The sequence below is a fragment of the Pararobbsia alpina genome (assembly GCF_965118125.1).
GTDB classification, from domain to species: domain Bacteria; phylum Pseudomonadota; class Gammaproteobacteria; order Burkholderiales; family Burkholderiaceae; genus Pararobbsia; species Pararobbsia alpina_A.
Genome location: NZ_OZ221287.1, coordinates 805,354 through 1,036,039, shown reverse-complemented (window position 1 = coordinate 1,036,039; position 230,686 = coordinate 805,354). Strand labels below are relative to the sequence as shown.

At 63.0% G+C, this 230,686-nt stretch carries 202 protein-coding genes, 1 tRNA gene, 1 other RNA gene, 1 pseudogene and 1 riboswitch (2 of these 206 running past the window's edge); of the genes and pseudogenes, 109 read left to right on the top strand and 96 right to left on the bottom strand.

Annotation, left to right across the window (positions count from 1 at the left end; all coding sequences use genetic code 11):
- The 6 genes from ACMFWR_RS04425 to ACMFWR_RS04400 all read right to left on the bottom strand — a co-directional run.
- Window positions 1-375 carry the 5' portion of a CoxG family protein gene (locus ACMFWR_RS04425; protein WP_413193804.1) on the bottom strand. Its footprint begins 183 nt before the window's first position, so only the first 375 of its 558 coding nucleotides appear in the window; it begins with the start codon at window positions 373-375; its stop codon lies beyond the left edge, outside the window.
- Entirely contained in the window at window positions 372-1,736 is a 1,365-nt protein-coding gene (locus tag ACMFWR_RS04420) for a vWA domain-containing protein (RefSeq protein ID WP_413193803.1), read from the bottom strand. Before ACMFWR_RS04420 ends, ACMFWR_RS04425 begins: the two co-directional genes overlap by 4 nt.
- The gene (locus ACMFWR_RS04415) at window positions 1,733-2,644 is read right to left on the bottom strand and encodes an AAA family ATPase (protein ID WP_413193802.1); all 912 of its coding nucleotides are present in this window, start codon (window positions 2,642-2,644) and stop codon (window positions 1,733-1,735) included. The genes ACMFWR_RS04420 and ACMFWR_RS04415 overlap by 4 nt, the downstream gene beginning before the upstream one ends.
- Window positions 2,645-2,782: 138 nt before the next feature.
- Complete coding sequence (locus ACMFWR_RS04410) at window positions 2,783-3,601, bottom strand: FAD binding domain-containing protein (protein ID WP_413194783.1); 819 nt, start codon at window positions 3,599-3,601, stop codon at window positions 2,783-2,785.
- A 32-nt stretch (window positions 3,602-3,633) separates the two neighbouring features.
- Window positions 3,634-6,006 (bottom strand): xanthine dehydrogenase family protein molybdopterin-binding subunit, encoded by a 2,373-nt coding sequence (locus tag ACMFWR_RS04405; RefSeq protein WP_413193801.1) that lies wholly within the window; start codon window positions 6,004-6,006, stop codon window positions 3,634-3,636.
- Between the two features lie 163 nt (window positions 6,007-6,169).
- A complete protein-coding gene (locus tag ACMFWR_RS04400; protein ID WP_413193800.1) occupies window positions 6,170-6,709 on the bottom strand; it encodes a (2Fe-2S)-binding protein in 540 nt (179 codons plus the stop codon).
- A 527-nt stretch (window positions 6,710-7,236) separates the two neighbouring features.
- Between ACMFWR_RS04400 and ACMFWR_RS04395 the strand changes: the two genes are divergently transcribed.
- Window positions 7,237-8,250, top strand: coding sequence for an XdhC family protein (locus ACMFWR_RS04395; RefSeq protein ID WP_413193799.1), 1,014 nt, complete (start codon window positions 7,237-7,239; stop codon window positions 8,248-8,250).
- 114 nt (window positions 8,251-8,364) lie between these two features.
- Here the strand turns inward: ACMFWR_RS04395 and ACMFWR_RS04390 are convergent, their stop codons facing one another.
- The 4 genes from ACMFWR_RS04390 to ACMFWR_RS04375 all read right to left on the bottom strand — a co-directional run bounded on the left by ACMFWR_RS04390 (window position 8,365) and on the right by ACMFWR_RS04375 (window position 12,905).
- Window positions 8,365-8,826, bottom strand: coding sequence for a carboxypeptidase regulatory-like domain-containing protein (locus tag ACMFWR_RS04390; RefSeq protein ID WP_413193798.1), 462 nt, complete (start codon window positions 8,824-8,826; stop codon window positions 8,365-8,367).
- A gap of 220 nt (window positions 8,827-9,046) precedes the next feature.
- On the bottom strand, window positions 9,047-10,621 hold the full coding sequence (locus ACMFWR_RS04385; RefSeq protein WP_413193797.1) for a DegQ family serine endoprotease: 1,575 nt from the start codon (window positions 10,619-10,621) through the stop codon (window positions 9,047-9,049).
- Between the two features lie 95 nt (window positions 10,622-10,716).
- Window positions 10,717-12,243 carry an ATP-binding protein gene (locus ACMFWR_RS04380; protein WP_413193796.1) on the bottom strand — a complete coding sequence of 509 codons (1,527 nt, stop codon included), beginning with the start codon at window positions 12,241-12,243 and terminating at the stop codon, window positions 10,717-10,719.
- Window positions 12,240-12,905, bottom strand: coding sequence for a response regulator (locus ACMFWR_RS04375; RefSeq protein WP_413193795.1), 666 nt, complete (start codon window positions 12,903-12,905; stop codon window positions 12,240-12,242). The genes ACMFWR_RS04380 and ACMFWR_RS04375 overlap by 4 nt, the downstream gene beginning before the upstream one ends.
- 213 nt (window positions 12,906-13,118) lie before the next feature.
- On the opposite strand from ACMFWR_RS04375, the gene dacB reads away from it, so the two are divergent.
- The 7 genes from dacB to hutG all read left to right on the top strand — a co-directional run bounded on the left by dacB (window position 13,119) and on the right by hutG (window position 22,003).
- Entirely contained in the window at window positions 13,119-14,675 is a 1,557-nt protein-coding gene (gene dacB / locus ACMFWR_RS04370; RefSeq protein ID WP_413193794.1) for a D-alanyl-D-alanine carboxypeptidase/D-alanyl-D-alanine-endopeptidase, read from the top strand.
- Window positions 14,676-15,252: 577 nt separating this feature from the next.
- Entirely contained in the window at window positions 15,253-15,969 is a 717-nt protein-coding gene (gene hutC, locus ACMFWR_RS04365) for a histidine utilization repressor (protein WP_413193793.1), read from the top strand.
- 49 nt (window positions 15,970-16,018) lie between these two features.
- Entirely contained in the window at window positions 16,019-17,728 is a 1,710-nt protein-coding gene (hutU, locus tag ACMFWR_RS04360; protein WP_413193792.1) for a urocanate hydratase, read from the top strand.
- A gap of 4 nt (window positions 17,729-17,732) precedes the next feature.
- Window positions 17,733-18,350, top strand: a complete 618-nt coding sequence (locus ACMFWR_RS04355) for a HutD family protein (protein WP_413193791.1) — start codon at window positions 17,733-17,735, stop codon at window positions 18,348-18,350.
- Between the two features lie 37 nt (window positions 18,351-18,387).
- Window positions 18,388-19,725, top strand: coding sequence for an imidazolonepropionase (gene hutI, locus ACMFWR_RS04350; RefSeq protein WP_413193790.1), 1,338 nt, complete (start codon window positions 18,388-18,390; stop codon window positions 19,723-19,725).
- Window positions 19,722-21,116 (top strand): formimidoylglutamate deiminase, encoded by a 1,395-nt coding sequence (locus ACMFWR_RS04345; protein WP_413193789.1) that lies wholly within the window; start codon window positions 19,722-19,724, stop codon window positions 21,114-21,116. The genes hutI and ACMFWR_RS04345 overlap by 4 nt, the downstream gene beginning before the upstream one ends.
- Window positions 21,117-21,190: 74 nt before the next feature.
- Window positions 21,191-22,003 carry an N-formylglutamate deformylase gene (gene hutG, locus ACMFWR_RS04340; RefSeq protein ID WP_413194782.1) on the top strand — a complete coding sequence of 271 codons (813 nt, stop codon included), beginning with the start codon at window positions 21,191-21,193 and terminating at the stop codon, window positions 22,001-22,003.
- Between the two features lie 346 nt (window positions 22,004-22,349).
- Here hutG and ACMFWR_RS04335 read toward each other — a convergent pair whose 3' ends face one another.
- The gene (locus ACMFWR_RS04335; RefSeq protein ID WP_413193788.1) at window positions 22,350-23,534 is read right to left on the bottom strand and encodes a porin; all 1,185 of its coding nucleotides are present in this window, start codon (window positions 23,532-23,534) and stop codon (window positions 22,350-22,352) included.
- Between the two features lie 600 nt (window positions 23,535-24,134).
- Here ACMFWR_RS04335 and ACMFWR_RS04330 point away from each other — a divergent pair.
- Window positions 24,135-25,244: an SGNH/GDSL hydrolase family protein gene (locus ACMFWR_RS04330; RefSeq protein ID WP_413193787.1), complete on the top strand. Its 1,110-nt coding sequence runs from the start codon at window positions 24,135-24,137 to the stop codon at window positions 25,242-25,244.
- Window positions 25,245-25,550: 306 nt separating this feature from the next.
- On the opposite strand, the gene ACMFWR_RS04325 is transcribed toward ACMFWR_RS04330, so the two are convergent.
- The 6 genes from ACMFWR_RS04325 to pyk form a co-directional block, all read right to left on the bottom strand.
- Entirely contained in the window at window positions 25,551-26,591 is a 1,041-nt protein-coding gene (locus ACMFWR_RS04325; protein WP_413193786.1) for an L-threonylcarbamoyladenylate synthase, read from the bottom strand.
- Window positions 26,592-26,599: 8 nt separating this feature from the next.
- Complete coding sequence (locus ACMFWR_RS04320) at window positions 26,600-27,736, bottom strand: 5-(carboxyamino)imidazole ribonucleotide synthase (RefSeq protein WP_413194781.1); 1,137 nt, start codon at window positions 27,734-27,736, stop codon at window positions 26,600-26,602.
- Between the two features lie 146 nt (window positions 27,737-27,882).
- Window positions 27,883-28,347, bottom strand: coding sequence for a 5-(carboxyamino)imidazole ribonucleotide mutase (gene purE / locus ACMFWR_RS04315; RefSeq protein ID WP_413194780.1), 465 nt, complete (start codon window positions 28,345-28,347; stop codon window positions 27,883-27,885).
- Between the two features lie 196 nt (window positions 28,348-28,543).
- A complete protein-coding gene (locus tag ACMFWR_RS04310; RefSeq protein ID WP_413193785.1) occupies window positions 28,544-29,437 on the bottom strand; it encodes a phosphoribosylaminoimidazolesuccinocarboxamide synthase in 894 nt (297 codons plus the stop codon).
- A 154-nt stretch (window positions 29,438-29,591) separates the two neighbouring features.
- On the bottom strand, window positions 29,592-30,656 hold the full coding sequence (fba, locus tag ACMFWR_RS04305) for a class II fructose-bisphosphate aldolase (protein WP_413193784.1): 1,065 nt from the start codon (window positions 30,654-30,656) through the stop codon (window positions 29,592-29,594).
- 347 nt (window positions 30,657-31,003) lie between these two features.
- The gene (gene pyk / locus ACMFWR_RS04300) at window positions 31,004-32,440 is read right to left on the bottom strand and encodes a pyruvate kinase (protein ID WP_413193783.1); all 1,437 of its coding nucleotides are present in this window, start codon (window positions 32,438-32,440) and stop codon (window positions 31,004-31,006) included.
- On the opposite strand from pyk, the gene ACMFWR_RS04295 reads away from it, so the two are divergent.
- Window positions 32,439-32,798: a hypothetical protein gene (locus ACMFWR_RS04295; RefSeq protein WP_413193782.1), complete on the top strand. Its 360-nt coding sequence runs from the start codon at window positions 32,439-32,441 to the stop codon at window positions 32,796-32,798. The two genes, pyk and ACMFWR_RS04295, sit on opposite strands and share 2 nt — an antisense overlap.
- An 87-nt stretch (window positions 32,799-32,885) precedes the next feature.
- On the opposite strand, the gene ACMFWR_RS04290 is transcribed toward ACMFWR_RS04295, so the two are convergent.
- Window positions 32,886-34,082 carry a phosphoglycerate kinase gene (locus ACMFWR_RS04290; RefSeq protein ID WP_413193781.1) on the bottom strand — a complete coding sequence of 399 codons (1,197 nt, stop codon included), beginning with the start codon at window positions 34,080-34,082 and terminating at the stop codon, window positions 32,886-32,888.
- Between the two features lie 626 nt (window positions 34,083-34,708).
- Between ACMFWR_RS04290 and ACMFWR_RS04285 the strand changes: the two genes are divergently transcribed.
- The 6 genes from ACMFWR_RS04285 to ACMFWR_RS04260 all read left to right on the top strand — a co-directional run bounded on the left by ACMFWR_RS04285 (window position 34,709) and on the right by ACMFWR_RS04260 (window position 39,449).
- Window positions 34,709-35,629: a branched-chain amino acid transaminase gene (locus tag ACMFWR_RS04285; RefSeq protein ID WP_413193780.1), complete on the top strand. Its 921-nt coding sequence runs from the start codon at window positions 34,709-34,711 to the stop codon at window positions 35,627-35,629.
- Between the two features lie 187 nt (window positions 35,630-35,816).
- Window positions 35,817-36,014, top strand: coding sequence for a zinc-finger domain-containing protein (locus ACMFWR_RS04280; RefSeq protein WP_413193779.1), 198 nt, complete (start codon window positions 35,817-35,819; stop codon window positions 36,012-36,014).
- A 50-nt stretch (window positions 36,015-36,064) separates the two neighbouring features.
- Complete coding sequence (waaF, locus tag ACMFWR_RS04275) at window positions 36,065-37,042, top strand: lipopolysaccharide heptosyltransferase II (protein WP_413194779.1); 978 nt, start codon at window positions 36,065-36,067, stop codon at window positions 37,040-37,042.
- 127 nt (window positions 37,043-37,169) lie between these two features.
- Window positions 37,170-37,616, top strand: a complete 447-nt coding sequence (locus ACMFWR_RS04270; protein ID WP_413193778.1) for a nuclear transport factor 2 family protein — start codon at window positions 37,170-37,172, stop codon at window positions 37,614-37,616.
- A gap of 35 nt (window positions 37,617-37,651) precedes the next feature.
- Window positions 37,652-38,773 (top strand): YheT family hydrolase, encoded by a 1,122-nt coding sequence (locus ACMFWR_RS04265; protein WP_413193777.1) that lies wholly within the window; start codon window positions 37,652-37,654, stop codon window positions 38,771-38,773.
- A 70-nt stretch (window positions 38,774-38,843) separates the two neighbouring features.
- A complete protein-coding gene (locus ACMFWR_RS04260; protein ID WP_413193776.1) occupies window positions 38,844-39,449 on the top strand; it encodes a DUF2946 family protein in 606 nt (201 codons plus the stop codon).
- On the opposite strand, the gene ACMFWR_RS04255 is transcribed toward ACMFWR_RS04260, so the two are convergent.
- A complete protein-coding gene (locus ACMFWR_RS04255; protein ID WP_413193775.1) occupies window positions 39,442-41,265 on the bottom strand; it encodes a M48 family metalloprotease in 1,824 nt (607 codons plus the stop codon). The genes ACMFWR_RS04260 and ACMFWR_RS04255 overlap by 8 nt on opposite strands.
- Window positions 41,266-41,405: 140 nt before the next feature.
- Here ACMFWR_RS04255 and moaC point away from each other — a divergent pair, with 140 nt between their 5' ends.
- Window positions 41,406-41,882, top strand: coding sequence for a cyclic pyranopterin monophosphate synthase MoaC (gene moaC / locus ACMFWR_RS04250; RefSeq protein WP_413193774.1), 477 nt, complete (start codon window positions 41,406-41,408; stop codon window positions 41,880-41,882).
- A gap of 156 nt (window positions 41,883-42,038) precedes the next feature.
- Here moaC and ACMFWR_RS04245 read toward each other — a convergent pair whose 3' ends face one another.
- From ACMFWR_RS04245 to recA, 7 genes are all read right to left on the bottom strand, one after another.
- Window positions 42,039-43,868, bottom strand: coding sequence for a PglL family O-oligosaccharyltransferase (locus ACMFWR_RS04245; RefSeq protein WP_413193773.1), 1,830 nt, complete (start codon window positions 43,866-43,868; stop codon window positions 42,039-42,041).
- A gap of 291 nt (window positions 43,869-44,159) precedes the next feature.
- Window positions 44,160-44,684 carry a pilin gene (locus ACMFWR_RS04240; protein ID WP_413194778.1) on the bottom strand — a complete coding sequence of 175 codons (525 nt, stop codon included), beginning with the start codon at window positions 44,682-44,684 and terminating at the stop codon, window positions 44,160-44,162.
- A 212-nt stretch (window positions 44,685-44,896) separates the two neighbouring features.
- Window positions 44,897-45,598, bottom strand: coding sequence for a TerC family protein (locus tag ACMFWR_RS04235; protein WP_413194777.1), 702 nt, complete (start codon window positions 45,596-45,598; stop codon window positions 44,897-44,899).
- A 138-nt stretch (window positions 45,599-45,736) separates the two neighbouring features.
- Window positions 45,737-46,621: a succinate--CoA ligase subunit alpha gene (gene sucD, locus ACMFWR_RS04230; protein ID WP_413193772.1), complete on the bottom strand. Its 885-nt coding sequence runs from the start codon at window positions 46,619-46,621 to the stop codon at window positions 45,737-45,739.
- 35 nt (window positions 46,622-46,656) lie between these two features.
- Window positions 46,657-47,823 carry an ADP-forming succinate--CoA ligase subunit beta gene (sucC, locus tag ACMFWR_RS04225; protein WP_413193771.1) on the bottom strand — a complete coding sequence of 389 codons (1,167 nt, stop codon included), beginning with the start codon at window positions 47,821-47,823 and terminating at the stop codon, window positions 46,657-46,659.
- A 539-nt stretch (window positions 47,824-48,362) separates the two neighbouring features.
- On the bottom strand, window positions 48,363-49,058 hold the full coding sequence (gene recX / locus ACMFWR_RS04220) for a recombination regulator RecX (protein WP_413193770.1): 696 nt from the start codon (window positions 49,056-49,058) through the stop codon (window positions 48,363-48,365).
- Between the two features lie 50 nt (window positions 49,059-49,108).
- On the bottom strand, window positions 49,109-50,179 hold the full coding sequence (gene recA / locus ACMFWR_RS04215; RefSeq protein ID WP_413193769.1) for a recombinase RecA: 1,071 nt from the start codon (window positions 50,177-50,179) through the stop codon (window positions 49,109-49,111).
- Window positions 50,180-50,394: 215 nt separating this feature from the next.
- Between recA and ACMFWR_RS04210 the strand changes: the two genes are divergently transcribed.
- From ACMFWR_RS04210 to ACMFWR_RS04195, 4 genes are all read left to right on the top strand, one after another.
- Complete coding sequence (locus ACMFWR_RS04210; protein WP_413193768.1) at window positions 50,395-51,261, top strand: response regulator transcription factor; 867 nt, start codon at window positions 50,395-50,397, stop codon at window positions 51,259-51,261.
- A gap of 45 nt (window positions 51,262-51,306) precedes the next feature.
- Complete coding sequence (locus ACMFWR_RS04205; RefSeq protein ID WP_413194776.1) at window positions 51,307-52,872, top strand: sensor histidine kinase N-terminal domain-containing protein; 1,566 nt, start codon at window positions 51,307-51,309, stop codon at window positions 52,870-52,872.
- A 224-nt stretch (window positions 52,873-53,096) separates the two neighbouring features.
- Window positions 53,097-54,755 carry an MFS transporter gene (locus ACMFWR_RS04200; protein WP_413193767.1) on the top strand — a complete coding sequence of 553 codons (1,659 nt, stop codon included), beginning with the start codon at window positions 53,097-53,099 and terminating at the stop codon, window positions 54,753-54,755.
- Between the two features lie 228 nt (window positions 54,756-54,983).
- Window positions 54,984-55,060 (top strand) — tRNA-Met (locus ACMFWR_RS04195).
- Between the two features lie 201 nt (window positions 55,061-55,261).
- On the opposite strand, the gene ACMFWR_RS04190 is transcribed toward ACMFWR_RS04195, so the two are convergent.
- On the bottom strand, window positions 55,262-56,770 hold the full coding sequence (locus ACMFWR_RS04190; RefSeq protein WP_413193766.1) for an alkaline phosphatase family protein: 1,509 nt from the start codon (window positions 56,768-56,770) through the stop codon (window positions 55,262-55,264).
- Between the two features lie 305 nt (window positions 56,771-57,075).
- Between ACMFWR_RS04190 and ACMFWR_RS04185 the strand changes: the two genes are divergently transcribed.
- Window positions 57,076-58,062 (top strand): cation diffusion facilitator family transporter, encoded by a 987-nt coding sequence (locus ACMFWR_RS04185; protein ID WP_413193765.1) that lies wholly within the window; start codon window positions 57,076-57,078, stop codon window positions 58,060-58,062.
- On the opposite strand, the gene ACMFWR_RS04180 is transcribed toward ACMFWR_RS04185, so the two are convergent.
- The gene (locus tag ACMFWR_RS04180) at window positions 58,063-59,076 is read right to left on the bottom strand and encodes a zinc-binding alcohol dehydrogenase family protein (protein WP_413193764.1); all 1,014 of its coding nucleotides are present in this window, start codon (window positions 59,074-59,076) and stop codon (window positions 58,063-58,065) included.
- Between the two features lie 489 nt (window positions 59,077-59,565).
- On the opposite strand from ACMFWR_RS04180, the gene ACMFWR_RS04175 reads away from it, so the two are divergent.
- Window positions 59,566-60,177 (top strand): hypothetical protein, encoded by a 612-nt coding sequence (locus tag ACMFWR_RS04175; RefSeq protein ID WP_413193763.1) that lies wholly within the window; start codon window positions 59,566-59,568, stop codon window positions 60,175-60,177.
- 9 nt (window positions 60,178-60,186) lie between these two features.
- On the opposite strand, the gene ACMFWR_RS04170 is transcribed toward ACMFWR_RS04175, so the two are convergent.
- Window positions 60,187-61,224 carry a LacI family DNA-binding transcriptional regulator gene (locus ACMFWR_RS04170; protein ID WP_413193762.1) on the bottom strand — a complete coding sequence of 346 codons (1,038 nt, stop codon included), beginning with the start codon at window positions 61,222-61,224 and terminating at the stop codon, window positions 60,187-60,189.
- Window positions 61,225-61,517: 293 nt separating this feature from the next.
- On the opposite strand from ACMFWR_RS04170, the gene ACMFWR_RS04165 reads away from it, so the two are divergent.
- From ACMFWR_RS04165 to ACMFWR_RS04140, 6 genes are all read left to right on the top strand, one after another.
- The gene (locus ACMFWR_RS04165; protein ID WP_413193761.1) at window positions 61,518-62,447 is read left to right on the top strand and encodes a cytochrome c oxidase assembly protein; all 930 of its coding nucleotides are present in this window, start codon (window positions 61,518-61,520) and stop codon (window positions 62,445-62,447) included.
- 529 nt (window positions 62,448-62,976) lie between these two features.
- Entirely contained in the window at window positions 62,977-63,282 is a 306-nt protein-coding gene (locus tag ACMFWR_RS04160) for a hypothetical protein (RefSeq protein ID WP_413193760.1), read from the top strand.
- 137 nt (window positions 63,283-63,419) lie between these two features.
- Window positions 63,420-63,620 carry a YodC family protein gene (locus ACMFWR_RS04155; protein ID WP_413193759.1) on the top strand — a complete coding sequence of 67 codons (201 nt, stop codon included), beginning with the start codon at window positions 63,420-63,422 and terminating at the stop codon, window positions 63,618-63,620.
- Between the two features lie 692 nt (window positions 63,621-64,312).
- The gene (locus ACMFWR_RS04150) at window positions 64,313-65,038 is read left to right on the top strand and encodes a c-type cytochrome (protein ID WP_413193758.1); all 726 of its coding nucleotides are present in this window, start codon (window positions 64,313-64,315) and stop codon (window positions 65,036-65,038) included.
- Window positions 65,039-65,055: 17 nt separating this feature from the next.
- Window positions 65,056-66,351 carry a c-type cytochrome gene (locus ACMFWR_RS04145; RefSeq protein ID WP_413193757.1) on the top strand — a complete coding sequence of 432 codons (1,296 nt, stop codon included), beginning with the start codon at window positions 65,056-65,058 and terminating at the stop codon, window positions 66,349-66,351.
- Window positions 66,352-66,477: 126 nt separating this feature from the next.
- Window positions 66,478-68,226, top strand: coding sequence for a DEAD/DEAH box helicase (locus ACMFWR_RS04140; protein WP_413193756.1), 1,749 nt, complete (start codon window positions 66,478-66,480; stop codon window positions 68,224-68,226).
- A gap of 232 nt (window positions 68,227-68,458) precedes the next feature.
- Here ACMFWR_RS04140 and ACMFWR_RS04135 read toward each other — a convergent pair whose 3' ends face one another.
- Complete coding sequence (locus ACMFWR_RS04135; RefSeq protein ID WP_413194775.1) at window positions 68,459-69,262, bottom strand: ferritin-like domain-containing protein; 804 nt, start codon at window positions 69,260-69,262, stop codon at window positions 68,459-68,461.
- Between the two features lie 711 nt (window positions 69,263-69,973).
- On the opposite strand from ACMFWR_RS04135, the gene glpK reads away from it, so the two are divergent.
- From glpK to ACMFWR_RS04100, 7 genes are all read left to right on the top strand, one after another.
- Window positions 69,974-71,479, top strand: a complete 1,506-nt coding sequence (gene glpK / locus ACMFWR_RS04130; RefSeq protein ID WP_413193755.1) for a glycerol kinase GlpK — start codon at window positions 69,974-69,976, stop codon at window positions 71,477-71,479.
- Between the two features lie 225 nt (window positions 71,480-71,704).
- A riboswitch (FMN riboswitch) is annotated at window positions 71,705-71,867 on the top strand.
- A gap of 220 nt (window positions 71,868-72,087) precedes the next feature.
- Complete coding sequence (ribB, locus tag ACMFWR_RS04125) at window positions 72,088-72,792, top strand: 3,4-dihydroxy-2-butanone-4-phosphate synthase (protein WP_413193754.1); 705 nt, start codon at window positions 72,088-72,090, stop codon at window positions 72,790-72,792.
- Between the two features lie 165 nt (window positions 72,793-72,957).
- Window positions 72,958-73,668 carry a hypothetical protein gene (locus ACMFWR_RS04120; protein ID WP_413193753.1) on the top strand — a complete coding sequence of 237 codons (711 nt, stop codon included), beginning with the start codon at window positions 72,958-72,960 and terminating at the stop codon, window positions 73,666-73,668.
- Window positions 73,669-73,915: 247 nt separating this feature from the next.
- On the top strand, window positions 73,916-75,277 hold the full coding sequence (gene miaB, locus ACMFWR_RS04115; protein WP_413193752.1) for a tRNA (N6-isopentenyl adenosine(37)-C2)-methylthiotransferase MiaB: 1,362 nt from the start codon (window positions 73,916-73,918) through the stop codon (window positions 75,275-75,277).
- Window positions 75,274-76,428, top strand: coding sequence for a PhoH family protein (locus ACMFWR_RS04110; protein WP_413193751.1), 1,155 nt, complete (start codon window positions 75,274-75,276; stop codon window positions 76,426-76,428). The genes miaB and ACMFWR_RS04110 overlap by 4 nt, the downstream gene beginning before the upstream one ends.
- 5 nt (window positions 76,429-76,433) lie before the next feature.
- Window positions 76,434-76,898, top strand: a complete 465-nt coding sequence (gene ybeY / locus ACMFWR_RS04105; protein ID WP_413193750.1) for an rRNA maturation RNase YbeY — start codon at window positions 76,434-76,436, stop codon at window positions 76,896-76,898.
- A gap of 14 nt (window positions 76,899-76,912) precedes the next feature.
- On the top strand, window positions 76,913-77,614 hold the full coding sequence (locus ACMFWR_RS04100; RefSeq protein ID WP_413193749.1) for a gamma-glutamylcyclotransferase: 702 nt from the start codon (window positions 76,913-76,915) through the stop codon (window positions 77,612-77,614).
- Between the two features lie 8 nt (window positions 77,615-77,622).
- On the opposite strand, the gene ACMFWR_RS04095 is transcribed toward ACMFWR_RS04100, so the two are convergent.
- Window positions 77,623-78,207, bottom strand: coding sequence for a DUF4337 domain-containing protein (locus ACMFWR_RS04095; RefSeq protein ID WP_413193748.1), 585 nt, complete (start codon window positions 78,205-78,207; stop codon window positions 77,623-77,625).
- A gap of 152 nt (window positions 78,208-78,359) precedes the next feature.
- Here ACMFWR_RS04095 and ACMFWR_RS04090 point away from each other — a divergent pair, with 152 nt between their 5' ends.
- From ACMFWR_RS04090 to ACMFWR_RS04050, 9 genes are all read left to right on the top strand, one after another.
- Window positions 78,360-79,247, top strand: coding sequence for an HlyC/CorC family transporter (locus tag ACMFWR_RS04090; protein ID WP_413193747.1), 888 nt, complete (start codon window positions 78,360-78,362; stop codon window positions 79,245-79,247).
- Entirely contained in the window at window positions 79,225-81,069 is a 1,845-nt protein-coding gene (lnt, locus tag ACMFWR_RS04085; RefSeq protein ID WP_413193746.1) for an apolipoprotein N-acyltransferase, read from the top strand. The genes ACMFWR_RS04090 and lnt overlap by 23 nt, the downstream gene beginning before the upstream one ends.
- Window positions 81,070-81,220: 151 nt before the next feature.
- On the top strand, window positions 81,221-82,162 hold the full coding sequence (glyQ, locus tag ACMFWR_RS04080; RefSeq protein ID WP_413193745.1) for a glycine--tRNA ligase subunit alpha: 942 nt from the start codon (window positions 81,221-81,223) through the stop codon (window positions 82,160-82,162).
- A gap of 84 nt (window positions 82,163-82,246) precedes the next feature.
- The gene (gene glyS / locus ACMFWR_RS04075; protein WP_413193744.1) at window positions 82,247-84,355 is read left to right on the top strand and encodes a glycine--tRNA ligase subunit beta; all 2,109 of its coding nucleotides are present in this window, start codon (window positions 82,247-82,249) and stop codon (window positions 84,353-84,355) included.
- Window positions 84,355-84,915 (top strand): D-glycero-beta-D-manno-heptose 1,7-bisphosphate 7-phosphatase, encoded by a 561-nt coding sequence (gmhB, locus tag ACMFWR_RS04070; RefSeq protein ID WP_413193743.1) that lies wholly within the window; start codon window positions 84,355-84,357, stop codon window positions 84,913-84,915. The genes glyS and gmhB overlap by 1 nt, the downstream gene beginning before the upstream one ends.
- 88 nt (window positions 84,916-85,003) lie before the next feature.
- Window positions 85,004-85,801: a lysophospholipid acyltransferase family protein gene (locus ACMFWR_RS04065; RefSeq protein WP_413193742.1), complete on the top strand. Its 798-nt coding sequence runs from the start codon at window positions 85,004-85,006 to the stop codon at window positions 85,799-85,801.
- Between the two features lie 127 nt (window positions 85,802-85,928).
- On the top strand, window positions 85,929-86,846 hold the full coding sequence (locus ACMFWR_RS04060; RefSeq protein WP_413193741.1) for a M48 family metallopeptidase: 918 nt from the start codon (window positions 85,929-85,931) through the stop codon (window positions 86,844-86,846).
- A gap of 158 nt (window positions 86,847-87,004) precedes the next feature.
- A complete protein-coding gene (gene gloA / locus ACMFWR_RS04055) occupies window positions 87,005-87,391 on the top strand; it encodes a lactoylglutathione lyase (RefSeq protein ID WP_413193740.1) in 387 nt (128 codons plus the stop codon).
- A gap of 28 nt (window positions 87,392-87,419) precedes the next feature.
- Window positions 87,420-88,748 (top strand): hemolysin family protein, encoded by a 1,329-nt coding sequence (locus ACMFWR_RS04050; protein ID WP_413193739.1) that lies wholly within the window; start codon window positions 87,420-87,422, stop codon window positions 88,746-88,748.
- Between the two features lie 79 nt (window positions 88,749-88,827).
- Here ACMFWR_RS04050 and rsmA read toward each other — a convergent pair whose 3' ends face one another.
- The 4 genes from rsmA to ACMFWR_RS04030 form a co-directional block, all read right to left on the bottom strand.
- Window positions 88,828-89,637 (bottom strand): 16S rRNA (adenine(1518)-N(6)/adenine(1519)-N(6))-dimethyltransferase RsmA, encoded by an 810-nt coding sequence (gene rsmA, locus ACMFWR_RS04045; RefSeq protein ID WP_413193738.1) that lies wholly within the window; start codon window positions 89,635-89,637, stop codon window positions 88,828-88,830.
- The gene (pdxA, locus tag ACMFWR_RS04040) at window positions 89,634-90,677 is read right to left on the bottom strand and encodes a 4-hydroxythreonine-4-phosphate dehydrogenase PdxA (RefSeq protein WP_413193737.1); all 1,044 of its coding nucleotides are present in this window, start codon (window positions 90,675-90,677) and stop codon (window positions 89,634-89,636) included. Before pdxA ends, rsmA begins: the two co-directional genes overlap by 4 nt.
- 49 nt (window positions 90,678-90,726) lie before the next feature.
- Window positions 90,727-92,109, bottom strand: a complete 1,383-nt coding sequence (locus ACMFWR_RS04035; RefSeq protein WP_413194774.1) for a peptidylprolyl isomerase — start codon at window positions 92,107-92,109, stop codon at window positions 90,727-90,729.
- A 138-nt stretch (window positions 92,110-92,247) separates the two neighbouring features.
- Window positions 92,248-94,617 carry an LPS-assembly protein LptD gene (locus tag ACMFWR_RS04030; RefSeq protein WP_413193736.1) on the bottom strand — a complete coding sequence of 790 codons (2,370 nt, stop codon included), beginning with the start codon at window positions 94,615-94,617 and terminating at the stop codon, window positions 92,248-92,250.
- 276 nt (window positions 94,618-94,893) lie between these two features.
- Between ACMFWR_RS04030 and ACMFWR_RS04025 the strand changes: the two genes are divergently transcribed.
- From ACMFWR_RS04025 to ruvB, 10 genes are all read left to right on the top strand, one after another.
- Entirely contained in the window at window positions 94,894-95,994 is a 1,101-nt protein-coding gene (locus ACMFWR_RS04025) for an aminoglycoside phosphotransferase family protein (RefSeq protein ID WP_413193735.1), read from the top strand.
- A 6-nt stretch (window positions 95,995-96,000) separates the two neighbouring features.
- On the top strand, window positions 96,001-96,726 hold the full coding sequence (murU, locus tag ACMFWR_RS04020; protein ID WP_413193734.1) for an N-acetylmuramate alpha-1-phosphate uridylyltransferase MurU: 726 nt from the start codon (window positions 96,001-96,003) through the stop codon (window positions 96,724-96,726).
- A gap of 24 nt (window positions 96,727-96,750) precedes the next feature.
- Complete coding sequence (locus ACMFWR_RS04015) at window positions 96,751-98,136, top strand: aminopeptidase P N-terminal domain-containing protein (protein ID WP_413193733.1); 1,386 nt, start codon at window positions 96,751-96,753, stop codon at window positions 98,134-98,136.
- Window positions 98,133-99,341: a UbiH/UbiF/VisC/COQ6 family ubiquinone biosynthesis hydroxylase gene (locus ACMFWR_RS04010; RefSeq protein ID WP_413193732.1), complete on the top strand. Its 1,209-nt coding sequence runs from the start codon at window positions 98,133-98,135 to the stop codon at window positions 99,339-99,341. Before ACMFWR_RS04015 ends, ACMFWR_RS04010 begins: the two co-directional genes overlap by 4 nt.
- A 153-nt stretch (window positions 99,342-99,494) precedes the next feature.
- Window positions 99,495-100,565 (top strand): tRNA dihydrouridine synthase DusB, encoded by a 1,071-nt coding sequence (gene dusB, locus ACMFWR_RS04005; RefSeq protein WP_413194773.1) that lies wholly within the window; start codon window positions 99,495-99,497, stop codon window positions 100,563-100,565.
- Window positions 100,562-100,795, top strand: coding sequence for a Fis family transcriptional regulator (locus ACMFWR_RS04000; RefSeq protein WP_121083339.1), 234 nt, complete (start codon window positions 100,562-100,564; stop codon window positions 100,793-100,795). The genes dusB and ACMFWR_RS04000 overlap by 4 nt, the downstream gene beginning before the upstream one ends.
- A gap of 46 nt (window positions 100,796-100,841) precedes the next feature.
- Window positions 100,842-102,419, top strand: coding sequence for a bifunctional phosphoribosylaminoimidazolecarboxamide formyltransferase/IMP cyclohydrolase (gene purH / locus ACMFWR_RS03995; RefSeq protein WP_413193731.1), 1,578 nt, complete (start codon window positions 100,842-100,844; stop codon window positions 102,417-102,419).
- A gap of 90 nt (window positions 102,420-102,509) precedes the next feature.
- Window positions 102,510-103,052, top strand: a complete 543-nt coding sequence (gene ruvC, locus ACMFWR_RS03990; RefSeq protein ID WP_413193730.1) for a crossover junction endodeoxyribonuclease RuvC — start codon at window positions 102,510-102,512, stop codon at window positions 103,050-103,052.
- A 128-nt stretch (window positions 103,053-103,180) separates the two neighbouring features.
- Window positions 103,181-103,762 carry a Holliday junction branch migration protein RuvA gene (ruvA, locus tag ACMFWR_RS03985; RefSeq protein ID WP_413193729.1) on the top strand — a complete coding sequence of 194 codons (582 nt, stop codon included), beginning with the start codon at window positions 103,181-103,183 and terminating at the stop codon, window positions 103,760-103,762.
- A gap of 68 nt (window positions 103,763-103,830) precedes the next feature.
- Window positions 103,831-104,895: a Holliday junction branch migration DNA helicase RuvB gene (gene ruvB, locus ACMFWR_RS03980; protein WP_413193728.1), complete on the top strand. Its 1,065-nt coding sequence runs from the start codon at window positions 103,831-103,833 to the stop codon at window positions 104,893-104,895.
- 7 nt (window positions 104,896-104,902) lie between these two features.
- Here ruvB and ACMFWR_RS03975 read toward each other — a convergent pair whose 3' ends face one another.
- The 3 genes from ACMFWR_RS03975 to tyrS all read right to left on the bottom strand — a co-directional run bounded on the left by ACMFWR_RS03975 (window position 104,903) and on the right by tyrS (window position 107,565).
- Window positions 104,903-105,721: a histidine phosphatase family protein gene (locus tag ACMFWR_RS03975; RefSeq protein ID WP_413193727.1), complete on the bottom strand. Its 819-nt coding sequence runs from the start codon at window positions 105,719-105,721 to the stop codon at window positions 104,903-104,905.
- Window positions 105,718-106,203: a D-aminoacyl-tRNA deacylase gene (dtd, locus tag ACMFWR_RS03970; protein ID WP_413193726.1), complete on the bottom strand. Its 486-nt coding sequence runs from the start codon at window positions 106,201-106,203 to the stop codon at window positions 105,718-105,720. The genes ACMFWR_RS03975 and dtd overlap by 4 nt, the downstream gene beginning before the upstream one ends.
- Window positions 106,204-106,323: 120 nt before the next feature.
- Window positions 106,324-107,565 carry a tyrosine--tRNA ligase gene (tyrS, locus tag ACMFWR_RS03965; RefSeq protein ID WP_413193725.1) on the bottom strand — a complete coding sequence of 414 codons (1,242 nt, stop codon included), beginning with the start codon at window positions 107,563-107,565 and terminating at the stop codon, window positions 106,324-106,326.
- Between the two features lie 168 nt (window positions 107,566-107,733).
- Between tyrS and ACMFWR_RS03960 the strand changes: the two genes are divergently transcribed.
- Window positions 107,734-107,937 carry a hypothetical protein gene (locus ACMFWR_RS03960; protein ID WP_413193724.1) on the top strand — a complete coding sequence of 68 codons (204 nt, stop codon included), beginning with the start codon at window positions 107,734-107,736 and terminating at the stop codon, window positions 107,935-107,937.
- Entirely contained in the window at window positions 107,934-109,052 is a 1,119-nt protein-coding gene (locus tag ACMFWR_RS03955) for an anhydro-N-acetylmuramic acid kinase (RefSeq protein ID WP_413193723.1), read from the top strand. Before ACMFWR_RS03960 ends, ACMFWR_RS03955 begins: the two co-directional genes overlap by 4 nt.
- A gap of 169 nt (window positions 109,053-109,221) precedes the next feature.
- On the opposite strand, the gene erpA is transcribed toward ACMFWR_RS03955, so the two are convergent.
- The 3 genes from erpA to rplM all read right to left on the bottom strand — a co-directional run bounded on the left by erpA (window position 109,222) and on the right by rplM (window position 110,790).
- Window positions 109,222-109,587 carry an iron-sulfur cluster insertion protein ErpA gene (gene erpA / locus ACMFWR_RS03950; RefSeq protein WP_413193722.1) on the bottom strand — a complete coding sequence of 122 codons (366 nt, stop codon included), beginning with the start codon at window positions 109,585-109,587 and terminating at the stop codon, window positions 109,222-109,224.
- Window positions 109,588-109,956: 369 nt separating this feature from the next.
- On the bottom strand, window positions 109,957-110,349 hold the full coding sequence (rpsI, locus tag ACMFWR_RS03945; protein ID WP_413193721.1) for a 30S ribosomal protein S9: 393 nt from the start codon (window positions 110,347-110,349) through the stop codon (window positions 109,957-109,959).
- 12 nt (window positions 110,350-110,361) lie between these two features.
- Window positions 110,362-110,790 (bottom strand): 50S ribosomal protein L13, encoded by a 429-nt coding sequence (gene rplM, locus ACMFWR_RS03940; protein WP_121083317.1) that lies wholly within the window; start codon window positions 110,788-110,790, stop codon window positions 110,362-110,364.
- Between the two features lie 665 nt (window positions 110,791-111,455).
- Between rplM and ACMFWR_RS03935 the strand changes: the two genes are divergently transcribed.
- On the top strand, window positions 111,456-111,878 hold the full coding sequence (locus ACMFWR_RS03935) for an OsmC family protein (RefSeq protein ID WP_413193720.1): 423 nt from the start codon (window positions 111,456-111,458) through the stop codon (window positions 111,876-111,878).
- Between the two features lie 16 nt (window positions 111,879-111,894).
- Here the strand turns inward: ACMFWR_RS03935 and rnpB are convergent.
- An RNA gene (gene rnpB / locus ACMFWR_RS03930) (RNase P RNA component class A) lies at window positions 111,895-112,291 on the bottom strand.
- A 134-nt stretch (window positions 112,292-112,425) separates the two neighbouring features.
- Window positions 112,426-113,532: a dihydroorotase gene (gene pyrC, locus ACMFWR_RS03925; RefSeq protein ID WP_413193719.1), complete on the bottom strand. Its 1,107-nt coding sequence runs from the start codon at window positions 113,530-113,532 to the stop codon at window positions 112,426-112,428.
- A gap of 85 nt (window positions 113,533-113,617) precedes the next feature.
- Here pyrC and ACMFWR_RS03920 point away from each other — a divergent pair, with 85 nt between their 5' ends.
- The gene (locus ACMFWR_RS03920) at window positions 113,618-114,556 is read left to right on the top strand and encodes a class II glutamine amidotransferase (RefSeq protein ID WP_413193718.1); all 939 of its coding nucleotides are present in this window, start codon (window positions 113,618-113,620) and stop codon (window positions 114,554-114,556) included.
- Between the two features lie 66 nt (window positions 114,557-114,622).
- Here ACMFWR_RS03920 and ACMFWR_RS03915 read toward each other — a convergent pair whose 3' ends face one another.
- The 3 genes from ACMFWR_RS03915 to ACMFWR_RS03905 form a co-directional block, all read right to left on the bottom strand.
- Window positions 114,623-115,915 carry a Glu/Leu/Phe/Val family dehydrogenase gene (locus ACMFWR_RS03915; RefSeq protein ID WP_413193717.1) on the bottom strand — a complete coding sequence of 431 codons (1,293 nt, stop codon included), beginning with the start codon at window positions 115,913-115,915 and terminating at the stop codon, window positions 114,623-114,625.
- Between the two features lie 204 nt (window positions 115,916-116,119).
- Window positions 116,120-117,067 (bottom strand): LysR substrate-binding domain-containing protein, encoded by a 948-nt coding sequence (locus tag ACMFWR_RS03910; RefSeq protein ID WP_413193716.1) that lies wholly within the window; start codon window positions 117,065-117,067, stop codon window positions 116,120-116,122.
- A 7-nt stretch (window positions 117,068-117,074) separates the two neighbouring features.
- Window positions 117,075-119,066, bottom strand: coding sequence for an ABCB family ABC transporter ATP-binding protein/permease (locus ACMFWR_RS03905; RefSeq protein WP_413194772.1), 1,992 nt, complete (start codon window positions 119,064-119,066; stop codon window positions 117,075-117,077).
- A gap of 167 nt (window positions 119,067-119,233) precedes the next feature.
- On the opposite strand from ACMFWR_RS03905, the gene ACMFWR_RS03900 reads away from it, so the two are divergent.
- Window positions 119,234-119,635, top strand: a complete 402-nt coding sequence (locus ACMFWR_RS03900; RefSeq protein WP_413193715.1) for an acyl-CoA thioesterase — start codon at window positions 119,234-119,236, stop codon at window positions 119,633-119,635.
- 94 nt (window positions 119,636-119,729) lie between these two features.
- Here the strand turns inward: ACMFWR_RS03900 and ACMFWR_RS03895 are convergent, their stop codons facing one another.
- Window positions 119,730-122,819, bottom strand: coding sequence for an EAL domain-containing protein (locus tag ACMFWR_RS03895; RefSeq protein WP_413193714.1), 3,090 nt, complete (start codon window positions 122,817-122,819; stop codon window positions 119,730-119,732).
- A 238-nt stretch (window positions 122,820-123,057) separates the two neighbouring features.
- Complete coding sequence (locus ACMFWR_RS03890; protein WP_413193713.1) at window positions 123,058-123,531, bottom strand: nitrate reductase associated protein; 474 nt, start codon at window positions 123,529-123,531, stop codon at window positions 123,058-123,060.
- A 71-nt stretch (window positions 123,532-123,602) separates the two neighbouring features.
- Between ACMFWR_RS03890 and fdhD the strand changes: the two genes are divergently transcribed.
- Window positions 123,603-124,415, top strand: coding sequence for a formate dehydrogenase accessory sulfurtransferase FdhD (gene fdhD, locus ACMFWR_RS03885; protein WP_413193712.1), 813 nt, complete (start codon window positions 123,603-123,605; stop codon window positions 124,413-124,415).
- A 134-nt stretch (window positions 124,416-124,549) separates the two neighbouring features.
- Here fdhD and ACMFWR_RS03880 read toward each other — a convergent pair whose 3' ends face one another.
- The 17 genes from ACMFWR_RS03880 to ACMFWR_RS03800 all read right to left on the bottom strand — a co-directional run bounded on the left by ACMFWR_RS03880 (window position 124,550) and on the right by ACMFWR_RS03800 (window position 146,143).
- Window positions 124,550-125,338 (bottom strand): enoyl-CoA hydratase, encoded by a 789-nt coding sequence (locus tag ACMFWR_RS03880; protein WP_413193711.1) that lies wholly within the window; start codon window positions 125,336-125,338, stop codon window positions 124,550-124,552.
- 146 nt (window positions 125,339-125,484) lie between these two features.
- The gene (locus ACMFWR_RS03875) at window positions 125,485-126,684 is read right to left on the bottom strand and encodes an acetyl-CoA C-acyltransferase (protein WP_413193710.1); all 1,200 of its coding nucleotides are present in this window, start codon (window positions 126,682-126,684) and stop codon (window positions 125,485-125,487) included.
- A 17-nt stretch (window positions 126,685-126,701) separates the two neighbouring features.
- The gene (locus tag ACMFWR_RS03870) at window positions 126,702-129,134 is read right to left on the bottom strand and encodes a 3-hydroxyacyl-CoA dehydrogenase/enoyl-CoA hydratase family protein (RefSeq protein ID WP_413193709.1); all 2,433 of its coding nucleotides are present in this window, start codon (window positions 129,132-129,134) and stop codon (window positions 126,702-126,704) included.
- 29 nt (window positions 129,135-129,163) lie between these two features.
- A complete protein-coding gene (locus ACMFWR_RS03865) occupies window positions 129,164-130,948 on the bottom strand; it encodes an acyl-CoA dehydrogenase C-terminal domain-containing protein (RefSeq protein ID WP_413193708.1) in 1,785 nt (594 codons plus the stop codon).
- Between the two features lie 51 nt (window positions 130,949-130,999).
- The gene (locus ACMFWR_RS03860; RefSeq protein WP_413193707.1) at window positions 131,000-131,599 is read right to left on the bottom strand and encodes a TetR/AcrR family transcriptional regulator; all 600 of its coding nucleotides are present in this window, start codon (window positions 131,597-131,599) and stop codon (window positions 131,000-131,002) included.
- A 372-nt stretch (window positions 131,600-131,971) separates the two neighbouring features.
- Window positions 131,972-133,246, bottom strand: a complete 1,275-nt coding sequence (gene clsB / locus ACMFWR_RS03855) for a cardiolipin synthase ClsB (RefSeq protein ID WP_413193706.1) — start codon at window positions 133,244-133,246, stop codon at window positions 131,972-131,974.
- A complete protein-coding gene (nudB, locus tag ACMFWR_RS03850) occupies window positions 133,243-133,722 on the bottom strand; it encodes a dihydroneopterin triphosphate diphosphatase (protein WP_413193705.1) in 480 nt (159 codons plus the stop codon). The genes clsB and nudB overlap by 4 nt, the downstream gene beginning before the upstream one ends.
- Window positions 133,723-133,865: 143 nt before the next feature.
- Window positions 133,866-135,671, bottom strand: coding sequence for an aspartate--tRNA ligase (gene aspS, locus ACMFWR_RS03845; RefSeq protein WP_413193704.1), 1,806 nt, complete (start codon window positions 135,669-135,671; stop codon window positions 133,866-133,868).
- A gap of 61 nt (window positions 135,672-135,732) precedes the next feature.
- Window positions 135,733-136,392 carry a DUF502 domain-containing protein gene (locus tag ACMFWR_RS03840; protein WP_413193703.1) on the bottom strand — a complete coding sequence of 220 codons (660 nt, stop codon included), beginning with the start codon at window positions 136,390-136,392 and terminating at the stop codon, window positions 135,733-135,735.
- 9 nt (window positions 136,393-136,401) lie between these two features.
- Window positions 136,402-136,794, bottom strand: a complete 393-nt coding sequence (locus ACMFWR_RS03835; protein WP_413193702.1) for an FmdB family zinc ribbon protein — start codon at window positions 136,792-136,794, stop codon at window positions 136,402-136,404.
- Between the two features lie 246 nt (window positions 136,795-137,040).
- Window positions 137,041-137,682 (bottom strand): methyltransferase domain-containing protein, encoded by a 642-nt coding sequence (locus tag ACMFWR_RS03830; protein ID WP_413193701.1) that lies wholly within the window; start codon window positions 137,680-137,682, stop codon window positions 137,041-137,043.
- Window positions 137,683-137,794: 112 nt separating this feature from the next.
- On the bottom strand, window positions 137,795-139,369 hold the full coding sequence (gene ubiB / locus ACMFWR_RS03825) for a ubiquinone biosynthesis regulatory protein kinase UbiB (RefSeq protein WP_413193700.1): 1,575 nt from the start codon (window positions 139,367-139,369) through the stop codon (window positions 137,795-137,797).
- Complete coding sequence (locus ACMFWR_RS03820) at window positions 139,369-140,055, bottom strand: SCP2 domain-containing protein (RefSeq protein ID WP_413193699.1); 687 nt, start codon at window positions 140,053-140,055, stop codon at window positions 139,369-139,371. The genes ubiB and ACMFWR_RS03820 overlap by 1 nt, the downstream gene beginning before the upstream one ends.
- 228 nt (window positions 140,056-140,283) lie before the next feature.
- Window positions 140,284-141,015, bottom strand: a complete 732-nt coding sequence (gene ubiE, locus ACMFWR_RS03815; protein ID WP_413193698.1) for a bifunctional demethylmenaquinone methyltransferase/2-methoxy-6-polyprenyl-1,4-benzoquinol methylase UbiE — start codon at window positions 141,013-141,015, stop codon at window positions 140,284-140,286.
- Between the two features lie 152 nt (window positions 141,016-141,167).
- Window positions 141,168-141,572 (bottom strand): gamma-butyrobetaine hydroxylase-like domain-containing protein, encoded by a 405-nt coding sequence (locus ACMFWR_RS03810; RefSeq protein ID WP_413193697.1) that lies wholly within the window; start codon window positions 141,570-141,572, stop codon window positions 141,168-141,170.
- A complete protein-coding gene (locus tag ACMFWR_RS03805; RefSeq protein ID WP_413193696.1) occupies window positions 141,569-142,018 on the bottom strand; it encodes an HIT family protein in 450 nt (149 codons plus the stop codon). The genes ACMFWR_RS03810 and ACMFWR_RS03805 overlap by 4 nt, the downstream gene beginning before the upstream one ends.
- A gap of 135 nt (window positions 142,019-142,153) precedes the next feature.
- The gene (locus ACMFWR_RS03800; RefSeq protein WP_413193695.1) at window positions 142,154-146,143 is read right to left on the bottom strand and encodes a DUF3683 domain-containing protein; all 3,990 of its coding nucleotides are present in this window, start codon (window positions 146,141-146,143) and stop codon (window positions 142,154-142,156) included.
- Window positions 146,144-146,649: 506 nt separating this feature from the next.
- Between ACMFWR_RS03800 and ACMFWR_RS03795 the strand changes: the two genes are divergently transcribed.
- The 4 genes from ACMFWR_RS03795 (at window position 146,650) to queF (ending at window position 150,694) form a co-directional block, all read left to right on the top strand.
- Window positions 146,650-147,294, top strand: coding sequence for a nucleotidyltransferase family protein (locus tag ACMFWR_RS03795; protein WP_413193694.1), 645 nt, complete (start codon window positions 146,650-146,652; stop codon window positions 147,292-147,294).
- A gap of 95 nt (window positions 147,295-147,389) precedes the next feature.
- On the top strand, window positions 147,390-148,928 hold the full coding sequence (gene ilvA, locus ACMFWR_RS03790) for a threonine ammonia-lyase, biosynthetic (RefSeq protein WP_413193693.1): 1,539 nt from the start codon (window positions 147,390-147,392) through the stop codon (window positions 148,926-148,928).
- A 37-nt stretch (window positions 148,929-148,965) separates the two neighbouring features.
- On the top strand, window positions 148,966-149,880 hold the full coding sequence (locus ACMFWR_RS03785; RefSeq protein WP_413193692.1) for a 5'-nucleotidase: 915 nt from the start codon (window positions 148,966-148,968) through the stop codon (window positions 149,878-149,880).
- Window positions 149,870-150,694: an NADPH-dependent 7-cyano-7-deazaguanine reductase QueF gene (gene queF / locus ACMFWR_RS03780; RefSeq protein WP_413193691.1), complete on the top strand. Its 825-nt coding sequence runs from the start codon at window positions 149,870-149,872 to the stop codon at window positions 150,692-150,694. The genes ACMFWR_RS03785 and queF overlap by 11 nt, the downstream gene beginning before the upstream one ends.
- 133 nt (window positions 150,695-150,827) lie before the next feature.
- Here queF and ACMFWR_RS03775 read toward each other — a convergent pair whose 3' ends face one another.
- From ACMFWR_RS03775 to ACMFWR_RS03765, 3 genes are read right to left on the bottom strand one after another with little or no spacing between them, the layout of a single operon-like run.
- A complete protein-coding gene (locus tag ACMFWR_RS03775; RefSeq protein ID WP_413193690.1) occupies window positions 150,828-151,286 on the bottom strand; it encodes a hypothetical protein in 459 nt (152 codons plus the stop codon).
- 19 nt (window positions 151,287-151,305) lie between these two features.
- Window positions 151,306-151,782: a MarR family winged helix-turn-helix transcriptional regulator gene (locus ACMFWR_RS03770; RefSeq protein ID WP_413193689.1), complete on the bottom strand. Its 477-nt coding sequence runs from the start codon at window positions 151,780-151,782 to the stop codon at window positions 151,306-151,308.
- 10 nt (window positions 151,783-151,792) lie between these two features.
- Window positions 151,793-153,388, bottom strand: a complete 1,596-nt coding sequence (locus ACMFWR_RS03765; RefSeq protein WP_413193688.1) for an MFS transporter — start codon at window positions 153,386-153,388, stop codon at window positions 151,793-151,795.
- 213 nt (window positions 153,389-153,601) lie between these two features.
- Here ACMFWR_RS03765 and ACMFWR_RS03760 point away from each other — a divergent pair, with 213 nt between their 5' ends.
- Entirely contained in the window at window positions 153,602-154,465 is an 864-nt protein-coding gene (locus ACMFWR_RS03760) for an EcsC family protein (RefSeq protein ID WP_413194771.1), read from the top strand.
- A 5-nt stretch (window positions 154,466-154,470) separates the two neighbouring features.
- Here the strand turns inward: ACMFWR_RS03760 and ACMFWR_RS03755 are convergent, their stop codons facing one another.
- Complete coding sequence (locus ACMFWR_RS03755; protein WP_413193687.1) at window positions 154,471-155,763, bottom strand: porin; 1,293 nt, start codon at window positions 155,761-155,763, stop codon at window positions 154,471-154,473.
- A 238-nt stretch (window positions 155,764-156,001) separates the two neighbouring features.
- On the opposite strand from ACMFWR_RS03755, the gene ACMFWR_RS03750 reads away from it, so the two are divergent.
- On the top strand, window positions 156,002-156,946 hold the full coding sequence (locus ACMFWR_RS03750) for a LysR family transcriptional regulator (protein WP_413193686.1): 945 nt from the start codon (window positions 156,002-156,004) through the stop codon (window positions 156,944-156,946).
- Between the two features lie 56 nt (window positions 156,947-157,002).
- Here the strand turns inward: ACMFWR_RS03750 and ACMFWR_RS03745 are convergent, their stop codons facing one another.
- Window positions 157,003-157,254, bottom strand: coding sequence for a hypothetical protein (locus ACMFWR_RS03745; protein WP_413193685.1), 252 nt, complete (start codon window positions 157,252-157,254; stop codon window positions 157,003-157,005).
- Between the two features lie 85 nt (window positions 157,255-157,339).
- Window positions 157,340-157,732: a surface-adhesin E family protein gene (locus ACMFWR_RS03740; RefSeq protein WP_413193684.1), complete on the bottom strand. Its 393-nt coding sequence runs from the start codon at window positions 157,730-157,732 to the stop codon at window positions 157,340-157,342.
- Between the two features lie 466 nt (window positions 157,733-158,198).
- On the opposite strand from ACMFWR_RS03740, the gene ACMFWR_RS03735 reads away from it, so the two are divergent.
- The 7 genes from ACMFWR_RS03735 (at window position 158,199) to ACMFWR_RS03705 (ending at window position 166,730) form a co-directional block, all read left to right on the top strand.
- Window positions 158,199-159,467, top strand: a complete 1,269-nt coding sequence (locus tag ACMFWR_RS03735) for an MFS transporter (protein ID WP_413193683.1) — start codon at window positions 158,199-158,201, stop codon at window positions 159,465-159,467.
- A gap of 163 nt (window positions 159,468-159,630) precedes the next feature.
- The gene (locus tag ACMFWR_RS03730) at window positions 159,631-161,019 is read left to right on the top strand and encodes a GH1 family beta-glucosidase (protein ID WP_413193682.1); all 1,389 of its coding nucleotides are present in this window, start codon (window positions 159,631-159,633) and stop codon (window positions 161,017-161,019) included.
- A gap of 86 nt (window positions 161,020-161,105) precedes the next feature.
- On the top strand, window positions 161,106-162,350 hold the full coding sequence (locus ACMFWR_RS03725; protein ID WP_413193681.1) for an ABC transporter substrate-binding protein: 1,245 nt from the start codon (window positions 161,106-161,108) through the stop codon (window positions 162,348-162,350).
- Window positions 162,351-162,525: 175 nt separating this feature from the next.
- Window positions 162,526-163,359, top strand: coding sequence for a carbohydrate ABC transporter permease (locus ACMFWR_RS03720; protein WP_413194770.1), 834 nt, complete (start codon window positions 162,526-162,528; stop codon window positions 163,357-163,359).
- Between the two features lie 92 nt (window positions 163,360-163,451).
- Window positions 163,452-164,300, top strand: a complete 849-nt coding sequence (locus ACMFWR_RS03715; protein ID WP_413194769.1) for a carbohydrate ABC transporter permease — start codon at window positions 163,452-163,454, stop codon at window positions 164,298-164,300.
- A 3-nt stretch (window positions 164,301-164,303) separates the two neighbouring features.
- A complete protein-coding gene (locus tag ACMFWR_RS03710) occupies window positions 164,304-165,380 on the top strand; it encodes an ABC transporter ATP-binding protein (RefSeq protein ID WP_413193680.1) in 1,077 nt (358 codons plus the stop codon).
- 303 nt (window positions 165,381-165,683) lie between these two features.
- Complete coding sequence (locus ACMFWR_RS03705) at window positions 165,684-166,730, top strand: substrate-binding domain-containing protein (RefSeq protein WP_413193679.1); 1,047 nt, start codon at window positions 165,684-165,686, stop codon at window positions 166,728-166,730.
- 40 nt (window positions 166,731-166,770) lie between these two features.
- On the opposite strand, the gene ACMFWR_RS03700 is transcribed toward ACMFWR_RS03705, so the two are convergent.
- Together ACMFWR_RS03700 and ACMFWR_RS03695 are read right to left on the bottom strand one after the other, a co-directional pair.
- Entirely contained in the window at window positions 166,771-167,604 is an 834-nt protein-coding gene (locus tag ACMFWR_RS03700; protein ID WP_413193678.1) for a hypothetical protein, read from the bottom strand.
- Between the two features lie 302 nt (window positions 167,605-167,906).
- Window positions 167,907-168,428, bottom strand: a complete 522-nt coding sequence (locus tag ACMFWR_RS03695) for a DUF4365 domain-containing protein (RefSeq protein WP_413193677.1) — start codon at window positions 168,426-168,428, stop codon at window positions 167,907-167,909.
- Window positions 168,429-168,871: 443 nt separating this feature from the next.
- Here ACMFWR_RS03695 and ACMFWR_RS03690 point away from each other — a divergent pair, with 443 nt between their 5' ends.
- The 3 genes from ACMFWR_RS03690 to ACMFWR_RS03680 all read left to right on the top strand — a co-directional run bounded on the left by ACMFWR_RS03690 (window position 168,872) and on the right by ACMFWR_RS03680 (window position 171,005).
- The gene (locus ACMFWR_RS03690; protein ID WP_413193676.1) at window positions 168,872-169,342 is read left to right on the top strand and encodes a DUF2501 domain-containing protein; all 471 of its coding nucleotides are present in this window, start codon (window positions 168,872-168,874) and stop codon (window positions 169,340-169,342) included.
- A 452-nt stretch (window positions 169,343-169,794) separates the two neighbouring features.
- Window positions 169,795-170,343 (top strand): ankyrin repeat domain-containing protein, encoded by a 549-nt coding sequence (locus ACMFWR_RS03685; protein WP_413193675.1) that lies wholly within the window; start codon window positions 169,795-169,797, stop codon window positions 170,341-170,343.
- Between the two features lie 65 nt (window positions 170,344-170,408).
- The gene (locus ACMFWR_RS03680; RefSeq protein WP_413193674.1) at window positions 170,409-171,005 is read left to right on the top strand and encodes an NADPH-dependent FMN reductase; all 597 of its coding nucleotides are present in this window, start codon (window positions 170,409-170,411) and stop codon (window positions 171,003-171,005) included.
- A 111-nt stretch (window positions 171,006-171,116) separates the two neighbouring features.
- Here the strand turns inward: ACMFWR_RS03680 and ACMFWR_RS03675 are convergent, their stop codons facing one another.
- Complete coding sequence (locus ACMFWR_RS03675; protein WP_413193673.1) at window positions 171,117-172,064, bottom strand: LysR family transcriptional regulator; 948 nt, start codon at window positions 172,062-172,064, stop codon at window positions 171,117-171,119.
- 103 nt (window positions 172,065-172,167) lie between these two features.
- Here ACMFWR_RS03675 and ACMFWR_RS03670 point away from each other — a divergent pair, with 103 nt between their 5' ends.
- The 3 genes from ACMFWR_RS03670 to ACMFWR_RS03660 all read left to right on the top strand — a co-directional run bounded on the left by ACMFWR_RS03670 (window position 172,168) and on the right by ACMFWR_RS03660 (window position 173,999).
- A complete protein-coding gene (locus ACMFWR_RS03670; RefSeq protein WP_413194768.1) occupies window positions 172,168-172,728 on the top strand; it encodes a cytochrome b in 561 nt (186 codons plus the stop codon).
- Window positions 172,729-172,828: 100 nt separating this feature from the next.
- The gene (locus ACMFWR_RS03665; RefSeq protein WP_413194767.1) at window positions 172,829-173,389 is read left to right on the top strand and encodes a YceI family protein; all 561 of its coding nucleotides are present in this window, start codon (window positions 172,829-172,831) and stop codon (window positions 173,387-173,389) included.
- Window positions 173,390-173,420: 31 nt separating this feature from the next.
- Complete coding sequence (locus ACMFWR_RS03660) at window positions 173,421-173,999, top strand: YceI family protein (protein ID WP_413193672.1); 579 nt, start codon at window positions 173,421-173,423, stop codon at window positions 173,997-173,999.
- A 225-nt stretch (window positions 174,000-174,224) separates the two neighbouring features.
- On the opposite strand, the gene ACMFWR_RS03655 is transcribed toward ACMFWR_RS03660, so the two are convergent.
- The 3 genes from ACMFWR_RS03655 to ACMFWR_RS03645 form a co-directional block, all read right to left on the bottom strand.
- Entirely contained in the window at window positions 174,225-174,998 is a 774-nt protein-coding gene (locus ACMFWR_RS03655; RefSeq protein ID WP_413193671.1) for an alpha/beta hydrolase family protein, read from the bottom strand.
- Between the two features lie 33 nt (window positions 174,999-175,031).
- Window positions 175,032-176,147, bottom strand: a complete 1,116-nt coding sequence (locus ACMFWR_RS03650; protein ID WP_413193670.1) for an AraC family transcriptional regulator — start codon at window positions 176,145-176,147, stop codon at window positions 175,032-175,034.
- Between the two features lie 230 nt (window positions 176,148-176,377).
- Window positions 176,378-177,097: a pirin family protein gene (locus ACMFWR_RS03645; protein ID WP_413193669.1), complete on the bottom strand. Its 720-nt coding sequence runs from the start codon at window positions 177,095-177,097 to the stop codon at window positions 176,378-176,380.
- Between the two features lie 227 nt (window positions 177,098-177,324).
- On the opposite strand from ACMFWR_RS03645, the gene ACMFWR_RS03640 reads away from it, so the two are divergent.
- Entirely contained in the window at window positions 177,325-178,215 is an 891-nt protein-coding gene (locus tag ACMFWR_RS03640; RefSeq protein WP_413193668.1) for a LysR family transcriptional regulator, read from the top strand.
- Between the two features lie 107 nt (window positions 178,216-178,322).
- Here the strand turns inward: ACMFWR_RS03640 and ACMFWR_RS03635 are convergent, their stop codons facing one another.
- Together ACMFWR_RS03635 and ACMFWR_RS03630 are read right to left on the bottom strand one after the other, a co-directional pair.
- The gene (locus ACMFWR_RS03635; protein WP_413193667.1) at window positions 178,323-179,246 is read right to left on the bottom strand and encodes a LysR substrate-binding domain-containing protein; all 924 of its coding nucleotides are present in this window, start codon (window positions 179,244-179,246) and stop codon (window positions 178,323-178,325) included.
- Between the two features lie 57 nt (window positions 179,247-179,303).
- Entirely contained in the window at window positions 179,304-180,254 is a 951-nt protein-coding gene (locus ACMFWR_RS03630; RefSeq protein ID WP_413193666.1) for a LysR family transcriptional regulator, read from the bottom strand.
- A 438-nt stretch (window positions 180,255-180,692) separates the two neighbouring features.
- On the opposite strand from ACMFWR_RS03630, the gene ACMFWR_RS03625 reads away from it, so the two are divergent.
- Window positions 180,693-181,484: an EAL domain-containing protein gene (locus ACMFWR_RS03625; protein WP_413193665.1), complete on the top strand. Its 792-nt coding sequence runs from the start codon at window positions 180,693-180,695 to the stop codon at window positions 181,482-181,484.
- A gap of 86 nt (window positions 181,485-181,570) precedes the next feature.
- Here ACMFWR_RS03625 and ACMFWR_RS03620 read toward each other — a convergent pair whose 3' ends face one another.
- The 5 genes from ACMFWR_RS03620 to ACMFWR_RS03600 form a co-directional block, all read right to left on the bottom strand.
- Window positions 181,571-182,572: a hypothetical protein gene (locus tag ACMFWR_RS03620; protein WP_413193664.1), complete on the bottom strand. Its 1,002-nt coding sequence runs from the start codon at window positions 182,570-182,572 to the stop codon at window positions 181,571-181,573.
- Window positions 182,569-183,342, bottom strand: a complete 774-nt coding sequence (locus ACMFWR_RS03615) for an ATP-binding cassette domain-containing protein (RefSeq protein ID WP_413193663.1) — start codon at window positions 183,340-183,342, stop codon at window positions 182,569-182,571. The genes ACMFWR_RS03620 and ACMFWR_RS03615 overlap by 4 nt, the downstream gene beginning before the upstream one ends.
- Complete coding sequence (locus ACMFWR_RS03610; RefSeq protein ID WP_413193662.1) at window positions 183,339-184,313, bottom strand: ABC transporter permease subunit; 975 nt, start codon at window positions 184,311-184,313, stop codon at window positions 183,339-183,341. The genes ACMFWR_RS03615 and ACMFWR_RS03610 overlap by 4 nt, the downstream gene beginning before the upstream one ends.
- 241 nt (window positions 184,314-184,554) lie before the next feature.
- A complete protein-coding gene (locus tag ACMFWR_RS03605; protein ID WP_413193661.1) occupies window positions 184,555-185,535 on the bottom strand; it encodes an ABC transporter substrate-binding protein in 981 nt (326 codons plus the stop codon).
- A gap of 87 nt (window positions 185,536-185,622) precedes the next feature.
- Window positions 185,623-186,648: a LacI family DNA-binding transcriptional regulator gene (locus ACMFWR_RS03600; protein WP_413193660.1), complete on the bottom strand. Its 1,026-nt coding sequence runs from the start codon at window positions 186,646-186,648 to the stop codon at window positions 185,623-185,625.
- Window positions 186,649-187,041: 393 nt separating this feature from the next.
- On the opposite strand from ACMFWR_RS03600, the gene ACMFWR_RS03595 reads away from it, so the two are divergent.
- From ACMFWR_RS03595 to ACMFWR_RS03570, 6 genes are all read left to right on the top strand, one after another.
- Complete coding sequence (locus tag ACMFWR_RS03595; protein ID WP_413193659.1) at window positions 187,042-188,319, top strand: ABC transporter substrate-binding protein; 1,278 nt, start codon at window positions 187,042-187,044, stop codon at window positions 188,317-188,319.
- A gap of 17 nt (window positions 188,320-188,336) precedes the next feature.
- Window positions 188,337-189,290 (top strand): carbohydrate ABC transporter permease, encoded by a 954-nt coding sequence (locus ACMFWR_RS03590; protein ID WP_413193658.1) that lies wholly within the window; start codon window positions 188,337-188,339, stop codon window positions 189,288-189,290.
- Window positions 189,291-189,303: 13 nt separating this feature from the next.
- Window positions 189,304-190,203, top strand: a complete 900-nt coding sequence (locus tag ACMFWR_RS03585) for a carbohydrate ABC transporter permease (RefSeq protein WP_413193657.1) — start codon at window positions 189,304-189,306, stop codon at window positions 190,201-190,203.
- 36 nt (window positions 190,204-190,239) lie between these two features.
- Window positions 190,240-192,993 (top strand): GH116 family glycosyl-hydrolase, encoded by a 2,754-nt coding sequence (locus tag ACMFWR_RS03580; protein WP_413193656.1) that lies wholly within the window; start codon window positions 190,240-190,242, stop codon window positions 192,991-192,993.
- A complete protein-coding gene (locus tag ACMFWR_RS03575) occupies window positions 192,980-194,101 on the top strand; it encodes an ABC transporter ATP-binding protein (RefSeq protein WP_413193655.1) in 1,122 nt (373 codons plus the stop codon). Before ACMFWR_RS03580 ends, ACMFWR_RS03575 begins: the two co-directional genes overlap by 14 nt.
- Before the next feature lie 72 nt (window positions 194,102-194,173).
- Window positions 194,174-194,989 (top strand): 2OG-Fe(II) oxygenase, encoded by an 816-nt coding sequence (locus ACMFWR_RS03570; RefSeq protein WP_413193654.1) that lies wholly within the window; start codon window positions 194,174-194,176, stop codon window positions 194,987-194,989.
- 112 nt (window positions 194,990-195,101) lie between these two features.
- On the opposite strand, the gene ACMFWR_RS03565 is transcribed toward ACMFWR_RS03570, so the two are convergent.
- The 7 genes and pseudogenes from ACMFWR_RS03565 to ACMFWR_RS03535 all read right to left on the bottom strand — a co-directional run.
- The gene (locus ACMFWR_RS03565) at window positions 195,102-195,407 is read right to left on the bottom strand and encodes a hypothetical protein (protein WP_413193653.1); all 306 of its coding nucleotides are present in this window, start codon (window positions 195,405-195,407) and stop codon (window positions 195,102-195,104) included.
- The gene (locus ACMFWR_RS03560; RefSeq protein ID WP_413193652.1) at window positions 195,407-196,471 is read right to left on the bottom strand and encodes an MGH1-like glycoside hydrolase domain-containing protein; all 1,065 of its coding nucleotides are present in this window, start codon (window positions 196,469-196,471) and stop codon (window positions 195,407-195,409) included. The genes ACMFWR_RS03565 and ACMFWR_RS03560 overlap by 1 nt, the downstream gene beginning before the upstream one ends.
- Window positions 196,472-196,609: 138 nt before the next feature.
- Window positions 196,610-198,796 carry a hypothetical protein gene (locus ACMFWR_RS03555; RefSeq protein ID WP_413193651.1) on the bottom strand — a complete coding sequence of 729 codons (2,187 nt, stop codon included), beginning with the start codon at window positions 198,794-198,796 and terminating at the stop codon, window positions 196,610-196,612.
- Window positions 198,797-198,908: 112 nt separating this feature from the next.
- Entirely contained in the window at window positions 198,909-199,667 is a 759-nt protein-coding gene (locus ACMFWR_RS03550; RefSeq protein WP_413193650.1) for a hypothetical protein, read from the bottom strand.
- A 13-nt stretch (window positions 199,668-199,680) separates the two neighbouring features.
- A complete protein-coding gene (locus tag ACMFWR_RS03545) occupies window positions 199,681-200,610 on the bottom strand; it encodes a YaiO family outer membrane beta-barrel protein (RefSeq protein ID WP_413193649.1) in 930 nt (309 codons plus the stop codon).
- Between the two features lie 51 nt (window positions 200,611-200,661).
- Complete coding sequence (locus ACMFWR_RS03540; protein ID WP_413193648.1) at window positions 200,662-201,690, bottom strand: polymer-forming cytoskeletal protein; 1,029 nt, start codon at window positions 201,688-201,690, stop codon at window positions 200,662-200,664.
- A 216-nt stretch (window positions 201,691-201,906) separates the two neighbouring features.
- Window positions 201,907-203,361, bottom strand: a pseudogene (locus tag ACMFWR_RS03535) (glycosyltransferase family 2 protein); the annotation flags it as partial.
- Window positions 203,362-204,218: 857 nt separating this feature from the next.
- Between ACMFWR_RS03535 and wecB the strand changes: the two are divergent.
- Window positions 204,219-205,433: a non-hydrolyzing UDP-N-acetylglucosamine 2-epimerase gene (gene wecB, locus ACMFWR_RS03530; protein WP_413193647.1), complete on the top strand. Its 1,215-nt coding sequence runs from the start codon at window positions 204,219-204,221 to the stop codon at window positions 205,431-205,433.
- Between the two features lie 22 nt (window positions 205,434-205,455).
- On the opposite strand, the gene ACMFWR_RS03525 is transcribed toward wecB, so the two are convergent.
- The 3 genes from ACMFWR_RS03525 to ACMFWR_RS03515 all read right to left on the bottom strand — a co-directional run bounded on the left by ACMFWR_RS03525 (window position 205,456) and on the right by ACMFWR_RS03515 (window position 209,564).
- A complete protein-coding gene (locus ACMFWR_RS03525; RefSeq protein WP_413193646.1) occupies window positions 205,456-206,052 on the bottom strand; it encodes a DUF934 domain-containing protein in 597 nt (198 codons plus the stop codon).
- Window positions 206,039-207,697, bottom strand: coding sequence for a nitrite/sulfite reductase (locus tag ACMFWR_RS03520; RefSeq protein WP_413193645.1), 1,659 nt, complete (start codon window positions 207,695-207,697; stop codon window positions 206,039-206,041). The genes ACMFWR_RS03525 and ACMFWR_RS03520 overlap by 14 nt, the downstream gene beginning before the upstream one ends.
- Before the next feature lie 241 nt (window positions 207,698-207,938).
- Complete coding sequence (locus ACMFWR_RS03515) at window positions 207,939-209,564, bottom strand: MFS transporter (protein ID WP_413193644.1); 1,626 nt, start codon at window positions 209,562-209,564, stop codon at window positions 207,939-207,941.
- Window positions 209,565-209,688: 124 nt separating this feature from the next.
- On the opposite strand from ACMFWR_RS03515, the gene ACMFWR_RS03510 reads away from it, so the two are divergent.
- Complete coding sequence (locus ACMFWR_RS03510; RefSeq protein WP_413193643.1) at window positions 209,689-210,711, top strand: LysR family transcriptional regulator; 1,023 nt, start codon at window positions 209,689-209,691, stop codon at window positions 210,709-210,711.
- On the opposite strand, the gene ACMFWR_RS03505 is transcribed toward ACMFWR_RS03510, so the two are convergent.
- Window positions 210,695-210,883: a DUF2970 domain-containing protein gene (locus ACMFWR_RS03505; RefSeq protein WP_413193642.1), complete on the bottom strand. Its 189-nt coding sequence runs from the start codon at window positions 210,881-210,883 to the stop codon at window positions 210,695-210,697. The genes ACMFWR_RS03510 and ACMFWR_RS03505 overlap by 17 nt on opposite strands.
- Before the next feature lie 143 nt (window positions 210,884-211,026).
- Between ACMFWR_RS03505 and ACMFWR_RS03500 the strand changes: the two genes are divergently transcribed.
- Window positions 211,027-212,514: a PLP-dependent aminotransferase family protein gene (locus ACMFWR_RS03500; protein ID WP_413193641.1), complete on the top strand. Its 1,488-nt coding sequence runs from the start codon at window positions 211,027-211,029 to the stop codon at window positions 212,512-212,514.
- Window positions 212,515-212,530: 16 nt separating this feature from the next.
- On the opposite strand, the gene ACMFWR_RS03495 is transcribed toward ACMFWR_RS03500, so the two are convergent.
- On the bottom strand, window positions 212,531-212,782 hold the full coding sequence (locus ACMFWR_RS03495) for a hypothetical protein (RefSeq protein WP_413193640.1): 252 nt from the start codon (window positions 212,780-212,782) through the stop codon (window positions 212,531-212,533).
- 642 nt (window positions 212,783-213,424) lie between these two features.
- Between ACMFWR_RS03495 and ACMFWR_RS03490 the strand changes: the two genes are divergently transcribed.
- From ACMFWR_RS03490 to ACMFWR_RS03405, 18 genes are all read left to right on the top strand, one after another.
- Complete coding sequence (locus ACMFWR_RS03490) at window positions 213,425-214,228, top strand: beta-ketoacyl synthase chain length factor (protein ID WP_413193639.1); 804 nt, start codon at window positions 213,425-213,427, stop codon at window positions 214,226-214,228.
- Complete coding sequence (locus ACMFWR_RS03485) at window positions 214,212-215,006, top strand: lysophospholipid acyltransferase family protein (RefSeq protein ID WP_413193638.1); 795 nt, start codon at window positions 214,212-214,214, stop codon at window positions 215,004-215,006. Before ACMFWR_RS03490 ends, ACMFWR_RS03485 begins: the two co-directional genes overlap by 17 nt.
- On the top strand, window positions 214,981-215,277 hold the full coding sequence (locus ACMFWR_RS03480) for a phosphopantetheine-binding protein (protein ID WP_413193637.1): 297 nt from the start codon (window positions 214,981-214,983) through the stop codon (window positions 215,275-215,277). The genes ACMFWR_RS03485 and ACMFWR_RS03480 overlap by 26 nt, the downstream gene beginning before the upstream one ends.
- 65 nt (window positions 215,278-215,342) lie before the next feature.
- Window positions 215,343-215,594, top strand: a complete 252-nt coding sequence (locus tag ACMFWR_RS03475; RefSeq protein WP_413193636.1) for an acyl carrier protein — start codon at window positions 215,343-215,345, stop codon at window positions 215,592-215,594.
- Window positions 215,594-216,184, top strand: a complete 591-nt coding sequence (locus tag ACMFWR_RS03470; RefSeq protein ID WP_413193635.1) for a hypothetical protein — start codon at window positions 215,594-215,596, stop codon at window positions 216,182-216,184. The genes ACMFWR_RS03475 and ACMFWR_RS03470 overlap by 1 nt, the downstream gene beginning before the upstream one ends.
- Window positions 216,181-218,067: an AMP-binding protein gene (locus ACMFWR_RS03465; RefSeq protein WP_413193634.1), complete on the top strand. Its 1,887-nt coding sequence runs from the start codon at window positions 216,181-216,183 to the stop codon at window positions 218,065-218,067. The genes ACMFWR_RS03470 and ACMFWR_RS03465 overlap by 4 nt, the downstream gene beginning before the upstream one ends.
- Window positions 218,064-219,767 carry a glycosyltransferase family 2 protein gene (locus ACMFWR_RS03460; RefSeq protein ID WP_413193633.1) on the top strand — a complete coding sequence of 568 codons (1,704 nt, stop codon included), beginning with the start codon at window positions 218,064-218,066 and terminating at the stop codon, window positions 219,765-219,767. The genes ACMFWR_RS03465 and ACMFWR_RS03460 overlap by 4 nt, the downstream gene beginning before the upstream one ends.
- A 112-nt stretch (window positions 219,768-219,879) precedes the next feature.
- On the top strand, window positions 219,880-221,493 hold the full coding sequence (locus ACMFWR_RS03455) for an HAL/PAL/TAL family ammonia-lyase (protein WP_413194766.1): 1,614 nt from the start codon (window positions 219,880-219,882) through the stop codon (window positions 221,491-221,493).
- Window positions 221,490-221,921 (top strand): acyl-CoA thioesterase, encoded by a 432-nt coding sequence (locus ACMFWR_RS03450; protein ID WP_413193632.1) that lies wholly within the window; start codon window positions 221,490-221,492, stop codon window positions 221,919-221,921. Before ACMFWR_RS03455 ends, ACMFWR_RS03450 begins: the two co-directional genes overlap by 4 nt.
- Window positions 221,909-222,682 (top strand): outer membrane lipoprotein carrier protein LolA, encoded by a 774-nt coding sequence (locus tag ACMFWR_RS03445; RefSeq protein WP_413193631.1) that lies wholly within the window; start codon window positions 221,909-221,911, stop codon window positions 222,680-222,682. The genes ACMFWR_RS03450 and ACMFWR_RS03445 overlap by 13 nt, the downstream gene beginning before the upstream one ends.
- Complete coding sequence (locus ACMFWR_RS03440; RefSeq protein WP_413193630.1) at window positions 222,682-225,093, top strand: MMPL family transporter; 2,412 nt, start codon at window positions 222,682-222,684, stop codon at window positions 225,091-225,093. The genes ACMFWR_RS03445 and ACMFWR_RS03440 overlap by 1 nt, the downstream gene beginning before the upstream one ends.
- Complete coding sequence (locus tag ACMFWR_RS03435) at window positions 225,090-226,274, top strand: beta-ketoacyl-[acyl-carrier-protein] synthase family protein (RefSeq protein WP_413193629.1); 1,185 nt, start codon at window positions 225,090-225,092, stop codon at window positions 226,272-226,274. Before ACMFWR_RS03440 ends, ACMFWR_RS03435 begins: the two co-directional genes overlap by 4 nt.
- An 8-nt stretch (window positions 226,275-226,282) precedes the next feature.
- Window positions 226,283-226,870, top strand: a complete 588-nt coding sequence (locus tag ACMFWR_RS03430) for a hotdog family protein (RefSeq protein ID WP_413193628.1) — start codon at window positions 226,283-226,285, stop codon at window positions 226,868-226,870.
- 5 nt (window positions 226,871-226,875) lie between these two features.
- A complete protein-coding gene (locus tag ACMFWR_RS03425) occupies window positions 226,876-228,102 on the top strand; it encodes a beta-ketoacyl-ACP synthase (RefSeq protein WP_413194765.1) in 1,227 nt (408 codons plus the stop codon).
- On the top strand, window positions 228,099-229,346 hold the full coding sequence (locus ACMFWR_RS03420) for a beta-ketoacyl-[acyl-carrier-protein] synthase family protein (RefSeq protein ID WP_413193627.1): 1,248 nt from the start codon (window positions 228,099-228,101) through the stop codon (window positions 229,344-229,346). The genes ACMFWR_RS03425 and ACMFWR_RS03420 overlap by 4 nt, the downstream gene beginning before the upstream one ends.
- Before the next feature lie 81 nt (window positions 229,347-229,427).
- Window positions 229,428-229,856, top strand: coding sequence for a signal peptidase (locus ACMFWR_RS03415; protein WP_413193626.1), 429 nt, complete (start codon window positions 229,428-229,430; stop codon window positions 229,854-229,856).
- A gap of 115 nt (window positions 229,857-229,971) precedes the next feature.
- Window positions 229,972-230,403 carry an excinuclease ABC subunit A gene (locus ACMFWR_RS03410; RefSeq protein ID WP_413193625.1) on the top strand — a complete coding sequence of 144 codons (432 nt, stop codon included), beginning with the start codon at window positions 229,972-229,974 and terminating at the stop codon, window positions 230,401-230,403.
- Between the two features lie 209 nt (window positions 230,404-230,612).
- A protein-coding gene (locus tag ACMFWR_RS03405; RefSeq protein ID WP_413193624.1) for an NAD(P)/FAD-dependent oxidoreductase crosses the window boundary here: on the top strand, window positions 230,613-230,686 show its 5' end (the start). 1,180 nt of this gene lie beyond the right edge of the window; only the first 74 of its 1,254 coding nucleotides appear in the window; it begins with the start codon at window positions 230,613-230,615; its stop codon lies off the right edge, out of view.

Below are 230,686 nucleotides of genomic sequence, written 5' to 3'. Positions count from 1 at the left end.
AACCGCATAGTCGAGCCGCGTGAACGGGCTCGGCCCCCCGGCGTTCGTCGCGGTGCCCTCCCCCGCATCGGCCCCATCGACAGTCGACGGCGTCAAGGTCACTTCGGCCGTTCCCTTGCCGAACCCCGCAACGCCGCCCTGTCCGTTGAACGCGAGCTTATACGCACGCGGCGGCACGGGTTCTTCAATCTGCAGCTTGCCCTGGAACCGTGCCTTCACCGGACCGATCGCGGCCACCATCGCCACGGCAAATTCGTTTGCGCCCGTCGGCTCGATCGACTCGCAACCGGGAATGCAGTGACGCAATACCTCGGGATCGTTGAGCGCTTCCCACGCGGTCTGTTGCGACACGCGCAGCACTTGTGACTGGCTCATCTCCATCGCGTCGTCTCCTGAAGCGCCTGCGCAAGCTGTGCATACGCGGCGAGGTTGTGAACGGGAATATGGCGATCCACGTGCGGCATCAACGCGCGCACGCCGGCCGCCTTGGGCTCGAAGCCGTCATAGCGCAACAAAGGGTTCAGCCAGATCAGCTCGCGACAACTCTTCGAGAGTCGCTCGGCAGCGGCGCCGAGGCGCTCGATCGATGAAGCGCGAACGACGCGCAGATGCGTTCCGCCTGCAAGTGCACCGGTCAACGTGCGAGTGTCTGACCGACGATCATTGCTCGCGACGTCGGTGCCAGGCCCCGATCGGCGATCGTCGGTGTTCGTGTCGCCGTCGTCGTCATCCGCTTCGAGCCCATCCGTTACGAGCAGCACGACCGCATTGCGCGCGAGAAGGCGACGTGACCAGTCGCGGTTGAATCGCTCGAGCGCGGCGGCAATGCGCGTTCCGCCCGACCAGTCCGAGACCCCTTTGGACACGGCGCCGAGTGCGACATCGACATCGCGTGTGCGAAGCAAGCGCGTCACGGGCGTGAGGCGCGTGCCAAACAGAAACACCGAGACCGGTTCGCGTTGAATCAGCCCATGCAGCCAGTGCAGCATCATTCGCGAGTACCGCTGCATCGATCCCGAGATATCGCACAGCACGACGAGCGGCGGCGGCGCTGACTTGCGCTTGCGAAAACGCAGCGCCACCGTTTCGCCGCCTGCGCGTGAAGCGGCGCGCAGGGTCGCGCGAGGATCGATGGTGCCGTGCGACGCTGCTGCATAACGACGCGTTTCGCGCGGCTCGATATGCATCGACAACGTTTCGAGCAGACGCGCGACCGCGTTCCATTCGTCGGGGGTCATCTTCTCGAAGTCGGTGTGATGGAGTTGTTCCGCGGTCGACGCGCCGAACGCCGTGAGTTCGGGTTCCTGATCGCGATCGCGCGGAGGATGTTCGCCGCGACGCGGCGAAGACAACGCGTGCGCGACGCGTGGCGATAGGCCCTTGGGCTCGACACGCCCCTGCGTTTTCGGCAGCATCGCGGCGAGGATCTTCGCAAGCAGATCGGGGTCGCGCCAGAACGCGGCGAACGCCTGATCGAAAATCTCGCGGTGCTCTCGACGTTTGACCAGCACCGCGGCCATCGCCGCTTGCCAGTCTTCGCGCCGCTGCACCCCCACCATGCGTGCGGCCGTGAGTGCATCGAGCATCTGTGCTGGCCCGACCGGCAGACCTGCGACACGCAGCACGCGCGTGAAATGCACGACGTTCTCGGCAAGACGCCCATGGCCGCCTTCGAGGATCGGAGGCAGAGGTGGTGTCTGCGCTTGCATCTGCGTTTGCATCGTGCGTTGCTTCACGTTCCCGCCTCGGCGCGTATCTCGGCGATTAACGCGGCCGCGGTCGCACCCTGCACGCGTGCGAGATCGTCCTGGTACTTGAGCAAGGCGCCGAGCGTATCGTCGACGACCTGCGGATCGAGCGACAGCGCGTCAAGCGTCGTCAGCGCGCGCGTCCAGTCGAGCGTCTCGGCGATGCCGGGCGCCTTGAACAGATCGCCGCGCCGCAGCTTCTGCACAAATGCAACGACCTGCCGCGACAAATCTTCGGATGCTTCGGGCGCCTTGCGCCGCACGATTTCAAGCTCACGTGCAGCGTCGGGATAGTCGACCCAGAAATACAGGCAGCGCCGCTTGATCGCATCGTGAATCTCGCGCGTGCGGTTCGAGGTGATCACAACGATCGGTGGCTGCGTCGCCTTGATGACGCCGAGCTCCGGAATCGAGATCTGGAAATCGGACAACACCTCGAGCAAGTAGGCTTCGAATGGCTCGTCGGCACGATCAAGCTCGTCGATGAGCAACACGGGCGGGCCACCCGCATGAGGTTCGAGTGCACGCAGCAGAGGGCGTTTGAGCAGAAAGCGGTTGTCGTACAGATCGAGTGCGTGGGTCGACCCGGCGGCCGGATTGATATCGCTCGCCGCCTGCGCAGCGCGGATTTCAAGCATCTGTTTCGGGAAATTCCATTCATACGCAGCGCTCGCTGCGTCGAGGCCGTCATAGCACTGCAGACGAATCAGTTCACGCCCGAGACCGAGGGCCAATACCTTGGCGACCTCGGTCTTGCCCACACCTGCTTCGCCTTCGAGAAACAACGGCCGCCCCATCCGGATCGCAAGAAATACCGTCGTCGCGAGCGCACGGCTCGCGACGTACTGCGCCTGCGCAAGACAGTCCTGCACGCCCTCGATCGATTCGAAACTCATGTTGCGGAACGTCCCCCCGTCTGCGTGCCGGACTGCTCATCAGCCTGTGATGTAGCGCGAAATTCGGGCCATCCGGTCTGCGTGGTCATCGAGAAGGTCGAAGTGATCGATGCAAGCGTGCCCGTTTCGCCCCCCCACTCATCCATTGCCCCGCTCGATAGCCTGCGCCACCGCGCGTTTGGCGAGCACCTGGATCAGATGCGCCCGATATTCCGCGCTCGCGTGGATATCCGTCATCAGTGCATCGGCGTCGACGCCGAGCCCGTCGAGCGCGCCGGGTTCGAAGCGTTTTGCCAGTGCGTCTTCAAACTCACGCACCCGAAACACACCACTTTGTCCGGCACCTGTGACTGCGACTCGCACGCCGCCGTCAGCGCCGGCCCCGACGAACACTGCCACGAGCGCGAAGTGCGACGCCTTCTGCCTTTGCCTGACATAGGCCGCACGTTGCTGCACGGGGAAGTCGACGGAGGTGATCAGCTCTCCGGGCTCAAGGGCCGTCTCGAACAGGCCAAGGAAAAATGCATCGGCCGGAATCGAACGCCGATCGGTGTGCACGGTCGCACCCGAGCCGAGCACCGCCGCCGGATAGCACGCCGCCGGGTCATCGTTAGCAAGCGAACCACCGATCGTGCCGCGATTGCGCACCTGCCGGTCGCCGATATTGCCTGCGAGTTCAGCGAGCGCGGGAAACACGCGCCGCACGTCGGCCGATGCGCCGACGGTCGCATGCGTGGTCATCGCACCGATCTTCAATGTATTGCCCTCAACGCGAATGCCGTTCAGATCGGCAAGGCCCGCGAGATCGATCACATCGGTCGGCTGGGAAAGGCGCAGTTTCATCGCCGGCAACAGGCTTTGGCCGCCTGCAAGCACACGAATATCCGCACCGGGTTGTGCCGTGAGTTTCACGGCATCGGCGAGCGCGGTCGGACGGTGGTAGACGAAGGTTTTCATCATCGCTCCTGGATCAGATTCACGCTGACGGATCAGGCGGACTGCGCGCCTTGCAGCGCGCGCCACACACGTTCTGGAGTTGCCGGCATCGCGATGTCGCGCACGCCGATCGCATCGGTGATCGCATTGATCACCGCTGGCGTCGAACCGATCGCGCCGGCTTCGCCGCATCCTTTGACGCCGAGCGGGTTATGCGTACACGGTGTGCACGTCGTACCGACCTTGAAGTTCGGCAGATCGGCTGCACGCGGCATCGCATAGTCCATATACGAGCCCGTCAGGAGCTGACCGCTCTCGCGATCGTAGACGCACCCTTCGAGCAAAGCCTGCCCGATGCCCTGCGCGAGGCCGCCATGCACCTGTCCCTCGACGATCATCGGATTGATGATGTTGCCGAAGTCGTCGACGGCAGTCATCGCAATGATCTGTGTCTCACCCGTTTCGGGATCGACTTCGACCTCGCAGATATGACAGCCGGCCGGGAACGTGAAGTTCGGCGGATCGTAAAACGCGGTTTCGTCGAGCCCGGGTTCAAGTTTGTCGAGCGGGTAGTTGTGCGGAACGTAAGCGGTCAGCGCCATTTGCGCGAACGGAATGTTCTTGTCCGTTCCTGCGACGCGGAAGGCGCCGGCACTGAACTCGATATCGGACACCGAGGCTTCGAGCACGTGTGCTGCAATCTTGCGTCCCTTTTCGACGATCTTGTCGATTGCGCGGATGATGGCCGAGCCGCCCACAGCCAGCGAACGCGATCCATACGTGCCCATGCCGAACGGAATGCGCGCGGTATCGCCGTGCACGATCTCGACATCGTCGAACGGGATGCCGAGCCGGTCGGCGACGACTTGAGCGAAGGTTGTTTCATGACCTTGCCCGTGGCTGTGCGAGCCCGTGAACACGGTCACCTTGCCGGTCGGATGCACGCGGACTTGCCCCGCTTCATACAGACCCGCGCGCGCGCCGAGCGCCCCGGCAATATTCGACGGGGCGAGTCCGCACGCCTCGATGTAGCACGAATATCCGATGCCCCTGAGCTTGCCCCGCGCTTTGGCCTCGCTACGCCGGGCCGCAAAGCCGGCCACATCCGCGATCTGCAAGGCCTTGTCGAGGCTCGCGGCATAGTCGCCCGTGTCGTAAGCCAGCGCGACCGGTGTCTGATACGGGAATTCCGTCACGAAGTTGCGACGCCGGATTTCAACGGGATCGAGCTTGAGTTCGCGCGCGGCGGTCTCGACGATACGTTCGATCAGATAGGTCGCTTCAGGACGCCCCGCACCGCGATAGGCATCGACAGGCGCCGTATTGGTGAAGACGGCCGTCACGGTCACATGAATCGCGGGTGTCTTGTATTGCCCCGCGAGCAAGGTGCCGTAAAGGATCGTCGGCACGCATGACGAAAACGTCGACATATACGCGCCGAGCGCCGCTTTCGTGTCGACGCGCAAGGCCAGGAAATGACCTTCGGCATCCATCGCGAGTTCGGCCTTCGAGATGTGATCGCGCCCATGCGCATCGGACAGGAAGGCTTCCGATCGATCGGCCGTCCATTTGATCGCGCGATTGATTTTCTTGCTGGCCCAGACGATCGCGGCCTCTTCGGCATAGATATAAATCTTCGAGCCAAACCCGCCACCGACATCGGGCGCGACCACGCGCACCTTGTGCTCAGGCAGATTGAGCACGAACGCGGACATCAGCAAACGCTCGAGATGAGGATTCTGATTCGAGACATAGACCGTGTAACTGTCGTCGGCACGCGAATACTGCGCGACCGCGGCACGCGGCTCGATGGCATTCGGAATCAAACGATTGTTGACGTACTCGAGCGTCGTCACATGGGCGGCTTTGGCAAACGCCGCATCCACTGCCGCTTTGTCGCCGAGTGCCCAGACGAACGACGTATTGTCGGGCGCGGCATCGTGGACCACCGGTGCGCCGGGCTTGAGCGCATCGTCGGGACGCACCACCGCGTCGAGTGGCTCGTAGTCGATATCGATCAATTCGGCGGCGTCGCGGGCATGTTCATAGGTGTCGGCGACGACCAGCGCAACGTGGTCGCCCACGTAACGCACCTTGTCGATCGCCAGCACAGGATGCGGCGGCTCCTTCATGGGCTGGCCGTCGACATCGGTGATCAACCAACCGCACGGCAAGCCGCCGATGCCCGCCGCCTTGATGTCTTCGCCCGTGAAAATCGCAATGACGCCCTTCGATGCTTTGGCAGCGTCGGTCCGGTAAGCCAGGATCTTCGCGTGGGCGTAGGGCGAGCGCAGGAAATATGCGTACGTCTGCTGAGAGATATTGACGTCGTCGGTGTAGCGGCCGCTGCCCGTGAGGAAGCGATAGTCTTCGCGACGCGGCATGGGCGCGCCCAGCGGGCCGCGTCCGGCAGAAAGATCGGTCATGACTGAACTCCGGCTATCAGGTATCAGGTCGATGGGAAATCGGTCGGCGCAGCATCCGCGATCGGAATGCCGGTCACACGCGATCGGCCTCAAGGGGTGTTGCCATGCGTGTGGCGGCGCTGCGGCGCACGAAGCGATTCGGTGGCTCCGTGGTGCCCCGGTGCTAGACCGTGGCCGATGCCCTCGTCGCGGCATCCGACGACTGCGTTGAAGGCGCTTGTGTCTGGCCGGTGCCCTGCATGGCCGCCAGGCCCGTTCGCACCGCCGCGACGATGTTGTGATAGCCCGTACAGCGACACAAATTGCCGTCGAGTGCGTGGCGAATCTCGTCATCGCTCAACGGACCGGGTCGGCTGGCCAGCTCGCACGCCGACATGACCATGCCCGGCGTACAGAAGCCGCATTGCAGCCCATGCTTCTCGCGGAATGCAGCCTGCATCGGGTGCAACGTGCCATCAGGCGCAGCGAGACCTTCGATGGTCGTAATCGAGCGGCCCGCCGCCTGCACGGCAAGCATCGCGCACGATTTGACGGCCTGCCCGTCGAGGTGAATCGTGCATGCGCCGCATTGCGACGTGTCGCAACCGATATGCGTGCCCGTCAGCTCAAGACGATTGCGCAGCAATTCCACCAGCAGGGTTTCGGGGGGGATCTCGACGGTATGCGACTGACCATTGACGGTCAGCGTTACGGACACGGTCATGACGTTTGTCTCCATCGGACGGAAGGTGATCCTTCTCTGCGACCGCGCGTCCCCCATCCCCGCTTTCGCAATTGAAAGCAATTTGAAATAATCGGAAGGCGAACGCACGAAGCCAGCCAGGAGGCCGGCACGCTCAATCCAGCTTAGGACACGGGTCAGCGTGTGTCACGGACGCGCACATATACGGTTACCCTGATGCGCGCAAAACCGCGATTGGCGCGGCTATCCGGTCATCAGCGTTTTCGAGGGAGGCAGAACGGGAGGCGTGCCCCTATACTTTTTTGATGCATCGCATCCGCGCCATCGCGCTGTCGGATACCTGGCCGCGCCGGCCGGGCACGCGTTGACCTGATTGGGTCAGCGCGGGACAGGCGCGCGAAATGCGGTGCGAGGTACGGAATGGCACAAAACCTCTCAAGGAGGTCCTGCGGGCCCGTGTCGTTTGCCGTATCGTGGCCTGCACATTGTTTCCAATACGCGTTTTCCCGGCGGCAAATCGCCGTCAATCCGGCAGTGACAGGCAATCTATGGATAGCGTCGATCTCGAAGTACTCAAAAGTGCGGCCCGTTGGTTCGAAGACGGGCGGCGCGTCACGCTTGCGTGCGTCGTGCGCACTTGGGGCTCGGCACCGCGCCCGGTCGGGTCGCTGCTGGCCGTGCGCGACGATGGTCACGTCCACGGGTCGGTGTCGGGCGGGTGCATCGAAGACGATCTGATCGACCGCGCGCGCGACGGTCAGCTCTTTCCGCCCGACGCGCCGTCGCTGCCACAGGTTACGACCTATGGCGTGAGCGCCGAGGAAGCCCATCGCTTTGGCCTGCCTTGTGGCGGAACGCTTGAGCTCGTGCTCGAGCCGGTCACCACACGATCGCAAATCCGTCCATTGCTCGACGCCATCGAGCGCCACCGGCTTGTCGTTCGAAAACTGGATCTCGCCTCGGGTGAGGTCAGCATTTCGCCGGGCTCGCACCGCCCCGAACTCGAGTTTGACGGCGCCTCGCTGGTGTCCACGTTCGGCTCGCGCTACCGGCTGATCCTGATTGGCGCGGGGCAACTGTCACGCTACGTCGCACAATTTGCTCAGGCGCTCGACTATCGCGTGATCGTCTGCGATCCGCGCGAAGAATATGCTCAGGAGTGGGATATCGAAGGCGTGGATTTCACGCGAGAGATGCCCGACGACGTCGTGTTGAATATCGGCGTCGATGCGCATACGGCAATCGTCGCGCTCACGCACGATCCGAAGCTTGACGACATGGCGCTCATGGAAGCGCTCAAGACGCCGGCCTTCTATGTCGGCGCCATCGGCTCGCGCGCCAATCAGGCGAAGCGCAAGGAACGGCTCAAGCTGTTCGATGTGACCGACGCCGAACTGCAGCGCCTGCACGGACCCGTGGGCATGTATATCGGTGCGCGCACACCGCCGGAAATTGCCGTCTCCATCCTGTCGGAGATGACCGCAATCAAGCACGGTATCGACGTGCGCCAGCGTCGCGAAGCGTCCGAACCGTCAACGGCGGAATCGGGCTGCGCTGCATAAGCTGCCGCTTCAGCCGCCGTTCAAGTCACCGTTCAGGCCGCCGAACAAGCAAAAACGGGCCGGCATTCCTGCCGACCCGTTGCAATCCTTACCGCTCGATCCACGACACCCTCGTCACTGGGTGCTCCAGCGGAACGAAGCCTTCTGATGCGCAGCACCCACCTTGATCGACTGGGTCTTCTCTTCGCCCTTATAGCTCGCATGAACCACATAGTCGCCCGGCGGCAACTTGACGAGCATATAGGGTCCGTCGGCCGTCGCCTGGAAGACGCTTCCGCCTCCTCCGGTCACGTTCACGTGAACGTCCGACAGATAGTCCGAGCCCGGACCGGCGAAGAGCAATTCGAGCGGCCAATGCGGTGCCGCTGCCTTCAACGCGTGCGACTCGTCGAGACCGACGCCGCCCGTGACGTAATCGATGGATCCTGCCTGTTTGACCGCGGGCATGCCCGTGGGCGCCATGGCGCTGTCGTTGCTCTGCGCGGCGGCGTAACCGACTGTGCCGACGCCTAGCGCGAGCGCCATCGCGGCTCCCGCCACACCGCGCATCCAGCGTGACTGATTGAATCGCTTCATCGTTCGCTCCTTTGAGACCGGGAAACCCAGGATTCGCAAGAAGCGCGCCCGGGGTTGGGCTCCCATCCGTGGGATCGCTCAGTGGCTGATCAGTGACCGCTCAGTGACTTCTCAGTGACTGTGCGGTGCCTGCCCGATGACCTTTCAGTGACCGCGCAGTCGCCGCTCAAGTCATACGCGGCGTCTGCGCAGTCACGGATTCAGTCGTACGACAACGCGCTTACTCGAGGTCGACCGGCACGAAGATCTGCTGGCTGTTGCGTTGAATCAGCAACGCGACCGACGTCCCCGCGTTCGCCAGACGATCCTTCAGCTGATCGGCCGCCGTCAGCGGCTGACCATTGATCGCAAGAATCACGTCACCGGGCTGGATACCGGCTGCCGCTGCCGGACCGGTCACCTGCTCGACCAGCAGGCCGCCCGCCACCGATGCCTGGCGACGTTCATCCGCCGTCAGCGATCGCACGGCTACGCCGAGCTTCACTTGCGATGCGTTCGAATCGTCGGAAGCGACCTTCGAGGCGTTCGGGAACGCGCCGATCGTCACGCCGATGTCCTTCTCCTTCTTGTCGCGCCACACCTGCAGGTGCGCAGTCGCACCCGGCTTCATGTCGGCAATGATCGTCGGCAGCGACGCCGAATCGTCGATCGCGATGCCGTCAACCGAAAGAATCACGTCACCCGGCTTGAGCTGCGACTTCGCGGCCGGGCCATCCTTGTCGATCGAGCTCACGAGCGCGCCTTGCGGCTTGGTCATGCCGAACGACTGGGCAAGCGATTGATTCACACTCTGCACCGTGACACCGAGACGGCCGCGCTCGACATGCCCGCTCTTGATGAGGTCGTCCTTGATCTTCATCGCGAAGTTGATCGGAATCGCGAACGACAGACCCTGGAAGCCACCCGTGCGGCTGAAGATCATCGAGTTGATGCCGATCACGTTGCCGTACATATCGAACAGCGGGCCGCCCGAGTTACCCGGGTTGACCGGCACGTCGGTCTGAATGAACGGGATATACGTTTCATCGGGCAGCGAGCGCGCCTTCGCGCTGATGATCCCCGAGGTCACCGTATTGTCGAAGCCATACGGCGAACCGATCGCGACGACCCATTGACCGACCTTCGACTTGCTCGCATCGCCGATCTTCACCGTCGGCAGTGACTTCGCGTCGATCTTGAGGACAGCCACGTCCGATGCCTTGTCGGAACCCACGACCTTCGCGCGGAATTCGCGCTTGTCCGTGAGCTTGACCGTGATCACGTTGGCACCCGCCACCACGTGCGCGTTGGTCAGGATGTAGCCGTCCTGGCTGATGATGAAGCCCGAGCCGAGGCTCATGCTGTTCTGATCCTGCGCGCTGCCGCCATCGTCGTCACCGCCCTGACCTTGGCCGCCGCCGCCCGGGAACTGGTCACCGTAGAAGCGCTTGAAGAACTGGAAGAACGGGTCGTCCGGGCTCATGTTGCCGAACGGCGTTGCGCGGCGTTGCTGCTGCGGCGACGAGAGCTTCGTCTTGGCGACGTGCTCGGCGCTGATGTTCACGACGGCGGGACCATACGCGTCAACGAGTCCCGAGAAGTCAGGCACGCCCGTCGCGCGTGCGGCTTCGGCCGGCATCACCGGCGCGGGTTGCGGCGCGGGCGGCGTCGTTTGCAGCGCCGGCACGGCGCCAGCCGCATGCGCGTTGTCGATCCATTGCGGCGTCGCGCCATGGCGACCCGCGACAAAACCTGCAGAGATAGCAACCACGACCGCGACGGCGACAAGGCTGCGTGAGAACCGTTTGGTTTGCATTCTGGGCTCCTCGCACAAATAACGAATTTCGATGAAACGCAGCGTAAGGGAGGTCTCTTAAAGCAAACTTAAGTAGTTGTCAGACAAGCAAAACCTCACCTTCGGAACGCAGGAACCGAGTCGCGCGGCGTGCCCAGAGGAAAGTCGATCGTCACGCGCAAACCACGGCCCTGCGCGCCATTCTCGCGGTCCATGCTGTCGCCATCGTGACGGTGTCCGTCGTCGCCGCCACGACCGTTCTCGCCGGAAGGACGGGCGCGATCCGCAAGTCGACGGATCGCACAGGATTCGGCTCCGTCCGCACAAGCGTTCCCTGTCGAAGCGTCCTCGTTCCCGGGCGCGCCGCCGTCGCCGAGCGTGACGCGCGCGCCGTGCCGTTCTGCGATACGCCGTACGATCGCGAGCCCGAGGCCACTGCCCGGCGCGTTGAACCCCGACACGGACGTGCTGCGATAAAAGCGGTCGAACACGCGTTCGCGCTCCGACGCCGGAATGCCCGGACCCGAATCGACCACCACCACGCGTGCATGAGGCAGCCCTTCGATCTCGACCTGGCGAATGCACACGTCGATGCACCCGCCTTGCGGCGTGTATTTGACGGCATTGTCGAGCACGTTGTTGAGCATCACGCGCAGCGACGCGGCATCGCCATCAAGCTCGGCAGGCGCCCGCTCGCCGACGCCAAGATCGACGTGCTTGCCTTGCGCGATCGCCGCGTGCGCCGCGACGCATTCGAGCAGCATGGCCGTCAGGTTCACACGCTCACGCGAGACACCCGCCGCGTCACCGCCGGGCTCCGCGCGTGCGAGCGCGAGCAGCTGTTCCACGAGACGTGTTGCGCGATCCACGCCCTTCTTGAGATCGCCCAACGCTTCGTGACGATCTTCGTCTGCACGCGCACGTTCGAGCAACTGTAACTGGATGCGTAACGCAGCGAGCGGCGTGCGCAGCTCGTGGGCCGCATCGGCGACGAAAGCCTTCTGCGCATCCAGCGATTGACCGAGACGCCCAAGCAAGCCGTCGAGCGCGTTCGCCACCGGGCGGATCTCGTCGGGCAGCTTCATGTCGGGCAGCGGCTCGAGGGCCTCGGGCTTGCGCACGTCGAGGGCGCGCGCAAAGCGCTGCAGCGGCAACAGCCCGCGACCCACGACAAACCACACGATCAGGGCGAGCAACGGCAACAGCACGAGCAACGGCAGAATCGTGCGCCAGGCCATTTGCGCGGCCAGATGGTCACGCACGCTCATCGGCTGCGCGAGTTGCACGACGTTGTCGCCGACCATGGCGCCGTAGACCCGCCAGTCGCCGCGCGGCGTGTGCTGCGTGCTGAAGCCCAGCGCAGCGTTCGGCGCGAGATGTGCGTTCGGACGCGAGTAGTACAGCAGCACGCCCGTGCGGCTCCAGATCTGGATCACGACACCTTCGTCGGTGTCGCCGTTCGCGCCGAACACCGACGAGAACGATTCAGAAGGCAACGCGGATGCCGTCTGCTGGAGCTGGAAGTCGAAGATCTCGTTCGCTTCGGCGAGCGCCTGGGCATGAATCAGCCAGCCGGCGGCCGCGAGACCGACGAGCACCGTCATCAGCAGCCACAGCAAAAGTCGACGCCGGATCGAGTTCATTCGGTCGGACGATTGATCATGTAGCCCAGGCCGCGCACGTTGCCAATCAGGTCGGAGCCGAGCTTCTTGCGCAGCGCGTGCACATAGACCTCGACGGCGTTGCTGCCGATTTCCTCGCCCCAGCCGTAAATCTTTTCCTCGAGCTGGGCCTTCGAGAGCACCGCACCGGGACGCGCGAGCAAGGCGGCGAGCAAAGCGAACTCGCGCGCGGACAGTGCGACGGGTTCACCGTGCAGCGTCACTTCATGGGTCGCCGAATCGAGCGTCAGCGCCCCGTGGCGGATCAGGCTGTCGCTGCGGCCTTCGCGGCGGCGCACGAGCGCGCGCATGCGTGCGCCGAGTTCATCGAGATCGAACGGCTTGACGAGGTAGTCGTCGGCCCCGGCATCGAGTCCCTTGACACGATCGCTGACCGCATCGCGCGCGGTGACGATCATCACGGGCACGTCGCGGCCGCCCGAGCGCAAGGTGCGCAGCACGTCGAGGCCGTCGCGCTTGGGCAGACCGAGGTCGAGCAGCACGATATCGTAAGGTTCGTTGCTCGCGGCGCTGATTGCGCTCGCGCCGTCCTGAACCCAATCGACAGCGCAGCCGTCTGAGCGCAAGGCCTTGCGCACCCCTTCGGCGATCATCCGGTCATCTTCGACGAGCAATACGCGCACAGCGTGGTCCTCTCAGGTCATGTGGGGGCGGGCACGCTCAAGCGTTGCACGCATACATCTATCCGAATTCCGCCGCGGCGGTGCGGGCGATTTTATCTCTACAATGGTCGCTCGTTCGCGCCGGGCCGCGCAAAGCGAATCTGACCCGATACCTTCGGGTGCGTTCCTTCCGCGGCCGGCCCGGTCAGTTTCGCATTCACCCGCGTCAAGCTCATGCCTTTCGTTTTCCGGCCTTCCGTGTCTTGCCAGGCACGCCTCACCGCCCTGGCGTTTTCGTTTCTTGGCGCGCTGGCGCTCACTGTTGCAACGCCTCCCGACGCGCATGCGACGTCGAAACTGCGTCGCAACGGCAATGGCCCCGACAACGGCCGCACGTATCTGCACAAGGGCACGCGCGTGACGCTACCCGGCGCCGAGCAATTGCCGCCGACGGTCATCGCGGCGCTGATCAAGGAAAAAATTCCGCTCTCGGCGCTCAGCATCTATGTCGAGAAGATTGGCTCGACCGTGCCGCTGATCGATCTTCACGGCGATGCGGCGATGCAGCCGGCCTCGACGATGAAGCTCGTGACCACGTATTCGGGCTTGTCGATGCTCGGCCCCGACTATCGCTGGAAAACGACGGCGTACGCCGACGGCACGCTGATCGGCGGCGTGCTGCACGGGAACCTCTACATCAAGGGCACCGGCGACCCGAAGCTCGTGCCTGAAGAGCTCGTCGACCTGGTGAATCAGATCCATCAGGCCGGCATCGTCGGCCTCGAAGGCGACCTGGTGCTCGACAAGGGCTACTTCGACGCGTCGACGCGCAATGCACCGCCGCTCGACGAAGAGGCCGACGCACCCTACAACGTCGGCCCCGACCCGCTGCTCTATGCGTTCAAGTCGCTGTCGTTCACGATGCACCCGGATTTCCCGGGCAGACAGGTCGGCATCGACGTCTTGCCGCCCCTGGCGCAACTGCACGTCAACAATCAGCTGAAGCTGAGCCACGGCCCGTGCCTGAGCGCGGCGCTGACACCGGACCTGACGCCGAACGCCGACGGCACGGTCGATGCGATTTTTTCTGGCGAGTACTCGGCGCGCTGCGGCGACCACGTGACCAATATCGCTGTGCTCGACCATACGGCGTTTTTCAGCGGTGGCTTCCTTGCGCTGTGGCAACAGACCGGCGGCACGTTCAAAGGCACGGTCCGTGAAGGCGCGACGCCGGCGACGGCGCACGCGGTCGGCGAGCACAAGAGCCCGCCGCTCGGCGACATCGTCCACGACATCAACAAGTTCTCGAACAACGTGATGGCGCGCAATCTGTTCCTGACGATTGGCGCGGTCGAGGGCAAACCGCCGGCAACGACCGCCGCGTCGGCTGCGATCATTCGCACGTGGCTCACGAAGAACAATATCGCGATCCCCGAACTCGTTCTGGACAACGGCTCCGGCTTGTCGCGCGACGAACGGATCACCGCGGTCGGGCTCGCCGAGCTGCTTCAGTCTGCCAACCAGAGCCCCGTCGCACAGGTGTTCACCGATTCGCTGCCGATCGCAGGCGTCGACGGCACGATGCGGCGCAGGCTCGCCAACCAACCCGTGGTGGGCAATGCGCGTATCAAGACGGGCACGCTGTCCGATGTCCGCGCGATCGCCGGCTACGTCGCGAGCCAGAATGGCGACACGTTCGTCGTCGTCAGTTTTATCAACAGCCCGCGATCCGAGGCCGGACGCAGCATCCACGACGCGCTGCTCGAGTGGATCTATCAGTCCGCGCACTGAACGGACCAGCGTCAACGCGCCGCCTTAAAGTCGACGCGTTTCACACGGGCCGCTGTCGTCGGACAGGCCCGCGCAGGGCATGCCGTGCACGCCGGCATGTCCGCGACAGCGTTCCTGATGACCCGTTCGTGCCTCACCCTTCCCGCCTTACCGTTTCCGTCTCGGCTTACCGTTTCCGCCTCGCCCTCCCCGCCTACCCTTCCCATCTCGCCCGTTCCGTTTCGTCCTTCCCGTCTTAGCCTTCCGGGCTTACCCTTCACGGGCTCGCATGACGCGTCGAAACCGGAATATCCGGATACGAGATGTATAGTCATCTTGATTGGGTGTTTACCCTCCCTGTCTCGCTTAATGATCGGAAATATCTGACTTTCCTTTCTATAATCAGTGATCTATAAGATCGTAGGATGAAAGGCCACGGTATTTTTATCGCTTGCGTTACCTTCATTTCCGTCGCAAACTTGTCTATACAAGATAAGTGACGACGTCAGTTCACTGCGTGACCGCGCCGGTCGACGAACCGGCACATCGTCCGCATCGAACTTTCCTCTCTCGCAGTCCCCACGGTGAACCGTTGCCCATGGAATCCGAAACGCAGCCACAGATCAAGGCGCCGCCTGCGTACGAGCAGATCAAGCGGTACGTGATCCGCCAGATCGAGGCCGGCACATGGCGTGACGGCGACATGATTCCGTCCGAAAGCGAGCTCGTGAAGCAATTCGGCGTCGCGCGCATGACGGTGACGCGCGCGCTGCGAGAGCTGACCGGAGAGCGCGTGCTGACGCGCGTGCAAGGCGCGGGCACGTTCGTCGCGGCCCGCAAATACGAGTCGACGCTCGTCGAAATCGGCAGCATCGCCGACGAAATTGCAGCGCGCGGGCATCGCCACAGCGCGCGCGTGCTCGCGCTCGACGAAAGCCACGAAGCGATGGTGCTCGAGGCGCTTGGGCTGGCCGAAGGGCCGGCCTTCCACTCGCGCATCGTGCACTTCGAGGAAAACGAGCCGATTCAGTTCGAAGAACGCTACGTGAATCCGGCCGTCTTTCCCGAGTATCTGAAGCAGGACTTCACGCAACAGACACCGAACCAGTACATGGTGCGCATCGCGCCGATCCAGCGCGCCGAATACCGGATCTATGCACAGCAGGCCGACGCGGCGACGCGCCGCCTGCTCAATATGGAGATCGGCGAACCATGCCTGCTGCTCTGGCGCCGCACCTGGGTCGGCACGCAGGTCGCAACCGCCGTCACGCTGGCGCACCCGGCCAACCGCTTCCAGTTTTCGGGCAGTTTCTGATTCCTGCCCACACCCGACAGTCATTGCATCGCTTTCAAGGAGAGTCACGATGAACGCCCCTGACCAACCGATCGGCACGCGTACCGACCCGACCCGCAAGATTCGCGCGCCGCGCGGCACCGAGCTGTCGTGCAAGAGCTGGTTGACGGAAGCCGCGTACCGGATGATCCAGAACAATCTCGACGACGAGGTCGCCGAGAATCCGCAGAGCCTCGTCGTCTATGGCGGCATCGGTCGCGCCGCGCGCAACTGGGAATGCTTCGACAAGATTCTCGAGACGCTGCGCCGCCTGGAAGACGACGAGTCGCTGCTCGTGCAGTCGGGCAAGCCGGTCGGCGTGTTCAAGACGCACCCCGATGCGCCGCGCGTGCTGATCGCAAATTCGAATCTCGTGCCGCAATGGGCGAACTGGGAGCACTTCAACGAACTCGACCGGCGCGGCCTGTTCATGTACGGGCAGATGACCGCCGGCAGCTGGATCTACATCGGTAGCCAGGGCATCGTGCAGGGCACGTATGAAACGTTCGTTGAAGCCGGCCGCCAGCACTACAACGGCGACTGGAAAGGCCGCTGGATCCTGACGGCGGGCCTCGGCGGCATGGGCGGTGCGCAGCCGCTCGCCGCAACGCTCGCGGGTGCCGTATCGCTGACGATCGAATGCAAGCAGTCGAGCATCGACTTCCGTCTGCGCACGCGCTATCTCGACAAGCAGGCGAAGGACATCGACGACGCCATCGAACTGATCAAGCACCATACGGCACGTGGCGACGCGATCTCGATCGGCCTGCTCGGCAACGCGGCCGACGTGCTGCCCGAACTGGTCAAGCGCGCAAAAGCCGGTGGCATCAAGCCGGATCTCGTGACCGACCAGACTTCGTCGCACGATCTGATCAACGGCTATCTGCCGCAGGGCTGGACCCTCGAACAATGGGCCGCGGCGAGCCGCGATCCGTCAAAGCACGCCGAGCTCAAGGCCGCTGCGCAGAAGTCGTGCGCGGTCCACGTTCAGGCCATGCTCGATTTCCACGCGATGGGCGTGCCCGCTGTCGACTACGGCAACAATCTTCGCCAGGTCGCGTTCGATGATGGCGTGAAGAACGCCTTCGACTTTCCGGGCTTCGTGCCGGCGTATATCCGGCCTCTGTTCTGCGACGGCAAGGGGCCGTTCCGCTGGGTCGCGCTGTCGGGCGACCCGGAAGATATCTACAAGACGGATCAGAAGCTCAAGGAGCTGTTCCCGCATAACAAGGCGATGATCCGCTGGCTTGATATGGCACGTGAACGCATCGCATTCCAGGGTCTGCCCGCGCGGATCTGCTGGCTCGGCCTCGGCGAACGTCATGTGGCCGGTCTCGCGTTCAACGAAATGGTTCGCAAGGGCGAGCTCAAGGCGCCGATCGTGATCGGCCGCGATCACCTCGACACGGGTTCGGTCGCGAGCCCGAATCGCGAGACGGAAAGCATGATGGACGGCACCGACGCGGTGTCGGACTGGCCGCTGCTCAATGCCTTGCTCAATACGTCGGGCGGTGCAACCTGGGTCAGCCTCCACCACGGCGGTGGCGTCGGCATGGGGTACTCGCAACACGCGGGCATGGTGATCGTCGCGGACGGCACCGACGCTGCACACAAGCGTCTTGCGCGCGTGCTCGTCAACGACTGCGGCTCTGGCGTCATGCGCCACGCCGATGCCGGCTATCGCCAGGCCATCGACTGCGCGCGTGCGCAGCAGCTCGACCTTCCGTTCATCACGGACTAAGCGCATGCGCAACGCCTCATCGATCGTGACGTTCGAAAAGATCAGCGCGGCGAGCCGCCGTCCGGTGCCGTGGAAAAATCGCGGCGGTGTGACACGTGAAATCGCCGTGCAGCATTCCCCGTACGCCGACTTTGATTGGCGCGTGAGCGTCGCGGATGTCGACCAGCCGGGACCGTTTTCGGAATTCGACGGTGTCGACCGCATCATCGTGGTGACGCGCGGCGGGCAGATGGCCTTGCGGCACCGCGACACGGTGCACCGTCTTGCCTGCTGGGAGCCGTTCGCGTTTGCCGGCGAAGACTCGATCACCGCGCATCTTCCGGCTGGCCCGACGCGCGACTTCAATCTGATGGTGCGACGCGCTTACGGCCGAGGTGCTGTGTACGTTTATCACGCGGCCCAGCAACTCGCGATTGCGACCGGCGTTGTGTTTCTTCACTGCGCGGCCGGCTCGTTCTCGGTCAGCGCCGTCGGTGACGACGAATCGCCGGTGGTGCTCGAGGAAGGCGACACGCTTCGCGTGGATCTCGACGCCCGCATGGTGTTCGACGTGCGGCCGCTTGCCGCCGAATCGACGCTGATCGATGCGCGCATCGAGCCCGCGAGGCCGAGCTCGCGATAGCGCGGGCCGGTCTGCATTCAACCTTAGGAAGCCCACCATGTCGTCCACGCCTGCGGCGCTCACGTTATGGCATCACGCGCGGCTCGCGCCGACCGCCGACCCTGGCGTCATCATCGAGGACGGCGCGATACTCGTGCGCAACGGGCGTGTCGTATGGTACGGATCGCTCGCCGACGCACCGTCCGAAGCCGCTCAGGCGCGGCGAAGTGATCTCGGCGGGCGCCTCGTGACGCCGGGGCTCGTCGAATGCCACACGCACCTCGTCTTCGGCGGGCAGCGCGCAGAAGAATTCGCGATGCGGCTCGATGGCGTGAGCTATGAAGAGATTGCGCGTCGCGGCGGCGGTATCGTATCGACCGTCCGTGCCACGCGCGAGGCCACGGAAGACGCGCTTTTCGCACAAGCGCTGCGGCGTCTCGACGCGTTGCTTGCGGAGGGTGTGACAGCCGTCGAAATCAAGTCGGGTTACGGCCTCGATCTCGAATCGGAACGCAAGATGCTGCGCGTCGCGCGACGCCTAGGCAGCGTACGACCCGTGACGGTGTCGACGACCTTTCTGGGCGCGCATGCATTGCCGCCCGACTATGCGGGACGCGCCGACGACTATATCGATCTCGTCTGCAACATCATGCTGCCCGCGCTGGCGAGCGAAGGGCTCGTCGATGCAGTCGACGTGTTCTGCGAGCGCATCGCGTTTTCGCTCGAACAATCCGGCAAGGTCTTCGCCGCCGCTCAGCGGCTGGGCCTGCCCGTCAAAATGCATGCGGAACAGTTGTCGCTGATGGGCGGCGCCGCGTTTGCCGCGCAGCATGGCGCGCTGTCGGCCGATCATCTCGAGTTCCTCGATGAGGCGGGCGTCATTGCGATGAAGCAGGCGGGCACGGTCGCCGTGCTGTTGCCCGGCGCGTTCTATTTCATTCGCGAAACGCAGCTTCCTCCGCTCGACCTGCTGCGGCGTCACGGTGTGCCGATCGCGCTGTCGACGGACTGCAACCCGGGGACCTCGCCGATCACGTCGCTGCTGCAGATGCTCAATATGGGCTGCACGCTGTTTCGCATGTCGGTTGCCGAGGTATTGGCAGGCGTCACCCGGCATGCTGCGAAGGCGCTCGGTCACCCCGATGTGTGCGGCGAAATCCGCGTGAGCGCATGGGCGGACTTCGTTGCGTGGGACATCGACTCACTGGCTGAACTCGCATACTGGAGCGGTCTCGATCGTTGTGCGCTCGTCGTGCGTCACGGCGAGGTGTCACGTGATCGCATGGGCTTGGACTCCGGCCTTCAGACACAGGATCAGCCCACACAGGACCAGTCAGGTATCGCCGACGCGCCTGTCGGCGCTCGCCCCTCTTACGGCTCAGGAATGCATCGATGAAAGGTGGTGCCCTCTTTGCCGCGCATGCGCGGCTCGCCGATGGCTGGCGCGAACACGTCCTGCTCGAATGGGATGCCGACGGCACGCTCATTCGTGTGACGCCCGACTACGACGGCGATCGCTCGACCATTCCGCACGCGAAGGGTCCTGTGATCGCGGGCATGCCGAACCTGCATTCGCATGCGTTTCAACGTGCGATGGCCGGGCTGACCGAATACCGTGCCAATGCGACCGACAGCTTCTGGAGCTGGCGCGACCTCATGTACCGTTTTGCCGCGAAGCTGACGCCCGAGGGCGTCGGCGCCATCGCGCGCTGGCTTTACATCGAAATGCTCAAGGCCGGCTATACGTCGGTTTGCGAATTCCACTACCTGCATCACGCACCGAACGGGCAGCACTACGCCAATCGCGCGGAGATGGTCGAGCGCGTGACCGGCGCCGCCGCCTCGGCGGGTATCGGCATCACACTGTTACCGGTGCTGTATCAGTTCAGTGGTTTCGGTGCGCGCACCCCGAACCCCGATCAACGGCGGTTCATCCACACGCCTGACAGCTTGCTCGAGATGCTCGAACGCGTACGAAGCACGTATCCCGAGAACGGAACGCGCCGCTATGGCGTCGCGCCGCATTCGCTGCGCGCCGTCTCGCGCGAGACGCTGACGGAGATGCTCGCGGGCATGGATCGCGCGTTCCCCGGTGCGCCGATCCATATTCATATCGCCGAACAAACCGCGGAGGTCGACGCGTGTGTTGCGACCGAAGGCGCACGTCCGGTGCGGTGGTTGCTCGATCACTTCGACGTCGATGCGCGCTGGTGCCTCGTGCATGCGACGCATATCGATCACGATGAAACGCGCGCGCTTGCGCAGTCAGGTGCAGTCGCGGGTCTGTGCCTCACGACCGAGGCCAACCTCGGCGACGGCGTGTTTCCGACGCTCGACTATCTCGACGCCCAGGGCCGCTTCGGCGTGGGCTCGGACAGTCATATCGCCGTCGACTGGCGCGCGGAATTGCGTCTGCTCGAATATGGCCAGCGATTGACGCGCCGCGAACGTAATGTACTGGTTTCCGTAACAGATTCGCACGTGGCGGACCGGCTGTTCGACGCTGCCGTGCTCGGTGGCGCTCAGGCCACCGGACGCCCCGTCGGCACCATCGCGACCGGGCAACGTGCCGACTGGATCGTGCTCGACCCCGATCACCCGAACATCGCCGAGCGGCCCGCATCGATGTGGCTGTCGGGTGCCGTGTTCGCCGAGCATGGCGAGACACCCGTGCTCGATGTCTACGTCGGTGGGGAACGCCGGATTACAAATCGGCAACACGAGGATGAGGCGGTGGCTTTCGCCGACTATCGTAAGGTACTTGCAGGGTTGCTCGACCCAAACTGACATGCATCGCGCACCGTCGAGTTTCATCGAGTACCGGTATGCTTGCGAAACCCGGAAAACCGAACACCACTGTCATGACGGATAACACGGACCGCCCCATCGCGTCGCTTCATCGCGGCACCCTTCCCCTTCTGATTTCGATCCCCCATCTGGGCACGCATTTGCCCGACGACATCGCGGGCACCATGACCGACGTCGCGAGCCGCTTCGACGATACCGACTGGCATCTCGATCGGCTCTATGGCTTCGCCAGGGACCTTGGCGCATCGATTCTGACGCCGTCGTACTCGCGCTATGTCGTCGACCTGAACCGGCCTCCCGATGGCGCAAGCCTCTATCCGGGACGCGATACCACAGGCCTGTTCCCTGTCGATACCTTCGATAAGGACGCGCTCTACCTCGATGGCATGGCGCCTGACGAAGCCACACAGGCGGCGCGACGCGCGACCTATTGGCAGCCGTATCACGATGCGCTACGCAATGAGCTTGACCGCCTCAAGCGCGAACACGGGCGCGTCCTGCTGTGGGAAGCCCATTCGATCCGCTCGGTGGTGCCGCGCCTGTTCGAAGGACGATTGCCTGACTTCAACTTCGGCACGGCCGACGATATGAGCGCACGCCCGGGCCTCGCCACGCTGCTGTCGGAGCGCGTGAACCAGCATGGCGGATACACGTCTGTCGGCAACGGGCGCTTCAAGGGCGGCTATATCACGCGCCACTATGGCACCCCGGACACGGGCATTCACGCCGTGCAGCTGGAGCTCACCCAGATCAGCTATATGGAGGAAGCGGCGCCGTACGCGTACGACGAAGCGAAAGCCAAGGCGATCGAGCCGCTGCTCACGGCACTCGTGACCGATGCACTCTCGTATTGCACCCGAGGCTGAACGACGCACCGGATACGCGCACACGACGCCGCACACGCTCGAAGCACCGGCGAATGGCGGCGAGAAAATTCTCAGAACTGTCGCGGCCGCAATCGGTCGTATACGGCATTGCTACACGCCGTGCGTCTCGTGGACGACATCCGATGCCGCGCTGCGCACCACGGTGATTCATTGCAAAATGTACACGCGGTGAGTACCGATCCCGGCCTGCACGCGTAGGCAGTAAGCGTGCTCACAATCCGGCAAATCGAGCCGCATAAAAGACTAAAGCCAGCCAGTGGTAGAACCACTGACTGGCTTTTTTGTTTGCTTGACTGTAGCGGCCACGCCGTGGCCGCTCAGAGCATTAGAAGCGGTGACGCAGACCCAGTGCGAGCAGGACTTGCGAGTCCGTGCCGATGTAGCCATACGAACCGATCGAAGCGGTTGCTGCCGTCGGCGTCACGACGCCCGACGATGCATCGCCCGTTTCGCCGCTGGCGTGCTGGTAAGCACCGACCAGGTAGACGTCCGTGCGCTTCGACAGCGAGTAGTCAGCACCGACCGAACCTTGGTGGTAGTTCGCCGACGTGTCGCCCGACGAGTGCGTGTAGCTGTAGCCGAGACCAACCAGCAGAGCCGGGGTGGCTTGATAGTTGAAGAAGCCTTGTCCCGTGTTGTACTTCTCGGTGGTCGCGAACAGCGAACCGCCGTCCGACTTGTATTGCGAGTTGCTGTATGCCGCGCCGACCGTGAACGGGCCGAACACGTATTGGCCAGCAACGCGTGCGACGTTGATCGAACGAGCCGAAGCGTACGCGCCGTTGACAGCGTCGCCGTCAAACGTGCCCGTCGACGTCGGCGATGCGCCCGACGAATTGCCCCAACCCAGACGGTTCGACGGGTTGTAGTTGTCAGCAACCCAGTAACCGGCAGCGATGCCGATCGGGCCGTTGTTGTACGCAGCTGCGATCGACCACGTTTGAGCCGAACCCGTCGAGCCGGCTACGCCGCCCAGCGAGTAGAAGCCTTCAACCTGGAAGCCAGCGATCGTCGGCGACAGGTACTTGATCGAGTTCGTCGTACGCGAGCTGTTGTCGTAGTTGTCGACGTCGCCAGCCGTTGCGAAGGCCGAACCGAAGTAGTTGTCTTCAGTGATCGGCTGAACCAGGTCGACCAGCGGGTCATATTGCTTACCCAGCGTGACCGTACCCCACTGGTTGCTCGTCAGGCCAACGAATGCCTGGCGGCCGAACAGCGAGTTACCTTGTTGCGACTTGCCCGTGCTCGGGTCGAAACCGCCTTCCAACGTGAAGATCGCAGCCAGACCGCCGCCCAGATCTTCATTGCCCTTCATGCCGAAACGCGAACCAGCCAGGTCGCCTGCGCTCGAGTTGCCCAGGGCCCACAGCTTTTGATTGCCGTTGGCGTGGTTGACGTAGGTCAGCGATTCGTCGATCACGCCGTACAGCGTGACGCTGTTCTGTGCCGAAGCGGCACCTGCTGCTGCCAACAACGACAGCGAGAGGGTAGACAGTACGAGTCGTTTCATTCAGCTCTCCGCGATTTATTAATTAACGTCGGTACGGGTTGCACAGTAGCGCAGCGCTCGCGACGGCGCGAGCGGACATAATGGTTTGTCTCTAAAACAACACACTTTTATAAAAGTTACACATCAAACAAACGATATTTGATGCCCCACTTATGAGCATTGGTGATGCACCGCTAACACACATGGTGCGTGCAATTTTTAACCACTCATGTGCATTCGAACGCATCCTCTATCTCCCTCTATCGCCATTAGAAGGCACGCGTTGTACGCTTCGTTACATATCAAGAAAGGATCGTGCGTTCGGAACGGAGTGCCGCGCGTTGCATCAGCGAAGCGTGTGTGTGGGTGCGCTGTAAGCATATGTCGCGCCAATTGTCGACATTATTTGGTACGCCATTGCTGCCACCTCCGTGTCATCGACGATTCATGAAGAAGGCGCACGCAGCATCGCTGCGCGCCGTGATGGGAGACAAGACTGAACGTGCCCCGTTCAGATCTTTGCATAGCGTCCCGAGAGCCCATGCGATTTCCAGCACGGAAGTCGGCATCCGCGAATCGATAGGCCGCTAATAACTACTACGCAATCATGCGAGGAGCACGATGAAGTTGAGCCCTACCCTTACCAAAACGACCCTGCGTCTTGTTCAAGGCGCCGTTGCGATCGCGCTCGCCGCTACGATGACCGCGTGCGGCGGTGGCGACGACAATAACTCGTCGACGCCAACGAGCCAGGTGTCCGCGAGCTTCCAGGTCGTGTCGTTCGGCGACAGCCTGTCGGACGTCGGCACGTATGCGCCGAACATCTCGCTGATCTTCGGCGGCGGGCGCTTTACGACGAACCCGGGACAAGTCTGGACGCAGGACGTTGCGCAGTACTACGGCGGCTCGCTCACCGCGGCACAGACGGGTGGCTTCGGCGCGGCCGTCATCAACAACCCGAACGGCTATGGCTACGCGCAAGGCGGCGCGCTCGTCGATGGCGCGCAAGGCAATGGCTGGGCCGCCAACGGCGCCGCCGCACTGACCGTGCCGGTCACGCAGCAGATCCAGAACTACATCTCGATGCACGGCACGTTCACCAACAATCAGCTCGTGTTTATTCAGGGTGGCGCGAACGACATCATTCAACAGCTGACGGCCGCTTCCCAAGGGCTCGAACCACTCGCCACGGCACAAGCCAATATCGCGACCGCGGCGGGCAAGTTCGTGGGCGCCGTTGCCGCGCTGCTGCAGGCCGGCGCAACGCACGTCGTGGTCGTCGATGTGCCGGATATCGCGAAGACGCCGCTGGCGGTTCTCGCGAATGACGGTGGGCAGACCGCGGCCGCATTCAGCGCGGCGGTGACGGCGTATAACCAGGGCGTCAGCGGCGCGCTGACCTCCCTGGGTCTTGCGAACAAGGTCGTCCAGGTCAGCTCGTTCCAGTTCATCGATTCGGAAGTCGCGAACTTCGCGCAGAACGGATTCACGGTCGGCAACACCGGCACGGCGTGTAACCTCGCGCTGATGGCGCAAAACGCACAGCGGGCCGGTGAAGCCAACCCGAGTGACTTCGAAAGCTCGCTGTTCTGCTCGCCGCAGCTCTACACCGTGGCCAACGCCGATCAGACGTATATGTTCGCCGACCAGATCCACCCGACGACGCATCTGCACGCTCGCTTCGCAGCGTATGTCGAAGCTGCGGTGAATCAGGCGTTCGGTCTCAAGTAATCCGCAGGCGCGTCGGTTTGAGCCTGAGTTTAAGCGCCGCTTTGCGACGGCTCGATCGACGCGTCAATCCGTAACGATCCGAGTTACGGACAGGACCTGGATCCACAGTGTTTCAACGAAGTATCGCTCCGGCGACCGAGTTGCCGTTGAAGAGCCGCCTCGACCGAGGCGGCTTTTTTTTCGTTAAAGAATCAGGAACGGCGAGCCGTTGCGTTGCGCACGTCATGCATGGCCGACGTTGAGTGCCGTGGGGCCGCAGGAGGATCGACGAGACATGAGGCGTTCGAAATCGCCCGTCACGCTGCGTCAGTCGTCGACTGGCAGATCGTCCTCGAATGCAGCGGCCGCGCGACCCAGCCGGTCGTTGACGGCGGCCCACTCGGGCGTGGACGGCAGACGTTCGATCAGAATGCGATCGACCTCCGAACGATCCAGCTCGCGAAGCAATCCGTAGAGTGCTTGCGCGTAGCGCGGCGGGTCCTCGGGTGCGGCGATAAACGTCACGTTCGGCAGCTTCGCGATATCGCCGATCGCCGAGGGACGCGCGACGATGGCGATCGCTTCGCTGGCGCGTTCAATTGCAGTCGCGGCAATCGCATCGGCGTCGAGCAGGGCGAGCGGCGTACGCGTCGCATAGTGAGCCTTGAGGGTGCCTGATGCACGCGGCGCGGTGACGTCAGAGCCATCGGGCAAACGCGGCATTTCGCCGAGTACCTCTGCCAGCTGCTCCGGTCGCAGATGACCCGGCCGCAACAACGCGGGAAAACCGCGCGACAAATCAAGAATCGTCGATTCGATGCCGACCTTCGATGCACCGCCGTCGAGAATCTCGATCGAGTCACCGAATTCTTCGCGCACGTGCTGCGCCGTGGTCGGGCTCACATGACCGAACCGATTGGCCGAGGGCCCTGCGACACCGCCGTGTCCGTTCCTGAGCGTATCGAACGCGCGCAACAGCGCCTGCGCAACCGGATGCGACGGGCAACGCAGGCCGACCGAATCCTGTCCGCCGCTCACGACATCGGGAATATGCGCCGCGCGTTTGAGGATCAGTGTCAGCGGGCCCGGCCAGAACGCATCGATCAGCAACCGGGCGGAATGCGGCAGCGACTGTACCCAGTAACCGGGGTCACTCTCGGGCGACACGTGGACGATCACCGGATGCGTCGACGGCCGGCCCTTGGCCGCGTAGATACGATTGACCGCATCGACATCCTCGGCGTTCGCGCCAAGGCCATAGACCGTTTCAGACGGGAACGCGAGCAGCTCGCCTCGATTCAGCACGGCGGCAGCGGTTGCGATCCCTGCCTCATCCGGTTGCAGAAACGGTTTGAGATGCGCGGTCATGATCGGCTTCAATGATCGAATGCGATGCCCAGGAGCCGCTGGCATTCGCGCGACGCGTCGCGAGCGGCTTCGGGCGTGGCGGCGGTCAGCGTGATATGGCCCATCTTGCGACCTACGCGCGCGTCTTCTTTTGCGTACAGATGAAGTCGCGCCTCCGGCAGTGCGGCGACATCGTGCCAGGGCGGTGTCGTCGGCGTGCCGTCGTGGAACCAGATGTCACCAAGCACGTTGAGCATGACCGCCGACGAATGCTGACGCGTATCGCCGAGCGGCAGCCCGGTCATGGCGCGGACCTGCTGTTCGAACTGGCTCGTCGCGCACGCATCGATCGTGTAGTGCCCCGAATTGTGCGGCCGCGGCGCCATTTCGTTCGCAACCAGCGTGCCATCTTCGAGCACGAAGAACTCGACGCAGAGCACGCCGACGTAATGCATATGCGCAGCAATGGCCTGCGCAGCGGACTGCGCTTGCGACACGACCGCAGCACTCGCGCGCGGCGACGGCACGGTCGTCTCGGCCAGGATGCCGTGATGATGGATGTTCTCCGCAAGCGGATAGACCACCGAACGGCCGTCGGCGCCGCGCGCGACCAACGCGGAGACTTCATAGGCGAGCGCGAGGCGCTTTTCGAGCACGCACGCGACACCCCCCATCTCGGCGTGCGCGAGGCGCACGTCGTTGACATTGTTCACGCGGACCTGCCCCTTGCCGTCATAGCCGAGGCGCGCCGTCTTCAGAATGCCGGGCAGAACCGCGTCGAGGTCCGCATCGGCCATGCCGGCCAGCGCCGCCGACGATTCGATCACGACATGAGGTGCAACGGGAACGCCGCATTCGACGAGAAAGCGCTTCTCAATCGCGCGGTCCTGCGCGGTCGCGACGCAACGCGCGCTCGGCGCAACGAAGCTCGAACGCGCGAGAAACTCCAGGCTCGCGGCCGGGACGTTTTCGAATTCGGTCGAAATCGCCGCACACAGGCGCGACAACTCAGTCAGGCCCGACTGATCGTCGTATGCAGCACGGATATGCCGGTCGGCCACCGTCCCCGCCGGGCTCGACGGGTCCGGATCGAGCACCGCCACGCGATATCCCATTGCCTGCGCCGCGAAGCAGAACATGCGGCCGAGCTGGCCGCCGCCGAGCATGCCGAGCCAGGCGCCCGGAAGCAGCGGCGCAGCGGGCGCGGAGCCTTGTTCGGCGCCCGGCACCGTGGTGACGATCGAAGCGGTGGTCGATAGCGAAACGGTCATGGTGTGCCTTGCAAATCTGGATGAATACTTGGGCCGGCGACTCAGGCCGGCGGCAACGTCATATTGCTCGCGACCTCGTTCTGGCGCACACGGAACGCGTCGAGCTTCGCCGCGAGTTCCGGCGATGCGTTCGCAAGCATCGAAACAGCGAACAGCGCCGCATTCGCCGCGCCCGCCTCGCCGATTGCAAACGTCGCGACCGGCACGCCCTTGGGCATCTGGACGATCGAGTGCAGGGAATCGACACCCTTCAGGTATTTCGAAGGTACCGGCACGCCGAGCACGGGAATCGTCGTCTTGGCCGCCAGCATGCCAGGCAGATGCGCCGCACCGCCCGCACCCGCGATGATCGCCTTGAGGCCGCGTGCACGCGCACCCGCGGCGTACTCGAACATCTCGTCGGGCATCCGGTGCGCCGAGACGACCTTCGCCTCATGCGCGATACCGAACTCCTTGAGCACCGCGACCGCGTGCTGCATGACGTCCCAGTCGGAACTGGAACCCATCAATACGCCTACCTGTACCGATTCGCTCACGTCCTGTTTCCTTCCCTGTACCTTCGACTTCGAATGATGCGCCAAGGTGTCTGGCGTCTTGGGCTTGTCGCACCGGCACATGCCGGTGGCGCTCGCCTCTCACAAGCGCTTGCCGCGCGCTCGTTGCACGCGCCTGCTGCACGCGCCTGTTGCACGACGCCCGCTATTACTTCAACGTTTCGCCGGTCAGACGCTCGAGCGCCTCGCGATATTTCGCGGCGGTCTTCTCGACGACTTCGTCCGGCAGCTTCGGCGCCGGCGCGGTCTTGCCCCACGGCTGGGTTTCGAGCCAGTCGCGCACGAACTGCTTGTCGAACGACGGCGGATTGCTGCCAACCTGGTATTGATCCGCGGGCCAGAAGCGCGACGAATCCGCCGTCAGCACTTCGTCCATCAGGTGGAGCGTGCCCTCGTCGTCGAGACCGAATTCGAACTTGGTGTCGGCGATGATGATGCCGCGCGTCGCTGCATAGGCCGAGGCTTCCTTGTACAGGCGGATGCTCACGTCGCGGATCTTTGCCGCGAGTTCGGCGCCGATGCGCTGCTCGACTTCCTCGAACGAAATGTTTTCGTCGTGCTCACCCATCTCGGCCTTGGCCGCGGGCGTGAAGATCGGCTCGGGCAGCTTTTGCGCGTTCTGCAGACCCGCGGGCAGTTTGACGCCGCACACCGCACCCGTCGCCTGGTAGTCCTTCCAGCCGCTGCCCGCGAGATAGCCGCGCACCACCGCTTCAACGAGGATCGGCTTCAGACGCTTGACCACGACCGCACGACCTTCGACCTGGGCCGCTTCGTCGGCTTGCACGACCGACTCCGGTGCAATACCCGTCAGGTGGTTAGGCACAATGCCGCCGAGCTTCTCGAACCAGAAATTCGCCATCTGGTTCAGCACTCGGCCCTTTGCCGGAATCGGCTCACCCATGATGACGTCGAACGCCGACAGACGATCGGTCGTCACGATCAGCAGCTTGTCGTCGCCGACCGCATAGTTGTCGCGCACCTTGCCGCGGCCAAGCAGCTTGAGCGAATGGAGCGAGGAATCGTAAAGAGTCGAGGACATGGCAGCCTTTCCAGTCTTGCTTTCTAGGTCAAACGTGAAATCGAAAACGCCACCCAGCCGCGGGTGGCGTACCTGAATCTGAACCGCGCATTTTAATGCAATCGCCGAAGCGGACCCGCGATCGCCGGATCGCCGGTCCGCTCACGGTCGATGATCAATGCACGACTTGCGCGAGTTCGCCCCGCTTGTACTTCTGCGCCATGGCGTCGAGCGCCACCGGCTTCAGCTTGTCGGCCATGCCTGCGGATCCGAAAGCGACGAAACGCGACTTGCACACTTCCATCGCTGCCTGACGCGCCGGCTTCATAAAGTCGCGCGGGTCGAACTTCGACGGATTCTCGACGAAGAAGCGGCGGATCGCACCGGTCATGGCCAGGCGCAGATCGGTGTCGATATTGACCTTGCGCACGCCGTACTTGATGCCTTCCTGGATCTCTTCGACGGGCACACCGTACGTTTCCTTCATATCGCCGCCGAATTCGCGAATCTCGGCGAGCAGTTCCTGCGGCACCGACGACGAGCCGTGCATCACCAGGTGCGTATTGGGGATGCGTGTGTGGATGTCCTTGATCCGCTGGATCGACAGGATATCCCCGGTCGGCTTCTTGCTGAATTTGTACGCGCCGTGCGATGTGCCGATCGCGATCGCAAGCGCATCGCACTGCGTGTTGCGCACAAAGTCGGCGGCCTGCTCCGGATCGGTCAGCAGTTGCTCGCGCGTCATCGTGCCTTCAGCGCCGTGGCCGTCTTCCTTGTCGCCCTTCATCGTTTCGAGCGAACCCAGCACGCCGAGCTCAGCCTCGACCGTCACCCCGATCGCGTGCGCCATGTCGACGACGCGACGCGACACATTGACGTTGTAGTCGTAGCTCGCCAGCGACTTGCCGTCTTCCTCGAGCGAGCCGTCCATCATCACGCTCGTAAAGCCGCTGCGAATGGCCGCAATGCAAATGGCCGGCGACTGACCGTGGTCCTGGTGCATGACGACGGGGATATGCGGGTAGGCCTCGACCGCGGCTTCGATCAGATGACGCAGAAACGGCTCGCCCGCGTACTTCCGGGCGCCGGCCGATGCCTGCATGATCACCGGTGAGTTGACCTCGTTGGCGGCTTCCATAATCGCCTGGATCTGTTCAAGGTTGTTCACGTTGAACGCCGGTAGCGCGTAGGTGTGCTCGGCTGCATGATCGAGCAGCTGGCGCATCGAAACGAGAGGCATGTGGAACTCCTTAGCTGTGTAGAAACCACGCGGCCCACGCGACTCTCATGCAACAGCGGCTCGCGGCGCAGCGTCGCCCCGACGCGTCGTTCGGAGCGGCGCGCGCAAGTCTTATGCACACAGCACGAGTTCGCGCGTTGCCAGCCCAGGCATCGTGCGCGCCGATCATTACGCGACACGGAGTCCGACTTCGCCGGCATCACGGCCAACTTCGAAGCGGGCCCGGTTGAGCCGGGCCATCGACGGTGCGTTACCGCCTCCACGGGTCCCCAGACCCGCTTCGAAGTGCACTCCCCGACGGCTTTCGGGGCGCACCCCGAAAGCCGTCAGGAGCTGCGTTGATGCGCTTAGATCGGCTCGCCGATACGAACGATCTTCAGCGTGTTCGTACCGCCTGCCTGACCCATCGGCTCGCCGACCGTCAGCACGATCTTGTCGCCGTGTTTCGCATAGCCCTTCGACACGATGATGTTGATCGCATCAGCCAGCGCCGCATCGCGGTCGCGGTTCGAGTCGATCGAGACCGGCGTGACGTTCCGATACAGCGACATCGAGCGGACGCTGCTCTCGCGCGGCGTCAGCGCGTAGATCGGCACCGGGATCCAGTGACGGCTCATCCACAGCGCAGTCGCACCCGACTCGGTCAGCGCGACGATGGCCTTCGCATCGAGGTGGTACGCCGTGAACAGCGCGCCCATGGCGATCGACTGGTCGATGCGTGTGAACGTGCGGTTCAGGAAGTCATTGTCGAGTTCGACGTGTTCCGACTTTTCGGCTTCGACGCAGATGGCCGCCATCGCTTCGACGGTCACGACCGGATACTTGCCCGCAGCCGTTTCGGCCGACAGCATCACGGCGTCGGTGCCGTCGAGCACCGCGTTCGCGACGTCCGACACTTCCGCGCGCGTCGGCACGGGGTTCTGGATCATCGACTCCATCATCTGCGTCGCGGTAATCACGAGCTTGTTCGAGTCGCGCGCCATGCGGATCATGCGCTTTTGCAGCGCCGGCACCGCCGCGTTGCCGACTTCGACAGCCAGATCACCCCGGGCCACCATGATGCCGTCCGACGCATCAAGGATCGACTGCAGCACCGGAATCGCTTCGGCGCGTTCGATCTTCGCGATCATCTTCGGACGGATGCCGTATTGCTCGCCGGCGATATTGCCGAGCTGACGCGCCATTTCCATATCGGTCGCGTTCTTCGGGAACGACACGGCGATGTAGTCCGCGCCGAGCGACATGGCGGTCTTGATGTCCTCCATGTCCTTCGCGGTCAGCGCGGGCGCGGTCAGACCGCCGCCCTGGCGGTTGATGCCCTTGTTGTTCGACAGCTCGCCGCCGATCTTGACGACCGTGTGGATCTCGTCGCCGACGATGCGCGACACGGTCAGCACGATCAGGCCGTCGTTGAGCAGCAGCACGTCGTTAGGCTTGAGGTCGCGCGGCAGGTCCTTGTAGTCGAGGCCGACGCGATCGTCGTTACCGACTTCGCAGGCGGCATCGAGAATGAACGCGTTGCCCGCGATCAGCGTGGTCTTGCCGTTCTCGAACTTGCCGACGCGGATCTTCGGGCCTTGCAGGTCGGCCATGATCGCGACTTCGCGACCGCATTGGCGTGCGGCTTCGCGCACGGTCTCGGCGCGCTGACGGTGATCGTCGGCCTTGCCGTGGGAGAAGTTCAGGCGCACCACATCGACGCCTGCCTTGATCATCTGATGCAGGGTGTCGAACGTACTCGAAGCGGGGCCGAGGGTTGCGACAATTTTGGTGGCGCGATGCATGGATCTCCTCATTCTGCGATTGGCAGGACTGTTGAATGACGCAGCCGGGTCTGCCGATGCCGGGATCGTCCGGTCATCGGTGGCTGTCGGGTTTGTTGTGTGTTGGGTATTCGGTGAAGACGCGGTGCTCGCAACGGACGACGCCGTGGACTGCATGGGAGCCGCAGCGTCCGCAGCGGCGCCAGATGCAATCGAGGCATCCACGCCCGGCACGGCAACACCGTCTGCGGCGTGCGCGGCATCGTGGCCGGCTGCCGCAGCGGTCGTGGCATCCAGGGCCTTGAGCACGTCGGAGACGTCGTGGGCCGTTTCGGGCGCCACGGGCAATGCGCCCGTGGTGTCGCCGGCTACGGGCTGAGCGGCGGTCGCGGGTTTCGCCGACGACGGGGCGCCGGGTGCGCCGTCCGTCGATTTCGAAGAAGCCGGTGTGCGGCGCGCTGTCATCTTATTGGGCCCGCGATTCAAGTACCGCGACGGCCGGCAACGTCTTGCCCTCGAGGAATTCGAGGAACGCGCCACCACCCGTCGAGATGTAGCCGATCTTGTCGGCGATGCCGTATTTGGCAATCGCGGCGAGCGTGTCGCCACCGCCTGCGATCGAGAACGCCGCCGAGTCGGCAATCGCCTTGGCCAGCGTCTTCGTACCTTGCTCGAACGCGTCGAACTCGAACACGCCGACCGGGCCGTTCCAGACGATCGTGCCGGCTTCGCCGATCTGCTTGGCCAGCACCGCCGCGGTCTGCGGGCCGATGTCGAGAATCATGTCGTCGGCAGCGACGTCGTCGACCGACTTCGTTTCCGCCTTCGCGCTCGCCGAGAATTCCTTCGCGGTCACGACGTCGGTCGGCACCGGCACCGATGCGCCGCGCTGCTTCATCAGTTCGATGATCGCCTTCGCTTCTTCGACGAGATCCGCCTCGGCAAGCGACTTGCCGATCGGCTTGCCCGCGGCAAGCAGGAACGTGTTCGCGATGCCGCCGCCAACGATCAGCTGATCGACCTTGGCAGCCAGTGACTTGAGAATCGTCAGCTTGGTCGAGACCTTCGAACCGGCGACGATCGCCACGAGCGGACGCTTCGGCGCGCCCAGCGCGCGACCCAGTGCGTCGAGTTCCTGCGCGAGCAGCGGGCCCGCGCATGCGATGCCGGCGTACTTCGCGATGCCGTGGGTCGTCGCTTCAGCGCGGTGTGCCGTGCCGAATGCGTCGTTCACGTAGATGTCGCAGAGCTTGGCCATCTTTTGAGCCAGCTCGTCCGAATCCTTCTTTTCGCCCTTGTTGACGCGGCAGTTCTCGAGCAGCACGACCTGACCCGGCTTGACGTCCACGCCGTTCTCGACCCACTGGGCGACGAGCGGAACATCACGGCCCAGCAGCTCGGCCAGACGTTTGGCGACGGGCGCGAGCGAGTCTTCCGGCTTGAATTCACCTTCGGTCGGACGACCCAGGTGAGACGTGACCATCACGGCAGCGCCGGCGTCGAGCGCCTGACGGATTGCCGGGACCGATGCGCGGATCCGCGTGTCTTCGGTGATATTGCCCTGGTCGTCCTGCGGCACATTGAGGTCGGCGCGGATGAATACGCGCTTGCCGGAAAGCTTGCCGTCGGCGATCAGATCGGAGAGACGCAAAACGTGGGTCATGTGAATGTGGGAGTTTCCGGGTGGGTGGGACACTGCACGCGCCGCTTCACCACAACGCAGCACGCTCGAGCGAAAAGGGAACGGTATTTTACCCGATCCCACCGGCGTTCCAATGTGACAAAGCAAATGCGGCGGACACGCCAACTATGTGGGAAAAGTGCAATGAATACACCCCGGCCGGATGGCCTATGCATTTCCTACATCGCCGATACGGCTTTGCCGCATCGACTGCACAACCCACGCCGACCGGCTCGCGGGCCACGCCAGACGGGCGTTTTTGGGCTTGGACTCATTGAGGCTGCGGCGTCCCCGCAGCGTTTTGCGGCCAGGTCAATCGCCCTCTATGGCGGAATGCGCCGAGCCAACGGCTGAAATGCGAGCGGCGCGGGCGGCAGAATTCGCAATGCCCGGCGGTCTTTTCCTGTGTCGTTTGTTATACAGCTTTGCCTTAATCCCGACTCGATTAGTCACCTATCCGGCCAAATCACACGGGCAGACCTTATAAACGCCGGTTATCCCGACGCAGACGGTCAAAACCGCCGGACGCCGGACCGACCTGATTTACAATGCGGCACTTGGCTCAAAGCCCGCTTTAGACACTAAGCAAGACACTGAGGAGAACCGTGATGTCCATGGCTGACCGCGACGGCAAGATCTGGATGGATGGCAAGCTGATCGACTGGCGCGATGCACAGATCCACGTCCTGACCCATACCCTGCACTACGGCATGGGCGTGTTCGAAGGCGTGCGCGCGTACAAGACGGCGGACGGCACGGCGATTTTCCGCCTCGCCGAGCACACCAAGCGCCTGTTCAACTCGGCCAAGATCTTCCAGATGGACATTCCGTTCGATCAGAAGACCCTCGCCGACGCACAGCTTGAAGTCGTGCGCGCAAACAACCTCGAGTCCTGCTATATCCGCCCGATCGTCTGGGTCGGCTCGGAAAAGCTCGGTGTCGCGGCCAAGGGCAACACGATTCACGTCGCGATCGCAGCGTGGCCGTGGGGTGCGTACCTCGGCGAAGACGGCCTGGCCAGGGGCATTCGCGTGAAGACCTCGTCGTTCACGCGCCACCACGTCAATATCTCGATGGTTCGCGCCAAGGCGTCGGGCTGGTACGTGAACTCGATCCTTGCGAACCAGGAAGCCACGGCCGACGGTTACGACGAAGCACTGCTGCTCGACGTCGACGGTTATGTGTCGGAAGGTTCGGGCGAGAACTTCTTCCTCGTCAACAACGGGAAGGTCTACACGCCTGACCTGTCGTCGTGCCTCGACGGCATCACCCGTGACACGGTGATCACGCTCGCCCGCGACATGGGCATCCCGGTCATCGAAAAGCGCATCACCCGCGACGAGGTCTATACGGCCGACGAAGCGTTTTTCACGGGCACGGCCGCTGAAGTCACGCCGATCCGCGAGCTCGACAACCGCACGATCGGCAGCGGCAGCCGCGGCCCCGTGACGGAAAAGCTCCAGAGCGCGTTCTTCGACATCGTCGGCGGCAAGAACCCGAAGTACGCAAACTGGCTCGCCAAGGTCTGACCCGTCCTGACGACGCGTTGGTAACACGCAGCATATGCAGCACACGCGGCGCGCGCTGCAAGGCGCAGCAGCGCAACGCAGAATTCACACACGTAGCACAGCATCACGCGGTAATCACGCCGTATTGAGCGACGGCCGCCGAACCGGCCGTCGCGATCCTTAGAGCATTGGCAGAAGAACGGTTCCCATGAACGACAACACCCAGATGCCGCTGGTCGAACTCAGCGCCCACGACCTCCCGGCTTATTGCCCGAACCCCAACATGGCACGCTGGAGCTCGCATCCGCGCGTGTTCATCGACGTGACCCACGGCGAAGCCCGCTGCCCGTACTGCGGCACACGCTACAAGCTCCGTGAAGGCGAAGTGCTCAAGGGTCATCATTGAGTTCGCGTCGCGCTCTGGTTATTGCGCCGAACTGGATCGGCGATGCTTTGATGGCGCAGCCGCTGTTCACGCTGCTCAAGCGGCAGAACCCGCGTATCGCGATCGATGCGCTGGCGCCGGGCTGGGTCGCGCCCGTTCTCGAGCGCATGCCCGAAATCAACGAGGTCTACTCGAGCACGCTCGCCCACGGCAAGCTGCAGATCTGGAATCGCTGGCATCTCGCCAGTGACTTCCGCGAGAACCGGTACGACGCGGCCTACGTGCTGCCGAACTCGTTGAAATCAGCGCTGATTCCGTGGCTTGCGGGCATCAATCTGCGCGTCGGCTATACGGGCGAGTCGCGCTACGGGCTGCTCAACGTGCGGCACGCCAATCCTCGCAAGGACGAGCGGCCGCCGATGGTGCGTCACTACGCGGCGCTCGCGTACAAACCGGGCGCCACGCTGCCCGACGACCTGCCGCTGCCGCGCATCGAGTCCGACCTCAATGAAGGCGTACGCGTCTCGAACCGGTTTACGCTCGATACGCGCGTGCCGCTGGTCGTGTTCTGCCCCGGTGCCGAGTTCGGTCCGGCCAAGCGCTGGCCTCCCGAGCACTTCGGCGCGCTCGCGCAACTCGTGCGTCATGCGTTCCCGTATGCACAGATCGTTGCACTCGGGTCGCCGAAAGACTCGCCGGTCGCCGCCGCAATCGCCGAGCACGCGCCGTTTGTCCGCAACCTTTGCGGGCAGACGTCGCTCTCGGACGCGTGTGCGTTGATCGGACGCGCGAGCGTGGTCATCTCGAACGATTCGGGCCTCATGCACGTGGCTGCAGCGCTGCGACGGCCGCTAGTGGCGTTGTACGGGTCGTCCGATCCGCGTCATACGCCGCCCCTGTCGGAAAGCGCGAAGGTACAATGGCTTCACCTCGAATGCTCGCCGTGCTTTCAGCGCGAATGCCCGCTGGGTCATTTCAAGTGCATGCGCGATCTGAGTCCGGAACAAGTGTTCGAACAGTTGCGCGAAATGTTGCTCGCGCGCCGGTAGTGCAGCGTGCCGTCCGCGCGAGATGCGCGGACGCGGCGCTGCTCGGGGCCGCCAGGCGGCCGCTCCGAGCGCCAGCTCCGGTTGGCGCTTATCGGCGCAGTTAAACCGCCGCACTTTTGACCGACCGATGCCACGATTTGCCCGCCTGTTCGAAGCCGCCGCCGACACCCTGCACGCGTTCTATCGCGCGGTCAGCGAAGCCAATCTCGATGGCCTGATGGAGCTGTGGATCGACGAGGAGTTCGTCAGCTACATCTGTCCGGACGGCTCACACCTGCATGGCCTCGATCAGATCCGGATCGGGCTCTCCAAACAGTTCGAGTTTCCGCGCACGCAGATCGAACCGCTCGATGTACGGGTCTATGACAGTCTGGGCACGATCGTCTATGCGGTCGCCGAGGCGCATCGCGCGCTCGACGATCACGATGTGCCCGAGATGGTGTTTTCGACCTATGTGATGGTGCATGAGCGCGGCGAATGGCGAATCGCCCATATTCATTCGAGCGCGATGCCCGCCAAGGCCGCCGACCAGTTCGCCACGCGCATGCGACGCGACGCAGGGCCGCTGCACTAGGCACGCGCACCGGCAGCGCCGGTGCCCAGCAAGTCATGAACACCCCGTTGATCTATCTTTCCCCACGCTGGCTGCCGAGCGGCCACCTGCAGACGATCGTGCCCGCCAAGCTCGGGCGTCTGCCCAAGGTCGTGTTCGAACGGGAGCGCTGGGATACGCCCGACGGGGATTTCATCGATCTCGATCATCTCGTGGCGCCGTCGACGATCAGTGCGGCGGCGAGCGCGGTGTTGTCCGGGGTCGGTTCGTCGGCAGCTACCGTCCTTTCCGGCGTGACGCACGGACCGAACGGAGCCGCCGCCCCGCCGACCGCTACGCCGAACGCCCATGCGCGGAATGCCCATGCGCGGGACGCCGACACTCCGCCCCTGCTGGTTCTGTTTCATGGGCTCGAAGGCAACTCGTCGAGCCACTACGCGCTGACGACGATGGCGCTGACACAGGCGCGCGGCTGGCGCGGCGTGGTGCCGCATTTCCGTAGCTGCAGCGGACCGATGAACCTCGCGCCCCGCTTTTATCATTCGGGCGATAGCGCCGAGATCGACTGGATCCTGCGCCGCCTGCGCGAGCGGCATCACGGCAAACTCTTCGCGGCCGGGGTTTCGCTCGGTGGCAACGCACTGCTGCGCTGGCTCGGCGAACGCGGCTCAGACGCACTCGGTATCGTCGATGCGGCAGCCGCGATCTCGGCGCCGATGGACATTCCCGCCGGCGGTCACGCGCTATCCAGCGGCTTCAACCTGGTCTACGCACGCTCGTTCCTGAAGACGATGAAGGTCAAAAGTCTTCAGAAGCTCGCGCAGTTTCCCGGCCTGTTCGATCGTGAGGCGATGCTGAGCGCGCGCACCTTGCACGAGTTCGACGACATCGTGACCGGGCCATTGCACGGTTTCAAGAATGCGGACGATTACTGGCAGCGTGCGTCGTCGATTCATTTGCTGACTGATATCGAAGTGCCTACGCTCGTGCTCAATGCGCGCAACGACCCGTTCCTGCCCGCGCACGCGCTGCCGACGCACGCTCAGGTCAGCCGGATGGTCGAGCTCGAACAACCCGAGACGGGTGGCCATGTCGGGTTCATGACCGGCGGGTTTCCGGGCCGGCTCGACTGGCTAGGCACGCGTTTGCTGCATTTCTTTGATTCGTACGCGCAATAGACGCGTTGCGGCACACCCGGGCACGTCATGTGCGCCGATCGTTGCCATACGGAGGCTGGAGCTTCGCAGCATGGATGACATCGTTCGACAGGCGCTCGCCAAATGGCCCAATGTGCCCGCGTGCTACGGCTGGCTGATGCTCGACCGGCGCGGCAACTGGCGCATGCGCGACGAAGCAGTCCAGCGCGCCGGCGGCCTCGGTTCGCCCGTGCGGCATGCCGCGCTGATAGCCTTTATCGTGCGCAACTACGACGTGGACGAACGCGGCCAGTGGTACTTCCAGAACGGACCGCAGCGCGTCTATATCGAACTCGAGTACACACCATTCGTCGTGAGGCTGTCGCAGGATGCGCAAGCTGATGCCGCGCTGGTGCTGGCCGATCAATGCGGGACGCGATGGGAACCGCAGGGATGCTGGGTCGATGATCGGGGCGCGGTGGTGTTCACCGGGCGCGTGGCAGACGACCCACGCCCGCGCGTCGGGGTACTGCACGATCACGACCTCGATCTGTTCTCCGATTTTGTCGAGGACGTCGTCCCGGGCGATGCACCGCCCGAATTTGCATGGAGCAAAGATCACGTCCTTGCGATGACGTCCGTACGCTTCGACGACGTTCCCGCTCGATTTGGATTTGTCAGAAGCCCTGCTGAACTCGCCGACAGTCCCGCTAGTTGAAGTCGTCCTTTTCCTTCTGATCTTCCTTGTATTGCGCCTCCATCTGGTGGAGGCGTGCCGCGATCGCCGACGCTTCGTAGAAGTTGACGTTCTTGTCTTCCTCGGCCGATTTCAGATGCTCGGTGGCTGCCGGCCATGCACCGCGCAGTGCCAGGCGTTCGGCCATCGCGCGGTGTTCCATCACCGTATCGCCGACTTTGTCGCTCGCTTCAGCGAGGTACGCCCACCATGCGGGTTGCTCGGGCGACTTGATCGTTTCGAGATGCGCGACGACCTGCGCCTGCGAATAGCGGTGCGCGTACAGCAGCGCTTCGAGCTGCGCATCGATCACGGCGTTCGACTGCGGCCACGCGCGGCGCGCGGCGTCGACGATGCGCAGCGCGTCTGCATCCCGACCGGCCTGCACCGCCAGATGCGCCGACAACACAACGAGGCTCGGTGTGTCTGCGTTCGGGTTCTTTGTCTGCGCACGATAGAGCTGCTGTGCACTCGCCAGCGCCTCTTCGGCGGCGACCGTGTCATGGAGCATGCTCTGCGCGACAGCAACGCCATACCAGCTCGCCGCCATATTGAGCGCCGTCTGACTCTGGATCTCGGACTGGAAGCGTCGGACCACTTCACGCAGATCGCTCGGCCAATTGGCCTGAAGCACGATCGCGCGAGCACGCACGAAAAAGTATTCGGGGTTCTGCGTCGGCTGGCGATACGGGGTGCGTCGCGCGCGGTCTTCCATATCGGCAATGCGATCCGTCGTCAGCGGGTGGGTGCGCGCGTAGGCCGGCACGATGCCGCTGTCATGCGACGCGGCCTCGAGCCGCTGGAAGAACGCGGCCATCGCATAAGGATCGTAGCCAGCGCCGGCCAGCATGCGGAATCCCGTGCGATCGGCTTCGTGCTCGGCGGTCCGTGAGAAGCGCAATTGGTTATCGACGGCCAGGGCTTGCGAACCGAGCACCATGGCTTCGCCAAGGTCGGCGCTGTGAGCGACCAGGCCGGCCAATACACCGAACAGCAGCCCCGCCAGCGCCGTATAGCCCGTGTTGCGTTGCTGGCTGATCGACCGAGCGATGTGCCGCTGCAGCACGTGTCCCATCTCGTGGCCCATCACCGACGCGAGTTCCGACTCGGTCTGCGTGACCTGAATCAGGCCCGTATTGATCCCGATAAATCCGCCCGGCAACGAGAACGCATTGATCTGCGGATCGCGAACGCCAAAGACCTCGAAGTTCGGCACATAGGTACCGAGATATTCGTCCTGCGCCGCGACCGCGAGTTTGTGCGAAACGGAATTCAGATAGTCGACGAGCAGCCAGTCGTCGATGTAGTCGGGGTCGGCGCGAATTTCACGCATCACGCGCTCGCCGAGCTTGCGTTCGGCGGCCGGCGACAGGTCGCCGCCCGATCCGTCGCCGAGACTCGGGAGTTGCTGGATCGAGAACGGGTTTTTGAGCCCCGTCGGCGATTCGAGCGCCGTCATCGAGCTCGAGTGATCGGAGATATCGTCGCGCGCCTCAGCCGCATATTTGAGCCGCTCGACCGGCATGTCGGGCACGGCACGCAGGGCCGACGCGGGTAGCGGGACGGCGGCCTTTTTGGATTGGATCGAGACGGAGCCCGTCGCGAGCTGGCGATTGGTTTGCGTCTGAATCGCGGCGGCGCTCGCGGCTGCGGCGGCCGCGGCGGCCTCCGATGCGATCGAGGCCGGCGTGCGTAGCGCTTGACCAAAGGATGCCGGCGCGGGCAAAGCCAGCGAAACGATCAGGCAGCTGATCAGCGGCGTGCGCAGCGGCATGCGCACAGGCAAGCGCAGTGGCATGCGGCGTTGAAGCTTCGTCAGAAGCCTGCGGGTTCTGTTGCGAGTCGGGCGCGATTTCAAGCGAATTTTCGGCGGGAGCTGGGCGACAGGTGCCTGCTATGATAGGCCCCCACAGAATGCCAGAAAACAGGAATTGCCCGATGTCCGGACTCACCCACTTCGACGCCGCTGGCCGCGCCCATATGGTCGACGTCGGCGACAAGGATATGACGCGACGCGTCGCCGTGGCGCGTGGCTCGATCCGGATGCAACCTGAGACACTCGACGTGATTCGCGAAGGACGCGCATCGAAGGGCGATGTCATCGGCATCGCACGCATCGCCGCCATCCAGGGCGCGAAGCGCACGGCGGATCTGATCCCCTTGTGTCATCCGCTCGCGCTCACACGCGTGACCGTCGACTTCGATTTCGATGCGGCGCTGCCCGGTGTGCGCTGCACGACGCAGGTCGAAACGATCGGTCGCACAGGCGTCGAAATGGAAGCGCTGACCGCGGTCCAGGTCGGCCTGCTGACGATCTACGACATGTGCAAGGCGATCGACCGCGGCATGGTCATGACCGATATCGGTCTGCAGGAAAAGATCGGCGGCAAGTCGGGGCACTGGACGGCGGCTTAGTCGAGCGTCGCGCGGCGGCGCGGATGGCCGTCGCGCCCGACCCGCGCCGGCTCAGTCACCCGTGTGACTCACCTTGCTGAGTCGGGCTGGCCCATCTCACTCATGTTTGCCGCGCCTCGACCGCCGCTGCCCCGCCTCAATCATCGCTGAAGGGCATTAGTCGTCGCTGTCGCTATCGTCGTCGTCCTGCTTTTTCGGCTCCGGTGCTTCGCCGTAAAGCGCGACCAGCTTTGCCTTGAAGTCGACGAGTGCTGAACCCATCTGGTCGCACTCTTCATAGAGACCCGACAGCGCGCTTGGCCAGCTGTCGACGCCTTCGGCGTAGACCTTCATGCGCTTCACGGTGTCCAGCGCCTCGTCTTCTCGCCCCGCGAGCACGAGCAGTGCAGCTTCACGGCGCAGCACGACTTCACCCGGCAGCAGATCCATCGCCTTGCGGTGCATATCGAGCTTCGTCTGCAGATCCGCCTTGTTCAGCGACAGCAGCGTCGCGAGGCCGTAGTCGCCCCACGGCTGGAAAATCTCCGAGGGCGCGGCGCGATATTGCTTCTCAGGCGACTCGCCGTAGTACAGGACTTCCGCGCGCCAATAGTCGGACAGCACCGGGTACATCGCGCCCAATCCGGCGACCAGCAACAATCCGTAGCCGACGCGCGTGAACGACACCGGCACGAAGCGCGCCGCCGCCGGTTCGAGCAGGCCGACGATAAACGCCGCGGGCAGCAGGAAGAACATGTACTGCTGCGGATACTCGACGAGCGCATGCACACCCAGCACGGCGAGGATCGTCAGGCCGAAAATCATCCCTGGGTTGTGCCGTGCGCGCAGCACGCGAATCAGCCACATCGCGATGCCGCCAAAAATGATCACGGCGCCCACGATGCCGGTCTTCGCGAGCAGGTCGAGCACGATATCGTGCGAGTTGTTGGCCAGTTCGATCTTGCCGAGCGCTTCGGTCAGGCCGTATTGGTGAATCGGGAATTCACCCCAGCCCACGCCGAACAGCGGGCTTTCCTTGAACATCGACCAGCCGTAGGTCCACAACGCGAGCCGCGGCGAAATCTGGCCCGCTTCGTGGAAACGCTCTGCGGCCGACGTGGCGAGGTTCAGATGCCACGCCACGTTGGCCCAGCGCACGAAGATATTGGCGACGATAAAAATCGCGAGCACACCCACCGGGGCAATCAAGCCACGCCAGCGTGACGCCCGATGTCCCGACATCGGCCGGCGCGTCGGGATCGCATCCCCGTTCGCTTCAGGTTGGCGGCTCAGTCCGAGCCACAGCGCGCCCAGCACGATCACGCCGGTCTGCAGCCACGGCGTGCGCGACACGGTGAGCGCCTGTCCGATCGCGAACAGCAGGCTCACGACGAACCACACGCTCCACGGCAGACGGCGCGTTGTCACGAGATAGACGGCCGCGGTCATTCCGAATGCGATATAGGTCGCGAGGTGGTTCGCCTGCGCCATATTGCCGAAAGGCCGGCGTTCGACGGTCACGCGATATGCGACGACGAACGGCCGTACGTGGACTTCCCAACTGAAGGTCTGCACGACCTGGCAGAACACCGCGAACAGCGCCCCGAGGACCAGCGCGATCGCGGCCGCACGAATCATTGACGGTGCCATCAGCATGCGCGACGACCAATAGCCTGCATGCATGACGAGCAGCGCCATCAGGACAAAGCCGAGTCCGAGCGCATTCATGCGCGGCAGGGTCGTCGGCACGACTACGGTCTGGAGTGCGATCCAGATGCCGAACAGCAGCATGATCGCGCCCGAACGCGGCGACGCAAGCAAACGCGCGCTGTTGGTGGTGCTCGCGTACCACGCGACGCCGACCGTCATCATCAGGAACAGCGAATACGAAACGTACTCGGCGTAGAACGTCGGAATTGGATACGTATGAGAGACGACGCCGTACGGGATCGTCAATGCCAGCATCAGCAGAAGCAGCGTCAGAATTCGCGGGAACTGGACAGGCATCGGTACTTGTTCGGTTGAGATGCAAACCGCGCACTATACAAAACTTTTCTTGCAGCTCGGTCGTGAAATGTAATCGGCTCAGGATCAGCCCCTCCGTGGCGGGCCATCAATGTGCCGCTCGAAGCATACGCAAACGCGACCCGCGTCGTACCCAAGGCCTCGTCCCAGCCTCACGAGTGCCTCATCAAAGCCTCGTCAAAGGCTCGTCAACACCGCATCAACACCACGTCAAAGCCCCATCAAAGCTTCGTCAAAGCCTCACCGAAGCCTCACCAGGGTCTCACTCAAGCTTCACCCTCGGCACTCCGGCGGCGCGAATTTCGGCGCCAGGGTGGCGGCTTGCGCCGGCGCCGGGCCAGGCGTCTCAAACGACGAAGTCGCCTTGCCAGCAGCGAAACACTCCCACGCCAGCATCGCCGCAGGCGGCACGCCCGGACGCAATGCCGTGCGACCATTCGCACGGTTCGTTCCCGCTGATCCCCATGCATCGTCCGTCTCGGCATCGGCGGAAGTGGATGGCACGAGCCGCAAGGTGTTCGCGCCCGAAGGCGATACGCGTTCGGTATAGCGAATCTCGATTTCGCCCGAATCGGGGTCAATCTGCAGCGACTCCACATTGCGCGTCGGTGGCGGTGGCGCGTATCCCAGATCGAAACGCACGCCGTTCAGTGCGTTGTCGGCCACCACCAGTCGGGCCGCGCCGGCCAGCATGATGCCCTCCCCGACGCGACTGCGTGCGACATAGTCCTGATACGAGGGCACTGCGTAGGCCGCGATCACGCCGACGATCGCCAGCACGATCATCAGCTCGACCATGGTGAATCCGAATCCGTCGAATCGCCGCGCATGACGCGTACTGTCCGAGGGGGTACCGCTCGAAGGGGCAGCGAAGCGTGCAGCGTGGCAGGCGATCATGGCAGTGCTCCGGATAGGCCGTAGTCCACCGCATGCTTGCCGAGCGGCGAACCTGAGTCTTCATCCTAAGCGCACCAATGACCGTGCAACAGTTGGCCAGACGAACGATGCCGCTACGCCTGAGCGGATCGCCGTCGGGCCCGGACGCCGAGGCCCACGCCGACCACGAACAGTGCGCCGATCACACAGGCCAGGTAATTCATGAAATCGGACTGGAGCCAGTCGAAACGATCGACAAACGGGTCGCCGATGATCAGGCCGCCGCCGATCCAGCCGAGCAAACCTGCGCCGCCGACAATGATGAGCGGCACGTGCTCAATGAGTTTCATCAGCAGCGCACTGCCTGATACAACCAGCGGAATGCTGACAATCAGCCCGAGCACGACAAGAACGATCCGCTGTCCGGAAGGCGCATTTTCCGCAGCCCCCGCAATCGCGACCACATTGTCGAGACTCATCACGAGGTCGGCAATCATGATGGTCTTGATCGCGGAAATCAGGCGGTCGGACGCAGCAATATTGTCATGGGCACTATCCTCGGGCTGCAGTAATTTAATGCCGATATACAGCAGCAATATGCCGCCGATCATTTTTAAAAACGGGATATCGAGCAAATACACCGCGAATGAAACCAGAATCACGCGCAGAACGACGGCACCCAATGTCCCGAAGATAATGCCCTGCGTTCTTTGTTTTGCATCGAGATTGCGGCACGCAAGAGCGATGACGACCGCGTTGTCGCCACCGAGAAGCAGATCAATCACAATGATCTGAATCACGGCGCTCCACTGAAAATCGGCAATATATTCAGGCATGCGTAATGTTCCGTGTTCGATAGTCGAACACCGCTGATCATTGGCATTCAGCGTGAGCACCAATAAAAAACGGGGTATCCCGCAAAGGATACCCCGCTTGTACGACAGCTTACAGTCGACGAAATGTCGACTTACAACTTAGCCCAGCACCGACTTCAGCAGGCGGCCCATTTCCGACGGGTTGCGCGTGACCTTGATGCCGCATGCGTCCATGATCTCGAGCTTGGCTTCTGCCGTATCGGCACCGCCCGAGATCAGCGCGCCTGCGTGGCCCATGCGCTTGCCCGGAGGCGCCGTGACGCCCGCGATAAAGCCAACGACCGGCTTCTTCATGTTGTCTTTGATCCAGTACGACGCGTTGGCTTCGTCCGGGCCGCCGATTTCACCGATCATGATCACGGCGTCCGTATCGGGATCGTCGTTGAACATCTTCATGACGTCGATGTGCTTGAGACCGTTGATCGGGTCGCCGCCGATACCGACTGCCGACGATTGGCCGAGGCCGAGCGCCGTCAATTGGCCGACTGCTTCATACGTCAGCGTGCCCGAACGCGACACGACGCCGATGCGGCCCTTGCGGTGGATGTGACCCGGCATGATGCCGATCTTGAGTTCGTCCGGCGTGATCGTGCCCGGGCAGTTCGGTCCGAGCAGCAGCGTCTTGCGGTTTTCCTTACGCATGCGGTCCTTCAGCGCGATCATGTCGCGGACCGGAATGCCTTCGGTAATGCAGATCGCGAGATCCAGATCGGCTTCAACGGCTTCCCAGATCGCAGCAGCTGCGCCTGCGGGCGGCACGTAAATCACCGAAACCGTTGCGCCGGTTTCTGCCTTCGCTTCCTTGACCGAAGCGTAGATAGGAATGCCTTCGAAATCTTCGCCGGCCTTCTTCGGGTTCACGCCCGCGACATAAGCTTCGCGGCCGTTTGCATATTCACGGCAAGCACGCGTATGGAATTGACCGGTCTTTCCGGTGATGCCCTGCGTGATGACCTTGGTATCTTTATTGATCAGAATCGACATGTAATGACCTCTGTTCGTTTGGCTGAATGGACGCCTTACTTGCCTTGGGCGGCGGCGACGACCTTCTGTGCCGCTTCTTCCATGCTGTCGGCTGCGATGATCGGCAGACCCGACTCAGCCAGCATCTTCTTGCCGAGGTCTTCGTTGGTGCCCTTCATGCGGACGACCAGCGGTACTTTCAGCGAAACAGCCTTCGATGCAGCGATCACGCCTTCGGCGATCACGTCGCAACGCATAATGCCGCCGAAGATGTTCACCAGGATCGCCTTCAGACCCGGGTTCTTCAGCATGATCTTGAATGCTTCGGTGACCTTCTCCGTCGTCGCACCACCGCCGACGTCGAGGAAGTTGGCGGGTTCGCCGCCGAACAGCTTGATCGTGTCCATCGTCGCCATCGCGAGGCCGGCGCCGTTAACCAGGCAGCCGATATCGCCGTCGAGCGAGATGTAGGCGAGGTCGAACTTCGAGGCTTCGACTTCAGCCGGATCTTCTTCGTCCAGATCGCGGTATTCGACGATTTCCGGATGACGGAACAGTGCGTTCGAATCGAAGTTGAACTTCGCGTCGAGTGCGATGACCTTGCCGTCGCCCGTCAGGATCAGCGGGTTGATTTCGGCGAGCGATGCGTCCGTATCCCAGAATGCCTTGTACAGACCCTTGAAGATCTCACGCGATTGCGAGAGCGAGCCGGCCGGAATGCCGATCTTCGTTGCGAGGTCGTCTGCTTCGGCATCGGTCAGGCCAGCAGCCGGATCGACCGCAACCTTGTGCAGCGCTTCAGGCGTCTTGGCGGCCACTTCTTCGATGTCCATCCCGCCTTCGCTCGAGGCCATGAACACGACCTTTTGCGAAACGCGATCGATCACCAGACCGACATACAGTTCCTTCTTGATGTCAGCGCCTTCTTCGATCAGCAGGCGGTTGACCTTCTGGCCTTCCGGACCCGTCTGATGGGTCTTGAGCTGCATGCCGAGGATCTGTTGCGAGTATTCGCGGACCTGGTCGAGCGACTTCGCGACCTTCACGCCGCCGCCCTTGCCGCGACCGCCTGCGTGGATCTGGGCCTTGACGACCCAAACCGGACCGCCGAGTTCTTCAGCCGCCTTGACCGCGTCGTCGACGTTGAAAACCGGCTTGCCGCGCGGCACCGCGACTCCGAATTTCCGCAGGATTTCCTTACCCTGGTACTCGTGAATCTTCATGCGTGATCCCTATAAGGAGCTGGATGGATTGAACTTCTTGTTTCTGGAACCGGAAGTTGGAGACGCCGTGAACGCAGCAAAGGCACTCAACGGCAGGAAACGGGAAGAGATCTGACCGACAGAACGCCGGGAGGTGGGGCGGTTGAAACGGCGTAGGCCGGTCTGGCTCACATGACGCTCGTCGCAAAGGTCCATTTCACGCACAGACACTACGACCGGCTTCGTACAGGGACGAGGCGATCGGCAATGAAGGTCAGGTGGAAGGGACATGCGGATAAAGCGCTGCGTGATCTCTAAACCGCGCGAGTTTAACACAGCAACTTCTGCCCCCCGGGGCTAGACCCGGGTCGGCCATTACGGGTGAATCCGGAGGAAATGACTGAATGGTCACCTTGAACGGAACCACGACGGCGTGTTCCCGGGAACCGATGCAACGCCGGTCCGAGCCGGCGCACCGAGCGGCCATGTTCCTGGCGTCGGTCGGCAGGCGACGCGCGGCACGGACGCCGGGAAACTGACCGACGTCGAGACCCCATGCCTCAGTCCTCGGGGAACTCGCCCCCGGCCTCTTCGAGCCATTCGCCGCCCTTCAGCACGGCCGTGATTGCCGCACTCGAGAAGCCGCGGCTTGCGAGGAAGCGCGCTTGCTTTGCACGTTCCGCAGGCGTCGTCGGCAAATCCGAGAACTTCTTCGACCAGACCGCATAGGCGCGCGCGCGTTCCGAGTCGCGAAGCTGTCCGGCCATCTGATCGACCAGTTCGCTGTCGACGGCATTGCGCTTGAGTTCGCCGATGATCCGGCTTGCGCCGAACCGGCTGGAGCGACGATGAACCACGCTTTCGGCAAACCGCTGATCCGAGAGCCACCCCTCGCGCTCGAGCGCGTTGAGAACGTCTTCAATCGACTCGCCTTCTTCGACGAACGGCTTCAGCTTGCGCTCGAGTTCGGTGCGACTGTGTTCGCGACGGGAGAGAAAACCGATCGCCCGCATCTTGAGCGAGCGCTTGGGTCGTTCACGACCCGGCTTCTTCTCAAGATCGGTGGCGCGAGCGGATTCGGGAGGTTCAAACGGTCGGCCGGTCGCAAACGCGGACAACGGCGATGAAGCGGGAAACTGGGATGATCGCGTACCCGCCGACGGGCTTTCGTCCGCCGAGGCATCGTCGGAGTCGAACGCGTCGTCGACTCCATCCGATTGCCCCGGCCGGTGCCGGGAAGGGCGTGAAGGCCACATCGGCTTGATCCCTTCAGTACGCTACACGTCGCCGATCGATCGACGATCGATCAGGCTTCTTCTTCGACGTCGTCGTCTTCCGACACATGACCCGGCATGGCAGTCACGCCGAGCTGCGCACGGACCTTGTTTTCGATGTCGCGAGCGATGTCCGGATTTTCACGCAGGAACTCGCGTGCGTTGTCCTTGCCCTGACCGACGCGTTCGCCGTTGTAGCTATACCAGGCGCCCGACTTTTCGACGATCTTCGCCTGCACGCCGAGGTCGATAATTTCGCCCTGACGCGAAATGCCTTCGCCATAGAGGATGTCGAAAATCGCTTCGCGGAACGGCGGTGCGACCTTGTTCTTGACGACCTTGACGCGCGTTTCGTTACCGACGACCTCGTCGCCCTTCTTGATCGAGCCGATACGGCGAATGTCCAGACGCACCGACGAGTAGAACTTCAGCGCATTACCGCCCGTCGTCGTTTCCGGGTTGCCGAACATCACGCCGATCTTCATCCGGATCTGGTTGATGAAGATGACCATGCAGTTCGTCTTCTTGATCGTGCCCGTGAGCTTGCGCAGCGCCTGCGACATCAGGCGCGCTTGCAGACCCGGCAGCGAGTCGCCCATTTCGCCTTCGATTTCAGCCTTCGGCACGAGTGCCGCGACGGAGTCGATGACGATCAGGTCGATCGAACTCGAGCGCACGAGCGCGTCACAGATTTCGAGCGCCTGTTCGCCCGTGTCCGGCTGCGAGATCAGCAGGTCGGGGACTTTCACGCCGAGCTTGGCTGCGTAGGTGACGTCGAGTGCGTGTTCCGCGTCGATAAACGCGCACGTGCCGCCGATCTTCTGCATCTCGGCAATCACCTGGAGCGTCAGGGTTGTCTTACCCGACGATTCCGGACCGTAGATTTCCACAACGCGGCCGCGCGGCAGGCCGCCGACGCCGAGCGCGATGTCGAGACCCAGCGAGCCGGTCGACACAGTCTGGACTTCCTCAATCGCTTCGCCGTCGCCCAGACGCATGATCGAGCCCTTGCCGAACTGCTTCTCGATCTGGGCAAGCGCCGCTGCCAGTGCTTTACCCTTTTCGGCTGCGAGCCCGGCCGCGCCTTTCTTGCTTTCTTCCATGAATGGTCCTTTGCTATGATGAACGGCGCTTTTTTCGGGAAACGGCGTGCTGTCACGAGTCTCACAAGCGAGCCTCAAACAGGCGAGCGGCCGCGATTGGCGACACTGTATAAAAGAACAGTAGTTTTGACAAGCGCCTCTTGCGCATTTGTCGCCAACCGCCGTCAATTTGACCGTGTCCGCCCTTGCGAGCCGGATTCCCGCACCACCATTCCATGCGAATTCTGATCGCCGAAGATGACAGCATACTCGCCGACGGACTGACGAGATCCCTCCGCCAGTCGGGCTATGCCGTGGACCACGTCGACAACGGTGCGGACGCGGATAACGCGCTTTTGCTCCAGACATTCGACCTGCTGATCCTCGATCTCGGACTGCCGCGGCTCAGCGGACTCGAGGTGCTGCGGCGCCTGCGCGCGCGCAATTCGACGCTGCCCGTGCTGATCCTGACTGCAGCCGACAGTGTCGACGAGCGCGTCAAAGGCCTCGACCTCGGGGCCGACGACTATATGGCCAAGCCGTTCGCCCTGACCGAACTCGAAGCGCGCGTGCGCGCACTTACGCGCCGCGGTGCGGGCGGCGGCTCGACGGTCGTTCGGCACGGCGCGCTGTCATTCGACCAGGTCGCGCGCGTCGCGTATCTGAATGACCGCGTGATCGAGTTGTCCGCGCGCGAGCTGGGCTTGCTCGAAGTCCTGCTCCTGCGCCCCGGCCGGCTGGTATCGAAGGAGCAGCTCGTCGATCATCTGTGCGAGTGGGGCGAAGAAGTCAGCACGAACGCGATCGAGGTCTATGTCCACCGGCTGCGCAAGAAGCTCGAACCCGACGTGAGGGTCACGACCGTGCGCGGACTCGGTTATTGCATGGAGAAGCCTGGCGCCGGAACCGCTCAGGCAACTTCGACCGCGTCCGTCAACGCTTCCCTTGCGCCATCAACGGCCGCTACGACGGCGACGGTCGCGACTGGCTTGTCAGGTTCAGATGCCACGCCGTCGGCACATGACGCGGACGACGCAACCAAAGCGGCCAGCCAGTCCTCCGCCGCCCCTGCTTCGCGCACGCCGCGTTCGCCCGCCGGTTAAGGCCTCGCCGTGAGCGCGCCCTCCCGGTCCGAACCGTCATCCCGCATGCCGCTCGACGCGGCCGATGCCGACGCACTGCGTGACGTCCGCTATAAGGATCCGTTCTCCGATCCGATGCCCGCCGTCGACGAGCCGCGCGCGAAGTCGCTGTTTGGCGAGGTGCTCGACTGGATGCTCGCGCCGCTGCTGCTGCTCTGGCCAATGAGCCTCGCGGTCACCTATCTGGTTGCGAAGTCGATTGCCAATCAGCCGTTCGACCGGGCGCTCGAACAAGATGCCTATGTTCTTGCGCGGCAGATCGGCGCCCGAAATGGCACCGTGACCCTCGCACTGCCCAATGTCGTGGGCGACTTCCTGCGTACCGACAACGTCGACGCCGTGTTCTATCAGGTTCGCGGCGCGCACGACGAAATCATCAGCGGCGACGCGCGCATGCCGTTGCCGAGTGACGATGACAAGCCGGCCGCCGGCATCGTGTCGTTTCGCGACGAATCGCTGCGCGGCAACGATATCCGGATCGCCTACACCTATGTCGACGTCCCGGGCGCGGCGCAGCCCGCGCTCGTGCAGGTCGGCGAGACCCTCGACAAGCGCAACGGGCTGGCGAACGACATCATCAAGGGTGTGATCCTGCCGCAGTTCGTGATCCTGCCGCTCGCAATCGTGCTCGTCTGGTTCGGGCTGTCGCGCGGGCTCGCGCCCTTGCATGCGTTGCAATCCCAGATCCGCGAACGGCGTCCCGACGACTTGTCGCCGCTCGACGCACAGCAGGCCCCGCTCGAGATTGCGCCGCTCGTCACGTCGTTCAACGACCTCCTCACGCGGCTCGAACAGAACGTGGCGGCGCAGAAGCGCTTTATCGCCGATGCGGCCCACCAGATGAAGACGCCGCTCGCCGGCTTGCGAACGCAGGCGGAACTCGCGCTGCGCCAGGACGTGTCGGCCGAAGTGCATCGATGCCTCGAACACATCGCCGCGAGCTCGGAAAACGCGGCACGCATGGTCAGTCAGTTGCTTGCGCTTGCCCGCGCCGAAGCAGGTTTGCCCGCACGCGGCATGGATGCGATGGCGCTTGCGCCGCTCGTGCGCGACGTCGTTCGCGACTGGTTCCCGGCCGCCAGCGAACGACATATCGATCTCGGTCTCGAGGCCCCCGACGAAGGCGTCGAAGTCATCGGCAACGCCGTCATGCTTCGCGAGCTGCTGACCAATCTGATCGATAACGCGATCCGGTACACCCCAGCGGGCGGCAGCGTCACCGTCCGGCTGCGTGAGGAGCGCGAGAGCGCGCCCGGCGAATCGCATGCGGCGCAGGAACCGCGTCGTGATGTTGTTCGCCGCGCCATCATCGAAGTCGAAGACACCGGCCTCGGCATTCCCGAATCCGAGCGAGCGCGCGTGGTCGAGCGTTTCTATCGGATCCTCGGTCGCGAAGCCGAAGGCAGCGGACTGGGACTCGCTATCGTGTCGGAAATCGCTGCGATGCATCAGGGCACGGTGGAAATCGCCGACCCGCCCTCGCGACCCGATGCGCTTCATCCGGGCGTCCTCGTCAGGGTTTTCCTGCCGCTTTTCGAATACCGGACTTACCCTTATCCGTCAGCATTCTGACGTGGAATTTGAATTGGCATGAATGTGAAATATCGTCATTTTGGCCGATGTTTTAAAAAGTAAACCGGTTTTAAATCCTCATACGCCGTTGTTTAGCGAATCGACGCAATCAGATTCTTGCGATATGTAATGTCAGTCGGCGGTAAGTTTGCGGTGCCACTCTCCAACCGTGCCCATGGGATCAACGGGCCGACATTAAGACTAGAAAATTGGAGACAAGGCTTATGGCTACCGTTAGCGGACACGTATCGTCGTCACGCATGACCGCGGCCGAGCGCAAGGTGATTCTTGCGTCGTCGCTGGGCACCGTGTTCGAGTGGTACGACTTTTATCTCGCGGGCTCGCTCGCTGCCTTTATCAGCAAGGCGTTCTTCTCAGGCGTCAATCCGACCGCCGCATTCATTTTCACGTTGTTGAGCTTTGCCGCCGGTTTCGCGGTGCGCCCGTTCGGCGCCATCGTGTTCGGGCGACTCGGCGATCTCGTCGGGCGCAAGTACACCTTCCTCGTCACGATCCTGATCATGGGTATCTCGACCTTCGTGGTCGGCCTGTTGCCGGGTTATGCGTCGATGGGCATTGCCGCGCCGGTGATCTTTATCGGCATGCGTCTGCTGCAGGGCCTCGCCCTGGGCGGCGAGTACGGCGGTGCAGCCACGTATGTGGCTGAACATGCTCCGTCGAACAAGCGCGGTGCGTACACGTCGTGGATTCAGACGACGGCAACGCTCGGCCTGTTCCTGTCGCTGCTCGTGATCGTCGGCATCCGCGCGATGCTCAGCGAAGAATCGTTCGCGTCGTGGGGCTGGCGTGTGCCGTTCCTCGTGTCGATCATCCTGCTGGCCGTATCGGTGTGGATTCGTCTGCAACTCAACGAATCGCCCGTGTTCCAGCGCATGAAGGCCGAGGGCAAGGGTTCGAAGGCACCGCTGACCGAAGCGTTCGGCGAATGGCGCAACCTCAAGGTCGTGATCCTCGCGCTGCTTGGCCTCACGGCCGGTCAGGCCGTGGTCTGGTACACGGGTCAGTTCTACGCGCTGTTCTTCCTGACGCAGACGCTGAAGGTTGACGGTACGACCGCCAACCTGCTGATCGCCGCCGGCCTGCTGATCGGTACGCCGTTCTTCGTCTTCTTCGGTTCGCTGTCGGACCGCATCGGCCGCAAGCCGATCATCATGGCCGGCATGCTGATCGCCGCCGTCACGTTCTTCCCGCTGTTCAAGACGCTGACGCACGCCCTGAACCCGGCACTCGAGTCGGCCACGGCCAACGCGCCGATCGTCGTGACGGCCGATCCGAAGGAATGCTCGTTCCAGTTCAACCCTGTGGGTACGTCGAAGTTCACGACGTCGTGCGATATCGCGAAGGCTGCGCTGTCGAAGGCTGGCTTGAACTACTCGAACGTCGAAGCGCCGCAAGGCACCATGGCGACGATCAAGGTCGGCGAGCAGGTGGTGAACTCAGTCAACGGCAAGGATCCGGATGCGAAGGCACAGACCGCTGCGTTCGAGAAGAACCTGTCGGGTACGCTGAAGGCGGCAGGCTATCCGGCCAAGGCTGACCCGGCGCAGATGAACAAGACGCTGGCAGTGGTCGTGCTGGCAATCCTGGTGATCTTCGTGACGATGGTCTACGGCCCGATCGCTGCGATGCTCGTCGAGATGTTCCCGACGCGGATCCGCTACACGTCGATGTCGCTGCCGTATCACATCGGCAATGGCTGGTTCGGTGGCTTCCTGCCCGCGACCGCATTCGCGATCGTGGCGGCGAACGGAAATATCTACTCGGGCCTCTGGTATCCGGTGATCATCGCCGTCGCCTCGTTCGTGATCGGGATGGTGTTCGTTCGCGAGACGAAGGATCGGGATATTTACGCGGAGGATTGAGGTCGCGGGAATGAAACGGCTCGCGGGCTCGTTTATCTGAACGGGGCGGGTGTGTAGTGGGTCAGATGGTTGCGGCCGGCGGATCACGATGATCAGCCGGCCGCGGCACTCTGAACCGCAGCGTGGGCGCGCAGGTGTGCCCCTAGCCTTGTCTGGTAAGGCTTCATAAGAAAGTTTGTGACCGGGGGTTGACAGACCCCGGCCGCCTCTAGATAATCTCGCTTCTTTGGCGAATTAGCTCAGCCGGTTAGAGCGACGGAATCATAATCCGCAGGTCCGGGGTTCGAATCCCTGATTCGCCACCAGCTTCAAAAGAAAGCCGCTGATCCGCAAGGGTCAGCGGCTTTTCTCTTTGCCGGTCATATTCGTCCCGCGACGGCGAACGTCAAAAACAGAAATCCCCCGCTTGAGACACCTGCACGTGGCAGGGCACAGAGGCGAGGGACATGATGGAGCGATAGTACGGGATTTCTCATCCCGAAAATGCGTCGATCCTAAGCCGCCGCTCAATGCCCCTTATAGATCCCACCGGGGCCATTCTTGTCGGTTGGCGATAACGGCGTCGGCGTTGCACCTCCCTCTCCCCCAAACCGCGCGAGGATGCTATCGAACACCGCACGCGCGTCGCTGCCGGCAATCTGCGCATTCGGGCGCGCGTCGGTTGGTGCGCAGGCGGCTCCTGATGATCCGCTCGAAGCTTGCGCAATCACATCCGCAAGATGCTCATCCGGCGAACTCGCCGTCGACGTCGCCGCGGGTTTCAATCGATTCGCGAATGCGTGCAGCGCGCACTGCATATCGTTGACCGGTTTTGCGATCAGGTCCTTGATATCTGCGAAGCCAACATTCGGCGTCGTCACAGTAAGGCTCGCCGGTCCGCGATTCGGATCGAGTGCGGCATTGAGCACTGGTGAGAGATCGGGTGCTATCGCGTCTCTGGCCGTCAAACTGTTACCGACACCAAAGCAATTGCGTACGGTCTTGATCACGGAGGTGTGATCGAACGGCGCCTGCCCCGCAGGCGCGCGCAGGATCATCGGCGACGTGAACGGCGAAATCACGACCGCCGGTACTCTGACTCCGTAGCGATCGAAAGCGAAGACCTGACCCGGCGCCGGAATCGACGGCGGAACCGCGGCCGGCGGCGGTACGTGGTCATAGCACCCACCATGCTCGTCGAACGTAATGATCAACATCGTCGATGACCATTGCGGCGATGACCTCACTGCGTTGTACACCTGCGCCACGAGCGCATCGCCGAATCCGACGTTGTGCGGCGGATGCATATCGTTCGGCAACTCGGTCAACGTCGGGTAATACATCGGCTCGATAAACGAATACCCGGGCAATGTCCCGCTCTTTGCATCGGCGACAAACCGATCGAATAACTGGAAGTTATCGAGTCGCCCCCACAGTCGCGATAGCAAAGCCGACTGTGGAAAGTCGTGAAAATAGATCTTCCACGGCACGAGTCCGTCGAGTTCATTGAAGATCGTGTTCATCGGAAACGGGGCGTGCTCGACTTCGTTGTTCTCGAAGCCACCCGCGGTCGCGCAATGTACGAAAAACCGGTTCGGCCAGGTCTGGCAAGGCGCCGATGCAAACCACCGGTCACACAGCGCAAATTCATTGGCGAGTGTCGTCAGCGCCGGCAGATCGTCGGGCAGAAACCCGTGCATGATGTTCAGCGGATTGCCGCCATGCGACGCGTAATTGTTCGCGAAGCCTTCCATCGACGGCGGCTCCGTCGATAAACCGCCGTTGAACAGTTGTGCAGAGATATCGGTGAACAGCTCACCCGGATCCGGGTCGGGAATCGTCTTGGCAGAAGGATCGGCGTCCTTCGACCATGTCGCGACAGGTGCACCGCCTGTCCTCGGATTGGTCCGGGGTGACGCCGGGTTTAATCCGTCTATGGGCCCGGCCTGTGGCTGCATATAGCCGAACAGGTTGTCAAACGAACGGTTCTCGAGCATCAGAACCACGATCTGGCGAATGTCGCTAAGACTGGCCACCGGCGTCTCCTCGAAGTGAAGTCTTGCCCCTGACTTGCCGACTGCGAACGATTGACCCTGCCCAAAGCCCTACGCGGCGCAGCCTATCACGCATTACGCGAAATGCCGCGCCGGAAACCGAACTGTCATATATGCGCCGCACACTGCGTCGCTAATGCGAATCACCGCGTCGAACACCCCGCGACGAAAACGAGAATCGGAGCGATTCTCTTCTAAAGCCAAAAAGCGGGGTAAGGCACAGTTCCTGCGCAAATCGACGCATAATCGCATCACTTAGCCGTTAATTAGAAGGCCAAAACCACGCCGTGATCACTGAGACCACTCTCCCTCACGCCGGACACTCGACGCAGTCGTCGTCCGGCACAGCCGAAGCGAATGCGGCTTTACGTCATGCCGCGTCCGTCGCTTCGGTGATCGTGGCGCTCGCGCTGGTCGGCGTAAAGCTCTGGGCCTGGCTCGCAACCGGGTCGATTGCATTGCTCTCGTCGGCCGCGGATGCGCTTGTTGATGTCGTTGCATCGGTCGTGACATTTACGGGCGTCAAATACGCGGCGCAGCCGGCCGATCGCGAACACCGGTATGGTCACGGCAAGGGCGAGGCAGTGGCGGCCCTCGTGCAGGCGATTCTGCTCGCGGGCGCGGCGGTCGCACTCGGCGCCGAGTCGATTGCGCGCCTCATCACGCCGGCTCCGCTCGACAAGCTCGGGCTCGGCATCTACATCGTGATCGGCAGCACCTGCGCGGCGGTGGTCCTGGTCGCGATGCAGACGTATGTCGTCAAGCGCACGAACTCGACGGCCATCGCGGCCGACCGCGCGCACTACATGACCGACATCGCGGTCAACGTCGCGGTGCTCATCGCGCTCGCGCTCGATCACTATTTCGGATGGGTACGCGCCGACTCGATCGGTGCCTTGCTGATCTCGTGCTACATGCTGTGGAACGCGCGAGGAATGGCCGACACGTCGCTATCGCAACTGCTCGACAGCGAACTCACCGATGTGGAGCGCGAGAAGATTCGTGCAACGGTAATCGCATGCGACAAGGTTCAAGGCATGCACGATCTGCGCACCCGCTATGCGGGCGATCGAGTCTTTGTGGACTTTCACGTTGAAGTCGACGGCGCACTGTCGGTGACGGAAGGCCATGCGATCTGCGATGTCGTGGAGGATGCCGTCGCCACGCTCTTCCCCGCCGCAGACGTCACGGCCCACCTGGAACCGACCGGCCTCGACGACGAACGCCTCGACGAACAGGTGGCGTCGAACGGCCGGTCAACGAAGCGCGCCTGATCAAAAGCCTTCGAGCACGATCTTGCCCTTGGACTTGTGACTCTCGATCAGTGCATGCGCGCGCTTCAGATTCTCGGCATTGATCTTCCCGAAGTTCTCGCTCACGGTCGTGCGGATCTTCCCGGCATCGATCAGTGACGCCACACGATCCAGCAGCTCGTGTTGTTTGATCATGTCCGGTGTGCCGAACATCGACCGTGTGTACATAAACTCCCAATGCAGCGACGCGGACTTGCGCTTGAGCATGCGCACGTCGATGGCTTCGGGATCGTCGATCAATGCAATCTTGCCTTGCGGCGCAATCGACTCGACGATCTGCGGCCAATGCGAATCGGTCTGGTTGAGCGAGACGATGTAGTCGACATTGTCGATACCGATGCGCTTCAGTTCTTCCGACAAGGGCTTCGAGTGATCGATCACGTGATGTGCACCGAGATCTTCGAGCCATGACCGGGTCTCGGGGCGCGATGCCGTCCCGATGATCGTCAGCCCGGTCAATTGACGTGCGAGCTGCACGAGAATCGAACCCACGCCGCCGGCTGCGCCGATCACCATCAGTGTCTTGCCCTTGCTGCCCTCGCCCTCGCTGATCGCGAGGCGGTCAAACAACATTTCGTAGGCGGTGATCGTCGTGAGCGGCAGCGAAGCGGCATTCACGAAATCCGTGCTCTTGGGCATGTGACCGACGATGCGTTCGTCGACGACATGGAGTTCGCTGTTGGCACCCGGCCGGATCAAAGACCCCGCATACCAGACGCGATCGCCGATCTTGAACAAGCTCGCTTTCGAACCCACGGCCTTCACCACGCCCGCAACATCCCAGCCCAACACCTTGGCTTCGCCTTCGGGGGGTGCCATGTTCTTGCGGACTTTTGTATCGACAGGGTTCACGGAGACGGCATGCACTTCGACGAGCAAGTCGTGTTCGCCGGGTGTCGGATCGGGCAACTCGAGATCGATCAGGGATTCGGCGTCGGTAATCGGCAACGCCTTGCGGTAAGCGATGGCTTTCATGGTGTCCTCACGCTGCAGGATGTTTGTCGGATCGGATGGACGGGCCTTTCAGGCGAACGCTGGCAGGTGTCAGCGGATCGGAAAGGCCTGTCGTTGGGATAGATGATGCGGCGCGGCGACGGGTCGAAGAACCACCGGACGGCAAATTCATCTTCAAAGAATTCTTCAAAATCGGGGGCGATTTTCATCAATACGAGGGATTGTCGGCGTATTGACGCGGCCGGTTTGCCCCCGACGCCTAGCATTCCGGAACCGCGCCGGCTTGCGCGATCGGCGCAAGAACATGCACGCCTCGCTGCGATTCGGACATCTTCCGAGCCGCTGTAGGACTTTGGGCGAGTTTGGCGCGCAAATTCCGAATTGTCGGACGTACGACGCGGATTTCAAGAACTGTTGGACGCTTGTCAGATCGCGGATCATCGAACCTTCCCAAGCACCGGTTCTGGCTGGGTCCCGCGCACCGCTCATGGGCCCGCCAGCGTGAAGGACATGGACGAAAACTTCTTGCTCGACCCGCGATCGAACGCGGCGATCTTTCTGCATCTGCGAGTCGTGATCGCGATCGTCGTCGGACTCAGTATCACGCGGCTGTTATCGGGCATCGCGTCCCTGATCCAGCATCCGCGCACGGCTCGCGTGTACCCCACGCATCTGGGCTGGGTGATGACGATGCTGCTGATGGTCGTGCACTTCTGGTGGTGGGAATTCAAACTCACTGAAGTCGCGCATTGGACGTTTCAGCTTTACTGCTTTGTGATCCTGTATGCCGTGCTGTTTTTCCTGCTGTGCGCACTGCTGTTCCCCGACTCGACGGCGGAATACAGCGGCTACGAAAGCTATTTCTTTTCACGGCGCACGTGGTTTTTCGGCATTCTCGCGCTGACGTTCTGCGCCGATGTGGTGGACACGCTCATCAAGGGACCTGTGCATTTTCACGCACTCGGCCTCGAATATCCGGTGCGAAGCGGGATTCTCGTCGTGCTGTGTCTGGTCGCCATGCACGTGCGAAACCGGATATTTCACTTCGTGTTTGTCGTCGGGACGTTTGCGTACCAGCTGTCGTGGGTCATCCGGGACCTCGATCCGATCGGATGCCCTTGACGATGTCGGCTACAGACTCGCCGCTTCGACGAGCTTTGCCGTTGTCTCGCGCTCAATCAGCTCGACCGGCATGATCTGGTTCGGAACGGTCTCGCCCCGCAACAGGCGTGTCATGGCGTCGGCCGCAACGCGTCCGATGTCGTAGATCGGCTGGCGCACCGTAGTGAGCGGCGGCGTCGAATACAGCGACGCCGGCAGATCGTCAAAGCCGACCAGCGAGATATCGTCCGGCACGCGAATGTGCCGCCGGTACATGGCGAGCCGTGCACCGTATGCAGTCTGATCGTTCGCTGCAAATACGGCGCTGAACGTTGCGCCAGAATCGAGCAATCGATCCATCGCAACGAGGCCGCCTGACTCTTCGAAATTGCCGCGTTCGATCAGTGTCTCGTCGAATGCGAGCCCCGCGTCTTCGAGCGCCTGTCGATAGCCGATCATGCGCTGCTCGGAATCGGGCTGGAGCGCGTGACCTGCGATGTGGGCGATTCTCCGATGACCGAGTTCGATCAGACGGGTGGTCACGTCGTAGGCACCTTGCCGATTGTCGACGCCCAGGCACACCAGCCGCGGCATCGGTTCGAGCGGTCGTCCCAACATGACCACGGGCACGCGGTCGGCATAGGCACGCAGGTAGTCGGGATCGACGAGACCGTGCAGGACGATCACGCCGTCGACACATCGTGTGAGCAGATGCTCGAGCTGTCGTTGCTCGTCGGCTGCGTTCCAATGACCGCTGACAAATAGCGGTGAGAGACCGGTCGCGGCCAGTTCGTCCTCGATGCCGCGCAGCCATTCGCCGTAGAACGGGCTCGAGATGTCTTGCGTCAGGACGCCGACCGTGTGTGTGCGACCGCTGGCCAGACTACGTGCGAGCACGTTCGGGCGGTAGTTATATCGCTGGACCGCCTCCTCGACGGCTCGCTGCTTGTCGGCAGAAACGCGTGCCGTGCCATTGAGGATCCGCGAAACAGTACTGGAAGAGACCCCTGCCGCGCGCGCGATTTTCGCGAGCGTGACGGTCTCGGGTGGACCTGATGGCTTTTTCATGAACGCTGATGGTATCGGGACCAGAACGGGCTTCCAGTCGGGGAATTCCCTCTAGCCAGAATAGGTCGCCTCACGCTGGTAAGATGGGCGCCGTTTGACACGAGAAGGTCATCGTCGATCAGGGCGCGCGCCATTCGTCGTAGAGTGAATGCGTCCACGCGCCAGACGACGCCCGATGATCCGCGCCGACCGCTTGCCGGCGCAACGTGCCAGAACCGCGTCCGCGAGTCGGCCGCCCCGGTGCCGGGGTGCCCTGTGGGAACACCCGCTGCGCCCGAAAGTTCGAGGTTTCATTGCTGTCCTATCTGATTCCGTGGGAGCCGTCCCCACCTCTCGTCCTGCTGTTTCTCGCGGGCATCGCGCTCTATGTGCGCGGCACGCTGCGTCAGCGTGTGTCGATCGGCCGGCAATTGTCCTTTTGGTTCGGCACGACCGTTCTCTATCTATCGCTGCATACGCGCCTGGATTACTACGCCGAGCACGAGTTCTTTATTCACCGGATCCAGCATCTGATCCTGCATCACTTCGCGCCCCTTATTTTGATGGCGGGCTTTCCCGGCCCGGTCATGTGGAAGGGACTGCCGCTGCCGTGGCGCATGCGCCTTCGTGCCCTGGCCCGTCGGCCCGGCATGCGTGCGCTGAGCGCGATCGCGCTCAACCCGGGCGTCGTGACATTCGTGTTTGTGCTGTCGGTGCTGATCTGGCTGGTCCCGTCGATTCAGTTCGTTTCGATGCTCGACTGGCGCCTTTACCACTTCATGAACTGGTCGGTGACGATCACCGGCCTCGTCTACTGGTGGATGCTGCTCGATCATCGGCCGGCACCGCCGGCGCGGATGAAGGCCGGGATGCGGGTGTTGTCGCCGGTGATCACGATGTCGCCGCAGATTCTGGCCGGCGCGTACATCACGTTCTCCCAGCACGACCTCTACCCTGTGTTCGACCTGTGCGGACGCGCCTTCGGTGGCATCACCCAATCGATGGACCAATCCATCGGCGGGCTCGTGATGTGGGTACCGGCCGCGCTGCTCGAGGCGGTCGGCGGACTGATCGCTTTGCGCAACTGGATGCAGCTGTCCGAGCGCAAACGCCTGCCCCAGCGGCCCCGCAGGACAGCGGCGCGTCGCCCGGGCGGTGCACCGTCAGCCAGCTCGGCGCGCCCGGCAAACGCCTCCGCCGGATCGTCCTCCCCCGACACAACGACTTCGCCGGCCGGGCGTTAGTCGACGCTCCAAAGCGACCGTCGCGCCCGAGACGCCCTGCCTCGGGGGCTGCCGCAGCCATTCGACCGCGCGCTTTCTCAGCGCCATCCGGCACGCCGGCGGTCGAATTCTCACGAATGCATCGATCCTTAGCGCGCACGGCATTCTTGAGTTGGGGTAAACCCTGATTATGTTTCAAGCCTGCAACGCCTGACGCGCCGCACGATCGTTCGACGCCAAAGACCGCGGACGGCGCGGCTTTCGACCCGATCCCACCCGTTAACATCATCAGGTTCATGGCGGCGGGTCGCCGATGCGTCGGCGACGTTACGACGGGCGGGACACATGTCACGTTTCGTGGACGTAACGTTTTTGCCCGCAGCGACGAGATTCCCCCCGGATTCGGCAAGCAGAAAACAATTTACTACTCACAATACTTATAAATGTATTTTTTATTTCCGATTTAAACGCCATTTTGGAAATAAATGCAAATCAGGCCCGAACCTTGCTTTTTAGTTCATACACAGCGCGATTCAACGGGGAGCGTGCCATGTATGACTACATTCCAGATTATTTGCTTCGAGAACAAAACGCGGTCGGCGCCTTGTTTGCGTTCCTGGCCTTGCGTTTCGCCATGCTGGGCTTCGGACTGAGCCACGCATTTCGCCGCTCGACGATCAATTCGTTCTATCTTGGCCTCGTCGGCTTGTTCATCCTTCCGCAGCTGGCCGATGTCTTTGCCGACGGCACCCTCGCTCGCATGGCCTGGCCCGTGCTCGAAGGCAAGCTGATCGGCTGCACGCTCGCGTACTTTGGTGCTTCAGCGCTTTACCGCAATCTCGGATATCAGAAATGAACGAATACCTGGCAAGCCGCGCGTCCCAGCTGGTCCTTCCGACGCGGCACCCGGTCTGCGCACGCGCTGCTCGAGCAGCGCGTGCGTGTCACACCCAAAATAAGAATGCAGGGCCGGCAATACCTACGGGGAAGACAATGACAACACGCTACGAAATCGGCGACGTGGTCCGCCTGAAATCGGGCGGCCAACCCATGACGGTGAATCAGGTGGGTCCGGTTGCCTTTGCGCCAGGCGTCTGGCTGATCTGCCAATGGTTCGATCAGAAGGGCGAGCTGCGCCAGGAAATGTTCCACGAAGATATGGTGCTACGCCTGGAGGAGCCGGTGGCCGCCTAGGCTGACGGCTTCTTGGGCGGCGGGCGCTGCACACAGAAAACAGCCGAATTGGAATACGGCCGGGATACCCCGGCCGTTTTTCTTTGGCGCACGGCCACGTTCGATTCGACCGGCGTCGGCCAATGCCGGTCGGCACCCGAACGCAAACCCGGTCATCATGCATTCCGCAGGCATGTTTGGTGCCTGCCAGACGCAAACCGCGAGACGCGCCGGGAGAATCGGTTCGCAAATTTGAGACACTTTCCCCTCGCCGCGCGGCGCGTTCAAGCGCGAATTTGGGGTCGGGCAATGCCCTTTTGGCTGGCTTTTTGATGGTCACGCAAGGGGGCGAGCCCCGTGGGAACGGCGCTGCATCAACATCGCCGAAGAGTCAACCGATCGGCGTTTACCCTCCCGCTCACGCGGGAATCGTTGCATAATCTCGGGCTGACGCCGGGTTCTCAGCCTCTAAGATGAATAGCTTAAGGGCCGATGCTAGAATGCGGCGCTGCGTCAACTGCCGGACCGAACGCCTGCGCGAAGGCAACGAAGTCCGCCGCGCGGTTGATGCGCCCAACGCTTCTCCAGACCTTCGCCTGCGGGCGGCGCACGGACAACGCGACGGGGTTGAACAGGGTAAGAAGAAGGGCCGTCCAGGTATCGCGACCGGGGCTGGCAACCAATAGGTCCCCCCGTAATTCATGGAGTAAAGCGTGTCTTCACGACGCATTTATCGTCCGCTGCTGGCTCTTTTGCTGCTCGTCGGCGCCAGCGCACTCGTTCCTGCCAGCGCTGCCGATGCAGCGAATCCGGCGGCCCCCGACACGATGCAATCGAAGGTCGCGGCATGCGCCGCATGCCACGGTGCTCAGGGTCAGGGTACCGACAACGACTATTTCCCGCGCCTCGCAGGCAAGCCGGCTGACTACCTGTTCAACCAGCTCCAGAATTTCCGCGAAGGCCGCCGCAAGTACCCGCCGATGAATTACCTGGTGACGTACCTGTCGGACGACTATCTGCACCAGATCGCAACGTACTTCTCGAATCAGCGTCCGCCGTATCCGACGCCCGCGACGCCGACCGTGCCTGACTCGGTCGTGCAGCGCGGCAAGCAGATCGTCCTCAACGGCGATTCGTCGAAGAACGTTCCCGCTTGTATCGCTTGCCACGGCAAGGGCCTGACCGGTATGCAGCCGGCGATCCCGGGCCTGGTCGGCTTGCACAACGACTACATCAGCGCCCAGCTGGGCGCATGGCGTTCGGGCACCCGTCACGCGCTCGCGCCGGACTGCATGCATGAAATCGCCACGCGTTTGAATGACGCTGACATCAGCGCCGTCGCCGCATGGCTCTCCACGCAACAGGCGCCGCAGAACCCCGTGCCCGTCCCCGCCGGTTCGTTGAAGACGCCGCTCGCCTGCGGCAGCGAACCGCAGTAAGCGATCAGGAGAGAACCATGCAACGCAAGAGCCTTTTCGCGCTGTCGGCGGTCGTCATCGTCGCTGCGGCAGCGCTGGTCCCGGTCCTGTGGCCGGGTTCGAGCCAACATCAAGGCACGGCGCAAGCCGCCACGCCGACCAATGACGCCGAGCTCATCAAGAAGGGTGAGTACCTCGCGCGCGCCGGCGACTGTATCGCGTGCCACACGGTTCGCGGCGGTGAACCGATGGCCGGCGGCCTGCCGATGGCGACGCCGTTCGGAACGCTGTATTCGCCGAACCTGACGCCCGACGACGAAACGGGTATCGGCAAGTGGACGCAGGACGACTTCTACCGCGCCATGCACACGGGCCGCGCGAAGGACGGCAGCCTGCTGTATCCGGTGTTCCCGTTCGTTGCGTACACGAAGGTCACGCGTGAAGACGCCGATGCGATCTACGCTTACCTGCGCTCGATCAAGCCGGTCCATCAGGAAAACAAAACGCCGGCAATGCCGTTCCCGTTCAATAACCGGAACGCGCTGATCGGCTGGCGTACGCTGTTCTTCCGTGAAGGCGAGTACAAGGCGGATCCGACGCAATCGGTCGAATGGAATCGCGGTGCTTATCTCGTGCAGGGTCTCGGCCACTGCTCGATGTGCCACACGAGTATCAACGCGCTGGGCGGTGCCAATCAGAACGCGGCGTTTGCCGGCGGCCTGATCCCGCTGCAGAACTGGTATGCGCCGTCGTTGACGTCGAACAAGGAAGCCGGCCTCGGCGACTGGGACCTCGACGACATCACGAAGCTGCTCAAGACGGGCGTGTCGCAACGCGGCGCCGTGTATGGTCCGATGGCTGAAGTCGTTCACAACAGCCTGCAGTACATGACCAACGACGACGTGAAGGCGATGGCGGTGTATCTGAAGTCGCTGCCGCAGAAGAAGGAAGCGCCGGAGAACATGCAGCTCGAAACGTCGAAGCAATTCGGCACGCAGCTGCTGGCCCAGGGCGAGAAGATCTACACGAGCCAGTGTGTGGAGTGCCACGCCGCGAATGGCCTGGGTCACCCGCCGGGCTTCCCGCCGCTCGCGAACAATCAGTCGATTCAGATGCCGTCGGCTGTGAACCCGATCCGTATGGTGCTCAACGGTGGCTACCCGCCGTCGACGGGCGACAACCCGCAGCCGCACGGCATGCCGCCGTTCGCGCAGCGTCTGTCGGATCAGGAAGTCGCGGCTGTTGTCACGTATGTGCGTATGTCGTGGGGCAATCACGGTACGCCGGTCTCGCCGCAACAGGTCAATGACCTCCGCTCGGCGCCGCTGGACTAACGCCAGCGCCATTGCCGTCTAGTCGTACAGCCAGGGCGCGTTCCGGTCGGACGCGCCCTTTGCTTTCGTTTCCTCCGTACCGCCGTGCAGGCTTGGTGGTGCGCGACCGCAATACCTAGGCAATACATGTCATTTGCTGAACTGGGCCTCGCCGATGAAATCGTGCGGGCCGTCCGTGAACTCGGCTACGAAACACCCACCCCGATTCAACGACAGGCTATCCCGGCCGTCCTCGAAGGCGGCGACCTGCTCGCAGGCGCCCAGACGGGTACCGGCAAGACGGCAGGCTTTACACTGCCGATCCTGCATCGCCTCATCTCGAATCCGTTGCCGAATCGTGCCGTCAAGCCCGTCATTCGCGCACTGATCCTGACGCCGACGCGTGAGCTCGCCGCACAGGTCGAAGAAAGCGTTCGCCAATACGCGAAGTACGTGAAGCTCAAGTCGATGATGATGTTCGGTGGTGTGGGCATCAACCCGCAAATCGACCAGCTTCGCCGGGGCGTCGATATCGTCGTCGCCACGCCGGGCCGCCTGCTCGACCACCTCCAGCAAAAGACGATCGATCTGTCGCACATCGAGATCTTCGTGCTCGATGAAGCGGACCGGATGCTCGATATGGGCTTTATCCGCGACATCCGCAAGGTGATGGCCGCGCTCCCGCGGGTACGTCAGAACCTGCTGTTTTCGGCGACCTTCGCCGAAGAAATCAAGCAGCTCGCCGACGATCTGCTCGACAGGCCCGCGATGATCGAAGTCGCACGCCGCAATACGACGGCCGAAACGGTCTCGCAAAAGATTCACCCGGTCGACCGGGACAAGAAGCGCGAGTTGCTCACGCATCTGATCAGCGAACACAACTGGTTCCAGGTCCTCGTCTTCACGCGCACGAAGCACGGCGCAAACCGTCTGGCCGAGCAGTTGTCCAAGGACGGCATCACGGCGATGGCGATCCACGGCAACAAGAGCCAGTCGGCGCGCACGCGTGCGTTGTCGGAGTTCAAGGACGCGAGCCTGCAGGTGCTCGTGGCCACGGATATCGCGGCGCGCGGCATCGATATCGACCAGCTGCCGCACGTCGTCAACTACGATCTGCCGAATGTGCCGGAAGACTACGTTCACCGGATCGGCCGCACGGGTCGTGCGGGCGCAACGGGTGAGGCGGTGTCGCTGGTGTGCGTCGACGAGCATCAGCTGCTGGCCGATATCGAGAAGCTGATCAAGCGCTCGTTGCCACGTGAGGTCATCCCCGGCTTCGAACCGGACCCCACCGCCAAGCCGGAGCCGATTCAACGGCGCAGCGGCGGACAGCGCGACGGTCAACGTGGCGGACAAGGCGGCGGACAGCGAAGCAACGGCCAACGCCGCAATGCGCCGGGTGCATCGCAAGGTGCGCGTTCGGGGCAAAGTGGCGAACGCGCAGGACAAGGTCGCGGGGGCCGGTCCCAAGGCCAGGCAAACGGCCAGGGCCAGGGTCGCAGCGCGAACGCCGGTTCGAGCGGCGGTCAGCCTGGCCGCTCGGCGCAGGGCGATCGAGACGGCCGCCCGGCTCATGGGCAAGGTGGTCAGCGTTCGGGCACGGAAGGTCGTGGCTCGAACGGAGGCGGTTATCGAAACGGTGGTTCGGGCAGCGGCAACAGCGGCGATCGCGCTCAAGGCCCGCGAGGCGCTCAGCACGGCAATGCCCGCCAGGGTGAAGGCCGCGCTCATAACGATCACGCTGGCGACAACCAGGGCCGCCCGGGCAATCGCTCGGCCAATACGGGCCGTCGCGCCGCGATCCTCGGCGGAGGTCCCGGCAACGCGCAGTCGAAAGCGCATCCTTCGCACGGCGGCGCGCACGCTCAGCCGAGCACGAAGAATCGCGGCGACTGAAGCACACGCCCGAGCAACGCGCGACGTCTGAATGACGACGCGTGAATGCGCAAACGACGGATGTCGAAGACAAACACAGAAAAACGGCCGCTGATGCGGCCGTTTGTGTTTTGAGTTCCCGGTTCCTGCCTGTCCCGGAAGGGGCGCGCCAGCGTCCATGCGCCACGTGGCGCCGCGCATACCGACATAACCGTTCATTCGGTATAAACGCTTTCGGCGCTACCGCTCCCGACTAGCGGAAGAACACGTGTTGCGTGATCTTGGCCAGCGGATAGTGCACGCCCGGCGAGATGCGAGGGGGGATATCGAGCGGCTTGAGCAACATCTTCACGCACATATCGGCAGACAGGTTGCGCCGCACCAGCGCGTTAACGCGCGCACACTTCTGCTTCAGATAGGCCTTGTCGTCGGCTCGATCGGGATACCGGATCGCGAACGCGTGACGCAGCGCGATCTCCGAGTCCTCGCTTTTGATCTCGACAACGCGGCGCGCCAGCGCCCCAAGCACCGCGATGCGGCCGTTGCCTTCTCGTTCGTTGTACTTGCGGAAGTATTTGAAGAAGTGCTTGTAGTGACGCACTTCATCCGCCCGGATCAAGCCGGTCAACTCCTTGAGCACGGGCTCGGTCGAGAGCTCGCTAATGGCGCGATACAGGGTTGCGGTCCCTGTCTCGACGACGCAGCGTGCCACCATCTCGAGTGCGCGTGACTTTTCAAAGCCTTCGATCGAGCAGGTCTTCGAATACTCTTCGAAGAAATTCCTGAAAGCAAGGTCCCAGTCGAAGTCCGGCCAGACATGCTCGATATAGGCACGCAAGGCACGTCCGTGCTGCAGTTCCTCATGCTCCCAGTGATCGTTGAGCCAACCCGATATTTCGCTGTCGTCGCCGAAGTACGTCGACAGATTCGAGGTGTAGAGGTCTGAGCCGCTTTCGATAAACGATGACGCACAGAGCAAGAGCATCAAGTCTTCATCTGCTGTCGCGGCGCGCTGATCGATGCGCGAAAGGTCGATGTCCTCGATCCTCCACGGCATCACAACAATGTTTTCACTTTGCACTTTCCCGCCCTCCAGTCGTGCTGAGGCCTTGTGATCACGCGGGTGTGTGCGTAGCCCGCCGGCTGGGGCCGGCCGTGCGCCGCGTGATGCAAGGCGATGAGCCATGTACTGCAAGCAGATCGCAATCCGAACCGAAACGAGACACACCCGGGGTGGCATGCAAGGCGCAGCGCTCGTATCGCAACGAGCAGGCCGCGTTCCATCGCTGCCATTGCCCGCCGGGTTGTGAGCCGCCTGATGCCGCTTCGATACCGCCGACTGTGCTCAACGGTGGATCAGAATTCGCTCGTTCTTAGTCGACAGACTGTTTCGTGCGCGCTTCGGTTCCACCCGGGTGTCTATCCTATTATTGGTCATTCGCAGAATTCGTGCCCGCCAGAGTGCCAGGAGACGAAGTTTCGGCAAGCTGACACACAGCGTGACACGCGGCTGGAAGCCCGACCGGCTGGCGTTTTCGTCCATTCCAAGCACGTCGAAGCATGCCCTTGCGTCTCTGACTTACAGCAATATTCAGCAACCTGAAGCACATCCTGAAGCATGTCGAAAGCGAGAGATTTCTGATTTACGCGAACACGATCTGGCGAAGCCGACGTCACATCGAGCCGATGCGCGACAATGCCCGATGAGTTTGTTACCTTGTCCGACACCGATTGCACGCCCCCACAAAGACAACACGGAGACATCTGCATGCCGAATCCGGCCCAGTACATCCTCGCGCTCGACCAGGGCACGACCAGCTCACGCGCGATTGTGTTCGATCAAAAAGGGAGCATCGTTGCTGCCGCGCAAAAGGAATTCGGGCAGATCTATCCGCTCTCGGGCTGGGTCGAGCACGACCCGCGCGAAATCTGGTCGACGCAGGCAGGGGTCGCCGCGGAGGCGGTCACACGTGCGGGCCTCGGGCCCGCGCAGATCGCTGCCATCGGCATCACGAATCAGCGCGAGACCACGCTGATCTGGGATCGCAAGACGGGCCAGCCGGTGTACAACGCGATCGTGTGGCAGGACCGTCGCGGAGCGGCATTGTGCGAGAGCCTTCAGCAGCAAGGGCTTGCGCCGACGATCCGGGCGAAGACGGGACTCCCCGTCGATGCGTATTTTTCGGCGACCAAGATCCGCTGGATGCTCGACAACGTCGAAGGCGTGCGTACGCGCGCGGAGGCCGGCGAACTGGCATTTGGTACCGTCGACAGCTGGCTCGTGTGGAACCTGACGCACGGTGCGATGCACATCACCGATATCACCAATGCGTCGCGCACGATGCTGTTCAATATTCACTCGAGAGATTGGGATACCGAACTCCTCGAGGCGCTGGATATCCCGCGAGCGTTGTTACCGCAAGTCCGTGCATCGTCCGAACACTACGGCATGACACATCCGTCGCTGTTCGCCGCACCGATCCCCATCGCCGGCATCGCCGGTGACCAGCACGCGGCGTTGTTCGGCCAGATGTGCATCGAGCCTGGCATGGTCAAGAACACCTACGGCACAGGCTGCTTCCTCGTGATGAACACCGGCAGCACGCCGATCGAATCGAAGAATAGTCTGGTCACGACCATCGCATGGCAGATCGGCGATCGTGTCGATTACGCGCTCGAGGGCAGCATCTTTATCGGTGGCGCGGTCGTGCAATGGTTGCGCGACGGCATGGGTCTCTTCCGGCACGCATCCGAAATCGAAGGGCTCGCGGGATCGGTCGGCGACAGTGACGGCGTCTACCTGGTGCCGGCCTTCGCGGGGCTTGGCGCACCGCACTGGAACGCGCATGCGCGCGGTTCGATGTTCGGCGCCACGCGCGCGACGACGGCCGCCCATCTCGCTCGCGCGGCGCTCGACAGCATCGCGTTTCAGTCGATCGATGTGCTTCGTGCCATGGAGGCCGATGCGGGCAAGCCGATCACCGAGCTGCGCGTCGACGGCGGCGCCGTCGCGAACAACCTGCTTATGCAGATCCAGGCTGACCTGCTTGGCATCGACGTCGTGCGCCCGAAGGTCATCGAGACGACTGCACTGGGTGCGGCGTATCTCGCCGGGCTTGCTGTAGGGTATTGGCCGAGCATCGAGGCCATGGCGGCGCAATGGCAACCCGATCGACACTTCACCGCCGGCATCTCGCGCGACGATGCGGGACGACAACTGCGTGGCTGGCATCGTGCGGTCAACGCGGCGAAGGCCTGGGCCGATGCTGAATGAGCAACGCCGCACAGCCGCGGGCGATCGAATACGCGGACTCTATCAAGTGCGGCGAGTCGGATAAAACTTGCCGCGCCGGCGCCTGAAAGACCTTGGTTTAGAGCGGGCCACCTCCTGCAAGCGTTTCGTGCATGAGTTAAGCTTGGTGCACTGCATGGTCGTTGTGACTCGACGGGTGGACGGGGTCTTCGTTCAAGGCCGGGTTCGATTGCCATGCGTGAACAAGTGCGTCTTCAGGGCGGGGCGAAATTCCCCACCGGCGGTATGCCAGGCAATCTGGCGAGCCCGCGAGCGCTTGCGCCGCAGCATCCGATTCACAGGCGCAAGGTCAGCAGATCTGGTGAGAAGCCAGAGCCGACGGTCAGAGTCCGGATGAGAGAAGATGCGCGGGAGTACGGTCTGCCCTTGAGCGGCTGGCGGTGCGAAACGATATATACGAATCACGGGCAGCCAACGCTTCGGGCGTTGGCCGGGCGCGTGTGTGCTTTTTCGTGCGAGCTTTTTTCGCACGTCTTTCGTGTATACGGTTTGCGTCCGGCCGCCAGGGTCGGCCATTGACCGCGTTGCCCTGAAACGTTTTTCGCCTTATGGCTTGCGAGGAGCGTTTCATGTCTTACCTGCCCCACCCTTCTGTCCCTGTTCCCGCGCGGATCGCCGCCGCACTCGATGCAATGCGCGAAGGTCGCCCTGTTGCTCTCTTCGACGACGACGATCGCGAGAATGAAGCCGATCTGGTCGTTGCCGCCGAGCGTCTGAGCGTCGAAGCGATGGCCATGTTCATCCGCGACTGCAGCGGGATCGTCTGCCTGTGCCTGACCGATGAGCAAGTCCGTGCGCTCGACCTGCCTCCGATGGTGGCGTCGAACTCGAGCCGCTACGGCACGGCATTCACGGTCACGATCGAGGCACGTCACGGTGTAACGACCGGCGTGTCGGCAGCCGATCGCGTGACGACGATTCGCGCAGCCATCGCTGACGGCGCAAAGCCCGAAGATCTTGCACGCCCGGGGCATGTGTTCCCGCTGCGGGCCGTGCCCGGCGGCGTGCTCAAGCGCCGCGGCCACACCGAAGGCACGGTGGATCTCGCCCGACTCGCTGGCCTGAAACCCGCGGGCGTACTGTGCGAACTCATGAACCCGGACGGCACGATGTCGCGCGGCGAAGAAGTCACGCGCTTTGCAAAACAGCACGGGCTGCCCTGCCTGACCATAGACGAACTCGTCGAATATCGGCGCGCCTTGAGCGTCGCGCACGGGCATGGAAGATCCGTCGACGACGCAGCGACGGATGTTGCCGACGCATTGCTGTCCTAATCAGTTCGTCGCACATCCCGCTAGCGACGGATTGTCGCGTGGTCGCATTCCGAAAAGTCTGACACGTAAAGGGATTGGGTTACCTCGAAAAGCCCGCGAACGAGGCGTAGGCTCTCTTTTGTGATGGCGGCACCTATTCGCGCGCCAACGACTGGGAGTAGAACAATGTCCTTCGACCTTGCAGTCCAAGCGGGCTTGCCGACACCGGGTGTCTTGAAGATGCCCGATGTCGGTCTTCGAAAATCGACCCTTTTCCAACACAAGACGGTTTCCAACATGCGAGAACGCTATTCAAAACGCGCAAAGCAGGTTTCGCGGAATGCCCCCGCAGCCTCTGCGGGCCGGCCCGATTCCGGCACTCTGCTCGACAACGTGGCGTATGGTGTCGTGGCGCTCGATCAACGCGTCGGAGGACTCGAACGCAGTATTCAAGAACATCGCCGTAGCCTGGATACACGCATCGACGATCTTCGTAAACATGTCGACTCGGAGTTCGACAACACCAATATGTGCGTCGGCCAGCTCAAGCAAGACATCGACGTGCGGCTCGACTTCGTGGTCAGGCAAAACCGCGACTTCAAGCAAGATGTAGAGAAGCGCTTCGATGCCGTCGACAAGCGCTTCGAGACGGTCGACAAGCGCTTTGACGAGCTTAAACAAGACTCTGACAAGTGTTTTGACGCGGTTGACAAGCGCTTCGAAGCCGTCGAAAAGCGGTTCGACCGACTCGAAGACAAAGTATCGTCGCTGTCGCACAAAATGTACGCGGCCTCCGTTGTCGCCGCCGTGCTTTCGAGTGTCGGTGTCGCAGCGTTGTCCAATCTGGACAAAATTGCTGCCTTCTCCGGAGCAGCGGTTCACCAGTCAGCACACTGACCCCGTCGCTGGGTGGCGCAGGTCGGCGAAACTTCGCCGACCTGCGCCCGCTCGTTCCAACACCGGACCAGCGCAGTGCTGGGCCGGTGTTTTTTGGCATCCCACTCGCCAGCCCGCTTTGCGCCTTTCCGGCATCCGCCGCCCTCTCCTGGCCATCCGGCCGAGCGCAGCCGCATCCCGTCAAAGGTCTATAATTCGTCTTTTCCCCTAAACGCCCCCAGGTCAACCACTGCGATCGGCGAAAAGTATGACGAAGAAAGTGTATGTAAAGACGTTCGGCTGCCAGATGAACGAGTACGACTCCGACAAAATGGTCGATGTGCTCGGTAGCGCCGAAGGTCTCGTAAAGACGGATACGCCCGAAGATGCGGACGTGATCCTGTTCAATACCTGCTCGGTCCGCGAGAAAGCCCAGGAGAAAGTCTTCTCCGACCTCGGCCGCGTCAAGGCCCTTAAGGAAGCGAACCCCAATCTTGTGATTGGCGTCGGCGGATGTGTCGCAAGCCAGGAAGGCGCGGCGATTGTGTCCCGCGCACCCTACGTTGATCTCGTGTTCGGTCCGCAGACGCTGCATCGCCTGCCCGCGATGATCAACAAGCGTCGTGAAACCGGTCGCTCGCAGGTCGATATCAGCTTCCCCGAAATCGAGAAGTTCGATCACTTGCCGCCCGCGAAGGTCGAAGGTCCGACCGCATTCGTGTCGATCATGGAAGGCTGCAGCAAATTCTGCAGCTACTGTGTCGTGCCCTACACGCGGGGTGACGAGGTCTCGCGCCCGATGCCCGACGTGCTCGCTGAAATCGCAGGCCTCGCCGATCAAGGTGTGCGTGAAGTCACGCTTCTGGGCCAGAACGTCAACGCGTACCGCGGCGGCTACGGCGATGGCTCGTCGGAATTCGCCGACTTCGCGACGCTGATCGAATACGTCGCGGATATTCCGGGCATCGAACGCATTCGCTATACGACGTCGCATCCGAAGGAATTCACGCAACGTCTGATCGACACGTATGCCAAGGTGCCCAAGCTCGTGAGCCACCTTCACCTGCCTGTCCAGCATGGCTCGGACCGCGTGTTGATGGCGATGAAGCGCGGCTACACCGTACTCGAATACAAGTCGATCGTGCGCAAGCTGCGCGCGATTCGGCCGGACCTCGCGCTGTCGACCGACGTCATCGTCGGCTTCCCGGGCGAAACCGACGCCGATTTCGACAAGCTCATGGCGCTCGTGCACGAAATGGAATACGACACGAGCTACTCGTTTATCTACAGCCCGCGCCCCGGCACGCCGGCCGCGAACCTCAGCGACGACACGCCGCACGAGGTCAAGCTCAAGCGTCTGCAGATCCTGCAGGCGACGATCGAGGCGAACGTGCTCAAGATCAGTCAGTCGATGGTCGGCAACATCGAGCGCGTGCTCGTCGAAGGCCCATCGCGCAAGGACCCGTCGGAACTCGCGGGCCGTACGGCAAACAATCGGGTCGTCAACTTCCCGGCCCCTCTCGCATCGCACAAGCGATTGATTGGACAGATGATCGATATCGAAATCAACCACGCGTACCCGCACTCGCTGCGCGGTGTCATCGTGATGAGCGACGACCAGGCTGCATGAAACCGATCCCGCACCTGGAATTCACCGCTCCGAAGGACGACAACGCGCGGCTCGCCAACCTCTGCGGGCCGCTCGACGAAAACCTTCGTCAGATCGAACAAGCACTCGACGTGACAATCACGCGCCGCGGCCACCGGATGACGGTCCGCGGCCATGCGGCACGCGTCGCCATCACGGCACTCGAGAATTTCTACAATCGCGCACGCGATCCGCTGTCGGTCGACGACGTGCAGCTCGCGCTGGTCGAATCGCGTCACCCCGAATTCGATCCGCGCATGCGTCATGCGGACTTCAAGCCGCGCGAGACCGAAGCCAGTGCAAGTGGCGACGATCCGGATCATCCGTTCGACGCGACGGCAAACGACACGGACGAGGGCGCGCCCACGCTGTATACGCGACGCTCGGACCTGCGCGGCCGCACGCCGGCACAACGCGAGTATCTGAAGAATGTGCTCGCGCACGACGTGACCTTCGGTATCGGGCCTGCCGGGACCGGCAAGACCTATCTGGCCGTCGCTTGCGCGGTGGACGCGCTCGAGCGTGACCAGGTCAAGCGCATCGTGCTCACGCGTCCGGCCGTCGAGGCCGGCGAACGTCTCGGCTTCCTGCCGGGTGACCTCTCGCAGAAGGTCGACCCGTATCTGCGCCCGCTCTACGACGCGCTCTATGACCTGCTCGGTTTCGACAAAACGGCGAAGATGTTCGAACGCCAGATGATCGAGGTCGCGCCGCTCGCGTATATGCGCGGACGCACGCTGAATCACGCGTTCATCATTCTTGACGAGGCGCAGAACACGACGCCAGAGCAAATGAAGATGTTCCTCACGCGGATCGGCTTCGGGTCGAAAGCGGTGGTCACCGGCGATACGACGCAGATCGACTTGCCTCGCGGGCAGAAGAGTGGGCTTATTGAAGCGCAGGAAGTGCTTCAGAAGGTGCGCGGCATCGCGATCACGCGCTTTTCGAGCGCCGACGTCGTGCGGCATCCGCTGGTCGCACGTATCGTCGACGCATACGAGGCGCACCAGGCCGAGCACGCGAACGATCATGACGACGATCACGGCAGGTCGCGTGATGACCGCGGCGGGCGAGGATTTCATGGCGGTCGCAACGGCCAGTCGCGCCGCGACACCTCACCGCAGCAAAGCTGAGCAACATGGCGACAACCCCGCAACTGACGCTCTCGTTGCAATTTGCAGCCAAGGCCTTCGCTGAACACAAGGCCCTGCTGAGCCGCGCGACGGTCGTGCGTTGGGTGAAGGCGACACTCTTTGCCGACGCCGAATTGACGCTGCGCTTCGTCGATGCCGATGAAGGGCGCGCGTTGAATCGCAGCTATCGCGGCAAGGACTACGCGACGAACGTTCTGACGTTCGCCTATGCCGAATCCGAGGATGACCCGGTCACGGGGGACATCATCCTGTGCTGCCCCGTCGTCGAACGCGAGGCTCAAGAGCAAGGCAAGCCGCTCGAAGCACACTACGCGCATCTGATCGTGCACGGCGTGCTACATGCGCAAGGCTACGATCACGAAGACGAAGACGAAGCCGCGGAGATGGAAGGTATCGAGACCGAGGTGCTGGCCGGCCTCGGCTTTCCGGATCCGTACCGGGAACAGTAAGCCGCTGAGCCGCCATGGGATCCGACAAACCTGAGGACAACGGCGCGGACACACCCGCAGACCTGGCTGCAGACGGGCTTGCACCGACGAACAGCGAGTCCTGCTGCGAAGGCTACCCTCCGTTTCTTGGCGAACCCCGCCACCTGACCGACGACGAACTCGCGACGTCGCTCGCTGGCGCGTTCTCGCACTGGGACAGGCAGGCCGATCTCTGGATGTTCGGTTATGGATCGCTGATCTGGAATCCCGGCATGCCGGCGATCGAGAGCGTGCGCGCCCGCGTGCACGGCTATCACCGGGGGCTTTACCTGTGGTCCCGGGTGAACCGCGGTACGCCCGAAATACCCGGGCTCGTGCTGGCGCTCGATCGTGGCGGTTCGTGTCCGGGGATGGCCTTCAGGATCGAGGGCGGAAGCGCGATGCCGCATCTCGAAGCGCTCTGGAAGCGCGAAATGGCCATGGGATCGTATCGTCCCGCCTGGCTGAACTGCTCGCTCGCGGATGGGCGCCGCATCAAGGCGCTGTCGTTCGTCATGCGCCGCGAAGCGCTGACCTATACGGGCAAGCTCGAGGACGCGATGGTCCGGCACGTGTTCCAGTGCGCATCGGGCCGGTACGGCACGACCCGTGACTACGTAACACGCACCGTCGCCGCCTTGCGCGAGTGCGGCATGCCCGACCTCGCGCTCGAAGACCTGCTCAGACGCTGCACCTGACGTCAGCGTCAGATACCGAGCATCGCCAGCGCGCCCAATACGATGCCGGTCGCCGCGGCGCCGAACGTGCAGACCTGCAGCCAGGACTTGCGCACGAGCAAAGTGATCGCCGCGAGCGCAATCGAAATCTGCACGACCATCATGGACTGCGCCCAGCGGTGGTGACGATGCAGCAGCGTCTCGCTCTTCTCGTCGGCTTCCTTGACCTGCGCCTCGAGCGACTCGGCCTGCTTGCGAATCGCTTCCTTCTCCGACTTGTAGCGCGCGGCCTCACTCGAGAAATGCTCGAGCGCCTTGGGATCGTTCCCCGACAGCTGCGCGCCGAGGTCGGCGAGGTTCTGCTTCTCGCCCTTCGCCTGGTAGTACGCCCACTGATTCGCGGCGTCGGTCTTGCGGATCGCCGCTTCGTTCTTGTAGTACAGCGCAAGATTTTCCGCATTGCCGCTCTGGTACGACACCATCGCGCCGACGGTCGCGAGCACAGCCGTCATCACGGCCACGCGCGACGCCATCGAGTCCGAACTGTGCGCGGCGTGTTCCGTCGCGTGCTCGACCGCGTGATCGTGCGGTCCGTGTACTTCGAAATCCGACATTCCCCGATTCTCCCGGCGATTCCCGCCGTCTGTAAGGCCCGGCGCATGTTACAGCGAAAAAAGGCCTCTGCCCATGAGGCGGTTCCCGTCATGACCATGGTGTATCCTGTGCGTTCCGCCACAGCGCGCCGGCCCGTCCGGGACGCCGAGACATGAACGACCCTCACCCTCCTAGTCGACGATCCCCTGAAAAAAAACGCTCGCTGCTCGAGCGTGTGACTGATCTTATTTCCCCTGAGCCCGAATCGCGCGCTGAACTGCTCGAAGTCCTCCAGGACGCGCACAGCCGCAATCTGATCGACGCCGACTCGCTGTCGATGATCGAGGGGGTATTTCAGGTCGCAGAACTCTGCGCGCGCGACATCATGGTCCCGCGCGCCCAGATGGACGCGATCAATATCGCCGACAAGCCTGAGGACTTCATTCCCTACGTGCTCGAACAGGCGCACTCGCGCTATCCGGTGTTCGAGGGCAACCGTGACAATGTCATCGGTATCCTGCTTGCCAAAGACCTGCTTCGCTATTACGCCGAAGAAGAATTCGACGTGCGCGGCATGCTTCGCCCTGCCGTATTCATCCCTGAATCGAAGCGCCTCAATGTGCTGCTTCATGACTTCCGGGTGAATCGGAACCATATTGCGATCGTTGTCGACGAATACGGCGGCGTCGCGGGTCTGATCACAATTGAAGACGTGCTCGAACAAATCGTCGGCGATATCGAAGACGAGTACGACTTCGACGAAGAAGAAGACAACATCATTGCCGCGCCGAACGGCGGGCACCGCGTGCGCGCGCTGACCGAGATCAGTCAATTCAATGACGTATTCGGCACGCACTATAGCGACGACGAAGTCGATACGATCGGCGGCCTCGTGACCCATCGCTTCGGCCGCGTCCCGCATCGTGGCGAGAAGGTCAAGATCGACGATCTGTCGTTCGAGATCCTGCGCGGCGACGCGCGGCAGATTCATATGCTTTTGGTCCGCCGGGACCCTGAGCCGACACACCGACCGGCCGATGCAACTGACGAAGCACTCTGACACCACGACGACCACTCGACGCCCGGCATGGGCGACGAGCCTGCATATCCTCGGCGCCGCGGCGCTGGGCGCGCTCAATACCCTTTCCTTTGCGCCGACACCGGGCGGCGGCTGGCTCGAGTTGCTGATCGTCGCAGCGGCTTTTCTCGTGCTTCAGCGGGCGCGCTCGACGGCCGGTGCTGCTTTTCGGCTTGGCGCCTTCGGTTTCGGCAATTTCGTGACAGGCGTGTGGTGGCTCTATGTGAGCATGCACGATTACGGCGGGCTTGCGGCACCGTTAGCCTGGGGTGCAGTGGTGCTGTTTGCGCTGTATCTCGCGATTTACCCGGCGCTTGCGGGCGCGCTCTGGTATCGCGTGTCGAACGGCGTCGGCTGGCGTTCAAGCGTTGCCTTTGCCGCCGCGTGGACGATCGGCGAATGGCTGCGCGGACTGATGCTCACCGGATTTCCGTGGCTCAGCAGCGGGTACCCGCAGGTCGATGGCCCGCTCGCAGGACTCTCTTCGATTTTCGGGGTCTATGGCGTCGGCTTTGCGGTGGCGCTCGTCGCGGCGCTGTTGGTGCAGACGGTGCTGGGATGGAAAGCGCTCCCGAATCCCGCTCCGCGCGAACCCAAGCGTCATCGGCAACTCGAAGCGCGTCGTGCGGAGCGATCGGCTTCAACAACGTCGACAACTTCGACCACTTCGGCAGCTTCGGCGCCCGGTCATGAACAAGCCGCCGGGTCGACGACCGGCGACACAACGACCGAACCGCCGTATGGCGGGGACGCAGATGACGTCTCCGGACAAGCCGCGCCTCGCGTCACGAACGCACGTCCCCGCGAAAAGCAGCGGCCATCGCGCGCGCGGCTCGCGCCCGTGATCGTCGCTTTGTGCGTGCTGATCGGGGGGATGGGCGTCTCCTGGATTCAGTGGACACACCCGGGCGGCTCGGCGATCAGCGTGCGCCTGCTGCAGGGCAATGTGCCGCAAAGCATGAAATTCGAGCAAGCCGGCGTCGATCAGTCGGTGGCGCTCTACCAGTCGCTTATCACCTCTCACGCGGCCGATCTGATCGTGACGCCCGAAACCGCCATCCCGCTGCTGGTGCAGGACCTGCCCGAACCGTTCGTGCAGACGATTCGCCAGTTCGCCGACCAGACGCAATCGGCGCTGCTGTTCGGTGCATTCGGCGCCATCATGACCGATCAGGGCCCGACGCATATCAAGAACAGCCTGTTCGGCCTGACGCCGCGCAAGAACGGCGTGTACCAGTACGACAAGCACCATCTCGTCCCCTTCGGTGAATTTGTCCCGACCGGCTTTCACTGGTTCGTGGAGATGATGAAAATCCCGCTTGGCGACTCCGACAGCGGACCCGCGCTCCAGCAGCCGTTCACGGTCAAGGACACGACGATCGCCCCCGACATCTGCTACGAAGACATCTTCGGCGAGGAGATCGCGGACAGTCTGCGTCATCAGGTTCCTCGCGCACGGATCCTCGTGAATACGAGCAACCTCGGCTGGTTCGGCAACACCATCGCGCTCGAGCAGCACCTGCAGATGGCGCGCATGCGATCGATCGAGACAGGACGTCCGATGCTGAGTTCGACGAACACCGGCATCACGGCAATGATCGACGCAAGCGGCGAAGTCGCCGGCCGGCTCACGCCGTTCACGGTCGGTTCGCTAATGGGCACCGTGCAAGGCATGGACGGGCTCACGCCATATATCGTGGTCGGCAACTGGCCCGTCATCAGCGGTTCGATCCTTCTGCTGGTCGCCCTCGCCTGGCGCGTACGCCGCGATCGCACCCGCTGCGCGAGCCGCGTCGACGCGTAACCGGCCGCCCGGGGCGACCCCGCGAGCCGAAATCGCAGTGTCGGCCCGAACTCCGGGTAAAATTCGTCGTTTCGCTCAACGCGCGCGGTTTGCCCCTTCGGGGAGAGCCCACGCATGGCCAGGCCGCAAGGCGACCGCACTGAACAGAACGATGCTCACCTTCCAGCAAATCATTCTCAAGCTCCAGTCCTACTGGGATGCGCAAGGCTGCGCACTGCTGCAACCGTACGACATGGAAGTCGGAGCCGGCACGTCGCACACCGCGACCTTCCTGCGCGCGATCGGCCCGGAGCCGTGGCGCGCCGCCTATGTCCAGCCGTCGCGCCGTCCGAAAGACGGCCGCTACGGCGAAAACCCGAATCGCCTGCAGCACTACTACCAATATCAGGTCGTGCTCAAGCCGGCGCCCGAGAACATTCTGGATCTCTATCTCGGCTCCCTCGCAGCGCTCGGGTTCGATCTCAAGCAAAACGACGTGCGCTTTGTCGAGGACGATTGGGAAAACCCGACGCTCGGCGCCTGGGGCCTAGGCTGGGAAGTCTGGCTCAACGGCATGGAAGTCACGCAGTTCACCTACTTCCAGCAGGTCGGCGGCCTCGACTGCAAGCCTGTGCTGGGCGAGATCACATACGGTCTTGAACGCCTCGCGATGTATCTGCAGAAGGTCGAGAACGTGTACGACCTGATCTGGACGGAATGGGAAGAAAACGGCGAACGCCGCGTCCTCAAGTATGGCGACGTGTTCCACCAGAACGAAGTCGAGCAGTCGACGTACAACTTCGAGCATTCGAATGCGGAGATGCTGTTCGGCTTCTTCCAGAATTACGAGAACGAAGCCAAGCGTCTGCTCGACGTGCAATTGGCGTTGCCGGCCTACGAAATGATCCTGAAGGCCGCACACACGTTCAACCTGCTCGATGCCCGCGGTGCGATTTCCGTGACGGAGCGTGCCGCCTATATCGGACGCATCCGGAATCTGTCGCGTCTCGTCGCGCAGGCGTATTTCGACTCGCGCGAGCGGCTGGGTTTCCCGATGCTCGGCGCGGCCGGTGCCGCATTGCGGGCCGCGGCTGCGACGGCCGCGCAAGCCTGAGACCGTCGAACCGACACATCGACACGACAAACCGATACACCGCGCCGCCTGCACGCCGCACCTGATACCGCTACGCTGAGCACCATGACCGATCACATTACCGCCTCGCTGCTCGTCGAGCTGCTGACCGAGGAGCTTCCCCCGAAGGCGCTTGCACGCCTGTCCGATGCGTTTTCGCAAGGCATTGCCGAGCGTCTGGCATCGCGCGGGCTCATCGACGCCACCGCACCTGCCGCTGAGGCGTTTGCCACGCCCCGACGTCTTGCCGTCATCGTGCACAACGTGCGCAGCGTCGCGCCTTCGCGCGAGATTCGCGAAAAGGTGCTGCCCGTCTCCGTCGCGCTGAACGCACAGGGCGAGCCGATGCCGCCCCTCGCGAAGAAGCTCGCCGCGCTCGGCTTCCCTGACCTCGGCATCGATCAGCTCGAACGTGCGTCGGACGGCAAGGCGGAAGCCTTCTTCCTGAGCTACACGGCGCCGGGCGCCACACTGGCCGAAGGCCTGCAGGCCGCGCTCGACGAAACGCTCGCGAAGCTGCCGATTCCGAAGGTCATGAAGTATCAGCGGCCCAACGGCGACGATGTCCAGTTCGTGCGCCCCGCGCACAAGCTGATCGCCCTGCATGGCGATGCGGTCGTGCCGGTGTCCGCACTCGGCATCACGGCCGGCCGTGAAACCACGGGCCATCGCTTCCTTTCGAAGGGGGCGTTCGACGTAACGAGCGCGAGCACCTACGCCCGACAACTCCTCGATGAAGGGCGCGTCGTCGCAAGCTACACGGATCGTCGCGAACAGATTCGTACGGCGCTACTCGCCAAAGCGGGCAATGACCAGGTTGTGATGCCCGAAGCGCTGCTCGACGAAGTCAACTCGCTCGTCGAGTGGCCCGTCGTCTACGAATGCGCGTTCGACGACGCATTCCTGGCCGTCCCGCAGGAGTGCCTGATTCTCACGATGCAGACGAATCAGAAGTATTTCGCGCTGACGGATGCGTCCGGCAAGCTGCGTTCGCGCTTCCTGATCGTGTCGAACATTGCGACTGATACACCTCGCGAAATCGTCGAAGGCAACGAGCGCGTCGTGCGCCCCCGCCTCGCGGATGCGAAGTTCTTCTTCGAGCAGGACAAGAAGAAAAAGCTCGCGGATCGCGTTCCGTTGCTCGCCAACGTCGTGTATCACAACAAGCTCGGCTCGCAGCTCGAGCGCGTGCTGCGCATCGAATCGATCGCCGCAGCGATCGCACCGCTGATGCACGCGGATCTCGCGCTGGCCAAACGCGGCGCATTCCTCGCGAAGGCCGACCAATTGACGGACATGGTCGGCGAATTCCCCGAGTTGCAGGGCACGATGGGCCGCTACTACGCCTTGCATGACGGCGAACCGGCCGATGTGGCCCAAGCCTGCGCCGAACACTATCAGCCGCGCTTTGCAGGCGATACGCTGCCCACGACGCAGACAGGGACGATCGTCGCGCTCGCCGACAAGCTTGAAACGCTGACCGGCATCTGGGGCATCGGCCTCGCGCCTACCGGCGAAAAGGATCCGTTCGCGCTGCGCCGTCATGCGCTCGGCGTGCTGCGCATTCTGCTCGAGCAAGGTCTGCCGCTCGATATCAGGCAGCTTCTGAAACTGACATACGCACAGTTCGCGACACAACCGCACGTGGAAGACTCGGTCGACGCGATTTATGCGTTTCTGCTCGACCGCCTGCGCGGCTTGCTGCGCGACCGCGGCTATACGGCGAACGAAATCGAAGCTGTCGTCAGCCAGCAGCCGGCGCGTATCGACGATATCGTCGCGCGCCTCGACGCCGTACGCGCGTTTGCCACGCTGCCCGAAGCCGATGCGCTTGCAGCGGCCAACAAGCGGATTTCCAATATCCTCAAGAAGTCCGACGGCGCCGGCACGACCACGCTGGCTGTCGACGCCGCGCTGCTCGGCGAAGCTGCCGAGCGCGATCTGTTCGACAAGCTCGCGAGCGTCACGCCGGTCGTGCAGACGCAGCTTGCCGCGCGCGAATACGCCGGTGCGTTGACGGCATTGGCCAGCTTGCGTACTCCCGTCGATACGTTCTTCAACGACGTGATGGTCAATGCGGAAGATCCGGGCTTGCGTGCAAACCGCCTCGCACTGCTCTCGCAACTGCACGCGCAGATGAACTGCGTCGCCGACATTTCGAAGCTGGCCGCCTGATGACTTCGCCACGCAAACTCGTCGTACTCGACCGCGACGGCGTGATCAACGTCGACTCGGACCTGTTCATCAAATCGCCGGACGAGTGGGTGGCGATCGAAGGCAGTCTCGAGGCGATCGCGCTGCTCAATCAGGCGGGCTACCGCGTCGTCGTCGCGTCGAACCAGTCCGGCATCGGACGGGGGCTGTTCGATATGGCGGCACTCAACGCGATGCACCAGAAGATGCATACGGCGCTCGCGGCGCTCGGCGGCCGCATCGATGCGGTGTTCTTCTGTCCGCATACGACGCAGGACAATTGCGAATGCCGCAAGCCGCGTTCGGGCATGTTCAAGATGATTGCCGAGCGCTTCGATATCGATCGCGCACAAACGCCCGTGGTCGGCGACTCGCTGCGCGACCTCCAGGCCGGGGCGAAAGAAGGCTTCCAGACCCATCTCGTGCTCACCGGAAAGGGCGAATCGACGCTGGCCGCAGGTGGCCTGCCAGAGGGCACCGTGGTGCACGACAACCTGCTGGCGTTCACGCGCGCGTGGTTGCGCGATGACAAGCACGCCTAGCCGCAAGACAGGCCGGTGATGCGCCGCGATCGGTATCGATGCGGATACGCGTCCCGGTAACCGGACGTTTTTTATTCAGGACATCATCTTGGGCACGCGCATCAAGTCGATCGTATTGCTGCTGTACTTCGCAGCGTTCACGATTCCGTACGCGACATTCTGTTTTATCGTGTTTCCGTTCCTCAGTGCGCCGCGACGCTATTGGGTCGCCGCGGGCTGGTGTCGCGTGACGCTCAACGTGCTGCGCACGTTGAACGGCATCCGCTATCGCATCGAAGGCATGGAGAACCTGCCGGACGGCCCTGCGGTATTGCTCGTCAAGCATCAGTCGGCATGGGAAACACTCGCGCTGCCCGGCTTGATGCCCAAGCCGCTCTGCTTTGTGTTCAAGAAGGAACTGGTCTATGTGCCGTTCTTCGGCTGGGCACTCGGGATGCTCAAGATGATCAAGATCGATCGCAAGCAAGGCGGCGCTGCGTTTGCCTCGGTGCTCAAGCAAGGCCAGGCACGGCTTGCCGACGGGTCATGGGTCATCATGTTCCCTGAAGGCACCCGCATCCCGGTCGGCCGCCGCGGCAAGTACAAGAGCGGCGGTACGCGCTTTGCCGTTGGCGCGCAGGCGCCGATCGTACCGATCGCGCACAATGCCGGCCATCTGTGGCCGCGCAACTCGTGGCTCAAATATCCGGGGATGGTCACACTGTCGATCGGCAAACCGATTCCGACGGCCGGTCGCAACATTGACGAGGTCAATCGCGAAGTCGAAGCCTGGATCGAAACCGAGATGCGCAGGATCGATCCGGCAGCCTACACAGCACCTTACTCGCCGGACGATGCGACGCTCTATGTGCGCGGATCGAAGGCGGACTCGCGCGCCGTGGATTGATTGCGTCGCGAAAGCACCACTCAGAAAGCACAGTTCGCCGATTTTTTGTAAATCGTCTACACTTGCCTCCAACGTAGACCGCATCCGGCGCGCCATGCGCGACAGATGCCCCGGAGTACCGCTGAACATGCCTCAGGCCTCCTCACCGCGCACCGCAGCGCTCGACACCCGGCAGCTCGATCTGCCGTTGTTCGACGAGCCGGCCCTGCTGTCCCCACTGTCTTCTCCCGCTTCCCTCATCTCCCCGCTCGTCAAGACTTCCGATTCGCCCGACGCCTTCGTCTCTCCGCGACTGCCGGCGCCCACGACACTCCCCGATGGCTCACGCCTGCGTCATGTCATGCTGGGACAGCGTGTGCTGCCCTATCGGCTCAAGCGTTCGTCGCGGCGTACGATCGGCTTTGTCATCGACGGGACAGGGCTGACCGTCACGTCGCCTCGCTGGGTCACGCTGACGGATATCGAGCACGCGATCTCGGACAAGCAGAACTGGATCGTCAACAAACTCACCGAATGGCAAGGGCGCGCCGAACGCCGCGCATTGCCGGACATCGCGTGGACCGATGGCGCCGAACTGCCCTACCTCGGCAAGACGATCCGCGTGGCGATCGCGTCGGCCACAGGCAGCCTGTACTTCGACGAAGAGGCGCAGGTACTGTCGCTGGGTCTGCCGGTTTCAGCCGACGCGCAGCAGGTCAAGGATCGCGTGCAGGGATGGCTGCAGACCGAAGCGAAACGCGTCTTCGCGCCGCGACTCGACTTGTATGCGCAGCGGCTCGGCGTGACCTATACGAAGTTCGGCCTGTCGTCGGCATCGACGCGGTGGGGCAGTTGCACGAGCGACGGCAAGATTCGCCTGAACTGGCGATTGATTCACTTTCCGATGTCGATCATCGACTACGTGGTCGCGCACGAACTGGCCCACCTTCGCGAAATGAATCACAGCGCCCGCTTCTGGGAAACCGTCGCGTCGATCTTTCCGGAATTCCGCGAAGCACGGCATACGCTCAAGAATCATCCGCCGGAGCTGCTCCCGGCGCTCTGAGTCCTTCCGTCGTTCAGTGGTTCAGCGGACGTCGTTGCGCGGCGCGCATGAGTGCCATGCATCGATGTGCCATAGGCGTGACGCGACGAGAACGTTACGATTACGGCTGGCGCGAGCGCATCGCGTCATCCCCATGTCTCGCATCAGGACCCCACATCATGAGAATGCTTCACACCATGCTGCGCGTCGGCAATCTCGAGCGCTCGATTGACTTCTATACGCAAGTGCTCGGCATGCAGCTGCTGCGCAAGCACGACTATCCTGAAGGCCGGTTCACCCTGGCCTTCGTCGGCTATGACACGGAAGACAAGGCGTCCGTCATCGAGCTGACGCACAACTGGGATACGGAAAAGTACGATATCGGTTCGGGCTACGGCCATATCGCGCTCGAAGTCGACAATGCGGCCAAAACATGCGATGACGTGCGCAACAAAGGCGGTAAGGTCACGCGTGAAGCCGGACCGATGAAACACGGCACGACGGTCATCGCATTCGTCGAAGACCCGGATGGCTATAAGATCGAATTCATTGAGCGAAAACATTGACCATATGACGAGCACGCACGCGCACTGAATGGAAACGTTCCTCGCCCTGATTGGAGCCCTGCTGCTCGTCGCGCTCAACGGTTTCTTCGTCGCCGCGGAGTTTGCGCTCGTCAAACTTCGCGCGACACGCGTCGCGGCCATCGCGACACAGCACGGCTGGCGCGGTCGGCTATTGCGTCGTGTCCATGGCCATCTCGATGCCTATTTGTCCGCGTGCCAGCTTGGCATCACGCTCGCGTCGCTGGGACTCGGCTGGCTCGGCGAGCCGGCGTTCGCGCATCTCATCAGTCCGCTGTTTCCGGCGATCGGTGTTGCCCAGCATATCGGCGACGCGATCGCACTCGCGTTCGCGTTCGTGCTGATTTCGTTCCTGCATATCGTCGCCGGCGAACTTGCTCCGAAGTCTCTCGCGATCCGCATGCCCGAACGCGCCGGTTTGCTCACGGCCGCACCGCTGTACTTGTTTTACTGGGTCATGTATCCGGCGATTGCGCTGCTCAATGCATGCGCGACACGCATTCTGAGGCTCTTCGGCCTGACAGCCTCGGATCACGCGGAGGCGCCCTACGGCGAGGACGAATTGCGCCTGATCCTGCGCGGAAGCGAAAAGCCGCGTCAGTTCACTCGCGACGAATGGAACACGCTCTCGCATTCACTTGAGTTCGGCAGGCTGACCTCGTCTGACCTGATGCGCCCGTTGCGCGATGCCGTCGGGTTCGAAGTCACCGATTCCTTCGGGAAAGTCATCTCGGTGGCACGCGAACAGCGCTTCAGCCGCTATCCGTTGTTCGGCGAAGACGGTGACACGGTGGTCGGCATGATCGACCTCAAGGATCTGCTGTTCGCCCGAACGGACGGCTCAGCAGACCACACGACCGACCCTGCCCTGACCACCCTGATGCGCGCTGTGCTGCATGTGCTGCCCGAAACACCGGCGCTCGAGCTGTTGCGCGAGTTCAGGGCAGGCGCCCCGCACTTCGCGGTCGTCGGGCGCCCAGGCATCGCGCCGATCGGATTCGTGACGTTGTCGGACCTCGCGAGCGCGCTTGTCGGGCAGATCAAGGACGATGTCCGGGAAACCGAAGTCGAATGGGAACGCCTGCCCGACGGCAGCGTCGAGGGCCAGGCCAGCCTCACGATCGTCTCGCTCGAGCATGTGCTGGGCGTGCACTTCGGCGAGCAACATTCCGAATCGGTCGGCGGGATGATCCTCGATCGGCTCGGTGAACTGCCGCTGCCGGGTCACGTGATCGATTTCGAGCCCGCGACGATCACGGTCAAGGAATTGATCGGACCGCGCATCGGCACGGTCGTCGTGAAACCCAGGGATGACGCGCCGTCGGAACTCGAAGACTGAGACGTAACGCGACGCGCGACGTCCGCCGCTGACTGCGCAGCGACCTGTCGTGGCTTGAGAGCGCGTCGCTTACGTTGGCTCAGGCGGATTGAAGCGTCTGTGCGACGCGCACATATTCGTCGACGGGCACATTTTCAGCACGACGCTGAAGATCGAAGCCCATCGCATCGAAATCCACACGTTCCCGATACGCGGACAGCGTATTGCGCAGCATCTTGCGGCGCTGGCTGAACGCCGCCGTGACCAGTTCACCGAGAATACGAACGTCGACCTCGGCAAGCTCGTCGTCGGTACGCGGGATCATGCGCACGATCGCCGAATTCACCTTCGGCGGCGGCTCGAACGATTCGGGCGGCACGTCGAACAGCTTGTCCATCCAATAGCGATACTGAAGCATCACCGACAGCCGGCTGAACGCCTTGCTTCCGGGTTCCGCGACCATCCGCTCGACGACTTCGTCCTGAAGCATGAAGTGCTGATCAATGATGACGTCGGCAAACGTCATCAGGTGAAACAGCAGCGGACTCGAGATGTTGTAGGGCAGATTGCCGACCACGCGCAGATTCCTGGGCCCGGTCGCACCCGGCACATCGGCAAGCGGGCGAAAATCGAAATCGAGCGCATCGCCGGCGTGCAGCACCAGCTTGTCACCGAATTGCCGCGTCAGTCGTCCGATCAGATCGCGATCGAGTTCGACCGCGTGCATCTGGTCGAGGCGCGCGGCAAGCGGTGTCGTCAACGCGCCAAGGCCCGGACCGATCTCGACGATGCGATCCCTGGCCTGCGGGTTGATTGCGTCGACGATCGAATCGATGATGCCGTGATCGACAAGGAAATTCTGGCCGAAGCGCTTGCGCGCAACGTGGCCCTGATGAGGTTTCTGCTTCATGAAATGGTCGCGTGCTGCCGATGGCGTGCCATGGTGACCGCCGTGTCGATCGCCGCGAGCAGGCTGCCGCAATCGGCCGTCCCTGTGCCCGCAAGATCGAGTGCCGTGCCGTGGTCGACCGAGGTCCGCACGATCGGCAGGCCCAGCGTGACGTTGATGCCTTCGCCGAACGTGGCGTATTTCAGCACAGGCAGGCCTTGGTCGTGGAACATGGCGAGCACGCAATCCGCGTCGCGCAAATGGCGCGGCTGGAATAACGTGTCCGCCGGATACGGGCCGCGTGCATCGATACCCGTGGCCTGGACACGCTCGATCGCCGGCGTGATCACGTCGATTTCCTCGCGCCCGAGATAGCCGTTTTCGCCGGCGTGCGGATTGAGGCCTGTCACGAGGATGCGCGGCGCCGAACGACCGAACGAGCGGCGCAGATCGCGATCGATGATCGTCAGCGTGTCGACCAGGCTATCGGTCGTCAGCGCCTGCGCGACATCGCGCAATGGAAGATGCGTGGTGGCAAGTGCGACACGCAGCGGACGCTCGCCGGTGCCCGCGAGCATCATCACGACGCGCGCCGTATTCGTGCGGTCCGCAAGGTACTCGGTATGGCCGGTGAACGGAATGCCCGCGTCGTTGATCGTGCTCTTCTGGAGTGGCGCAGTGACAAGCGCCGCATAGCTGCCGCTGACCGCGCCGTCGATGGCGGCATCGAGCAAATCGAGCACGTAGCGCCCGTTCGCGGGGTCGAGCCGTCCGACATGCGACGGCACGGCAAGCGGCCGATGCTCGATCAGCACATCGCCGCGAGCCAGCACGGCACGCCAGTCGACGCCCACGAGCGCGGCGCGCTCGGCGAGCAGATCGGCGTCGCCGACCAGCACGATCTGCGCCCCGGGCCAGCGCGTGGCCACCACGCCCGCGGTTGCACCCGAGCCGCCCTGCACCAGCGGGTACGCTTGCGCGAGCGCCTGCGCGGTCAGCTCCGGACCGACCCCGGCGGGTTCGCCGGTCGTAATCGCGATCCGCAGCGGGGTCTTGCTCACAGGTCCACTCACAACGTCTTGCTCAAAAAGTCCGACACAAGCCACACACTTACTTCGATGCCTGCACCGGGTCAGTCTCGTACCGCACATAGGAGCTGTCACGCAGCTCGCGCAGCCAGTCCGAATACGCCTGTTCCGCCTTGCGCTGGCCGAGGGCCTGACGCGCGAGGTCTTGCTGTTGCTGCACGTTCACGTCCGCGTCGCGGCGGCCGAGCACCTCGATCAGGTGGTAGCCGTACTCCGTGCGCACCGGATCGCTGATCTCGCCGACCTTGAGCAGGTTCATTGCACGCTCGAAGTCAGGCACGGTTTCGCCCGGGCTGATCCAGCCCAGATCGCCACCCTGCTGGGCCGATCCGTCCTGCGAATACGTGCGTGCGTACGTGGCGAAGTCGCCGTTGCCCGCTTGCAGTTTCGTCTTGATATCGGCGAGCTGCTGGCGCGCCGCCGGCTCCGACGTCGATCCGCCGACGCGGATCAGGATGTGCTCGACGTGCGTCTGCTGCATCTTCGGCGCATCGGCGCCCGCGCTCTGCGCCGGACGGCGATCGACGAGCTTCACGATGTAGAGCTTGTCGTCACCCTTGACGACCGTGGCATCGACCTGGCCCGGGCGCAGTTGCGAGGTTGCCGAAACAACCGCCGGCGGCAGGACGGACGGCGACTTGAAGCCGAGGTCGCCGCTCGTCTTGGCTGCGTCCGTCGCTTGCGAGTACTGTGCCGCGAGCTTGCCGAAATCCGCCTTCGGATCCGTCGCCTGCTGCAGCACGATTTGCGCCTTCGCCTGCACGGCTTCGAGTTCCGTCGCCGACATCGTCTGCGGCGCGTTGAATTCGATCAGCTGGACATGAAGGTCGTTCTGCGGTGCGCCCGGTCCGCGCTGGCTCGCGAGATACGCCGCCACTTCCGTGTCGGACACCTGGACCTTGCTGTCGACTTCACGCTCGCGCAGACGCGCGAGGATCAGCTCGTTTTTCGCATCGCGCTGAAACGTCGACCAGGGCACGCCTTCGCTCGTCAAACGATCGCGATACTGGTCCAGCGACATCTGGTTCTGCGCGGCAAGACGCTGCAGCGTGCGCTGAACCATCGCCTCGTCCACCACGATGCCGTCGTCTTCCGCCTTTTCGATCTGGATGCGTTCAAGCACCATCTGGTCAAGCACCTGACGCTTGAGTTCCGCTTCGGGCGGCATCGACGAGTTTTGCTTCTTCAGACGATTGATGATCAGGCTTGTGCGTTCATCGAGTTCGCGCTGCGTGATCACACCGTTGTTGACGACCGCAGCGACGCGGTCGACCGGCTCGATACCGCCGTTCGTAAGCGCCTGCGCGTGCGCGGGGCCCGCATTGAGGATCGCGGCAGCCAGCGCGAGCAGGGGGACAGCCAGCGCGACCGACCAGCGCGAGCCCGTGGGTTTGACGGTTTTCATGATTCCCAACAGATACTCCGTTTAATTTCTGCTGCAACGCGCGATGCGCTCGTGGCCCGATTGAGGGTCCGACGCTCGCCTGCGCGCGCAGGGTTGCACTTCCGACTGCCCGGCCGCCGCCTTTCAGCGGCGACAGCTTTACTCATAATTCGTGAAACGCGACTGGGGCGGCGGCAATGCCGGCGTTTCCTGATAGCCCGGCACGCTCGCCCGGAACTGGGCGATCAGACCATTATCGATCTTCGAAAAGCCCTTGAGTTCCAGCTGCGCAAGGATCCGCGTGCCGGTGCCCGGCACGCCGCTCGTCTCGACGCCGTTCGCATAGCGCTGGAACGCGATGCCGAGCGTCCAGCAATCCGCGTCATACTGCAGGCCGACGAGGCCGTCGACGACGCGATGCTCGTTGAGGTCGAAGTTGATGCGTCCGACGCCATAGAGGCGGTGTGTCAACGGCCACTGGGCGGACGTCACGAACTGGTTGATCGGCGTGTCGGCGGTCGAGGCGGTCGTGCGCGTGTAGCGGTACGACATATTGATCACCTCGCGCTCAGCCGGGCTCCACGCGAACCCGAGGTTCGAGCGGATCAGCTGCTCAGTGCTCGGATTATATTGGAACGCCAGACCGGTCGCGAAAGTCGGGCCGAGCTTGAACGAGGCACCGAGCAAAAGGTCCGAGTGGTTCGCCGTATCAGGCGTTTCGTCGGGCGTCAGCGTGACGCGCTGCTGCGTGAAGTAGTACTGCTGCGCGATCGTGAAGCGCGCACGTTCGTCGCCCGAATCGGCATTGATAAAGCGGGTCGTGACACCGACGGTCAGCTTGTTTGCATCCGCGATCCGGTCGCCGCCGACAAACGTGTTCTCGGTAAAAATTTCGGCCAGACCAAAGTCCGACTGCGCCGTATCGAACAGCGGCTGGAAGTTCTGGTTCCGGTACGGCGTGTAGACGTAGAAAGCGCGGGGCTCGAGCGTCTGGATGAAATCCATGCCGAACAGCCGGATATTGCGCTCGAAAACAAGGCCGCTATCCAGACTGAAGGTCGGCGTGAAAGAGCGGGGATCCCGCGTCTGACCTGCGGGCGAGCCCGTCGAAAGATAGTCCAGGTTGTACGCGACCGCGTGGGCTTCGAGCTTCGGGATCACAAAGTATCCCGGCCCCATCAACGAGTACTTGATGTACGGGTCAAAGTAGAACCGGTCGCCCTGCGTCATGTCGCTGGTCGTCACGCGGAAGCGCGACGCATCCGCTTCGAACCCGTAGTCGAAGCCGCCGACGTTGTACTTGTCGTACTTGACGTTCAATTGAGGCTCGCGCCCGTACGGCGGCGCCGTATTGGACGGCGGCAGCGTCTGCCAGTGCTGCACACGCGCCAGAATCGACCAGTCGCCCTTGTTGTACGTCAGGCCCGCTTCCTGTTGATACAGCACCTGCGTGCCGTTCGCGTAGACATCCGGTGCCGACAGGTCTTCCGGGTAGCGATCGTCGGACACCTTGTTATAAATCGCGTATAAATTCAGGCCGTCGGCGATCTGCTGATTGTGCTTGAACTCGATCGAGTACCGGTTGGTCTTGGTCTCCAGATCGTGCGGCAAATCGGCAATCGTCAGCTCGCCGGAGTACGTCTGCGCCAGATAGCGATAATCGCCCGTCACCTGCAGGCCGCGTCGCGTCATCAGTCGCGGCGTCACGGTCAAATCGCGGTTCGGCGCAATATTGAAGTAGTACGGCTGCGAATAATCGAAACCCGTGTTCGAACTCAGTGACACAGTCGGCGGCAACAGCCCCGACTGACGGTCGCCGTTCAACGGGAACGTCATATAGGGCGTCGCGAAGATCGGCACGTGCTCGAAGAACAGCACGCCATTGTGTGCGACCCCCTGGTTCGTGCCCGAGTCCAGGTCGACCTGCGTCGCGGACACATACCAGGAGGGATCTTCAGCGCACTGGCACGCGGTGTACGTGCCGTGGTCGATCATCGTGCGTTCGGGGTCGAGCAGATTGACCTGCTTCGCATGACCGCTGCCGCCCGTGTCATTGAAGTGATACGTCGGCGTCAGCATGAAGCCTTCGTTCGCTTCGACCTTCAGGTGCGCCTCGGGCCCGATAAACGTATTACCGTTGTTCACGAGGTGAACGGTGCCATACGCGTCGGCGCGGTCGGTGTCCTGATCGTAATGGAGGTTGTCGCCCTTGATGACGGTCGTCGTGTTGCGGACTTCGGCATTGCCTGTCAGCGAAACGTCCTGGTCCGTCGTTCCCGCGGCATAGTCGGAAATCGTGAATCGCGCCGACTTCTGATCAGGCGGCGGCGTATGCTCTTCGAGCTGAGGCGCGAGCCTGAGGCCCCAGGTCGCGTCGATCGGCGTCGGCTGCGCAGCCTTGCCGACAAGCTGCGCATGGGCGTAATGGGGCGTCCAGCCCGCCGTGGCGACAATCGCCGCAAAAAGCGGCGTGGCGCGCAACGGTGAGCAACGGCGGAAGTTCGTTCGTCGGATCTGTCTCGGCGGCATGAACGCAAGGGTCAGGCTGACCCGGCAACGTGCGCCCCTCGCCGCTGCGGGCAACCACCTCGCGAACGCGCGTCGGGCGGTGCCAGCCGGGAAGCCTTGTGTGGCGGCCCTCAGGCGGAAGCGGAGCAAGCTTGCGCGGGTCGCGCGTAAAAAGTCGTGGGGTATTATATGGCAAGACGTTTTACGGGCGACCGCATCCTGTAATACTCGGCGCCGATCACCGCGTTTCCTTTCTCATATTTTCTTTTTTTCGCGCCGCGCGCCTATTTGAATTCGATGGTTGCCTCCGATTCCCGACTCGACCAGCTGCGCAATTGGCTGGCCGGTCTCGCTTCACCGCGCGGCTTGCAGATCGACACGCTGAACCCCGCATCGGCCGACGCGAGCGCGCGGCGCTACTTTCGTCTGGGCATTGACGCGGCCGGGGCACAGGCGCTCGGACTGCGTGCCCCTGTCGACGCCCCCGACACGGCGTCGGGCGACGCCGGGCCGGCGCAAACCGTGATTGCGGTCGACGCGCCGCCGCCTGAAAAGTGTCGCGAGTTCGTACAGATCGCCGGGCTGCTCGCCGACGCCGGCGTGCACGTGCCGCGCGTCCTCGCTCACGACTTTGACCAGGGTCTGATGCTCGTGTCCGATCTCGGCCGTACCGCCTATATCGACGTCCTCGACCCGAACGAGCCCGCCAGGGCGTTGCCGCTGATGCGCGATGCACTTGCGTCGCTCGTGCGCTGGCAGTGCGCGTCGAAGCCCGGTGTATTGCCGCTGTTCGATGACGCATTCCTCCAGCGAGAGATGAACCTGTTTCCCGAGTGGTATCTGGAACGCCATCTCGGGCACGACGAGGCGCAGCTCGCGAAAGACCGCGCCACGCTCGCGCCGGTCTTCCGTCTGCTCGCCGACAGCGCGCTGAACCAACCCCAGCTCTACATGCTGCGCGACTTCATGCCGCGCAACCTGATGATCGGAGGGCCGAACCCGGGCGTCATCGACTTTCAGGACGCCGTCGAAGGGCCGATCTCGTACGATGTCGCGTCGCTGCTGCGCGACGCGTTTATCAGTTGGGACGAGGAGTTCGAACTCGACTGCTTCGTCTGGTATTGGGAGCAGGCGAAGAAGGCGGGGTTGCCGGTGCGTGCCGATTTCGGCGAGTTCTATCGCGAACTCGAATGGATGGGCCTGCAACGTCACTTGAAGATACTGGGGCTGTTCGCGCGCCTGACGTATCGCGACGGCAAGCCCCGCTACCTCGCCGATATTCCCCGCTTTATCGCGTACGCACGCAAGGTCGCGGTGCGCTATCGCCCGCTCGCACCGCTTGCACGACTGCTCGACGAGATCGAAGGCCAGTCGCCTCAGGTCGGTTACACCTTCTGAGGACGCATGATGAACCCGATTGCAATGATCTTCGCGGCAGGCCGCGGCGAGCGCATGCGCCCGCTGACGGATGCTCACCCGAAGCCCCTGCTCGAAGCAGGCGGCAAACCCTTGATCGTCTGGCAGATCGAAAGCCTGGCCCGCGCGGGCTTCGAAACGATCGTGATCAATCATGCGTGGCTCGGAGAGCAGTATGAGCCCGCACTCGGTGATGGCTCGCGATGGGGCGTCACCTTGCGTTACTCCCCCGAGGGCGACGCGCTTGAAACGGCAGGCGGCATCGCACAGGCCCTGCCGCTACTCGAAGCCGATGGTGAGCCCTGCGCCTTCGTTGCGATTGCCGGCGATCTGTACACCGGGTTCGACTATGCGAGCCTGCGTGAACCTGTCACGCGCCTGACGCGGGCACCCGATCCCGGCATGCATCTGGTCATGGTGCCCAATCCGCTGTTTCACCCGCGCGGCGATTTCGTCCTGCGCGACGACGGCACGCTATGCGCCGACGAGACCCTGCCCCGTCTCACGTTCGGCAGCATCGGCGTCTATGACACACGCATGTTCCGTGACATCCCACGCGGCACGGTGCGCAAGCTCGCGCCCTACTTCGCTCAGACGATCGCTGCGGGCCGGGCGACGGGCCAGCGCTTCGACGGGATCTGGCACAACGTCGGCACCCCCGCCGAGCTCGCGGAAGTCGACGCGCGCTTGCGGGCTTCACCCCCACTTCGCTGAGCACCCTGGCGCTACAATCTCGCCATGAACCTTGCGAATGAACCCGCGGTCGCCGGCCTCGCGCCTGCCGCTACCGACATCCACGCCGGGCGCCGCGCTCGCCTGCTCGATCATCTTGCGCGCACCGGCGGCGTGGCGATCTTACCGACCGCGCCGTCCGCGATCCGTAATCACGACGCGGAATACCCGTACCGGCACGACAGCAGCTTTTACTACCTGAGCGGATTTCCCGAGCCTGAGGCATGGCTGGTGCTCGACGGCACGAACGGTGAAACGACCTTGTTCTGCCGCGAAAAGAATGTCGAGCGCGAAATCTGGGAAGGCTTCCACTACGGACCCGACGCCGCGCGTGAACAGTTCGGTTTCTCGTCGGCATACAGCATCGCGGAACTCGATCTGCGCATGCCGGACATCCTGGCGCACGCTGCATCCGTGCACTACGCACTGGGCACATCGGCCGAGCTCGATGCCCGTGTGCGGACCTGGCTCGACGGCGTGCGCACACGGTCGCGCGTGGGCATCGCGGCGCCCGCGATCGCTCACGACGTTCGCGTGTTCGTCGACGAGATGCGTTTGTTCAAGGACGACCACGAACTCGACATCATGCGGCGCGCAGCGCGCATCTCGGCCGCCGCGCATCGGCGCGCAATGCAGGCGAGCCGCGCGGGCGTTCGGGAATACGAACTTGAAGCCGAACTGCTTTACGAATTCCGGCGGCAGGGCGCGCAGAGCCCTGCCTATGGATCGATCGTCGCAAGCGGTGCGAACGCATGCGTGCTGCACTACCCGGCCGGCAATGCCATTGCGCGCGACGGCGACCTGATCCTGATCGACGCCGCATGCGAACTCGACGGCTATGCGTCGGACATCACGCGCACGTTCCCGGCAAACGGGCGTTTCACTGGCGCTCAACGCGAGTTGTACGCCATCGTTCACGCGGCGCAGCAGGCGGCCATCGATGCAACGCGGCCGGGCGCGAGCTACGACGCGCCTCATGAGGCCGCGGTGCGCGTGCTCGCTCAGGGGATGCTCGACACGCAACTGCTCGATCGCAACGAGCATGGCGGACTCGACGATGTCGTCGAGAAGAAGACCTATCGGCGTTTCTACATGCACAGTACGAGCCACTGGATCGGCATGGACGTGCATGACGTCGGAGACTACTTCGAGCCGCTCGATGCCGCGCCGCGAGGCGACACCCCACGCGCCCGGCGCACCCTCGCGCCACGCATGGCATTGACGATCGAGCCGGGCATCTATGTCCGCGCATCCGACGACGTGCCTGAGGCGTTCCACCATATCGGCATCCGGATCGAAGACGACGCTGTCGTCACGGACTCGGGCTGCGAATTGCTCACGCGCGACGTCCCCGTCGACATCGATGCGATCGAATATCTGATGAAACGATGACGGCTTCGACCCTCGACTGTGATATCGCCATTGTCGGCGCCGGCCCGGTCGGCCTCGCACTGGCAGGCTGGCTTGCGCGGCGCAGCGCCACGGCTCAGCTTTCCGTGATGCTGCTCGATGCGCGCGCGCCGCAGGCCGCGCTGGATGACCCGCGCGCACTGGCGCTGTCGCACGGCAGCCGCGTGCTGCTTGAGCCGATCGGCTGGCCCCGTCAGGCGACGCCGATCGAACGCATTCACGTATCGCAGCGTGGCACGTTCGGCCGGGCGCTGATCGAACACGACGAGCACGATGTGCCGGCGCTCGGTTACGTGGTGCGTTACGGGGCGCTCGTCGGCGCGCTCGCCGACGGGACCGCGCGCCTCGGCATCGACCTGACGCTCGCCAGCGCCACGGCCACGGAACAAGACGACCACGGTGTGACACTCACGCTCGACGCGAATGGCGCAGGCAAAACGCTGAGCGCACGCGTGCTCGTCAATGCCGAGGGCGGGCTCTATCGCGGCAATCGATCCGATGTTCCCAGACTGGCCGAAGGACCTGCTCAGGGCCAGCGGCAGCGCGACTATGGGCAGACAGCCATCGTCGGTGTGGTGACGGTCACTGCACCGCAGCGGCACACGGCGTGGGAACGTTTTACCGCCGCCGGACCGCTTGCGCTGCTGCCGCTCGACACGCACGCCGATCCGTCGCGCTGTGCCTATGCGCTTGTCTGGTGTAGTGAGCCTGATCACGCCCAACGACGGCTCGCGCTCAGCGACGCGGCATTTCTTGCCGAACTCGAAGAGGCCTTCGGCACACGAATGGGGGCCTTCACGTCGATCACGGGCCGCGCGGCGTTTCCGCTGGGTTTGACGGCGCTCACACAAACCGTCGACCGTCGCGTCGTCGCGATCGGGAACGCTGCGCAAACGCTGCATCCCGTGGCCGGACAGGGACTCAATCTCGGACTGCGCGACGCGCATGCGCTCGTCGACAGCATCGCGCGTTTTGGTGCGACACCCGAGGCGCTGCGCGATTTCGCGCAACGGCGCGACTTCGACCGGCGTGTCACGATCGGGCTCACCGACACGATGGCGCGCGCCTTTACGATCGATCTCGGCCCGCTCACTGCGCTGCGCGGTTTCGCGCTGGCCGCACTCGACCTGATGCCTGCGGCAAAGACCGCGCTCGCCCGCCACATGATGTTCGGACAACGGCGCTAGCGCATAGGACATCGCGCGCTGCACCGCAAGGTTATTTCATGCGGTCACAGATTTAACATCCTGCCTCTTCAGGCTCGGTTTTGTTTGCCTGTAAAATACGCACTTTTCCACGCCGCCGTGACCCTCAAGACCTGGTCGCGCGCGTTTGCTGCCATGCCTTCGATCGGCCGTCACACCTTGCGAAACAATCTGTTCGTCGCCCCTATGGCCGGCGTAACGGATCGTCCTTTCCGCCAGCTTTGCAAGTCGCTTGGCGCGGGTTATGCCGTCTCCGAAATGGTGGCGTCGAACGCCCAGCTCTGGAAAAGCGAAAAAACCATGCGGCGCGCGAACCACACGGGCGAGGTCGAACCGATCGCCGTGCAGATCGCGGGTGCCGATCCGGCCATGATGGCCGAGGCCGCGCGATACAACGTCGATCACGGCGCGCAGATCATCGACATCAACATGGGATGTCCGGCCAAAAAGGTCTGCAATGTCGCCGCGGGGTCGGCGCTTTTGCAGAATGAGGCACTCGTCAAACAGATCGTCGAGGCGGTGGTCGGCGCGGTGGGCACGGGACCCGATGCCGTCCCTGTGACGTTGAAGATCCGCACGGGCTGGAATCACGAAAACCGCAATGCCTTGCGCATTGCGCATATCGCGCAGGAAGCCGGCATTTCGATGCTGACCGTACACGGCCGCACGCGTGCGGACCTGTACCACGGGTCGGCCGAGTACGACACGATCGCCGCGGTCAAGCGCTCGGTGTCGATTCCGGTTGTCGCGAACGGCGATGTCACGTCGCCGCAAAAGGCGCAATACGTGCTCGAGCAAACCGGCGCGGATGCGTTGATGATTGGCCGGGCCGCGCAGGGGCGCCCGTGGCTGTTTCGCGAGATCGAGCATTTTCTCGCCACGGGCGAGCTGTTGCCGCCGCCGCGCATCGATGAAATCCGGGGGGTGATGAATCACCACCTCGAAGATCACTATGCGTTCTATGGCGAATTTACTGGCGTGAGAACGGCGCGCAAGCACATCGGCTGGTACACTCGCGGCCTTTCCGGCGCACAGGGGTTCCGCCACCGGATGAATACGCTGGATTCCACCCGCGAGCAGCTTGCCGCCGTCAATGCGTTTTTCGACGAGCAGGCACAGTTCTCGGACCGTCTCGTCTACACCGAAGAAGCCGAGCCGGGCGACGCGGAAGGCGGCCCCGACAAACTCGATCGACTAGCAGCATGAGCAAGAACAATATCGAACAATCCGTGCGCGACAGCCTCGGCATGTATTTCCAGGACCTCGATGGGTCGCGTCCGCACGACATCTACGAAATGGTGATCTCGATCGTCGAGAAGCCGATGCTCGAACTCGTGCTCGAACATGCGAACGGCAATCAGTCGCTCGCCGCCGAATATCTCGGCATCAACCGCAATACCTTGCGCAAGAAACTCCAGCAGCACGGACTGCTGTGACCCGGCGCGCGAGCCGGCCGCCCTCACCTTTGCCTTCCCCATCGCCATGATCAAGCAAGCGCTTCTCTCCGTTTCCGACAAGTCGGGCATCGTCGATTTCGCCAAGGCACTCTCCGCGCTCGGCGTCTCGCTCCTTTCCACGGGCGGCACCGCCAAACTGCTTGCCGAGGCGGGCCTGAAGGTGACCGAAGTCGCCGACTACACGGGCTTTCCGGAGATGCTCGACGGACGCGTCAAGACCTTGCATCCGAAGGTGCACGGCGGCATCCTCGCGCGCCGCGACTTGCCCGAGCACATGGCCAAGCTCGAAGAACACGGTATTCCGACGATCGACCTGATGGTCGTCAATCTGTACCCGTTCCGTGAGACGGTGGCGAAGGACGATTGCACGCTTGAAGATGCGATCGAAAATATCGACATTGGCGGCCCGACGATGCTGCGCTCGGCGGCGAAGAATCATCGCGACGTCACGGTGATCGTCGATCCGGCCGACTACGCCGTCGTGCTCGATGAAATGCGCGCGAATGGCAACACGGTCGGCTACCCGACGAATTTCCGCCTTGCGACGAAGGTGTTCAAGCACACGGCGCAATACGACGGCGCGATCACGAACTATCTGACGAGCCTTGGCGAAGACCTCTCGCATCAGAACCGCAATCCGTATCCGGCGACGCTGAACCTCGCATTCGAGAAGGTGCAGGATCTGCGCTATGGCGAGAACCCCCACCAGAAGGCTGCGTTCTACCGCGATATCGTCGTGCCGTCGGGCTCGCTCGCGAACTACACGCAGCTTCAGGGCAAGGAGCTCTCGTACAACAACATCGCCGATGCCGATGCGGCTTGGGAATGTGTGAAGACGTTCGTCGGCCCTGCGTGCGTGATCATCAAGCATGCCAATCCGTGCGGTGTCGCGCTCGGCGCACACGCGCTCGAAGCCTATGAGAAGGCCTTCAAGACGGACCCGACATCGGCTTTCGGCGGCATCATCGCGTTCAACGTCGAAGTCGACGAGGCCGCTGCACAGGCCGTCGCGAAGCAGTTCGTCGAAGTGCTGCTCGCACCGTCGTTCAGCGCTGGTGCGAAGGCTGTTTTCGCAGCGAAGCAAAACGTACGTCTGCTCGAGATTCCGCTGACGCAAGCCGATCGTGACATTCACAATCCGTTCGACCTCAAGCGTGTCGGCGGCGGCTTGCTCGTGCAATCGGCCGATGCAAAGAATGTACAGAAGAACGAACTTCAGGTCGTGACCAAGCGTCACCCGACTCCGAAGGAAATGGAAGACCTGCTGTTTGCGTGGCGCGTCGCGAAGTTCGTCAAGTCGAACGCGATCGTGTTCTGCGCGGGCGGCATGACGCTCGGCGTCGGCGCAGGTCAGATGAGCCGTGTCGACTCGGCGCGCATCGCAGGCATCAAGGCGACGAACGCCGGCCTCTCGCTCAACGGTTCGGCCGTGGCGTCGGATGCGTTCTTCCCGTTCCGCGACGGCCTCGACGTCGTCGTCAACGCCGGCGCGACCTGTGTGATTCAGCCGGGTGGCTCGGTGCGCGACGACGAAGTGATCGCTGCCGCCGACGAACACAATATCGCGATGGTGCTCACGGGCACGCGTCACTTCCGTCATTGACCGGAGTGCGCCGGACGCGCGTTGCATAGCGGGCGTCCGGCAGTCCGTCACCCCCATCTTCCACTCCGCCCTTATCGAGAGCCGCCGACCGTGCGTATCCTCGGGATCGACCCTGGCCTGCGCGTCACCGGGTTCGGCGTCATCGACAAACACGGGCATGCGCTCAGCTACGTCGCATCGGGCGTGATCCGTACGCCCGATGGTGATCTCGCGACGCGCCTCGGCACGATCTTCACCGGCATCACGACGTTGATCGCCGAGCATCGGCCCGATCAGGCGTCGATCGAAAAAGTCTTCGTCAACGTCAATCCGCAATCGACGCTGTTACTCGGTCAGGCGCGCGGCGCGGCCATCACTGGTCTCGTTGCCGGCGGCTTGCCCGTCGCCGAGTACACAGCGCTCCAACTCAAGCAAGCGGTTGTCGGGACGGGTCGGGCGACCAAGGCTCAAGTGCAGGATATGGTGGTCCGCCTGCTGTCACTGTCCGGCACACCGACAACGGATGCCGCCGATGCGCTCGGCGTGGCGATCTGCCATGCGCATGCGAACAACGCGATCGCGGCAATTGGTACGCTCGCGCCCGGGCTTGCGAAAAAGGGCTATCGCGTACGACGCGGACGGCTGGTCGGTTAGACGCGCGCGAGCCGCAACACCGGTGTGCGGACGAACGACGCGTCGATGCCGGTGCCCTATGCGGCAGCCATCGGATACACTCGGCGCTACTCGTTTCGTTCAGCCTTTCTCTTTCTTGCTGAGTTGCCATGATCGGTCGCATTGCGGGCGTCTTGCTCGAAAAAAATCCCCCTCATCTGCTCGTCGACTGCAACGGCGTCGGATACGAAATCGATGTGCCAATGAGCACGTTCTACAACCTGCCTTCGACGGGTGAGCGCGTGGTGCTGCTGACGCAGCAGATCGTGCGCGAGGATGCGCATCAGTTGTTCGGCTTCGGCACCGGCGAGGAGCGTGCGGCGTTCCGCGAGTTGCTCAAGATCTCGGGGATTGGCGCGCGCATGGCGCTGTCCGTGCTGTCGGGGATGAGCGTCGCCGAACTCGCGCAGACTGTCACGCTGCAGGATGCGGCGCGACTGACGCGCGTGCCGGGGATCGGCAAGAAAACGGCTGAACGCCTCTTGCTCGAACTCAAGGGCAAGCTCGGCGCGGATCTCGGCGCTGCGGCGGCGACGGTATCGGCCTCCGATCATGCATCCGACATCCTCAATGCGCTGCTCGCACTCGGCTACTCCGAAAAGGAAGCGCTCACCGCGATCAAGAGCGTTCCGGCAGGCACCGGCGTGTCAGAAGGCATCAAACTCGCACTGAAGGCGTTGTCGAAGGGCTAAGGGGTCGCCGTGGTCCGTGACCCAAACGCACCCGATTTCCCTGCGAGCAGCGCTGTACAATCGTTGCCATGATTGAATCCGACAAGCTCACTGGCGAGCGCGTGATCGCCGCCACCCCGGTCTCTCCGAACGAGGAAGCGTTCGAACGCGCACTGCGGCCCAAGGTGCTCGACGAATATGTCGGGCAGGAAAAGGTCCGCAATCAGCTCGAGATCTTCATCCAGGCGGCGCGCAAGCGCTCGGAAGCGCTCGACCACGTGCTGCTCTTCGGTCCGCCGGGACTCGGCAAAACGACGCTCGCGCATATCATCGCGCGCGAAATGGGCGTGAACCTGCGTCAGACATCGGGCCCCGTGCTCGAGCGCGCGGGCGACCTCGCCGCGCTGCTGACCAACCTCGAAGCCAACGATGTGCTGTTTATCGACGAGATTCACCGGCTTTCGCCGGTCGTCGAAGAAATTCTGTACCCGGCGCTCGAGGATTATCAGATCGACATCATGATCGGCGAAGGGCCGGCGGCGCGCAGCGTGAAGCTCGACCTCCAGCCGTTCACGCTCGTCGGCGCGACGACGCGTGCCGGCATGCTGACGAACCCGCTGCGCGACCGTTTCGGCATCGTTGCGCGCCTGGAGTTCTACAACGCGACGGAACTCACGCGCATCGTTTTGCGCTCGGCGGATCTGCTCGGTGCAACGATCGCTGAAGACGGCGCGTTCGAAATCGCAAAGCGCTCGCGCGGCACGCCGCGGATCGCCAATCGACTGCTTCGCCGCGTGCGCGACTACGCTGAAGTACGGGCGGACGGAAAGATCAGTGCAGCCGTTGCGGATGCGGCATTGCGCATGCTCGATGTCGACGGCGTGGGGTTCGATCTGATGGACCGCAAGCTGCTCGAGGCCATTCTGCACAAGTTCGACGGCGGTCCCGTCGGTGTCGACAATCTGGCCGCCGCGATCGGCGAAGAGCGAGACACCATTGAAGATGTGCTTGAGCCTTACCTGATCCAGCAAGGGTTCTTGCAACGCACGCCTCGCGGCCGGGTCGCGACGTTGCTCGCCTATCGGCATTTCGGGCTGGCAGCGCCCGACGCCGGTCCGATCAAGGATCTTTGGGACGCGGCAGGGCAGGATTAACCGAAACTCAGAGAATGCGCGTATCCGGTACGCGCTCAGGACGCGTATCGTCTTGCGCCGCGTCATCCGAATGCAAGTGCGCCACGTCACCCCAATGCACCATGCGTACGCCCGCTTGTTCGAACGCAAACACGTTGACGCTGGCATTCAGCAAGAGATAGTCGCGCTTGTGCTGCAGCGGCAGTGATTGCGCGTGACGGCGCGCATTGTCGAGCACACCACCGTGCGCGACTACCACGACACGCTCGCCGGGGTGCTTCGATGCGATCGCGCGCAACGCCGTCACGACCCGATCATGAAACATCTGCTGCGACTCGCCCGGACCCGGTCGAAACTCGGGATCGCGTGTCTGCCAATGCGCATATTCTTCGGGAAAACGGGCGGCGATTTCTTCCGGGCTCATCCCTTCAAACAACCCGTAGTTGCGCTCGCGTACGCTCGCATCCAGGACCGGTGTCAGGCCCAACGCCTTCGCGAGGGGCGCCGCGGTTTGCTGCGCCCGAATCAGATCGCTCGAATACACCGCCGCGATGGGCTTGGCGGCATACGACGCGATGCCGTCGGCATCGGCCAATGCAGCGATGAGCGGATCGGATTCAGTGGATTCGGTGGACCCGATGGATTCCGTCGATTCGGCATGTGCCGTGGAATGGCCGGTTCCTGTCGGGACTTGAGCCGATCGAACGAGCCGCTCAAATCGCTCGCCCAGGTCATCGGCCTGGCGCAGCCCGACCTCATTGAGCGGAATATCGGTGAACCCCTGAATGCGCTTGATCGCATTCCAGGACGTCTCGCCGTGACGGATCAGAATCAGTGTCGTTGTCATGCCGCGCTCCGGGCGGAAGCACGCTCGGAGCGCGCGTGAAGCCAAAAGGTCACAGGACCATCGTTGACCAGCGAGACCTGCATATAGGCGCCGAACGATCCCGTTTCGACAATCGGGTGCTGGCTGCGTGTCGTGGCGACAAAATGATCGAACAACACACGCCCGAGTTCGGGCGGCGCTGCAGGCGTGAAGCTCGGGCGCGATCCGCTCGACGTGTCCGCCGCCAGCGTGAACTGGGGCACCAGCAACACGCCGCCCGCCTGATCCGCGCCATCGAGACTGCGCACGCTGCGGTTCATCTTCTGCGCGCCGTCTTCAAACACACGGTAGTTCAGCATCTTCGAGACGAGGCGCTCGGCCGTTGCTTCGTCATCGTCGCGCTCGGCGCAGACCAATGCGAGCAGTCCCGCACCGATCGAGCCGATCACCTGGCCCTCCACCGTGACGTCGGCGCGTTTGACTCGCTGGATCAATGCAATCATCGAAAACGTCTCGCGTCGGCAAGTGGCAATTGGCTTGCCACTGCGTGAAAGAGGGAGCGTTCGCGCGGCCGCTGCGAAGGCGCTCGTTGCGGCCCGCCAGGTTCGAGACGGTTCCTTGCTTCAGGCCGTCAACGTGACACGCGCGAACTTGCGCTTGCCGACTTGCACGACAAACGTGCCGGCGTCGACTTTGAGGCCCTTGTCGGAGATCTGCGTGCCGTCAATGCGCACGCCGCCCTGCTCGACGTTACGCAGTGCTTCGCTCGTCGAGGGCGCGAGGCCCGCTTGCTTGAGCAAGGCACCGATCGCCAGCGGCGCGCCGCTGAGGCTGATCTCGGGAATGTCGTCCGGAATGCCACCCTTCGCCCGCTTGTCGAACGCCTCGAGCGCACGCTCGGCATCGGCTGCCGAATGGAATCGCGTGACGATTTCCTGGCCCAGCATGACCTTGAAATCGCGCGGGTTGCGGCCGGCTTCCGCCTCACGCTTGAAACCCGCAATTTCATCCATGGCGCGGAACGACAGCAGCTCGAAGTAGCGCCACATCAGCACGTCGGAAATGCTCATCAGCTTGCCGAACATGTCCTCCGGCTTGTCTTTGATGCCGACGTAGTTGTTCTTCGACTTCGACATCTTGTCGACGCCGTCGAGCCCTTCGAGCAGCGGCATCGTCAGAATGCACTGCTGCTCCTGCCCGTATTGCTTTTGCAGTTCACGGCCGACGAGCAGATTGAACTTCTGATCGGTGCCGCCGAGCTCGAGGTCGGATTCGAGTGCGACCGAGTCGTAGCCCTGCATCAGCGGGTAAAGAAATTCGTGGACCGAAATGGGCACGCCACCCTGGTAGCGCTTCGTGAAGTCGTCGCGCTCGAGCATGCGCGCCACGGTGTAGCGCGAAGCCAGCTTGATCATGCCATCGGCACCAAGCGGCAGCGACCACTCACTGTTGTAGCGGATTTCGGTCTTCTCGGCGTCGAGCACCATGCTCGCCTGCTCGAAGTAGGTCTTCGCGTTGTCTTCGATCTGTTCGCGCGTGAGCGGCGGGCGAGTGACGTTACGACCCGACGGGTCGCCGATCAGCGATGTGAAGTCGCCGATCAGGAAGATCACGTGGTGACCGAGGTCCTGAAGCTGGCGCATCTTGTTGAGCACGACCGTGTGGCCGATATGGATATCGGGCGACGTCGGATCGAGACCCAGCTTGATGCGCAACGGCTTGCCCGTTGCGGCGCTACGCGCGAGTTTCTGCGCAAACTCTTCTTCGATCAGCAGTTCGTCGCAGCCGCGCTTCGCAACAGCCAGCGCGTGACGGACTTCATCGGTCAGAGGGTAGACGGGATTCGGAGATTGCGGACTCGACATGCTGGATCGACTGAATGGATTTGGGAATTGTCCGAAGCCTCGCGCGAAAGCCCGTCGATATACTGGGCCGGATCTGCGGACGGCGGTCGGCGCAGCCCTGCTCGGGCTGCCGGGCGTCGGTGCGACAAGGGGTCGCGCAACGCAAGGTTCAGCGCTGGATTTTACGTGATGTCGCTGATTGACCGAGATTTTTTTGGCCTGAAGGTGCTCGGGCTGCTGCTGTGCGCGGCCCTGCTGGCCCAGTGGTGTTCGCCAGAACCGTCGGCGCCGCCGGCGCGTCAGCCTGCGCGCTCGCAAAGCGAGGCCCGGGCGAGGCACAATGGCGGCGACGAACCGCCCGATCACCCACCTCAGACGCAGGAGCGCCGATGACCCGGCAGATCTACTTTGGCCTTATGTCCGGCACGAGCATGGATGGCGTCGACGGCCTCGCCGTCGATTTGTCGGACCCCGCCCACCCGTGCGTTCTCGGCGAGGCATTCGTCGATTTTCCCGACGACCTGCGCGTCCTGCTGCATCGCTTGCAGGCGCCCGGCGCGGACGAGATCCACCACGAGGCGCTCGCCGCGAACGCCCTGGCGGAACGCTATGCACAAGTGTGCCGCCAGCTCCTGACCGACAACGGCCTCGAGCCGTCGCAAGTCACTGCGATCGGCGTGCACGGACAAACCATCCGGCATCGGCCGGAACTGGGCTTTACCTGGCAATCCAACAATCCGGCGTTGATCGCCGAGCTCACCGGCATAGACGTCATCGCGGACTTCCGCAGCCGGGATATCGCCGCCGGGGGGCACGGTGCGCCGCTAGCACCCGCGTTTCATGCCACGATGTTCGGCGCCCCGGGTGTGACCCGTGTGGTCTGCAATATCGGCGGTATCAGCAATATCACCGTGCTGAGCGCCGATGGCTCGGTCACCGGCTTCGATTGCGGTCCGGGCAATGCGCTGATGGATTACTGGGTGCAGCAGCACCGCGGCACCGCGTACGACGAGGGCGGGGCATTTGCTGCGAGCGGGACCGTCGACGAAGCCTTGCTCGACGCGCTGCTCGAAGATCCTTATTTCGTGGCGGCGCCGCCGAAAAGTACGGGTCGCGATTTGTTCAATCCCGACTGGCTCGCACAGCGCCTCGGTGACGTCGCCGTGCTGCCGGAACCTGCGGACGTGCAAGCAACGCTGGCGGCGCTGACTGCCGAGACCATTGCGAGCGATATCGCCCGCCATGCGCCGGCGTGCGAGGCCGTCTACGTGTGTGGAGGCGGCGCGTACAACCTGACGTTGATGTCGATGCTCGATGAGGCCTTGAACCGTCGAGGCCTGCGCGCCGAGGTCCAGTCGACGGCGGCGCTGGGCGTTCCGCCTCACCATGTCGAGGCCTTCGCGTTTGCCTGGCTCGCCTACCGGTTTGTTCACCGTGAACCGGGCAATCTCGTGGCCGTGACCGGCGCTCGCGGACCTCGCGTGCTCGGCGCACTGTATCCGCGATAGACGTAAAAAAAGCGCCTCGGAAGAGGCGCTTTTTTCGTCGAGTACGAACTCGTCGCTTTCTGGCTCGTCGCTTTCGTCGCAGATGCGACGGGCCGGGTCAAGCGACCGACGCGGTCACCCCGCAGGCGTCACGCGTCGCGTTCGATGGACTCTCGCCGCCTTTCCGGTCTTAAACCGAGAACGACGATCCGCAACCGCACGTCGTGGTTGCATTCGGATTCTTGATCACGAACTGCGCACCGTTGATGTCGTCCTTGTAGTCGATCTCGGCGCCAACCAGGTACTGGTAGCTCATCGAGTCGATCAGCAGCTGGACGCCGGCCTTCGTCATGACGGTGTCGTCTTCGTTGACTTCTTCGTCAAACGTAAAGCCGTACTGGAAGCCCGAGCAACCGCCACCCTGCACGAACACGCGCAGCTTGAGCGCCGGGTTGCCTTCTTCGTCGATCAGCTGCTTGACCTTGTCAGCGGCGCTATCGGTGAAGACGAGCGGTGCCGGCATTTCAGCGATGCCGGTATCGGTAACTGCATTCATAAACTTCTCCCAAGGAGTTTGGGGTCGATTGTAGGGTTTGGGCTCGATTGTAGTCCTTATCGCAACGTCATGTCGGCAAAGGGGTTTTTCAAGCCCTTGGCCTTCCGCGACTCGAAAAATCTTCGATGCGCAGACGTGCCGGTTTCAGCAGCTCGAATTCCGGAAGTATCGTCGGGTGCAGGCATGCGCCGTACCCGCCCGCGCCAGAATCCGCTGAGGCAGCACGCTTCCAGAGCGTTGCAACAACCCTACAGATAAGGATCTGTAAAAGATCCGGACAAAGAAAAAGCCGCAAGCGGAGTGCCTGCGGCTTTTTGCTTTCGCACATGGAGCCCGGAAAAACGCCAGACTCCATGGCATCGAAGCCGATTAACGCTTCGAGAATTGCTTCCTGCGACGTGCCTTGTGGAAGCCGACCTTCTTACGTTCGACTTCACGCGCATCACGCGTCACGAAGCCGGCGTTCGACAGTTGCGACTTCAGCGTTGCGTCGTAGTCCATCAGCGCACGGGTGATGCCGTGACGAACTGCACCAGCCTGGCCGGTTTCGCCGCCGCCCGACACGTTGACCTTGATGTCGAACGTCGAAGCGTGCTGCGTGAGTTCCAGCGGTTGGCGCACGATCATCAGCGACGTTTCGCGCGAGAAGTAGTCAGCGATGGGCTTACCGTTGACGGTGATTTCGCCCTTGCCAGCCTTGATGAACACACGTGCGACCGCGCTCTTGCGGCGGCCCGTGCCATAGTTCCAGTTACCGATCACAGTGAGGCTCCCTTAGATCTCGAGCGCCTTCGGCTGTTGAGCCGAGTGCGGGTGAGTTGCGTCAGCGTAGACCTTGAGCTTCTTGATCATGGCGTAGCCGAGCGGGCCCTTCGGCAGCATGCCCTTCACTGCCTTCTCGAGCGCACGGCCCGGGAAGCGTTCCTGCATCTTGCCAAACGTCGTTTCGTAGATACCGCCCGGGTAACCCGAGTGACGGTAGTACTTCTTGTCCGTCGTCTTGTTGCCGGTCACCTTGAGCTTTCCAGCATTGATGACAACGATGAAATCGCCCGTATCGACGTGCGGGGTGAATTCAGGCTTGTGTTTGCCGCGAAGACGGCGTGCCACTTCGCTGGCGACACGGCCGAGAACCTTATCCGTCGCGTCAATCACGTACCATTCGCGCTGCACTTCATGTGCCTTGGCGGAAAAAGTCTTCATGATCGATCCAAATTAAGTCGGTGCCCTGCTTGCTTCCTGCTTGTTGGTGGCCGTCGGCTCAACGTCTGTACCCCGGCTCCGCACACCTTCACATTCACATCAACGGCATGGCCATCGACTGCTGAATCCAATGGGGCGGGGCTTTGGGCTGCGTCGCGCTCGCGATCCGCGCAGGCTCTCCCTGAATCTTTTTCCGCGGGCATTTGCGGAAAACCGTGGATTCTAAAGGAAATTTGCCTGTCCCGGCAAGCTGAAACTGCTTGCACACGAGGATTCGGGGCAAAAAAAAGCCCGAACGCGATGTTCGGGCGTAATCCACCTTTGGAGGAGGGTGGAGGAGACAAGCGGAGGTGGCGATTGCTCGCCAACCAATGAGACGCAGTATAAGGACTAATGTTGTGCAATGCAAGAGAACCTGCATTACGAAATCGCATTTCATATTGAGAAAAAAGAATAACGAATACTCCGATCTTGCGATGCTTATATGAATCAATCATTTGGATCGAATGACTGCGAATGCACTGCGCTGCACGCACTGATATATCGCGAAAAAGCGAGGGATATCCCGCACTGCAGCGAGATGGTGCGATGCCGCAATTCTCAATTTGCGCGAGATTTGCATGCCCCCGCTACAATGCCTCCCTGGACTTCAATGAGGCACAAGCATGGAATGCAAGATCAGCTGGATGGGCAAGGACGGCATGTCGTTCGCGGCCGAAACGGGCAGCGGACATCTCGTCAATATGGATGGTGCGCCTGAAGGCGGTGGCCGCAATCTCGCCCCGCGGCCGATGGAAATGGTGCTGCTCGGCACGGGCGGCTGCACGGCGTATGACGTCGTGATGATCGCCAAGAAGAGCCGTCAGGACATTCGCGGCTGCACGGTGGCGCTGAAGGCGGATCGCGCATCGGAAGACCCGAAGGTCTTCACGAAGATCCACTTCCACTTCACGGTGACGGGCCGCAACCTGAACCCTGCGACGATCGAACGTGCGATCAACCTCTCGCACGACAAATATTGCTCGGCGTCGATCATGATGGCCAAAACGGCCGAACTGACGCACTCGTTCGAAATCGTCGAAGATTGAGACTTCTGGAATAAGTGGGCAAAGTGGGTCGATAAGCCGGATTCTGTGCACACGCCGTTTCCAACGCACGTGGCAGTCATTCCTCTAGGCGCGCCATTGCTGGCGCGCTCAAGCTTCCTACCCGCAGACGAACGGGGGCCCCGTCCTGCGCCCGAAGGCGCGCGCCTGCCTATTTGGAATTGCTCCGGGTGGAGGTTACCGTGCCGTCTACGTCACCGCAGACGCGGTGCGCTCTTACCGCACCGTTTCACCCTTACCTGATCCGCGAGCTTGCGCCCGCGGCCATCGGCGGTCTGTTCTCTGTTGCCCTGTTCCGCGTGTCACCACGGATGGCCGTTAGCCATCACCCTGCCCTATGGAGTCCGGACTTTCCTCCCCCTCCTGACGGAGGCGGCGACTGCCTGACCCACTTTGCGGACGCGAGTTTAGCACGGGCACCTGCCCGACTTCGTCGCCAGGGACGCGACCGGACAACGGACATACCCACGCCAGCTCACAGCCGGCCGCGCGCCCAGCCTCGTTGCAAGGTCAACTCAGGACGCTCGACTCAGGCGAGCTTCCACGCAATCGATTCGCCGGCACGCAGCGGCACGACCACGCCGTCGCCCATCGGCAACTCGGCGGGCAGCGACCAGGCTTCCCGGCGCAACGTCGCCAGCTCATTGCTGCGCGGCAGGCGATAGAAATCGGGGCCGAAGAAGCTTGCGAAGCCTTCAAGCTTGTCGAGTGCGCCTGCCTTGTCGAACGCCTCTGTGTACAGTTCGAGCGCGTGCAACGCGGTGTAGCAGCCTGCGCAGCCACACGCGTGCTCCTTCGTGCCCTTCTCGTGCGGCGCACTGTCGGTGCCGAGGAAATATCGCGGATTGCCGGACGTCGCGGCTTCGACGAGCGCGACGCGGTGCGTCTCGCGCTTGAGCACCGGCAGGCAGTAGTAGTGCGGACGGATGCCGCCCTGAAAAATCGCGTTGCGGTTGTAGAGCAGGTGGTGCGCCGTAATCGTCGCGCCGAGCTGCCCCGGTGCGGCTTCGGCGTCACGCACGTAGTGAGCCGCATCCGCGGTGGTGATGTGCTCAAACACGATGCGCAGCGCAGGATAGTCCCGGCGCAGCGGAATCATGACCTTGTCGATAAAGACCTTCTCGCGGTCGAACAGGTCGATCGCCGAATCGGTGACTTCGCCGTGCACGAGCAGCGGCAGACCCAGCTCCTGCATCGCTTCGAGCGCGCCCTTGCACTTTGCAAGGTCCGTCACGCCCGCGTCGGAGTTCGTGGTCGCGCCCGCCGGATACAGCTTCACGCCATGCACAAAGCCCGATTCCACCGCGCGGCGGATTTCGTCGGCCGGTGTGTTGTCGGTCAGATACAGCGTCATCAGCGGCTCGAACCGCATGCCGGCCGGCAGCGCCGCCAGAATGCGGTCGCGGTACGCGGCAGCGGCCGCGACCGTCGTGACCGGCGGCTTGAGGTTGGGCATGACAATCGCGCGGCCGAACTGGCGCGCGGTATGCGGCAGCACGGCGGCCAGTGTCGCGCCGTCTCGCAGGTGAAGATGCCAGTCGTCGGGACGGGCGATCTTCAGTTCGTTGATCGGCGCAGCGGTGGACTGCGAGGAAGGTGTTGCCGCCGAAGCGGCCGTATTCAAGATCGTGCTCATCGAATTCTGTCGGGTGCTATGCTCGGACAAAATCGCATTTTACCGACCTGACCCGGACTTGCCGCGCAATGCGGACGATTCACCCATGTGCCAACTGCTAGGAATGAACTGCGCGACGCCGACCGACGTGACTTTTTCGTTCACGGGGTTCGCCAAACGCGGCGGCGTCACCGACCATCACGCCGACGGCTGGGGGATCGCGTTCTTCGAAGACAAGGCGTGCCGCCTGTTCATCGATCATGAATCGTCCGCGACATCACCGATCGCGGAGCTCGTCAAAAAGTATCCGATCAAGTCGAAGAACACGATCGCGCATATTCGCAAGGCGACGCAAGGACGCATCCTGCTCGAGAACTGCCATCCGTTTCAGCGTGAACTCTGGGGCCGTCACTGGATCTTCGCGCACAACGGTGACCTGCAGAAAGACCCGCTGGCTGAGGCCTTGGCGGAAGGCTCGGTCGTCGAAGATACAACCGAAGTCGTCGTGCAGCCGACGCAGTTCAAGCCGGCGCTGACAGGGGTCTTCCAGCCGGTCGGCACCACGGATAGCGAGTACGCGTTCTGCGCGATTCTCGAAGGCCTGCGCGAGCGATTCCCGACCGCGCAACCGCCCTTGCCCGAACTGTTCGATGCGATCCGCGATTTGACGCTCGAGATCTCGCGTCACGGGGTCTTCAACTTCCTGATGTCGAACGGGCAAGCGCTCTTCGTGCACTGCTCGACACACCTGCACTACCTGGTGCGGCAATGGCCGTTCTCGACCGCCCATCTGATCGATGAAGACATGACCGTCGACTTCGCGAACTACACGACGCCCGACGATCGTGTCGCGGTGATCGCGACACAGCCGCTGACCGACAACGAAGTGTGGACGCGCCTTCAGCCCGGCGACTTCATGATGTTTCAGGACGGCGAGCCGGTCATGACGGCCAACCTGCCGGTACCGGACGCCGTCCGTGTCAAAGCGGCGCAATCGCCGTGCGCCGCGGGAACGATCGATATACAACGCACAACGGAATCTTGAGGTTGATTCGATCGTGCCGCGCTGTCAGCGGACACGACACGTGTCCACTACCCAGCGCAACGACGATCAGGGATACAGCCCGCGCACGTCGCGCGCGGTCAGGATCCGGGTACACGCGACGATAAACGCCGCCGTGCGCACCGATACCTTCTTTTCCTGCGACACGAGCCAGACCGCCGAGAAGGCTTCACGCATCACACGCTCGAGCCGCTCGTTGATCTCGTCTTCAGTCCAGAAGAAACTCGAGAAGTCCTGAACCCATTCGAAGTACGACACGGTCACGCCGCCCGCATTCGCGACCACATCGGGAATCACGAGAATGTTGTTCGCGCGCAGGATGTCGTCGGCCTCAGGTGTCGTCGGACCGTTTGCGCCTTCGACCACGATCTTCGTCTTGATCTTCGGCGCATTCTTCGCGGTGATCTGCCCTTCGAGTGCGGCCGGGATCAGGAACTCCGTTTCGATCGACCAGAAGTCTTCATCGGCAATCTTCTCTGCCCCCTGAAAACCGCCGACGCCACCGAATTCCGCGACGTGCTTGCTCAGAGCCGCGACGTCGATACCACCGAGATTCATGATCGTGCCCGTATGGTCCTGCACCGTCACGACCCTTGCACCGCCTTCGACAAACAAATGCGCTGCCGTGCCGCCCACATTGCCGAAGCCCTGCACCGCGATTCGCGCGCCTTCGACTTCGAGACCGGTCTGGCGGGCCGCTTCACACGCGACCACGTAGACGCCGCGCCCCGTGGCTTCACGTCGACCCAGGCTGCCGCCGAGCGAGACCGGCTTGCCCGTCACCACGCCCGTGGCCGAGTGCCCGAGGTTCATCGAATACGTGTCCATCATCCACGCCATCACCTGGTCATTGGTGTTGACGTCCGGAGCCGGGATATCGCTGTTCGGTCCGATGATGACGTTGATCTCGCTCGTATAACGCCGTGTCATGCGCTCGAGTTCGCTGCGAGACAAGGTGCGCGGATCGACCCGGATGCCGCCCTTGGCACCGCCGTACGGCACATTGACGGCCGCGTTCTTGATCGACATCCACGCGGAAAGCGCCATGACTTCCGACAGCGTCACATCCTGGTGATAGCGCAGGCCGCCCTTGCCGGGACCGCGCGAAGTGTTGTGCTGAACGCGATAGCCTTCGAAGTGGCGCACGGTGCCGTCGTCGAGATGAATCGGGACGTCGACGACGAGAATGCGCTTCGGACGCTTCAACGTCTCGACCCACCGTTGAAGGTGACTCTCGAGGTACGGGGTCACCCGATCGACTTGCTGGAGGTAGATGCCCCACGGGCCCAGTTCTTCGGCTCGCAGGTAGGACGGCAACGCGTGTTGTTGTTCGGTGGACATTCGGTTCTCCGGGATATCGGAACAGGCCGCACGCGAATCGCTGCGCTGCGTGGCCTGCTGCTCGCTTAAACCGTCGGAGGAGTCCGGCGCCTGCATCAGTGCAGCGGGCACGGGGTGCGCTGCATTGCCGCAAACGTCGTTCCGGCGACTGACCGCATTGTGAGAACCCCGGCCTGCCAAGGCCAATGCCGTTTCTACATATCGCTATGTCGGTTCGGCATGAGGTTCCGCCTGCGATGTTGCCACTTGCCGCCAGAGCGTGCCAACCAGCGCGCGCCGGCTTTCGTCGGCAGGCACGGCGAGCTTGTCGCGATACAGACGGATCTCCATCGTCAACGAGAGTTCGCCTCTTGAGTCGAGCGGTACGAGCCTGCCGGACGTCACCGCGTCGGCAGCAGCGCTATGCGGCAGGAAGGCGACGCCGTGGCCGGCGAGCGCCATCGCCTTAAGCCCTTCGGCCATATCCGTCTCGTAGACCTTGTCGAGATAGATCGGCGCCGGCGCTTTGCTCAGAAGGATCTGAGTCATGCGGCCGAGGTACGCGTTGGGCGTATAAGAGAGATAAGGCGTCGGTTCGCCGGCGCTGCCCGGCAGGCTGAAGATCGGAGATCCGTCCGCATGCGCAGCGGAGAACGGCGCGACGCGTTCCGACCCGATGACGACCGATTCATACCGTGCCGGATCAAGCGGCCGCGGCTGACCCGGATGGTGATAGCCCATCACAAGATCGACACCGCCTTCGACGAGCATCAGCACGGCGTCGTGCACATTGAGCGCGCGCAGACGCGTGCGCAGCCGGCCGATCTTGCGCTCGACATCCGACAGCCATTGCGGAAAAAACGTCAGCGCGAGTGTATGCGGCACCGCGAATTCGATCGTTGCGGCCGGTGTGCCCTCCTGGCTCCGCAATAACGCGCGCGCCTCATGCGCTTGCGTCAGGATCGTCAATGCTTGCGCGTGAAAGACTTCGCCGCTTTGCGTCAGCCGCGTCGGAAACGACGACCGGTCGATCAGCTCGGTGCCGACCCACGCTTCAAGCGCCTGAATGCGTCGCGAAAAGGCAGGCTGTGTGACATGCCGCAACGCGGCGGAGCGGCTGAAGCTCCGCGTTTCAGCGAGCGAGACGAAGTCCTCGAGCCATTTCAGTTCCATGGCGCCCTCACCGGCTCGCCGGGACAGCGAGCGCCTCGCGGGCTCCGGCATTCGGTGCAGGCGTGGGGCCATCCGCAGACAGGCCTGCGCCGGTCGCCTCTCCCGTCGCTTCGCCGGCTGCCTCTCTGGCCACGGCAGCCTGCTCGGTCGCGGCCGCCGCACGTTGCTGAAGCGCCCACATCTGCGCATACAGGCCACCCGCGGCGAGCAAGACTTCGTGCGTGCCCCGCTCGACGATGCGGCCGTGATCCATCACGAGAATCTGCTCCGCATGAACGATCGTCGACAATCGATGCGCAATCATCAGCGTCGTGCGGTTTTGCGCGATCAGTCCGAGTTCATGCTGAATCGCGCGCTCCGATCTCGAATCGAGCGCCGACGTTGCCTCATCAAAAATCAGGATCGACGGGTTCTTGAGCAAGGTTCGCGCGATCGCGACACGCTGCTTCTCGCCCCCTGACAATTTAAGACCCCGCTCGCCGACGGTGGTCTCGTATTGCGCCGGAAGGCTCTCGATAAACGTGTGGATATGCGCTGCACGCGCGGCGGCGATCACTTCGTCGCGTGTCGCCGAAGGACGCCCGTACGCGATGTTGTAGTAGATCGTGTCGTTAAACAGCACCGTGTCCTGCGGCACGATACCGATGGCCGCGCGCAGCGACGCCTGTGAGACGTCGCGGATATCCTGCCCGTCGATCGTAATGCGCCCGCCGCTCTTGCGATCGAGATCGTAAAAACGGAACAGCAGCCGCGACAGCGTCGATTTACCCGAGCCGCTGTGACCGACCACGGCCGTCGTCGTGCCGGCTTCGATGGTGAAGCTCAGATCTTCGAGAATGCGGCGCGTGGGCTCGTAGGCAAATTCGACATGATCGAAGCGGACCGTGCCTCCTGCGACAGCAAGCGCCGGTGCGCCGGGCAGGTCGGCCACTTCCTGCGCGACGTGGATCAGCCCGAACATGCGATCCATATCCGTGAGGCTTTGCTTGAGATCCCGATACACCGCCCCAAGAAAATTCAGCGGGATATAGAGCTGCAGCATGAACGTGTTGATCAGCACGAGATCGCCGAGCGTGAGCTTGTGCGCCATGACCCCGGCAACCGCGTGCCAGAGAATCAGCACCATGCACAGGGCAATGATCGATTGCTGACCGAAGTTCAGCATCGACAGCGATTGCTGCGATTTGATTGCCGCGCGCCGATAGTGCTGCAGATTGACGTCATATCGCTCGGCTTCATACGTTTCATTGCCGAAGTATTTGACGGTTTCGTAATTGATCAGTGAATCAATCGCACGCGCATTCGCTTTCGAATCGAGCTCGTTCATGGTGCGCCGGAAATGCGTGCGCCATTCCGTCACCTTGATCGTGAATACGACATACGAAGCCAGTGCGATCAGGGTGACAATCGCGTAATACGGCTCATAGCGAAACACAAAGAAACACAGGACGAGCGTGACTTCGACGATCGTCGGCAGAATGTTGTAGAGCGAATACGAGATCAGCGATTGAATGCCGCGCGTGCCGCGTTCGATGTCACGCGACATGCCGCCGGTCTGGCGCTCGAGGTGAAACCGTAGCGACAACGCGTGAAGATGCTCGAACACGCGCAGGGCGATCTTGCGTGCCGCGCTTTGCGTGACTTTGGCAAACAGCAGTTCGCGCAATTCGGTCAGCGCCGATGTCGACAACCGTACGAGTGCGTATGCGACCACGAGCATGCCGAGCCCGCCCAACAGCACGAGGCCGGGCTGTTGCTGGGCTCGCGCGAGATCGGTGAGGTGCTGCGACACCGACAGGTGATCGATGATCGACTTCATGACCACCGGCACGCCGAGGTTGGCGAGCTTGGCGCCGATCAGACAGGACAGCGCCAGCGCGACGCGGGCGCGATAGTCAGCAAGGTAAGGCAACAGCGACCGGATCGTTTGCCAGTCGTTGCGGGGTGCACCCGGAGTCGGAAGGGGGCCGGGTTCGGAGGAGGCAGCAACGCGACGCATGAAGAACTTGAGTGAAAACGAGACACGTAGTGTGCAGTGCAACATGACACGGCGTCCCGTACAATTGCGGGTGCCGTCATTGTCGCAGAACCGGTCCTTGCGCGCGTCGAAGCGCGCGGCCGCGATCCGCTGTTCCCGTACCCGCCTTTTTCACTCAGAAGACACCGATGGACGCCCTTCCGACCCAGCTCCCCAACAATCAGGAACCGGCCTTGCGCGTGGTGCCGCAGCCGCACGATTCGAATGTCCATGGCGACGTGTTCGGTGGCTGGATCATGTCGCAGGTCGACATCGCCGGCTCGATTCCGGCGAGCCGGCGTGCGAACGGCCGCGTCGTCACGGTGGCGGTCAATTCGTTCGTGTTTCGCGAACCCGTGTTCGTCGGCGATTTGCTGAGCTTCTATACGAAAATCGTCAAGACCGGCCGCACGTCGATCACCGTTGAAGTCGTCGTGTTCGCCCAGCGCATGCGCCTGGCCGACGAAGTCGTCAAGGTCACCGAAGCAACCCTGACCTACGTGGCGACGGGCACGGACCGTCGCCCGCGCGAGCTGCCGGCGCTGCCCTGAGCTTGTGCTGTAGTGTGCGATCTGAAATAAAAACGCCGCTTGAAAGCGGCGTTTTTTTGCGGCGACGAACCACCCCTGCTTCAGCAACGCACTTTTATTCGACGAGCGCTTCTTCGACTTCGCCGTCCGCCTCGAGCAACTCGGGGATTGACGTATTTTCGACGGGCTCGCTGAACAGGTAGCCCTGGATTTCATTGCACCCGCGTGCAAGCAGGAATCGCAGTTGCGATGCGGTTTCGACGCCTTCCGCAATAACCTGCAGATTCAGCGAGTGCGCTAGCGTGATGATCGCGGTGATGATGGTCTCGTCGTCGTTCGACACACCGATATCGCTGACAAACGAGCGATCGATCTTGAGCCGGTCGACCGGGAAACGCTTCAGATACGACAGGCTCGAATAGCCCGTACCGAAGTCGTCGATCGCGAGGTTGATACCGAGGTCGTGCAACGAATTGAGCATCGCCGCGGCTTCCTCGGCGTTGGTCATGATCACGCTTTCGGTCAATTCGATCTCGAGATACTCGGGTGCGAGCCCGGTCTCTTCGAGTACCGACATGACGACCTGCCGGATATCGGTGCGATGAAATTGCCGCGCCGACAGATTGACCGACACGCGTGCGGGCGGCAAACCTTCGTCTTGCCAGGCCTTGTTCTGACGGCATGCTTCGCGCAGCACCCATTCGCCGATCGCTTCGATCAGGCCGCTCTCTTCGGCGACCGGAATGAATTCCGACGGCATGATCAGGCCGGCATCGGGATCCTGCCAGCGAACGAGCGCTTCGAGACCGACGATGCGGCTCGTGGCGATATCGATCTGCGGCTGATAGTGCAGCACGAATTCCTGATCGCGCAGCGCACGGCGCAGGCGGCGTTCGAGGTTCAGTCGCGTGCCGACGCTCTCGTTCATTTCCGGCTGGTAGAACTGGAAGCGATTGCGGCCGAGATCCTTCGCGCGGTACATCGCGAGGTCGGCCTTCTTGAGCAGCGTCTCGGCGTCGTCGCCATCTTGCGGGAACATGCTCGCGCCGAGGCTGCAGCCCACGTAGAACTCATGACCGTCGACCCACACGGCTTCGTTGATCGCGTGGCGCACGCGTTCGGCCCATGTGTTGAGCGCGCGTTCGTCTTCCGGATCGGTCAACACCACGACGAACTCGTCACCACCGTGTCGTGCAACCGTATCGCTGGCGCGTACACATCCCGCAAGACGTCCGGCGATCACGGTCAGCAGCTTGTCGCCGACGCTGTGACCCAGGCTGTCGTTGACGTTCTTGAAGCCATCGAGGTCGAGGAACACGACGGCCACTCGCCCTGAGCCGCGCTGGGCGCGATTAAGCGCCTGACTGAGCCGATCGCGCAGCAGATTGCGGTTCGGCAGATGCGTCAGTGCGTCGTAGTTCGCCTGATATTCGAGCTGCTCCTGATACCGGATCAGCTCCGTTACGTCGTTGATCACGCCGACGTGGTGGGTGATCGTGCCGTCCGCATCCGGCACCGGTGCGATATACAGCTGATTCCAGAACAGCGCGCCGTCCTTGCGATAGTTGCGCAGCACGGCGCTGACTTCGCGATTCGCGCGCATCGACGAACGCAGTGCGACCAGGCCTTCCTGATTGTTGTCGTCGCGCTGCAGGAAGCGGCAGTCCTTGCCGATGACTTCATGCGTCTCATAGCCCGTGATGCGGCGAAACGCGGGGTTCACATATTCGATGAGGTTCTGACCGTCGACATGCGACGTAATCAGGATCGCGTTGACGCTCGCATCGACCGCGCGACTCTGGATCCGCAGTGCCTGATCGGTACGCTTGCGGTCCGTCACATCGGTATAGGAACCGAGCACGCCAATGGTCTCGCCGTTCGCATCCTTGAGCGGCAACACATTGGCGACGATCGCGTGGCGCTGGCCGTTGATGACGATCTCGTCTTCGTAGTTGAGCTGCGGCACACCGGTCGTAAGGACATCGAGGTCGCGCTTGCGCTGAGCTTCGACGTCGCACTCCCACGGCAGATCCGCATCGCCTCGACCGACCAGTTGCTCCGGATACGCCATGCCCGCATCGCGCGCGAACGCCGAGTTGCCGCCGAGGAAGCGCGAATCGAGGTCCTTCCAGTAAATCCGCTGCGGAATATTGTCGATGATGCTCTCGAGCATCTGGTTCGACTGCGTGAGTGCCGCTTCGGTGCTCAGCTGCGCAGTCAGGTCTTCCGCGAGCACGGCGGTCGCAAGACGGCCATCGAACGTCAGCGGATAGAACGTGATGTCGGCGCTGAACAGCGACCCGTCGCGGCGCAGGTAATGCCAGATGCCGCCGCGCGTACGGCCTTCGTCGAGCCGGCTCGGCGCATGACGGGAAATAAAGCGCGCGAGACGCTGTTTCTCGTTCTCGGGACTCAGATCATGCAGCGTCATCCTGCGCAGCTCGGTCTCCGTGTAGCCAAGCTGCCGGACTGCCATTGAGTTGACCGCCAGCACCTCGAGCGTCGACGAATCGCAGATCCACATCGTGACGGGGTGGGCGTCGAACAATTCGCGAAAGCGCGCGTCGCTCTGGCGTGCGGCATGCGCGGCGCGTACGCGCTCACGTGCGGCACGGTCGCGCATCAGGAACGCATAGACCAGCAGGCCGATACCGGCCAGGGTCGCGATCAGCACGGTAATCGTTGCAATGCGCGTGCGGCGTGCCGATTGGGCAAGGCGGGCCGCGAGCGCGCGGTCTTCGTGCACACGCAGGACGGCGAGCGCATCGCTGACATCGCGGCGATCTTCAGCGAGCGCAGGGTCGTCGCGCATGCCGTCGACTTCCATGGCCGCGCGCGACAGATCGGCGCGCCATCGTTCGACGATGTGTTCGAGCTTGTCGAGCGCCACGGCCTGTTCGCGATCACCCGCGACGGTATGGCGCATGCGATCGAGGATCACATGCTGGGCTGCCGTCACGCGTGCGACGTCGGGCAGCGCCGGCACACTGTGATGCTGCGAGGCCGATTCGTAGAGCGATCGCTCGTCATACAAGCCGCGCAGGTAGGCCTCGAGGTCCTCCTTCATCTGAAGCGACCGCGCCATCCAGGTGTCGGCTTCCGACTGGCCGAGGATCTGGGTGTAGGCGATAAACCCGTTCGCGCCGACGGCCGCACAGACGACGGCCAGCGTGATCAGTAGTCGTTTGGAAAAGAAGGAGCTCATATCCCCGTTTTCGCCGCAGGGACTCGCCGGCGCAGATTGAGTTGCTTGTAGATAACAACCTATCCACCGGCTAACGGCAGTTTTTAGAAAATCATGAGCGTCCGCTGGACAAAAAGGCGGCAAACAGATGGTTCAAGTGCGGGATTCCAGGGTGGATATCCTAAACATGTTCAATTTGTGAGCGAAACGAACACAGTTCGTTTTCGTCGTGGGATTTGCGGCATTTCAAGTGGCGATTTCAGCCCTTGATGCCGAACTCGGTCATGGCGGCCGCGAAGTCGTCGCTACGCCGGGCCTTTCGCGCGAGTTTGGTGAGAGCGTAACGCTGTCCGACGCTCAATCCCGACCAGGCCTTCAGCGAAAGCGCGTCGACGCCATGTTGGGCAGCCTGGGAGATGACGGACTCGGGCACATCTCCGGGGGCCAGTTCACCGACGCCTTCGGGCGCCTGCCGCTCAATGGCTCCGCCGGCGACGTCCAGGATCGCCGCCGTCAGCAGCGACTCGAATGCCGACGACTTCGCAGCGTCGAATTCGGGCTCCAGACTCGCGAGCTGCGCGCGACGGGGCTCGGGCAATGCCTGCCACTGCGCCAGCGTGAGCCGCATCCCGCAGAGATCGAGGTAAAACCGCACGCCGAGCGGGATAAACGCCAGGGGATCAGAATGAGCTCGCTCGAAGGAGAACAGATAGGGGCTGGAAGCGAAAGTCATGATCGGCGCCTAGAATCGAGGTCATGGAAACACGAGCATTGTGGCACGCGTAACGCACCGGACAGCACCGTATGAACGATTCCCTCGACACTGAGACCCACACCACCGCGACCGTGCCAGTGGTCCGCCACCGCGGGCAACATGCCACGGCGACGACGGACCGTATCGCCCAGGAGTGGCCCGTGGCGATCGTCTGCAACGGCATTTCGCATGCAGTGATGATGTGCTCGCCAGCGGATCTCGAAGCGTTCGCACTCGGCTTCGTGCTAACCGAGGGGATCGTCGAGCGTCGCAGCGATGTCGTCGACATCGAGATCGTCTGGCATGACGGCAGTGCCGAAGTCGAGGTCACGCTGGTGCAGCAGGCGTTCGGCGAGCTCAAGGTCAAGCGGAGGAGTCTCGCCGGGCGCTCGGGCTGCGGCGTATGCGGAATCGAGAGCATCGAGTTGCTCGACCTCGAGGCCGACCGGATCGCTTCAGGGACCTTTCTGTCAACGCTCGATCCGCAAGCCGTGGCACGCGCCGCGGCGGGCCTTCCCGATCGTCAGGTGCTGCAGAAGCTCACCGGTGGCGTGCACGCGGCGGCATGGTGCGATGCGAACGGAGAGATCCTGCACGTCTGCGAAGACGTGGGGCGCCACAACGCTCTCGACAAGCTGATCGGGAAAATAGCGTTTGCTCGTCAGTCGACGCAGGACGGATTCGTGTTTCTGTCGAGCCGCGCGAGCTACGAATTGATCCGTAAGGCTGCGCGCGTCGATGTGCCGATGATCGCGACGATCTCGGCACCCACGTCGCTGGCGATCAACATCGCAAAACAGGCCGGCATCCGTCTCGTCGCCTTTGCGCGCGGCGACGGGTTCGTCGAGTACGCGCCGGCCTGAGAAGCTTCGTTCGCGCTTCTGCCTCAGGCGTCCGCCTTACGCTTCCGCCTCAGGCGTCCGTCGCGAACGCTCGGTTCAAGCTGCGTCCCGAGCGCTCGCGTCGCAGCGTCTTGCACGCTGCCTTCGTTGTCGCCTTAGTTGAACTGCGCGAAATTCGGCGCGCGTTTTTCCATAAAGGCGGCAAACGCTTCGCGCGCCTCGGGCGCCCCAAGCATCTTGCCGAACTGCGCGCCCTCCTCGTCCATTCGTGCGAGCACCGCGGAGCGATTCGCATCCTTCATCAACGCCTTCGTCACACGCAGCGATGCCGACGGCAGCGCAGCAAGCTTCTTGGCCTGGGCCAACGCAAAGGCATTGACTTCTTCGGCCGGCAGCACGCGGCTCACGAGCCCCATGGCCAGCGCTTCATTCGCATCGAAGGCCTCGCCCAGCAGCAGCTTCTCGGCGGCACGCTGATATCCGGCGAGCTGCGGCAACAACAGGCTCGACGCTGCTTCGGGGCACAGGCCCAGTTGCGTGAAAGGCAGTGAGAATCGCGCGTTGGCACCGGCATAGACGAGGTCGCAATGCAGCAGCATCGTCGTACCGATGCCGACGGCAGCCCCCGACACCGCGGCGACGATCGGCTTGCTTGCCTTCGCCATGCCCCGTAAAAACTGGAAGACCGGCGGGTCGTCGCCACGCGGCGGGTTCCGCGCAAAATCGGCGAGATCGTTGCCCGCGCTGAATATCTGCGCATCACCACGAATCAGCACAACGCGAATCGACGTGTCGGCCGCCGCTTCGGCAAGCCCGTCCGCCATCGCCTGGTACATCGCGACGGTGATCGCGTTTTTCTTCGCGACACGATTGAAGGCAATCGTCAGCACGCCGTCTTCGCGGCTCACGACGATATCGGTTTGATTCTCGACGCTCGTATCCATCTCCGTCTCCTGTGATGTCAGGCCATGCTCGCCGGCCGTCTTTGCTTCAAGCCTGCTTCGTGTCCAAGAAAAAACGGCCTGCATGAGGCAGGCCGTTTGTCAGTGCTTGCCATGCCCGCACTGCGATATCGCGTTCAGGTTCCGCCTCAGACGCGCTCGATAATGCCGGCGGCGCCCATCCCCGTACCGACGCACATCGTCACCATGCCGTACTTGAGGTTGTGACGACGCAGCGCATGCACGACAGTGGCAGCGCGGATTGCACCGGTCGCGCCGAGCGGGTGACCGAGTGCGATCGCGCCGCCCATGCGATTGACCTTCGAACGATCGAGGCCGAGATCCTGGATCACCGCGAGCGATTGTGCGGCAAACGCTTCGTTGAGTTCGATCCAGTCGAGATCGTCCTGCTTGAGCCCCGCCGCCTTCAGCGCAGCCGGGATCGCGACCTTCGGGCCAATACCCATGATCTCGGGCGGCACGCCGCGCACTGCAAAGCTCACAAAGCGGGCGAGCGGCGTCAGGTTGAATTGCTTGAGGATCTTCTCGGACACGACGATCAGCGCGCCTGCGCCATCGGACGTTTGCGAGCTGTTGCCGGCCGTCACCGAACCCTTGTTCGCGAACACGGTCTTGAGCTTGCCCAGACCTTCGATCGACGTATCCGCACGCGGACCTTCGTCGAGCTTGATCTCGCGCTCGCGAATCTTCACTTCACCCGTCGACAGATCCGGCGTGTGCTCGCGCACCGTGAACGGCGAGATCTCGTCGTTGAACTCACCGGCGGCCTGCGCCGCCAGTGCCTTCTGATGCGACTCGTACGAGAACTGGTCCTGCGCGTCGCGGCTGATCTTCCATTGCTCGGCGACCTTTTCCGCGGTCATGCCCATGCCATAGGCGATGCCGACGTTCTCGTCGCGTTCGAAGATGGTCGGCGACATCGACGGCTTGTTGCCCATCATCGGCACCATGCTCATCGATTCGACGCCGCCCGCGATCATCACGTCCGACTCGCCGACGCGAATGCGGTCAGCGGCCATGGCCAGCGCCGTGACGCCCGATGCGCAGAAGCGGTTGACCGTGACGCCGCCGATCGTATTCGGCAGGCCTGCCAGCAGCACGCCAAGGCGCGCGACATTCAGGCCTTGCTCACCCTCAGGAATCGCGCAGCCGATGATCGCGTCTTCAACGAGGCTCGTGTCGAGACCCGGCACCTGGCCGAACGCCGACTTCAGCGCATGAACCAGCAGTTCATCGGGACGCGTGTTGCGGAACGCGCCACGCGGCGCCTTGCCGATCGGTGTGCGGCTTGCTGCGACGATATAGGCGTCTTGCAGTTGTTTGCTCATTTCGTGCTCCTTTGCGCTTAGTTGCGAACCGGCTTGCCGGTCTGCAACAGGCCCATGATGCGTTCCTGTGTCTTGGCCGTGCCGAGCAGTTCGACGAATGCCTTACGCTCGAGCTTGAGCAGCCACTCTTCGTCGACGAGACTGCCGGCTTCGAGGTCACCGCCGCACACCGCCTCGGCGATCTTGCCCGCGATGAGGTAGTCGTGCGCCGAGATGAAACGGCCGTCGCGCATGTTCACGAGTTGCGCCTTGATCGTGGCGACACCCGAGCGTCCCGCGACAGGCACCGCACGCGCACGCAGCGGCGCACGATAGCCAGCCTCGGCCAGCGCACGCGCTTCGCCGCGTGCCGTGTGGAGCAGTTCGAACACGTTGAAGATGATCGTGTCCGACGGCTTCAGGTAGCCCATCTGGCGCGCCTCGAGTGCTGAGGTCGACACCTTCGCGGTCGCGGCATTCGTGAACGACTTCGTGACGAATTGCAGATAGTTGACGCTTTCCGCTGCCGTCGCGGCTTCTGCTGCGCGCAGCGCGGCTTCCTTCAGGCCGCCACCGGCCGGCACGAGGCCGACACCGATTTCGACGAGGCCGAAATAGCTTTCGATATGGGCGACACGCTTCGCGCTATGCAGCGCGAGTTCGCAACCGCCGCCGAGCGCGAGGCCCGACACCGCGGCAACGACCGGCACCGCCGAATACTTGACGCGCATCATGCCGTCCTGGAACTTCTTGACGAACGGCTCGATACCCTTCGCGCCGCCGGCCATGAAGGCGGGCATCGCTTCTTCGAGGTTTGCGCCGGCCGAGAACGGACCACCCGGCGTGCCGAGCTTCAAAGACGTCGGTTGCCAGATCACGACGCCCTTGAACGACTTCTCGGCGATGTCGATCGCCTGCACGATGCCGTCGATGACCGACGGTCCGATCGTGTTCATCTTGCTCTTGAACGAGACGACCAGAATGTCGTCCTGGCCGGCCTTGTCATCCGTCCATGCACGAACTGTGTCGGTTTCGAATACGGTTTTACCGTACTTGAGCGGATCCGGGCCACCGGCGCCGAGCACCGGCGCGCGGAACACCTGACGGTCGTACACGGCGAGCGAGCTGCGTGCGACGAAGTTCTTCGCGGCCGGCGAATACGAACCGGCTTCGGCATGCACGCCGTTGTTGTCGGCGACCTTGCCTTCGAACACCCATGCCGGCAGCGGTGCGTTCGCGAGCGCCTTGCCGGCGTCGATATCGGCCTTGACCCACTCGGCGACCTGCTTCCAGCCGGCGGCTTGCCAGCCTTCGAACGGACCTTCGTTCCAGCCGAAGCCCCAGCGGATCGCGAGGTCGACGTCGCGCGCGTTGTCGGCGATCGACTCGAGATGCACGGCGATGTAGTGGAACACGTCACGGAAAATCGACCACAGGAACTGTGCCTGCGGGTTGTCCGATTCGCGCAGGAGCTTCAGACGCTCTGCGGCCGGGCGCTTGAGGATGCGGCCAACGAGCTCGTCCGCCTTCGCGCCCGACTCGACATATTCGCCCTTGGCGGCGTCAAGCACCTTGATGACCTTGCCTTCCTTCTTGTAGAAGCCGGCACCCGTCTTCTGGCCCAGCGCGCCCTTCTCGACCAGTGCCTTGAGCACGGCCGGCGTCTGGTAGACGGGGTAGAACGGATCGTCGGGCAGCGTGTCCTGCATCGTCTTGATCACGTGCGCCATCGTATCGAGGCCGACGACGTCCGCCGTGCGGAACGTGGCCGACTTCGCGCGACCCAGGCGCGAACCCGTGAGGTCGTCGACGACGTCGAAACCGAGACCGAACTTGGCCGCTTCGGTGACGACTGCGAGAATCGAGAAGATCCCGACACGGTTTGCAATGAAGTTCGGCGTGTCCTTGGCGCGCACGACGCCCTTGCCGACGACGCTCGTGAGGAACGTTTCGAGGTTGTCGAGAATCTCGGGCTTCGTCGTCGCGGTCGGGATCAGCTCGACGAGATGCATGTAGCGCGGCGGATTGAAGAAGTGCACGCCGCAGAAGCGCGCCTTCAGCGTGTCGTCGAAGCCTTCGGACAGGGCCGTGATCGACAGACCCGACGTGTTCGACGCGAAAATCGCATTGGCGCCCAGCACCGGTGCGACCTTCTTGTACAGGTCGTGCTTCCAGTCCATGCGCTCGGCGATCGCCTCGATCACCAGGTCGCATTCCTTGAGCTTGTCGAGATCGTCGTCGTAGTTCGCAGGCTCGATGTACTGCGCGTCGTCCTTCACACCGAACGGCGCGGGGCTCAGCTTCTTGAGGTTCTCGATCGCCTTGAGCGCGATCGCATTCTTCGGGCCTTCCTTCGCAGGCAGGTCGAACAGCAGCACGGGCACTTTCGCGTTGACGAGGTGCGCAGCGATTTGCGCCCCCATCACGCCGGCGCCCAGCACGGCGACCTTGCGAATGATCAGATTGCTCACAGAGTTGTCTCCGGGAATGAGAAGTCGGTTCAGAACAGTTCGGCTTCGAGTTCCATCAACGGCTTGACGCCCGCGCGCGCTGCGCGGATCTGGTAAGCCGTTTCAGGCAGCAGCTTGGCGAAGTAGAACCGCGCCGTCGCCAGCTTGGCCTTGTAGAACGTATCGCCGCTGTCCTGCTTGTCGAGCGCGATGCGCGCCATGCGGGCCCAGAAATAGGCGAACACGACGTGGCCCGCGACACGCAGGTACGGCACCGCCGCGGCGCCGACTTCGTCGGGATTCGCCATGGCCTTCATGCCGATTTCCATCGTCAGCTTCTGGAGCTTCTCGCCGATGTCCGCGAGCGGATTGATGAACTCCTGCATCTCCGACTTGATGCCTTCCTGCTCGACGAAGTCCTGCACGATCTTGCCGAACTTCTTCATCTTCGCGCCCATGTCGCCAAGCACCTTGCGGCCCAGCAGGTCGAGCGACTGAATCGTGTTCGTGCCTTCATAGATCTGGTTGATCCGCGCATCGCGCACGTATTGCTCCATGCCCCATTCGCGGATGAAGCCGTGACCGCCAAATACCTGAAGACCCAGGTTGGTCGATTCGAATGCGTTGTCCGTCAGAAACGCCTTGATGATCGGCGTGAGCAGCGCGACGAGGTCGGCCGCGTCCTTGCGCACGCTTTCGTCTTCGTGCGACAGCTCGCGGTCGATCTGCAGCGCGATCCAGTACGAGAACGCGCGGCCGCCTTCGGCGTAGGCCTTTTGCGTGAGCAGCATGCGGCGCACGTCGGGGTGGACGATGATCGGGTCGGCGGCCTTCTCCGGCGCCTTCGGACCGCTCAGCGAACGCATCTGCAGGCGGTCCTTCGCGTAGGCGAGCGAGTTCTGATACGCGACTTCGGTCAGGCCGAGGCCTTGCATGCCCACGCCGAGACGCGCGGCGTTCATCATGACGAACATCGCGTTGAGACCCTTGTTCGGCTCGCCGACGAGCGTGCCGACCGCATCATCAAGATTCATCACACACGTCGAATTGCCGTGAATGCCCATCTTGTGCTCGATCGAGCCGCACTTGATGCCGTTGCGCGAGCCGATGCTGCCATCCGAGGCCACGTTGAACTTCGGCACGGCAAACAGCGAAATGCCCTTGGTGCCCGCCGGTGCGTCGGGCAGGCGCGCGAGCACGAGGTGGACGATGTTGTCCGCGAGGTCGTGTTCGCCGCTCGAAATGAAAATCTTCGTGCCGGTGATCTTGTAAGTACCGTCGGCCTGCGGTTCGGCCTTCGTGCGCAGCATGCCGAGATCGGTGCCGCAATGCGGTTCGGTCAGACACATCGTGCCGGTCCATTCACCGGACACGAGCTTGGCCAGATACACGCGCTTCTGCTCGTCGGTGCCGTGTGCATGCAGCGCTTCGTACGCGCCATGCGACAGGCCCGGATACATCGTCCACGCCTGGTTCGACGAGTTCAGCATCTCGAACAGCGCGTTGTTCATGAAGATCGGCAGGCCCTGGCCGCCGAAGTCAGGGTCGCACGCGAGCGCGGGCCAGCCCGCTTCGACGTACTGCTTGTAGGCTTCCTTGAAACCCTTGGGCGTGGTCACGACGCCGTCGGCCCAATGGCAGCCTTCCTCGTCGCCGCTCTGGTTGAGCGGGAACACGACGTCCGCGCAGAACTTGCCGGCTTCCTCGATCACCTGATTGACGGTGTCGGCGTCGATGTCCACGTGCTTGGGCATCTGCTTGAGTTCGGCTTCGACATTGAGCAGTTCGTGCAGGACGAATTGCATATCGCGCAGCGGCGCGGCGTACTGACCCATGAGTCTCTCCAATAAATTCGAACGACGCCGCGGCGCTGAACCGCGGTCACGTCACGCTTTGATGCTTTGATACGAATCGAACAGCTTCTCGAGTGCCTTGCGCGTGAGATCGACCGCATCGGGCAGTTTCAAAAACCGTCCATCGTGATGCAGGCCGAGTGTCAGGCTGTACAACTCCAGCAACATCATCTGCGGATCCGTGTCGGGACGCAGATGACCTTCATCCATCGCCTGGCGAATCGCGCGCAACAGCGCCTGACGCCAGATCGTTACGCTCTGCACGAGTTGTTCGCGGACCGGACTGTCGGCGCGGTCGTCGTATTCCACCGCGCCGCTGATGTAGATGCAGCCGGTCGTGACTTCCTGAACGCGCTTGTCGATCCACCGCCACATCATCGCGCGCAGGCGCGGCATGCCGCGCGGCTCGCGAATCGCGGGGTAGAACACCTCCTGCTCGAAGCGGCGGTGATACTCCCGGACCACCTCGACCTGCAGGTCCTCGCGCGAACCGAAGTGCGCGAAGACGCCGCTCTTGCTCATCTGCATACGCTCGGCCAGCAAGCCGATTGTCAGTCCCTCAAGACCGTCCCGGCTTGCCAGGTCAAGCGCCGCGTCCAGAATCGCAGCTCGTGTTTGTTCGCCTTTTCGCATAATCTTTTTCTACCGTTCAAACATGTCAAGCACAAAAACGAACGGCCGTACTATTGTGGTTCTTCGGCCGCCCGAGTCACAAGCACTTTATTAGAAACCGTGATCTAACCGAGGCGATCCTCACGCAGGTGGCAGAAGGCTCGCGGGCATTTGCCGGCCTGCTTGTGGCGGGCGACGGCAGGGAAGGGGTTTGAAAGGCGCCCGGATTGCTCCGGGCGGCGCGGGCCTCGTGATCCGGCACCGTTTCAGACGCAGCCCGGGCGAGCGTGCGCGCCGGGCGTCCGTCGGCCGGCGCAGCCAGGCGCGACGCGGCGTTTAAAGCGATCGTAAGGTCCGTCAACCCCATGATCGCCGCGATTTCGAACGATTGGACTAATCGTATTCACCGATCGTCAACAGTTTCATCGCGAGGCGGTAACCGTTATAGGTGAACCAGTTCAACAGCCGCACCGGCAAAGGCCGCGACGCGTAGCGCTGCGGATCGATCCGGGGGGAATCGTCGAACGCGGAAAGGATGGCCGCATGCAGATCGGGCACGATCGGATCGTTGACGATCACGACGTTCGCCTCGTGGTTCAGCACCAGGCTCAGCGCGTCGAGGTTCGACGACCCCACCGTGGCCCAGCTGCGGTCGATCACGGCAACCTTCCCATGCAGCAAGGTCTTGTTGTACTCGGCGATCTCTGCCCCGGCACGCATCAGCATGCCGTAGAGCGAAGGCACCGCATAGTCGAGAATCGGGAATTCCTTGCGCCCGATCAATAAACGGACGCGCACGCCGCGCTCAGCCGCGGACACCAGCGCGCGGCGCAATTTGCGCCCCGGTACGAAATAAGGATTCGCAAGAACAACCTCCTCCCGCGCACGCCCGATCGCGTGGAGATACGCCTTCTCGATCGTGCGACGCCGGGTCAGGTTATCGCGCGCCACGAACGCGACCTGCGGCCCACGCGACGAGGTTTCGACCGGCGCATACGGGATGCGCCGCATGAACTGCAGCGTGCGTTCAAGTCCCGACGTAACGGGATTCTGATCGAGACGGCGCCATTGGACTTCGAACGCCGCATTGACTTCGCTCGCGACGGGTCCCGTGACTTCGACGGCAAAATCCCAGCGCGGCGCGTCGAGCCGCACCCCTTCGTTCTCGAGATCGTCGACGATGTTGATGCCACCGACGAAGCTGATTTCTCCGTCGATCGACGCAATCTTGCGATGAGTGCGCGAGAAACCGAACCGGCCGAACAGATGCGGATTGAAGATGCGAAAGCGCACGCCATGGGCGCGCCAGTCATCGTAGAACCGAAGCGTGCGCTCAGTGCCGATGCCGTCGGTGATCACGCGCACCGCGATACCTCGACGCGCGGCCTCGACAAGGGCCGCGGACACTTTGGCGCCGGCCTCGTCGTCACTGAAGATATAGACCTCGACGACGACCGTCTTTGACGCCGCGCGAATCCGTTCAGCCAGCGCTTCGAAATACTCGTCGCCGGAACGGAATAACCGTACCTGATTGCCGGACGTGAACGATAGTCGCGCACTCCCGTGCGCTCGCGGAAACACGCGCAACGCATCGGGACTGTCCGGCTCGGCGTCGCCGGACGTGAATTCCTGGGCTCGGGTCGTCGGGATAGGCGCGTCCGTCGTCATGCGGCGGTCCGAAGGCGTTGCGGCAGTTGGAGAACAGCTTCCGCGTTGGAACGCGAGAAGCACCGTTCGGCGGCCTCACGATAGGGCAGCCATATGAAATCCGTGTGTTCGCGCGGCGCAAGCGTGACTTCGATATCGCGGGGCACCGTGAGGCCGAACCAGTGCTCGGTATTGCGGACCACGCCCGGCGCGTACCGGTGGCGCCAGACCGGATAGATTTCGTAGTCGATCGTATGGTGCCAGTCGACCAGCGCGTGCTCAGGCACGCCGGTCGCACCGCTCGCACCGACGACGATGCCCGTTTCCTCGGCCGCTTCGCGCGCGGCGACTTCGGCGAGCGGCTCGTCGATCCGGTCCTTGGAGCCCGTGACCGATTGCCAGAACCCCGGCCGGTCGGCGCGTTCGATCAATAACACCTCGAGTTCGACGGTGTGAATGACGACGAGAACGGATTCGGGAATCTTGAAAGGCCGCATTGCAAGTGCCAGGGGTCGGTGACCGGAGTGTGAACACCGTAACGATAGCAGGCGTACGCGCACCCCGCGCGCCGCCTGTTCGCGCACAAAAAAAAAACCTCCCCGAATCGGGGAGGTTTCCTGTATCAACCGGGCGGCGCTGCTCAGACCGTCTTTGCCGGTTCTTGCGCGCGCAAGCGGATATGTAACTCGCGCAGTTGCTTTTCGTCGACTTCGCTCGGCGCCTGCGTCAGCAGATCCTGCGCACGTTGCGTCTTCGGGAACGCGATCACGTCACGGATCGAATCGGCGCCGGCCATCATCGTGATGATGCGGTCGAGACCAAACGCGATACCGCCGTGCGGCGGCGCGCCGTATTGAAGCGCGTCGAGCAGGAAGCCGAACTTGTCGCGAGCTTCTTCAGCGCCGATCTTCATCGCGCGGAACACCTTGCTTTGGATCTCTTCGCGGTGGATACGGACCGAACCGCCGCCGATTTCCCAGCCGTTGAGCACCATGTCGTAGGCCTTGGCCAGGCAACGGCCCGGATCGGCTTCGAGGTAGTCGACGTGCTCGTCCTTCGGGCTCGTGAACGGATGGTGAGCTGCAACCCAGCGCGTGTTCTCTTCGTCGTACTCGAACATCGGGAAGTCGATGACCCACAGCGGGCGCCATGCCTGTTCCGACAGACCCTTCTCGACGCCGAACTCCGAGTGGCCCACCTTCAGGCGCAGCGCGCCGAGGCTGTCGTTGACGACCTTCGCGCGATCCGCCGCGAAGAAAATAATGTCGCCATCCTGTGCTGCCGTACGTTCGAGAATTGCCGCGATGGCTGCATCGTGCAGATTCTTGACGATCGGGCTTTGCAGACCATCACGGCCCTTCGCCACTTCGTTGACCTTGATCCAGGCGAGGCCCTTCGCGCCGTAGATCTTGACGAAATCGGTGTAGCTGTCGATATCGCCACGCGTCAGTTCGCCACCATGCGGCACGCGCAGTGCAGCGACGCGACCGTCCTTCGTGTTGGCCGGCGTGCTGAACACCTTGAAGTCGACGTCCTTCATCGCATCGGTCAGCTCGGTGAATTCGAGCTTCACGCGCAGGTCGGGCTTGTCCGAGCCGAAGCGGCGCATGGCCTCTTCGTACTTCATGACGGGAATCGTATCGCCGAGATCGACGTTCATCGTGTTCTTGAACACGGTGCGGATCATCGTCTCGAACAGGTCACGAATCTCCTGTTCCGTCAGGAACGAGGTTTCGCAGTCGATCTGCGTAAATTCGGGCTGGCGGTCGGCGCGCAGGTCTTCGTCGCGGAAGCACTTCGTGATCTGGTAGTAACGATCGAAGTTCGCCACCATCAGCAGCTGCTTGAACAGCTGCGGCGACTGCGGCAACGCGAAGAAGTGACCGGCGTTCACACGCGAGGGCACGAGGTAGTCGCGTGCGCCTTCCGGCGTGCTCTTCGTGAGCATCGGCGTTTCGATGTCGATAAAGCCTTGCGCGTCGAGATACTTGCGCACTTCCATCGCGACGCGATAGCGCAGGCGCAGGTTCTGCTGCATCTGCGGACGGCGCAGGTCAAGCACGCGGTGCGTCAGGCGCGTCGTTTCCGACAGGTTGTCGTCGTCGAGCTGGAACGGCGGCGTGATCGACGCGTTCAGCACTTCAAGCTCGTGACACAGCACTTCGATCTTGCCGCTGTTGAGGCCCGTATTTTCGGTGCCGGCCGGGCGCGCACGCACGAGGCCCGTGATATGCACGCAGTATTCATTGCGCACGCCTTCGGCCACCGCAAACATCTCGGCGCGGTCCGGATCGCAGACGACCTGAACGAGGCCTTCGCGGTCGCGCAGATCGATGAAGATCACACCACCGTGGTCACGGCGGCGATGCACCCAGCCGCACAGGGAAACGGTCTGGCCGAGCAGGGCTTCAGTCACCAGCCCGCAGTATTGAGTTCTCATCGACATGATATGGACTTTCGCTCAGTAGCTTTCGTTGCTTCGTTTATTCGTTATGGGAGAAACGGCGTTACAGCGGCGGATCGATCTGGCGCCGGTTCGGCGAGCTCGGGGCCACCACGCCCATCGACACGATGTACTTCAGCGCCGCGTCGACGGTCATGTCGAGTTCGACGACCTCGTTACGCGGCAACATCAGAAAAAAGCCCGACGTCGGGTTCGGCGTCGTCGGCACATACACGCTGACGTGATCGCCATTGAGATGATTCGCGACATCGCCCCCGGGAATGCCGGTCATGAACGCGATCGTGAAACACCCTTTGCGCGGATACTCGATCAGCAGCGCCTTGCGAAACGCATTGCCGCTGCTCGAGAGCAAGGTATCGGAAACCTGTTTGACGCTCGTATAGAGCGGCCCGACGATCGGAATATGCGCGAGCAGCGTTTCCCACCATTTGACGAGCTTCTGCCCGATGAAATTCTGGGTCAGCAGGCCGACGATAAAGATAAAGACGAGCGTCAGGATCGCGCCGATGCCCGGCAGGTTGTAGCCGAGCAGGCGTTCAGGCTGCCACGAGCTCGGCAGCAGATTGAGGGTCTGGTCCATCGTGCCGATCACGAGCCCCAGCACCCACAAGGTAATGGCGAGCGGGACCAGCACCAGTAGCCCGGTCAGGAAGTACGTTTTGAGCGTGACTTTCTTGGTGGTCTTCGCTGTCTTTGCAGTCATCGGTCAAGCCTAAGAAGAGGACGTCGCGCCGCCGGAGGCCGCCGTGCCCGAACTCGGGCCGGACGAAGCCGATGACGGAGTGGATGCACTCGACGGTGCCGACGATGCCGCAGCCGGGGCCGACGCAGCGCTGCCCGACGTATCGCCACTGGACGAAGACGTCGATTCGCTGCTGCCGGTCGCCCCGCCGCTCTTGCTTGCCGCCGCCGGTGCGCTGCCATTATTGCGGAAGTCCGTGACATACCAACCGCTGCCCTTGAGCTGGAAGCCCGCGGCTGTCACTTGCTTGCGAAAGGTGTCCTTGTTGCACTCGGGGCACACGGACAAAGGCGGATCGGAGATCTTACGCAACATATCCTGCGCGAAACCGCACGATTCGCACCGGTAAGCATAGATCGGCATGACTGATTCCCTGACAGGTGACGCAAAACCCGGAATTATAGACGGAAAGCCCAACCCCAAGGTTTTGGGCGTGGTTCGTGCGTTGCGGCTACGCGCCGGATTGGGTCGACAGGCGCTCTCCGGCGCCCGGGCACCGGCCTTCGGCCCACGTCAGGCCACGTCAGGCCACGTCGGCCCGGCCCGGTCGCGGCGCGCCCTCAAACAGCGTCAGCGGAAACCCGACGCGCGGTCGTCGATACCGTCAGCCTACCTGCGCCGCCATTCGAGCCAGCGCTCGACGCCCTTGAATATCGGCATGGAGTCCTCGACCGGGCGTTCGCCGACGAGCTCGAAGTCGGCATCCAGCAGCCGGTGCAATTCGTCGAGCGAGGTGCCAAACGGCGGGCCGACCGGCTTCTCGGTCACGAAGAACAGGCCGGCGAGCAGGCCGCCCGGAGGCAGCAGTTCGGCCATGCGCGCCGCATAGTCGGCGCGTCGTGCGGGCGGCAACGCGCAGAAGAAGGTCCGTTCATAGACCCAGCCGACGGGACGCGCGGGGGCAAAATCAAAGAAGTCAGCTTCCCGCACAATGTGCGCATGCGGGCCGAGCTGATCGCGGGCAGCCGCGACGGCCGCACGCGAAAAATCCACCGCCTCGACGGCGAAGCCGTGGTCGGCGAGCCAGCGTGCTTCATGCGCGCGGCCGCAGCCCGGTATCAGGACACTGGGGCGCGACACCGGCGAGCCTGCCGGTGCATCACCCCCTTCAATCGCCGTGGCGAATTCGACGAACACACCCGGCACGCCCTGATGGTCCCAGGGCGTATAGCCCTTGTCGAATCGTTCGCTCCAGAAATCCGGACGCGACGGATCGTGAATATCGAACTGATCGCGAAGTTTGTCGCTCATAGGACACCATCCCGCCTCACACCAGCGCCGGCTTCAATGGGCTCCGACCACCCTCGCTCCGGCTCAACGACGTGCCGCCCGTTCCGACCCGCCACGGCACATTTCAGATCCTTCAGCCGCCCGCCCACATATTCCAAAGGTACGTAGCCGCCACACCGACACCGGCTGCGATCGCGAACAGCAACAGCCCGTGCAACAGTTTGTTCATGCGCTGCTGCTCGAGCAGCACGGCCTTCATCAGCAGATCACTGTCGTCGATATCGCGCTGCGAATCGACGAGCAGTTGGTGAATCAGGCGCGGCATCTGCGGCAAGGTCTTGCTCCATTGCGGAATCTCGACCTTGAGCCGCTCAAGCCAGCCGCGCGGCCCGATCTGCTCGGCCATCCAGCGCTCAAGATAGGGCTTCGCAGTCTTCCAGAGATCGAGTTCCGGATCGAGCTCACGGCCGAGGCCTTCGACATTGAGCAGGGTCTTTTGCAGCAGCACGAGCTGGGGCTGGATTTCGACCTGGAAGCGGCGCGAGGTCTGGAACAGCCGCATCAGCACCTGGCCGAGCGAGATGTCCTTGAGCGCCTTGTCGAAATACGGCTCGCAGACCGCGCGGATCGCCCCCTCGAGTTCTTCGACGCGCGTCTCGGGCGGCACCCAGCCCGACTCGAGGTGAAGCGTCGCGACGCGGTGATAGTCACGCTTGAAAAACGCGAGGAAGTTCTGCGCGAGGTAGTTCTTGTCGAAGTCCGACAGCGCGCCCACGATGCCGAAGTCGAGCGCGATATACCGGCCGAACGACTCGTTGGCGAGGCTTACCTGGATATTGCCGGGGTGCATGTCGGCATGGAAAAAGCCGTCGCGGAACACCTGCGTGAAGAAGATCTCGACACCCTCGCGCGCGAGGCGCGGAATGTCGACACCCGCCGCACGCAGCGTATCGACCTGCGAAATCGGCACGCCGACCATGCGCTCCATCACGATGACTTGCTGCGAGCAATACTCCCAGTACATCTCGGGAACCAGCAGCAGATCGAGCCCGACGAAGTTCCGGCGCAACTGGCTCGCATTCGCGGCCTCGCGCATCAGGTCGAGTTCGTCGTGCAGATATTTGTCGAACTCCGCCACGACTTCACGCGGACGCAGGCGCTTGCCGTCAGCCCAAAGCCGCTCGGCCCAGCGGGCCAGATCGCGCATCAGTGCGAGGTCGCTGTCGATCACCGGCAGCATATTCGGCCGCAACACCTTGATGGCGACGGCCTTGCCTGCATGCTGCCCCGACTTGATCTTCGCGAAGTGCACCTGCGCAATCGAAGCGCTCGCAACCGGGACCGCCTCGAAGTCGTCGAACATCTCGACAATCGGCCTGCCCAGCGCCTTTTCGATAATCGACACGGCAAGTTCGGAGCTGAACGGCGGCACCTGATCCTGGAGCTTCGCGAGCTCGACCGCGAGATCAGGCGGCAGCAGATCCCGTCGCGTCGACAGCACCTGACCGAACTTGACGAAGATCGGGCCCAGGCTTTCCAGAGCGAGACGCAAGCGCACGCCGCGCGACATCGTATCGAGCCGGCGCCCGATCGTGACGGTCCGCAGGAGCACACGGAACATACGACCGCGGAACATCGACAGCACCATCTCGTCGAGGCCGTAGCGCCAGATGGTGAAGAAAATCTTGATTGAACGAAGCACGCGCATCAGTGTGTCCCGTCCGCGTGTTTCGGCGCGGCAGACGCGCCGCCGGCCTGACGCTCGAGACGCTCGAGTCGCTTCTCGAGGCGGGCCTGGTCGTCACGCGTGCGCGTGAGGTCGCGCGTCAGCGTGTCGAGTTCGCCGCGTCGCACGAGCTGGGGGTCTTCGTCGAGCAGAAACTCGGCGACGGATTCGATCAGATTGCGGCCAGTGCGTTTCGCACGTTCGGCGACATCCCGTGCGAGCGTCGCGGCGCGATAGGCGCCGGCATCGCCAATCAGTCTGGCGAGATCCTCTTCGGGCTCCCAGCGCAGATGCTCGGCGAGATAGCCCAGTGCCGTGGCGAATTCGGCATCGCCCTCGATCCGGACATGTTTCATCGCACCGGCCTGACCGCCCGACAAAAACGCGGGAGCCGCGCCGGCTTCGACAGCGATGGTCACATCGAAAGCTTGCGTCTCACGCTCACGCTGGCCCGACGTCGTCGCCGCATCGCCCTCATGGGCGCTCGCAAGCATCGGCGCAACCGGCCCGAACAAACCATCGGGCTGAACTTCGAGATCGAGATTGCCAAGCGGGAAGGCCACGCGTGCGCGGCGCCCTGCGTAGGGCGTGAGCTTCTCGCGCGCCCAGGCCTCGCGTGCGAGCAGGTGATTGATGGCGGCCATCAGGGGTTTGGCAGCGACGGTCATGTGCGTTCTGAATAGCGGCGACAGCGGCCAGAATTCGCCATTCTAGTGGACGACGGCGATTCGCTGGGGATGACCTATACGGGACAGCCATGCGGATGGCCCGCGGCGAATCGCAAACCCCGGCGCTTGCAGCATGGCGTCGCCGGACTTTCGGACTTCCGCACTTCCTGGTTTCCAGCCTCCGGTCGTCCCGGTCTTACGGCTTTCCGGCTTTGCGAAGTCCGGACTTCAGAACTTCATGCCGACGTGCAGCGCGACGACACCCGCCGACAGATTGAAATACCGGACGCGATCGAGACCGGCTTCTTCCATCATCGTCTTGAGCGTTTCCTGGTCCGGATGCATGCGGATCGATTCGGCCAGATATTTGTAGCTCTCGGCATCGCCGGCAATCTTCTCGCCGAGGAACGGAAGCACCTTGAACGAATACAGATCGTAGGCCTTCGACAGCGGCTCCCAGACCTTCGAGAACTCGAGCACCATCAGCTTGCCGCCGGGTTTGAGCACACGGCGCATTTCGGCGAGTGCGACGTCCTTGTGCGTCATGTTGCGCAGCCCGAACGCGACGGTCACGACATCGAAGTAGTTGTCGGGCATCGGGATCTTTTCGGCGTCGCAAATCATCGACGGCGTGATGATGCCCTTGTCGAGCAGACGGTCGCGGCCGACGCGAAGCATCGACTCGTTGATATCGGTATGCCAGACCTCACCGGTCGGGCCGGCCTGACGCGCGAACGCCTTCGAGAGATCGCCCGTGCCGCCGGCGATATCGAGCACCTTGAATCCGGGCCGTACGCCGGCCTGCGCAATCGTGAACGCCTTCCACACGCGATGCAGCCCGCCGGACATCATGTCGTTCATGATGTCGTACTTCGAGGCGACCGAATGAAACACACCGGCGACCTTGCCCGCCTTGTCGCTTTCGTCGACGGTCTCAAATCCGAAGTGCGTTTTGCTCATTGCTGCATACCCTTGTAAAGACGCGGCAAGGTGTGTGCCGCGTGGCGTCGGACATCGCGCGCGAGGTGCGCTGCGCGCGGCGTGGCCCCGATGTGTGCCGAATCTTGTTTGAATGGGCGCGATATTACCTGCGTCGCGCCTTTTTGGGTGCGTCAGTGCGCGTGGCCGTGCCCATGGCCGCCGGCCGGCGGCATCGGTGCATCGCGGTCGAGACCCGCGGCGGCGAGGCGTGACAAATAGTCGGCCCAGACTTCATCCTGCCGTGTCGCCAGTGTGTACAGATAGTCCCACGTATAGATGCCGGAGTCGTGGCCGTCCGAAAACATGATCTGCACGGCGTAGTGTCCGACGGGCGCGAGGCCCGCGACCACGACGTCGCGCTTGCCAGTCTGCAAGGTTTCCTGGCCTGGCCCGTGGCCCTTCACTTCGGCCGATGGCGACATCACACGGAGCAATTCGAAAGGCAAACGGTAAGAACGCCCGTCTTCATACTGAAGTTCGAGTACCTTCGACTGCTTGTGCAGCACGAGGCCGGACGGTGTCGGCGAAACGCTCATTGCATGCCTCCGGCCGCGGTCGGAGCCAGCGTCTGCATCTCGCGAACGACCGCATCGTGCAGACCGGCTGACAGCGCCGCGCGTTCATTGATCCGGACCTCGGCGACGTCGCGCTCGGGCGCCGCCCAGATTGGCTTGGGAAAGTGCGCATCGTCCGCATAGCGCGGAATCACATGCCAGTGCACATGCGGTACCTGATTGCCGAGGCTCGCGAGATTGACCTTGCCGGGCTTCATGACCTGCCGCACCGCACGCTCGACAGCCGCAACCGTCTCCATCAGATGCGCGCGCGAAGGCGCATCGAGGTCGGAGAATTCGGCAACGTGCGTGTTCCAGATCACCCGGCAAAAGCCCGGATACCCGGGCTCATCGGCCAGCACGACTCGCAGCGACGCGTCGCGCCACAATACGGTTCCCCCATCGGAATCGCAAAACACGCAGCTCATCGCTGACTCCCCGTTATTCAGATTGCGCGGCCCGCATGACAGCGCCCGCTGCGTGGCGCGCCACACGCCTTGCCGCATTGAGGTGCATTGAGGTGCATCGAGCCAGATCGACGCACTTCGTCGTATCCAACCGTATCAGACCAGCACGCGCTCGATGCCACCTGCATTGGCCCGCGCGACGTAATCGGCCATCCAGTTCTCACCGAGCAAGTTGCGTGCGATCTCGACCACGATGTAGTCGGCATCGACACCCGTGTCGCCCTGATAGCGCGACAAGCCTTGCAGACACGACGGGCAGCTCGTCAGGATCTTCACATCCCCTTCGTAACCGTCCTTGCGGACCTTGGCTGTGCCCTTCTGCATTTCTTCCTGCTTGCGGAAGCGCACCTGGGTCGACACATCGGGCCGCGTGACGGCCAGGGTGCCCGACTCGCCGCAGCAACGGTCGTTCTTCTCGATCGTATAGCCGCCGTTGTCGCCCGTTGTCATCAGCTGATTGACGAGCTTCGTGCCGTCCATCGTCTTGATCGGGGTGTGACACGGATCGTGATACATATACCGCACGCCCGTCGCCCCTTCGAGCTTGACCTGCTTCTCGAGCAGGAACTCGTGAATATCGATGATCCGGCAGCCCGGGAAGATCTTCTCGAATTCGTAGCCCGCGAGCTGGTCGTAACACGTGCCGCACGACACGACCACCGTCTTGATGTCGAGATAGTTGAGCGTGTTCGCCACACGATGGAACAACACGCGGTTGTCCGTCACGATCTTCTCGGCCTTGTCGAACTGGCCCGCTCCGCGCTGCGGATAACCACAGCACAGATAGCCTGGCGGCAGCACGGTCTGCACGCCGACATGCCAGAGCATGGCCTGCGTCGCGAGTCCGACCTGCGAGAACAGGCGTTCCGAGCCGCATCCCGGGAAATAGAACACCGCTTCCGAATCGACGCTCGTCGCCTTCGGATTGCGGATGATCGGCACGATCTTGTCGTCTTCGATATCGAGCAGCGCGCGCGCCGTCTTCTTCGGCAAGTTGCCCGGCATCTTCTTGTTGACGAAGTGCACGACCTGCTCGACGACAGGCGGCTTGCCGACTGTCGCGGGCGGCTTGGCCACCTGCTTGCGCGCAACCTTCTTGAGCACCTCGTTACCGAGGCGCTGCGCCTTGTAGCCCCAGTCGATCATGACCTTGCGCGTCATGTTGATCGTGCTCGGGTTCGTGGCGTTCAGGAAGAACATGCCGGCCGCCGAACCCGGGTTGAACTTCTTCTTGCCCATCTTGCGCAGCAGATTGCGCATGTTCATCGTCACGTCGCCGAAGTCGATCTTGACCGGGCAAGGCGTCACGCACTTGTGGCACACCGTGCAATGGTCGGCCACATCGTTGAACTCGTCCCAGTGCTTGATCGATACGCCGCGGCGCGTCTGCTCTTCATAGAGGAACGCTTCGATGAGCAGCGAGGTCGCGAGGATCTTGTTGCGCGGGCTGTAAAGCAGGTTGGCGCGCGGCACGTGGGTCGCGCACACGGGCTTGCACTTGCCGCAGCGCAGGCAGTCCTTGACGCTGTCGGCGATCGCACCGATATCGCTTTGCTGCATGATCAGCGATTCGTAGCCCATCAGGCCGAAGCTTGGCGTGTAGGCATTGCGAAGGTCGGCGCCACCGAGCAGCTTGCCCTTGTTGAAGCGGCCTTCAGGATCGACGCGCGTCTTGTACTCGCGGAAGTCACGCAGCTCGTCCTCGGTCAGGAACTCGAGCTTGGTGATGCCGATGCCGTGCTCACCCGAAATCACGCCGTCGAGCGAGCGCGCGATATCCATGATGCGTGCGACGGCCTGATGCGCGTCCTGCAGCATCGCGTAGTCGTCGGAATTGACCGGGATATTCGTGTGAACGTTGCCGTCGCCCGCATGCATGTGCAGCGCGACGAAGACGCGCGAGCGCAGCACCTTCTTGTGAATCGCCTGCGCGGCCTCGAGAATCGGCTTGAATTCGCCGCCGTTGAAGATCTGCCGCAATTCCGCGCGCAGCTCCTGCTTCCACGACACGCGGATCGTCCGGTCCTGCGCAACGTGGAATACACGCGCATCCGGTTGCACTTCGAGGCGCTTGGCCAGCGTATCGGCAAGCGATGCATAGCCGACCGCCGACAGATCGTCGCGCGCTTCGGCAAGCGGCGTGTCGAGATGCTGCTGAATATACGTCCAGCGCGCACGCACTTGCGAGATCAGCTCGCGCGCCTGATTCACACGGTCTTCAAGCAGTTCGGCACTCGGGATCTCGTTGGCATCGTCGCTCTTGCCAAGCGGCAGGTTGCCCGAGCGGAAGAACGTGTCGAGCGCGTCGAGCAACTGCAGCTTGTTCTTGTTCGACAGCTCGATATTGATGCGCTCGATCGCGTCGGTGTACTCGCCCATGCGATTGAGCGGGATCACGACGTCTTCGTTGATCTTGAACGCGTTCGTATGCTTGGCAATCGCCGCAGTGCGCGAGCGATCGAGCCAGAAGCGCTTGCGCGCCTCCGCGCTCACGGCGACGAACCCTTCGCCGCTCTTGCCGTTGGCCATGCGCACGACTTCGGACGTTGCCGCCGCGACCGCATCCGCGTCATCGCCGACGATGTCGCCGATCAGTACCATCTTCGGGAACGCATTGCGCTTGCTCTTGGTCGCATAGCCGACCGCGCGCAGATACCGTTCGTCGAGATGCTCGAGGCCCGCGAGAATGGCGCCGCCCTTCGACGTCTGCTCGAACATGAAGTCCTTGATCTCGACGATGCTCGGAATCGCATCGCGCGCCTGACCGAAGAACTCGAGACACACCGTGCGCGTATGCGCGGGCATCTTGTGCAGGATCCAGCGGCCGCTCGTGATCAGGCCGTCACAGCCTTCCTTCTGGATGCCGGGCAGGCCTGCGAGGAATTTGTCGGTCACGTCCTTGCCGAGACCTTCCTTGCGGAACCGCTTGCCTTCGATTTCGAGGGTTTCGGCACGCAGCAGCTTTTCGCCCGGTGCGTAACTGCCGTCGAACCACTTGCATTCGAAACGCGCGACCGGGATGTCGTGGATCTTGCCGAGGTTGTGCTCGAGACGCGTGACCTCGAGCCAGTTGCCCTGCGGGTCGACCATGCGCCACCAGGCGAGATTGTCGAGCGCCGTGCCCCACAACACCGCCTTTTTACCGCCCGCATTCATCGCGATATTGCCGCCGATGCACGATGCATCGAGCGAGGTCGGATCGACCGCGAACACGAAGCCCGCGGCCTCTGCCGCTTCCGTCACGCGACGCGTGACGACGCCCGCGCCCGAATAGATCGTCGCGACCTGACGGTCGACGCCCGGCAGATCCGTCATTTCGACGGGACCCAGGTATTCAAGCTTTTCGGTGTTGATGACCGCCGAGAACGGCGTCAGCGGAATGGCGCCGCCGGTGTAGCCCGTGCCGCCTCCGCGCGGAATCACGGTCAGGCCGAGTTCGAAGCAGGCCTTGATCAGGCCGGCGATCTCTTCCTCCGTGTCCGGGGTCAGCACCACGAACGGATATTCGACGCGCCAGTCGGTCGCGTCGGTCACGTGCGACACACGCGACAGGCCGTCGAACTTGACGTTGTCCTTCTGCGTGACGCGGCCGAACACCTTCGTCGCGCGCTTGCGCAGATCGTAAGTCTGTTCGAACTGCGCCTTGAACGATTCGACCGCCTTGCGTGCGGCGACCACGAGCGTTTCAACGCGCGAAGCACGGTCGCGGCCCGCTTCGTCATCGTGCGAGGACAGATCGGCCTTGCGGCGCTTCTCGATCTCGCTCAGGCGGTGATAGAGCGCATTGACCAGCAGTTCGCGGCGCTTCGGGTTGTCGAGCAGATCGTCCTGCAAGTACGGATTGCGCTGCACGACCCAGATGTCGCCGAGCACTTCGTACAACATGCGGGCGGAGCGTCCCGTGCGGCGTTCGGCGCGCAACTCGTCGAGCGCATGCCATGCCTCGTCGCCGAGCAGGCGGATCACGATCTCGCGATCGGAAAACGACGTGTAGTTGTAAGGGATCTCGCGCAGACGCGGGCCGTTCTCATGAGCAGCGACCGTCGCATCATTCGGCTGCGGGTCGAATACTTGGGGAGCGTTCATGTTCGACGATTCATTTATCCGGCGCCGGAATCAGGCTCCGATGCCGGTTGCGCGCAGTGCGCGCGGATTGCTTGGAAAAGGCTGGCTGTGGCGGCGGGGCCGGCATCCAGAGGGTGCGGATGCATCGACCTCCTGAGCTCGAGCACTGATTCTGTCAGTGTCTGCAGGATTCGGTCGGGCGCCACGATCGGGACGGCAGCAGCGAGCGTGCCACAGCGACGCGGGTGACGCGCGCGGAAGCCGAAGCATGGCGGGAAAGGGCGGGCTGCCAGAGCATTGCGGGGTCCTTTTCTTGAATGGCGATTGTACTGCAATGCATCGATCGGTGTTTGTCCTTGGTTTTGAAGGGATATTTGGGTAAAAACCGGCGCCGCTTCGTCGCAGGACGGCAAAGCCGCGCCTGCGTGGGCCACGCGCGACCCTGCCCGGGCTCGCCGTTCGCGGCTTTTCGAAACGCCCGCCCGGCGGGTCAGCGATGCGACAATCCCGAGCCAAGGAGACTCTTCATGCGTCACATTGCCCGCCCTCGCCCGGACTTGCCGGTCGGTATCCTGCTCGCCGCCGGCCTCGGCTCCCGCTTCGACCCGGCGGGTGTGCGAAACAAATTGACCGAACCGCTGCCGGCGGGCCCGATGCGCGGCCTGCCCGTTGCATTCGCTGCCGCGCGGCGCCTGCGCGCGGCCCTGCCGCGGGTCATTGCCGTCGTGCGCCCCGGCACCGCACATGCCGACACGCTGGGCAAACTGCTGGCCGAAGCCGGTTGCGAGGTACTGCTGAGTGCCGAGTCCGAGCGGGGAATGGGTGCCGCGCTGGCGGCTGCGGTACGTGCGAGCCACGACGCGCGCGGCTGGCTGGTCGCCCTCGCCGATATGCCGGCGATCGCGCCGGCGACGATGCTCGAGATTGCTGAAGCGGTGATCGCGCCCGACGCAGGCAGCGATGTCATCGTCGCGCCCCGGCACGACGGCGTACGAGGCCATCCGGTCGGCTTCGGTGCCGCGCATGGCCCGGCGCTCGCGGCACTCGACGGTGACGAGGGCGCCCGCGCCCTGCTCCGCGATCATCCCGTCCAGTACCTCGACACGCTCGATGCCGGCGTAGTACGCGACATCGATACGCCCCTCGACCTCGCCGAGCTGATGCGGGACTAGGTCCGCCGAAACACCCCGCTTCAAAACGCCTGACGCCCGGCGACAAGCCGCCGGGCGCTATCATTGCCATCTTTTGCCTCTTTTCGTCTTCGCCCATGTCCGCTCCCGACTATCTGAAGAAGGTCCTGACAGCGCGTGTCTACGACGCTGCGCGTGAAACCGAGCTTGAACCCGCTCGCAACCTGTCGGCACGCCTGGGCAATTCGATTTATCTGAAGCGCGAAGACAATCAGCCCGTGTTCTCGTTCAAGGTCCGCGGCGCTTACAACCGGATGGCACATCTGAGCCCCGAGGCGCTTGCGCGCGGCGTGATCACGGCATCGGCGGGCAACCACGCCCAGGGCGTTGCACTGTCGGCCTCGCGCATGAACGTCAAGGCGGTCATCGTGATGCCCGTCACGACACCCCAGGTCAAGATCGACGCCGTCCGCGCTCACGGCGGCAATGCGGTCGAGGTCGTGCTGGCCGGCGAATCGTATTCGGATGCCTACCAGCGCGCGGCCGAGCTCCAGCAGCAGCGCGGCCTGACCTTCGTGCATCCGTTCGACGATCCGGACGTGATCGCCGGGCAAGGCACCGTGGCCATGGAGATCCTGCGCCAGTACCAGGCGCTTGGTCGCGGCCCGGTCCACGCGATCTTCGTGCCGATCGGCGGCGGCGGACTCGCGGCTGGCGTCGCTGCGTTCGTCAAGACGCTCGACCCGTCGATCAAGGTGATCGGCGTGCAAACCGAGGATTCGTGCGCGATGGCGCAATCCCTGACCAAGGGCGAACGCGTGACCCTGTCGGAGGTCGGGCTGTTCTCCGACGGCACGGCCGTCAAGCTGGTCGGCGAAGAAACCTTCCGTTTGTGCAAGGCGTATCTCGACGAAGTCGTGCTTGTCGATACCGACGCGCTATGCGCCGCGATCAAGGACGTCTATCAGGACACGCGCAGCCTGCTTGAACCGGCGGGTGCGCTCGCGCTGGCGGGCCTGAAGGCCTATGTCGAGCGCGAAGGACTCAAGGATGCGACGCTCGTCGCCATCACCTCGGGCGCGAACATGAATTTCGACCGGCTGCGTTTCGTCGCCGAACGCGCCGAGGTCGGCGAGTCGCGCGAAGCCGTCTTTGCCGTCACGATCCCTGAAGAACGCGGCAGCTTCCGGCGCTTCTGCGAACTCGTCGGCGATCGCAGCGTGACCGAATTCAACTACCGGATCGCGGACAAGCGTGAAGCGCAGATTTTCGTCGGCGTGCAGATCCGCAACCGCGACGAGAGCTGGCAAATCAGCTCGACCTTCGAGAACCACGGGTTTCCGACGGTCAATCTGTCGCACGACGAATTGTCGAAGCAGCACATCCGCTATATGGTCGGCGGCCATTCGCCGCTCGCGCAGGACGAACTGCTCTACCGCTTCGAATTTCCCGAGCGTCCGGGCGCGCTGATGCGTTTCCTGTCGTCGATGGCGCCCAACTGGAACATCAGCCTGTTCCACTACCGCAATCAGGGCGCCGACTACAGCAGCATTCTCGTCGGGATCCAGGTGCCGGCGGGCGAGATCGCGGCGTTCCAGCAGTTCCTGACGACGCTGGGTTATCCGTACTACGATGAGAGCCGCAACCCGGTGTATCGATTGTTTCTTGCCGCCTGATCGATCACCCGATTAATCGCCCCACGGAGACGCGCGCATGGCCTTCTCGCTCGAGGACAAACTCGTCATCGCGATCTCGTCGCGCGCGCTCTTCGATTTCGAGGAAGAGAACCGCGCGTTCGACGAGGCCGACGGCGACGACCGGCCGTACATGAAGCTGCAACTCGACCGCCTCGATGTCCCGGCCAAGCCCGGTGTCGCCTATCCCCTGATCCGCAAGCTCCAGCAGTTCAACCAGGGCGACATGCATCGCGTGGAGGTCGTGATCCTGTCGCGGAACGATCCGGTCAGCGGGCTGCGCGTGTTCAAATCGGCCAAGCGGCACGATCTGCATATCCAGCGCGGCGTCTTTACGCGCGGGCGACCGCCGTTCGGCTACCTGAACGCCCTCAACGCCAACCTGTTCCTGTCGGCCAACCCCGATGATGTGCGGGCCGCGCTGAATGCGGGCTTCCCGGCAGCACGCGTCTTTCCGGAATCGGTCAAGCAGGCCGAACGTTCGCCGCACGAGATCCGTATTGCATTCGATGGCGATGCGGTCTTGTTTTCGGACGAGGCGGAGCGCATCTATCAGCGCGAAGGGCTCGATGCCTTCCAGCATCACGAGACGCGCCGTGTCGCCAAGCCTTTGGGCAATGGACCGTTCAAGCCGCTGCTCGAGGCGTTGCACCGGCTGCAAAGCGCGGCCGATGCCGAGGTGCCGATGCGCATTCGCACGGCGCTGGTGACGGCGCGCTCTGCCCCCGCGCATGAGCGCGCCATCCGCACGCTGATGGCATGGGACATCTATGTCGACGAAGCGATGTTTCTCGGTGGACTCGAGAAAGGACGCTTTCTGCGAGAATTCGAACCTGATTTTTTCTTTGACGACCAGACGCTTCACTGCGAGTCGGCCATCAGCGTGACGCCGACGGGCCACGTCATCTCCGGTATTTCCAACGATGAATCCTGATCAATCCCCGCTTGGCAAACCCGCCGAGTATTTGCAGCACTACGACCCGACGCTGTTGTTCCCGATCGAACGGATGCAGGGACGCGGCCCGATCGGCCTGACCGGCTCGCTGCCGTTCTTCGGCTCGGATATCTGGAACGCCTACGAGCTGTCGTGGCTCAACGCGCGCGGCAAGCCGCAGATCGCCATTGCGACATTCACGATTCCGGCCGAATCGCCGAATATCATCGAATCGAAGTCGTTCAAGCTGTATCTCGGCTCGTTTGCCAATACGGTCGTCGAATCGGCCGAGGCACTCGCTGCGACGCTGCGCACGGATCTCTCGGCGGTGGCAGGCGCATCGGTCAAGGTGCGGCTGACCTCGCCGTACGAATTCGAGAAACTCGAGTTCGACGAACTCGACGGCCTGTTGCTCGACCGCCTCGATCTCGATACCGAGATCTATGAGCCGACGCCCTCGTTGCTACGCGCCAACTTTGACGAAGCGGCGGTGGAAGAAACGCTGACCTCGAACCTGCTCAAGACCAATTGCCCCGTGACTGGGCAACCGGACTGGGGCAGCGTCCAGATCTTCTACAACGGTCCGCAAATCGATCAGGCCGGGCTGCTGCGCTACATCATTTCGTATCGCAATCACACGGGGTTTCACGAACAGTGCGTCGAGCAGATGTTTGTGGATATCCAGCGCGAATGCCGGCCCACGCGCCTCGCGATCTATGCGCGATATACGCGTCGCGGCGGGCTCGATATCAATCCGTTCCGGACGAATTTCAGCATGCCGAGCCCGGACAACGCGCGCACGGCCCGGCAATAAATAATCAATAGCGCCGAACGAATGGCACGTTCGCGCTGCATGGGTCGGGCGCGATGGCAGGCTTGTATGTGAGCGGTATCGCGGACTGGTGCGTTGCGTGCGCGGTTTCTTCCTCCCCCGGCTCGAGCAGTCGTTACGCCGGGGCCAACGCACGGGCGAGTGCACCCGGTTCCTGCGATCCGATCCTGATGCGGCTGCCGTCGCGCAGGGTCACGATGACGCCTTGCGAGCCGCGGATCGTCATCGCCAATGTGCCGTCACGTTCCCAGTGCGCTCCCCATCCCCAGGCATCGGTCGTCACAGCGGAGGCTGTTGCGGAGGGCGCGGTCACCGGCGCCACGGCTGCAATGGCCCTTCTTTCGATCGTCCGGGAGTACACCGGAACCCACCCGAACCGGACACGGACGGCGCTGTCGTCCACCGAAGTCTCGAGACGACACTCGAAGAAACCGGCGATAAGCAGGACCATCGCCACGAGCACGGGCCAGCGCGGCCCGCGCCGCCAGATCAGCAGCGCGCTCAGTGCGATCAGCAGCAGCGCGAAAATGCGCCAGTCAGCAAACTGGATTTCCGAGAAATGGAGGGGCGGCACGGAGCCGGTCGCAGTGGCCTTATTCGACCGGGTCTTCGACAGGCTCGGCCGCGTTGGCCGCATGCGCCGCGACGGTTTCCGCCACACCCGCTTCGAGTAACGCAAGGCCGCTCGACAATGCGGCGAGCGTGGCATCGTCGATCTTGCTCATGGCTTCCGCGAGGAACGCGTCGCGGTCGGGCAGACACCCTTCGACCACCGCACGCCCCGTATCGGTCAGCGTCACGTTCGTCACGCGGTTGTCGCGTGTGTCGCTGCGACGCTCGACCCATTCGAGCGCTTCGAGCGCCTTGACCTGGCGCGTCAGCGCGCCCGGATCGATACGGCATTGTTCGACCAGTTGCCGCTGCGAGCGCGCGCCGCCATGGTCGTACAAGGCGATCAGCACACGCCAGCGCGGCAGCGGCTGTCCGACACGACCTTCGAACCCCGCCATGAACGCACGGTATGTGCGCCCGAACTGCTGGATCAGCGCGATACGTTCACGATCGTTCATGACTCACCTCTTACTCCGCAACTAAGGTCGGCTCCACGGCTCGTTTTAGCCGGACCGGTGGCACGCGCCGCGAACACACGACAGCGATAAATGCGACGACGGCAGCAACCGCCTCACCCAAATGAATTCCGCTGACGAGCGACTCGCGCGCCTGTTCGATCAGCAGGGCGCCATTGTGCCCCGCCTTGGCCAGCTCCGCCACCAGCGCGGCTTGCGCTTCGCGATCGATGAGGATCTGCGGGTCGGCAAGCCGTGCCAGCCATCCAAGCGCGTGTGCGTCATCCAGTGCAACGTGCACACCGTGCCGGTACAGATGCGTCACCAGCGTACCCGTCAAAGCCGTGCCGAGCATGCCGCCGACCATGCGCAAGGACTGAAGCAAGGCCGTCGCTATACCGAAGTGTTCGCGCCCCGCTGCCTGCTGGCCAAAGACGGTGAGGTTCGGCAAGACAAAGCCGAGCCCCATGCCGCCGGACAGCATGAACACAAACAGCAGCGCATGCGACATCGAACGCGTCGCGATGCCGATGCCGAGGCACGCGATGCCGATCAGCACGAAGCCAACGTACAGCATCGCATTCGGATTGCGCAGGCGCGTGACGATCCGCCCGTTCGTGATGCTGCCAATCGTGATGCACACCACGAGCGGCGTGATCATCAGGCCCGCCTCTTGCGGCGTCATCCCGAAACCGCCCTGAAGCAACAAGGGCGCATAAAACAACAGGGCGAACAACGAGAAGCCTCCGAGCACCGCAAGTAAAAACAGCGTGGACAAGGCGCGATTCGCAAACATGTCGAGCGGCAGAATCGGGTGCGGGGCGCGACGCTCCCAAAAAACGAGCGCACCGAACGCGATGACCGCAAGCACGAACAGCAAACCGGTCATCACCGTGACCCCGCGCTTGGGCAGCTCCTCGACCAGCATCTGGAGCGCGCCCAGCGACACGGCGATCAGCCCGGCGCCGAGCCAGTCGATTTGCACGCGCCCTACATGCTTGCTATTGCGCAGATGCGGCAGGAAGCGCCAGACGAAAAACAGCGACAGCAGGCCGATCGGCAGGTTCACGTAAAACACCGAACGCCAACCATAGTACTGAGTCAAAAACCCGCCGAGCGAGGGGCCGACCGCATTGGCAATGCCGAACGCAGAACTCATGACCACCTGCCAGCGCAGCCGGGTATGTGCTTCGGGAAATAGGTCGGGAATCGACGCGAAGGCCGTGCCGACCAGCATGCCCCCGCCGATCCCCTGGAGGCCGCGTGCGAGCACGAGTCCGAGCATCGAGTGCGCAGCGCCGCAGAGGAGCGAGGCGCCCGTGAAGACGATAATGGATGCGAGCACAAACGGTTTGCGCCCGAAATAATCACCGAGCCGGCCAAATACCGGCACGGTGATGACTGAGGCCAGCAGATAGGACGTCGCGACCCAGGCGTAGAGATCGAATCCGTGAAGTTCGGCGACGATGGTCGGCAACGCCGTCCCGACGACCGTCTGGTCGAGCGCGACGAGCATGGTGACAAAGGCGATGCCGAGAATAGCGAGAAGCGATTCGCGAAACGGAAGGACCTGGCCTTGCGAGTGCGGTGCTGCGGTGTGAACTGCCATGTTTGATAATGCAATTGTTGACGCGTCAAGTGAAGCGATCATAGCACGCATGCCGCTTCACGAGCGCGCCGAATGGTAAGACCTCCCCGACCGGATGGAGACCGGATGAACCGTCACTCAGCCTTTCCCGACCGGCCGGATGGCCCGGATAACCCGGATGCGTCTGCGCAACGTCGGGTCGAAGCCGCTCCGGGCGCTGCCCGACATACGCCGATGGGCGATGCCGACCTGCGTGCGCTTGCCGCGGCAAAAACGACCTTGCTACGTCCGTCGCTGGCGATCCGGCTCGCGTCGATGGTCGGCACGCGGATCGATACGCTGCTGCGTCATATCCCGGGCGGTGCCCACGACAAGATCACCGATATCGCCGAAGCGGCCCTGCGCAAGTGCCTCGATGTCGCGGTCAAAACCTTGCCGTCGTCGACATCCGTGACGTCTTCGTCTTCGACTTCGCCGCCGCCCTCGGCGCCACGCACGCTCACGCGACTCACTGGCCGGCTGACCCAGGCCACACGCGCGCAATCGCGGACCTTGCACAAGCTTGCGGTGATCGGGACCGGCGCTGCAGGTGGCGCCTTCGGCATGATCGCGCTGCCGGCGGAGCTCCCGGTCACGACGACGCTGATGTTCCGTTCGATCTGTGCGATCGCGCAGGACAAGGGCGAAACGCTCGCCGATCCCGCCGTGCAGATGCAGTGCCTGCTCGTGCTGGCGCTCGGCGGTCCGGCAAGCGACGACGACGATGCCCAGTGGGGCTATTTCATGGTTCGCAGCGCACTGGCGCAGGCCGTGTCACGCGCCTCGAGCGAGCTGGCGGCAAAAGGCATCGGCGCGCATTCGTCTTCCGTGCTGCTCCAGCTGATCCGGCAAATCGCTTCACGGCTATCCGTGCAGATCAGCGAGCAGATCGCCGCGAAATCGGTCCCGGCGCTCGGCGCCGTATTCGGCGCAGCGATCAATGCGGCGTTTATCGACCATTTTCAGCATATTGCCGACGCGCATTTCACAGTCCGCGCGCTTGAACGTCGCTATGGCGAGGAAGCCGTCCGGGCGCAGTGGGACGCCCTGCCGGCCTAGCCCCGTCAGAAGCGGTGCCGCACGCCCATCGCCAGCACCGACATCTGGTCGGTACCCGATGCACCGATCCCGTTGACGAACGCTAACGGCGCCCCGCTCATCGTGCGCTGATGCAGGCCCTCGGCGTAGAGGTCCGTGCGTCGCGACATCGCATAGTTGGCGTGCACGCCGATCTGATTCCATGCGGCACGCTGGCTTTGGCCCGCGACGCGCAATGTGCCCGACGAATGTGTGAAGCCCGCGGCGAGCCGCACCGCGGGTGTCGCGTCATAACGTGCGTTCACTTCGTAGTTGTCCAGCGCGGCGCGCACGCCAGGCGCCAGATTGACGCTGTCGTAACGAACATGCGTATAGACCGCGCCAAACGTCGCAGGCCCGAGTGAGTAATTGAGGCCTGCGCCGTAGACGCGGCGTGCTACGCGGGCGGCGTCCGCCACGCTGGCGGAGTCGCTCCCCGCCGGCTGGGATGACATAACCCGGACCGGCGGGAATGGCGCCCCTGCTGAACCGATCCCCGCGATCCCCGCTTCGGGCAGATCGCTGAAGGCCACGTCGGCATACTGCGCGTAGGCCGCACCCAGACTCAGCGCGCCCGCGCCGTAGCCCGCCCCGATGCTCCAGGTCGAGCGGTCGGAGCGTTCCGGATCGATCGAATATTGCCCTCCGACGCGAAACCCGTCCCAGTCCGCGCTGGCCCACTTGACCGAATGACTCGATAACACTGAAGCGTTGGCATTGTCCGCGTCGAACGGATGCGCGAAGTAGGTGCCGCCGTCGCTGCCCGTCAATGTCAACGGCGCCAGAAAATCGTTGATCGCGTCGTACTGCAGGCCCAGCGTCAGCGTGCCCCATACCGGATGCGAAAGCCCGACGAACATGGGCTGTCCTTCGACGGCCTGACCGTTGCTCGAATCGATGCCCTGCTCGATCGTGAATATCGCGGACGCGCCTCCGCCGAGGTCCTCACTGCCACGCAGCCCGACAAAGTTGCCGGCCACATTGCTACTCGACACTGACCATCGGCGCCCTCGACCACCCTCTCCCGCAACCGGGTTCGCGTAGGTGACGCCCGTATCGATTTCCCCGTACAGCGCGACCTCCGATTCGGCGCACGCGTTGCCGGCGCTCAGCAGACACGTGCAGAGCGCGGCGAGCGAAGCCGCCCTTGAGCGGATGCGCCGGCGCCGGACAGTACCGGTGACCGGAGGATCTGCCGTCAGACCCGCAGCAATCGGATAAACAGAACGAGCCGGATCACAGCAGTCGGCGTACGACGAAATCAAGACGGATTGACGCATCAACAGCCTCTCGTATCGCAATGGAGAGGCCAAAGTCTGCGCACTGCCTGCCCGCATGGATAGCCTGAAACAACACAAAAGCTATTTCGAGAAAGTTGAATAGCGAGACGGCGTGACGTGGCGCGGCCTTTTCCTACCCCAATCTCGGAATCTCCCGAACCCGTTTTCCACGTGGGAACGGCATCATGTGGCGATCTACACCGGGCTCGATGCACGGGTGTGCTGTGGAGTTCGATCGATGAATGTGTTGCAAGCGATGCGTGTCTTCCTGCGCGTGTCCGAAACCGGGAGCTTCGGGCGGGCAGCGACGAGTCTCGATATGTCGAACGCCGCCGTCACGCGCTATGTGGCGTTGCTCGAAGCCCATCTGAACACGCGGCTGTTGAACCGTACGACGCGATCCGTTTCGCTGACCGAAGCGGGGCGCGACTACGCGCAGGGGTGCCGCGAAGTCCTCGTCCGTATCGACGAAATCGAATCCACGGTGGGCAATGCAACGGTCACACCAACGGGCACCTTGCGGGTCGTCGCGTCGACATCGTGCTCGATCGGCGGACTCACTTCGATGCTGTCGGCCTACCGCGCGCAGTTCCCGGATGTCCGCGTTCACGTGACCTTGATGAATCGCCGCGTCGATCTGGTCGAGGAAGGCTACGACACGGGCATCGTCACGCCCGATCTGGTCAGCGCGGGAAGCCTCGTGCATCGACCGCTGCTGTCGATACGCGGCACCATTGTCGCAACGCCACGCTATCTGGCAAGCCACGGCCGTCCCGATCTGCCAGAAGCGCTGGTGGACCACGCCGTGCTCGGGCCGACCAGCACGCTTCGCGACAATGTCTGGTCCTTCGAAGGCCCGCAAGGGCGTTCGACGCAGGTCTGTCTTGAACTCGACTACGCGTCAAACGATGCAGCACTGATCCGGCACGCCGCGCTGGCCAATTCAGGCATCGCGCTGGTTCCCGAGTCGCTCGTGGCCAGTGATATTGCAAACGGCGCGCTCCAGCGCGTGCTGCCCGGATATTGCCCGACCGACGCGTGCTGCGACGTGTCGATCGTCTATCCCGGACGGCGTCATCAGTCGGCCAAGACGCGCACCTTTGTCGAGTTCGCGATTCAATACTTCCGGCAGAGCGGTGAACCCGCGACACCGCGTCGTGAAACCGTCGCCTGCGCCGCATAGTCGATCATGGTCACCTGGCCATGACGCCGGGCAGCCGATCATGCCCGTGCGGACGATCAGGCTTCCGCGTCGTCGATCTGCGCGTGTGCGCAGTGCTCGCCAAAGATGAACGCGTCCGCGACGCTCAAAAAGCGGCGCCCGTGATTCATTTCGACCTTTCGACCCCGACCATCCCCGCTTGGCGCATGACGATAGATATAGGTCGTCGCCGAAAATGCAGGACGCTCGTCGAGGCGACGCTCGAACGCGAGCGTTGCCTCGACGGTGATGAAGTAACCCTTGTACGGACCCGAAATCTTGATAGCCATGATGCGTGGGTGAATGCGGGATCGAAGGATGAGGGGCAGTGAGTTGAGTCAGCGCAGTCAGCGAATGGATCTGGCCCCACCGGGGTCAGCAAATCTTCGAATAAATGGCATCCACCACGGTACCCGGCGCAACCGGTGTCCACGCGTTGGGAGGAAAGCTGTGCACCCCCGCAGCCGCACCATCCGCGCCGACATAATGCGCGTCGATGGCCATCGACTGGCGACGCGTGCAATCCATTTTGTAGCGGGTGACCGCCGATACGACCGGCGCAGTGGCACCCGGAGGGTTCGCAGGGTCCTTCCAGGTCGTCAACGTCAGATAGTCGATGTAGCCGTCTTCGTCCTTGATGACGCTGTCCGTGTCGACCGAAAACGTTAAGTCCGGGGCGTCAGAAAGCCGAACCCACTTGGTCGCGTGGGCCAGATTGGCGATACCGATAAACAGTATTGGAATCACGCACTTCCAGAAAACGCGCATGCTCATGATCCGGTGAAATGGCGTGAGTTGTTCTTGAAATGATGATTTGGAAGTTCCGCAGAATTCTAGCAGGCGCCCCGCTGCCCGGTACAGCAAACGCAAGGACCGGATTCCACACCCGCAGCGTGGCCATGCAGATTATTTGCGACACAAAATATTTTTTCTTCGACGCCCGGAATGCTGCGGAGGGTCCCGGCGGAGTAGACAAAAACGTTTGCGTTCGCGCATCGACTGCGGCATCCCGAGCCAAGTGGTCGGCCCGAACTGGTCAGCGCTTGCGGCGTAGCGACCTTCCAGACTGCCATTGCCGATGGCGCCCCCCTCTTGCCGCACGCTTTCATTGCGATAACATGCGCCGAATCACGCATGCCGAATGCGCAATAACTCGCACGAAGTTGCGATCGATCGCAGTCGATCGCAAAGATTCACAAAGACTCGCCAGGACAGAAGGCAAGAGGGAGACAGCATGACGCAGCACAACACCCGCGACGCAGGTGATGCGCCCGCAAACGCGACGCATCGGGCGCCCGCAACGACGCCCGCGCGCGAGCGTATTGCGACCATCGGCGCTTTCTTTGCGAACGGACTGGGTATCGGCGCCTGGGCGGCCGAGATTCCGCGAATCAAGGAACACCTCGGGCTCTCGGACACGCTGCTCGGCATTGCGCTGCTGTCCTTCGCCGCCGGCGCCATCATCGCCATGCCGATGGCCGGACGCGTCGCGCTGCGGCTCGGCACGCCGCGCTCGACGCTGCTTGCCTCGCTCGCGTTTGTCGTGCTGCTCGGCCTGCCCGGGTTTGCCCCCTCGCTGCCGGTCATCATGGCCGCACTGTTCGTGCTCGGCATGAGCAACGGTTCGATGGACGTGCTCATGAACGGGCACGCAAGCTATATCGAAACGCGTTGGGGCAAGGCCATCATGTCGTCGTTTCACGCAGCGTGGAGCTTCGGCGGGCTGCTCGGCGCGTCGCTCGGCGGCTTCATTGCAAAGTCGGGTTTCTCCGTTGGCGCCGGCCTCGCGTTGCCTGCGGTCGCGAGCGCGGTCATCGTGATCGCCAGCGCGATCATCGGCCTGAAGCCCGGCTTCGAAGCGCCCCCCGTTCATCACGAAAAAGTGCCGTTCACGTTCCGCAACCGGCTCTTGCTCCTGCTCGGTGCGGTCGCGTTCCTGTCGATGGTGACGGAAGGCTCGGTGACGGACTGGAGCGGCGTCTACCTGCGCACGATCGCGCACGGCACCGCCGCCGAGGCCGCCTTGGGCTACGCCTCGTTTGCATTTGCCATGACGGCGTGCCGGCTGATCGGCGACCTGTTCGTGCGCCGCTTTGGTCAGCAAGCGATGATGTGGATCGGCGGAGGGCTGTCCGCGATCGGATTCCTGATCGTGATCGCCGTTCCGCAAGTGGTCATCGGCTGCGCCGGCTATGTCCTGATCGGCGTCGGCCTGTCGAACCTCGTCCCGATCATCTTCAGCGCGGCAGGGCGCGCAGGTGCGACGCCCGCGATCGGCGTCTCGATGGCCGCGACCGCCGGGTATGCCGGCTTCCTGATCGGACCGCCGATCATCGGCTTCTGCGCCGACATGCTCGGCATGCGCATCGCGTTCCTGCTGCTGCTCGTCGCCGCCTGCGCGATCGCAATCGTTGGCGGCCGTGTCGTCGGCGAGACCCCTGCCCTGACCCAAGCGGAACCGGATGCCGCGCCCGGCGCCGCTTGCACACCCCAAACACACTGACGGCCGCGCCGGGCCTCGCTCCCGGCCGCCAGTTTCTCGCTTTTTTCACCCCCTGTAGAAACCCCTATTCACTCACCATTTGGGTGGCTGATACATTTCGCGAACTTGATTGGAACCGTTTCCAATTTCTTCATTTCTGAAATATCCCTTGCTAGGAGTCTTTGTGTTCAACGACGCGCCTCACGCCTCGAACGCTGGTGATCAGACGTTCTCCCCGCCTTCCGATTCGATCTTGTGGCGCAAGGACTTCTTGCTCGGCACCGCAACGGCTTCGTACCAGATCGAAGGCGCCGTCAACGAAGACGGCCGCATTCCGTCGATCTGGGACACGTTCTCCGCCAAGCCGGGCAAAGTGCTCGCCGGTGACACGGGCGAGTTCGCGTGCGATCACTACCATCGCTGGCAGGAAGACGTCGAGCTGCTCAAGTCGCTGAACGTCGACGGCTACCGCCTCTCGATCGCATGGCCGCGCGTGATGCACGCCGACGGCACGCCGAACCAGAAGGGCATCGACTTCTACAAGAACCTCGTCGACGCGTTGCGCGCGAAGGGCATGAAGGTCTACGCGACCCTCTACCACTGGGACCTGCCCCAGTACCTCGAGGACCGCGGCGGCTGGCTCAACCGCGACACCGCTTACCGCTTCGCCGAATACGCCGACCTGATCAGCCGCGAACTCGCCGGCAAGATCGACGCGTGGATGACGCTCAACGAGCCGTGGTGCTCGGCGTTCCTCGGCTATGCCAACGGCCATCACGCACCGGGTCTGACCACGCTGCGCTATGCGCCGACGGCGATGCACCACCTGCTGCTCGGTCACGGCCTGGCGATCCCCATCCTGCGCAAGAACGACCCGACGTCGCAAGTCGGCATCGTCGCGAACGTCGGCCGCGGCACGGCCGAATCGGACAGCCCGGCGGATCAGCGCGCGGCTCACCTGTTCGAAGTGCAGCACAACGCCTGGGTGCTCGGACCGCTGCTCAACAAGGCCTACCCGAAGGATCTGTGGGAACTGTGGCCGGGTTGCGAGCCGCTCGTGCTCGAAGGCGACATGGAGATCATCGGCGCAAAGCTCGACTTCCTCGGCATCAACTACTACTTCCGCACGAACGTGAAGAGCGACGGCGCGCATGGCTTCGTCGAAGCGCCGCCGGCCAACGTCGAACGCACGCAGATGGGCTGGGAAGTGTATCCGCAAGGCCTGCAGGATCTGCTGATCGGCTTCCACAAGACGTATTCGAACCTGCCCCCGATCTACATCACCGAGAACGGCATGGCGTCGGATGACGAAGTCGTGGACGGCGAAGTCGTCGACAACCAGCGGATCTCGTTCCTGAACCGCCACCTCGCCGCGCTCGACAATGCAGCGAAGGCCGGCGTGGACATCCGTGGCTACTTCATCTGGTCGCTGATGGACAACTTCGAATGGGCGTTCGGTTACGAGCGTCGCTTCGGCATCGTTCACGTCGACTACACGACGCAAAAGCGCACGCCCAAGAAGAGCGCGCTGCAGATTGCCCAGTTCCTGGCTGATCGCAAGGCCCGGAGCTGAAATAGCAGTACCGAGAGAGCAGCAACCACACGCTAGCGGCGGGCGACACGCCCGTCAGCCTGCGGTTTACAACGGAGGAGGTCTACATGGTCAAAGCAGCAAAGCTGTCGCAAATCGCCGCAGGCGTCGCGCTGGTCCTCGGCGCAGCCGTGGCGCATGCCGACGGCGAGAAGGCACAAGTCATCCACTGGTGGACGTCGGGCGGTGAGTCGGCAGCCATCAAGGAATTCGCGGATGCGTACAACAAGGCAGGCGGCGTCTGGGTCGACCAGGCTATCGCAGGCGGCGAGCAGGCTCGCGCCGCGGCAATCAACCGCATCATCGGTGGCGATCCTCCCACGGCTGCTCAGTTCAACACGTCGAAGCAGTTCCACGACATCATCGACCAGGGCCTCCTGAACAACGTCGACGACGTTGCTACCAAGGAAAACTGGGACAAGATCCTGCCGCAACCGGTCATCGACAGCATCAAGGTCAAGGGTCACTGGTACGCAGCACCGGTCGACATCCACATGCCGGCATGGTTCTTTTACTCGAAGCCGGCATTCCAGAAGGCCGGCATCACGAGCGAGCCGAAGAGCTATGACGAGCTGATGACTGACCTCGGCAAGCTGAAGGCCGCAGGCATCACCGGTCTCGCACTCGGCGGCCAGCCGTGGCAGGAAAAGCTGACGTTCGACGCCGTGCTGGCTGACGTCGGCGGCACCGACCTGTACCTGAAGGTCTACCGCGACAAGGACATCGCAGCGGCCAGCTCGCCGGCGTTCAAGAACGTGCTCGCGCAGTACAAGAAGCTGCACGACTACGTCGACGCAGGTTCGCCGGGCCGTAACTGGAACGACGCTACGGCGCTCGTGATTCAGGGCAAGGCCGGCGTGCAGATCATGGGCGACTGGGCGAAGGGCGAATTCATCGCCGCGAAGCAACAGCCGGGCAAGGACTATGGCTGCCTGCCGGGCTTCGGTCCGAAGGCGCCGTACATCGTTGCGGGCGACGTGTTCGTGTTCCCGAAGACGGACAACGCCGATGCGGTCAAGGCTCAACACCTGCTCGCAACGGTCATGACCTCGCCGGGACCGCAGGTTGCGTTCAGCGCGAAGAAGGGCTCGATCCCGATCCGTACGGACGTGGACGAGTCGAAGCTCGACGTCTGCGCACAAATGGGTATCGCCGCGATGAAGGACAAGTCGCGTCAACTGCCGAACGCCGAAATGCTGGTTGCACCGGACCTGAATGGTGCACTGCAAGATGTGATCACGAACTTCTGGAACAAGAACGAGTCGGTTGACGACGCGCAGAAGGCCTTCGTGAGCGCAATGAAGGGTGCCTGATCGCGCTCTGGCGTAGTATGGACGCTGCCCTCCCGGGCAGCGCCCAGCGGCCAGCCGACGGGACCCCGGCTGGCCGTCTTTGTTTTGATTGAATTGGTTTGACCTGGAGGAAGTTGTGGCCAATAAGCCTCGCCGACAGCGTTATCCGTGGACGGCCTACCTGGCGCTGATACCGATGGCCCTGACTGTCGTGTTTGTCTATCTCGGCACGATGGTATGGAGTGCAAGACTCTCCGTAAGCAGTTCACGCACCTTTCCGGCGAATGACTTCGTCGGCATGACCCAATACGTGCGATTGTTCAATAACGATCGCTGGATCGTCTCCCTGCAGCATCTGATCCTCTACGGCATTCTGTTTATCGCCGCGTGCCTGATCATCGGCTTTCTGCTCGCCGTGTTCATCGATCAGAAGATCACGGGCGAAGGCGTGCTCCGCACGATCTTCCTGTACCCCTACGCCATGTCGTTCGTCGCGACCGGCCTGGTCTGGCAGTGGATGCTGAACCCCACGCTCGGCCTGCAGTCGGTGATCCAGAAACTGGGCTTCACGAGCTTCCAGTTCGACTGGATCGTCAGTCAGGACAAGGTCATGTACACGATCGTCATGGCCACCGTCTGGCAGGCATCGGGTCTCGTGATGGCTCTGCTGCTTGCCGGTCTGCGCGGCGTTGACGAAGAAATCTGGAAGGCTGCGCGTATCGACGGCATTCCGCGTTGGCGTGTCTACGCGAGCATCGTGTTGCCGATGCTCGGACCGTCGATCGCGACCGCGTTCGTGCTGCTGTTCGTCGCCGTGATCAAGCTGTTCGACGCTGTCGTCGCCATGACGCAGGGCGGACCGGGCACGGCCAGTGAAGTGCCTGCGAAATTCATCATGGATTACCTGTTTGGCCGGGCCAATCTCGGTCTCGCATCGGCAGCATCGATCGTCATGCTGCTGACGGTCGCCGCGCTTGTCGCGCCGATCCTGTACGCGCGCCATCGCGCATTGGCCGGAAGGGGGGCGTAATGGACGACATTAAACTGAGCCAGTCTGCCGTCGGCGGCGCCGCGGCTGCCGCGGCGCATCCGGTCAAGCGTGCAGCGCGCCGTCACCGGCCGATGTTCTCGCCGGCCCGCATTGGTGTCTACGCGTTCCTGCTGACCGCCGCCGTGATCTTCCTCGTGCCGCTGTACGTAATGATCACGACGTCGCTCAAGACGATGGACGAGATTCGTCTCGGCAACCTGTTCGCATTGCCGATGCACCTGACGATCAAGCCCTGGATATCGGCGTGGACAGAGGCCTGCACGGGTCTCGCATGCAACGGGATTCAGGTCGGCTTCTTCAACTCGGTGAAGATCGTCATCCCGAGCACGATCCTGTCGATCTTCCTCGGCGCGCTCAACGGTTATGCGCTGTCGTTCTGGCGCACGAAGTTCGCGAACATCCTGTTTGCGATTCTGCTGATGGGGGCGTTCATTCCGCTGCAGGTCATGATCTTCCCGATGGTGCGCGTGCTCGCCACCGTCCATCTGTTCAGCTCGCTGCCCGGCATCGTGCTGATCCACACCGTGTTCGGCATGCCGATCATGACGCTGATGTTCCGCAACTATTACGCGACGATTCCGGGCGAGTTGTTCAAGGCCGCGCGGATCGACGGCGGCGGCTTCTTCCGGATCTTCCTGCAGCTGATGCTGCCGATGTCGACCCCGATGATCATCGTCGCGATCATCATGCAGGTCACTGGCATCTGGAACGACTTTATTCTGGGTCTGGTGTTCGCTGGCGTGAAGAACCTGCCGATGACGGTCCAGCTCAACAACATCATCAATACGACGACCGGCGAACGGCTCTACAACGTCAATATGGCTGCAACCATCCTGACGTCGGCAGTGCCGCTGCTGATTTACCTGATTTCCGGCCGCTGGTTTGTTCGCGGCATTGCCTCCGGCGCAGTCAAGGGCTAGAACATGTCTAACGTTTCCGTTCGTAATCTGGATATCACCCTCGGCGGCAACGCCATCATCGAGAAGCTCAATCTCGATGTGAACGAAGGGGAATTCATCGTCTTGCTCGGCCCGTCGGGTTGCGGCAAGTCGACCCTGCTGCACAGCATCGCCGGCCTGATCGAAGCCTCGGACGGCACGATCGAGATCGGTGGCAAGGACATGACGTGGGCCGATCCGAAGGATCGCCAGATCGGTCTCGTGTTCCAGTCGTACGCCTTGTATCCGACGATGAATGTCGAGCGCAATATGTCGTTCGGCCTGCGCATCAACGGCACGCCGAAAGACGAAATCGAACGCCGCGTGAAGCGCGCCGCCGAGATTCTTCACCTTGAGCCCCTGCTCAAGCGCAAGCCTGCGCAGCTGTCCGGCGGTCAGCGTCAGCGCGTCGCGATCGGTCGTGCGATCGTTCGTGAAGCGGATGTGTTCCTGTTCGACGAGCCGCTGTCGAACCTCGATGCGAAGCTGCGTACGGAACTGCGCCGCGAGCTCAAGCAACTGCACAAGACGCTCGGCTCGACGATGATCTACGTGACGCATGATCAGGTCGAGGCCATGACGCTCGCCACACGCATCGCCGTCATGCGCGGCGGCGTGATCCAGCAGATCGGCGCGCCGGCCGAGGTTTATGCAAAGCCGGCCAACCTGTTCGTCGCGGGCTTCCTCGGTTCGCCGGGCATGAACTTCCTCGAAGGCAAGATCGAGCGCGACGGCAACGGCTATACGTTCCGTTCGGGCGATGTCGTGATCGACGTGTCGCGCTACGCGTTCACGCGTGAACCCGCTGCAGGCGCGCAAGTCGTTGCTGGCATTCGTCCGGAAGATCTGCATGTCGCGTTGGGCGACGCGAAATATCGTGGCACCGTCTCGCTGATCGAACCGATGGGCAATCACCACGTCGTCTGGATCGATTTTGCCGGCAAGACGCTGTCGTCGATCGCCGGCGATACGGAGAGCGCCCAGCTCGACCAGTCCGTCGGCTTCGTGATCGATCCTCGCAACATTTCGCTGTTCGATCAGACGAGCGGTCAACGCCTCTGATGCGTCCGGCGGGCGGGGCATCCGCCTTTGTCTGAGAAGTCGGGCCGGCGTTTTCAGGCTCTCACACGCGCTTATTGCACCTCGCCTCCGGAATCTCGTCGTGAGATCCCGGAGGCCGGCTCACGGCAGTCAGACTTCGGATCACCGAAGCGATGCCGGCAACCGGCTCGACGCAGAGTGGCTTCGCGCGCGATCTGACTATTTTTTTCTGACCATGGGCCTGCGGCGACGGCCCTATAATCGCCGCTTTTTGTCCGGTGCATCGACGCGCCAGATCACCGCGACAAGTACAGGGGAGAGCGCGTGGCAACGATCAAGGATGTCGCAAAACTGGCCGGCGTCGGTGTCGGCACGGCTTCGCGCGCCATTTCCGGCAAAGGGTCCGTATCGCCCGAGGCGGCTGCACGCGTGCAGGCCGCCATTGCGGCGCTCGACTTCCGCCCCTCCTCGATCGGCCGTGCCCTGTCCAAACAATCGCTCGGGATGATCGGGCTCTTCGTGCCCTCGTTTCGCGGCAACTTCTACGGCACGATTCTCGAAACCACCGACAATGAATTGCGTGCCGTGCACCGGCACATGGTCGTCGCAAACGGCAGTGGTGAAGGCACCGGCCGCGAACAGGCGCTCGATGCGATCGACTTCCTGATTTCGCGCGACTGCGACGGTATCGTCGTGATCAGTCATGAGCTCAGCGACGACGATCTGGTTCGCATACGGCAGCGCATGCCCAAGCTGGTTGTGCTTAACCGCATGTTCGACATGATGGGCGAGGCATGCTTCTCGGTCGATCATCGGCGTGGCGGCGAAATGGCCGCGCAGACCTTGCTCGACTACGGTCATCGCAAGCTCGCCGTCATCGCGGGGCCGACGACAGCGCCCGATAACCTCGACCGGATCGAAGGATTCCTGAGCGTCGTGTCGGAACACGGAATCGATCCGTCTGCGATCAAGCGCGTCGAAAGCAACTTCACGCCCGATGGCGGATGGCGCGCGATGAAGGCGCTGCTCGATCAAGGGCGCGACTTCACGGGCTTGTTTTGCGCGAACGACGATATGGCGATCGGCGCCCTTTCGTATCTGAGGCACACGGGCATTTCGGTGCCGAACGACCTGTCGATCATCGGGTACGACGATGTCGATGCCGCTGCACACACCGCACCGACGCTGACGTCAGTGCACATCCCCATGGACGAGATGACCGCCAACGCGGTGCGCTGGCTGATCAACGCGTGCTACGGCGACGAACTGCCCATCGAACGCGAGTTTCCGATCTCGGTGTCGGAACGTAACTCCGTCGCACGCGTGCGCGATTCGGCGCCGACGACAAAGGGGCGGCGAAAGGTGGTGTGATCGCGCCTCTCACGCACCTTCTCATCGTCGTCTCTGCTTTTCACCCGATGACATCAAATTCGGTCAATCGGGTGAGCTCCAGTCGCGCAAGCTGTCCAGGCTGGTCCACCGTCTCAAGCACGCCGCCGACCCTGACGTATTGATGCCCGCTCTCTTGCGCCTGTCGAGCTTTGGAGTATTGCGCTTCCGACAGATCAACGTGGGCCGGAATCACGTCGCCATTCGCCAGTAGCAACGTCAGTACCGCCCTCGGACCAACTGCCGACGCCGCCCCTTGGCCGCGTTGCAGATGCGCAAGAACTCCCACGTACACGTCGGACTCCTCGCGACACGCCATAGCGTGATAGAGATCGTGAACGAACAGACTATCGCCCGAACGAAAAGTCAGCGGCTGCGCGAGATGCCTTCCCTCGTTCGGAAACCCGCCCCCCCAAAGAAATCGAACTTCGAGAGAGTATCCACGATCGACATCGAACAGGTTGAGGAACGCTTCAACAAAAGAAGCCGATGTGTCGTTCCACCCGCTTTGCCTGGCCGAGGACAGAAACTCGCGCTGCTCGCGATTGACGATCGTGTCGTAAAGTTCTCCGATCTGGTCGTGGATGGCGAGCATCACTCGCCGAACGATAGGCGTGGCGATGCCGACTCCACGCGCCTCGAACTCGACGCGCGAAAGACCGAGCGGACACGCCAGGCGATATTCCATGAATGTCTCATACCGCTCCGTTTCAAGTGTTGCGCGTAGGTTGCGGGTATATGCCTCTTCGGTGTTGCCAATCGCCTTGTTGTCGGACTGCGAAGTGGCAATGCGAAATCCTGTGCGCAGGAACGTGCGCAGCGCTTGCGCGACTTTGTTGACGTAGTTCAACGGCATGCCTTCGGATGCGGGGCCGCCAAACACGCGAATCCGGATTGTGTCGCTGTGCACATGCGCGATGCGATAGCGTATGTCCGCGTCGGATTCGCCTGTAAGCCGCAAATACTGAAGCAGGCATCGCTCAGTGAGGTGTTCAATACCCGAATAGGTCGTCGAAGACGGCAGGCAAATGCACTCTTCTGGATGATCGACATGGGTCAGCTCAACCTCGAGCTGATCCGGACCACGACGGTCAGCGACCCATCCTTGGGTCAGCAGGAAGTCTTCCAAATTGCCTGCATTGATGTAGCGCCTTTCGCTCATTGCTTGCACTCCTTGTAAAAGGGGAACTCGTCCGAGGCGGCTAGCCGCATCAATGTCTTCAGTGCAGCAGCATCAAATACTTGATCTGTCGGAAACCGGATCGTGACGGACGTGGCGTTGCTCGTTTCCGGCGCTCCTCGCAGGCTGAGCCAATAGGCACAGCGGCGCAGCGAAAGTGCGCAAATGTCCTGGGCCACCCACTCGGCCCGACTCTCGGGTAAAAACAGTGCGACCAGGATGCAGGGCGGTGTACGGGTTCGGCATCGATAGAGGTCATACTTCGAGACATCCCGAAGCGAATACGAAAACGCGCCGTCCACATGTGCGGGTTTCCCGGAGGTCGCCTTGATTTGCACATCGAGCTGAGCGAACCTTCGTTTCACTCCGTCCGGGAAGGGCCCGTTACCGAACAAACGGAGATCGACCCCTTCGTTATCCGAAATACGTCCGGACACCACGCATTCGACACCCGCAGACGCGGCGACGGCGTGCACATATGCGTAGCTAAGTTCTGCCATGACGTCGTTGTCTGACAAGCGAGGCCCCGCAACTTTCGGGACTTTCTTTCTGTGTCGCATGGCACCTCGCATGAAAGTAGCCGGACCTCGCGGCCCGCTTGTCGAGTCGCTGCGCGTCGGATCGTTTCACACGCAGTCGAACTGAAACCGACGAGTGTACGTATTCGGAGTATCAAAAATAGGGGATGGCCGTGTTGAAAAGTCTGAATGTGGTACAGACTCTGCCGCGATTGGGTACGCACATCTATTCTCACCATTGAATTGCGCGAACGGACGAAGGTCGTCTTGTGCGTTGCCTGCCTCACGACGCGCTTGGATCACGAACGAATCGGATGTACGTCGTGGACGACCGGCTTCGTGCATGCGACTCACACGCGTCACACGAAGTCCGCCACAACGTCCTATAGTGAAGACTCGTTCAACCCGAACCGCGGAGTGTCGACATGAGCCTTCATTTCAAGCGTGCCGCACGTGTATGCACCTTCATCGCCCTGCTTTCACCCATGGTCATCGCGCAAGCGCAGATCGGCGACATGCTGAAGTCGCAAATCGGCGGGTCGGGCGGCAACGACTCGAGCGCCGGAGGACTGGGCAGCCTCGGTAGCCTGGGGGGCATGAGTAGTGTGAGTTCCGGCAGCCTCGGCAACGTGACGGGGGTCGTCGAGTTCTGCATCAAGAACAATTACCTGGGCTCGGGAAGCGGTGCGTCGTCCGTCAAGGATCAGCTCATGAGCAAGCTATCGGGTCAGACTCAGGGATCGCCGACCTCCGACTCGGGCTATACCGACGGCGCGAAGGGCTTGCTCGACAGCAACGGCGGCAAGCAACTCGACCTGAGCGGCGGGGGCCTCAAGGCCGAAGCGACCAAACAGGTGTGCGACAAGATCCTCAGCCAGGCGAAATCGATGCTGTGAAGCCTGATGCCGTGAAGCCTGATGCCGTGACACCCGATGCCGTGAAGCCGATGTCGCGAGGCCCGATGTCGTGACCCGCGATGGTGCACCCGTCGTGACGTATCTCACGCAGTCGTCACAACGCGTGCATGGGTGCCTATCGGTCCGATTTGCAGATGCAAATGGACATCCGCTCGACGGCATGCAAAATTTGCGTGACGCCGCTGTCACAGCGGATATCCATCGCGGAGTCGTTCTGCAAGTCGCACGCGGGCACGGAAATCGCGGCAATGTCCCACTGCGGTGTCGGATCGACCGATCTATCATGGCTGGCGATCCGTGCCCGATCATCTGTCCCGGAGGCACATCGCGGGACAGCTGTCCATCACGATACCGACATGTCGCGGCTGATGCGTGAAGCGCGCGTGTCGAATTCAGAGAACGTTTTGCAAACGCGAAACGAGGAGTTCCAGATGCAAGACCATGCCCGTAACGATACGCAGCAGCAACCGCAGCGCCCTGAACTCGACGATGAAACGATTGAGTTCGCGACGAAGGTGTTCGACCTCGCGCGCGCCGGCGATGCAAAGACATTGGGTGCTTTGCTCGCGCAAGGTTTGCCGCCCAATCTGCGTAACGAGAAAGGTGACAGTTTGGTGATGCTTGCGAGCTATCACGGCCACGTCGACGCTGTGCGTGTTCTGCTTGAACACGATGCGGACCCGGACCTTCGCAACAATATGGGGCAGACGCCGATCGCAGGGGCCGCGTTCAAGGGCAATCTGCCGATGATCGAATTGCTGCTCACACACGGCGCGGATATCGAAGGCGCATCGCCCGATGGAAGAACGGCGCTGATGATGGCCGCGATGTTCAACCGCACGGAGATCGTTGACTATCTGGTCGCACACGGCGCCAATGTCAGCGCGCGAGATTCAGGCGGCCATGACGCAGCCGCGTCAGCGGCACGCATGGGCGCACCCGACACGCCGGCGCAAATCGAGCGTCTGCAACGCCAATAGCGCCCAGGCAGGTCGCGCTCTGCACCGACGCAGTCCGCGTTAAGCGTTGTTTCGAGGATCGCCCCATGACCGAACAGCACGCTCGCCTCATCATTCCGGTCCTGCTCGGATCGGTTCGTCGCGATCGCCAGGGTATTCGCGCCGCACGTTTTGTCGTGAATGCACTCAAGATTCACGGGCACGAGGCCGTGCTGATCGATCCCATGGAACTCAAGCTTCCATTGCTCGACCGGATGTACAAGGAATACGCGAAAGGTGAGGCGCCGCCACCGCTCGATGCGCTCGCGACGCTGTATCGCCGCGCTGACGCGTTCGTGATCGTCAGCGGCGAATACAACCACAGCATTCCGCCCGCGTTATCCAACCTGCTCGATCACTTTCTCGAAGAATATTTCTGGCGACCGTCCGCGATCGTCAGCTATTCGGCGGGACCCTATGGTGGTGTGCGCGCCGCGATGCAGCTGCGCATGATGCTGGCTGAACTCGGCATGTCGAGCATCCCGAGCCTGATGCCGATCCCGAGAATCGCCGTGGCGCTCGACGAGCAGGGAAAGCCGACCGAGGAAAGACTCGAGCAATCTCTGCAGCGATTCCTCGCCGAATTGTTCTGGCATGCACGAGCGCTTAAACACGCCCGAGCGGCCGAGCCTCCGCCCTACTGACAAAAACTTCTTGCCCGAAGCTTGCTGATCGAGCGGCCCTCGTCGACGCCTGATGATCGACGCCTGGTGATCGACGCCTGGTGATCGAAACCCGCTGATCGACGCGTGCCGCTACCCGGCCTTTCGCAGGCTACGCACAAAAGTGTCGCTGTCGACGGGCGCCGTATCCGATGCCATCGCCGCGAAGCGTTCAACGAGCCATTGCGTCGCCGGGCCGGACCGCGCATCGACGCGGTGTATCAATGAAAACGGGTAGACCGCATAGCTCCTGTCTCGCTGCGAAAGCTTGACGAGCGTGCCCTCTGCAATGTCCTTGGCAACGATATGTTCGGGCATGGAACCCCAGCCGAGCCCCGCAAGCAGCAAACGATGCTTGGCATCGAGATCGCCAAGCCGCCAGGTCTGCGCACCGTACACGCCGAAGTTGCGTCCCTCGGTCATCTTGCTTCGGTCCGACAGTACGAGCTGCGTATGTTCGCGCAACGCAGCGACGGTCAGGGCCCCCTGGTGCTTGGCAAGCGGATGACACGGCGCGGCCACCGCTTCGAGCCGGGTCGTGCCTGCGGCTACCGCCTCGATCGGGTCGGGCCAGCTTTCGCGCGGACCGGAAATGCCGAGCTCGCTCTCGCCGTCGAGCACGAGCCGGAGCACACCGCCCAGCGCCTCCATCTGCAACTTGAGCGCGACGGTCGGAAACTGCTTGGCAAACGCCTGCAGCACCGCCACGAGCTTCGCGGACGGATACATGACGTCGACGGCAAGCGACACTTCCCCTTCAAGCCCTTCGGTCATGCCCGCCGCCCGCGCCGTCATCGCGCGCATCATCAGGTCGATGCGGCGGGCATCGGTGAGCAGCGCACGACCCGCTTCGGTCAGGACGGGCTTGCGCCTGGCACGCTCGAATAACGCGCACCCCAACTGCCCTTCAAGATTCGAGATCGTGTAGCTGATGACGGATTGCGCCTTGTCGAGCACATCGGCCGCAGCCGAAAAGCTGCCGGTCTCGGCGACGGCAAGGAAGGTCCGGAGTTGATCCAGCGTGGGTGATCGATCGGTCATGGTTATCGAGAAAATCGATAGTAATGATCGATTCTAAGTCATTGTTTGTATCCGGGGTCGCGCGTAGAGTGCAGAGCTTCCGACCTTGGTGGAAACCCTGACGATGCAGCCGTACCCGAGCACGAGCCGTGCGCAGAAGTACACGTCCATCGCGATGGCGTTTCACTGGATCATTGCCGCACTGATCGTCTGGGGCTTTGCGCTCGGCTGGATCATGACGGACATCCCGGGCTTCACGCCGACGAAGCTGCGCTACTTCTCCTGGCACAAATGGATCGGCGTCACCGTGCTCGGGCTTGCCGTACTGCGGCTCGTCTGGCGCGCGCTGAACCGGCCGCCGGCGTTGCCCGAAGGGATGCATGGCTGGGAGAAGCTCGCGGCGCACGCGGGCCATATCGCGCTCTACATCCTGATGCTGGCCATTCCCGTGAGCGGCTACTTTTACACCTGCGCGGCGGGCGTGCCGGTCGTCTATCTTGGCGTGCTGCCGCTGCCGATGGTCATCGCACCCGACCACGCAACGGCCGGCGTGCTCAAGCTGATTCACATCGCGCTGAACTACGCATTGCTGGCGGCGGTCGCGGGGCATGTGCTGGCCGTCATCAAACATCACCTGATCGACCGCGTGCCGGTGCTGTCGCGAATGCTGCCTTTTGGCCGATGAGCACTTTCACCCTGGTTTCATGCACGGCTTGCCGGCTCGCGCTATCTTGGCGGCGGTCACTTACCGCGTGTCATTCCACTTTTCGAGGCACACCATGTTTTTGAAGAACTCGTTGCGCACGCTGACGCTGAGCGCATTCGTCACAGGCGTGGCGTTCGCCACCGCGGCGCACGCCGGTATCGATACCGCCAAGAGCACCCTGACGGCCACGTTCAAACAGATGAACGTTCCGGTCGACGGCAGCTTCAAGAAGATCAACGCCACCATCCAGTTCGACCCGGCGAACCTCGGCTCCTCGAAGGCCCAGCTCGACGTCGACGTTGCGAGCTTCGACCTCGGTAGCGCCGAGTACAACGACCAGGTCGCGGGCAAGGACTGGTTTGACGCAAAGGACTTCCCGCACGCGACGTTCGTATCGAACGCCATCAAGGCCGGCGCCAACGGCGCCTATTCGGTGACGGGCACGCTGACGATCCGCGGCAAGAGCAATACGGTCACGGTGCCGGTCCAGTATCACAAGGACGGCGCGGCCCAGGTGTTCGACGGCGTGCTGCCGATCAAGCGCCTGCAATATGGAATCGGTCAGGGCGAATGGAGTGACACGTCGCTCGTCGCTGACGATGTCCAGCTGAAGTTCCACATTGTTTCCAATGGCCAGTAAGGCCGCACGACGCTACGAGAAGGAGTTCAAATTGAAAAAGCAACTGATCGCGCTCAGCGCACTCGCACTGCTCGCCGGCTCGGCTATCGCCGCACCCGCGACGTATAACCTCGACCCGAACCACACGTACCCGAGCTTCGAAGCCGATCACTTCGGTGGCGTGTCGGTGTGGCGCGGCAAGTTCACGAAGAGCAGCGGCGTTGTCACGCTCGATCGCGAAGCGAAGACCGGCACGGTCGAAGTGACGGTCGACGTGGCGTCGATCGACACCGGCAATGCACCGCTCGACAAGCATGTGAAGTCGGCCGAATTCCTCAATGCCGAACAGTTCCCGACGGCGACGTACAAGGGCACGTCGATCAAGTTCGACGGCGACACGCCCGTGGAAGTCGACGGCACGTTCACGTTCCATGGCGTGACGAAACCGCTGAACCTGAAGATCAACTCGTTCAAGTGCTTCCAGAACCCGATGCTCAAGCGTGAAGACTGCGGCGCCGACGCGAGCGCCGAATTCGACCGTGCGGACTACGGTGTGGATTGGGGCGTCAAGTACGGCTTCAAGACGCTGACCAAGCTGCAGATCCAGGTTGAAGGCATCAAGGCCGACTAAGTGCCCGGAATGAGCGAGGCGCGCGTGCCGGCCAGACGCGGGCGACGCTCATCAGGCATGACGAACGCCGCGGTACACCGTGAATTGACGGAGTACCGCGGCGTTTTTTGTTACCGGGTGCTGTGGATTGCCAGCTCTTTTTGCCTGGCATCCTTCGCAGCGTCTTCCTGTGCGGCGAATTGAATCGTCGGGCTTTCTTCGCGGCGATCGTTAGTGAAGCGTCGTCTATTGCTGCGCTGCTTCGCCGATATAACGCGCACTCCACACCGCGATAAGGTCGGCGGCATAGATCGCATCGGACTGGCGCGAAAGCAGATGGTCCGCGCCGTCGAGCGAGATAAAGCTCTTCGGGTGCTTTGCCGCGGTGAATATCTGCGTCGCGTTGACGATGCCGACCGTCGCATCGATCGGAGAATGGAGCACGAGAAGCGGCCGCTTCAGGTTCGCAATCTGCGCAGACAAATTCTGCTCGGCGGCATCGATCAGAAACTGCTTGCGGATCCGGAATGGCCGTCCGGCGAGCTGCACATCGGCGACGCCCTCGGCTTCGATCGTATCGATATGTTCGCGAAAGAGCCCCGTCACGTGGTGAGGATCACTGGGCGCCGCGACGGTGGCAACCGCCTTCACCTCGGGCAGCCGCCCGGCCACGCCCAGCACCGCCGCGCCGCCCAGACTGTGGCCGATCAGGAGTTCCGGGGCACGGCCGGTTTCGCGCAGATACTGCGCGGCGGCTTCGAGATCGGCGAGGTTCGACGAGAAGTTCGTGTTCTCGAATTCGCCTTCACTCGCACCGAGGCCGGTGAAGTCGAAACGCAATACCGCGATGCCGTGCTCATTGAGCGCCCGGGCGATCCGCGTGGCTGCGAAAATATCCTTGCCGCAAGTAAAGCAATGGGCAAACAGCGCATACGCGCGCGGGGTTCCTGCAGGCACGTCAAGCCGTCCGGACAGGAGCTGTCCGTCGGCGCCGGGAAACTGGAATCGCTCGGTCGACATCGTCAAAACACTCGCTTTGATTGAGAAAGATCGCTACGCGGCGATGTCCGCATCCTCTGCATCGCCCGACTCACCCGCCGTACGTTCCGCCGCCGCGCCCCGCCATTTCGAAGGCGTCATGCCCATCTGCTGCTTGAACGCACGCTGAAACGCGGCTTCGGAGCGATAGCCGACGGCTTCACCGATCGCCGCCGTCGATAAATCGGTCTGCACCAGTTGCCGCGCCGCGAGCGTCATGCGCACCTCGGTCAGCAAGTCGCTTGCGGACCGGCCGACGGACTCTTCGAAATGACGCACGAACGTCGCACGCGACATATTGCACAGCGCAGCCAGCGATGGAAGCGTCCACGGCTCCTGTGGCCTGTCGAACATGGCCGCGAGCGCCGGTTGCAACCGCGCGTGCCGCGCAAGCGCGAGCAGGCCTTGGGGAGGCGCATCGGATTCGCTCGCGAAACGCAGCGTCATCGCAAACAACGCGCCGGATAGATAGTCGAGCAAAGCGCGAGCACCCGACCGCTCCTCGACAGCTTCGTCGCGCATCAGGTCGACCAAACGAGCGAGCGGTGTCGCCGCAGCGTCAGCGACTGTGATGATGCCCGCCGCCTCGTCGGTGACGTCAACGGTGACGTCACCGGCAGTGCCTTCGGCTGCGTCGTCCGCCAGGCGGTTCGTTGCGCCTGCGCGCGCCAGCGCCTGTAGCGTGCCGACGCGCACAACCAGGCGATCCGGCAAATGATCGCGCAACAGTCGGTCCTGCACGCTTGCGACGACGAACGTGCCGCACAGCAAATCCATCGCGGGCCCCGTGCCCTTGTTTTCCTTGATCTTGAGCGTCGGCGTTTCGCGCATCTGGATCGGGCGAGGCTTCTTGCCGCTGCCATCATGCAACTTATGCGCTGCGCCTCGCGGGAAGAGCACGATGTCGCCGGCGCGTATCGTGAGCGGAGGGCCGTTGCCGTCTTCGAGCACGGCCTCGCCGCTGAGCAGCACGTGATACGGAATCTCGCGCACGCCGGCTTGATCATGGGCGACAGCCCAGGGCGCGCCGAAATGACACCGCACATCGATGCGGCCGGCGACGGGCATGAGGCTCAACAGGCGGCTAAGCAGGTCCATATGAGACGAATCAGCATGAACGAATCGCTGCATGGTAGCGGAACGCTCATGCGCTCGCAGGGCGATATCGGTTGCATTCGGGCAATGTGCCGGTCATCGGTTAGCCCAGGGGACTGCACTGGTGACTACCCTTGTGCTGCGCGGCGGTCGGTGAGTCACGCCGCCCGGACGGTTGCGAACTCGATGCTGCGCCTGTACGACAAACGCCCCGCAGGCATTCAATGCCTGCGGGGCGTATCACTCGTGCCTGCAGCCGCGCGTGCCTACCAGGCCGGCTGCTCGTTCGGGCGCAGGTCGAAGACGAGCACCTCGGCGTCCTTGCCGTCACTGAACGCAAGTTCGCGCTCGTTGCGCACCCGCACGCCATCGCCCTCACTGAGCACCGTGCCGTTGAGCGTCACACCGCCGCGCGCCACATGCACGTAGGCGTAACGACCTTCCGGCACCGACACCTTCGCCGACTCGTCACCGTCGAGCAGCCCGGCGTAGACGCGTGTGTCCTGGTGCACCGCGAGCGAACCGTTCTCGCCCTGCGGCGAGATGATGTTGACGAAACGGCCCCGCTTGTCGACTTCGGCGAAATGCTGTTGCTGATAGCGTGGCTCGACACCCTTCTTCGACGGCATCAACCAGATCTGCAGGAAGTGCACGGACTCCGCCTGCGAGTGATTGAACTCGCTATGGGCGACGCCGCTGCCCGCACTCATCATCTGCACGTCGCCCGGGCGAATCACCGAGCCCGTACCCATCGTGTCCTTGTGCTCGAGCGCGCCTTCCAGCACGTACGAGAAGATCTCCATATCGCGGTGCGGGTGCTTGCCGAAGCCTGCGCTCGGCGCGACACGGTCGTCGTTGATCACAAGCAGGTCCGAAAAACCTTGCTGCTTCGGATCGTAGTAGTTGGCAAACGAAAAGGTATGACGCGAACTGAGCCAGCCGTGCTCGGCAACGCCACGGTCGCCTGCTTTGCGAACTTCAAGCATGTGAATCTCCCGAATGAACACTTTGAACGATGATCCCTGCGCGCCGGTGACACCCGTCGCACATGGGCTCCCTGTTTGCTGCTGTTTCCCCCCGTCGCCAGCGTCGCTCAACGAAGCGGAACCATGAGACGCAGTGTAGTGTCACCTGAATCATTGATAAATCACCTGGAATCTGAAAAACTGTCAACCTCAAGGCGACAATACTCATCCCCTACCAGACGCACACGATGCAGCTCGAAGACATGCGAATCTTTGTCGCGGCGGTCGACGCCGCGAGCTTCACGGGGGCCGCGACCCGGCTCGGCCTGTCCAAACAATTCGTGAGCAAACGCGTGATGGCGCTCGAAGAGCAGCTCGGCGCCCGGCTGCTCGTGCGCACGACGCGGCAGTTGTCGGTCACGCCCGTCGGCCGCGACTATTACGATCGCGTCGTGCGAATCCTCGCCGACGTCGAGGACGCCGAGCGCATCGTCGCGAGTCAGAACGCCAAGCCGCGCGGCGCACTCCGCGTCACTGCGCCGATGTCGTTCGGCACCATGCATCTCGGCCCCGTCATGCCTGAGTTCCTGCATCGATACGACGAGGTCGGACTCGAGATCGATCTGAATGACCGCACGGTCGACCTGATCGGCGAGGGTTACGACATGGGTGTACGGATCGGCGTGCTCACCGATTCATCGCTGATCGCGCGACGCATCGCGCCGTTTGAAATGGTGGCGTGCGCGAGCCCGACCTACCTCGCTCAGCGCGGTGCGCCGGAAACCCCCTCCGATCTCGCAGACCATCAGTGCCTGCTCTACGGTCACGGCAAAAGCGTTGAGTGGCCCTTCTCACTTCACGGTCGTGCGCGTTCGGTGCCGGTGAGCGGGCGCCTTCGCGTCAACAATGGAGAAATCGCGCGAGATGCCGCAATCGCCGGGCTAGGGGTCACGATGTTGCCGACGTTCATCGTTCAGGGCGCGCTCACCAGCGGCAAGCTGATCAAGGTGCTCGAAGCGTTCGAACCACCCAAGGGCGGCGTGTTCGCCGTCTACCCGCAACATCGCCAATCGTCGCCCGCCGTCAGAGCGTTTGTCGATTTTCTGGTCGAACGATTCGCGCCGGAAGACGGCGTATGACGCGAATCGAACAGCCCGCGGATTGCGGGACTGGGCGGGTCCAGGTACCCGATCCGCTCCCCCGTCATGCGTAAGCGATGCGCAAGGCGAAAGACGAAAGGCTCACACTATGTGCGCGCTTCGCCGGTGAGTGACGCCCGATACGCCGTTGCAGCATCACGGAAACATTCGATCAATACATGCGCTGCCGGAGACAACGAACCTGCGCGACGGGTGTAGATCGATACCTCCACGGCCGGCAGTTGCTCCGCCACATGGATACGCGCCACGGTCCCCGCCACCCAGGGAGCGCGCCAGACATGTGACGGCATCGCCACGATCGCGTCGCACTCCGTCACCAGCGTCATGATGTGTGCGAAGTTTGCACAGCGCGTCGACCATCGCGGTTCCGCGATCCCTTGCCGCGCGAGCATCGCGTTCAGGGCGTCTCTGAATTCAACGCTGGTTGCGTGCAGGATCCACTCCGCGTCGCGCAGTTGAGCAATCGACTGGGCGTAAGCGAACGGATGCGTGCGCCGGCAACCGAGCATCAGCTCATCGGTAAACAGATCGATCGTGGCAAACTCCTCGCGCGCGCGGTCGCCTGATATGCCCACCACGACGAAGTCAATGGACCCGTCTCGGAGTCGCGGCATCGAATGCCACGGATGCGCTTCGACCAGATCGACCTGCACATCGGGCAGGCGCGATCGAAACGCGCGATACGCAGCCCCCAGCAACGCAATCGACGAGACTGGCGAAATTCCGACCGTGACTGCACCGCCCGCGCCGCCCTTGACGCGCTCGATATCTTCGAGCGCGGCCCGCATTTCGGCCGTTGCGGCCTGGCCGTGGGCATACAGTACTTCACCGGCTTGCGTGAGTCGCATGCCGTCACTCGTATGCACAACGACCGCCATGCCGATCTCGTCTTCGAGTTCCCTGATCGCTTTGGTCAGGGCCGCTTGCGACAAGCCAACGCTACGTGCAGCCAAACGGATGCCGCCGTGCTCGGCGATGGCGGTCAACGCGCGAAGCTGATGAGGTCGCATCGCTGTGCTCGCTGGACTCGCTAGGCAATGTACAAACGCAAGGCGCCAGGCGTCGCGTCAATGCGTCGTCTTTCGCGATGAGTTTTTGCGTGCCGCGATCTCAATCGACCCACCCATTTCGCGCCGGGCGGCATCGACCAGACAGTCGATCAGCAGTCGTGCAGGCGGAGTGACTTGTGCGTGCCGCCGCGTGAAAAGCCGCAACGAAAAGGTCGGCATGACGAAGGGAACGTCCATACGCCTGACCATTGATGCGACGACCGCCGACGCCAACATGCGACTCGGCAGAAACGCGATCGCCGACGTGCGGAGCAACAGCGGAAATACGAGCGTCAGGCTCGAACAACGCACCGCATGCTTTTTCGCTGGCACGCCATTGTTCAAAAACACTTTCCTTTCGAATTCCAGCGAATCGGTCTGCGCAGAAAACCAGAGCCAGTCGACGCACAGCAATTCATCGACCGTACGTGCCTGTTCGAGCGGATGACCGTGCCGGCACACCGGCACCATCTCGTCGGTGCAGAGTTCGCGGTGATGGAGATCCGGCCATGACTCGGGTTCGGTTGCACCGGCTACGACAACGTCGAGCGAGCCTTCACGCAGCCGCGGGAGTGACAAGGCGAGACTGCCCTCGACCAGTTGCAGATCGACATCGGGCATACGCCTGCGAAATGCCTCGAATGCAGTCGGCAAGAGCACAACAGCGGTAAACGGCGACAGTGCGGCACGTAGCGTCCCGGCGCAGCTGCCCTTGAGCCGTTCGACCGCGTCGTGCGCCGCGCGCATCTCGGCGTCCATCGCGCTCGCGTGCGTATAGAGCGCGCGACCCGCCTCGGTCGGCTGGATACCGTAAGTGGTGCGATTGATCAACGCGACTTCGACTTCATCCTCGAGCTCTCTGAGCGCCTTCGTCAACGCCGCTTGCGACAAAAACATACTGCGCGCCGCGGCGCGAATACTGCCGTGATCGACAGCCGCAATCAGCGCCCGCAATTGATTGGGTCGCATCGTCGTCCAGCCTCTACTTTTGACTCACCGGTTGAATGTCATGGACTTTGTCCGGCCTTTGTCCACCGCCATTTCATAGGAAATATAGGCGACGGAAAGAAGAAAATAAATGGGACTCTCTGCTGTTAAAAGAAATATTTTCGCAGATCATTTCTTTTCGGCGAAACGTTTGCCACTAAAGAATTAGTGTTCAATATATTTCTATTTTCCCGCAGACTTAGTCGCCCTCCTTTCAAACAAGAAAACTCCTCAATTCAAATCGCTGACCCGGGGTTGTCGCGTTGAATATTTCTCGTCGTTCAGGTCGTCCGGTGGTCACTACACTCGTGTCGTAGTTCGAGCCTCCGTTCGCACTGCCGGCGCCGCTGAACGCCCGTGATCAGCGACATCCACCCGATCGCCATGACGGCGACACGCACCTTGCCCAGGAATCGCGCCATGCTTCGCTATTCGCTTCTTGCCGAAGCCCGCCATGGCTTCCGCAACAATCAGTTCTGCCTGATGTTTCAGCCGCGCGTCAGCCTTCCAGGCAAGACCGTCGTCGGTTTCGAGGCGGTACTGTATTGGCAGCACCCCAGGATCGGCCTGCTGGCCCCCTCGCAATTCATCGAGGATCTCGAGTCATCGACACTGTCCGCACAGCTCGCGCGGTTTCTGCTGACGGAATCCGTGCTGCGCGTTGCGGAATGGCGCAGTCGCGGGCTCGGCAAACTCTTCGTCAGCATCGGCATGCCCGGTGCCGAAATCGTCCGCGAAGGGTTTGCATCGCAAGTCGAACACATACTCAAGTGGTACGACATTGAACCGTCATCGCTCGAGGTGGCCCTGACCGACCGCACGGACTATTCGGTGTTTCCGACGCTCGAGTCCGACTTGTTGCCGCTGCAACAGCTCGGGGTACGCCTCGCACTTGACCACTTCGGCACGGGCTTCGCGTCGCTGAATGTGTTTCGTCGATTTCCGTTCAGCACGGTCAAGCTCGATCGATCGTGTCTGTCGGGGGCACCGCAGGATCCGGTTGCGCGCGAGGTCGTGGAGTCGTTCGCCGCGCTGTGCAAACGTGTGGAACGAAGCGCCGTCATCGACGGCGTCGAACATGAATCGCAACTCGAATGGCTCAGCGCGCTGAGCCACGGCGAAGTCCAGGGCCCGCTGATTTCCTCGCCCGTGCAAGCGGGCGAGGTCGACGAGTTCGTCGCGCGGACAAACGGGATCGAACTCGTGACTTAGATGCGGCGATTCAGATGTGGCGACTCGGGTGCGGTGACCCGACGTGACAACCTACGCGTGGTGAGTCGGCGCCGCCCCCGCGCACCTCACCATGCGGAGAACCGGTATCGCATGCTCCACGGCCGCCCGCTTTCGAATGTCACGCCGGTTCGGCTTGCGAGCGGGTGCGAATCGGGCACGCTCGCGATTCGACCGAGATCGAAGAGTCCATTGACCGGTTCGACGCCGAGCGCGTAATGGCGACCCGACCAGGGCACCGCCTGGCGGCCGCCGTTGCTGAACCAGAGCATGACGTCGGGCATTGCAGTCCTGTCCCACCCGAGCCCGATGTGCACCTGCTCGTCGAGGTAATGCAGAGCGAACTGCGGCGTCCCCTCCTGCGCGCCAATATCGGTGACGAAGATCAGCTCTTCCGTCGTGTACGGCAAGGGCACGCGGCTGAGATCGACCGGGTGACCATCGACGCCCGGCAGGCGCGACAGCGAATCCGCCGTGGCATTGGCGAGCACACGCGAAACGCCGGGCTCGGTCGGCACGGGATAGGTGTGGATCGCGCCATGTCGTGCCGGTTCGAGCACCACGCGACCCGGCTCGCGCGGTATGCGGAATGTCGGGTGAAGTGCAATCGGCACACGCACCGTTCGTCGCGCATGAACCGTGAGCTCGACGTCGAGCCGTGCGCCTGTCGGATCCGCCACGAAACGGCGTTCGAGCCTCGCGATGGCCAGGTCTTCCGGATAGTCGATCGCGATCGTCAATCGGTCGCCGCGCGACTCGATGCATTGCCACTCGTGATTCGCCCCATAACCATGCTGCCAGGTATCGTCCGGCACCTTGATCTGCCACTCCGCGGGCAAGCCATCAGGCACTGCAGGCCCGCCAAATGGCACGCAAGGCCAATCGCCGCGCAGGCGCTGCATGATCCCGGGTTGCCCGGCCGCCTCTTTGGTACCCGCCCACGGGGCGATCTGCATCGCCTGAAGGCTGCGTCCATCCGCGAGACGAAACGTCAAGGGCGCGAGCATGCCGCCCAATGCCTGAACTTCGGCCGTGCCGAAGCCCCATTCGAGTTGCCAGGTCTGACTCAATGCGAAGCGCCTCCTGTGTTGGCATACGTGTCGCCGACCATCAGGTGAACGATCTCGTCGCCGTTTGTTTCGCTCACCCGACGTTCGCCGGCCATCTCGCCACGCCGCAGCACCGCGATACGGTCGGCGACGGCAAAGATATCGTGCAGATTATGCGAGATCAGCAGCACCGACACACCTTGCGCCTTGAGCGTCGTGATGAGTTCCATGACTTTGCGCTGCTCGGGCACACCCAGCGCTGCGGTCGGCTCGTCCATGATCAGCAGCTTCGCGTTCCAGTAGATCGCACGGCCGATCGCAATCGCCTGACGCTGTCCGCCCGACAGCATTTTGACCGGCCCTCGCAGTTTATGATCGGGAATCACGATCTCGAGCCGGTCGAGCACCTCACGAGCGACACGCGTCATCGCTTCGCGATCGATGACCGGCACACCGAATTGCCTGCGCGTCGGTTCACGTCCCAGAAAGATATTGCTGCCGACATCAAGGTTGTCAGCGAGCGCAAGGTCCTGATAGATCGTCTCGATCCCTTCGGCGCGCGCGTCCTGTGGATCGCGCAGCGTCAGAGGTCTGCCGTCGAACAGCAGCTCGCCCTCGCTCGCGTGATAGACGCCCGAGATGATCTTGATCAGCGTCGACTTCCCGGCGCCATTGTCGCCCGCGAGCGCGAGCACCTCGCCGGGCGCCACGCTCAGCGAGACGCGCTTGAGGGCTTCAACACCGCCGAAGCGGATCGAGATACCGCGGACTTCGAGTATCGGCTTGCTCATGCGCCGCCTCCGAGTCGTTCCTTGTACTGGTCGATCAGCACCGACAGGATGATCACGATGCCGACGACAATGAATTGCCAGAACGCGTTGACGTCAATGAACACGAGCCCGAACTGAATCACGGCGATGATCAGCGCGCCGATCAGTGTGCCGATCACGTTGCCGGTGCCACCGAACAAGCTGGCACCACCGATGACGACCGCCGCGATCGAGTCGAGCAGCATCGGCTCGCCCGCGTTGGCCACACCGGCTGCGAAGCGCGCGGTATAGACGATGCCGCCGATCGCCGCGAACACCGCGGAAATCAGGTAGATCGCCATCAGGTGCCGGCGCACATTGATGCCGGCGCGCGCCGCCGATTGCGGGTTACCACCGATCGCGTACGTGTATTGACCGAAGCGCGTTTTCGACAGGATGAAGTGCATGACCACGAGCAGGATTGCGGTCAGGATCACGGGCTTCCAGCCCGCGCCGATCCACGCCAGCGCGGCGCTATTGACGGAGACCGTCATGCCGCTGCCCGCTGCCAGGAACCCCGCGCCGCGCGCGACGCCATACATGCCCAACGTGCCGATGAAGGCTGGCACGCCGAGCCTTGCGATCAGGAAACCATTGACGAACCCCGGAAGCAGGCACACGACGATCGAAAGCGGAATCGACAGCAGGAGGATCGACGCATTGTCTTCGCTGAACAACGTGAACTGCGCGACGCACACCGCCGCGAGACCCATTACGAAACCCACCGACAGATCGATGCCGGCGGTCACGATCACGAAGGTCTGGCCGATCGCGAGCAACAACGGCGCGGATGCGGCCAATCCGATCGACTGCAGGTTGTACGCATTGAACAGAAAGGAACGATGGTCGGAGACCTGTGCATAGGTCTCGAAGAAAACCAGAAGCACGAACAGAAACAGCCAGGGCCAGAACTTGCTGATCCAGGCAAGCCGGGCAACGCGCGAGTCATCCATATCGGGGGAAAAATCCTGTGCAGGGCGACCGGTGCGGACGACGATCAGGCGGCGTCCACACCGGCAAATCGGTGATCGCTCCAGAACGATGACTTCAGAACGATGGCTACGGAACAACGACTACGGGACCATGCCCGCGACTCGGTCATGCCGGAACGATCACCTCGACGCGGCGACTTCGCAGCACCCAGCTCACTCAGCTCAGTCACTTCGCCAAGTTCGCCGGGTTCGCGAAGCTCGCTCAGTTCGAATAGATATGCGCGTGCATCTCCGGCTGATCGACGTTGTTCTTGTCGAGGATCACGAAGTCCGTGCCCTTGAACGTCGGAATCTTCTTGCCATGGATCGCGTCGACGGCGAACTTCACGCCGTAGTAGCCGATATCGTCGGGCCGCTGCGCGATGGCGATATCGACGACGCCCGCCTTGAGATCACGATCGATGCCCGGCACCGCGTCGAATACGACGACCTTGATCTGCCCGGTCTTGCCCGCCGATTTCACGCCCTGGGCGACACCGCTGCCCGAGAACGTATTCGCGGCAAAGATACCCGACAGGTCCGGATTGCGCGCCAGCACGGCCGCCACATGCGACGCGGCCTTGTTGGCATCATCCTCGTTGTACTGCGTTTCAAGGACCTTGATGCCGGGGTGCTTTTTCATCTCGTCCAGAAAGCCTTCGGCGCGTGCGTCAGTGCTCGAGATGCCCGGCTTGTTGTTCTCGCAGTAGACCGTGCCCTTGTCGCCGATGGACTTCGCGAGCGCACGCGCCGCGACGCGGCCGCCTTCGAGGTTGTCCGACGCGATATACGACAGCGGGAAGTCCGCGTCGCCCTTGCCCGTCTGGTACTTGCCGTCGCCGATATACGTATCGACGGTGATCACCTTGATCCCCGCGTCATACGCTTCCTTGAGCGGTCCGATCAGCTGCTGCTTGTCGACCGGCGAGACGAGCAGCACGTCAGGGTGCTTGGCGATCAAGGCCTTGAGGATCGGCACCTGCTCGGTGGTGTTCCACGCCTTCGGGACCTGGAACAACAACTCGACGTTGTCTTCCTTCGCCGCCTTCTCGGCGCCGCGGTGCATGGTGAAGTAAAAGGGATCGGTCACGCCGGGCAGCAACGCCACGACGGGATGCGACGCATCGGCAAGCGCCTGTTGCGCAAAGCCGCAGGCAAGAACTGCAGAAATGACCGCAAGACCACGTGCCACGCACTTCTTCATTGCGTCTTCCTCCAGATGGGCCGGCTTGAGAGCCGAGTTGTGATGCCCATAACAGAACCACCGGATTCGTCTGAGCACAACCCGAGGTTATCCCGACGGAGCGCGCAGATCGCGGCATGAACCGCCCACCAGCAGCGTGGGAGACAGGAAAAACGCGTGGTGCTCGAACGCCCCGCCCTTGGGCCGTCCGACGTCGGCCAGCAGCGAGGCGACCGCCTGGCGCCCGATGGCGTCGATCGGCTGCGCGGCGACCGTCAGCTTTGGACGGATCACGCTGTTGAGTGGAAACTCGTCCATCCCAGCAAGTGAGACGTCGAACGGGCATTGAAAGCCCAGGTCTTCGATCGCCTGAAGCGTGCCGATCATGGCAAAGTTGTTGACCGCGATGAATGCCGATGGCCGTATCGGTCTCAGTAACAGTTCACGCGCTATCGAATAGGCGGTCTCCGCGCGAAAGTCGGTATGCCGGCAGAGATCGGGCGGCACATCGGCGCCGGCGTCCTCCATCGCATCGCGAAACCCTGCGAGCCGCAATTCGGCAGAAGAGATCCCTTCCGGTCCTCCGACAAACGCAATCCGCCGATGGCCGAGGCGCAACAGGTACTCGGTCACCATGCGTCCGGCAAGCCGGCTATCGAGGCCGACAAAGCCGCGCTCGAGCCCCTCGACGTAGCGGTCGATCGTCAGCATCGGCACATCGGTCACGCCTGCCAGCGCGCGCCGGTACGCATCGTCGTGCCCGCAGGGCGACACGATGATGCCGGCCACACGCTGCGCACGCAGGATGTCGAGCAGCTCGAGCTCGCGCGCCGGGTTTTCATCGGAATTGCAGACGATCAGGTTATAGCCGGCCTCAAGCGCCTCACTCTGGATGATCTTCGCAAGCGCTGCGAAAAACGGGTTGGTGATCTCGGACACGATCAGCCCGATGAGGTTCGTGCGTCCAAGTCGCAGACTGCGCGCAATGCTGTTCGGCGAATACCCGATCGCCTCGACGGCTTCCATGACGCGGCGATGCGTCTCGGCCGATACGCGCGACGCGTCGTTGAGCGCGACGGACACCGTCGAGATGGACACGCCGGCCCGTTTGGCGACATCGCGAACAGAAGGCATGGCTGGTTTCGTGCAAGGGGACGTCACCGGTATAGCCCATCGAAACGATTCGTTCAAGTTCTGTCCTGTGGCTGAACCGTATCGGCACCGTTTGCTTGTGACCGAGCACCGGCCTTCGTCGGTGTTGCGCACGGAAATCGCGCTGCATCATTGCTTTGCATCGCTAACGAATGATCAAAACAATGATGAAAACCCGACCTTGCCTCCTGCGATTTCTTGACTATAGTGGGATCGAAACGTTTCGAGCGGCGACGTTCACAGATCTGCTTTCACCGGTCATGTGAAGCGGCGATCCGCGGCGATCACCGTTCACCGGAATCGGTACGGCATTCGTTTATTGGAGGCGCGCGCCAGAGTCATGGGCCACTGTCTCCCGACAACAAAGGAGCAGCCATGAGGAGACGGTTTCTATCGCCGCTGATGCTTTCGCTCGTCCTCGCGGCGGGTGCATCGTTCACCGGTGTGTCGTACGCGCAATCGAACGAGAGCGCGAATCTGCGCCTCATGGCATTCGGCAGCGATGCGCAACTGACCGCGGTCAAGCACGCGATCGCGCGTTTCAACGAGAAATACCCGAACGTCAAGGTCGACGTGTCGATCGATCCGATCTCGAGCGGATGGGGCGACTACGTGACCAAGGTCATGAGCCAGTTCAACGCGCACAACGCTTACGACGTCTACGGCACCGCAATCGAGACGTTCCGTACGTTCGAATCGCGCAAGATGTTTGTCCCGCTCAACGACTACATCAAGAAGAATCCCGGCTTTTCGGACTTCGCGCCGAGCCTGTTCCAGCAGGCCTCCTATCAGGGGCAGACGTATTTCATCCCGATCGGATGGAACAACATCATGATCAACTACAACCGCGCGCTGTTCAAAGCCGCGGGCGTGGACTTCCCCAAGCAAGGCTGGACGTGGAACGATTTCCGCGAGACCGCGAAGAAGCTGACCGTCAAGGATGCGTCGGGCAACGTCAAGCAGTATGGCTATGAGGTGCCGAACCAGTTCTTCTTCGTGCAGCCCTGGTTCTATTCGAATGGCACGTCGATCCTCAACGCCGACTGGACTGCGTCGAACATGCTCGACCCGAAAGTCACGGAGTCGCTGCAGTTCCTGCATGACCTGATCCACGTCGACAAGGTCTCGCCGATCCCGGGCAAGGACATGCTCGACAACCAGTACTTCGCCGGCCAGATCGCGATGATTTCGCGCGGGCACTGGATCATCGAAAACGCGAAGAAGGCCAACCTCGATATGGATGTCGCGATCCCGCCCTCCAAGGTCGATGACACGACGGTGATCGGGTTCGGCGGCTACGGCGTCGCGTCGACGTCACAGCACAAGGAGCTCGCGCAGGCACTGATCACCGAACTGACGAGTGCGGAGACGCAGAAGGAGGAAGGCGAACTCGGCGGCGGCGTGCCCGGGCGCAAGTCCGCGGCCGAATCGCCGGGCTTCCTCAAGTTCCCGCCGAGTGCGGCCCTGTACTACCAGACGCTGCCGCACACGAAACCCGTGCCTTCGCCGGCGAATTTCCAGGAAGTCGAAAAGATCTTTATCCGCTATTACGACGCAATGATGGCCGACGAGATGCCGATCCCGGAGGGCGTCAAGCGCTGTCATGAAGAGTTGCAGGCGTCGTTCAAGCGTCTCGCGGCCCGCAAGCAGTGAGTCTGTGATCCGTCTCCATGAGCACCTATGAACCCCGTCGCCCGCCGGTGTTTCCCGGCGGCGACACGCCCGTGACCAGCGAACGCCTGCGCTCGGACCTGAGCCGTGCGCAGGCACGTGTCGGCTATGCGTTCGTGCTGCCATCGTTCGTGCTGTATCTGGCGTTCGTGCTCGCGCCCGTGCTTGTCACCGTCTATCTGAGCTTTACGCAATACGATCCGATGGCAGGCTCGACGTGGGTCGGCTTCGATAACTATCATCGCTTCCTGACCGACGACCGCTCGCTGCAGATCTTCTGGAATACGCTGCGATTCACGATCTTCGCCGTCTGCGGCAACGTCGGCATCGGCCTGTTGCTTGCGCTCGCGCTCAATCGCGCGATGCCCGCGTTCCTGCTCTATCTGTTTCGCCTGTCGTTCTTTCTGCCCGTCATCATTGCGGCCGCCTTCGTGTCGATCGTCTGGGGCTACTTCTACGGCGACGACCTCGGCATCATCAACTACTACCTGATCCGGCTGGGCTTCGCTCCCGTGCATTGGCTCACATCGAGCCGCACGGCGATGATGTCGATCATCATCATGGACGTCTGGAAAAACACCGGCTTCTTCATGATCATCTTTATCGCGGCGCTTCAAGGCGTGCCGCGCACGATCATGGACGCGGCGATCATGGACGGCGCGCGGTACTGGAGACGCTTCTTCCGCATCGTATTGCCGTATATCTCGCCCGTCGTGTTCTTCAACATTGTCTATGCGTCGATCGGCGCGCTGCAGGTCTACGAGTCGATCGTGATCCTCACGCAGGGTGGCCCGGGCGATTCGACGCGCTCCATGTCGATCCTGATCGTCGAAGAGGCCTTCGGCAGCTTCGAGATCGGCTATGCCGCATCGATCGCCGTGATCATGACGCTCGTGATTCTCGTGATCACCGCGATCCAGCTCGCAGCGTCTCGACGATTTGTCCATCACTGACGGAGCACCACCGATGGCCAGCGCCGCATCGCCCACCCCGTCCGGCCCCGCCCGCAGCCCCGCGCCGTCGCGCCTGCAAACGCGCGCGAGCACGCGATGGATCGACCGGATCATCATCGCGATCATGATCGTGCTCGGCATCGCGATGGTGCTGCCGTTTGCGTGGCTGTTCAGCATGTCGTTCCGGCCGGTTGCCGAGGCATACCGGATGCCGCCGAGCTTCCTGCCACCCAACCTGCACCTGACCAACTACCGCGCGGTGCTCGCTTCGTCGGTGCCGTTTCTCCAGATCTACTGGAATTCCCTCTATATCGCGATCATCGCGACCGCCGGCCAGCTGGTGACGTGTTCCCTTGCCGCATTCGCCTTCGCACGCCTGCAATTCCGCGGACGCGACAGCCTGTTCTTCATCATGCTCGTCGGCATCATGTTTCCGGCGCAGGTGACGATCATTCCTGTGTATCTGGGCTTCGCACAGATCGGTCTGCTCAATCACCCGACCGGCCTCGCGCTCATGTACGTGACCTCGAGCTTCGGCGTATTTCTGGTGCGGCAATTCATGTTGTCGCAGCCCAAGGCACTCGAGGAAGCCGCGCTGATGGACGGGGCCGGTCATCTCAAGATTTTTTTGCGCATCTCGCTGCCGCAGCTCAAACCCGCGCTGTCGGCGCTCGGCATCATCACCTTCACCCAGACGTGGAACTACTACTTCCAGGCCCGCGTGCTGCTTGAGCCGCAGGACGCCATGACGCTTCCCGTCGCCATGGACTTGCTGCGCGGCTATATGAGCGAAGGGAACCTGTCGCTCGTCATGGCCGCGATGAGCATGGCGATCTTGCCCGCCGTGCTCATCTTTCTGCTCGCCCAGCGGCTCGTGATCGAAGGCATGGCGATGAGCGGCATCAAGAACTGAACGCGTATCCCAACCGGAGGACCTCCCGCGATGGCGATGGATCAACCACATCGAACCGATCGAACGGATCAAGCGGATCAAGCGGATCAAGCGGATCGGGCAGCACACGGGCATGCTCACCGTCTCGCCGGCGTCGACGAACGTTTCGTCTTTGCCGGTGCGCGGCGCCGGTATGCCGCATTTCCGCTCGGCGGCATCGGCACCGGCAGTGTTTCATTGACCGCGAGCGGCCGGCTGATCGACTGGAGCATCCGGAACAAGCCCGATATTCACCAGTTCAATGGCTATAGCCACTTCGCGATCAAGGCCGAGCGCGACGGCGTGCTGCTTGATGCACGCGTGCTCAACGGTCCCTACGACGCCAACCCGACCGGCTCGCCGGCCACGCGCAAGTTCGACGGATTCGGCTTTGGCGCGAACCGTGACACGCTCGCCGGTGTACCGCATTTCGACGACGCGACGATGATCGGCCGCTTTCCCGTCGCTGAAGTCCTGTTCGACGACGCACGGTTTCCGGGAAGCGTGGCCCTGACCGCCATGAGCCCGTTCATCCCGCACGACGAACGCAATTCGTCGATGCCGGTCGCCCTGTTCGCGATCGAGGTCGTCAATACCACGGCGGCGGCGATCGACTATACGATCGGCGGCACGCTGGGCAATCTCGGCTGCGATAGCGGCGTCCATCGCTTCGTCCAGACCGAGGGCCTCAGCGCTCTTCACCTCGAATCCGCCGACATTGAGCGTCCGCCTGAGCAGCGCGGCGATCTCGCGATCGTGACAGATGCGGAGCACGTCGAACACGTCGACTATCACTTTCGCGGCCAGTGGTTCGACAGCCTGAGCCTCTATTGGCGCGAGTTTGCGAGCGCGGGGCCGCTGCGCGAGCGTCACTACGACGCGCCGCGGGCAAGCCGCAACATGTTCAACCAGCCCGAGCACGGCACGCTCGCGGCACGCGTTCGTGTCGAACCCGGCGAGCGGCGTACGGTGCGCTTCGCGATCAGCTGGAACTACCCGCTCGGGAGCATCTACTGGTTCAATCGACACGGTCCCGGCAGCCCGTTCTATGACGGCGTCGCACCGACGTGGAAGAACTACTACGCGACGCAATGGGCCGATGCACTCGCGACGGGTACCGACGCATTGCGCCGCTGGAGCGATCTCGAATCGCGCACGCTCGCGTTCCGCGATGCCCTGTTCGAATCGTCGCTGCCTGCCGAGATTGTCGACGCCGTCTCCTGCACGCTGGGCCTGCTGCGTTCAGCGACCGTGATCCGGCTCGAAGGCGGTGAACTCTGGGGATGGGAAGGCCAGCACGAACATGACGGCTCGTGCGAAGGAAGCTGCACCCACGTCTGGAACTACCAGCAGGCACTCCCGTGGCTGTTTCCCGCGCTCGAGCGCACGTTGCGTGAGACAGAGTTCCGTTACAACCAGCTGCCCAATGGCGGCCTGACCTTCCGTCAGCGCCTGCCGCTCGGTTCGGGTTTTGACGTGATCGGCCCCTGCGCCGACGGTCATTTCGGCGCCGTCATCAAGGCGTATCGCGAGTGGAAGAACGTCGGCGACGATCGCTGGCTGGCCGCGCAATGGCCGGCGATACGGCGCGCGCTCGACTACGCGTGGTCACCCGACAACCCGGACCAATGGGATCCGCAGCGCACGGGCGTGTTGTGGGGTCGTCAGCACCATACGCTCGACATGGAGCTGTTCGGCCCGAACTCGTGGTTGACGGGGTTCTACCTGGCTGCACTCAGAGCGGCGGCCGAAATGGCAACGGCCATGAACGAGCCCGAGTTTGCGCGCGAACTCGCTCATATGGCCGACAACGGCCGCGAGTTCGTCGACTGCGAATTGTTCAACGGCCGATGGTTCCAGCAGAAGCTCGATCTTCACGACCGCTCACGGATCGAACCCTTCGGCGGCGAACGTGCGGCAGGCGTGCTTGCCGACAGCTTCATGCAGGCGTACTGGTCCGACGAATATCGCGAGATCAAATACCAGATCGGCGACGGCTGCCTGACCGACCAGTTGCTCGGGCAATGGCACGCCGATCTCGCGGGACTCGGCGACCTGTTCGAGCCCGACCATATTCACGCGGCGCTCAAGGCGATCTATCACGAGAATTTCCGGCCGACGTTGCGCGATCACTTCAACCCGTGCCGCGTCTACGCGTATGAAAACGAGGCCGGCCTGCTGCTCGCGACCTGGCCCGAAGGCAGCCACAAGCCCGCCGTGCCCGTGCCCTATGCGGAGGAAGTCTGGACGGGCCTCGAATACATGATGGGCTCGCATCTGATCAAGCGCGGCCTCGTCGACGAAGGGCTCACGATCGTGCGCGCCGCGCGGGCGCGGCACGACGGTTCGAATCGCAATCCGTGGAACGACATCGAATGCGGCAGCTACTACGCGCGATCGCTGTCGAGCTATGCACTGCTCAACGCCTACACGGGGCTCAGCTTCGACGCCCGCAGGGATCACATCGGCTTCGCGCCGGCGCGCGACGCACACGGCGTGTTTCCGTGGTCCGCGGGCACCGGCTGGGGCACGGTCGGCGTGGGCCCCGACGGCGTGGATATTGCTGTGCTCGGAGGTGAGCTGCGTGTGGCGACGGTGTCACTCGACACGGCGGTGAGTCATGAATGGCACATGACCGGCGGCTCGCGCGTGCTCGCTGCCGGCGAGCGGCTTACGCTCTCGAACGCCGACGCTCAGCCGGTTCGTCGCGCCCCGCGCGACGCGACGTACACCTTCGAGACCGTTTCGGAGATCGACGATGGCAAGGCTTGAACTCAAGGGCGTGCGCAAAAGCTTCGGCGGCGCGGCGGTGATTCACGGGATCGATCTCGCCATCGACGACGGATCGTTCACGGTGTTTGTCGGACCCTCGGGGTGTGGAAAATCGACACTGCTGCGCATGATTGCCGGTCTTGAAGAGGTGAGCGGCGGCGAGATTCATATCGACGGCACGCGCTGCGATCATCTGCTGCCGTCCGCGCGCGGCATGGCCATGGTGTTTCAGTCGTATGCGCTCTACCCGCACATGAGCATCTACGAGAACCTGCGCTTCGGCCTCGTCTGCCAGAAAACCCCGAAAAACGAGGTGAAGCCGCGTATCGAGCGCGCCGCCGAGATTCTCCAGATCACGCACCTGCTCGATCGCAAGCCTGCACAACTCTCAGGCGGACAGAGCCAGCGCGTCGCGATCGGCCGTGCGATCGTCAAGGAGCCGAAGGCCTTCCTGTTCGACGAGCCGCTGTCCAACCTCGATGCAGAACTCCGCGTGAAGATGCGTGGTGAGATCGTTGCACTGCATCGGCGGCTGGGCTCGACGATGGTCTATGTGACGCACGACCAGGTCGAAGCGATGACGATGGCCGACACGATCGTGGTGCTTCGCAACGGTCGCATCGAACAGGCCGGCACGCCGGCCGAACTCTATGCGAAGCCGATCAATCAGTTTGTCGCGGGTTTTATCGGTTCCCCGCAGATGAACATGCTGCCGGCGCTCGGGCTTCAGTCGGGTGAAGGCCGTTTCTCGGTGTCGGCCGACGGCGGCCGGTTCAGGCTGCAGTTGCCACGCCTTGCCGATGCGACGACGGGCGATCTGCGCTGCACGCTCGGCATTCGCCCCGAGCACCTCGAATTGTCGGAACGCGGCGCCTTGCGCATCAAGGTCACCGCACGCGAATTCCTGGGGTCCGAGACCATCGTCGCCGGCGCGCTCGAATCGGGAGAGCCGTTGCGCGCGTCGTTGCGTGGCGCACTCGATGTGCGACTCGGCGACACCCTGGCGTTCGACGCTGACCCTGCGCATATCCATGTGTTCGATCAGGACGGCCTGGCGCTCGAGATTGCCGAGCCGCTCGCCATACCGACCGCGGCCCGGCGAGTTTGACCGCAAGAGCCCGAGTGTTCGCATCGGACGGTATTTCTATACTGACCTGAACGAACGCAATGAGGCAGAAGCATGAGCGACACCACACAGGCAGTGCTATTCGATGCCGGGACGCGCGCGCAAGGTGACGTCTACCGTCCCGGGCAGGTACGGACCCACGACTCGCCAACGCCGACCGCCCGGCGAATCGATACGCTCGACTGGGCACGTATCGAAAGCGAACTCGACGCCTTCGGGAACGCGGTGATTCCCGGCCTGCTCGACGCACCGGACTGCGATGCGCTTGCTGCAGGCTACGACGACAGCGAGACCGGGAGCGACACCTATCGCAGCCGCGTCGTGATGGCACGCCACGGATTCGGGCGAGGCGAGTATCGCTACTACGCCTACCCGCTTCCCGACGTCGTGCAGACCTTGCGCGAGCGCCTCTATCCTCACCTGGTCCCGGTCGCGAACCGCTGGAACGAGGCGATGCGCATCGATATCCGCTACCCGTCGGATCACGCGGCGTTTCTTGAACGATGCCATGCCGCCTCGCAGGTCAGGCCGACACCGCTGATCCTTCAATACGGCCCCGGCGACTACAACTGCCTGCATCAGGATCTCTATGGCGAACATGTGTTCCCGATCCAGGTTGCCATCTTGCTGTCGTCACCCGGGACCGACTTTGAAGGCGGCGAATTTGTGATGACCGAGCAGCGCCCCCGCATGCAATCACGGCCCGAGGTCGTGCCTTTGCGCAAAGGCGATGCGGTCGCTTTCGCCGTCAGTCATCGCCCCGTGCAGGGTGCGCGCGGTGTCTACCGTGTCAATCTGCGGCATGGCGTCAGCCGTCTGCGTTCCGGTCATCGGCACACATTGGGCGTGATTTTCCACGACGCGCTTTAACGAAACCGCTGCGCGCCGCGCTCCTCCCGCCGTGCCCTCGTGCCATTGCGCCGACACCGCGACACAGCGACACACCAACGCACCGACGCATTGACGGCCCGGGCCGCAGGGGCTACGACCCGTCGCGCACCACACGCATCTCGCGTGCGCGCAACCGCTCCATCTCTCGCCTGACCGCGACCTCCGCGTCGCGGCTGCCCCTGACTTCGAGTGCCTGGCACAACAAACGCAGGAACGGCCGCACGTCCGCCGCACCGAACTGTGCCTCGAAATCACTGACGACCCGTCGGACGCGCGGGCCGATATCCGCCGTGTGAAGCGTGCTTTCGAGGTGCGCCGCCTGGCGTGCAACTTCAAGGCTATAGGTCACCCGGCACCGGTAGCGCCTTGAGCCCGGCTTCTGTTCAGGTTCCGGCATCACGATGCACCTCCCGTTTTGTCGGGGCAGCATTGTGCGGGCGCGAGCGGATCGACCATCTGCTGATCGATCGCGACATAGACCGTCTCTTCGAGCACGTTCCAGTGAGCGCCATGGCGATAGGCGCCGGCCGTCGCGTGCCAGCACGCGGCGGTCTCGGTATCTCCGGCTTTGTAGGCAGCCAATGCGACGAGTCCCCACGGATAGTCGTGCGTGGGCATCGAGAGCCAGGTACGGCAGTTCTCGCGCATCCACTTCCGATACGTCGCTGCGCGGTTCTGTCCTGGCACCGGCATATCGGACATCAGGGGAAACAGCTGGGCGACGCGCGTCGGATAGAAGTCACTGTCGTTCACGACCTGCGTGCTCGCACGAAAGCCGCGATCGGGGCTCCAGAACGTCGTGAGGATTGCGCGACCGAGGGCATCGGCATCGGCTTTCGCCTGCTTCGCGCCCGCCTCGTCGTGCTCATTGGCGCGATACTCGGCCAGCGTGCGCAACGCGCTGTAGATCTCGACGTTATCCATCAGCAGCGCGACGGGCAATGTCCTCGATATCTGATAAACCCCCGTACGCGGATCGCGCAAGGTCGTCAGATAGCGATGCGACTTTTCGATGCTGTCGCGCCATCGCGGCGGCATTTCCCCGGCCGGCGCCGAACGGAGCAACAGTTCGATCCAGACCGCCATCATGGCATCGTCGGCGTCCGCCTCCTTGCACCGCGAATATTGGCCGGCTTTAATGCAATAACGGTCGAACCGGCCATCGGGATGCTGATACGCGAGCAACCAATGAATCCACGCCTGGGTCGTCGCGCGCGCGTCGACATTCAGATATGCGGCGGAGAGCAAGGCTTTGCTCGAGAAATACGGATCGATCACGTCGCCGTTGATCAGCACGGTGATCGCGCCGTCGGGACGCTGGTACAGACCGTTGAGATCGAGCGGTCTTGCCCGGGTATTCAGAATGCCTCCCTCCGCGCTTGTCTGCGCACTCGTGGGTGCGCTTGCAAGCAGGCATGCCAGGCCGACCGCGAAAACCCACCGCTGCGAAAAGCGGGTCATCGGAACCTCCCTCGCCCATAGGGCCATGGCTCGCGCCGCGACCGCCCCCGCGCGACTGCGCACACGGAGGACGGCGCCACGCGGGCGCCAGTGCGGCCCGCGCGCCGACCGGCAGGGCAGCGCGCGGGACCCGAGCGGTTACTGCACCTTCGCGCTCGTGAAGTTGAGGCTCGTCCCTGATTTCGCGGTGACGAGCCAGTACGTCGCGTCTGTCGTCGTGACGGTGCCGGAGCCTTTGGTGATCGCCGGCTGCGCGAACGAGGTCTTCGGCAACTGCCACGTCATATCGGTCAGGTCCGTCGGATGCGTCGCGGCGAACGACCAGCCCGTGCCCGTATCCGTCGCCTGCCATGTGACTGACAGACGGCGTTTATCGAACGTCGCGATGGTGTTCATCGTGTACCAGCGGAACTGGCCTGCCTTGATCAGCGTATTGGCCTGCGTGAAGATCGACGAGAGCACCGTCGGATAGTCGACCGCGCCAAGCGGATGCATATAGATCAGCCGGCTTGTCCGATAGTTGACGGTGAAATTCATCAGGGCCGTGTACCAGTTGGTGACATCCGCTGTGGCCACGTGGTTGTCTTCGAACTCTTCGAACGTCGCATTCACACCGAACGGCATCACCGGGAACGCCCAGATGTTGGTGTTCAACATCGAGCCGTTGCGATAAGCACGCGTCGGCGCCATGCCGGTATGCCCGGTGAAGTAGTAGCCGACGACACCATTGTTTTCGAGCCAGGTGACCGACCATGTAGGCGTGTTCCCCTCCGGCGCCGCATATTCGACGCTGGGCTTGTGCGTCGCGGCGACGATGGCCTGCTGGTTGAGCACCAGATATTGCGTAAAGGTGCTCGCATTGGTTTCACTTGCGTTGGCGCCCCAGTAGTCATGGATCCATCCGCCATGACTGCCGATGTTGTGCCCCTTCGACAAGAGATAGGTCACGAGCGATTTGGCGGTGGTGTTGTTCGCCAGATTGACGCCGAGGCCATCACCGAAGTTGACCTGGTCAGGACCCGCGGTGATCACGACCGAGAACGGGCCGTTGTTGAAGATGCCCTGGTTCTTGAGCTGCACTGCGGGTGCGATTTCGTCGCCGGCGCAGAAGTGCCAGTTCAGCACCATGCCGGCTTGCGCCTTCGGCAGGAGCGACAGGGTCGGCATGCCGAGCAGATTCACGCCGAGATAGTGCAGAAAGCCGTGCATCAACATCCCGTCGGTCTGCCCCTCGAGGTAAGCGAGCGGCGTATTGACGAACAGCACGCCGCCGTTGCCGTACGTGTTGTAGCCGGCCACGAGCCCGAAGTTCGGCGAGGTCAGGATCGGCGTGCCCGTGTAAGTGCCTTGCGTCACGAAGCTCGGGTACGTCAGGAAGCCATACACGTAGCCCGAAATGCCTTCGAGCACATCGGTGGTCGTCACCGCAGCCGTCGTAGCGGCGAGCGATGAGACCTGCGCGGCCGCGCGCGACTTGCCGAGACTGCCCGTCGTACCCACGGTGGCGGCGTTATACGAACCCGCCTTGACCTGTGCACCGGTGGCCGTGCCCATGACCTTCGGTGTCGCCTTGGACAGCAGGCCGCTGCCCGCACCCGGCGTCTTGTAGTTGAAGTACACGTTGTGGTTGTAGTTCCTGAGGCCGCCCGGGTTGGATGGACTTGCCGGCAGGTAGAGCACCTGCTTGGCCTTGGCCGCCGGTTGCACTGCAGCCGAGCTGATATTCGCCGTCGCGGTCATCGCAGTGGCCGTCGTCGTCGCGGGCGTCGCGGCCGGCGTCGAGGTGGTGGTCCACGTCATCGATTTGCCCGGCGGCACCTGCAGCGTGCGCAAGGTGCTGCCCATGCCCGTAACGGGCCCCAGGCCGATCGTGCCGTCGCGCAGCTGATCGTAGAGCACGTAGTCGACCCCGACGATCGAACTGAAGCGCGACTTCGGCACCGGATAGAAGCCCGTCGACGTCAGCGCGCCGAAGTCATAGACGAGCATCGCCTTGCCGCCATTGAGCACATAGTTCTGGATCGCCGTCACGAGCGTGTCGTCGGCGTTCACGTGAACCTGGTCCGGCAGGATCAGACCCGGATACTGCTGCAGCGCAGACCCGGCCTGCATGAACTGCGTATCGCTCATGACCGTGAGCTGCAACCCCTCCTCCTGTGCCGCATCGAGCCACGCCGACACACGTGGATCAGGCAAGGTGAAGTTGTCGGGAATCAGCAGGATCAGCGAATTGTTGGTCGCCCACGCCGGTGATTGCGCAAGCCCGAAGGTAATGACAAGGGTAGCCAGCGCCGCCCCGATAAGACGCCTGAATGTAGCCCACATGCTCATGCTCCCGATGAACAGCATGCCCGATGCACAGGGCCCGCGACGGTGATTGGCATTCCGATCGCAAGCCTTCTTCCCCGTGTTGCTGCGACATCCTTTTGGAGGCAGTTCAGAAAGTCAGCGCGCCCCTCCAGCTCGCGCAATACGCGTAGACGGTAACGAGAAGCCCGACAATCAACGGCACGCCGAGCACGAAATAGCAGAACGGCATGAACAACATCGATCCGTGGTGGATCACGATGATGTGAAGCAGCATGACGAACGGCACCGCGATCACGAGATAGCCGAGCGTCAACGCTGTCGCGAGCGCCTTTTGCGCAAGGCTGAAATCGAGCGGGTAATAGAACATCGCCATGACCGCCGGTGTCGAAACAATGGCGCCGACCAGCAGCACGAACAGATCGCGCAGATGCAGGCGCGGGTTGTAAGGGAAGCTGCCCGGCGCAAGCCAGAAATACGCACACACCGCGAGTTGCGTCGCGCACGCAACTCGCAGCAGGTAGGCGAGCGGCAGCCAGCGGTCCTTGCGGAAATAACTCGCCCACAGACCGGCGGCGCAGATGACCGAAGTCAGTGCGAGCAGCCACGGCCCCGGTTCGCGCGGCGCGACGTTCGCGCTGAGCAGCGTCATGTGAAACCCCGCGCCGCGATAGTCGATACGCTCGAGCCGCAGCCCGTCGCCGAGAAAACCGATCGCGCGCGACAGCAGTCCGTCCCAGTACGCATGCGCGACGGGATGGACCGTGAACGTCAGCACGTAAAACAGCGGCATCAGCACGAAGACGGACACCGCCCACTGGCGCGGTCCGTCCTGCGTTCGCAATGCGCGATTGCGATGCCATGCCTGTCTTTCGTCGGCGAGCTTCATCGCAAGACCACCCTCAGAATTGATACAGCGCACTGACCTCGCCGCCGTACCGGTTGTAAAACGGGTTGTGGTAGTACTCGAACTGCAGCTGCGTGCTCCACTTGCGCGTGAACCAGTACCGCCAGCGCACGCTGGCTTCCTTGCTGTCGAAGTCGACCAGCTGGTTCGCGATGCCCACCGATTGGTACGCCTCTCTCCCATATCCCCCGCGCACTGCGATGAGGCTCTTGCCCACCTCTCCGTATGTCACTGCCGCGTAATAGGCGGGCGCCTTGATCGACCCCGGCGAATCGATGTCGTAGTTCCACCCAGCTTCGAGAATCCATTGCGGTACCACGTACCAGATAAGACCCACGTGATAGAGCTGGTCTTTATGGTCAGAGCGATTCCACGCATAACCCGCGCCGACCGACAGCACGAGGCTTCGCTGCGGCAGAAGCTTGCGGTTGATCGATACGTCGAAGCGCGCACTCGGCAGAATCGTGCCGGCCGTCGTGCCCGAAAACCCCACGGCGCCATACCAGTCCGCGTCGAAATCGGTGATGTAGTTGATCGAGCCGAACGTGGTGCGCTCGCCGAAGCGCTGCAGTTCGGCGACTTCTCCAAGAAAGGTCGAATTGCCTTCATGATGCAGTCCGCGCAAATGAAATCCGTACCAGTCGCCGTAACCATTCGTCACACTCGCACCTGATATGGCGAACGCGACCTCCGAGCCCAGCGTTTCGTCCGACGCGGCCTTGAGCGTCTGAATGTCGCTGAGCGGCCGATCCGTCGTCTCCGACGGCGTCATGTCCGCGAGCGCAGCCGGATCCGCCCCACTCGACAGGTTGGCCGGCAGCGCCTGAGCGCGCACGTCGGGGACTCCGACGCGCATCAGGGACAGCACCGTCACGATGGCGACAATCGCCGCACCGGGCGTGACTGTCGTGCGTGGTGGTCTCATGGGGCCGCTCCGGACACAAGCTTTCGATGGATGGGGCACGCACACTCACACTCACTGACAAGACTCCGAAAACCGACCGCTTTTTTCCGCTACCAGCTCGCCGTGCACCGACGCACCCTCCTGCACGACGATCTCCTGCGCGCTGGCCGTCACCGCCTGGCCGCGACGCCCGATCGATGCGCGTCGCACGTGCAGCGCACGGCCCGCCGACAGCACCCCTTCGATCCCGCTCATTTCGCGCAGCACGATGTCGCGGTGCGCGAAGACGGCGCCCTGTATGACCGCATGGCGGGCAAGCTCCACCGTGTGCGCGCGCACGTTGCCGCGCAGCACACTGGCCTCGCCGAGATAGAACGCGCCGTCGACCACGAGATCCGCTTCACATTCGGTGTGGCCGGGCATCTCGAGATCGCCGCGCACACGAAACCGCGTGTCACCGAACCGATGCCGCCGGTCGTGCACGAAGTCCGTCATCGGCCGATGCGTGCGATGCGTGTCGTCGACGGACCGGCGGGCTTCCGCGTCGAGCGCGCCGGCCACCGAGCTTCCGGTGCCCGTGCTTCCCGTTCCGATCCCGAGGGTGATCGGCTGCCCGCCGAGCCGCGTGAACCGGCACTCTCCACGCAGCCGCAGCGTATGCGCGGAGACCGTGCCCGCGAGATCGGCATCGCATGCGTCGACGCGGGGTGCGTAAGCGAAGTTCGCCAACCGCGAGCCCGCGCGGAAGCGAATGGACCGCTCCGCGAATACGTAGGTCGCCTGGGCTTCGCGACCGATCGAGATCGACTGCGTCGCATACAGCACACGCGCTTCGGAGCGCCCTCGTTCGAGCGCGATGCGTTCTTCGATATGGAGCGTCGACTGATCGGCGTCGTGTGCGTGCGAATCGAGCGCGCGCAAGTGGACGGCCTCACGCAAGAGCGTGATCCAGCGCACCGCCAGCGCTCGCGCATCTTCAAACGCGGCTTCGGGTATGGGCAGCGCGGCGACGTCGCTCGGCTTGCGCCACTCGAATGCGAGTGGAACAAACGGAATGCCCAGCACGAGCAGCACGGCGCAGAGCAGGATCAGGGAGGCCATGAGCTACTCCCCCGCCGGGAACGACACGGCGACCGGCACGGCACCGGCCGGACCCGACGCCATCGGAGGCAGACCGCCCGGCGTCGACGCGGTCAGCACATCGACCATCGCCACGGCCAGTTCGCCCGGGCCACTCCCCGGGATCCCCGTTCCGAGCCCCGCCGCGACACCCGCCGGCGAGCCAGCCGTCGCGGCAAATCCGGGAACGGTGGCCGCGGGCCGACGAAACCGTTCGGTCTTGTCCCACTTCAGCTCGCGCTTGAAGAGCGCATCGAGCACGAGCCCCGAGAGCGCATGGGTCACCGAGGCGATCGTGACGCAGAAGCCGATCGCGTTGAGCGGCATCATGCGCAACCGTCGCGCGTGACCATCGAGGCGCGCCGCCACGACGATTTCAAAGAACACGCCGAAGTTGCCGAACGCGCTGAGCGCGAACAACGCGACGAGCGTCAGCACAAGCTCGAGCACAATCGGCGCAGTCACGTTGATGAAATAGAGCAACGCCGCGACAACCCAGGCCAGCGCGAGCAGCGCAGGCATCAGGTACACGCCGAGCAGCAACATGCCGTCGAGCCGGCATCCCGGGTGCAACGACCGATCGCGCAACAGGGGGACCGTGCAACTCAGCATGGTCTGGTTATGGCCCTTGGCCCAGCGGGTCAGCTGGCGCTTGCGGGTCGGCCAGCGTTCGGGGACTTCTTCATAGCATTCGGCGTAGTTCAGATACGCAGTGCGCCATCCTTTCAGCAACAACCGATACGTCATGTCGGTGTCTTCGGCGAGCGTATCGTCGCGCCACCCGCCCGCCTCATCGAGCGCGCTCTTGCGCAGGCCGCCGACCGTCCCGCCGTATTGCGGCACGAGCGACATCGCCATGCGGGCTTGCTGATTGACCTGATAGCCGCCCGCGCGCTCGAGATCGAGCAAGCGCGTGAGCAGATTGCGGCCGGCGTTTTGCGGCACGACACGTCCCATGACCGCGCCGACCTCCGGATCGAAGAACGGTGCGACCAGCTCCTTGAGCAGGCTGGGACGCGGCAGATAGTCCGCATCGAAGACGATCATGATGTCGGTCCGGATGTCATGGAGCGCATCCTTGAGCGCGGCGGCCTTGCCCGGCTTGCCCGTCGTCCGGTGAAACGGGCGGATCAGCGTCGGCGCTGTCTCGGTGATCGCGTCGACGATCTCGCGCGTGCGATCGGTCGAGCGGTCGTTGACCGGCACGATCGTGAGACGGTCGTGCGGATACGTCGTACGCAGCAAGGCCTGCAGACAGTCTGCGACGACGGCCTCCTCGTTATGCGCGGCGACGAACACCGTCAGCATCGGCCACTGCGCATCGATGATCGAGCGGTAAGGCGCGCGCTGCGGCAGGAACAGACGAGAGATCGCGAACACGTAGTGACGCGTCGAGTACGCGGCAATCAGCGCGACGAAGACGCCGATAAAACCGAGCAATGCGCCGACGACAATCCCCCCTGCCCCGGACGGGGCCTGGAAGTGCGCGACGGACGCCGCGGCGTTCGGCAATTCGAATGACGGATCGCAGAAGAGCGGATCGGGCAAGGCTACTGCGCCGTCTGCGCACAGCAGCCCGCCGAGTGCCGCCACGCAAATCCAGGGCAAAGAGCGGCCCTGGACGCGCCTCGCGATTGAACGCAGTGCGTCCACGTCTTATTCCTCCCGGTTTGCGCACGCGGGGTGTGTCGCTGCGCCAGTTACAGACCGCTTCGGTCAGCAATGGCCACATCGACGCGTGCACCGCCGACCCAAATGCAAGAGCCGGACCACAGCTGTCGCAGCGCGACGCTCGCAAGTGGGCGCGATGGCCCGACAAGGCGCTGCCGGGTATGTCCGGGGGATGACGGGTCAGGGACGGGGGGAGGCAACGTATGCGCCGTGCTTTTTCGTTTCGCGGAAGAAACGAAATTCCGGACGCACATTGACCGCAACAGGCCGCAAGTTTTACGGCTAAGCACTGCGCGTAAATCGTTAGCGCGCGATCGGGGGAAAATCCCCTCAGTTGCGATTATTACCGAATATAACGAAAGCGATTAGTAAGTAGAGCAGACCAATTGCATTCCGAAAATCTAGGCGGTCGCTTAAAAAGAAATCCTTTCGACGTTAGCAAACCCTTTGGGTAAACCGTTTCGCTTGCGTTACCCAAAGCGCGTCATTTGTTCGTCATTGAGAGCGCTTGCAGAAATGCGCGAGCAAGGATCTTCGCTTTCGCAGCGTGTTGGAGTGATAGCTACCGCACACAACAAATCCACGCGTCGGCTTTCAGCCGTGTAACGAAAAAACGGGTGCATGCGTGACTCGTTTCAAACACCGTCCCAGACGCATCCCGCCAACGCACGCGCCATCGCCCCAGTGCGCATCAAAACTGCATGACGAATCGATGACTGCGAAGCCGATCTTCTCAATGGTTCGGATATTGCAAGGCAAGGCCGCTTGTTGAACTCCGCCCACCCGCGCGAGGCCCGGTATCGGCGATGGCCTGGCCGTGCGCAATCGACGAGGATCTCATGAAGCGAATCCTGACTGTTTTCGGCACACGGCCTGAAGCCATCAAGATGGCGCCGCTCGTACGCGCACTCAGCTACCACCCCGGCGTCGAGTCGAAGGTGTGTGTGACGGCTCAGCACCGGCAGATGCTCGATCAGGTCCTCAGCCTGTTCGAAATCGAGCCCGACTTCGACCTCGACGTCATGCGCAAGAACCAGACGCTGACCGATCTGACCTCCGGCATCCTTCAGGGTATCAACGCGGTCTACGAGGAATGGCAGCCCGATACCGTGCTCGTGCACGGCGACACGACAACGACGCTGGCCGCGAGTCTGGCCGCCTTTTATCGCTATATCCCGCTCGGGCATGTCGAGGCCGGGCTGCGCACTGGAAACATCCGCGCGCCCTGGCCAGAAGAGCTCAACCGGCGCGTGACCGATGCGGTCGCCTCGTGGCACTTCGCGCCGACCGAACAGGCGAAACACAATCTGTTCAGTGAAGGCGTGCCGCCGGCCGGCGTGGTGATGACCGGCAACACCGTGATCGACGCGCTGCTGCAGGTCAAGCGCAAGCTCGACGCCGACCCGGTGCTGAGCGCGAGCATCGCGTCGCGCTATCCATTTCTCGATTCGACGCGCCGCCTGATCCTGGTCACCGGGCATCGACGCGAAAACTTCGGCGAGCCGTTCAAGGAGATCTGTCACGCCCTGCGCGATATCGCCACCCGCTACGACGACGTACAGCTCGTGTACCCCGTGCACCTGAACCCCAACGTGCAGGGACCCGTCAACGCGATTCTCGACGGCATCGGCAATGTGCATCTCATCGCACCGCAAGACTATCTGCCCTTCGTGTACCTGATGTCGCGCGCCTATCTGATCATCACCGACTCGGGCGGCATCCAGGAAGAAGCGCCGGCGCTCGGCAAGCCGGTGCTCGTCATGCGCGATACGACCGAGCGGCCCGAAGCCGTGCAGGCAGGTACCGCGCGACTCGTCGGGACGCGCGCGGATCGGATCATCGCCGAAGTCGGTGCCCTGCTCGACAGCCCGAACGCGTATCACGCGATGGCGCACGCGAACAACCCGTATGGCGACGGCCATGCGAGCGAGAAGATCATTGAGGCTCTGCTCGGCGAACCCGCCGCGTCACGTGAAGTACAGGACGAACCGTGGATGCCGGTCACGTTCCGCAGCGCGGTCACGGCGGGGTTGAACGCATTGCGATCAAACTAGCGCCGCCGATCACGCAGCGATGTCAGACAGCGCGATCCCGGCGCCGGAATAGCGGCGTCGGGTCGCCAACCATGCCCTGATAGCGGACCGTCAATTCACTGAAGCCCTTGATGGCGTCGTCGATATTCTTGTCGGCGCGCACGCAGAACGCATCGAATCCGCACCGGCGCATGTACTCGAGCTGATCCCTGAGCACATCGCCGATCGCGCGCAGTTCACCGCGATACCCATAGCGCGTACGCAACATCACGGCGATGCTCAGGCCGCGGCCATCACGAAAGCTCGGAAAATCGATTGCGATGACCGGCGCGTCGAGCAGGTGCTCTGCCCATGCTTCGAAATCGGCCTCGGGCGCAATCCATGCGCCTGCATGTCGCAAGGCATCGGCGTGGATATCGCGCATGGACAGATACACATCGACGGGAAGTAGGGTCCGCTCAACGGCAGACGCACCGACCTCGACCAGCGCCGTCGCCGCTTCAACGTCGCGCACGATGCGCCATGTGTCGTTCACGACGCAGGGGCGGCCCTCTTCGAGCCGAATGATTCTCGGCGATGACGCATATCGTTGATCAACCTCGTCCGCGACGGCGTGCGGAGTGGTGTCACTGGTCTGCATACACATGCTCCTTGAACGGCGCAACGCCCAGGCGACGTACCGCTTCGATAAACGCCTCGCCGTCGTGGCGGCGTGCACGATAGACATCGACGATCCGTTCGACGACGCCTGGCATCTGCTCAGCCTTGAACGACGGACCGATGACGGTGCCAATCGACGCATCGTGACCTTGCTCGCCACCGAGCGTCACCTGGTACCACTCCTCACCGTTCTTGTCGACGCCGAGCACGCCGATATTGCCCATGTGATGGTGCCCGCATGCATTGATGCAGCCCGAGATATTGAGCGACATCTCGCCGAGGTCGTGAACGAAGTCGAGGTCGTCGAAACGCTGCTGGATGGCCTGCGCAATCGGGATCGACTTCGCATTCGCGAGCGAGCAATAGTCGCCGCCCGGGCACGCGATGACGTCAGTCAGCAAACCGACATTGGGCGTGGCGAGATGCGTCGCATCGAGCGTGCTCCACAGGACGAACAGGTCGCGAACCGGCACATCGGGAAGGATGAGGTTCTGCTCATGGGCGACGCGGATCTCGCCAAAGCCGAACGCATCGGCGCAGTCGGCCACCTGCTCCATCTGTGCCGCCGTCACGTCGCCCGGCGGCGCGGCCACACCCGGCTTGGTCGATACGATGACCGACGCATAGCCGTTGACCTTGTGCGGATGCACGTTGCGCCTGAGCCAGCGCGCGAAACGCGGATGCTCGCTCGCACGCTGCATGATCGTCGGATCGTCGATCGCACCGGGCGCGTACGCGGGCGCGGCGAAGTGGGTACGCACGCGCTCGTACTCATCCTCGGTCAGCGTCGCAGGACCCTCCTTCAGATGCGCCCACTCCTGCTCGACTTCTTCGGCAAATCGCTCGACGCCGAGTTCGCGCACGAGGATCTTGATGCGCGCCTTGTACTTGTTGTCGCGGCGGCCATAGCGGTTATACACGCGCAACAGGGCTTCGAGATAGGTCAGCATGTGCTGCCACGGCAACGCATCACGAACCAATGAACTCAGGATCGGCGTACGCCCGAGCCCGCCGCCCGCATGCACACGCAGCAGGCGCTCACCGTCGGGCCCCTCATACACATACAGACCCACGTCGTGCATGCGCACCGCCGCGCGATCTTCTCGCGATGACGACAATGCAATCTTGAACTTGCGCGGCAGATACGCGAACTCGGCGTTGAGCGTCGACCATTGCCTGAGGATCTCGGCGAGCGGTCGCGGATCAAGCCATTCATCGGCCGCCACGCCGGCGAATTGCTCGGTCGTGATATTGCGCACGCAATTGCCCGATGTCTGGATCGCATGCATATTGACGGTGGCAAGCTCCGCGAGGATAGCGGGCGTGTCCTCGAGCCGGATCCAGTTGAACTGGATATTCTGGCGCGTCGTGAAGTGGCCGTAGTCCCGGTCGTAGCGGCGAGAGATCTCGGCGAGCTTGCGCAACTGCGCCGACGACAAGGTGCCGTAGGGAATCGCGACACGCAGCATATAGGCGTGCTTCTGCAGATACAGCCCGTTTTGCAGGCGGAGCGGCAAAAACTCTTCTTCGCTCAACTCGCCCGACAGACGTCGGGCGACCTGATCGCGAAACTGCTCGACGCGTTCGGCGACAAGCGTTCGGTCTAATTCGTCGTATTGGTACATGGCGGCAGCACAGTCGTGGGTCCGACACGCTGCGCCACGGCGCGTTGCATGAGTGAATGCGCGAGCGAGTGCGCAAGTCGATGCGCCGGTCAGCGCACGGGTCCATCCGCTGAACCATGCGCTGAACGATGCGCGCCGTGCTGGCCGCAGGGATGTCGGAACGATTTCGTGCGTTATTGTGATTCGCCGCGCTCACGCCTGGACAGCAGCAGGCAGGCAAATTCTTTGCGTAGCAGATGGCCTATTTTCTTGCTGCAAAGGCCCAGACGCAGAACGACAGCACCAGTGCGACCGCCCCGGCTACATACATCGACACGGAAAACCCGCTCGCAAAGCTGCTGCGGGCCAGCATCGTCAGCGTCGCGTGCAACGACTCGGGCGCCTGCGCCACGGCGGCCGCCGCATCGCCGGCAAGGACGCGCGACACAAACGTGCTGTCGATCAGGTCCGCCATTGACGGGCGCGCGGCCACGTGGCTCGCAAACGCACCGGTCGTGCGGGCCGACAAGACCCCGCCGAGCACGCCGACCGACATCACGATCGCCGTAAAGCGCGTCGTGGTGCTGATACCCGACGCCATGCCCATGCGCGACGGCGCAACGAGCGCCACGATGGCCTTTTGCGTATTGCCGTTCATGATGCCCGCACCGCAGCCGCAGACAATCATCCCGAGTGCGACCCATACATAGCTGCCGCTCTGTGCCACGCTGCCGACCGCGACATTGCCCGCACCAATCATCAGCAAGCCGGCGATGAGCACCCACGCGATCGAATAGTGCCGCAGCATCGCCGCGCCGATAAACGGGCCCACGATCATCGAAATGGCGAAGGGCAACATGCCCAGCCCTGCCGCGACAGCCGGCAAACCAAATGCGTTTTGCAGGTACAAGGGCAGGAACGTCATCATGACCTGCGCGCACGCGGCGTAGCCGAACATCGCGAGCACGGCGCCGACGAAGCGGCGATCGCGGAACAGTGCGAGGTCGACCATGGCGTGCCGGCTACGGCGTTCGGCGAGCACAAAGACGACGAACATCAGCGCGCTGAAGCCTGCACGCTCGAAGGTCGCGGCGCGCATCCAGCCGTGAGTGCCCGCATCGATGAGCGTCCAGATCGCGCTCGCGAGCGCAAGGCCGAACAGCACGCTCCCCACCTTGTCGATCGCGGCGGCTTCAGGGTTCTTCGACTCGGTCATGGCGCGGCTGGCGCACCAGGCCAGCACCGCACAGATCGGCAGATTCATCAGGAAGATCCACCGCCATCCGACGTACTGCGTGATCGCACCGCCGACGAGCGGCGCGACAGTCGTGGCGATCCCCATGCACATGCCCCACAGCGCCCACGCACGCGCGCGTTCCTTTTCTTCGCGGAACGTATGGCCGATGATCGCGAGCGCCGATGTGATCTCCATCGCCGCGCCGAGCCCCTTGACGGCGCGCGCGACATTCAGCCAGAACACCGAAGGCGCGAGGCCGCAACCCAGAGACGCGAGCGCAAACACCGCGAGTCCGATCAGCAACGTGCGCTTGCGGCCGATGCGGTCCGCGAGACCGCCCGCCGCGAGCAGACACGAAGCGAACGTCACCATGTAGGCGCTGACGACCCATTCGACGTCGGCGAAGCTCGCGTGGAAGGTGCGCGCGATCGACGGCAGCGAGACGGCGACCACATTGGTGTCGAGGACGATCAATGCGCAGATGCCCGACGCCGTGGCCAGGATGAAATTCGAGGCGCGCCGCCCGGCGGAGTGCTGCGCCGACGCGCCGTCGGACGTGCCGGCCGCTGGCGCGCGATGCTCATGCGACGTGCGGGGCCGCGCTGGAGGCGCACTGACCGGCGAAGAGGGTGTGGGAGAGACAGAAGACATGATGGCCGCGGATCAAGGAAACGCTCTGATCGTACCGATCGCTCAATTGCGCGTCATTGACAGATCGAGGCAAAATAATTGACGAAAATGTTAATACACGGAGTCGACGATGACGCAGAGCGACATGACTTCAACACGCCCGAATCGCAAGAACCAGAGGGCCTCGGCCACGACCGATCCGCACGAGCGAACCGGTCGTCACGCAGGCGCAGCAACGTCCCGTACGCGAGCGTCGCAGGCTCCCGAACCGCCGCTCGACACCCGGCATCTGCGCTGCATCCTGGCCGTGGCCGAGCATCTGCACTTTTCTCGCGCGGCCGAAGCACTGGACCTCGCCCCGCCCTCGCTCACGCGAACGATCCAGGAAGCCGAACGCCTGCTCGACGCCCGGCTTTTCTTGCGGACCAAGCGCAGCGTCGAACTCACCGCGGCCGGCGTGGCGTATGCCGAGCACGCGCGACTCGCGCTCGACCACATGGCGCGCGCAACCGAGTCTGCCCGGGCGGCGGAGCGCGGCGAACTCGGCCGCATCGAAATCGGCTACGTCTCGTCGGCCGCGTATTCAGGGGTGCTGCGCGATACCGTCGGGACGTTTCGCAAGGCGCACGCGCGTGTGGAAATCAATGTGCGCGAGGTCCTGATGCACAAGGTGGCGGAGATGCTCGAGGAGGGACAGCTCGATCTCGCCTACTATCGGCCGCCGATGCTGCTGCCCGATTCGATCGTAAGCACGACCATCATGCGCGACACGTTTGTGCTCGGGGTGCCCGCGGACTCCGCGCTGGCCGCCCTCGACGAGATCTCGCCAACGCAGCTTCGCAACGAGTCGTTCGTGCTGCCCGAACAGAAGTCAGGCGTGATGGAGGTGGGGCGGCGCGGCCGATTTACGCCCGAGATCATCGGCCAGCCGGGGACGTTGACCTCGGTGCTGGCGAGAGTGTCGCTCGGCGATTGTGTGACGGTGGTCCCCGACGCACTCGCGCGGTGTGTTGCGCTGCCGGGCGTCGTGTACCGGCCGATTGCCGGCAGGGCCGTGCCGACCGAAATTGCCATTGCAAGCCGGAAACGCGAACGCGCGCCCGCTGTGCGCGCCTTCCTTGCGCGCTGGCGTGCCGACGTGGCGAGCCCGATCAGTGCGCGTGCGTGACCGCGAAGCGCGCCACGCAGAACAACGTGCCGCCAAAGCACGCCGCCAGCGAAAAGGCGACGACCGGCAACAGCGGCAGCTTGACGTGCGCAAAGTCGGCCTCATGCGAAGCGCGCCTGCGCACACCGAAGAAGCTCCATAGAACGACGCGCACCATGCGAAGAAATGTCATGATCCTCTCCTTCCCCGGATCGATACCGGCTTGTGTGCCCGGCACGGGTATCCGGGCCTTGATTGCGATGATTCCCGTTTGCGCCCGCCCATGACAGAAGCAGATGGCACTTTTTCGGCCGTAGCAGCGATATCGAGGCCCTGATGAACCGGTACGAAACGCTCGCCCATGCATTGGCCGAGGAGATCCGCGCCGGCCGCGTGCCGATCGGATCGAAGCTGCCCTCGCTGCGGCAGATCACGACGCAGCACGGTGTGAGTCAGTCCACCGTGCTGAGCGCCTACTACCTGCTCGAGGAGTGGGGGCTGATCCGCGCCGAAGAGCGCTCGGGCTACTTCGTGACGCCGGGCGCCGCCGTTTCGCCCGCGCCGGAGGCGCATCGGCCGTCGCTGGCCGAGTCGGCAAGGGTCGATATCAGCGACCTCGTGTTCTCCGTGCTGCAAGCGACCAAGCACGTCGACGCCGTGCCGCTTGGCTCGGCGTTTCCGTCGCCGCTGCTGTTTCCGTTGTCGCGGCTCGCCAAGTCACTGACGCAGGGCGTGCGATCGCTGAACCCGTGGAGCACGGTCGCAGACCTGCCGCCGGGCAACGAACAACTTCGCCGGCAGATCGCGCTGCGCTACGTCGGCGCGGGCATGGCGTCTCCGGTCGACGAGATCGTCGTCACCAACGGTGCGCTCGAAGCGTTGAACCTGAGTCTGATGGCCGTGACGCGTCCGGGGGATATCGTCGTGGTCGAGTCCCCGGGCTTCTATGCCGCGCTGCAGGCGATCGAGCGGCTCGATCTGCGCGCGCTCGAGGTCCCCGTCGATCCCCTCACCGGCCTCGACCTCGATGCACTGGCTCAGGCGCTCGAGAAGCACCCGGTCAAGGCGTGCTGGCTGATGACGAATTTCCAGAACCCGACGGGCGCCACGTTGACGGACACGAAGAAGAAGGCGCTCGTCGAGCTGCTCGCCGCCCATGACGTGCCGCTGATCGAGGACGACGTCTATCAGGAGCTTCACTTCGACAAGGCGCGTCCGCTGCCAGCCAAGGCGTTCGATACACACGGGCTCGTGATGCACTGCGGGTCGTTTTCGAAGACATTGGCGCCCGGCTATCGTATCGGCTGGGTTTCGGCGGGCCGGTTCGCGGAGCGCATACAGCGACTCAAGCTGATGACGACGCTCTCGGCGAGCATTCCCGCGCAAGCCGGCATCGCCGACTTTTTACAGCACGGCGCCTACGACAAGCACCTGCGCCAGTTGCGCGCCGCACTGAACACGCAGATGGCGTCGATGCAGCAGGCGCTACGCCGCTACATGCCGGAAGGTACGCGCTGGACGCTGCCCGCGGGGGGTTACTTCGTCTGGATCGAACTGCCGCTGGCAATCGACGCGATGGCCTTGCACCGTCGCGCCATCGAGCACGGAATCAGCCTTGCACCCGGGCCGATCTTTTCGGCCACCCACGCCTTTCAGAACTGTATCCGGCTCAATTTCGGACATCCGTGGAGCCCACAACTCGAGGAATCGATTCGCAAGCTCGGTGAGATCGTCGCCGATCCGCTCGTGCGCCTGTCGAAGACAACAGAGGGAGCAACAGCGGGGACGCCGCGCCGGGGCGGCGTCCCCGCCGGCAAGTCGTAGCGACGCGGGTCGCTCGTTACTTGCCTTCAGCGTTGCGCGACGCGATGCTCGCGCGGGCTTCGTCGATCGCTTGCAGGATCAGCGCCGATGCCTTGTGGGCATGACCGTCCTTGTCGGGCGTCTTGTCGGCGAGTTCGATCTGGTGCTTCGCGGTTTCGAGCGAACGAAGTGCAGCATCCATATCGGGTTGCGCGACATCCGCCCAGGCGCTGGCGGAAATGAACGTGGCAGCCGCTGCAACGGCAAAAACGGGGAGCGAGAGACGCATGGGTCCTCCGGTTGGGGGTCTTGGAAGATGCCGCGTGCGGGCGACAAACCAGTATCGCCGTCGAACTCCGGGGGCGCAGCGCCTTAATCCAGTTGTTTCCCGCCAGTTACGCCTGGTTACGAAGCCTACAGTTGCCTTCACCGCATACCCTGCACAGTGCGCCTTGCCGCATCAGCGTGTCTCGCCGGTCAGGCATGCGTGGTGTGCATCGGCGGCAGTTACGTTTTTTGACGATTTGGCTATTGCAATGTCTCGAATGTGCAATCTAGTCATTCCATACTCCACAAGATTGACTAATTCATACAGCGCGTGTAGCACCGGCCATTAATGAGCGAAACGCGTCCGGGGTCGTATTGCTCGTATTGCGCATCACATCGCCGATCGCGAAATCTGTGTCGGCAGTCAGACACTTCCGAGTCAATAAATCAATAAATACTCAAGCGGAACCCGACGATTCACCAGAATTTTCTCGGAGCCGCTATTGAAGTGGGATTATCTTTTTTCACCCTAAATAATCCATACAAATTGCCGATAAACTTCGAACGTAGCGAATCCCTTGCGTGAATGCGCGCAAGTGGAGCAGTGAGCGCCGTTTCAAAGACTCTCAACGATCCGGCGCACCTTTTCCTTTGCGAAGCTGAGATGCCCGATTTGCGCTGGACCCTGCCGGTCGCCTCGTGGTCTTCGACTACGACAACCGCCCCGAAACTGGACTTCATCGATCCGATGGTGCGCCGCCGCCTGAGCGCGCTCTCGAAGATGGCCCTGTCGGTCGCGCACGACTGTGCCCACGCGCGCCCGGAGGTCAGGCTCGTGTTTGCTTCGCGACACGGCGAGTTGCAGCGCACCACCGCCATCCTGAACGACATCGAGGCGCGCGAACCCGTGTCGCCCAACGCATTCAGCCTGTCGGTGCTCAACGCGATGTCGGGCATTTACGGCATCGCGCGGCATGATCGTTCGCCGGCCACCGCGGTCGCGGCCGGCGCCCAAACGCTCGGCTATGCGCTGCTCGAAGCGCATGCGCAGTACTCCGAAGATCCGTCGACTCCCGTGCTGGTCGTCTATGCCGATGTGCCGGCCGATCCGGTGTACGGTTCGGTCGAGCAGGAAGTCACGCAGGGCGCGGTCGCGATCCTGATCGATGCGAAGCACGCCCCGCTGGGTCATCTGGACTGTGCGGTGATGGCGACGAATGCGGCTTTGATAGCGGCTTCAAGTGCGACTTCAAGCGCTGCAGCGCATGTGACATCGCCCGCCGATCCGGACGCCGCGTTCGCGACGCAAAGCGAGGCACTCCAGCGATGCCTCGAGAGCGGGCGTCCGACCATGTGGCACGACACGGGCTCGACCTGGCACTGGGGCTGGAGCCCCGTCGCGGACGCGCGCGAGATAAACGGCCTGAGCGCGGCACACGAGCGGGGGCAACATGCCGGCACGGTTTAACTACGCCTGGCGGCTGTTCGCGACCGGCCTGAGCTTTGTCGTCTTCGGCATCTGCGGCCTGCTGTTCTCGATCGTCGCGTTTCCGCTTTCGTGCCTGTGGCCTCATCGCGCGTCACGGCAGCGCACGGTCGCCTATGTGATTCACGTGTTCTTTCGCGCGCTCGTCCTTGCGCTGCGTTACGCCGGCGTGATGCGGCTCGACACCTCGAACGCCGCGAGGCTGCGGGCGAGCGGACCGGTCATCGTCACGGCCAACCATCCGACCTATCTCGACGTGATGGTCCTGCTGTCGCTGATGCCGCGCGCCTGCTGCGTCGTTAAAAACGCACACTGGGGCAACCCTTGCTTCTGGGGCATCGTGCGCGCGGCCCAATACGTCAGCAATGCCGACCCGGCCGGGCTCGTCGAAGATTGCGCACGCCAGCTCGCCAACGGCTATTCGATCATTATCTTTCCCGAGGGCTCGCGCAGCCCCGGGCTCAACCGCCTTCATGCGTTTTCACGCGGCTTCGCCTACATCGCCCTGCACGCGAGCGCGCCGATTCTGCCGGTCCTGATGCACTGCGACCCGCCCGCTTTCACCAAGCAGATGCGCTGGTATGACGTGCCACCGCGCGCATTCCGCATCAGCGTCAACGTGCTCGACCCGATCGGCATCGAGCAACTCGCACCGCACGAAGCGCCCGCGGCTCTTGCCGCGCGCAGCGTGACCAGCGCCATCGAAGCGCATATCACTCAACACCTGTTCGGCCATGGATTCTTTAAAACTGGAAATTAAGCAGCTTCTGATCGACGCGTTCGATCTCGAACACCTGACACCCGACGATATCGGCGACGACACGCCGCTCTTTTCGACCGACGGAGTGGGGCTCGACTCGATCGATGCGCTCGAGATCGGCATCGTGCTGCGCAAGCAGTACCACCTGACGATCGCCCCGGACGACGAAAACGTGCGCGAGTATTTCACCTCGGTGAACACGCTCGCCGCATTCATCATGAGTCAGCGCGACTCCGCCGCCGTCGCAGACACGGCCGGAAAAACACAATAACGCGCGCTGCGACACGCTACGCTACGACGCACTACAAAGCACACAGAAGAACAGGGAAATACATCATGACTGAAGCAGAAATCCTTGAGCGCATCCGTGCCATCTTCAAGGAAAACTTCGACATCGACCCGGCGACCGTAACGCCGCAAGCGCATCTGTTCGAGGAACTCGACCTCGACAGCATCGACGCCGTCGATCTCGCCATCAAGCTCCAGGAAATGACGGGCCGCCGCATCAAGCCCGATGAATTCAAGGCCGTGCGCACGGTCGGTGACGTGATCGCGGCCGTCGAGTCGCTGCTCGCGGAGCAGGCTTGATGCAGCCACGCAGGGTACTGCGCGTTGCCGCGAGTCTCGCTTACCCGGTCGTGATCCTGTGCGTATGGCGCTGGGTGTCGCCGCGCTATGTCGGCGCGTTGCTGTTCGCCTTGCTGTGGTTGCAGCGATGGGCGGGCACCGGCGCGCTTGCCGCTTCGTTGCGCAAGCTGTCACGCGTGGACTGGACGGTTGCGGGCGTGTTGAGCTGCGCGTCGGCGGCGGTCGTGCTGACCGACAGTGAACAGCTGATGCGGCTGTACCCGTCGCTGGTCAATCTCGGTCTGCTTGCCGTGTTCGGCGCGACCCTCGTCAAGGGCCCGACAATGATCGAGAAATTCGCGCGTATCTCGCGCCCCGACCCCGCGCCGCACATCATCCGCTATACGCGCCGCGTGACGCAGATCTGGTGCGTGTTCTTCGCAGCGAACACGGTGTTTTCGGTCTACACCGCCCTCAACTGGTCGCGCGAGGCATGGTCGCTCTATAACGGCGCAGTGGCCTACGTGCTCTGCGGCACCCTCCTGATCGGCGAATTCGCATGGCGCAAATGCGTCATGGAGCCGCGCGCCGCACGCCAGGGGATCGCATGATCGCACTGCACGACCTGCTCGCCGACCAGCGCGCAGCACACGCCCTTGCTGCACCGGATGCGGCAGACGCCGCGGCGGTGCCCGACACGCGATCGGCGCTCGTCTGCCGGGACGGTACGGCCCACATCGACTTTGAAGCGTTTCGCGCGCATACAGCGGGCATGGTGGCGCAGTTTCGCGCGCTGCCCGCGCTGCACGATCCACAATCAGGGCCGCTCTCCTCTCAGGCAGGGCACTCTTCTCCTCAGGCAGAGCACGCCTCTCCTCAGGCAGCGCAGCGCCCGATCCAGGCAGCGCCGCTGGGTGCGCAATCCGTGGCGCGACGCGTCGCACTCTGTACCGACGATCCGTACGCATTCGCGTGCGCGCTGTTCGCGCTGTTCGCGTGCGGCCACGTTCCCGTGATTCCGGCCAATTCGACGCCCGGGTATCTGGCCGATCTCTCCGGCGCGTACGATCAGTTGCTGACGCACGAGACCATCGCCGCGATGCTCGACCGCGCCATCGCCGAGGCAGACGCCAAAGCAGGCGACGCCGTGGCGTTGGCAATTCGCGCCGATGCGCCGCTGACGCTCTACACCTCCGGCAGCAGCGGCACGCCCAAGCCCGTGCACAAGACGCTCGCCCAGTTCAACGCCGAAGTCCACACGCTCGAGCGGCAATGGGGCGCGCATCTTGGCGACGCGACGATGCTCGCGAGCGTCCCGCATCATCATATCTACGGCATGCTGTTCCGCGTGTTCTGGCCGTTGGCCGCGGGCCGGCCATTCGCGCGCGCCACCTGCGTCGATCCGCAACATGCGCAGGCACAGATCGCGCACTGCGGCAGAGCCGCCATCGTGTCGACCCCGGCCCAACTGTCGCGCTGGCCAGAATTGCCCGGATTCGCCGGATTGGATCCCGTGCCGTGCGCATTCTTTTCGTCCGGCGGCCCTCTCGCGCCCGACACCGCGGCGCAGTTTGCAGACACTTTCGGCGTTGCGCCGTTCGAGATTTACGGCAGCACCGAGACGGGCGGCATCGCATGGCGTGCGCAGCATCAGACGCAGGCCTGGTCGCCGATGCCAGGCATCGCCGTGCGCCGTGGCGAAGACGGCGCGCTCGAGGTCCGGTCCGCGCATATCGGGCACGACGGCTGGCATCGCACCGATGACGAAGCCCTATTTGACGACGACGGCCATTTCCGTCTTCAGGGCCGCCTGGACCGCGTGCTCAAGATCGAAGGCAAACGCCTGTCGCTGAGCGAACTCGAAGGCCGGCTCAGGCAGCACCCGTTCGTCTCTCAGGCAGCGACCGTGCAGCTCGACGGCGCGTCGCGCCAACGGGTCGGCGCGCTGATTGCCTTGTCGGCCGAGGGTCAGCAGGCCCTGCACGCCGAAGGCCGCATTCAGCTCGCCAAGACGCTGCGGCGTCATCTTGCCGGTTACTTCGACGTGGTGGTGTTGCCGCGCTACTGGCGATTCCGCCGCGCATTGCCGTATGACGTACGCGGCAAGCTTCAGGCAACGCGCGTCGCACAAGCGTTCAAAGCCGGCGACGAAGGCTTCGACCTGCTCTGCGAATCGACACACGCCGACGAACACGTCTACGAATTGCATGTGCCGCATTCCCTCGTCCATTTCGCAGGACATTTCGAGGGCCTGCCGATTCTGCCCGGCGTCGTGCAGATCGACTGGGCGGTCAAGCTCGCCTCGGTCGATGTTCCGGACGTCCGTGCAGTCGCATCGGTCGACCAGATCAAGTTCACGGCCCCCGTGCCTCCGGGCGTGGTGCTCAAATTGACACTCAAACATGATGTGCAACGCCGGCGCATGCAATTCCGGTATCGCCTTGGCGAACGCGACTGCGCGTCGGGCGTCATTGTCTACAGGGAGCCCGCATGAGCCTTGCTGCCTGTGTCGTCATTCCGATCTACAACCACAAGGACGCGATCGGCATCACCGTCGAGCGGCTCGCCGTGCATGGCCTGCCGATCTTTATCGTCGACGACGGTAGCGACGAACCGACTCAGCGCGTGCTGGCCGCACTGGCCGCACGGCACGGCGAACAGGTCAGGTTGTCGCGCTTGCCGGTCAACGGTGGCAAAGGCGCCGCCGTCATGGCCGGACTGCTCGCGGCGCGCGCGGCAGGCTTCACGCATGCGCTGCAGATCGATGCGGACGGGCAACACGATGCGTCGGACGTGCCGCGGTTTCTCGAGGCCGCTCGTGCCAAGCCGCACGCCGTCATCATTGGTCAGCCGATCTATGACGAGAGCGTGCCCAAGTCCCGTCTCTATGGCCGCTACCTGACTCACGTCTGGGTCTGGATCGAAACCCTGTCGTTCACGATTCGCGACTCGATGTGCGGCTTTCGACTGTACCCGCTTGCGCTCGCCTGCGATCTGATCGATCGCGTCGCACTGCCGACGCGCATGGACTTCGATATCGAAATCCTCGTGCGCCTGTATTGGCGCCGCGCGGAATTCGTGTCGATTCCGACGCGCGTCACGTATGCGATCGATGGTGTGTCGCATTTCGACGTGTTTCGCGACAACGTGCGTATCAGCAAAAGTCACACACGCCTTTTCTTCGGCATGCTCTGGCGCCTGCCGATGTTGCTCGCGCACAAGGTGATGCCGCGCGGCAAGACCGAGCCGTGGTGGCGCATGGCCGAGCGCGGCAGCCGCTTCGGCATGATGCTGCTCGCACTGGGTTGCCGCACGATCGGCCCCCGGCTCACTGCGCTCTGGCTGCATCCGATCGTTGCGTATTTCCTCGTTACCGGCCGACCCGCGCGCGAAGCATCGCACCGTTACTTCGCCCAGCTTCAACGTTTTGCATCGCCCGAGCCGACGCCGCGCCCCGGATGGCTCAGCGCCTACCGGCACATGCTGACGTTCGCCCAATCGGGCTTCGACAAACTCGTCGCATGGTCGGGCCGGCTCGACCGTGCGACCGTCACGCTCGACGACAGCGCGGCGCTCGATGCCCTGCGCGCGAGCAAACGCGGTGCGCTGATCATCGGTTCGCACCTCGGGAACCTCGAGATGGCGCGTGCGCTAGCCGTGCAAGGCTCGCATACGAAGGTGACCGCCGTGGTCTATACCGAGCATGCACGCCGCTTCAACAGCGTGCTCAATTCGGCCAATAAGGACTTCGCGGAGCGCCTGATCCAGGTCAGCGATTTCGGTCCACAAACCACGCTGATGCTGCAGGAGCGCATCGAGCGTGGCGAGTGGCTCGTCATCGTCGGCGATCGCACGCCCGCGCGGGAATCCGGCCGCACGACGTCGGCGCAGTTCCTCGGCTCGGCCGCTCCGTTCGCGCTGGGCCCGTATGTGCTCGCCCACGCGCTCGGCTGCCCCGTGTATCTGTTCTTCTGCCTCAAGGACAGCGGCAAGCACCGTCTGTATTTCGAGTCGTTCGCCGAGCGCATCGAACTGCCGCGCAAGGGCCGCGCCGAGCATCTCGCCGACTGGGCGCAACGCTATGCGACGCGCCTCGAGTACTACTGCCGCAAGGCACCCTATCAATGGTTCAATTTTTTCGATTTCTGGGCGCGCCCCGCCCAGCCGAGTGGAGACGCGCGTGGCCGAACATGATTTGAACGACACCGCGCGCACGCCTGCGCACGCGGCTCGACCCGCTCACGCCGGATCGGCAAATGTGCCGGCGACCGATACGAATCCGGCTGCCCGAGGCGACGCTGCGGAGTTGGGTCACCTTGCCGATGAAGCGAAGCAGCACGCTACGGACGCCATCACGATCGGCGGCCGCCACCTGACCATCGAGGACGTGGTGGCCATCGCGTCACGGCGCGTTCCCGTGCAGCTCAGCACCGACCCCGCATGGCGCAGCCGCATCGCACGTGGCGCAGACTTCCTGCGCCGTCACCTCGAGTCCGGCGCGACCGTCTATGGCGTCAACACCGGCTATGGCGACGCCTGTGTCGTCGACGTGCCGATGGAGCTCGTCGAAGCCTTGCCGCTACAGCTCACGCGCTATCACGGATGCGGCATGGGCCGTTACCTCGAGGACGCGGAGGCGCTCGCCGTCATCGCGGCGCGTCTGAACTCGCTCGCATACGGGTTCTCGGGCGTTCGCCCCGTGCTGCTCGAGCGCGTCGCCGACCTGATCAACCATCGCGTGCTGCCACGCATCCCGGCCGAAGGGTCGGTGGGGGCCAGCGGCGACCTGACACCCCTCTCCTACGTCGCAGCCGCACTGGTCGGCGAGCGCGAAGTCGACTATCGCGGCCGCCTGATGCAGGCGCGCGACGTGTGGGCCGAACTCGATCGTGAACCGCTGACGCTTGCGCCCAAGGAAGGCCTCGCGCTGATGAACGGCACGGCCGTGATGACCGGCCTCGCATGTCTCGCCTTTGCGCGCGCGAGCCAGCTTGCGCGTCTCGCGTCGCGCCTGACCGCGTTGTCGACGGTCGCGCTCGACGGCCGTGCGGCCCACTTCGACCCGATGATCTTCGAAGCGAAGCCGCATGCCGGACAGGCCGAAGCCGCGGCGTGGATCCGCGCCGACCTGGCCGACCGCGCGGACACCCCGGGCCACCGGCTCCAGGATCGCTATTCGATTCGCTGCGCGCCGCACGTGATCGGCGTGGTCTGCGACGCGCTGAGCTGGATGCGCCGCGACATCGAAAACGAACTCAACAGCGCCAACGACAATCCGCTGATCGACCCTGACGGCGAACGCGTGCTGCATGGCGGAAACTTCTACGGCGGGCACATCGCGTTCACAATGGACGCACTCAAGACCGCCGTCGCGAATCTCGCCGACCTGATGGACCGGCAGCTCGCGCTGCTTGTCGACGACAAGTTCAACAACGGCTTGCCGCGCAACCTGACCGGCGCGACCTCGGCACGCGCACCGATCAATCATGGCTTCAAGGCCGTGCAGATCTCATCGTCGGCATGGACGGCCGAGGCGCTCAAGCACACGATGCCCGCCAGCGTTTTTTCGCGCTCGACGGAAGCGCACAACCAGGACAAGGTCAGCATGGGCACGATCGCAGCGCGCGACTGCCTGCGCGTGCTCGAGCTGACCGAGCAGGTCTTTGCGGCGCACACGCTCGCGACCGTGCAAGCCGTGCGGCTGCGTCTTCGCATCAATGCCTCGACGTCGATTCCCGCCCCCCTGCAGGCCTTTATCGACGAGGTGACGCTCGCGTCGCCGTTCGTCGACGAAGACCGCGCGCTCGAGCATGAGCTGCGGGATATCACCGCGCGCATTGCATCAGGCGAGCTGGTTCAGGGAGCGCTGACTCAGGGAGTGCTGACTCAGGGAACTCTGACCCAGGGAGCGGCGTCATGAACGATCGCCCCAAATTCCTGAGCGCCAGTGCATCCGTCGAAGTGCCGTTCCATGACGTCGATGCCATGAACGTCTGCTGGCACGGCAACTACCTGAAGTACTTCGAGTCGGGCCGTGCGGCATTGCTGCGCAAGTTCGATTACGACTACCGCGAGATGCAGGCATCGGGCTACGTCTGGCCCGTCGTCGAGGCGCACCTCAAGTACGTAAAGCCCGCGACCTACGGCCAGTGGCTCGACGTGCACGCGCATTTGCTCGAATACGAATGCCGCCTGAAGATCGCGTACGAGATCTTCGATCGCGCGAGCGGCACGCGCCTGACCAAGGGCTATACGATCCAGGTCGCCGTGCACGCGGCTACGCAAGAGCTGCAATACCTGTCGCCGGCTGTCGTATTCGAAAAGCTGGAGCGTGCATGGGCCCAGTGAAGCGAACCGTCGGGCGCACATGCCTTGGCGTCGTCGCCGTGCTCGTTCTTGGCACGATGACCGGCCTGGCCGGAGGCGAGGCACTCGCGCAGAGTGGCGCAGGGCAAGCATCGGCGTCCGGCGTGGCGGCCGCGCCTCGATCGGCATCGGCTTCGGCTTCGGCTTCGGGACCAAACCACGCTTCCAGTTCGGCATCTGCATCCTCGAGCACCCTGGTGTCGCAGATCGCGGCCCAACTTGGCCAGGCGAAAAGTATCCGCGCCCGTTTCACACAGACGCAATCGCGCGCGGCGTTGAAACAGCCGCTCGTCAGCACCGGCTCGCTGCTGTTCGTTCGTGAACGCGGCGCACTCTGGCAGATCGATACCCCCTATCAGGCGAGCTGGATCATCACGGACGCTGGCGTGCGCGAGCTTGACGCGCAAGGTCACGCAGTCCCCGGAAAGGGCGCGCAAGGCGCGCGCGGTGCCGCCCAAGTCTCGACGATGATGCGCTCGATGCTCGCGGGCGATCTGAGCGCGCTGTACTCACAGTTCGACGTGCGCGCCGAAGGCACGACCTCGCACTGGCAGATGGTGCTCACACCCAATCAGCCCCAGATCGCCCAGGCCATCGCCTCGCTGACAATGAGCGGCGGCGAGTATTTGCAGAGCCTGCGCGTCACCACGGCACGCGGCGACGTGACGCAATTCGACTTTACCGGCACGACGCCCGTCACCGAGCTCGCTCCCGCCGAGCGCAGCCTGTTCGGAACGCCTTGATGAAGGCGCTGCAAACTCGCGCCGCCGAACGCACGTGGCCTGTCCGCGCGCTCTGGCTCGTGCTCGCACTCGCTGCGCTCGCCTATTGCGGGTGGCGCATGGCAGGGCCGTCGCCGCTGGAAACGAATCTGCTCGCGTTGCTGCCGGCGACCGAAGCCGACCCCGTCGCCGAGGAGGCCGTCGATCACCTCGCCGGCGTGCTCGGCAATCGTGCCGTGTTGCTCGTGTCGAGCGATAACGCAGCCCATGCAAAGGCCGCCGCGAAGCAGCTCGGCGCGGCGCTGTCGGCCAGCGGTGCTTTCCAGTCCGTCACCGCAGAGATCCCGCCGTTCGATGTCTCGCAGATTGCGCGTGCGTACCAGCCTTATCGCTTCGGCTTGCTGACGCCCGCGGATCGCGCCGCGGTCCTGAGTGGTCCGGGTGCGTTGCACGACGTGCTGATGCAACGCCTCTATGCGCCGCCGAGCGCTGGCCTTGCCACCGAACTCGCCGACGATCCGTTCGGCTGGCTTCAGAACTGGCTTGCCGGGCTGCCGCTCGCGACATCGAACCTCACCGTCGAAGACAATCTGCTTGTCGCTCACGCCGGTACCTCGACACGCGTGATGGTCGTCGCGACCTTGCGCGGATCGGCCTACGAGTCCGAGGTCCAGCATGCCGTGCTGAACGCAATCGCGAACGCGCAAACGAGCGTGCAGCAGACGTATGCCGACGTCACGCTTGATCGCACCGGCGCCGTGTTCTACGCCGAATCGGCGCGCAGCGCATCGGAACGCGAGGTCCATGAGATCGGCATCGTCTCGCTTGCTGGCATCGCCTTGCTGATGCTCTGGATATTCCGTTCACCATGGCTGCTGGCGCTCGGCTTTGTCTCGACCGCGCTCGGCATCCTGTTCGCGCTCGCCGCGACCTTGCTGATCTTCGGCAAGCTCCACCTGCTGACGCTCGTGTTCGGCGCCAGCCTGATCGGTGAAGCCGTTGATTATTCGATCCAGTATTTCGTTGTCTATCTGGGCGCCTCGCGCGACTGGGACGCGCGGCGCGGTGCGCGTGCTGTTGCGCCGGCGCTCACCGTCGCACTCGCGACAAGCTTGCTCGGATACGCGATTCTGACCGTGGCTCCCTTCCCTGCGCTCAAGCAGATTGCGTGCTTTGCGATCGTGGGGATCGCCACCGCCTTTGCGTCCGTGATCTCGTTGCTGCCGACGGGTCTGCCCCGGCCGGCACGGCGCAGTCCGCGCGCCTTGTTCGCGTCGGCCGCACGCTTACTCGCCGCGTGGCATGCGTGCATCGGTGGCACGCGCGCGGCGGGCGTGGCCATCGTTGTTGTGCTGATCGCCATTCCGGGCTGGCTTCAATTGCGCAGCGACGACGATATTCATCTACTGATCCAACGCGACCCCTCGCTGGTTGCCCAGGAGCGACGCATTGCGGACACCGTCGGCATCGACAACAGCGCGCAGTTTTTTGTGGTGCGTGGCGACACCGTCGAAGCCGTGCTTCAACGCGCCGAGGCACTGAGCGACAAGCTCACCGCCCTGACGGGTTCAAACCGGATCGCCGGGCTGCAGACGGTCACCGCCTTCGTGCCGTCGGCGGCGCGGCAACGCGACAACCATGCGCTGTTTGCAGCGCACGTCTTCAACGATCCGGCTGCCGTGCGCGCCATGCTGGCCGGCGCGGGATTTCGTGACGACGTCGCCGATGCATGGCTCGCAAGCGCTAGCAATGCAGATAAGGCGGGCGAAGGCGTCTTCGATATCGACCATTGGCTCGCCACGCCGTGGTCCCAGCCGTTCAGGCACCTCTGGATCGGCGCTTCGACCCGCGTGCCCGACGTATTCGCCGCCGTCGTGATTCCGCAGGGTGTCACTGCGTCGAACACGGCAGCACTGATTGCAACGGGCCGCACCGTTACAGGAGTCAGCTTCGTCGACAAGGCAGCCAGCGTTTCGCGCCTGTTCGGTGCGTACCGGCTCGACAGCGCAATCTGGCTGGGCGGCGCGCTTGCCCTCGTCCTCGTACTGCTGATGATTCGCTATGGCATGCGCGGCGGCATCGGCGTCACGCTGCCCGTCTGCCTGGGGATCGGCGCCACGCTCGCGGTGTTCGGCTATGCGCATGTGCCGTTCACGCTGTTCAACGGACTCGCCCTGATGCTCGTGCTTGGCGTCGGCGTGAACTACGCCGTGTTCTTGCGTGAAGGCGTGCTGCGCGCCGATGCCGATCTTGGCGCTGTCTGGACCGGCGTGATGCTCTCCGCCGCGACGACCTTGCTCTCGTTCGGCATGCTCGGCGTGAGTTCGATGCCCGCACTCAAGAGTTTCGGCGCCACGCTGACGATCGGCATTCTCGTGTCCGTCGTGCTCGCGCCGATCGGCATGTCCCGCATTCAAAGGAGGACCGCGTGAGCGCACCTCGCGTCTATCTTCATGCGCTCGGCATGATCAACGCCCTCGGTCACGATGCGCATTCGATCGTGGCATCGCTCGCTGCCGGTGTTGCGCCCGGCATGCAGCCCGTGCAAAGCCAGCTGGGTGATGCATTCGTTGGCCGTGTGCACACGCCACTCGATCTCGCACCGCCCGACGCGCTTGCTGCGTATGACTGCCGGAACAATCGCCTGCTGCTGTCGGCGCTCGCGCAGATCCGTCCCGCGATCGACGCGGCCAGCGCGCGTTTCGGCGCTCATCGCATCGGCGTCGTGCTGGGCACGAGCACCTCGGGCGTCGGCGCCGCCGAGGCTGCGCTCGCGCATCGAGCCCGCACCGGTGAGCTCGCCGGCGAGTTCGACTACCGGCAGATGGAAATCGGCACCGCAGCCCCCTTTGCCGCAGCCGCGCTCGGCGTCAAAGGACCCGCGTATACGATCTCGACCGCGTGTACGTCGAGCGCAAAGGCCATGATCTCCGCGCGCCGCCTGCTCACACTGGGCTTCTGCGACGCCGTCGTCGCGGGCGGTGTCGACTCGCTCTGCGAGCTCACGTTGCAAGGGTTCTCGGCACTGGATTCGACGAGCCCGGTACGGATGAACCCGATGAGCCGCACACGCAGCGGCATCAATATCGGCGAGGGCGCGGCGGTCTTCCTGATGAGCCGCGACGAAGCGCCGGTCGCGCTCGTCGGCGCCGGCGAATCGAGCGACGCACACCATATCTCGTCACCCGATCCCGAAGGTGCAGGCGGTGAAATCGCTTTGCGCAACGCGCTGCGCGATGCAGGGCTCGACAGCCGCACGATCGGGTACGTCAATCTGCATGCGACGGCCACGGTCAAGAACGACCAGATGGAGGCACGCCTGATGTCGCGCGTGTTTCCGGGCGGCGTACCGACGAGCGGCACCAAGCCGTTGACGGGCCATACGCTGGGGGCAGCCGGCGCAACCGAACTCGGCTTGTGCTGGCTCGCGCTCGCGCGTGACGACGTCGCGTTGCCCCGACACCTCTGGGACGGCGATGCCGATCCCGAGCTGCCCGTACTCGATCTGGTATCAGAGGAACGCTACCTGTCGCGCGGCACGGATACTCAATACGTGATGAGCAACTCTTTTGCATTTGGCGGCAGCAATGCCAGCCTGATTCTTGGACGGTGATGACACCGATGACTGACCCGACCTTATCGAGCATATTCAACGCGGGCGCTGCCCACCTGCATGAGCATGACTCACATGGGCATGCCCATGAACACGCCCATGCGCATGCAGGCACGGCTTCGCACGACCATGCCGGCGCTGCGATCCCGCATATCGAGGACATCGTGCCGCACCGGGGCACGATGCTGTTGCTCGACGCGGTCCGCAGTTATGACACCACCTCGCTGACCGCGCACGCAACGGTCCACGCCGATGCCTGGTACGCCGATCAGGATGGAGCGATGCCCGCGTGGATCGGCGTCGAACTCATGGCCCAGGCGATTGCCGCACACGAAGGGTTGCTGTCGATGCGCGAGGGCAATCCGGCCCGGCCGGGTGTGCTGCTCGGCGCGCGTCGCTACGAAGCGCGCGTGACCGTGTTTCCGCGCAACGCGCTGTTGCGGATCCATGCAAAGGAAGTGCTGCGCAGCGAAGACGGCACAGGCGCCTACGACTGCACGATCGAGCACGGCAACCAGCTGTTCGCCTCGGCCGTGGTCAAGGTGTATCAGCCGCACGACTTCGAGGCGTTTATCAAAGAGAGTTATCGGCCATGAGTGTGATGAAACGTGTCGTGATTACCGGCATGGGTGGGGTGACCGCATTCGGCAACCACTGGAACGAAATCGAAACCGCGCTGCAGGGCGGCCGCAATGCCGTGAAGCGCATTGCCGACTGGGACTATTTCCAGTCTCTGCATACGCGGCTTGCCTGCCCGATTCCGGCATTCGAGACACCCGCGAACTACTCGCGCAAGAAAACCCGCTCGATGGGGCCTGTGTCGATGTACGCAGTGCGCGCGAGCGAACTTGCACTGGCTGACGCGGGGCTCGCGGACGATGCGTCGATCAAGGACGGCCGCATGGGCGTCGCCTACGGATCGTCGGCCGGCTCGGTCGAACCGATACGCGCGTTCGGCAAGATGCTCGAGACCGGATCGATGACCGACGTGACCTCGAACAGCTACGTGCAGATGATGCCGCACACGACCGCGGTCAACGTGAGCCTGTTCTGGGACCTGAAGGGACGCATCGTGCCGACGTCGTGTGCGTGCGCGTCGGGCAGCCAGGCCATTGGCTATGCATACGAGATGATCGCGCACGGCAAACAGACCTTGATGCTCGCCGGCGGCGCGGAAGAACTCTCGGGCCCGGCGGTAGCCGTGTTCGATACCTTGTATGCGACCAGCACGCGCAACGACGAGCCGCACCTGACGCCGCGCCCGTTCGACGTTGCACGCGACGGCCTCGTCGTCGGCGAAGGCGCCGCGACGCTCGTGCTCGAAGAGTATGACCACGCAGTCGCGCGCGGTGCACGCATTCATGCGGAGGTCATTGGTTTTGGCTGCAATTCCGATGGCGCGCATATTACGCAGCCGACGGCCGAAACAATGGCTATTGCGATGCAGCTTGCTTTGCGCGATGCGAACCTGTCGCCCGACGCCATCGCCTATGTGAACGCGCACGGCACGTCGACCGATCGTGGTGACATCGCTGAAAGCCACGCGACCGCGTCGACATTCGGCGCGCGCATGCCGATCAGCTCGCTCAAGAGTTTTATCGGTCACACGCTCGGCGCGTGCGGCGCGATCGAAGCGTGGTGGACGATCGAAGCGATGAAACGCAACACCTATGCGCCGACACTCAATCTGCATCAGGTCGACCCCGCTTGCGCCGAGCTGGACTACATCGTCGGCGAAGCACGCACGATCGATGCCGAATACGTGATGAGCAACAACTTCGCGTTCGGCGGCGTCAATACGTCGCTGATCTTCAGGCGTCGTTCATGACGCTTGCACTTCATCGCGAACCTCGAACCCGGCGACGCGTCGTTGTCACCGGCATGGGCATCGTGTCGTGCCTCGGCAATACGCTCGATGCGGTGTCCGTGGCGCTGCGCGAGCATCGCATCGGCATCGTACGTGTCGACGCGTGGCGCGAACGCGGATTTGCGAGCCAGGTCGCGGGCGTGGCATCCGTCGACGGACAGCCTTCGTTCGACCGCAAGCAGGAACGTTTCATGGGCGAGACGGCGCGGTTCGCGTGTCATGCCGCGCGCAGTGCCATCGACGACGCGCAACTCGATGAACTGGCATTGCACTCGCCGCGCGCGGGCGCGGTGATCGGCTCGGGGGTCGGAACCATGTCGGCGTACGACGTCGCACTGGGCATCGCACACGCGCGCGGTCTCGATCGCACGCCACCTTACGTCGTGCCGCAGGCGATGAGCAGCACGACCTCCGCCAATGTCGCGCATGTGTTCGGGCTCGAGGGGATCACCTATTCGCCGTCATCGGCGTGCACGACGTCCGCGCTGGCCATCGGGCAGGCGGTACAGTTGATCGAGTCCGGGCGTCAGGACATCGTTCTCGCTGGCGGGAGCGAAGCGCTGCACGACAACATGACGCTGATGTTCGACGCGATGGGTGCGCTGTCGCGCAACTTCAACGACAGGCCGGAGCATGCGTCGCGCCCTTATGACGTGGATCGCGACGGCTTTGTGATGGCATCCGGCGCGGGCGTGCTGGTGCTCGAGTCACTGGACCATGCGCTCGCACGCGGTGCGCGGATCCGCGCCGAGATCACAGGGTATGGCCACGCAACCGACGGCACGGGCATGGTGATTCCGCGTGCGTCGGCCATTGCGCGCGCCATGCGCGAAGCACTCGACGATGCGGGCTCGCGCCCCGATTACATCAACACCCACGCGCCCTCGACCCCGCATGGTGATTTGCAGGAACTGCACGCCATCAACGAGGTGTTCGGCCCGGATGTGCCGCAGTTCTCGTCGACCAAGGGCTCGACCGGCCATCCGCTTGGTGCGTGCGGAGCGCACGAGGCGATCTACACCTTGCTGATGATGCGCGATGGTTTTATGGCGGGCACAGCAGGCATTGATACAGCGGAGCCTGCCGTGCAATCCATGCCCCTCGTGCGCGCTTCTCGAGACGCTGCACTCAAGCGTGCCATGTCCGTGTCGTTCGGGTTCGGCGGTAGTTACGCGAGTCTGATGTTCGAAGCCTGGCCGTCGTAGTCAGGTTCGTAGTCGTATTTGTAGTCGGCAACAACACTGCGCGATCGCAGTGCGAATCACAACCACAACAACGGGGGAACCATGACCAAGAATCGACTCATGCTGGGTGCTTTGACTGTCGTCGCGTTGACGCAAGCGGGGTGTGCAACGCAAGTGGAGTCGCTGCCCATCGCACCCGTAGCAGCAGGCACTTCTGCACACGACGTGGCGTTGTACTTTGGTGCGCAGGCGCATCCGGCCGTGCAAAGCCAGCTTGGACCGAGCAGCCATTCGGTCCGTATTGCCCGCACGACGATGGGTCCGGAAGCGTCGTGCAACAAGGCGCTGCAGGAAGCGCTCGACAAGTTGATCAGCGATGCGCGGTCGCATCACGCAAACGCGGTCGTCAACGTGACAACGCGTTTCCACAGCACCGAGTCGACGTCGTCGACGGACTATGCGTGCGGCCTCAGCACGAGCGCCGCAGCGATCGCGGTCAAGGGCGACCTCGTCGTACTGAAGGCCGATTGATCTCGCGTGGCGCGCGGCGGAGCGATGCACGTTCTGTCACGCGCCTGCCGGATGATTTTGAAGTAGATGCATGTCGCGGTTTGATTCAAGTCCATCATCCTTAACGGAGAAAAGAATGAAGAAACAACTGATGCTTGCAGCCGTTTGTGCCGCACTCGCGACGTCCCATGCTTTCGCACGCGATACGGTCGACAACTACGACGTGTCCGATGCGCTCAAGAGCGAGCCGGGCAAGGTCGGCGACGACGTGCCCTTGTTCTTTGCAGGTCAGGATCATCCGCGCGTTGTGAAGTCGTACGGCACGTTCGACACCAACAAGAAGACGAACTCGTTCGGCAAGAGTGATCTGAAGGCATGCCAGCACGTCTTCCTTTCGGCGGTCATCGAGCTTCAGGAGCGTGCACGCAAGGAGGGCGGCAACGCCGTCATCAATATCAAGAGCAACTACGAGAACCATATTCGCGAAAGCGCGACCGAGTTCACCTGCGGCGCGGGCGCCATCATCGCGGGCGTGGCGCTGACCGGCGAGGTCGTGACGCTCAAGTAAGGTGCGGGGCATGGCGCGCAGCCCGGACCTTGTTTCCGGGCGGCACGCGCTGTGTGATGCGCAGACAACGACGTGCGCGCGCTTGTCTCCTGCTCTTGGCTCGTGGCTTTCAACGCTCGGTCCGTGGCTTTCGGCTTTCGCCCTCGCCTCGAGACCGTTGGTGCGTGGCCCTTGGCTGTGTTGATTCGTTACTTTCCATTCATACCGTTTTGAATACTCACACTTCAAACGCGACCGCGGTCGACGTCGCAATCATTGGCGCAGGCCCTGCAGGTGCGGTCGC

Excerpts from the sequence above, each read along its gene's own strand:
- ACMFWR_RS04415 (WP_413193802.1), bottom strand. The coding sequence starts at position 2,644 with ATGAGTTTCGAATCGATCGAGGGCGTGCAGGACTGTCTTGCGCAGGCG.
- ACMFWR_RS04410 (WP_413194783.1), bottom strand. The coding sequence starts at position 3,601 with ATGAAAACCTTCGTCTACCACCGTCCGACCGCGCTCGCCGATGCCGTG.
- ACMFWR_RS04405 (WP_413193801.1), bottom strand. The coding sequence starts at position 6,006 with ATGACCGATCTTTCTGCCGGACGCGGCCCGCTGGGCGCGCCCATGCCG.
- ACMFWR_RS04400 (WP_413193800.1), bottom strand. The coding sequence starts at position 6,709 with ATGACCGTGTCCGTAACGCTGACCGTCAATGGTCAGTCGCATACCGTC.
- ACMFWR_RS04395 (WP_413193799.1), top strand. The coding sequence starts at position 7,237 with ATGGATAGCGTCGATCTCGAAGTACTCAAAAGTGCGGCCCGTTGGTTC.
- ACMFWR_RS04390 (WP_413193798.1), bottom strand. The coding sequence starts at position 8,826 with ATGAAGCGATTCAATCAGTCACGCTGGATGCGCGGTGTGGCGGGAGCC.
- ACMFWR_RS04385 (WP_413193797.1), bottom strand. The coding sequence starts at position 10,621 with ATGCAAACCAAACGGTTCTCACGCAGCCTTGTCGCCGTCGCGGTCGTG.
- ACMFWR_RS04380 (WP_413193796.1), bottom strand. The coding sequence starts at position 12,243 with ATGAACTCGATCCGGCGTCGACTTTTGCTGTGGCTGCTGATGACGGTG.
- dacB (WP_413193794.1), top strand. The coding sequence starts at position 13,119 with ATGCCTTTCGTTTTCCGGCCTTCCGTGTCTTGCCAGGCACGCCTCACC.
- hutC (WP_413193793.1), top strand. The coding sequence starts at position 15,253 with ATGGAATCCGAAACGCAGCCACAGATCAAGGCGCCGCCTGCGTACGAG.
- hutU (WP_413193792.1), top strand. The coding sequence starts at position 16,019 with ATGAACGCCCCTGACCAACCGATCGGCACGCGTACCGACCCGACCCGC.
- ACMFWR_RS04355 (WP_413193791.1), top strand. The coding sequence starts at position 17,733 with ATGCGCAACGCCTCATCGATCGTGACGTTCGAAAAGATCAGCGCGGCG.
- hutI (WP_413193790.1), top strand. The coding sequence starts at position 18,388 with ATGTCGTCCACGCCTGCGGCGCTCACGTTATGGCATCACGCGCGGCTC.
- ACMFWR_RS04345 (WP_413193789.1), top strand. The coding sequence starts at position 19,722 with ATGAAAGGTGGTGCCCTCTTTGCCGCGCATGCGCGGCTCGCCGATGGC.
- hutG (WP_413194782.1), top strand. The coding sequence starts at position 21,191 with ATGACGGATAACACGGACCGCCCCATCGCGTCGCTTCATCGCGGCACC.
- ACMFWR_RS04335 (WP_413193788.1), bottom strand. The coding sequence starts at position 23,534 with ATGAAACGACTCGTACTGTCTACCCTCTCGCTGTCGTTGTTGGCAGCA.
- ACMFWR_RS04330 (WP_413193787.1), top strand. The coding sequence starts at position 24,135 with ATGAAGTTGAGCCCTACCCTTACCAAAACGACCCTGCGTCTTGTTCAA.
- ACMFWR_RS04325 (WP_413193786.1), bottom strand. The coding sequence starts at position 26,591 with ATGACCGCGCATCTCAAACCGTTTCTGCAACCGGATGAGGCAGGGATC.
- ACMFWR_RS04320 (WP_413194781.1), bottom strand. The coding sequence starts at position 27,736 with ATGCTCGGCGGCGGCCAGCTCGGCCGCATGTTCTGCTTCGCGGCGCAG.
- purE (WP_413194780.1), bottom strand. The coding sequence starts at position 28,347 with ATGGGTTCCAGTTCCGACTGGGACGTCATGCAGCACGCGGTCGCGGTG.
- ACMFWR_RS04310 (WP_413193785.1), bottom strand. The coding sequence starts at position 29,437 with ATGTCCTCGACTCTTTACGATTCCTCGCTCCATTCGCTCAAGCTGCTT.
- fba (WP_413193784.1), bottom strand. The coding sequence starts at position 30,656 with ATGCCTCTCGTTTCGATGCGCCAGCTGCTCGATCATGCAGCCGAGCAC.
- ACMFWR_RS04295 (WP_413193782.1), top strand. The coding sequence starts at position 32,439 with ATGGATCTCCTCATTCTGCGATTGGCAGGACTGTTGAATGACGCAGCC.
- pyk (WP_413193783.1), bottom strand. The coding sequence starts at position 32,440 with ATGCATCGCGCCACCAAAATTGTCGCAACCCTCGGCCCCGCTTCGAGT.
- ACMFWR_RS04290 (WP_413193781.1), bottom strand. The coding sequence starts at position 34,082 with ATGACCCACGTTTTGCGTCTCTCCGATCTGATCGCCGACGGCAAGCTT.
- ACMFWR_RS04285 (WP_413193780.1), top strand. The coding sequence starts at position 34,709 with ATGTCCATGGCTGACCGCGACGGCAAGATCTGGATGGATGGCAAGCTG.
- ACMFWR_RS04280 (WP_413193779.1), top strand. The coding sequence starts at position 35,817 with ATGAACGACAACACCCAGATGCCGCTGGTCGAACTCAGCGCCCACGAC.
- waaF (WP_413194779.1), top strand. The coding sequence starts at position 36,065 with ATGGCGCAGCCGCTGTTCACGCTGCTCAAGCGGCAGAACCCGCGTATC.
- ACMFWR_RS04270 (WP_413193778.1), top strand. The coding sequence starts at position 37,170 with ATGCCACGATTTGCCCGCCTGTTCGAAGCCGCCGCCGACACCCTGCAC.
- ACMFWR_RS04265 (WP_413193777.1), top strand. The coding sequence starts at position 37,652 with ATGAACACCCCGTTGATCTATCTTTCCCCACGCTGGCTGCCGAGCGGC.
- ACMFWR_RS04260 (WP_413193776.1), top strand. The coding sequence starts at position 38,844 with ATGGATGACATCGTTCGACAGGCGCTCGCCAAATGGCCCAATGTGCCC.
- ACMFWR_RS04255 (WP_413193775.1), bottom strand. The coding sequence starts at position 41,265 with ATGCCACTGCGCTTGCCTGTGCGCATGCCGCTGCGCACGCCGCTGATC.
- moaC (WP_413193774.1), top strand. The coding sequence starts at position 41,406 with ATGTCCGGACTCACCCACTTCGACGCCGCTGGCCGCGCCCATATGGTC.
- ACMFWR_RS04245 (WP_413193773.1), bottom strand. The coding sequence starts at position 43,868 with ATGCCTGTCCAGTTCCCGCGAATTCTGACGCTGCTTCTGCTGATGCTG.
- ACMFWR_RS04240 (WP_413194778.1), bottom strand. The coding sequence starts at position 44,684 with ATGGTCGAGCTGATGATCGTGCTGGCGATCGTCGGCGTGATCGCGGCC.
- ACMFWR_RS04235 (WP_413194777.1), bottom strand. The coding sequence starts at position 45,598 with ATGCCTGAATATATTGCCGATTTTCAGTGGAGCGCCGTGATTCAGATC.
- sucD (WP_413193772.1), bottom strand. The coding sequence starts at position 46,621 with ATGTCGATTCTGATCAATAAAGATACCAAGGTCATCACGCAGGGCATC.
- sucC (WP_413193771.1), bottom strand. The coding sequence starts at position 47,823 with ATGAAGATTCACGAGTACCAGGGTAAGGAAATCCTGCGGAAATTCGGA.
- recX (WP_413193770.1), bottom strand. The coding sequence starts at position 49,058 with ATGTGGCCTTCACGCCCTTCCCGGCACCGGCCGGGGCAATCGGATGGA.
- recA (WP_413193769.1), bottom strand. The coding sequence starts at position 50,179 with ATGGAAGAAAGCAAGAAAGGCGCGGCCGGGCTCGCAGCCGAAAAGGGT.
- ACMFWR_RS04210 (WP_413193768.1), top strand. The coding sequence starts at position 50,395 with ATGCGAATTCTGATCGCCGAAGATGACAGCATACTCGCCGACGGACTG.
- ACMFWR_RS04205 (WP_413194776.1), top strand. The coding sequence starts at position 51,307 with ATGCCGCTCGACGCGGCCGATGCCGACGCACTGCGTGACGTCCGCTAT.
- ACMFWR_RS04200 (WP_413193767.1), top strand. The coding sequence starts at position 53,097 with ATGGCTACCGTTAGCGGACACGTATCGTCGTCACGCATGACCGCGGCC.
- ACMFWR_RS04180 (WP_413193764.1), bottom strand. The coding sequence starts at position 59,076 with ATGAAAGCCATCGCTTACCGCAAGGCGTTGCCGATTACCGACGCCGAA.
- ACMFWR_RS04175 (WP_413193763.1), top strand. The coding sequence starts at position 59,566 with ATGGACGAAAACTTCTTGCTCGACCCGCGATCGAACGCGGCGATCTTT.
- ACMFWR_RS04170 (WP_413193762.1), bottom strand. The coding sequence starts at position 61,224 with ATGAAAAAGCCATCAGGTCCACCCGAGACCGTCACGCTCGCGAAAATC.
- ACMFWR_RS04160 (WP_413193760.1), top strand. The coding sequence starts at position 62,977 with ATGTATGACTACATTCCAGATTATTTGCTTCGAGAACAAAACGCGGTC.
- ACMFWR_RS04155 (WP_413193759.1), top strand. The coding sequence starts at position 63,420 with ATGACAACACGCTACGAAATCGGCGACGTGGTCCGCCTGAAATCGGGC.
- ACMFWR_RS04145 (WP_413193757.1), top strand. The coding sequence starts at position 65,056 with ATGCAACGCAAGAGCCTTTTCGCGCTGTCGGCGGTCGTCATCGTCGCT.
- ACMFWR_RS04140 (WP_413193756.1), top strand. The coding sequence starts at position 66,478 with ATGTCATTTGCTGAACTGGGCCTCGCCGATGAAATCGTGCGGGCCGTC.
- ACMFWR_RS04135 (WP_413194775.1), bottom strand. The coding sequence starts at position 69,262 with ATGCCGTGGAGGATCGAGGACATCGACCTTTCGCGCATCGATCAGCGC.
- glpK (WP_413193755.1), top strand. The coding sequence starts at position 69,974 with ATGCCGAATCCGGCCCAGTACATCCTCGCGCTCGACCAGGGCACGACC.
- ribB (WP_413193754.1), top strand. The coding sequence starts at position 72,088 with ATGTCTTACCTGCCCCACCCTTCTGTCCCTGTTCCCGCGCGGATCGCC.
- ACMFWR_RS04120 (WP_413193753.1), top strand. The coding sequence starts at position 72,958 with ATGTCCTTCGACCTTGCAGTCCAAGCGGGCTTGCCGACACCGGGTGTC.
- miaB (WP_413193752.1), top strand. The coding sequence starts at position 73,916 with ATGACGAAGAAAGTGTATGTAAAGACGTTCGGCTGCCAGATGAACGAG.
- ACMFWR_RS04110 (WP_413193751.1), top strand. The coding sequence starts at position 75,274 with ATGAAACCGATCCCGCACCTGGAATTCACCGCTCCGAAGGACGACAAC.
- ybeY (WP_413193750.1), top strand. The coding sequence starts at position 76,434 with ATGGCGACAACCCCGCAACTGACGCTCTCGTTGCAATTTGCAGCCAAG.
- ACMFWR_RS04100 (WP_413193749.1), top strand. The coding sequence starts at position 76,913 with ATGGGATCCGACAAACCTGAGGACAACGGCGCGGACACACCCGCAGAC.
- ACMFWR_RS04095 (WP_413193748.1), bottom strand. The coding sequence starts at position 78,207 with ATGTCGGATTTCGAAGTACACGGACCGCACGATCACGCGGTCGAGCAC.
- ACMFWR_RS04090 (WP_413193747.1), top strand. The coding sequence starts at position 78,360 with ATGAACGACCCTCACCCTCCTAGTCGACGATCCCCTGAAAAAAAACGC.
- lnt (WP_413193746.1), top strand. The coding sequence starts at position 79,225 with ATGCAACTGACGAAGCACTCTGACACCACGACGACCACTCGACGCCCG.
- glyQ (WP_413193745.1), top strand. The coding sequence starts at position 81,221 with ATGCTCACCTTCCAGCAAATCATTCTCAAGCTCCAGTCCTACTGGGAT.
- glyS (WP_413193744.1), top strand. The coding sequence starts at position 82,247 with ATGACCGATCACATTACCGCCTCGCTGCTCGTCGAGCTGCTGACCGAG.
- gmhB (WP_413193743.1), top strand. The coding sequence starts at position 84,355 with ATGACTTCGCCACGCAAACTCGTCGTACTCGACCGCGACGGCGTGATC.
- ACMFWR_RS04060 (WP_413193741.1), top strand. The coding sequence starts at position 85,929 with ATGCCTCAGGCCTCCTCACCGCGCACCGCAGCGCTCGACACCCGGCAG.
- gloA (WP_413193740.1), top strand. The coding sequence starts at position 87,005 with ATGAGAATGCTTCACACCATGCTGCGCGTCGGCAATCTCGAGCGCTCG.
- ACMFWR_RS04050 (WP_413193739.1), top strand. The coding sequence starts at position 87,420 with ATGGAAACGTTCCTCGCCCTGATTGGAGCCCTGCTGCTCGTCGCGCTC.
- rsmA (WP_413193738.1), bottom strand. The coding sequence starts at position 89,637 with ATGAAGCAGAAACCTCATCAGGGCCACGTTGCGCGCAAGCGCTTCGGC.
- ACMFWR_RS04035 (WP_413194774.1), bottom strand. The coding sequence starts at position 92,109 with ATGAAAACCGTCAAACCCACGGGCTCGCGCTGGTCGGTCGCGCTGGCT.
- ACMFWR_RS04030 (WP_413193736.1), bottom strand. The coding sequence starts at position 94,617 with ATGCCGCCGAGACAGATCCGACGAACGAACTTCCGCCGTTGCTCACCG.
- ACMFWR_RS04025 (WP_413193735.1), top strand. The coding sequence starts at position 94,894 with ATGGTTGCCTCCGATTCCCGACTCGACCAGCTGCGCAATTGGCTGGCC.
- murU (WP_413193734.1), top strand. The coding sequence starts at position 96,001 with ATGATGAACCCGATTGCAATGATCTTCGCGGCAGGCCGCGGCGAGCGC.
- ACMFWR_RS04015 (WP_413193733.1), top strand. The coding sequence starts at position 96,751 with ATGAACCTTGCGAATGAACCCGCGGTCGCCGGCCTCGCGCCTGCCGCT.
- ACMFWR_RS04010 (WP_413193732.1), top strand. The coding sequence starts at position 98,133 with ATGACGGCTTCGACCCTCGACTGTGATATCGCCATTGTCGGCGCCGGC.
- dusB (WP_413194773.1), top strand. The coding sequence starts at position 99,495 with ATGCCTTCGATCGGCCGTCACACCTTGCGAAACAATCTGTTCGTCGCC.
- ACMFWR_RS04000 (WP_121083339.1), top strand. The coding sequence starts at position 100,562 with ATGAGCAAGAACAATATCGAACAATCCGTGCGCGACAGCCTCGGCATG.
- purH (WP_413193731.1), top strand. The coding sequence starts at position 100,842 with ATGATCAAGCAAGCGCTTCTCTCCGTTTCCGACAAGTCGGGCATCGTC.
- ruvA (WP_413193729.1), top strand. The coding sequence starts at position 103,181 with ATGATCGGTCGCATTGCGGGCGTCTTGCTCGAAAAAAATCCCCCTCAT.
- ruvB (WP_413193728.1), top strand. The coding sequence starts at position 103,831 with ATGATTGAATCCGACAAGCTCACTGGCGAGCGCGTGATCGCCGCCACC.
- ACMFWR_RS03975 (WP_413193727.1), bottom strand. The coding sequence starts at position 105,721 with ATGACAACGACACTGATTCTGATCCGTCACGGCGAGACGTCCTGGAAT.
- dtd (WP_413193726.1), bottom strand. The coding sequence starts at position 106,203 with ATGATTGCATTGATCCAGCGAGTCAAACGCGCCGACGTCACGGTGGAG.
- tyrS (WP_413193725.1), bottom strand. The coding sequence starts at position 107,565 with ATGTCGAGTCCGCAATCTCCGAATCCCGTCTACCCTCTGACCGATGAA.
- ACMFWR_RS03960 (WP_413193724.1), top strand. The coding sequence starts at position 107,734 with ATGTCGCTGATTGACCGAGATTTTTTTGGCCTGAAGGTGCTCGGGCTG.
- ACMFWR_RS03955 (WP_413193723.1), top strand. The coding sequence starts at position 107,934 with ATGACCCGGCAGATCTACTTTGGCCTTATGTCCGGCACGAGCATGGAT.
- erpA (WP_413193722.1), bottom strand. The coding sequence starts at position 109,587 with ATGAATGCAGTTACCGATACCGGCATCGCTGAAATGCCGGCACCGCTC.
- rplM (WP_121083317.1), bottom strand. The coding sequence starts at position 110,790 with ATGAAGACTTTTTCCGCCAAGGCACATGAAGTGCAGCGCGAATGGTAC.
- ACMFWR_RS03935 (WP_413193720.1), top strand. The coding sequence starts at position 111,456 with ATGGAATGCAAGATCAGCTGGATGGGCAAGGACGGCATGTCGTTCGCG.
- pyrC (WP_413193719.1), bottom strand. The coding sequence starts at position 113,532 with ATGAGCACGATCTTGAATACGGCCGCTTCGGCGGCAACACCTTCCTCG.
- ACMFWR_RS03920 (WP_413193718.1), top strand. The coding sequence starts at position 113,618 with ATGTGCCAACTGCTAGGAATGAACTGCGCGACGCCGACCGACGTGACT.
- ACMFWR_RS03915 (WP_413193717.1), bottom strand. The coding sequence starts at position 115,915 with ATGTCCACCGAACAACAACACGCGTTGCCGTCCTACCTGCGAGCCGAA.
- ACMFWR_RS03910 (WP_413193716.1), bottom strand. The coding sequence starts at position 117,067 with ATGGAACTGAAATGGCTCGAGGACTTCGTCTCGCTCGCTGAAACGCGG.
- ACMFWR_RS03905 (WP_413194772.1), bottom strand. The coding sequence starts at position 119,066 with ATGCGTCGCGTTGCTGCCTCCTCCGAACCCGGCCCCCTTCCGACTCCG.
- ACMFWR_RS03900 (WP_413193715.1), top strand. The coding sequence starts at position 119,234 with ATGGACGCCCTTCCGACCCAGCTCCCCAACAATCAGGAACCGGCCTTG.
- ACMFWR_RS03895 (WP_413193714.1), bottom strand. The coding sequence starts at position 122,819 with ATGAGCTCCTTCTTTTCCAAACGACTACTGATCACGCTGGCCGTCGTC.
- ACMFWR_RS03890 (WP_413193713.1), bottom strand. The coding sequence starts at position 123,531 with ATGACTTTCGCTTCCAGCCCCTATCTGTTCTCCTTCGAGCGAGCTCAT.
- fdhD (WP_413193712.1), top strand. The coding sequence starts at position 123,603 with ATGAACGATTCCCTCGACACTGAGACCCACACCACCGCGACCGTGCCA.
- ACMFWR_RS03880 (WP_413193711.1), bottom strand. The coding sequence starts at position 125,338 with ATGGATACGAGCGTCGAGAATCAAACCGATATCGTCGTGAGCCGCGAA.
- ACMFWR_RS03875 (WP_413193710.1), bottom strand. The coding sequence starts at position 126,684 with ATGAGCAAACAACTGCAAGACGCCTATATCGTCGCAGCAAGCCGCACA.
- ACMFWR_RS03865 (WP_413193708.1), bottom strand. The coding sequence starts at position 130,948 with ATGGGTCAGTACGCCGCGCCGCTGCGCGATATGCAATTCGTCCTGCAC.
- ACMFWR_RS03860 (WP_413193707.1), bottom strand. The coding sequence starts at position 131,599 with ATGCGAAAAGGCGAACAAACACGAGCTGCGATTCTGGACGCGGCGCTT.
- clsB (WP_413193706.1), bottom strand. The coding sequence starts at position 133,246 with ATGACGACGGACGCGCCTATCCCGACGACCCGAGCCCAGGAATTCACG.
- nudB (WP_413193705.1), bottom strand. The coding sequence starts at position 133,722 with ATGCGGCCTTTCAAGATTCCCGAATCCGTTCTCGTCGTCATTCACACC.
- aspS (WP_413193704.1), bottom strand. The coding sequence starts at position 135,671 with ATGTCGATGAGAACTCAATACTGCGGGCTGGTGACTGAAGCCCTGCTC.
- ACMFWR_RS03840 (WP_413193703.1), bottom strand. The coding sequence starts at position 136,392 with ATGACTGCAAAGACAGCGAAGACCACCAAGAAAGTCACGCTCAAAACG.
- ACMFWR_RS03835 (WP_413193702.1), bottom strand. The coding sequence starts at position 136,794 with ATGCCGATCTATGCTTACCGGTGCGAATCGTGCGGTTTCGCGCAGGAT.
- ACMFWR_RS03830 (WP_413193701.1), bottom strand. The coding sequence starts at position 137,682 with ATGAGCGACAAACTTCGCGATCAGTTCGATATTCACGATCCGTCGCGT.
- ubiB (WP_413193700.1), bottom strand. The coding sequence starts at position 139,369 with ATGCGCGTGCTTCGTTCAATCAAGATTTTCTTCACCATCTGGCGCTAC.
- ACMFWR_RS03820 (WP_413193699.1), bottom strand. The coding sequence starts at position 140,055 with ATGACCGTCGCTGCCAAACCCCTGATGGCCGCCATCAATCACCTGCTC.
- ubiE (WP_413193698.1), bottom strand. The coding sequence starts at position 141,015 with ATGAGCAAAACGCACTTCGGATTTGAGACCGTCGACGAAAGCGACAAG.
- ACMFWR_RS03810 (WP_413193697.1), bottom strand. The coding sequence starts at position 141,572 with ATGAGCGTTTCGCCGACACCGTCCGGCCTCGTGCTGCACAAGCAGTCG.
- ACMFWR_RS03805 (WP_413193696.1), bottom strand. The coding sequence starts at position 142,018 with ATGAGCTGCGTGTTTTGCGATTCCGATGGGGGAACCGTATTGTGGCGC.
- ACMFWR_RS03800 (WP_413193695.1), bottom strand. The coding sequence starts at position 146,143 with ATGAACGCTCCCCAAGTATTCGACCCGCAGCCGAATGATGCGACGGTC.
- ACMFWR_RS03795 (WP_413193694.1), top strand. The coding sequence starts at position 146,650 with ATGCGTCACATTGCCCGCCCTCGCCCGGACTTGCCGGTCGGTATCCTG.
- ilvA (WP_413193693.1), top strand. The coding sequence starts at position 147,390 with ATGTCCGCTCCCGACTATCTGAAGAAGGTCCTGACAGCGCGTGTCTAC.
- ACMFWR_RS03785 (WP_413193692.1), top strand. The coding sequence starts at position 148,966 with ATGGCCTTCTCGCTCGAGGACAAACTCGTCATCGCGATCTCGTCGCGC.
- queF (WP_413193691.1), top strand. The coding sequence starts at position 149,870 with ATGAATCCTGATCAATCCCCGCTTGGCAAACCCGCCGAGTATTTGCAG.
- ACMFWR_RS03770 (WP_413193689.1), bottom strand. The coding sequence starts at position 151,782 with ATGAACGATCGTGAACGTATCGCGCTGATCCAGCAGTTCGGGCGCACA.
- ACMFWR_RS03765 (WP_413193688.1), bottom strand. The coding sequence starts at position 153,388 with ATGGCAGTTCACACCGCAGCACCGCACTCGCAAGGCCAGGTCCTTCCG.
- ACMFWR_RS03760 (WP_413194771.1), top strand. The coding sequence starts at position 153,602 with ATGGGCGATGCCGACCTGCGTGCGCTTGCCGCGGCAAAAACGACCTTG.
- ACMFWR_RS03755 (WP_413193687.1), bottom strand. The coding sequence starts at position 155,763 with ATGCGTCAATCCGTCTTGATTTCGTCGTACGCCGACTGCTGTGATCCG.
- ACMFWR_RS03750 (WP_413193686.1), top strand. The coding sequence starts at position 156,002 with ATGAATGTGTTGCAAGCGATGCGTGTCTTCCTGCGCGTGTCCGAAACC.
- ACMFWR_RS03745 (WP_413193685.1), bottom strand. The coding sequence starts at position 157,254 with ATGGCTATCAAGATTTCGGGTCCGTACAAGGGTTACTTCATCACCGTC.
- ACMFWR_RS03740 (WP_413193684.1), bottom strand. The coding sequence starts at position 157,732 with ATGCGCGTTTTCTGGAAGTGCGTGATTCCAATACTGTTTATCGGTATC.
- ACMFWR_RS03735 (WP_413193683.1), top strand. The coding sequence starts at position 158,199 with ATGACGCAGCACAACACCCGCGACGCAGGTGATGCGCCCGCAAACGCG.
- ACMFWR_RS03725 (WP_413193681.1), top strand. The coding sequence starts at position 161,106 with ATGGTCAAAGCAGCAAAGCTGTCGCAAATCGCCGCAGGCGTCGCGCTG.
- ACMFWR_RS03720 (WP_413194770.1), top strand. The coding sequence starts at position 162,526 with ATGGCCCTGACTGTCGTGTTTGTCTATCTCGGCACGATGGTATGGAGT.
- ACMFWR_RS03715 (WP_413194769.1), top strand. The coding sequence starts at position 163,452 with ATGTTCTCGCCGGCCCGCATTGGTGTCTACGCGTTCCTGCTGACCGCC.
- ACMFWR_RS03710 (WP_413193680.1), top strand. The coding sequence starts at position 164,304 with ATGTCTAACGTTTCCGTTCGTAATCTGGATATCACCCTCGGCGGCAAC.
- ACMFWR_RS03700 (WP_413193678.1), bottom strand. The coding sequence starts at position 167,604 with ATGCCGTTGAACTACGTCAACAAAGTCGCGCAAGCGCTGCGCACGTTC.
- ACMFWR_RS03695 (WP_413193677.1), bottom strand. The coding sequence starts at position 168,428 with ATGGCAGAACTTAGCTACGCATATGTGCACGCCGTCGCCGCGTCTGCG.
- ACMFWR_RS03690 (WP_413193676.1), top strand. The coding sequence starts at position 168,872 with ATGAGCCTTCATTTCAAGCGTGCCGCACGTGTATGCACCTTCATCGCC.
- ACMFWR_RS03685 (WP_413193675.1), top strand. The coding sequence starts at position 169,795 with ATGCAAGACCATGCCCGTAACGATACGCAGCAGCAACCGCAGCGCCCT.
- ACMFWR_RS03680 (WP_413193674.1), top strand. The coding sequence starts at position 170,409 with ATGACCGAACAGCACGCTCGCCTCATCATTCCGGTCCTGCTCGGATCG.
- ACMFWR_RS03675 (WP_413193673.1), bottom strand. The coding sequence starts at position 172,064 with ATGACCGATCGATCACCCACGCTGGATCAACTCCGGACCTTCCTTGCC.
- ACMFWR_RS03670 (WP_413194768.1), top strand. The coding sequence starts at position 172,168 with ATGCAGCCGTACCCGAGCACGAGCCGTGCGCAGAAGTACACGTCCATC.
- ACMFWR_RS03655 (WP_413193671.1), bottom strand. The coding sequence starts at position 174,998 with ATGTCGACCGAGCGATTCCAGTTTCCCGGCGCCGACGGACAGCTCCTG.
- ACMFWR_RS03650 (WP_413193670.1), bottom strand. The coding sequence starts at position 176,147 with ATGCAGCGATTCGTTCATGCTGATTCGTCTCATATGGACCTGCTTAGC.
- ACMFWR_RS03645 (WP_413193669.1), bottom strand. The coding sequence starts at position 177,097 with ATGCTTGAAGTTCGCAAAGCAGGCGACCGTGGCGTTGCCGAGCACGGC.
- ACMFWR_RS03640 (WP_413193668.1), top strand. The coding sequence starts at position 177,325 with ATGCAGCTCGAAGACATGCGAATCTTTGTCGCGGCGGTCGACGCCGCG.
- ACMFWR_RS03635 (WP_413193667.1), bottom strand. The coding sequence starts at position 179,246 with ATGCGACCTCATCAGCTTCGCGCGTTGACCGCCATCGCCGAGCACGGC.
- ACMFWR_RS03630 (WP_413193666.1), bottom strand. The coding sequence starts at position 180,254 with ATGCGACCCAATCAATTGCGGGCGCTGATTGCGGCTGTCGATCACGGC.
- ACMFWR_RS03625 (WP_413193665.1), top strand. The coding sequence starts at position 180,693 with ATGCTTCGCTATTCGCTTCTTGCCGAAGCCCGCCATGGCTTCCGCAAC.
- ACMFWR_RS03615 (WP_413193663.1), bottom strand. The coding sequence starts at position 183,342 with ATGAGCAAGCCGATACTCGAAGTCCGCGGTATCTCGATCCGCTTCGGC.
- ACMFWR_RS03610 (WP_413193662.1), bottom strand. The coding sequence starts at position 184,313 with ATGGATGACTCGCGCGTTGCCCGGCTTGCCTGGATCAGCAAGTTCTGG.
- ACMFWR_RS03605 (WP_413193661.1), bottom strand. The coding sequence starts at position 185,535 with ATGAAGAAGTGCGTGGCACGTGGTCTTGCGGTCATTTCTGCAGTTCTT.
- ACMFWR_RS03600 (WP_413193660.1), bottom strand. The coding sequence starts at position 186,648 with ATGCCTTCTGTTCGCGATGTCGCCAAACGGGCCGGCGTGTCCATCTCG.
- ACMFWR_RS03595 (WP_413193659.1), top strand. The coding sequence starts at position 187,042 with ATGAGGAGACGGTTTCTATCGCCGCTGATGCTTTCGCTCGTCCTCGCG.
- ACMFWR_RS03590 (WP_413193658.1), top strand. The coding sequence starts at position 188,337 with ATGAGCACCTATGAACCCCGTCGCCCGCCGGTGTTTCCCGGCGGCGAC.
- ACMFWR_RS03585 (WP_413193657.1), top strand. The coding sequence starts at position 189,304 with ATGGCCAGCGCCGCATCGCCCACCCCGTCCGGCCCCGCCCGCAGCCCC.
- ACMFWR_RS03580 (WP_413193656.1), top strand. The coding sequence starts at position 190,240 with ATGGATCAACCACATCGAACCGATCGAACGGATCAAGCGGATCAAGCG.
- ACMFWR_RS03575 (WP_413193655.1), top strand. The coding sequence starts at position 192,980 with ATGGCAAGGCTTGAACTCAAGGGCGTGCGCAAAAGCTTCGGCGGCGCG.
- ACMFWR_RS03570 (WP_413193654.1), top strand. The coding sequence starts at position 194,174 with ATGAGCGACACCACACAGGCAGTGCTATTCGATGCCGGGACGCGCGCG.
- ACMFWR_RS03565 (WP_413193653.1), bottom strand. The coding sequence starts at position 195,407 with ATGCCGGAACCTGAACAGAAGCCGGGCTCAAGGCGCTACCGGTGCCGG.
- ACMFWR_RS03560 (WP_413193652.1), bottom strand. The coding sequence starts at position 196,471 with ATGACCCGCTTTTCGCAGCGGTGGGTTTTCGCGGTCGGCCTGGCATGC.
- ACMFWR_RS03555 (WP_413193651.1), bottom strand. The coding sequence starts at position 198,796 with ATGTGGGCTACATTCAGGCGTCTTATCGGGGCGGCGCTGGCTACCCTT.
- ACMFWR_RS03550 (WP_413193650.1), bottom strand. The coding sequence starts at position 199,667 with ATGAAGCTCGCCGACGAAAGACAGGCATGGCATCGCAATCGCGCATTG.
- ACMFWR_RS03545 (WP_413193649.1), bottom strand. The coding sequence starts at position 200,610 with ATGAGACCACCACGCACGACAGTCACGCCCGGTGCGGCGATTGTCGCC.
- ACMFWR_RS03540 (WP_413193648.1), bottom strand. The coding sequence starts at position 201,690 with ATGGCCTCCCTGATCCTGCTCTGCGCCGTGCTGCTCGTGCTGGGCATT.
- wecB (WP_413193647.1), top strand. The coding sequence starts at position 204,219 with ATGAAGCGAATCCTGACTGTTTTCGGCACACGGCCTGAAGCCATCAAG.
- ACMFWR_RS03525 (WP_413193646.1), bottom strand. The coding sequence starts at position 206,052 with ATGCAGACCAGTGACACCACTCCGCACGCCGTCGCGGACGAGGTTGAT.
- ACMFWR_RS03520 (WP_413193645.1), bottom strand. The coding sequence starts at position 207,697 with ATGTACCAATACGACGAATTAGACCGAACGCTTGTCGCCGAACGCGTC.
- ACMFWR_RS03515 (WP_413193644.1), bottom strand. The coding sequence starts at position 209,564 with ATGTCTTCTGTCTCTCCCACACCCTCTTCGCCGGTCAGTGCGCCTCCA.
- ACMFWR_RS03510 (WP_413193643.1), top strand. The coding sequence starts at position 209,689 with ATGACTTCAACACGCCCGAATCGCAAGAACCAGAGGGCCTCGGCCACG.
- ACMFWR_RS03505 (WP_413193642.1), bottom strand. The coding sequence starts at position 210,883 with ATGACATTTCTTCGCATGGTGCGCGTCGTTCTATGGAGCTTCTTCGGT.
- ACMFWR_RS03500 (WP_413193641.1), top strand. The coding sequence starts at position 211,027 with ATGAACCGGTACGAAACGCTCGCCCATGCATTGGCCGAGGAGATCCGC.
- ACMFWR_RS03495 (WP_413193640.1), bottom strand. The coding sequence starts at position 212,782 with ATGCGTCTCTCGCTCCCCGTTTTTGCCGTTGCAGCGGCTGCCACGTTC.
- ACMFWR_RS03490 (WP_413193639.1), top strand. The coding sequence starts at position 213,425 with ATGCCCGATTTGCGCTGGACCCTGCCGGTCGCCTCGTGGTCTTCGACT.
- ACMFWR_RS03485 (WP_413193638.1), top strand. The coding sequence starts at position 214,212 with ATGCCGGCACGGTTTAACTACGCCTGGCGGCTGTTCGCGACCGGCCTG.
- ACMFWR_RS03480 (WP_413193637.1), top strand. The coding sequence starts at position 214,981 with ATGGATTCTTTAAAACTGGAAATTAAGCAGCTTCTGATCGACGCGTTC.
- ACMFWR_RS03475 (WP_413193636.1), top strand. The coding sequence starts at position 215,343 with ATGACTGAAGCAGAAATCCTTGAGCGCATCCGTGCCATCTTCAAGGAA.
- ACMFWR_RS03470 (WP_413193635.1), top strand. The coding sequence starts at position 215,594 with ATGCAGCCACGCAGGGTACTGCGCGTTGCCGCGAGTCTCGCTTACCCG.
- ACMFWR_RS03465 (WP_413193634.1), top strand. The coding sequence starts at position 216,181 with ATGATCGCACTGCACGACCTGCTCGCCGACCAGCGCGCAGCACACGCC.
- ACMFWR_RS03460 (WP_413193633.1), top strand. The coding sequence starts at position 218,064 with ATGAGCCTTGCTGCCTGTGTCGTCATTCCGATCTACAACCACAAGGAC.
- ACMFWR_RS03450 (WP_413193632.1), top strand. The coding sequence starts at position 221,490 with ATGAACGATCGCCCCAAATTCCTGAGCGCCAGTGCATCCGTCGAAGTG.
- ACMFWR_RS03445 (WP_413193631.1), top strand. The coding sequence starts at position 221,909 with ATGGGCCCAGTGAAGCGAACCGTCGGGCGCACATGCCTTGGCGTCGTC.
- ACMFWR_RS03440 (WP_413193630.1), top strand. The coding sequence starts at position 222,682 with ATGAAGGCGCTGCAAACTCGCGCCGCCGAACGCACGTGGCCTGTCCGC.
- ACMFWR_RS03430 (WP_413193628.1), top strand. The coding sequence starts at position 226,283 with ATGACTGACCCGACCTTATCGAGCATATTCAACGCGGGCGCTGCCCAC.
- ACMFWR_RS03425 (WP_413194765.1), top strand. The coding sequence starts at position 226,876 with ATGAAACGTGTCGTGATTACCGGCATGGGTGGGGTGACCGCATTCGGC.
- ACMFWR_RS03420 (WP_413193627.1), top strand. The coding sequence starts at position 228,099 with ATGACGCTTGCACTTCATCGCGAACCTCGAACCCGGCGACGCGTCGTT.
- ACMFWR_RS03415 (WP_413193626.1), top strand. The coding sequence starts at position 229,428 with ATGACCAAGAATCGACTCATGCTGGGTGCTTTGACTGTCGTCGCGTTG.
- ACMFWR_RS03410 (WP_413193625.1), top strand. The coding sequence starts at position 229,972 with ATGAAGAAACAACTGATGCTTGCAGCCGTTTGTGCCGCACTCGCGACG.